General features: G+C 70.1%; 157 protein-coding genes, 2 rRNA genes and 2 pseudogenes (1 of these 161 running past the window's edge). 64 read left to right on the forward strand and 97 right to left on the reverse strand.

The window, feature by feature from the left end; all coding sequences use genetic code 11:
* The 3 genes from OG496_RS15070 to OG496_RS15080 form a co-directional block, all read right to left on the reverse strand.
* Window positions 1–676, reverse strand: the 5' portion of a protein-coding gene (locus OG496_RS15070) for a molybdopterin-dependent oxidoreductase (RefSeq protein WP_366499302.1). The gene continues 68 nt to the left of window position 1, outside the view; only the first 676 of its 744 coding nucleotides appear in the window; the start codon lies at window positions 674–676; its stop codon lies off the left edge, out of view.
* 137 nt (window positions 677–813) lie between these two features.
* On the reverse strand, window positions 814–2,361 hold the full coding sequence (locus OG496_RS15075) for an APC family permease (RefSeq protein ID WP_405971203.1): 1,548 nt from the start codon (window positions 2,359–2,361) through the stop codon (window positions 814–816).
* A 115-nt stretch (window positions 2,362–2,476) separates the two neighbouring features.
* Entirely contained in the window at window positions 2,477–3,427 is a 951-nt protein-coding gene (locus tag OG496_RS15080) for a hypothetical protein (protein WP_405971204.1), read from the reverse strand.
* 411 nt (window positions 3,428–3,838) lie between these two features.
* Here OG496_RS15080 and OG496_RS15085 point away from each other — a divergent pair, with 411 nt between their 5' ends.
* The 7 genes from OG496_RS15085 (at window position 3,839) to OG496_RS15115 (ending at window position 9,563) form a co-directional block, all read left to right on the forward strand.
* Window positions 3,839–4,732 (forward strand): DMT family transporter, encoded by an 894-nt coding sequence (locus tag OG496_RS15085; RefSeq protein WP_405971205.1) that lies wholly within the window; start codon window positions 3,839–3,841, stop codon window positions 4,730–4,732.
* Window positions 4,733–4,785: 53 nt separating this feature from the next.
* Complete coding sequence (locus tag OG496_RS15090; RefSeq protein ID WP_366499298.1) at window positions 4,786–5,307, forward strand: NUDIX domain-containing protein; 522 nt, start codon at window positions 4,786–4,788, stop codon at window positions 5,305–5,307.
* A 10-nt stretch (window positions 5,308–5,317) separates the two neighbouring features.
* A complete protein-coding gene (locus OG496_RS15095) occupies window positions 5,318–5,710 on the forward strand; it encodes a YidH family protein (protein ID WP_405971206.1) in 393 nt (130 codons plus the stop codon).
* Window positions 5,707–6,030 carry a DUF202 domain-containing protein gene (locus OG496_RS15100; RefSeq protein WP_405971207.1) on the forward strand — a complete coding sequence of 108 codons (324 nt, stop codon included), beginning with the start codon at window positions 5,707–5,709 and terminating at the stop codon, window positions 6,028–6,030. Before OG496_RS15095 ends, OG496_RS15100 begins: the two co-directional genes overlap by 4 nt.
* Before the next feature lie 809 nt (window positions 6,031–6,839).
* On the forward strand, window positions 6,840–7,136 hold the full coding sequence (locus OG496_RS15105; protein ID WP_366497926.1) for a hypothetical protein: 297 nt from the start codon (window positions 6,840–6,842) through the stop codon (window positions 7,134–7,136).
* Window positions 7,137–7,319: 183 nt separating this feature from the next.
* The gene (locus tag OG496_RS15110; protein WP_405971208.1) at window positions 7,320–8,342 is read left to right on the forward strand and encodes a phosphotransferase family protein; all 1,023 of its coding nucleotides are present in this window, start codon (window positions 7,320–7,322) and stop codon (window positions 8,340–8,342) included.
* Window positions 8,343–8,348: 6 nt separating this feature from the next.
* Complete coding sequence (locus tag OG496_RS15115) at window positions 8,349–9,563, forward strand: acyl-CoA dehydrogenase family protein (RefSeq protein WP_405971209.1); 1,215 nt, start codon at window positions 8,349–8,351, stop codon at window positions 9,561–9,563.
* Between the two features lie 75 nt (window positions 9,564–9,638).
* On the opposite strand, the gene OG496_RS15120 is transcribed toward OG496_RS15115, so the two are convergent.
* Window positions 9,639–10,208, reverse strand: coding sequence for an LGFP repeat-containing protein (locus OG496_RS15120; RefSeq protein ID WP_399396919.1), 570 nt, complete (start codon window positions 10,206–10,208; stop codon window positions 9,639–9,641).
* Between the two features lie 186 nt (window positions 10,209–10,394).
* Between OG496_RS15120 and OG496_RS15125 the strand changes: the two genes are divergently transcribed.
* Complete coding sequence (locus OG496_RS15125; protein ID WP_405971210.1) at window positions 10,395–12,389, forward strand: sensor histidine kinase; 1,995 nt, start codon at window positions 10,395–10,397, stop codon at window positions 12,387–12,389.
* Entirely contained in the window at window positions 12,389–13,084 is a 696-nt protein-coding gene (locus OG496_RS15130) for a response regulator (protein WP_405971211.1), read from the forward strand. Before OG496_RS15125 ends, OG496_RS15130 begins: the two co-directional genes overlap by 1 nt.
* A gap of 7 nt (window positions 13,085–13,091) precedes the next feature.
* Here OG496_RS15130 and OG496_RS15135 read toward each other — a convergent pair whose 3' ends face one another.
* From OG496_RS15135 to OG496_RS15145, 3 genes are read right to left on the reverse strand one after another with little or no spacing between them, the layout of a single operon-like run.
* Window positions 13,092–13,685 (reverse strand): TetR/AcrR family transcriptional regulator, encoded by a 594-nt coding sequence (locus OG496_RS15135; protein ID WP_033283667.1) that lies wholly within the window; start codon window positions 13,683–13,685, stop codon window positions 13,092–13,094.
* 26 nt (window positions 13,686–13,711) lie between these two features.
* Entirely contained in the window at window positions 13,712–15,394 is a 1,683-nt protein-coding gene (locus OG496_RS15140) for a class I adenylate-forming enzyme family protein (protein ID WP_405971212.1), read from the reverse strand.
* Complete coding sequence (locus OG496_RS15145) at window positions 15,391–16,155, reverse strand: SDR family oxidoreductase (protein WP_366497919.1); 765 nt, start codon at window positions 16,153–16,155, stop codon at window positions 15,391–15,393. The genes OG496_RS15140 and OG496_RS15145 overlap by 4 nt, the downstream gene beginning before the upstream one ends.
* Before the next feature lie 183 nt (window positions 16,156–16,338).
* Between OG496_RS15145 and OG496_RS15150 the strand changes: the two genes are divergently transcribed.
* Complete coding sequence (locus OG496_RS15150) at window positions 16,339–17,559, forward strand: exo-beta-N-acetylmuramidase NamZ domain-containing protein (protein ID WP_405971213.1); 1,221 nt, start codon at window positions 16,339–16,341, stop codon at window positions 17,557–17,559.
* An 81-nt stretch (window positions 17,560–17,640) separates the two neighbouring features.
* Window positions 17,641–19,002, forward strand: coding sequence for a serine-threonine protein kinase (locus OG496_RS15155; protein WP_405971214.1), 1,362 nt, complete (start codon window positions 17,641–17,643; stop codon window positions 19,000–19,002).
* Here OG496_RS15155 and OG496_RS15160 read toward each other — a convergent pair.
* Complete coding sequence (locus OG496_RS15160) at window positions 18,991–21,774, reverse strand: penicillin acylase family protein (protein WP_405971215.1); 2,784 nt, start codon at window positions 21,772–21,774, stop codon at window positions 18,991–18,993. The two genes, OG496_RS15155 and OG496_RS15160, sit on opposite strands and share 12 nt — an antisense overlap.
* 222 nt (window positions 21,775–21,996) lie before the next feature.
* Between OG496_RS15160 and OG496_RS15165 the strand changes: the two genes are divergently transcribed.
* Window positions 21,997–22,599, forward strand: coding sequence for a hypothetical protein (locus OG496_RS15165; RefSeq protein WP_262058384.1), 603 nt, complete (start codon window positions 21,997–21,999; stop codon window positions 22,597–22,599).
* Window positions 22,600–22,755: 156 nt separating this feature from the next.
* On the opposite strand, the gene OG496_RS15170 is transcribed toward OG496_RS15165, so the two are convergent.
* Entirely contained in the window at window positions 22,756–23,562 is an 807-nt protein-coding gene (locus tag OG496_RS15170) for a G1 family glutamic endopeptidase (protein WP_405971216.1), read from the reverse strand.
* A 158-nt stretch (window positions 23,563–23,720) separates the two neighbouring features.
* On the reverse strand, window positions 23,721–24,176 hold the full coding sequence (locus OG496_RS15175) for a hypothetical protein (RefSeq protein ID WP_405971217.1): 456 nt from the start codon (window positions 24,174–24,176) through the stop codon (window positions 23,721–23,723).
* Between OG496_RS15175 and OG496_RS15180 the strand changes: the two genes are divergently transcribed.
* Complete coding sequence (locus OG496_RS15180) at window positions 24,145–25,041, forward strand: hypothetical protein (RefSeq protein WP_405971218.1); 897 nt, start codon at window positions 24,145–24,147, stop codon at window positions 25,039–25,041. The genes OG496_RS15175 and OG496_RS15180 overlap by 32 nt on opposite strands.
* Window positions 25,042–25,095: 54 nt before the next feature.
* Window positions 25,096–25,824: a 3-keto-5-aminohexanoate cleavage protein gene (locus OG496_RS15185; protein WP_405971219.1), complete on the forward strand. Its 729-nt coding sequence runs from the start codon at window positions 25,096–25,098 to the stop codon at window positions 25,822–25,824.
* Here the strand turns inward: OG496_RS15185 and OG496_RS15190 are convergent.
* Window positions 25,770–26,507, reverse strand: coding sequence for a hypothetical protein (locus tag OG496_RS15190; protein ID WP_405971220.1), 738 nt, complete (start codon window positions 26,505–26,507; stop codon window positions 25,770–25,772). The genes OG496_RS15185 and OG496_RS15190 overlap by 55 nt on opposite strands.
* 100 nt (window positions 26,508–26,607) lie before the next feature.
* Between OG496_RS15190 and OG496_RS15195 the strand changes: the two genes are divergently transcribed.
* On the forward strand, window positions 26,608–27,690 hold the full coding sequence (locus OG496_RS15195; RefSeq protein ID WP_405971221.1) for an RNA ligase (ATP): 1,083 nt from the start codon (window positions 26,608–26,610) through the stop codon (window positions 27,688–27,690).
* A 9-nt stretch (window positions 27,691–27,699) separates the two neighbouring features.
* Here the strand turns inward: OG496_RS15195 and soxR are convergent, their stop codons facing one another.
* A complete protein-coding gene (gene soxR, locus OG496_RS15200; RefSeq protein WP_405971222.1) occupies window positions 27,700–28,215 on the reverse strand; it encodes a redox-sensitive transcriptional activator SoxR in 516 nt (171 codons plus the stop codon).
* A gap of 127 nt (window positions 28,216–28,342) precedes the next feature.
* On the opposite strand from soxR, the gene OG496_RS15205 reads away from it, so the two are divergent.
* On the forward strand, window positions 28,343–28,804 hold the full coding sequence (locus tag OG496_RS15205; protein WP_405971223.1) for a MaoC family dehydratase: 462 nt from the start codon (window positions 28,343–28,345) through the stop codon (window positions 28,802–28,804).
* A 21-nt stretch (window positions 28,805–28,825) separates the two neighbouring features.
* Here OG496_RS15205 and OG496_RS15210 read toward each other — a convergent pair whose 3' ends face one another.
* The 3 genes from OG496_RS15210 to OG496_RS15220 form a co-directional block, all read right to left on the reverse strand.
* Window positions 28,826–29,449, reverse strand: a complete 624-nt coding sequence (locus OG496_RS15210; protein ID WP_366497907.1) for a TetR/AcrR family transcriptional regulator — start codon at window positions 29,447–29,449, stop codon at window positions 28,826–28,828.
* An 83-nt stretch (window positions 29,450–29,532) separates the two neighbouring features.
* Window positions 29,533–29,778, reverse strand: coding sequence for a YiaA/YiaB family inner membrane protein (locus OG496_RS15215; RefSeq protein ID WP_405971224.1), 246 nt, complete (start codon window positions 29,776–29,778; stop codon window positions 29,533–29,535).
* Window positions 29,779–29,838: 60 nt separating this feature from the next.
* Complete coding sequence (locus OG496_RS15220) at window positions 29,839–30,990, reverse strand: acyl-CoA dehydrogenase family protein (protein ID WP_405971225.1); 1,152 nt, start codon at window positions 30,988–30,990, stop codon at window positions 29,839–29,841.
* A gap of 93 nt (window positions 30,991–31,083) precedes the next feature.
* Between OG496_RS15220 and OG496_RS15225 the strand changes: the two genes are divergently transcribed.
* A complete protein-coding gene (locus tag OG496_RS15225; protein ID WP_405971226.1) occupies window positions 31,084–31,725 on the forward strand; it encodes a TetR/AcrR family transcriptional regulator in 642 nt (213 codons plus the stop codon).
* 108 nt (window positions 31,726–31,833) lie between these two features.
* On the opposite strand, the gene OG496_RS15230 is transcribed toward OG496_RS15225, so the two are convergent.
* The gene (locus OG496_RS15230; protein WP_405971227.1) at window positions 31,834–32,766 is read right to left on the reverse strand and encodes an acetamidase/formamidase family protein; all 933 of its coding nucleotides are present in this window, start codon (window positions 32,764–32,766) and stop codon (window positions 31,834–31,836) included.
* Window positions 32,767–32,989: 223 nt separating this feature from the next.
* Between OG496_RS15230 and OG496_RS15235 the strand changes: the two genes are divergently transcribed.
* Window positions 32,990–33,931, forward strand: coding sequence for a DMT family transporter (locus OG496_RS15235; protein ID WP_405971228.1), 942 nt, complete (start codon window positions 32,990–32,992; stop codon window positions 33,929–33,931).
* Between the two features lie 45 nt (window positions 33,932–33,976).
* On the opposite strand, the gene OG496_RS15240 is transcribed toward OG496_RS15235, so the two are convergent.
* The 11 genes from OG496_RS15240 to OG496_RS15290 all read right to left on the reverse strand — a co-directional run bounded on the left by OG496_RS15240 (window position 33,977) and on the right by OG496_RS15290 (window position 47,328).
* Window positions 33,977–35,059 carry a Zn-dependent alcohol dehydrogenase gene (locus tag OG496_RS15240; protein ID WP_405971229.1) on the reverse strand — a complete coding sequence of 361 codons (1,083 nt, stop codon included), beginning with the start codon at window positions 35,057–35,059 and terminating at the stop codon, window positions 33,977–33,979.
* A 19-nt stretch (window positions 35,060–35,078) separates the two neighbouring features.
* Entirely contained in the window at window positions 35,079–36,467 is a 1,389-nt protein-coding gene (locus tag OG496_RS15245; protein ID WP_405971230.1) for an aldehyde dehydrogenase family protein, read from the reverse strand.
* A 121-nt stretch (window positions 36,468–36,588) separates the two neighbouring features.
* Window positions 36,589–37,041: a DUF3574 domain-containing protein gene (locus OG496_RS15250; RefSeq protein WP_405971231.1), complete on the reverse strand. Its 453-nt coding sequence runs from the start codon at window positions 37,039–37,041 to the stop codon at window positions 36,589–36,591.
* A gap of 20 nt (window positions 37,042–37,061) precedes the next feature.
* Window positions 37,062–38,396: an ABC transporter ATP-binding protein gene (locus OG496_RS15255; RefSeq protein ID WP_405971232.1), complete on the reverse strand. Its 1,335-nt coding sequence runs from the start codon at window positions 38,394–38,396 to the stop codon at window positions 37,062–37,064.
* A 174-nt stretch (window positions 38,397–38,570) separates the two neighbouring features.
* Entirely contained in the window at window positions 38,571–39,356 is a 786-nt protein-coding gene (locus tag OG496_RS15260) for a class F sortase (RefSeq protein ID WP_405971233.1), read from the reverse strand.
* A gap of 153 nt (window positions 39,357–39,509) precedes the next feature.
* On the reverse strand, window positions 39,510–40,139 hold the full coding sequence (locus OG496_RS15265; protein WP_399396951.1) for a hypothetical protein: 630 nt from the start codon (window positions 40,137–40,139) through the stop codon (window positions 39,510–39,512).
* 112 nt (window positions 40,140–40,251) lie between these two features.
* The gene (locus OG496_RS15270) at window positions 40,252–41,490 is read right to left on the reverse strand and encodes an MFS transporter (RefSeq protein WP_405971234.1); all 1,239 of its coding nucleotides are present in this window, start codon (window positions 41,488–41,490) and stop codon (window positions 40,252–40,254) included.
* Window positions 41,491–41,542: 52 nt separating this feature from the next.
* Window positions 41,543–42,946, reverse strand: a complete 1,404-nt coding sequence (locus OG496_RS15275) for a CitMHS family transporter (protein WP_405971235.1) — start codon at window positions 42,944–42,946, stop codon at window positions 41,543–41,545.
* 122 nt (window positions 42,947–43,068) lie between these two features.
* The gene (locus OG496_RS15280) at window positions 43,069–45,309 is read right to left on the reverse strand and encodes a molybdopterin oxidoreductase family protein (RefSeq protein ID WP_405971236.1); all 2,241 of its coding nucleotides are present in this window, start codon (window positions 45,307–45,309) and stop codon (window positions 43,069–43,071) included.
* A gap of 773 nt (window positions 45,310–46,082) precedes the next feature.
* Entirely contained in the window at window positions 46,083–46,700 is a 618-nt protein-coding gene (locus tag OG496_RS15285) for a TetR/AcrR family transcriptional regulator (RefSeq protein ID WP_366497893.1), read from the reverse strand.
* Window positions 46,701–46,764: 64 nt separating this feature from the next.
* Window positions 46,765–47,328 carry a hypothetical protein gene (locus OG496_RS15290; RefSeq protein WP_366497892.1) on the reverse strand — a complete coding sequence of 188 codons (564 nt, stop codon included), beginning with the start codon at window positions 47,326–47,328 and terminating at the stop codon, window positions 46,765–46,767.
* A 183-nt stretch (window positions 47,329–47,511) separates the two neighbouring features.
* On the opposite strand from OG496_RS15290, the gene hmgA reads away from it, so the two are divergent.
* The 3 genes from hmgA (at window position 47,512) to OG496_RS15305 (ending at window position 50,887) form a co-directional block, all read left to right on the forward strand.
* Window positions 47,512–48,828, forward strand: a complete 1,317-nt coding sequence (hmgA, locus tag OG496_RS15295; protein ID WP_405971237.1) for a homogentisate 1,2-dioxygenase — start codon at window positions 47,512–47,514, stop codon at window positions 48,826–48,828.
* 127 nt (window positions 48,829–48,955) lie between these two features.
* The gene (locus OG496_RS15300; protein ID WP_405971238.1) at window positions 48,956–49,708 is read left to right on the forward strand and encodes a GntR family transcriptional regulator; all 753 of its coding nucleotides are present in this window, start codon (window positions 48,956–48,958) and stop codon (window positions 49,706–49,708) included.
* 12 nt (window positions 49,709–49,720) lie between these two features.
* Complete coding sequence (locus OG496_RS15305; RefSeq protein ID WP_405971239.1) at window positions 49,721–50,887, forward strand: type ISP restriction/modification enzyme; 1,167 nt, start codon at window positions 49,721–49,723, stop codon at window positions 50,885–50,887.
* Here OG496_RS15305 and OG496_RS15310 read toward each other — a convergent pair.
* Window positions 50,884–51,600, reverse strand: a complete 717-nt coding sequence (locus tag OG496_RS15310) for a TetR/AcrR family transcriptional regulator (protein WP_405971240.1) — start codon at window positions 51,598–51,600, stop codon at window positions 50,884–50,886. The two genes, OG496_RS15305 and OG496_RS15310, sit on opposite strands and share 4 nt — an antisense overlap.
* Before the next feature lie 63 nt (window positions 51,601–51,663).
* Here OG496_RS15310 and OG496_RS15315 point away from each other — a divergent pair, with 63 nt between their 5' ends.
* Window positions 51,664–52,632 (forward strand): ATP-binding cassette domain-containing protein, encoded by a 969-nt coding sequence (locus OG496_RS15315; RefSeq protein WP_405971241.1) that lies wholly within the window; start codon window positions 51,664–51,666, stop codon window positions 52,630–52,632.
* The gene (locus OG496_RS15320; RefSeq protein ID WP_405971242.1) at window positions 52,629–53,411 is read left to right on the forward strand and encodes an ABC transporter permease; all 783 of its coding nucleotides are present in this window, start codon (window positions 52,629–52,631) and stop codon (window positions 53,409–53,411) included. Before OG496_RS15315 ends, OG496_RS15320 begins: the two co-directional genes overlap by 4 nt.
* Window positions 53,412–53,415: 4 nt before the next feature.
* Here OG496_RS15320 and OG496_RS15325 read toward each other — a convergent pair whose 3' ends face one another.
* Window positions 53,416–54,207, reverse strand: a complete 792-nt coding sequence (locus OG496_RS15325; protein ID WP_405971243.1) for a hypothetical protein — start codon at window positions 54,205–54,207, stop codon at window positions 53,416–53,418.
* Window positions 54,208–55,062: a M20/M25/M40 family metallo-hydrolase gene (locus OG496_RS15330; protein ID WP_405971244.1), complete on the reverse strand. Its 855-nt coding sequence runs from the start codon at window positions 55,060–55,062 to the stop codon at window positions 54,208–54,210.
* Window positions 55,063–55,145: 83 nt separating this feature from the next.
* Between OG496_RS15330 and OG496_RS15335 the strand changes: the two genes are divergently transcribed.
* A complete protein-coding gene (locus OG496_RS15335) occupies window positions 55,146–56,354 on the forward strand; it encodes a CaiB/BaiF CoA transferase family protein (RefSeq protein WP_405971245.1) in 1,209 nt (402 codons plus the stop codon).
* Between the two features lie 42 nt (window positions 56,355–56,396).
* Here OG496_RS15335 and OG496_RS15340 read toward each other — a convergent pair whose 3' ends face one another.
* From OG496_RS15340 to OG496_RS15350, 3 genes are all read right to left on the reverse strand, one after another.
* On the reverse strand, window positions 56,397–56,663 hold the full coding sequence (locus OG496_RS15340; protein ID WP_033286328.1) for a hypothetical protein: 267 nt from the start codon (window positions 56,661–56,663) through the stop codon (window positions 56,397–56,399).
* Between the two features lie 126 nt (window positions 56,664–56,789).
* A complete protein-coding gene (locus OG496_RS15345) occupies window positions 56,790–57,629 on the reverse strand; it encodes an anti-sigma factor (RefSeq protein ID WP_366497883.1) in 840 nt (279 codons plus the stop codon).
* Complete coding sequence (locus OG496_RS15350) at window positions 57,626–58,168, reverse strand: sigma-70 family RNA polymerase sigma factor (protein ID WP_019059221.1); 543 nt, start codon at window positions 58,166–58,168, stop codon at window positions 57,626–57,628. Before OG496_RS15350 ends, OG496_RS15345 begins: the two co-directional genes overlap by 4 nt.
* A 229-nt stretch (window positions 58,169–58,397) precedes the next feature.
* On the opposite strand from OG496_RS15350, the gene OG496_RS15355 reads away from it, so the two are divergent.
* From OG496_RS15355 to OG496_RS15370, 4 genes are all read left to right on the forward strand, one after another.
* The gene (locus OG496_RS15355) at window positions 58,398–59,939 is read left to right on the forward strand and encodes a DUF4331 domain-containing protein (protein WP_405971246.1); all 1,542 of its coding nucleotides are present in this window, start codon (window positions 58,398–58,400) and stop codon (window positions 59,937–59,939) included.
* 179 nt (window positions 59,940–60,118) lie between these two features.
* Window positions 60,119–61,930 (forward strand): tetratricopeptide repeat protein, encoded by a 1,812-nt coding sequence (locus OG496_RS15360; RefSeq protein ID WP_405971247.1) that lies wholly within the window; start codon window positions 60,119–60,121, stop codon window positions 61,928–61,930.
* Window positions 61,931–61,950: 20 nt separating this feature from the next.
* Window positions 61,951–63,654: a sulfite exporter TauE/SafE family protein gene (locus tag OG496_RS15365; protein ID WP_405976629.1), complete on the forward strand. Its 1,704-nt coding sequence runs from the start codon at window positions 61,951–61,953 to the stop codon at window positions 63,652–63,654.
* A 45-nt stretch (window positions 63,655–63,699) separates the two neighbouring features.
* The gene (locus OG496_RS15370; RefSeq protein WP_405971248.1) at window positions 63,700–65,322 is read left to right on the forward strand and encodes a protein kinase domain-containing protein; all 1,623 of its coding nucleotides are present in this window, start codon (window positions 63,700–63,702) and stop codon (window positions 65,320–65,322) included.
* Window positions 65,323–65,328: 6 nt separating this feature from the next.
* Here OG496_RS15370 and OG496_RS15375 read toward each other — a convergent pair whose 3' ends face one another.
* Window positions 65,329–66,135 (reverse strand): SGNH/GDSL hydrolase family protein, encoded by an 807-nt coding sequence (locus OG496_RS15375; protein ID WP_405971249.1) that lies wholly within the window; start codon window positions 66,133–66,135, stop codon window positions 65,329–65,331.
* Between the two features lie 297 nt (window positions 66,136–66,432).
* On the opposite strand from OG496_RS15375, the gene OG496_RS15380 reads away from it, so the two are divergent.
* The 6 genes from OG496_RS15380 (at window position 66,433) to OG496_RS15405 (ending at window position 75,543) form a co-directional block, all read left to right on the forward strand.
* A complete protein-coding gene (locus OG496_RS15380) occupies window positions 66,433–67,641 on the forward strand; it encodes a S8 family peptidase (protein ID WP_405971250.1) in 1,209 nt (402 codons plus the stop codon).
* Between the two features lie 174 nt (window positions 67,642–67,815).
* On the forward strand, window positions 67,816–68,241 hold the full coding sequence (locus OG496_RS15385) for a hypothetical protein (RefSeq protein WP_405971251.1): 426 nt from the start codon (window positions 67,816–67,818) through the stop codon (window positions 68,239–68,241).
* A gap of 369 nt (window positions 68,242–68,610) precedes the next feature.
* A complete protein-coding gene (locus OG496_RS15390) occupies window positions 68,611–69,474 on the forward strand; it encodes a glycosyltransferase family 2 protein (RefSeq protein ID WP_405971252.1) in 864 nt (287 codons plus the stop codon).
* Window positions 69,471–70,520, forward strand: coding sequence for a glycosyltransferase family 2 protein (locus OG496_RS15395; protein ID WP_405971253.1), 1,050 nt, complete (start codon window positions 69,471–69,473; stop codon window positions 70,518–70,520). The genes OG496_RS15390 and OG496_RS15395 overlap by 4 nt, the downstream gene beginning before the upstream one ends.
* Window positions 70,521–70,895: 375 nt before the next feature.
* Entirely contained in the window at window positions 70,896–71,696 is an 801-nt protein-coding gene (locus OG496_RS15400) for a polysaccharide deacetylase family protein (protein WP_405971254.1), read from the forward strand.
* A complete protein-coding gene (locus OG496_RS15405; protein ID WP_405971255.1) occupies window positions 71,689–75,543 on the forward strand; it encodes a lipopolysaccharide biosynthesis protein in 3,855 nt (1,284 codons plus the stop codon). The genes OG496_RS15400 and OG496_RS15405 overlap by 8 nt, the downstream gene beginning before the upstream one ends.
* Window positions 75,544–75,586: 43 nt before the next feature.
* Here the strand turns inward: OG496_RS15405 and OG496_RS15410 are convergent, their stop codons facing one another.
* Entirely contained in the window at window positions 75,587–77,002 is a 1,416-nt protein-coding gene (locus tag OG496_RS15410; protein WP_405971256.1) for a GH39 family glycosyl hydrolase, read from the reverse strand.
* Window positions 77,003–77,190: 188 nt separating this feature from the next.
* Here OG496_RS15410 and OG496_RS15415 point away from each other — a divergent pair, with 188 nt between their 5' ends.
* Window positions 77,191–78,285 (forward strand): DUF5925 domain-containing protein, encoded by a 1,095-nt coding sequence (locus tag OG496_RS15415; protein ID WP_366497871.1) that lies wholly within the window; start codon window positions 77,191–77,193, stop codon window positions 78,283–78,285.
* Between the two features lie 57 nt (window positions 78,286–78,342).
* Here OG496_RS15415 and OG496_RS15420 read toward each other — a convergent pair whose 3' ends face one another.
* Window positions 78,343–78,711 carry a GntR family transcriptional regulator gene (locus OG496_RS15420; RefSeq protein ID WP_405971257.1) on the reverse strand — a complete coding sequence of 123 codons (369 nt, stop codon included), beginning with the start codon at window positions 78,709–78,711 and terminating at the stop codon, window positions 78,343–78,345.
* Between the two features lie 132 nt (window positions 78,712–78,843).
* Between OG496_RS15420 and OG496_RS15425 the strand changes: the two genes are divergently transcribed.
* Together OG496_RS15425 and OG496_RS15430 are read left to right on the forward strand one after the other, a co-directional pair.
* Window positions 78,844–79,773 carry a GNAT family N-acetyltransferase gene (locus OG496_RS15425; protein ID WP_405971258.1) on the forward strand — a complete coding sequence of 310 codons (930 nt, stop codon included), beginning with the start codon at window positions 78,844–78,846 and terminating at the stop codon, window positions 79,771–79,773.
* Window positions 79,754–80,254: a DUF402 domain-containing protein gene (locus tag OG496_RS15430; protein ID WP_405971259.1), complete on the forward strand. Its 501-nt coding sequence runs from the start codon at window positions 79,754–79,756 to the stop codon at window positions 80,252–80,254. Before OG496_RS15425 ends, OG496_RS15430 begins: the two co-directional genes overlap by 20 nt.
* Window positions 80,255–80,270: 16 nt before the next feature.
* Here OG496_RS15430 and OG496_RS15435 read toward each other — a convergent pair whose 3' ends face one another.
* Window positions 80,271–80,879 (reverse strand): class I SAM-dependent methyltransferase, encoded by a 609-nt coding sequence (locus tag OG496_RS15435; protein WP_399396987.1) that lies wholly within the window; start codon window positions 80,877–80,879, stop codon window positions 80,271–80,273.
* Window positions 80,880–81,014: 135 nt separating this feature from the next.
* Here OG496_RS15435 and OG496_RS15440 point away from each other — a divergent pair, with 135 nt between their 5' ends.
* The gene (locus tag OG496_RS15440; RefSeq protein ID WP_366497866.1) at window positions 81,015–81,149 is read left to right on the forward strand and encodes a hypothetical protein; all 135 of its coding nucleotides are present in this window, start codon (window positions 81,015–81,017) and stop codon (window positions 81,147–81,149) included.
* A 27-nt stretch (window positions 81,150–81,176) separates the two neighbouring features.
* Here OG496_RS15440 and OG496_RS15445 read toward each other — a convergent pair whose 3' ends face one another.
* Window positions 81,177–81,629, reverse strand: a complete 453-nt coding sequence (locus OG496_RS15445) for a GNAT family N-acetyltransferase (protein ID WP_366497932.1) — start codon at window positions 81,627–81,629, stop codon at window positions 81,177–81,179.
* Between the two features lie 197 nt (window positions 81,630–81,826).
* On the opposite strand from OG496_RS15445, the gene OG496_RS15450 reads away from it, so the two are divergent.
* Window positions 81,827–82,861, forward strand: a complete 1,035-nt coding sequence (locus OG496_RS15450) for a lytic polysaccharide monooxygenase (RefSeq protein WP_405971260.1) — start codon at window positions 81,827–81,829, stop codon at window positions 82,859–82,861.
* A 67-nt stretch (window positions 82,862–82,928) separates the two neighbouring features.
* Here OG496_RS15450 and OG496_RS15455 read toward each other — a convergent pair whose 3' ends face one another.
* Together OG496_RS15455 and OG496_RS15460 are read right to left on the reverse strand one after the other, a co-directional pair.
* Entirely contained in the window at window positions 82,929–83,789 is an 861-nt protein-coding gene (locus OG496_RS15455; protein WP_405971261.1) for an esterase/lipase family protein, read from the reverse strand.
* 146 nt (window positions 83,790–83,935) lie between these two features.
* The gene (locus tag OG496_RS15460) at window positions 83,936–84,379 is read right to left on the reverse strand and encodes a MarR family winged helix-turn-helix transcriptional regulator (RefSeq protein ID WP_366497863.1); all 444 of its coding nucleotides are present in this window, start codon (window positions 84,377–84,379) and stop codon (window positions 83,936–83,938) included.
* 95 nt (window positions 84,380–84,474) lie between these two features.
* Here OG496_RS15460 and OG496_RS15465 point away from each other — a divergent pair, with 95 nt between their 5' ends.
* A complete protein-coding gene (locus OG496_RS15465) occupies window positions 84,475–84,849 on the forward strand; it encodes a cupin domain-containing protein (protein ID WP_405976630.1) in 375 nt (124 codons plus the stop codon).
* 187 nt (window positions 84,850–85,036) lie between these two features.
* The gene (locus OG496_RS15470; protein WP_405971262.1) at window positions 85,037–85,237 is read left to right on the forward strand and encodes a hypothetical protein; all 201 of its coding nucleotides are present in this window, start codon (window positions 85,037–85,039) and stop codon (window positions 85,235–85,237) included.
* Between the two features lie 28 nt (window positions 85,238–85,265).
* On the opposite strand, the gene OG496_RS15475 is transcribed toward OG496_RS15470, so the two are convergent.
* A complete protein-coding gene (locus tag OG496_RS15475) occupies window positions 85,266–85,697 on the reverse strand; it encodes a hypothetical protein (protein ID WP_405976631.1) in 432 nt (143 codons plus the stop codon).
* A 92-nt stretch (window positions 85,698–85,789) separates the two neighbouring features.
* On the opposite strand from OG496_RS15475, the gene OG496_RS15480 reads away from it, so the two are divergent.
* Together OG496_RS15480 and OG496_RS15485 are read left to right on the forward strand one after the other, a co-directional pair.
* Window positions 85,790–87,076 carry a tyrosine-type recombinase/integrase gene (locus OG496_RS15480; protein WP_405971263.1) on the forward strand — a complete coding sequence of 429 codons (1,287 nt, stop codon included), beginning with the start codon at window positions 85,790–85,792 and terminating at the stop codon, window positions 87,074–87,076.
* 791 nt (window positions 87,077–87,867) lie between these two features.
* Window positions 87,868–89,544 (forward strand): tyrosine-type recombinase/integrase, encoded by a 1,677-nt coding sequence (locus OG496_RS15485; RefSeq protein ID WP_405971264.1) that lies wholly within the window; start codon window positions 87,868–87,870, stop codon window positions 89,542–89,544.
* Here OG496_RS15485 and OG496_RS15490 read toward each other — a convergent pair.
* Window positions 89,541–90,548, reverse strand: coding sequence for a DNA polymerase thumb domain-containing protein (locus OG496_RS15490; RefSeq protein WP_405971265.1), 1,008 nt, complete (start codon window positions 90,546–90,548; stop codon window positions 89,541–89,543). The genes OG496_RS15485 and OG496_RS15490 overlap by 4 nt on opposite strands.
* Entirely contained in the window at window positions 90,545–93,994 is a 3,450-nt protein-coding gene (locus tag OG496_RS15495) for a DNA polymerase III subunit alpha (RefSeq protein ID WP_405971266.1), read from the reverse strand. The genes OG496_RS15490 and OG496_RS15495 overlap by 4 nt, the downstream gene beginning before the upstream one ends.
* A 279-nt stretch (window positions 93,995–94,273) precedes the next feature.
* Here OG496_RS15495 and OG496_RS15500 point away from each other — a divergent pair, with 279 nt between their 5' ends.
* Window positions 94,274–95,356, forward strand: a complete 1,083-nt coding sequence (locus OG496_RS15500) for a DUF3533 domain-containing protein (RefSeq protein WP_405971267.1) — start codon at window positions 94,274–94,276, stop codon at window positions 95,354–95,356.
* On the forward strand, window positions 95,353–96,552 hold the full coding sequence (locus OG496_RS15505) for an AAA family ATPase (protein ID WP_329351373.1): 1,200 nt from the start codon (window positions 95,353–95,355) through the stop codon (window positions 96,550–96,552). The genes OG496_RS15500 and OG496_RS15505 overlap by 4 nt, the downstream gene beginning before the upstream one ends.
* A 104-nt stretch (window positions 96,553–96,656) precedes the next feature.
* Here OG496_RS15505 and OG496_RS15510 read toward each other — a convergent pair whose 3' ends face one another.
* The 9 genes from OG496_RS15510 to OG496_RS15550 all read right to left on the reverse strand — a co-directional run bounded on the left by OG496_RS15510 (window position 96,657) and on the right by OG496_RS15550 (window position 106,912).
* On the reverse strand, window positions 96,657–97,739 hold the full coding sequence (locus OG496_RS15510; RefSeq protein WP_405971268.1) for a S1 family peptidase: 1,083 nt from the start codon (window positions 97,737–97,739) through the stop codon (window positions 96,657–96,659).
* 231 nt (window positions 97,740–97,970) lie between these two features.
* Complete coding sequence (locus OG496_RS15515; RefSeq protein WP_405976632.1) at window positions 97,971–98,888, reverse strand: slipin family protein; 918 nt, start codon at window positions 98,886–98,888, stop codon at window positions 97,971–97,973.
* Between the two features lie 161 nt (window positions 98,889–99,049).
* The gene (locus OG496_RS15520) at window positions 99,050–99,949 is read right to left on the reverse strand and encodes a S1 family peptidase (RefSeq protein WP_366497856.1); all 900 of its coding nucleotides are present in this window, start codon (window positions 99,947–99,949) and stop codon (window positions 99,050–99,052) included.
* Between the two features lie 241 nt (window positions 99,950–100,190).
* The gene (locus tag OG496_RS15525) at window positions 100,191–101,003 is read right to left on the reverse strand and encodes a DUF1684 domain-containing protein (RefSeq protein ID WP_405971269.1); all 813 of its coding nucleotides are present in this window, start codon (window positions 101,001–101,003) and stop codon (window positions 100,191–100,193) included.
* A gap of 24 nt (window positions 101,004–101,027) precedes the next feature.
* Window positions 101,028–102,362, reverse strand: a complete 1,335-nt coding sequence (locus tag OG496_RS15530) for an NtaA/DmoA family FMN-dependent monooxygenase (protein WP_405971270.1) — start codon at window positions 102,360–102,362, stop codon at window positions 101,028–101,030.
* Window positions 102,359–103,435, reverse strand: coding sequence for an LLM class flavin-dependent oxidoreductase (locus tag OG496_RS15535; protein ID WP_405971271.1), 1,077 nt, complete (start codon window positions 103,433–103,435; stop codon window positions 102,359–102,361). Before OG496_RS15535 ends, OG496_RS15530 begins: the two co-directional genes overlap by 4 nt.
* Before the next feature lie 24 nt (window positions 103,436–103,459).
* Window positions 103,460–104,221 (reverse strand): amino acid ABC transporter ATP-binding protein, encoded by a 762-nt coding sequence (locus OG496_RS15540; RefSeq protein ID WP_405971272.1) that lies wholly within the window; start codon window positions 104,219–104,221, stop codon window positions 103,460–103,462.
* A gap of 43 nt (window positions 104,222–104,264) precedes the next feature.
* Window positions 104,265–106,058, reverse strand: coding sequence for an FAD/NAD(P)-binding protein (locus OG496_RS15545; protein ID WP_405971273.1), 1,794 nt, complete (start codon window positions 106,056–106,058; stop codon window positions 104,265–104,267).
* Window positions 106,055–106,912: an amino acid ABC transporter permease gene (locus tag OG496_RS15550; RefSeq protein WP_405971274.1), complete on the reverse strand. Its 858-nt coding sequence runs from the start codon at window positions 106,910–106,912 to the stop codon at window positions 106,055–106,057. Before OG496_RS15550 ends, OG496_RS15545 begins: the two co-directional genes overlap by 4 nt.
* 420 nt (window positions 106,913–107,332) lie before the next feature.
* On the opposite strand from OG496_RS15550, the gene OG496_RS15555 reads away from it, so the two are divergent.
* Complete coding sequence (locus tag OG496_RS15555) at window positions 107,333–108,289, forward strand: ABC transporter substrate-binding protein (RefSeq protein WP_405971275.1); 957 nt, start codon at window positions 107,333–107,335, stop codon at window positions 108,287–108,289.
* 41 nt (window positions 108,290–108,330) lie between these two features.
* On the opposite strand, the gene OG496_RS15560 is transcribed toward OG496_RS15555, so the two are convergent.
* From OG496_RS15560 to OG496_RS15580, 5 genes are all read right to left on the reverse strand, one after another.
* The gene (locus tag OG496_RS15560; RefSeq protein WP_366497848.1) at window positions 108,331–108,930 is read right to left on the reverse strand and encodes an ATP/GTP-binding protein; all 600 of its coding nucleotides are present in this window, start codon (window positions 108,928–108,930) and stop codon (window positions 108,331–108,333) included.
* Window positions 108,914–109,270 carry a DUF742 domain-containing protein gene (locus OG496_RS15565; RefSeq protein WP_019059289.1) on the reverse strand — a complete coding sequence of 119 codons (357 nt, stop codon included), beginning with the start codon at window positions 109,268–109,270 and terminating at the stop codon, window positions 108,914–108,916. The genes OG496_RS15560 and OG496_RS15565 overlap by 17 nt, the downstream gene beginning before the upstream one ends.
* Entirely contained in the window at window positions 109,267–109,695 is a 429-nt protein-coding gene (locus OG496_RS15570) for a roadblock/LC7 domain-containing protein (protein ID WP_033286269.1), read from the reverse strand. Before OG496_RS15570 ends, OG496_RS15565 begins: the two co-directional genes overlap by 4 nt.
* Window positions 109,692–111,968 carry a nitrate- and nitrite sensing domain-containing protein gene (locus tag OG496_RS15575; RefSeq protein WP_405971276.1) on the reverse strand — a complete coding sequence of 759 codons (2,277 nt, stop codon included), beginning with the start codon at window positions 111,966–111,968 and terminating at the stop codon, window positions 109,692–109,694. The genes OG496_RS15570 and OG496_RS15575 overlap by 4 nt, the downstream gene beginning before the upstream one ends.
* Window positions 111,969–112,220: 252 nt before the next feature.
* Window positions 112,221–113,384: a DUF5685 family protein gene (locus tag OG496_RS15580; protein WP_405971277.1), complete on the reverse strand. Its 1,164-nt coding sequence runs from the start codon at window positions 113,382–113,384 to the stop codon at window positions 112,221–112,223.
* Between the two features lie 333 nt (window positions 113,385–113,717).
* On the opposite strand from OG496_RS15580, the gene OG496_RS15585 reads away from it, so the two are divergent.
* The gene (locus tag OG496_RS15585; protein ID WP_019059292.1) at window positions 113,718–114,158 is read left to right on the forward strand and encodes a cell division protein SepF; all 441 of its coding nucleotides are present in this window, start codon (window positions 113,718–113,720) and stop codon (window positions 114,156–114,158) included.
* 57 nt (window positions 114,159–114,215) lie between these two features.
* On the opposite strand, the gene OG496_RS15590 is transcribed toward OG496_RS15585, so the two are convergent.
* Window positions 114,216–115,406, reverse strand: a complete 1,191-nt coding sequence (locus tag OG496_RS15590) for an acyl-CoA dehydrogenase family protein (RefSeq protein ID WP_405971278.1) — start codon at window positions 115,404–115,406, stop codon at window positions 114,216–114,218.
* A 209-nt stretch (window positions 115,407–115,615) separates the two neighbouring features.
* The gene (locus OG496_RS15595; RefSeq protein WP_405971279.1) at window positions 115,616–117,217 is read right to left on the reverse strand and encodes an MFS transporter; all 1,602 of its coding nucleotides are present in this window, start codon (window positions 117,215–117,217) and stop codon (window positions 115,616–115,618) included.
* Window positions 117,218–117,477: 260 nt separating this feature from the next.
* On the opposite strand from OG496_RS15595, the gene OG496_RS15600 reads away from it, so the two are divergent.
* Together OG496_RS15600 and OG496_RS15605 are read left to right on the forward strand one after the other, a co-directional pair.
* Entirely contained in the window at window positions 117,478–118,671 is a 1,194-nt protein-coding gene (locus tag OG496_RS15600; protein ID WP_405971280.1) for a hypothetical protein, read from the forward strand.
* Window positions 118,672–118,909: 238 nt separating this feature from the next.
* Window positions 118,910–119,947: a phosphatase PAP2 family protein gene (locus OG496_RS15605; protein ID WP_405971281.1), complete on the forward strand. Its 1,038-nt coding sequence runs from the start codon at window positions 118,910–118,912 to the stop codon at window positions 119,945–119,947.
* 99 nt (window positions 119,948–120,046) lie between these two features.
* On the opposite strand, the gene OG496_RS15610 is transcribed toward OG496_RS15605, so the two are convergent.
* The 4 genes from OG496_RS15610 to OG496_RS15625 form a co-directional block, all read right to left on the reverse strand.
* Complete coding sequence (locus OG496_RS15610) at window positions 120,047–120,262, reverse strand: I78 family peptidase inhibitor (protein ID WP_366497841.1); 216 nt, start codon at window positions 120,260–120,262, stop codon at window positions 120,047–120,049.
* Window positions 120,263–120,524: 262 nt separating this feature from the next.
* A complete protein-coding gene (locus OG496_RS15615; RefSeq protein WP_405971282.1) occupies window positions 120,525–121,526 on the reverse strand; it encodes a helix-turn-helix transcriptional regulator in 1,002 nt (333 codons plus the stop codon).
* 14 nt (window positions 121,527–121,540) lie between these two features.
* A complete protein-coding gene (locus tag OG496_RS15620; RefSeq protein WP_405971283.1) occupies window positions 121,541–122,842 on the reverse strand; it encodes an ABC transporter substrate-binding protein in 1,302 nt (433 codons plus the stop codon).
* Window positions 122,811–123,365, reverse strand: a complete 555-nt coding sequence (locus OG496_RS15625; protein ID WP_405971284.1) for a hypothetical protein — start codon at window positions 123,363–123,365, stop codon at window positions 122,811–122,813. The genes OG496_RS15620 and OG496_RS15625 overlap by 32 nt, the downstream gene beginning before the upstream one ends.
* 122 nt (window positions 123,366–123,487) lie before the next feature.
* On the opposite strand from OG496_RS15625, the gene OG496_RS15630 reads away from it, so the two are divergent.
* From OG496_RS15630 to OG496_RS15640, 3 genes are read left to right on the forward strand one after another with little or no spacing between them, the layout of a single operon-like run.
* Window positions 123,488–123,964, forward strand: coding sequence for a hypothetical protein (locus tag OG496_RS15630; protein ID WP_405971285.1), 477 nt, complete (start codon window positions 123,488–123,490; stop codon window positions 123,962–123,964).
* A gap of 8 nt (window positions 123,965–123,972) precedes the next feature.
* Window positions 123,973–126,846, forward strand: coding sequence for an ABC transporter permease subunit (locus OG496_RS15635; RefSeq protein ID WP_405971286.1), 2,874 nt, complete (start codon window positions 123,973–123,975; stop codon window positions 126,844–126,846).
* Complete coding sequence (locus OG496_RS15640) at window positions 126,843–127,478, forward strand: ATP-binding cassette domain-containing protein (RefSeq protein ID WP_405971287.1); 636 nt, start codon at window positions 126,843–126,845, stop codon at window positions 127,476–127,478. Before OG496_RS15635 ends, OG496_RS15640 begins: the two co-directional genes overlap by 4 nt.
* Before the next feature lie 123 nt (window positions 127,479–127,601).
* On the opposite strand, the gene OG496_RS15645 is transcribed toward OG496_RS15640, so the two are convergent.
* Entirely contained in the window at window positions 127,602–128,324 is a 723-nt protein-coding gene (locus OG496_RS15645) for a transglycosylase family protein (protein ID WP_405971288.1), read from the reverse strand.
* Between the two features lie 504 nt (window positions 128,325–128,828).
* On the opposite strand from OG496_RS15645, the gene OG496_RS15650 reads away from it, so the two are divergent.
* Entirely contained in the window at window positions 128,829–129,617 is a 789-nt protein-coding gene (locus tag OG496_RS15650; RefSeq protein WP_366497833.1) for a hypothetical protein, read from the forward strand.
* 37 nt (window positions 129,618–129,654) lie between these two features.
* A complete protein-coding gene (locus OG496_RS15655) occupies window positions 129,655–130,074 on the forward strand; it encodes a hypothetical protein (RefSeq protein ID WP_366497832.1) in 420 nt (139 codons plus the stop codon).
* Between the two features lie 99 nt (window positions 130,075–130,173).
* Here OG496_RS15655 and der read toward each other — a convergent pair whose 3' ends face one another.
* From der to OG496_RS15685, 6 genes are all read right to left on the reverse strand, one after another.
* On the reverse strand, window positions 130,174–131,649 hold the full coding sequence (der, locus tag OG496_RS15660) for a ribosome biogenesis GTPase Der (RefSeq protein ID WP_026150792.1): 1,476 nt from the start codon (window positions 131,647–131,649) through the stop codon (window positions 130,174–130,176).
* Window positions 131,650–131,724: 75 nt separating this feature from the next.
* Window positions 131,725–132,312 (reverse strand): 1-acyl-sn-glycerol-3-phosphate acyltransferase, encoded by a 588-nt coding sequence (locus tag OG496_RS15665; protein ID WP_078622973.1) that lies wholly within the window; start codon window positions 132,310–132,312, stop codon window positions 131,725–131,727.
* A 53-nt stretch (window positions 132,313–132,365) separates the two neighbouring features.
* Window positions 132,366–133,061: a (d)CMP kinase gene (gene cmk, locus OG496_RS15670; protein ID WP_366497831.1), complete on the reverse strand. Its 696-nt coding sequence runs from the start codon at window positions 133,059–133,061 to the stop codon at window positions 132,366–132,368.
* Between the two features lie 645 nt (window positions 133,062–133,706).
* Entirely contained in the window at window positions 133,707–134,801 is a 1,095-nt protein-coding gene (locus OG496_RS15675; protein WP_405971289.1) for a prephenate dehydrogenase, read from the reverse strand.
* Window positions 134,798–135,166 (reverse strand): chorismate mutase, encoded by a 369-nt coding sequence (gene aroH, locus OG496_RS15680; RefSeq protein ID WP_405971290.1) that lies wholly within the window; start codon window positions 135,164–135,166, stop codon window positions 134,798–134,800. The genes OG496_RS15675 and aroH overlap by 4 nt, the downstream gene beginning before the upstream one ends.
* Window positions 135,167–135,257: 91 nt before the next feature.
* Window positions 135,258–135,692 (reverse strand): YidB family protein, encoded by a 435-nt coding sequence (locus OG496_RS15685; protein WP_399397022.1) that lies wholly within the window; start codon window positions 135,690–135,692, stop codon window positions 135,258–135,260.
* Between the two features lie 177 nt (window positions 135,693–135,869).
* Between OG496_RS15685 and OG496_RS15690 the strand changes: the two genes are divergently transcribed.
* From OG496_RS15690 to OG496_RS15705, 4 genes are all read left to right on the forward strand, one after another.
* On the forward strand, window positions 135,870–136,544 hold the full coding sequence (locus OG496_RS15690; RefSeq protein ID WP_366497827.1) for a hypothetical protein: 675 nt from the start codon (window positions 135,870–135,872) through the stop codon (window positions 136,542–136,544).
* Between the two features lie 27 nt (window positions 136,545–136,571).
* Entirely contained in the window at window positions 136,572–137,156 is a 585-nt protein-coding gene (locus OG496_RS15695) for a DUF6529 family protein (RefSeq protein ID WP_366497826.1), read from the forward strand.
* Between the two features lie 91 nt (window positions 137,157–137,247).
* Window positions 137,248–137,661, forward strand: a complete 414-nt coding sequence (locus tag OG496_RS15700; protein WP_327405121.1) for a Rieske (2Fe-2S) protein — start codon at window positions 137,248–137,250, stop codon at window positions 137,659–137,661.
* A 21-nt stretch (window positions 137,662–137,682) separates the two neighbouring features.
* Window positions 137,683–138,375, forward strand: a complete 693-nt coding sequence (locus tag OG496_RS15705; protein WP_405971291.1) for a DNA polymerase beta superfamily protein — start codon at window positions 137,683–137,685, stop codon at window positions 138,373–138,375.
* Here the strand turns inward: OG496_RS15705 and OG496_RS15710 are convergent.
* The 13 genes from OG496_RS15710 to OG496_RS15770 form a co-directional block, all read right to left on the reverse strand.
* Window positions 138,364–138,774 (reverse strand): type II toxin-antitoxin system VapC family toxin, encoded by a 411-nt coding sequence (locus OG496_RS15710; protein WP_405971292.1) that lies wholly within the window; start codon window positions 138,772–138,774, stop codon window positions 138,364–138,366. The two genes, OG496_RS15705 and OG496_RS15710, sit on opposite strands and share 12 nt — an antisense overlap.
* Complete coding sequence (locus tag OG496_RS15715) at window positions 138,771–139,094, reverse strand: type II toxin-antitoxin system Phd/YefM family antitoxin (RefSeq protein WP_405971293.1); 324 nt, start codon at window positions 139,092–139,094, stop codon at window positions 138,771–138,773. The genes OG496_RS15710 and OG496_RS15715 overlap by 4 nt, the downstream gene beginning before the upstream one ends.
* A 62-nt stretch (window positions 139,095–139,156) precedes the next feature.
* A complete protein-coding gene (locus tag OG496_RS15720) occupies window positions 139,157–140,179 on the reverse strand; it encodes an ADP-ribosylglycohydrolase family protein (protein WP_405971294.1) in 1,023 nt (340 codons plus the stop codon).
* A complete protein-coding gene (locus tag OG496_RS15725; protein ID WP_405971295.1) occupies window positions 140,176–140,904 on the reverse strand; it encodes an NUDIX hydrolase in 729 nt (242 codons plus the stop codon). Before OG496_RS15725 ends, OG496_RS15720 begins: the two co-directional genes overlap by 4 nt.
* Before the next feature lie 168 nt (window positions 140,905–141,072).
* Window positions 141,073–142,266 carry a pseudouridine synthase gene (locus tag OG496_RS15730; RefSeq protein WP_405971296.1) on the reverse strand — a complete coding sequence of 398 codons (1,194 nt, stop codon included), beginning with the start codon at window positions 142,264–142,266 and terminating at the stop codon, window positions 141,073–141,075.
* Window positions 142,266–142,922: an SMC-Scp complex subunit ScpB gene (gene scpB / locus OG496_RS15735; RefSeq protein ID WP_200684016.1), complete on the reverse strand. Its 657-nt coding sequence runs from the start codon at window positions 142,920–142,922 to the stop codon at window positions 142,266–142,268. The genes OG496_RS15730 and scpB overlap by 1 nt, the downstream gene beginning before the upstream one ends.
* The gene (locus OG496_RS15740; protein ID WP_405971297.1) at window positions 142,919–143,932 is read right to left on the reverse strand and encodes a segregation and condensation protein A; all 1,014 of its coding nucleotides are present in this window, start codon (window positions 143,930–143,932) and stop codon (window positions 142,919–142,921) included. The genes scpB and OG496_RS15740 overlap by 4 nt, the downstream gene beginning before the upstream one ends.
* Window positions 143,933–143,950: 18 nt before the next feature.
* Window positions 143,951–144,502: a hypothetical protein gene (locus OG496_RS15745; RefSeq protein WP_366497819.1), complete on the reverse strand. Its 552-nt coding sequence runs from the start codon at window positions 144,500–144,502 to the stop codon at window positions 143,951–143,953.
* Window positions 144,487–145,623, reverse strand: a complete 1,137-nt coding sequence (locus OG496_RS15750) for a ParA family protein (RefSeq protein WP_366497818.1) — start codon at window positions 145,621–145,623, stop codon at window positions 144,487–144,489. The genes OG496_RS15745 and OG496_RS15750 overlap by 16 nt, the downstream gene beginning before the upstream one ends.
* A gap of 402 nt (window positions 145,624–146,025) precedes the next feature.
* Window positions 146,026–147,141, reverse strand: a complete 1,116-nt coding sequence (gene ald, locus OG496_RS15755; protein ID WP_366097855.1) for an alanine dehydrogenase — start codon at window positions 147,139–147,141, stop codon at window positions 146,026–146,028.
* A gap of 142 nt (window positions 147,142–147,283) precedes the next feature.
* A complete protein-coding gene (locus tag OG496_RS15760) occupies window positions 147,284–149,371 on the reverse strand; it encodes a tetratricopeptide repeat protein (protein WP_405971298.1) in 2,088 nt (695 codons plus the stop codon).
* A 214-nt stretch (window positions 149,372–149,585) separates the two neighbouring features.
* Window positions 149,586–150,212: an NUDIX domain-containing protein gene (locus OG496_RS15765; protein WP_405971299.1), complete on the reverse strand. Its 627-nt coding sequence runs from the start codon at window positions 150,210–150,212 to the stop codon at window positions 149,586–149,588.
* Between the two features lie 125 nt (window positions 150,213–150,337).
* Window positions 150,338–152,005 carry a CTP synthase gene (locus OG496_RS15770; protein ID WP_366497815.1) on the reverse strand — a complete coding sequence of 556 codons (1,668 nt, stop codon included), beginning with the start codon at window positions 152,003–152,005 and terminating at the stop codon, window positions 150,338–150,340.
* Window positions 152,006–152,538: 533 nt separating this feature from the next.
* On the opposite strand from OG496_RS15770, the gene OG496_RS15775 reads away from it, so the two are divergent.
* From OG496_RS15775 to OG496_RS15790, 4 genes are all read left to right on the forward strand, one after another.
* Complete coding sequence (locus OG496_RS15775; protein ID WP_393043134.1) at window positions 152,539–154,341, forward strand: glycoside hydrolase family 15 protein; 1,803 nt, start codon at window positions 152,539–152,541, stop codon at window positions 154,339–154,341.
* 129 nt (window positions 154,342–154,470) lie between these two features.
* Entirely contained in the window at window positions 154,471–155,088 is a 618-nt protein-coding gene (locus OG496_RS15780) for an exonuclease domain-containing protein (RefSeq protein ID WP_405976633.1), read from the forward strand.
* A gap of 62 nt (window positions 155,089–155,150) precedes the next feature.
* Entirely contained in the window at window positions 155,151–155,366 is a 216-nt protein-coding gene (locus tag OG496_RS15785) for a DUF6243 family protein (RefSeq protein WP_366497814.1), read from the forward strand.
* A 94-nt stretch (window positions 155,367–155,460) separates the two neighbouring features.
* Complete coding sequence (locus OG496_RS15790; protein ID WP_405971300.1) at window positions 155,461–157,107, forward strand: PucR family transcriptional regulator; 1,647 nt, start codon at window positions 155,461–155,463, stop codon at window positions 157,105–157,107.
* Window positions 157,108–157,146: 39 nt separating this feature from the next.
* Here the strand turns inward: OG496_RS15790 and OG496_RS15795 are convergent, their stop codons facing one another.
* The 6 genes and pseudogenes from OG496_RS15795 to OG496_RS15820 form a co-directional block, all read right to left on the reverse strand.
* The gene (locus OG496_RS15795) at window positions 157,147–158,286 is read right to left on the reverse strand and encodes a glycosyltransferase family 4 protein (protein ID WP_405971301.1); all 1,140 of its coding nucleotides are present in this window, start codon (window positions 158,284–158,286) and stop codon (window positions 157,147–157,149) included.
* A gap of 431 nt (window positions 158,287–158,717) precedes the next feature.
* Window positions 158,718–159,318: pseudogene (locus tag OG496_RS15800) on the reverse strand (hypothetical protein).
* A gap of 36 nt (window positions 159,319–159,354) precedes the next feature.
* A complete protein-coding gene (gene recN / locus OG496_RS15805) occupies window positions 159,355–161,073 on the reverse strand; it encodes a DNA repair protein RecN (RefSeq protein WP_405976634.1) in 1,719 nt (572 codons plus the stop codon).
* A gap of 124 nt (window positions 161,074–161,197) precedes the next feature.
* A complete protein-coding gene (locus tag OG496_RS15810) occupies window positions 161,198–162,103 on the reverse strand; it encodes an NAD kinase (protein WP_026179466.1) in 906 nt (301 codons plus the stop codon).
* Window positions 162,100–162,915, reverse strand: a complete 816-nt coding sequence (locus OG496_RS15815; protein WP_405971302.1) for a TlyA family RNA methyltransferase — start codon at window positions 162,913–162,915, stop codon at window positions 162,100–162,102. Before OG496_RS15815 ends, OG496_RS15810 begins: the two co-directional genes overlap by 4 nt.
* A gap of 7 nt (window positions 162,916–162,922) precedes the next feature.
* Window positions 162,923–163,228, reverse strand: coding sequence for a hypothetical protein (locus OG496_RS15820; RefSeq protein WP_405971303.1), 306 nt, complete (start codon window positions 163,226–163,228; stop codon window positions 162,923–162,925).
* A 42-nt stretch (window positions 163,229–163,270) separates the two neighbouring features.
* On the opposite strand from OG496_RS15820, the gene OG496_RS15825 reads away from it, so the two are divergent.
* Entirely contained in the window at window positions 163,271–163,618 is a 348-nt protein-coding gene (locus tag OG496_RS15825) for an SCP2 sterol-binding domain-containing protein (protein ID WP_405971304.1), read from the forward strand.
* Here OG496_RS15825 and OG496_RS15830 read toward each other — a convergent pair.
* From OG496_RS15830 to OG496_RS15845, 4 genes are all read right to left on the reverse strand, one after another.
* Entirely contained in the window at window positions 163,602–164,525 is a 924-nt protein-coding gene (locus OG496_RS15830) for an ABC transporter ATP-binding protein (protein WP_405971305.1), read from the reverse strand. The two genes, OG496_RS15825 and OG496_RS15830, sit on opposite strands and share 17 nt — an antisense overlap.
* The gene (locus OG496_RS15835) at window positions 164,522–165,616 is read right to left on the reverse strand and encodes a FecCD family ABC transporter permease (RefSeq protein ID WP_405971306.1); all 1,095 of its coding nucleotides are present in this window, start codon (window positions 165,614–165,616) and stop codon (window positions 164,522–164,524) included. Before OG496_RS15835 ends, OG496_RS15830 begins: the two co-directional genes overlap by 4 nt.
* A complete protein-coding gene (locus tag OG496_RS15840; RefSeq protein WP_366499458.1) occupies window positions 165,613–166,656 on the reverse strand; it encodes an iron chelate uptake ABC transporter family permease subunit in 1,044 nt (347 codons plus the stop codon). Before OG496_RS15840 ends, OG496_RS15835 begins: the two co-directional genes overlap by 4 nt.
* A 96-nt stretch (window positions 166,657–166,752) precedes the next feature.
* On the reverse strand, window positions 166,753–167,781 hold the full coding sequence (locus OG496_RS15845; RefSeq protein ID WP_405971307.1) for an HAD hydrolase-like protein: 1,029 nt from the start codon (window positions 167,779–167,781) through the stop codon (window positions 166,753–166,755).
* A gap of 72 nt (window positions 167,782–167,853) precedes the next feature.
* Here OG496_RS15845 and OG496_RS15850 point away from each other — a divergent pair, with 72 nt between their 5' ends.
* Window positions 167,854–169,146, forward strand: a complete 1,293-nt coding sequence (locus OG496_RS15850; RefSeq protein ID WP_405971308.1) for a DUF1015 domain-containing protein — start codon at window positions 167,854–167,856, stop codon at window positions 169,144–169,146.
* A gap of 82 nt (window positions 169,147–169,228) precedes the next feature.
* Here the strand turns inward: OG496_RS15850 and OG496_RS15855 are convergent, their stop codons facing one another.
* From OG496_RS15855 to OG496_RS15870, 4 genes and pseudogenes are all read right to left on the reverse strand, one after another.
* On the reverse strand, window positions 169,229–170,089 hold the full coding sequence (locus OG496_RS15855) for a hypothetical protein (RefSeq protein ID WP_405976635.1): 861 nt from the start codon (window positions 170,087–170,089) through the stop codon (window positions 169,229–169,231).
* Between the two features lie 75 nt (window positions 170,090–170,164).
* Window positions 170,165–171,637 (reverse strand): annotated as a pseudogene (locus OG496_RS15860) (hypothetical protein); the annotation flags it as partial.
* 147 nt (window positions 171,638–171,784) lie between these two features.
* Window positions 171,785–171,901 (reverse strand): 5S ribosomal RNA (gene rrf / locus OG496_RS15865).
* A gap of 106 nt (window positions 171,902–172,007) precedes the next feature.
* Window positions 172,008–175,130, reverse strand: a 23S ribosomal RNA gene (locus OG496_RS15870).
* Window positions 175,131–175,386 lie beyond the last annotated feature (256 nt).

Here is a 175,386-nt window from a genome sequence, read left to right on the forward strand (position 1 = left end):
CCTCCCAGTAGCCGGGCTTCACATGCTCGGTGACCGTGATGCCGGAGAGCCACTTGGCGGACTTGTAGAAGTACATGGGGGCCACGTACAGGCGGACCGGGCCGCCGTGGTCGTGGCCGAGCGGCTTGTCCTGCATGCGCAGCGCCACCAGGATGTCCGAGCGCCGGGCCTGTTCGATGGTGAGGCTCTCCGTGTAGGCGCCGTCGAAGCAGGTGAAGCGCACCGCCCCGGCCTTGGCACGCACTCCCGCCGCGTCCAGGAGCCGGGACAGGCGCACCCCCTCGAAGGGGGTCCCGGGGACCCGCCAGCCGGTGACGCACTGGACGTCCTTGACCATCCGGGTCTGTGGCATGGCCCGCAGGTCGGCCAGGGTGTAGGACGTCGGCTTGTCGACCAGGCCGTCGACGGTCAGCCGGTAGTTCTCGGCGTTCTTGTTCGGCACGGACGCGGTGACCGAGTAGTAGCGGAAGCCGCCGCCGTTCGGGAGCAGTCCGGTCAGCCCGGTGGGGTCCTTGCCGGAGACGGCACCGAGGAAGCCCTCCATGCCCTTCTGCAGCGCGGGCGCGGTGACGACTCCGAGGGCGCCCAGGCCGAGGGTGCCCAGGAGGACCCGGCGGCCGAGCGGCCGGCCCTCCGCCTTCTCCACACCCTCGGGCTCGGGTTGTTCAGATTTCACGTAGTCATTCGAACACCCGCGACCCCTGCGCGGCCAGGGATAGCGGGTGCCCGTCAGACTTCCGTAACCACTTCTTACGTGCTTCTCAGAACCGACAGTTCAACGACAGGTGCGACGACCGGTGCGACCGCAGGTCTCTACGGCGTCTCCCCCGCCGCCTTCTCCAGCTGGAACGCCTCGTTGCCGAGCCCGATGCGGGCGTGTGCCTCGGGGTTGCGGGAGCGCAGGAGCAGGCCCTGGGCCAGGCCGATGAGCAGGGCGAGGCCGATGATGCCGGGCAGGAGCCAGCTCAGGGACGAGTCGGGGCCCGCGCCGACCAGGACGTCGAAGTCCTTGACCGTGTAGACGGCGATGACGACGAGCGCGATGCCGGACAGCGCGGAGGTGACCAGCCGCCAGGCCTGGGCGCTGGCCGCGCCGCGGCGGGCGAAGAAGACGATCACCGAGAGGGAGGCTGCGGCCATCAGCAGGATCACGCCGAGGGCGCCGATGTTGCCGAACCAGGTGAACAGGTGCAGGACGGGTGCGGTGGGGTCGCCGGTGGGCTTGTCGTCGGCGATCGCGAAGGCGATCACGATCACGGCGGACACGGCGGTCTGGAGCAGCGAGCCGGTGCCGGGGGCGCCGCTGGAGCCCGTCGTACGGCCGAAGGCGGACGGCAGCAGTCCCTCGCGGCCCATGGCGAAGGCGTAGCGGGCGACGACGTTGTGGAAGCTGAGCATGGCCGCGAACATGCCGGTGACGAACAGGACGTGGAGCACGTCGGTGAAGGTGCCGCCGAGCCGGGACTCGGTGAGGTAGAAGAGCAGTCCGGCGCTCTGCTTCTGGGAGACGCCGACGACCTGGGAGGGTCCCGTCGCGACGGTGAGCGCCCAGCAGCTGAGCGCGAAGAACACGGCGACGCCGCCCACGGCGAGGAACATCACGCGCGGCACCAGGATGTGCGGGCGGCTGGTCTCCTCCGCGTACACCGGGGCCTGTTCGAAGCCGAGGAACGCGGCGATGCAGAAGCACAGGGCGGTGCCGACGCCGGCGCCGCTGAGGGTGTCCGGGTTGAAGGCGTGCAGGGACAGGCCCTCCTTGGCCGGGTCGGCGACGGCCGCGATGTCGAAGATGACGACCAGCGCGACCTCGATGATCAGCAGGACGCCGAGCACGCGCGCGTTGACGTCGATCTTCAGCCAGCCGAGCGCGCCGACGGCGAGCACAGCCACCAACGCCGGTATCCACCAGGCGACTTGGAGGTCGGCGTAGGTGGAGAACAGCCCGGAGACCTCGAAGCCGAAGATGCCGTAGATGCCGACCTGGAGGGCGTTGTACGCGACGAGCGCCACCAGGGCCGCGGCCGCGCCGGCGGTGCCGCCGAGGCCGCGGGAGATGTACGCGTAGAAGGCGCCCGCGTTGTGGACGTGCCGGCTCATCTCGGCGTAGCCGACGCTGAAGAGGACGAGGACGACACCGAGGAGGACGAAGAGCAGCGGCTGCCCCTCGATCCCCATCACCGCGAATGTGGTGGGCATGACACCTGCGACCACCATGAGGGGTGCGGTCGCGGCGAGCACGGAGAGCAGCAGGCCCCCGGTGCCGAGGCGGTCGGCGCGCAGGGCGCGCTCCTGCCCCCTGAACGTGCTGATTCCGCCGCCGTCCGAGGTGGCGCTGCTCGTACTGGAACTGCCCGTCGTCATGGCGGGAACGTCCTTTCGGTGTCGCTACGGGGGCGTTGCTACGGTCGCGTTACTTCGCTACGGCAGCGTTGCTACGGGTGCGTTTCATCGCTGCCGAATCGTTGGTACGGGGGCGTTACGACGTCCCGAGCGCGCTGTCGCGTGCGGCACGGAAGGCGGTGAGCGGGTCGCGGTCCGGGTAGGACCACGGGGCCGGGGTCGGATGCTCCCCGATGCGGTGGAACAGGGCGGCGGCCTCGGCGCTCCTGCCCTCGCAACACTTCGCGTGGGCAAGGAAGTTGAGGTCGACCAGGCGGCGCGGGTGACCTTCGTGCTCCCACTCCAGCCACCAGTCGAAGGCGGCCTTCATGACCTGCCTGGCCCGGCGTCCGGTCCAGTGTCCGGAGGCGGCCGGGTCTGCGGGTTCCAGGCCGGCGGCGGCCAGCACGCGGTAGCGCTCGGCGTGCGCGACGACCGGCAGGATCGCGAGCGGGGAGTCGGCGGGGGCCTGTTCGGCGGCCCAGTAGGCGAAGTCGTAGACCTCGTGCAGCGGGTCTACGCCCGCGTCGGCGCGGCGTTCCGCGAGCCGGGCCACCATCAGATGGTGGGCGTGGTGGTGGTCGGGGTACCGGTGGCGGACCTCGTCGAAGAGCTGGACCACGCCCTCGTCGGTGCCGAGGGTGTGCTCCAGGAGGAGCAGTCCGAGCCACGGTGTCGGATCGTCGGGCAGCCGGGCCGAGGCCGTACGGCAGGCCTCGCGGGCGCGGACCGGCTTCTCCTTGCCCGCCAGCGTGCGCTGGACCAGGGCCAGGGCGAGCAGGACGGAGGCGTCACCGGACTCGGGTTCGGCGAGCAGCCAGTCGCGGGCCCAGGCGGCGGTGTAGGACTCCAGGGCAAGCACGGTGACGCGGTGGGCGCGGGCGTCCCAGTCGTCGCCCGTCTGGGCGAGCAGGCCACGCGCCGCCTGCCAGCGGCCCTGGGCCAACGCGGCCCGCGCGGCGACGAGTTGGGAGTCGTCGAGCGCGGCGTCGAAGGCCTGGGAGGCACGCTTGTGGCGGCGTCCGAGGGGTGGCGGGGGTGGGGACACCCGGGTATTCCTCACGTTCCTCACGCGACGCTGCGGGACATCGGCCTGCCATCGACCGATCACGCACAGCAAACCCTCCACCAATACTTCACGTCAAGTGCCGTACGGCCGTTACACCTGTCAACTTCCGTTGCGGGTGGGCCACTTGTGGCTCGATCCGCTCCCCGGGACGGTACGCTGCCAACCGTTCGCGGGTCACCGGTGTGGCGTAGGCCATGGCGCTCGGGCGCGCGACGGCGGACGATGGCAGCACGGTCCCGCCGCAGCCTCCGATCGTGCCCACGGTCGTCAGAGCATCGTGACCGGAGCAACCGCCCGCATCCGGGTACTCCCAGGGGCAAGCCGGGCCCTGGGGCGCTAGAGTCGCCCAAACGCATCCCGTAGCCCGGCCTGACGATCGAGGTACGCAGCGTGTCCCTACTGGTTCTGATGCTCGCGGTGAGTGCGGCCTGTTGCCTCGGCTTCGGGTTCGTGCTCCAGCAGAACGTGGCCCAGCAGGCACCCCTGAGCGACTTCCTCTCCCCGAGACTGCTCCTCGACCTGATGCGGGTACCGCGCTGGCTCGGCGGCATCGGCCTGATGATCGCGGGCATGGTGCTCGGCGCGATAGCGCTCAGCAAAGGGGAGGTCTCCCTGGTGGAACCCCTCCTCGCGACGAACCTCCTCTTCGCACTCGCACTCTCCCGCAAGCAGACCCGACAGCCCTTGGGCCGCCAGGGCTGGGCGGGCCTCGCACTCCTCGCGGGCGGCGTCACGACGTTCATCGTCGCGGGCGAACCACGCAGCGGAACGCCGGTCACCGACCCCTTCCGCCACTGGCTGATCATCGGCGCGATGGTGGGCCTCGCCCTCCTCCTCACGACGTACGCCAAACGCTCCCGCCTCAGCTCGGGCCCGGTCCTCCTGGCCCTGGCGGCCGGCCTCCTCTACGGCGTCCAGGACGCGCTCACCCGGGTCAGCGGCCAGCGCTTCACCGAGGGCGGCCTCACCGAACTCCTCACGGGCTGGCAGCCGTACGGCGTGCTCGCGCTCGGCGTGACCGGCCTGGTCCTCGTCCAGAGCGCCTTCGAGACGGCTCCCCTACGCATGTCCCTGCCGGCCCTCACCGCGGCCCAACCACTCGCCGGGATCATCTGCGGCGTGGGCTTCCTGGGCGACCGTTTGCGCGCCGACACGGGCGCGCTGGCCTGGGAGGCGGTCGGCCTCGCCGGAATCGTCGTAGGCATCCTGCTCCTGGGCATGCACCCCGCGATGCCACGCGGCACAACAAAGCGGAAGCCGGCACCGGCCCTCCAGCCGCACTGACAGCCTGGCCCCTCTTCGGGGCACACGGGCGCACCCCTGTTTGGATGGGGGGCATGAACCCAGCTGACGAAATCCTCGACATAGTCGACGAGCACGACCGGGTCGTCGGCCAGTCCCCCCGCGGCGAGGCCTACACACAGGGCCTCCGCCACCGCGCGGTCTTCATCCAGACCCGCGACGCACACGGCCGCGTCTTCGTCCACCGCCGCACCCCCACGAAACTCGTCTTCCCCTCTCTCTACGACATGTTCGTCGGCGGAGTGGTCGGCGCGGGCGAGTCCTACGACGAAGCGGCACTGCGCGAGGCCGAGGAGGAACTAGGGGTATCCGGCCTGCCCCGCCCCACGTTCCTCTTCAAGTTCCTGTACGACGACGGCGCCGGGCAGACCTGGTGGTCGGCGGTGTACGAGGTGCGCTGCGAGCTGCCGGTCAGCCCCCAGGTCGAGGAGGTCGCGTGGCACGACTTCCTGGAAGAGGCGGAGATCGAGCGGCGGCTGAACGACTGGGAATGGGTGCCGGACGGCGTGGAGGCCTACGCCCGACTCAAGGCGCACCGGGAAGAAAGGGCCGGATAGGGTCCTGCCCGTGATCGATTTTGCACGGAACGTCCGACTGTGGTTCGCGCCCCAGGAGATCAGCGAGGAGGGCGCCACCCCCGACTACCGCTTCTCACTCGCCAACGAGCGCACCTTCCTGGCCTGGCTGCGCACCGCGCTGGCGCTGATCGGCGGGGGTTTCGCGGTGGACCAGTTCCTGCCGCACCTGCGCTGGGCCTGGCGGGTCGGTCTAGCCCTCGCACTACTCGCGGCCGGCGTACTGTGCTCCCTCCGCGCGGTCAACCACTGGGTGCGCTGCGAGCGGGCGATGCGCCGGGGCGAGGATCTGCCGGTGTCCCGTTTCCCGGCACTGCTGAGCGTCGCGGTGGCGATCGTGGCCGTGGCGATGGTCGTCGTAGTCCTAGCGGGCTGGGCCGGATGACCCGCCCCCCGACCCCGGACCGCGACCCGGGCCTCCAGCCCGAACGCACCCGACTCGCCTGGCGCCGCACGACCCTGTCGAGCACGGTAGCCGCCGTCCTGGCGGTGAAGGCGGCACTGCACGGCGGCGTCCAGATCGAGGGCGTCATCATCTGCGCCCTGTGCTGCGCCCTGTGGCTCGGCTTCCTCACCGTGGCCCACCACCGCATCCGCACCCTCGCCTCCGGCGGCATCCCCCCGACCCTGTCCCCACGCCATGCCAGCGCGGCGGTGCTGTGCACGGTGGCCGTGGCGGTGTGCGCGGCGGTGCTTGTGTATTGAGGGGTGGGGCGCGCGGGAGGTGCTTGTGCGCTGGGGCACCGGGGCGGGCGGCAGGTGGGCGGGGCTCGCGCACTGGGGCGCCCTGGTGGGCTGAACATGGCCGACACCCGCGCACTGAGACGCCTCGGCGGGCGGCACTTCAACGGCACCCGCGCGCAGACGCACCGAGCCGGGAATCACGCACGGACGGCACTCGGGCCCGGAGCCGCCGAGGTGAGAACCACACAGGCAGTGTTCGCGCACTGAGACGCCAGGGCGGAGCCCACGCGAGCCGCACCCGCGCGCGGAAGGCACCAGACCGGGATCCGCCCGGGCCGCATCACCCGAGGACTTCCGCGTCGAGACGCCGCCCCCGACGCCACACCCCACGACCGGCACGACCGGGCACCGGCTGCCAGCGAGGCGCCCGCCCGGCGCAATCCCCCTCGCCCCACCCGATACCCCAGCCCCAGCCATTCCAGATCATCATCCCGCCAACCCCGCCCAGAATGGCCCGGGTTGGCCCGGGATGACCCACAAACCGGCAGCCGCCGACGAAACGGGAGTGGGTCGTGGCGGTGCGGCGCAGCCCGCCGCGTACCCGGCACCAACCCGCTCAGCCATGTAGACAAACCGTGGGGCCCCACCAGCGGCGGGCTCGCCGTACCGCCACGACCCCGACCCCACCCACCAACCGCGGGCGAACCCACCGCAACCGCCAACCCTCACCACACCCCCCCCCGGCGCCACGCGCCCGGGATCACCCGATATGTGCGGCACACATGGCACCCTGTCCGTCGTCACAGCCCGCACTTCCGAAGGTGAGCACCATGACCACCCTTCACCTGGAGCACTCCTCCCACACCCACACGCACGGCCCGGACTGCGGCCACCCCACGGTGCCGCACGGCGACCACGTCGACTACGCGCACGACGGCCACCTGCACCGCGAGCACGGCGAGCACTGGGACGAGTGCGAGCCCGGCGGCCACGTCGCCCACCAGGAGCACACGCACCAGCACGGCCAGGACTGCGGCCACGAGAGCGTGCTGCATGGCGACCACGTCGACTACGTGCACGACGGTCACCGCCACGCCCAGCACGAGGGCCACTGGGACGACCACTGAGCCCACGCCCACACCCACAGCCGGCAACGGCCTGGAACCACCGACGCACAGCTCCCCGTCGCCCGGCGCGGGGAGCTGTCGGCATATCGTGGCCCCGATCACGTTTCGCTCCCCCACTGGACGACATACCGACCGGTCGGCATGATGGGTGGAGACCTGTTCCTCCCTTCGTAGGAGTGATGTATGAGCCCCGACCACCCGCCCGGACTCGATCTCGACCGGCTGCGCGGTCTGCTCGACCGCGAGCGGCCCGGCCTGGTGACCGGCGCCCTGTCCGGCCGGCTGATCGAGGGCGGACGGTCGAACCTCACCTACGCGGTCACCGACTCCACCACCAAGTGGGTCGTCCGGCGCCCCCCGCTCGGCCACGTACTGGCCACCGCGCACGACATGAAGCGCGAGCACCGGGTGATCAGCGCCCTGCACCCGACCAATGTGCCGGTACCGAAACCCATCCTCCTGTGCGAGGACGACGAGGTGCTCGGGGCACCGTTCTACGTCATGGAGTTCGTCGAGGGCACCCCGTACCGCACGGCGGACGACCTCACCCCGCTCGGCCCCGACCGCACCCGGGGCGCGGTGCTCGAACTGGTGGACACGCTGGTCGAGTTGCACGCGGTGGACCCCGCCGAGGTGGGCCTCGCGGACTTCGGCCGCCCCGAGGGTTTCCTGGACCGCCAACTCCGCCGCTGGGGCAAGCAGTTGGACGCCTCCCGGAACCGAGACCTGGCCGGCGTGGAGGAGTTGCACGCGGCCCTCGGCCACCGCCTCCCCACCTCCCCCGCCCCGGCCGTCGTACACGGCGACTACCGCCTCGACAACGTGCTGATCGGCAAGGACGACAAGATCAAGGCGATCCTCGACTGGGAGATGTCCACCCTCGGCGACCCGCTCACCGACCTGGGCCTCCTCGTCATGTACAGCATCCCGCTGGCCCTCCCCAACTCCCCCATTTCCACGACCGCTTCGGCCCCCGGCCACCCGACCCCGGCCGAGCTGATCGAGCGCTACGCCACCCGCTCGGGGCGCGACGTGTCCGCGGTCTCCTGGTACACGGCGTTCGCGTGGTTCAAGCTCGCCGTGATCCTGGAGGGCATCCACTACCGCTACACCCTGGGCCAGACGGTCGGCCGCGGCTTCGACCGCATCGGCGAGCTGGTTCCCGTCTTCATCGAGCACGGCCTGACCACCCTTCAGGAGGGCTGATCCACCATGGACTTCGCGTTCGACGCACACACCGAGGAACTGCGCGCCAAGCTCCTGGCCTTCATGGACGAGTACGTCTACCCGGCCGAGCCGGTCGCCGAGGAGCAGCGCGCCCAGCTCGCCTCACCCTGGGACACCCCAGCCGTCGTAGGGGAGTTGAAGGCCGAGGCCCGCAGGCAGGGCCTGTGGAACCTCTTCCTCCCCGACTCCGAGTACGGCGCCGGTCTGACCAACCTCCAGTACGCGCCCCTCGCCGAAATCACCGGCCGCTCCCCGCACTTGGCGCCCACCGCGCTGAACTGCGCGGCGCCGGACACCGGCAACATGGAAGTCCTCTACCAGTTCGGCGACGAGCAGCAGAAGAAACAATGGCTGGAGCCGCTGCTGGCAGGTGAGATCCGCTCGGCGTTCGCGATGACGGAGCCGGAGGTGGCCTCGTCGGACGCCACGAACATCACCACACTCATAGAGCGGGACGGCGACGACTACGTCATCACGGGCCGCAAGTGGTACATCTCCGGGGCCATGAACCCGGACTGCAAGATCTTCATCGTGATGGGCAAGACGGACCCGGACGGCGCCGACATCCGCTGCCAGCAGTCCATGATCCTCGTCCCGCGCGACACCCCGGGCGTCACGGTCAAGCGCGCGATGCAGGTCTTCGGGTACGAGGACCACTCCCACGGCGGCCACGCCGAGGTCGTCTTCGACCACGCGCGCGTGCCGGCGACGAACCTGATCGGCGAGGAGGGCGGCGGCTTCGCCATCGCCCAGGCACGGCTCGGCCCGGGCCGTATCCACCACTGCATGCGGCTGATCGGCATGGCCGAGCGGGCGATCGAGCTGATGTGCCAACGCGCCGTCTCCCGCGTCGCGTTCGGCAAGGCGCTGGCCCAACAGGGCGTCGTCCACAACTGGATCGCGGACGCGCGGGTCGCCGTCGAGCAACTGCGGCTGCTGGTCCTGAAGACGGCCTGGATGATGGACACGGTCGGCAACAAGGGCGCCCACGCGGAGATCCAGGCCATCAAGATCGCCACGCCGCGCACGGTCGTCGGCATCCTCGACCGCGCGATCCAGCTGCACGGCGCGGGCGGCGTGAGCCAGGACTTCCCGCTGGCCGAGCTGTACGCGAGCGCCCGCACCCTGATGCTGGCCGACGGCCCGGACGAGGTGCACCAACGGTCGCTGGCGCGCCGGGAGTTGAAGAAGTACCTGTAGGCACACGCGAGTACGGGGCCGGTACGGGCGCCCCCCACGCCCATACCGGCCCCGCAACTTCCCCCGTCCCGGCCGTCAGTTGCGGGTGCTCACCGGCACCGTCCAGTGCTGGAGGCACCGGTGGCCGCCGCCCCTGAGGTCGCAGCCCTCGACGATGAACGAGTAGTCGCCGCTGGTGCGCTTCTGCACCCACATCCCGCCCGCGTTTCCACCCCGGAGTTCGCGCTGGGTACCGCCCGCGTCCGCGGCACTCGTGTAGCGGACCAGGAAGACGCTGTAGCTGTACGGGTCCGTGGGGCCCCACGTGAAGTACGCGTAGCCGTTGCGCTCCCAGGCCGCGACCACCATCCGGTGCCCCTGGTCGGGTGACCAGGCGATCTCGCCGTTCGCGAAGCGCTGCCGCTCGGCACCGTTCGCCAGGCGCTTGTTCACACCGATCGGGCAGCCCAACATGCCGTTCTGGCCACCCAGTTGGTTCCACCGCTGGTAGATGAACTGGTTCGGGATCGGATAGTTGGGCCGGCACGTGACCCGCGCGGGCGACTCGGCCACGGCGTGCGCCGCGGCCGGGACCGCCACCGTCCCGCCGAGGGCGAGCAGGGAGCCCAGGACAACGCCGGTCAGGCGCCGCTTCGTTGACAGCATGGTGTTTCCCCCGTTGGTTCCTGTCGATCGGTCCGGCGACAGGTCCGCCGTTCCGCTGCCACGAGCATCGCGCCGACGAAGACCGGGAGTTGAGGGGAAGCCCTCGGGCAACACCGGGGACTTCTCCCGGGTGGACCGGGAAGCGTTCCCGAGACACCCGGGCGCCGCGCCCCCACGATGGGACGCATGGACGACCGCGACGGGCGCACCCGGCGACGCACGGCGACGGCGTACGCGCTGCTGGGGCTGGCGGCACTCCAAGTGACCGTCGGGGCGGTCGCGTTGGCGGCGGCCGGGGTCTCCGCCGCCGACGTGGTCCGCTACGACATGGTCGTCGACATGGCGGTCGGTCTCGCCTACCCGGTGTGCGGCACGGTGATCGCGCTGCACCGGCCGCGCAATCCCATCGGCTGGCTGCTGATCGCCTACGGGCTGGGCCACGCGTTCACGGGTCTGTCGATCGGGCTGGCCGTGCAGGGGCTACGGCTGGGCTGGTCCCCCGAGTTGCTGCACGCGCTCACCACCATCGGCCGCCACACCTGGATCGTCGGCAGTTCCACGGCGTTCGTGCTCGTGTTCTTCCTGTTCCCCGACGGCCGGCTGCCCGACCGCCGCTGGCGCTGGGCGCTGGTCGCCCAACTCCTGTCCTCCCCGCTCGACTTCGCCATCTGGGCGCGGGACGACTGGGGGCTGTACCGCGGCACGCCGGCCCAGCCGTCGTACCTCCCGGTGCCGGACGGCTGGATGCCCGCCCTGCGGGACATCGAGACCGCGAAGGCCTGCCTGGTGCTGGCCGCCGTGTTCGCGGTCATGTCCGTCCGCTATCGGCGCGGCGGCGAACAGGACCGCCGCCGACTCCTGTGGCTGATCGCCGGGATGCTGCCGCTGGCGCTGAGCGTGGCCCTGCAGATCCTGGGCTTCCCGGCGGTCTACACCTCGTGCTGCACCCTGTTCCTGCCGACCGCCATCATGATCGCCGTCGTCCGCGAGGAGTTGCTCGACATCCGCCTCGTCGTCTCCCGCAGCCTGCTCTACGGCGCGCTCACGGTCGGCGTGGCCACCACCTACGTCGGTCTCGTCACCTCCGTCCAGGCCCTCCTCAACCCCGACCCCGCGCTGCTCGGCCCCGCACTGATCGCCGTCACCCTCGCCCTCGGCTTCGAACCCGCCCGCCGCCTCCTCCAACGCACGGTCGACCACGCCCTGTACGGCGACCGGCACGACCCGGTGCGCGCGGTCTCCCGCATCGGCGAACGGCTGGCCGGCACCGGCGTCGGCGCGGTCCCGGAGGCGGTGGGCGAGGCACTGCGGCTGCCGTACGTGTGCGTGGAGTCGAAGTCCGGGGTGACGGACGGGAGTTGGGGCGAACCGGGGGAACACATCCACGCCATACCGCTCGACTACGACGGCCGCACGGTCGGCGCGCTGGTGATCGGGCTGCGCCCCGGCGAACAGCAGCCCGCCACCGCGGACTTGGCCGTCCTGGAGCTCCTCGCCGTACCCCTGGCCGCCGCACTCCACGCGATCGATCTCACCCGCCAACTCCAGCTCTCCCGCGAACGGATCGTCGCCGCACGCGAGGAGGAACGCCGCCGGATCCGCCGCGACCTGCACGACGGGCTCGGTCCCACCCTCGCCGGAGCCGCCTTCCAAGCGGACGCCGTACGCAATCTGTTGACCTTCGATCCGGACCGGGCGGCGGCGCTGCTCACCGAGTTGCGGTCCGAGGTCGGGGGCGCGGTCGCGGAGGTGCGCCGGCTGGTGGATGGTCTACGGCCGCCGGATCTGGACCAGTTGGGGCTGCTGGGCGCGTTGCGGGAGCGGGCGGTGCGGCTGTCCTGGCGGGCGGACGGCACCGAGATCCAGGTGCGGGTCCGGGCGCCGGAGCGGCTGCCCGCGCTGCCCGCCGCCGTCGAGGTGGCCGCGTACCGCATCGCGATCGAGGCGCTGACCAACGCGGCCCGGCACGCCCGGGCCTCCCACGTGGACCTGCACATCGAGATCGGCGAGGGGCTGCGCCTGGAGGTGTGCGACGACGGTTCGCCGGTGGACGAGGAGACCGCGTGGACGCCGGGCGTGGGCATCACGTCGATGCAGGAGCGCGCGGCGGAGCTGGGCGGCCGGTGTGTGGCGGGGCAGGGGCGGGTGGTGGCGACGCTGCCGTTGGGAGAGGCGATGTGATGGGGCTGGATCCTGAGGGTGAGGACGACGGGGACGCGCTGCGGGTCGTACTCGCCGACGATCATCCGGTGGTCCGTACCGGGCTGGCCGCGCTCCTGGAGTCCGTGCGGGACGGCATCCCGCGCGTGCGGGTCGTCGGGGTCGCCGCGAGCGGCCGGGAGGCGGTGCGGGCGGCGGTGACCCTGCGCCCGCACGTGGTGGTGATGGACATCCGGATGCCCGACCTCAACGGCATCGAGGCGACCCGGGAGATCGGCCGGGTGGCGCCCCGGGTGGCCGTGCTGATGCTCACCATGGTCGAGGAGGACGACTCGGTGTTCGCCGCGATGCGGGCGGGCGCCCTGGGCTATGTCCTCAAGGGGGCGGGCCAGGACGAGATCGTCCGGGCGATCCGGGCGGTGGCCGCGGGTGAGGCCATCTTCGGCCCCGGTGTCGCGAGGCGCGTCCTCGGCCACCTCAGCAGACCCCTGGACCGCCCCGATCCGTGCCCGACGCTCACCCCGCGCGAACGGGACGTCCTCGCGCTGATCGCCGACGGCCGGCCCAACTCGACGGTGGCCACCCGCCTGGGGCTGTCCCCGAAGACGGTCAGCAACCACATGTCCGCGGTCCTGGCCAAGCTGGGCGTCGCCGACCGCGCGGAGGCGGCGGCCTGGGCCCGGGAGGCGGGGCTCACCCACCCACCGGACGCGTGAGGACGTATCAGGGGCGCAGGGCCCGCATCAGCAGGTCCGCCAGGTGGTCGGCGACCTCCTGGGGCGTGAGGGGGCCGCCTGGGCGGTACCAGGTCGACAGGTGGTGGACCGAGCCGAAGTGGTAGTCGACGACGAGGTCGGCCGGGGTCGCCGTGGAGAAGACGCCCGCGCGCTGGCCCTCCTCGACGAGCCCGCGGAAGCGCTCGTGGTAGCGCCGGCGCTCGGCGCGCACCTGCTTGTTCTTCTCCGGGCTCAGGTGGTGCATGGACCGGAAGAAGATCGACGCGTCGTCGAGGTTGTCGATCGTCGTCACGACGACGTCCGCGGCGGCGGCCCGCAGCCGTTTCTCGATCGGCTCGTCGGCGGTCGCGAACACCTCCAGGCGTTCCTGCTGGACGCGCAGCACGCGCGCGTACACCTCGTGCAGGAGGTCGTCCTTGGAGCCGAAGTAGTGGTACAGCGCCCCCTTGGTGACGCCCGCGGCCTCGACGATCTCCTGCACCGAGGTGCGGTCGTAGCCCTGCTCGGCGAACAGCCTGGTGGCGGCGGCGAGGAGCCGCTGCGGGACGGGAGCCCCGTCTCCGTCGGTCGTCCTGGGCACTGCCGCCACCTGCCTTTTCTGGCTGTTCACTCGCTGTCGTGCGACCGGGAACGCAGTTCCCGCCGGAGGATCTTCCCACTTGCCGTCTTCGGCAGGTCGGGCAGGATCTCCACCTGGCGGGGGTATTTGTAGGCGGCCAGTCTCTCCTTGCAGTACACGGCGAATTCATCGGGGTCGGTTTCGGCGCCCGGACGGAGACTGATGTACGCCTTCACGGTCTCGCCCCGATACCCGTCAGGGATGCCGACGACGGCCGCCTCGCGCACCGCCGGATGGGTGTACAGCACGTCCTCGACCTCGCGCGGCCACACCTTGAAGCCGGACGCGTTGATCATGTCCTTCTTGCGGTCGACGACGTACAGCCAGCCCTGCGGGTCCATGAACCCGATGTCGCCGGTGCGCAGTTCGCCGTCCGGGAAGGTCTCGGCGGTGGCCTCGGGCCGCCGCCAGTACCCGGGCACGACCTGCGGCCCTCGTACGAGGATCTCGCCCTGCTCCCCGAAGGGGACCTCCTCGCCCTGGTCGTCGACGATCCGTACGACGGTGTTCGGCCCCGGCGCGCCGACGGCCAGCGTCCCGGAGACCGGGTCGACGGGCGCTTCCAGGTCCTGCGGCACGGACGCGCAGGGCGCGGTGCACTCGGTGAGGCCGTAGCCGTTGCGGATGTACGGCCCGAAGCCCGCCCGGAACTTCTCCACCAGGGCGGGCGGCAGGGGCGCGCCGCCGGAGGAGATGTTCACGAAGGACGAGAAGTGGTCGGGTGTGACCGACGGGTGCGCGGCCAGCGCCATGAAGGCCGTCGAGGGGCCGACGGTGTAGGCGGGCCGGTGTTCGGCGAACGCGTCGAGGACGACGCCCGACTCGAAGCGGTACGCCAGGACGAGCAGGCCCGCGCTGTTGAGGCACGCGGCGAGTTCGCAGACCATCCCGGTGATGTGGAACAGCGGAGCCATCGCGAAGTAGACGGGAGCTTCGGGCAGCCGCAGGCCCGTCCGTTGCCGTTCCGCGTTGCTCATGATGTTGCCGTGGGTGTTGGTGGCCCCCTTGGGGGCGCCGCTGGTGCCCGAGGTGTAGCTGATGAGTGCGATGTCGGACGGACCGAGGTCGCGGCCCTCGGGCGCCGGGTTCCCCTGCCGGGCGACGGCCACCAGGTCGTCGGCGCCCTCTGCCTGCGGGAGCCGCTCGAAGGCGAGCACGCGCGCGTCGTTGCGGGTTTGGAAATCCAACTCGCAGCCGGTGAGCACGATCGGCACCGGCGAGCCGCTCTCCGCGACCGCGGCGACCGTCTCGCGCAGATACGACTCCCAGGCGCGGTCGGAGCAGATCAGCGCGGTCACCTCGCCGTCCCGCAGGACATGGGTGACCTCCCCCGACTTGTACATCGGGTTGACCGGGACGACGATCGCGCCGGCCTTCCAGGCTCCGAGCAGGGCGATCACGAAATGCGGCGAGTTCTGCAGCATGATCGCGACCCGGTCGCCGCACTCCAGCCCCCGCGCGGCCAGATACCCGGCGACGGAGTCGCTCAGCTCGTCGACCTCGCGATAGCTGAGCCGCCCGTCGAAGTAGGCGAGCGCTGCGCGGTCCGGGTGCTCGGCGGCGACCGCGCGGAACGCGTGCACCAGGGAGTCGGGAGGGCTGATCGGGGCCTTCTGCGCCTCGTTGAGCAGACCCAGCCAGGGCTTGGCGGCATACAGGGAGTCGGTCACTCTCCGGCCTCCCACTTCTGCTGGATGTGGTTCATGGTGGTCAGCCAGCGGTCCGGTTCGGTGGCCCGAGCCTGGTAGTACCCGGCGACCTCAGGATGCGGCAGGATCAGGAACCGCTCCTCCTCGATCCCCTTCATCAGAGCGTCGGCGACGGCGTCGGGCTCGATCGCGGTCGGCTGAAGCACCAGGTCACCCGCGCTGCCGGTGGCGGCCAGCATGTCGGTGCGGACACCCTGCGGACAGATCGCGTGGACCTTGATCCCCCGGTGCCGGTACGTCAACGACAGCCACTCGGCGAAGGCGTACGCGCCGTGCTTGGTGACGCTGTAGGGCGCGGCCCCGATCATGGTGAGCAGCCCGGCGGCAGACACGGTGGACACGAACCGCCCACTGCCCCGCTCCAGCCACCCCGGGATCAACGCCTCAGCGGCCCGCACATGAGCCATGACGTTCACGTCCCAGGCCAGCGCCCAGACGGACTCCCCGGCCGCTTCCGACCCACCGGAGCCGACCCCGGCGTTGGCGCAGTAGATGTCGACGGTCCCGCCGAGGGCGTCCCGGGCTTCCCCCACAACAGCGGAGGCATCCCCGGGCACGGCGATCGCCCCGATCTCATCGGCGACGGCCTTCACACGGTCGGCATCCAGGTCGTTCACCACGACCCGGGCCCCTTCGGCAGCGAACCGCCGCGCAAGCGCAGCCCCGATGCCACCTCCAGCCCCCGTGACGACTACCCCGGCACCCTGAACGGCTTCCACCATCGGTCTCCTTCGACTGCGGCTCCACTGCCCAGCCAGACTAACCGGTCGGTATGTAACACCGGAAGGGCAGATTCTTTGAGGGGCCCGGGGCTGCGTCGATGTGCGGCTCCGCCGCGCGAGCGCGACCAGCCACAACGGACCGGCGTCCTGCCCACAACCCGCGGAAGCCCTTACTTTGCCGACATGCCCCTCACCAGAAGAACCCTCCTGGCAGCAACGCCGGCAACAACCCTCACCCCCACCCTCTCCAAACCCCGCACCCTACGCACCGGCTTCGAACAACTAACCGCACACGACTACGCCCAGCTCAACGGCCAACGGATCGGAATCGTCACCAACCCCACCGGCATCACCAGAGACGCCCACCACATCGTCGACGTCATGCACGCCAGCCCCCACGTGAACCTGGTGGGGGTCTTCGGCCCCGAACACGGCTTCCGAGGCACCGCCCAAGCAGGTGGCTCCGAGGGCCACTACACCGACCCGGCCACCAAACTCCCGGTCTACGACACGTACTTGAAGAGCGGCCAACCCCTCGCCGACATCTTCAGGACCGCCGCCGTGGACACCGTCGTCTTCGACATCCAGGACGTGGGCGCCCGCTTCTACACCTACATCTGGACCCTGTACGACTGCATGGAGGCGGCCCAGCTCGCCGGCAAACGCTTCGTCGTCCTCGACCGCCCCAACCCGGTGACCGGCCGCGCCGCCCAAGGCCCGGTCCTGCACAGGGAGTTCGCGACCTTCGTGGGCAGACAGCCGATCGCACAGGCACACGGCATGACGGTCGCCGAGCTGGCGCGGCTGTTCAACGGGGAGTTCCTGACAAAGCCCGTCCCCCTGGAGACCGTACTGATGACGGGCTGGAGGCGTTCGGAGTTCTACGACGCCTGGTCGCTTCCGTGGGTGCCGCCGAGCCCCAACATGCCGACACCGGACACCGCGCTCGTGTACTCGGGGACGTGTCTCTTCGAGGGCACGAACCTGTCCGAGGGCCGCGGCACCACCCGCCCCTTCGAACTGCTCGGCGCGGAGGGGATCGACGGACGCTGGGCCGCCGAGGTGAATCAACTCGCCCTGCCCGGTGTGCACTTCAGGGAGGCCTACTTCGCACCCACCTTCTCCAAGTTCGAGGGCAGGACCGTCGGCGGGGTCCAGATCCACATCCACGACCGGGCCGCGTACGACCCCGTGCGCACCGGCATCGCGCTGCTGGTGACGGCCAAGAAGGTCTGGAGCGGCTTCGGTTGGCGCTCGGACAACTGGATCGACAAGCTCACCGGGTCCGCGCGGGTGCGGACGGCGATCGACGCGGGGGCGGGCACGGACGAGGTGGTGGCGGGCTGGCAGGAGGAGTTGAGGGCCTTCCGGCGGGTTCGAACTGAATACCTCCTCTACAAGTGAGTCGTGACGTATGGCCAATCTTCACCGGTAGCGGGACGATGCGCCCACATCGCACCACTACGGGGAACAAGGAGGCCGGTCATGGCGGATCCGGCGATGAGCGTGAGCCCCTACTGGGAGTTGACCTTCGATGCCGACGGTGACGTCGACCAGGGAGAACGCGACCGGCTGCTGAGCGAGGTGCGGCAGCGCGGGGTCGGCGACCTGATCGTCTTCTCGCACGGGTGGAACAACCAACGCGCCGGCGCTACCCAGCTCTACAGCCGCTTCTTCGCCCCGATTCCGCGCCTCGCGCCGAAGGCCGCGATCGGGTACGTGGGCGTGATCTGGCCATCCATGGAGTTCCCGGACCAGCCGATCCCGGATTTCCCCCGATCACCGGCAGCCGTAGCCGAGTTGGCGCGGCCGGCGCTCGACGCCGACACCCGGCACGCGCTCCTCGACGCCTTCCCCGGCAAGGCGCCGGTGATCGACCAGATCGCCCGAATGCTGGACCAACAACCGCCGCAGGACGCCGAGTTGGAGGAGTTCGGGCGGCTGGTGCGGACGCTGGTGGAGATGGTGCCGCCGGGGCCGCAAGCGCTGTTCGGTGCGGACACGCTGGCGGAGGGGGTGCCGCAGTGCGAGCCGCGGATGTTCGCGGTCGGGTGCACGGCCGAGGTGTGCGAGCAGTTCGCGCAGGCGCTGGCCCACCTCGCGGCGCCCCAATCCCCGGGCCCCGTAGCCGAGTTCGCGCTGCCGAACCCCTGGAAGGGGGCGCGGGAGCTGCTGCGGCAGGCGGCGTACTACGCGATGAAGAGACGCGCGGGCACGGTCGGTGAGCGAGGGCTCGGCCCGGTGATCGGGCGGCTCGCGGCGGTGGCGCCGGAGGTGCGGGTGCATCTCGTGGGGCACAGTTTCGGCGGGCGCCTGGTGTCGTTCGCGCTACGGGGTCTGCCCGAGGGAGTGCACTCGGTCAAGTCGGTCACCCTGCTCCAAGGGGCCTTCTCCCACTACGCGTTCGCGGCCCGGCTGCCGGACGACCCCCGTACCGGAGGTGTCCTGCAGGGCCAGCAGAACCGCGTCGACGGACCCCTCGTGTGCTGCTACTCGCACTGCGACTCGGCGCTCGGCACGATCTATCCGCTGGCTTCCCGGATGGCGGACGACGACTGCTCGTTCGCCGCCGTCGACATCGTCCGGGTGCTGGGCGACAAGTGGGGCGCGATGGGCCACGACGGGGTGCAGGCGGTGCCGGGCACCCGCTCACTGACCTTGGCCGAGGCTCTCGACTCACCGCTGCCGGCGTCCGGTTGTGTGAACGTCGACACCTGTGCGGTGGTGTGTCACGGCGAGCCGCCGACGGGGGCGCACAGCGACATCGTGCACCCCGAACTCGCCCGGGTGGTGCTGGCGGCGGGCCGGATCGACCGGCCCGCCGCCGCTCAGGCGTCACCGGTGTGACGTGTACTCCACCACTTGCTGGAAGGTGGGCCGGTTCTGCCAACTGATGTTGTAGTGCTTGATGCCGCCGAGCGTCCGCTGGACGATCGAGTCGGCACACCACTGGTCGCCCGCCGAGCACAGGGTGTCCCCGGGGTAGACCGTGGCCGCGGTCGCGCCGGCCGCCGTCTTCAGCGTGCTGATCAGGATGTCCCGGCAGGCGCTGAGGCTGCCGCCCCCGCAGTACTGCTGGGCCAGCGGACCGGACACGGTCTGCCCGAGCACCGACCGGAGATCCTTGTCGACATAGCTCCACCAGCCGTACTGGAAGGAGCTTCCGGCATGCGACCCGGTCGGGCCGTGGGCGGCCGACGGGGTCTCGTCGATGTACAGGTTGTTGGTGAGCGCGGTGTACAGGGTGTCACCGAGACCGGGCTGGAACTCGGCCTTCACCAGTGCGGGCCACCAGGCGTCCAGGATCCGGATGGCGTCCGCGTTGGCGTAGGTCTTGGAGCCTGCCGAGGTCTCGGTGCGTTTGCCGCCGGCGGTGAGCCAGGTCTGCAGCTTGGTGACGGCCGCGGCGGCGGTGGTGTCGGTGACCGTACTGCTGTTGATCACCTTCAGCATGTCGGGCAGGACGTCCTCGGCGCGCAGGTCGGTGAGCGAGGCGTCGGACATCGCCTTCACCAGCGAGGATCTGGTGATCCCGCCGGCCGCGACGAGTTTCTTCACCCGGTCGTCGAGGAGATTGCCGCGATGGACGGACCCGTCACCCCAACTGGCCGTCGTGTAGTCGAGGGCCTGTTTGTTGTTCCAGGAGATGTAGTAATCCTGGTCGATGGAGTTGGGGTGCGCGGAGGCCGGGGTGTAGTCGGAGGTGTTGGTGGTGGGGTCCCAGTTCTGCCACTCGTAGGCGGCCTGGCCCCAGACCGGGAACTCGGGGTCGACACCGCTGGCCCGCACCGGGTTGTTGCCGCTGTTGTAGTACGCGGTGTGCGAGGAGTCGGCGTAGAACCAGTTGAACGTGAAGTTGATGTGCTGCGCGGCACTCTGGAAGGTCTGCGGACTCTTCACGTAGTCCGGGTCGTTGAGCATCTGGAAGCCGATGATCGAGTCGGCTTCATGCATGTAGGAGGAGCGCAGGGTGGTGTAGGCGACCTTCTTCCCGCCGACGGTCGCCCGGTACTCGACGGGTCCGTACTCCGTCTTCCAGACCCTCATGGTGTACGACCCGGCGGCGGTGGAGTCGGCCGTGGTGGGCGCCCAGGAGTTCTTCTGCTCGACCTCCTCCATCGGCGTGCAGGTGCCGTGGAAGAGGTAGTGGTAGTCGTCCTGACAGAGCTCGACGGCGTAGGTGTCGATGATGTCCTGGCCGGAGGTGGTCGCGGACCACGAGTAGTCCTGGCCTCGGCCGAGTTCGACGTACATGCTCAGCCCCGCGAAGGAGGCGCCGCGGGCGCTGATGCCCGGGCCCTGGATCTCCTGGAGCATGAGCAACTGGGGTGCGAAGTAGCCTGTTTGGGGTCCGAAGACGGCGATCGGGTGGCCGCTCGCCGTGTATTTGCCGCTCACCACAAGGGCGTTGGACATCCCGCGTTTGGCGGAGCTGAGGGCGGTCGCGGTCGCCGCGGCGGAGGCGGCGGAGGCGCTCTGGTTGGCGCCGGTGCCCGTGGCGTCGTAGACGAGTGGCTCGGTCGAGACCGATCCGGCGTCCGGGAGTGCCTCGCCCTGGGCGGTGGTGGGCTTGGTGCCGTACGGGAAGCTCTCGCCGTTGTGGACGGTGAGCACGGCCTCGGGGTCGTTGCGTTCGCGGAAGGACTCCCAGACCTTGGTGCCCTGTTCCACGCCGTACTTCTCCTGGGCGGCGAGCAGGGAGAGGGCGTTGTTGACCTCGCCGCCGCCGCCGGAGCCGAAGAGCGTGCCGATGACGGAGGCCAGCGCGACCAGGTCGGTGATCTTGAAGTGGTCGATCGTGCCGGCGTTGGTGATCGAGTCCTTGTGGCCGGTGAGGACGTACTCGCCGGGGAAGTAACGGCCGCTGTCCGAGGCGTCGATGTAGGCGTTGATGCCGGCCAGATAGGCGTTGGCGTCGGTGAGCGCCTGCTGGCCGCGGGTGCCGTTGTTGTTGACGGCGTTGTCGATCTGGGCCTGCAACTCGGCCTCGGTGTACGGGGCGTTGCGGTAGAACTCCTGCTCAAGTCCCTGGTTGGAGGCCGCGCCGCCGGCGAAGGTGGTCAGCTGGCCGCGTCCGACGTGCCGGAAGACGTCCATCAGCCACAGCCGGTCCTCGGCCGCCGCGTAGCCGGCGCCGTACTCGGTGCCGTAGCGCGTGGTGCCTGTGATGTGCGGCACACCGGTCGCCTTGTCGCGGACGATCGTCACGTCGGTGCGGCCGCTGGGGTTCTCGGTCGAGGCGACGTTGGCGGCGGGGACCCCGAACGACGCGTCGTTGAAGAAGGTGTTGATCTTCGCGTCGGTCAGCGTGGAGGCGCCCGTGGCCAGGTTGGCATAGGGGCCGAGCTGGTCTTCGGCATGGCTGGGCTGGGTGCCGAAGACCTGGTTGAGAAGGATCTGGGCGAGGGTGGCGTTGCCGTTCTCGCCGGCCGGGAGGATGTCCGAGCACTGGCCGCCGCAGTAGTCGTTCGAGGCGGTCGCCGCCGCGGCCGTCCCCTGGGCAAGGGGAGACAAAAGGGCGGCAATGAGGGCGCATACGGATGCGGCCTTCAGGAACCCGGGGAATCCGCCGGGAGTTCTCAGTCTGTCGAGCAAGTTACGCGGGGTGCGCCGTGGCATCGCAGCTCCTACCGACCGTGGGTGGTGCGGGACGTTACCGCCGGTATCCCCGAGATTGAAGATGAACATGCGTCAAGTTTTGGATCCGGGCGAGTGGCTTATGGAGGCCATCGGAAATCGGATGGAGCCAAATCGCTTGTCGATACGTCTATTCGGCGACGTCCGTTCGACGACGCCGAGGTGACCGAAGTACAGGTGCAGGTGTGACGGAGGTGCAGGGCGATGGCCGGTTTCCGGAGTCTGGCGAGACAGGTGCGAGACCCTCGGTGCGATCTGGCGCTGCGGCGCTACTCGCTGCGCAAGTGCCTTGAGCGGTTCGCCCCTTATGGGCACAGGGCGACCTGGGACCACTTGAGCTCCCGGGCCGGGTTCGGACCCGAGGACCGCTCCCCCGACCCGGCGCGGCTCGTGGCCGCACTGGACGAGCTGGAGGAAGCGCGCAAGGTCTGGCTCGCCTACGAGGTCGGGTTCGCCGAACGCCGCAAGAAGGAGAAGCACGACGGGCTCCGCCGCCCGGGCACCGTGGACGACTGGCACCGGCTGACCTGGGGCGGCTTCGGCGTCGCCTGGTGCGACGACCCACGACTCCACCCCCATCAATCACTGGCCGAGGTGCTGCGACGGCTGATCGCCGCCCTGGAGCGCGAACCGGGTTCCGTGTGCCCGGTGTGCGCCGGGGAGCGCCTCCAGTGGAAGTACGACCTGGCCCACGAACCCTCCTCGGGCCCGGTCTGCACGGACTGCGGCATCGTCGTACCGCGTCCGGTGCTCACGCCCGAGGCCCTGGCGTACGCCAGGCGCGGACGGCTGCTCATGTCCGCCTGAACCGGGCGAACCGAAGAAGGGCGCCAGGGGTGCGCCGGGGATGCCGCACCCCCTTTTTGACGCAGCCGGTTTGCGCTTGCCGGTGCAACGGCGGAGGCTGCCGACGGCGTTCCGTCGACAGCCCCGAAGCGGTGCGCAACAGGTGTGCCGCAGGCGTCAGTTGGCCTTCCAGACGTCGGCGAAGCTGCCGCCGGAGATCGAGCCCGGCTGGGCCCGTACGGCGGAGCTGCTGCTCTTCGTCATGACGATCTCGTTCGGCGAGTAGGTGTCCAGGTTGCTGCCGTTGGCCTTGGCGCCGGTGAAGTTCACGGTGCCGAAGTTGGCCAGGCTCGCGACCGAGCCGCCGACCTCGGGGGCCTCGGCGATGACCTCGGCGGAGGCGTTCTTGAAGCCGGACGAGCCGGCGTGCGTGGTCGTCTTCGTCCAGCCCTCGGTGGAGTCGGCGAGGGTCATGGTGAAGGTGGAGCCGGTGTAGGTCACGGTCGCGGTGAACTTGTCGCCGCCCTTCACGGTGACACCTGAGTACGCGCTCTCGGAGGCGGGCAGCACCTCCCACCAGGCACCGTAGGTCGCCTTGCCGCCGATGCAGTCGGCTTCCGTACCGGTCTGCTCCAGCGCGGAGTTGCTGTACCCGTCGAGGCCGACCCAGAAGGAGGAGTACGTGGTGGCCGAGGAGCAGGTGACGCTCGGCTGGGTCCAGGACGAGGTGACCGAGGTGTACGCGCCGGTCGAGCCGGTGGCCGCGTAGCCGGACCAGTTGGTGGACGAGACGGTGGCGTTGACCTTGCCGGGCTTCGCGAGCCCGTGCAGCGTGTGACTCTCGTGGCTCGCTATGGCCTGGGTGAGCTGGGCCGGGGTGTGCGTGGCGGCGCTCGGTGCGGCGGCGAGGGCGGGGGTGGCGAGGGCGGCGGTGAGGGCGGCGGCGGTGACGAGAACGAACCCGGCGGAAGATCTCGCGGACATGACTCTCCGTCATTCGAGGGGTGGGGGGCTGCCGTGACGGCAGTGCACAGCAGCTTCCGCGAGGCTTCATGGGCATGGCAAGACAGACAAAGTCCTTCAGTCTTGCGGGAATTGGCGGCGCAACACCCGGGAAACCTCACAGGTTCGTTCAAGGTTGATCAATCGCCGGGCAAGACTGACCAAACTTCAGGGCAACGCCCTTCCGCCCCGCGAGTGCCCTGACTTGAGCTGGAGTACGTGACTTCCAGACCGGGGTACGTGCCGTCCAGACCGGAGAGCGCGCCGTCTTCCAGACCGGGGTACGCGCGCTCCAGACCGGAGCAAGTGCCGCCTCCCGGACCGGAGTACGCGCCCTCCGGCCCCGAGAACGCACCGTCCGGAGCGGAGAACGCGAGGTCCAGACCGGAGAACGTGGCGCCCAGACCGAAGTACGCGCCGCACCCCAGACCAGGGCTCGCGCCTTCCGGACCCGGGAGCGCACCGTCCGGAGCAGAGAACGCGGGGTCCGGAGCAGAGAGCACGGCGTCCCGGTCGGAGAACGCGGCGTCCAGACCGGACGAACCGGCGTCCGGCACCGGGGCGATGCCGTTCCACGAGGCGTTGCGCGCGGCCATCGCGGCCAGCGGGCTCAGTCTGGACCGGCTCCAGGACCGGCTGCTGCGCCGCGGCACCCCGGTGGCGTCGGCGACGCTCAGCTCCTGGCAGTCCGGCCGCTACCAGCCGGAACGGCAACGGTCGTTGGCGGCACTCGCCGTACTGGAGGACGTCCTACGGCTGCCGCCCGGAGCGCTGGCCGGCCTGCTCGGCCCGCCCCGGCCCCGTGGCCGCTGGCTGCCGCCGGACGGGGACCACCCCGATCTCGCCCGGGCCTGGTCGGACCACCACGACCTCACCGCCGCCCTCGCCGCACTCGACACCCGCTGGGACGACAGCCTGACCCGGCTCAGCTGTCACAACCGGGTGGACGTGGACGCCGACCGCCGCGTCCGCTCGATGACCAGCCGGCGCCTGCTGCGCGCCGAGGCGGACGGCGCCGACCGCTGGATCGCCCTCTACCGCCTGGACGCGCCCGGCCCGTTGCCGTATTTCCGCGTGGCGGCGCCGGCCCGGCTCGGCACGGTCGTCGAACTCCCCGGAGAGGGGCTGGTGGCGGCCGAGTTGCTCTTCGACAGCCCCTTGGCGCGCGGCGAGACCGTGATCGTCGACTACACGGTCGAGCACCGGGACCCGCGCCCGTACTCGCAGCGCGCCGAGACCACGATCCACGTCCCGATGCGCGAACACCTCCTGGAGGTCCGCTTCGCGAAGGAGTGTCTGCCGCACACGTGTTACTCGTTCCGCACGAACGGCCTCGACCCCCGTCCCCGCGCCGGGCGCCCCCGCGAACAACGGCTCCGGGTGGACGCGTCGGGGTCGGTGCATGCCGTGGCGTTGGGGGTGGGGCCCTGCCGGGTCGGGATCCGGTGGGTGTGGGGGTGAGGGAGAGGCTGGGACGAGGGGGTGGTTGTCAGTGGCGGGTGGCACCATCGAGGCATGGTGCAGGTCTGTCTCAACGGGGCCCGTGAGGCCGCCGACGGCTGGATGGTGCCGGTCTCGCCCGGGGCGTTGGCCGACGCCGCGGTGGAGGCTGTCGCGGCGGGGGCCACGGACGTCCACCTCCATCCCAAGTCCCCTTGCGGACACGACACGTTGTCACCGCGCGTCCTCGCGGTGACGCTGCACGCGATACGGGCGCGGGTGACCGTGCCGGTGGGTGTGACCACGGGCGCCTGGGCCGAGCCGGACCCGGCGGCACGGGTGGAGCGGGTGCGCAGCTGGACGATCCTGCCCGACCACGCCTCGGTCAACTGGCACGAACCGGGTGCCGAGGAGGTCGCGACGGCGTTGCTGGACCGGGGCGTGGGTGTGGAGGCGGGCATCTGGTCGGGCACGGAGGGCGCCGCCCGGTTCGCCGTGTCACCGCTCCGCTCGAAGGTGCTGCGGGTCCTGGCGGAGGTCACGGACCCGGACGCGGACACGGCGGAGGCGTCCGCGCGGGCGCTGCTCTCCGACCTCGGCGACACTCACGGCCGCCCTGTCCTCCTGCACGGCGAGGACGGCGGCGCCTGGCCGGTGCTCCGGCTCGCGGGGCGGCTGGGGCTCGCGACCCGTATAGGCCTGGAGGACACGTTGCTCCTGCCGGATGGGGAACGGGCCTTGTCCAACGCTCAGTTGGTGACTGAGGGGTTGGTCCAGTACGGGTGGGCCCAGCGTTCGTCGTAGGGCAGGGCGAGGAGTTCGGCGCGGGTGGCGAGGTCGGGTTGGCCGTGGGCACGGAGGCGGGCGGCACCGGGGCCGGCCAGCCAGGCGCGCAGGTCCGCCACGCCGACATCCTCGCTGTCGTCGTACCACCAGGTGAACGGGGAGGCATCGGACAGCAGATCGTCGAGCCAGGTGTCGGTGCAGGCGGCGAGGTGCGTGTCGGCGATCGGGCCCTGGACCCATCCATCCAGGAAGGGGGTCACGGTTCGAGCGATCGTGGCGCAGGTCTCAAAGGTGTCGTCGATGCCGTAGGGCGGCTCGGGCGTCGTCAGGGCGTCCTGCCACCAGGCGTGCAGGAAGGCCTCCATCGCGGTGACCTGCTCGACCGGCCAGGAACGCCAGTCCACCCGGCTCAGCCCATGGGCTCCATAGCCGACCGTGCCCAGGGTGCCCTCGGCCATCGCCCGTGCGCCCTGTGGCAGCAGGCGTCGCATCACGGCCGAGTGGTCGTCGAAGTGGTCGGGCACCTCGAAGAGGTAGTACCGCACCACGTCCAGCGGCACGCGTGTGTACGGCGTGCGCAGATACGCGGTCTCCTCGGGCACGTGGCAGAAGCCGCAGCCGGTCTCGCCCGGACTCGCGAAACCGTTGAAGACCGTCTCGATGTCCGAGAGGGCGGTAAAGAGTGCTGGCGACAGGGGCATGGATCCCGAAGCTAGCAGCCGCATAATCGGTCGCTCCACCCCTTTCCGATCTGGACAGTTGAGGGCGATGAAACACCGTTGAGGAACCAGAGGAGTCCCGATGTCGACGCTGCGCGTCACCGCCGAAGTGCTGACCGTCCATGAACACCCGAACGCCGACGCCCTCGAACTGGCCCAGGTCGGGCTGTATCGAGCCGTTGTCGCCAAGGGCGCGTTCCGCACCGGTGAGACCGCCGTCTACATCCCCGAGCAGGCCGTGCTCCCGGCCGACCTGATCGAGGAGTTGGGGCTCACCGGGCGCCTCGCGGGGAGCAACGCGGACCGGGTCAGGGCGGTGCGGCTGCGGGGTGAGCTGTCGCAGGGCATCGTGTGCCGGCCGGAGGCCCTCGCGGACGTCGACCTGGCTCAAGCAGCCCTGGACGGCACCGACTTCGCGGAGCGGCTCGGCATCGTCAAGTGGGTGCCGCCGATCCCGCCCACGATGGACGGCGAAGTCGAGCACGCGCCCGATCTGCTGCCGTGGGTCGACATCGAGAACATCCAGCGGTTTCCCGGGATATTCGAACCGGGCGAGGCTGTGGTCCTGACCGAGAAACTGCACGGCTCCGCCTGCCTGTTGACCTATTTCACGGAGGAGGAGGGAGGCCGCGTACAGGTCTCCTCGAAGGGCTTCGGCGCCAAGTCCCTTGCCCTGAAAGAGGATCCACGCAACCTGTACTGGCGAGCCGTCCGCGGTCACGGCGTCCCCGAGGCCGCCGCCCGACTCGCCGAGCGACTGGGCGCGCGCCGGGTCGGGATCTTCGGCGAGGTCTACGGCGCGGGCGTACAGGACCTGACCTACGGCGCCGACGGGCGACGCGAGACGCTCGGGTACGCCGTGTTCGACGTGTCCGCCGAGATCGACGGTGTCGTCCGGTGGCTGGACGCGGGTGAACTGGCCCAACTCCTCGACGGGGAGCTGCCGTTGGTGCCCCGGCTGCACGAGGGGCCGTACGACATCGAGCGGGTGCTGGAGGTCGCGAGCGGGCGGGAGACCGTGTCCGGGAGCGGGCTGCACCTGCGCGAGGGGGTCGTGATCCGTCCGGCGGCGGAGCGGTACAGCGCGGTGACCGGTGGACGGGCGATCGCCAAGGCCGTCAGCCCGGCGTATCTGACGCGGAAGGGCGGCACCGAGTACGAGTGAGCGCCGTCCTCAGTCGCGTCCCTCGGGATCCGGTCCCCGGTCCCGAGGGACGCGGGCTTTTCGGCGGTCCCCCGGTTCCGTCATCAGCCGTGAACCCGCGCCCCGTTCGCCGACCACGTCGTCCGGGTTGGACAGGACGCAGGCCGACAGGGACAGGCAGCCGCAGCCGATGCAGTCGGTGAGGTGGTCGCGGAGGCGGTTGAGCTGCTTGATGCGCTCGTCGAGTTCGGAGCGCCAGGCCTCGGAGAGGCGGGCCCAGTCCTCGCGGGTCGGGGTGCGCTCCTCGGGGAGTTCGGCGAGCGCCTCGCGGATGGTGGCCAGCGGGATGCCGACGCGCTGCGCGGCCCGCACGAAGGCGACCCGGCGCAGGGTGTCACGGGTGTACCGGCGCTGGTTGCCCGTGGTGCGGCTGCTGCTGATCAGGCCCTTGGCCTCGTAGAAGTGCAGGGCGGAGACGGCGGCTCCGCTGCGTGCGGCGAGTTGGCCGACCGTCAGCTCGTGGATCTTCTCGGGGATCTGAGGCACCTGTCAGAGCCTACCCATCGCGTCACACCCGTGGTCCGTTGACAGCCGCCCCGCATCCGACCATGCTAAGCAGTTGCTTAGGCATGTGATGACAATCGCTGGATGACGTGAGAGGCCGGGACAGGACATGGCAGAGCCGAGGATCTTCACCTCCGTCGACGACCTGCGGGCGGCGGTCGGTGAGCAGTTGGGGCACACCGACTGGCTGGAGGTCGACCAGAAGCGGATCGATCTGTTCGCGGAGGCGACGGGCGACCACCAGTGGATCCACGTGGACCCGGAGAAGGCGGCGGCCGGGCCCTTCAAGACGACCATCGCGCACGGCTACCTCACCCTGTCGCTGCTCCCGCTCTTCGGACCGCAGCTGATCAAGGTCGAGGGCGTCAAGATGGGCGTCAACTACGGGACGAACAAGGTCCGTTTCCCCGCCCCAGTACCGGTCGACTCCCGGCTGCGCGCCACCGCGAAGGTCACCGGCGTCGACGACGTACCGGGCGGCGTCCAGGTGACCGTCGCGTTCACCGTGGAGCGCGAGGGCGGCGACAAGCCGGTGTGCGTGGCCGAGTCGGTGTCCCGCTACTACCTCTGACCAACACCCTTGGCAGGGCGGCTACTTGGACCCCACCATCCGCAGCACGAGGTCGGCGTAGAGCGCGCCGACCTCGTCGGGCGTCCGGGGGCCGTCGAGGCTGAACCAGCGGGCCACGTCGATGCACAGCGACAGGATCGCGAGGGTCGTGCCCTTCACGTCCGGCACGTCGAAGGAGCCGTCCGCCACCCCGTCCTCGACGATCCCGCGCACCTCGGCGTCAACCTTCCGGCGCAGCGCGAGGATCTCGGCGCGGGCGTCCGGGCCGAGCGAGTCGAGTTCGTACTGCACGACCCGCGCGGTGGTGCGCCCGCCCGCGTGCCAGCGCACGAAGGAGCTCACGGCGTCGGCGAGCCGCTCGGCGGCGGTGCCCTCGCGCCCCGCCGCCGTACGCAGGATTTCGAGGGCCTTCTCGTGGCCGATCCTGCTGATGCGGTGGAGCAGCTCTTCCTTGGTCTTGTAGTGGATGTAGAGCGCGGCCGGGCTCATCCCGGCGCGGCCCGCGATGTCCCGGGTGGTCGTCGCGTGGTAGCCGCGCTCGGCGAAGGCCTCCACGGCGGCGATCAGCAGTCGCCGGGCCGCGTCGGGCGTGACCTCCGCCCAGGCCTGCGGGTCGCCCGCGGTGGTCTCCTCCGCCGTACTCATCGCTCGTGAACCCCTCTCGATGCCGCTCGATGACAAGGGTTCCACCATACCGCCGAACCTGAGCGAGCGCTTAGTCTCCCCGCTCAGAGCTTTTCGAACGAGTTGTAGGTGGTGCGCGCCGCGTCCTGTCGGTCCCGGATCACCTTGGCGAGCGTGAAGGAGGAGGTGACCAGGTACAGGACGGCGATCGCGAGGAAGGCCCGTACCCAGGCATCGGCGTGCAGCTTGAAGATGCCGATGGCGGTCGCCGCGATGGCGACGGAGAAGGAGGCGACGGCCTGGCCGTAGAAGGCGGCCGTGTTCTGCGGTTTGCCCGATGCTTCGCTCATGGGGACAGCATCGGCGGATACGGCCCGTACGACATCCGCTCGGATACTCAACTCACGTACTCAGAACGCCGAAACGCCCGTCAGCGCGCGCCCGATGAGCAGTTTCTGGATCTGGCTGGTGCCCTCGTAGAGGGTCATCACGCGGGCGTCGCGCAGCAGTTTTCCGGCCGGGTACTCGTCGATGTAGCCGTAGCCGCCGAAGACCTGGAGCGCGTTGTTGGCGGCACGGACGGCCGCCTCCGAGGCGAAGAGCTTGGCCTTGGAGGACTCGGTGGCGAAGGGCAGGCCCCGGTCGATCAGGTCGGCGACCCGCCAGGTCAGCAGGCGGGCCGCGTCCACGTCGACGGCGATGTCGCTGATCAGTTCCTGGACGAGCTGGTGCTGCGCGATGGGCTTGCCGAACTGCTCGCGCTCACCGGCGTAGCGGACCGCCACGTCCAGCGCGGCCTGGGCGATGCCGACGCAGCCCGCCGCGACCGACATCCGGCCCTTCGCCAGCGCCGCCATGGCGACCGAGAAGCCCTTGCCCTCGGGGCCGAGCATCGTCGAGGCGGGGACACGGACGTCTTCGAGGACGAGTTCGGCGGTGGCCTGGCCGCGCAGGCCGAGCTTGCCGTGGATGGTGCGGCGGGTCAGGCCGGGGCTGTCGGTCGGCACGAGGAAGGCGGAGACGCCCTTGTGGCCCGGGGCGTCGGTCGAACGCGCGAAGAGGAGTACGACGTCGGCCCAACTGCCGTTCGTGATGAACATCTTGGTGCCGTTGATGACGTAGTCGTCGCCGTCACGGACCGCGCGGGTGGTGAGGTTGCCGGCGTCGGAACCGGTGCCGGGTTCGGTGAGGCCGAAGCAGCCGACGTACTCGCCGGAGGTGAGCCCGGGCAGCCAGTGCCGTTTCTGCTCCTCGTCGCCCCAGGCCGCGATCGACTTGGCGACCAGACCCAGCGACACGGAGACGATCCCGCGCACGGAGGAGTCGCCGCGTCCGAGTTCCTCGGTGACGAGGCAGTACGCGAGATGGTCGCCGCCCGAGCCGCCGTACTCCTCGTCGATCGTCAGGCCAAGGAAGCCGACGCCGCCGAGCTTCTTGACGATCGAGCGGTCGACCTCCTCGGCACGGTCCCAGGCGATCACGTGCGGGGCGATCTCGCGGTCCACGAAGTCCTTGGCGAGCCGCCGTACGGCCTCCTGCTCCTCGCTGAGCTCCAGGTTCATTGCGCGTCACCCCAAGTGGAAGGCCGTACATCGACTGCTGCACATTTAAATTAGCACTGCTAGTTTGACTCTCGCAGCCCTACTATGTGCGCCATGGCCCGACCGCGCAAGCCCCTCCTCAGCACCGACCGGATCGTCGGGACGGCGCGTGTACTGGTGGACGCGGAGGGGTTGGCGGCGGTCTCCACGCGTCGGCTCGCCGCGGAGTTGGGGGTGAGTGGGCCCTCGCTGTACAACCACTTCCGTACGAAGGACCAGATTCTGGAGGCGGTCGCCGACTCGGTGAGCGCGCAGGTCGATCTGTCGATGTTCGAGGACGGGCGGGACTGGCGTACGGCGCTGCATGACTGGGCGGTGTCGTATCGGTCCGCCTTGCGCGATCACCCGAACATCGTGCCTGTGCTCGCGACGGGACCCGGGCGGCGGCCGGCGGGGTTGCGGCTTGCGGATGCGGTCTACGGCGCCATGGTCGATGCGGGATGGCCTGCGGCGCAGGCCACGTCCATCGGGGCGTTGATGCGGTACTTCATCATGGGGTCCGCGTTGGGGTCGTTCGCTGGGGGGTTCGTGGACGACGAGAGTGCGTATGACCCTGCCGACTATCCGCATCTTGGGCAGGCGCATCTTCTTGCGGAGCAGCAGGAGAAGGTGGATGAGCGGGCTTTTGAGGTGGGGCTTGCCGCGTTGCTGGACGGGTTGGCTGGGCAGTTCGAGGAGATGCGGCGGGCCAGTTAGGTTCCGTTGTGTGTCGAGTGCGGGTGCGTTGTGGCTGGGCGCGCCCACGCGGCGGAGCCGCAAATAGACACAGCCCCGCGCCCCTGGGGGAACAGCGCCTCCCGTGCTTCAAAGGGGCCGGAGTATCGCCTTTGGTAGGTGGGCCGTGACTATCCAGTTGGGGGCGTCCACCACCTCTGTGATCCGCAGGTCTACGGCGACGCTGCACAGGACGTAGGCGTCGATCGGGGCGAGGCCGTAGCGGGTGCCCAGGTGGTCGATCATGGCTCGGGTCGCATCCTGGGCGGCTCGCATGAGGTCGGGGGCCACGCCCATCGTGGCGTAGTGGCCGGCTCGGTCGGTGTCCGGGCGGAGGGGGCCCGTCGTCTCGAATTGGGGGGCCGGTATTCGTCGGTCCTTGTGCAGGCGGATGCGGGCCGCGCCCGACAGGGACGCCTCGATCGCGCTGACGCACAACTCGCCGTCGCCCTGGGCCGCGTGGGGGTCGCCGAGGCTGAGGCGGGCGCCGGGGACCTGGACCGGGAGGTAGAGCTTGGTGCCGACGACCAGGTCCTTGCAGTCGACGTTGCCGCCGAAGTGGCCCGGGGGCAGCACGCTTTGGGGTTCGGTGACGTCGGGGCAGACCCCAACTACCCCGCAGAAGGGGCGGATTGGGATGTCGGCCACGTCGAGGAAGTTGGCCGTGCCTCCGGTGGTCAGATCCCACAGGTGGAGGTGTGCGTCGGGGAAGTCCTCGCTGAGCAGGCCGAGTCCGGGGAGTACGGCCGTCCAGCCCCAGTCGACCGACCTCAGTTCCAGGAACTCCACCTCCAGGACGTCGCCCGGTTCGGCGTCCTTGACCATGACGGGTCCGGCCAGTGGATAGACCCTGTCCCAGTCGAATCCCGCGACCGCCTCGACTGTCGACGTCGGGTCGAACTGTCCGTCCGTGGCCTCGGTGAGCTCGAAGGACACCGTGTCGCCGTCCTCCACCTCCAGCACGGGCTCGTGCTCGGTCGACCACAGGCGATGCACTTGCTTCGGTACGGAGTGGTGGCTCATCGGACCCGTCCTCACCTGTCGGTACGTGGCGGTGCATGGCGGCGCGTGGCGGCGTGCGTTTCGGACTCTGCCCGTCGGCCGGGTCCGCCGTCAAGCCTCATAGGCAAAAAAATGGACCTCATAGGCACCACACACTTCCCCCGACGGTCACGTCCGCTCCCCTCGACGATCGCGTCCGATTTCCGCCAGCGGTGCGGTCCTGTCGCCGCCTAACCTCGGACGCATGACGCAATCCCTCCTCCGTACCGAACGGGCAGCCGCCGCGGCCGCTGTCGTCACCGTCGTGCTGTGGGCCTCCGCGTTCGTGTCCATCCGGAGCGCGGGGTCCGCCTACTCGCCGGGCGCGCTGGCGTTGGGGCGGCTGGCGAGCGGGGCGCTGGCGCTGGGTGTGCTCTCTCTCGTACGGCGGGAAGGGGTGCCGCCGCGGTCCGCCTGGCGGGGGATCGCGATCTCGGGCGTGCTGTGGTTCGGGTTCTACATGGTCGTCCTGAACTGGGGCGAGCAGCAGGTCGACGCCGGTACCGCCGCCCTCGTCGTGAACATCGGGCCGATCCTCATCGCCCTGCTCGGCTCCCGGCTGCTCGGTGACGCGATGCCGCCGCGGCTGCTCGCGGGGATGGCGGTGTCGTTCGCGGGTGCGGTGACCGTGGGTCTTTCGATGTCGGGGGACGGCGGTTCGTCGGTGCTCGGTGTGGTGCTGTGTCTGCTCGCGGCGGTCGCGTACGCCGGTGGGGTCGTCGCCCAGAAGCCAGCCCTGGCGAGGGCGAGCGCGCTCCAGGTGACGACGTTCGGGTGTCTCGTCGGAGCGGTGATGTGCCTGCCGTTCGCCGGGCAGCTCGTCGAGCAGGCCGGCGACGCGCCTGTCTCCGCCACCCTCAACATGGTCTACCTGGGCATCTTCCCGACCGCCCTCGCCTTCACCACCTGGGCGTACGCCCTCGCCCGGACGACCGCCAGCAAGATGGGCGCGACCACGTACGCGGTGCCCGCGCTGGTCGTCCTGATGTCGTGGCTGGCGCTGGGTGAGGTACCGGGGTTGCTCACGCTGGCGGGTGGCGTGCTGTGCCTGGCGGGCGTGGCGGTGTCGAGGTCCCGGCCGGGCGCGAGGGCGAGGGCGAAGCAGGCTGCGGCCACGGAAGAGCCGCAGCCCGAACAGGTGCCGTAAGCAAGGGCGTTGAGCCTGAACCGCCGGTGCCGCGGACAGGGCCGTTCAGAACATCACCAGCGCCCGTCCGCCCTTCCCCGCCACCATGTTCTCGAACGCCGCCGGGATCCCCTCCAGCGCGATCCGCTCCGTCACCAGCGCTCCCAGGTCCAGGCGTCCCGCGCGGACGTGTTCGGCGAGCACCGGAACGTCCTTCGCCGGGTCGGAGTTGCCGTAGACGCAGCCGCTCAACGTCCGGCCCCAGTGGAAGAGTTCGAGGGCGTTGAAGGTGACCTGCTGGTCCTTGCCGCCGATGCCGACGACCGTGGTGCGGCCACCGCGGCGGGTGGACTCCCAGGCGGTGCGGATGGTGACCGCCCGGCCCACGCACTCCACGGCGACGTCCACGCCCTGCTTTCCGGTGAGGGCACGGATCTCCCGGGCCGTGTTCTCGGAGGCGACCACGTAGTCCGTCGCCCCGGCCGCGCGGGCCAACTCCTCCTTCTCCGGGGAGACATCGACGGCGACGATCGTCGTGGCGCCCGCGATCCGGGCCGACTGGAGGGTCGACAGACCTACTCCTCCGACACCGAAGACCGCTACCGTCTCGCCCTCCCGTACCCGCGCCGAGTGGTGGATCGCGCCGTAGCCGGTGAGGACCGCGCAGCCGAGGAGGGCCGCGTCCGTCAGCGGGATGCCGTCCGGGAGCGGCAGGACGCAGGACGCCGATACGACCGTCTCCTCGGCGAACGCGGCCACGTTCAGGCCGGGGTGGAGGTCGCTGCCGTCCGAGGTGCGGTGGGCGTAGACATCGGCGGCGCCGTTGAGGGCGTTTGCGCAGAGCCAGACCTCGCCGAGGGTGCAGGCGTGGCAAGTACCGCAGGACGGGGCCCAGTTGAGGATGACCGGGGCGCCCGGTGAGACGTGGGTGACGCCCTCCCCCACGGCTACGACCGTGCCCGCGCCCTCGTGGCCCAGCACGGCCGGGACCGGCACCCGCATCGTGCCGTTGGAGAGGGACAGGTCGGAGTGGCAGACCCCGGCGGCGGCGAGGCGGATGCGGACCTGGCCGGGGCCTGGGTCCGGGAGGTCGATCTCGGCGATCTCCAACGGAGCGCCCACGGCGGGCAGTACGGCGGCGCGGACCATGTGAGGCCTCCTGACGGGGCTAGAACTGAAGGGACTTGGTCTGCAGGTACTCGGACAGCCCGTGCGCGCCCAGTTCCCGGCCCACGCCCGACTGCTTGTAACCCCCGAACGGGGCACGGGGGTTGAACCGCCCGCCGTTGATATCCACTTGCCCGGTCTCCAACCTCCGTGCGAACGCGACCGCTTCGGCCTCGTCACCGGCCCACACCGCGCCCGCGAGGCCGTAGACCGTGCCGTTGGCGATGCGCACGGCGTCGTCCTCGTCGTCGTAGCGGAGGATCGAGAGGACCGGGCCGAAGATCTCCTCCTGCGCGATCGTCATGTCGGGGGTGACGTCGGCGAAGACGGTCGGGCTGATGAAGTAGCCCTGCTCGGACGGGGATTCGGGGCCGCCCGCCACCAGTCGCGCGCCCTCCGCGACACCCTTCTCGATGTAACCGCGCACCCTCGCCTGCTGTTTGGCGTTCACGACCGGGCCGATGCGGGCGCCGTACTTGGCGGCGGCCGTCGCGGCCAGCTCCACCGCCTCGTCGTACTGGTCGCGGTGGACCAGCATGCGGGTCCAAGCGCTGCACGTCTGGCCGGAGTTGGACATCACGTTGGCGACGCCGACGTTGACCGCCTTGGCGAGGTCGGCGCTCGGGAGGATGACGTTGGCGGACTTGCCGCCGAGTTCGAGGGCGACCTTCTTCACCGCGGCACCCGCCGTCGCGCCGATCTGGCGGCCCACCGCCGTCGAGCCGGTGAAGGAGACCAGGTCGACGCCCGGGTGCTCGGCAAGGGCCTGGCCGGCCACCGGACCCAGCCCCGTCACCAGGTTGAAGACACCGGCCGGGATGCCCGCCTCGTCGACCGCCTCGGCGAACAACTGGGCGGTGAGCGGCGTGTCTTCGGCGGGCTTGAGCACCACTGTGCAGCCTGCCGCGAGGGCGGGGGCGACCTTGGCGACGATCTGGTGGAGGGGGTAGTTCCAGGGGGTGATCGCACCGACCACGCCGATCGGTTCCTGGTAGACCGTCGAGTTGCCGACCTTCTCCTCGAAGGCGTGGGTCGCGGCGAGTTCGGCGTAGGAGCCCGCGACCGCGATCGGCACGCTCGCGTGGACGGCCTGCGAGAAGGCGAGCGGTGAGCCGAGTTCGGCGGTGACCGTCTCGGCGATCTCGTCCTTGCGGGTCACCAACACGTCCCGCAGTGCGGCGAGTTGGGCCGCCCGTTCGGCGGGCGGGGTCGCGGCCCAGCCCGGGAGGGCGGCACGGGCGGCCCGTACGGCGGCGTCGACGTCGGCGGCGGTACCGGCCGGGACGCGGTCGATCACCTGCTCGTCGACCGGGTTCACCACGTCGATGGTCTCCCCGCTCGCGGCGGGGCGCCAGGCGCCGTCGATGTACATACCGTCGTGTGCCTTCATCGTGCTGCCTCCCGGGCGTGACGTCGTCGTCCGCCCCACAAACTAGCGATGTTAGTTTTCCGGCGCCAGAGACCCCGGGTCACGGACCCTTGGAGACCGCAGAAGCCGGGGGGCGGGCACCTCAGAAATCGACCCGCGTCCGGTCGTCCACCCGGGCCACCGCCTCCTGCCCGAAGGCCTTCTCGTAGGCCCGCCGGACCTCCTCGATCTTCCGGTCGTTCGCACCGGCCGCCTTCACGGGATACAGCAGGATCAGCTCGTACGACCGCTCCTTCTCGATCTTCCCGTTCGCGTCCCGCCACTGCCCGCGCCCGTCCTGCACGGTCAGCCCGTCCGGGAAGTCGGGCGTGACCTCCTTGTCGACGAAGGCCATGAACTGCCGGTCGGTGACGGCCGGTCCACCGTCCGGCCGCTCGGTACCGAAGAAGAGCTGCGTCTCGACGTACGGCGTTCCGCGCGTCGGCGCGGGGTCGGTCTCTGTGTCCAGGCCGGCGTAGGCGGTGGGGGCCGCGGCCGCCAGGAGGAGGCCGGCGGTCGCGAGGGCTGCCCGGTTTCGGGCGAAGTACGGGTTCATGCACCTATCCGTACCGGGCGTCACTCCTCCAGGTCGGGCAGCCGCGCCGGAGCCGGGGAGATCCGTTCGCCGTGCTGGTCGAAGACGAACAGGTGGGCGATGTCGACGAGGAGCGGGACGTGCATGCCGTGCCGGAGTTCGATGTCGGGGGTGGTGCGGACGACGAGGTCGCCGGGGAGGCGTCCCTCCGGCGGTACGGGGTCGGATTCCGGGGCCGCCGAGGGGTCCAGGACCACCACCGGTCCGGCGCGCAGTGCGCCCGCGCGTTCCCGCAGCCGGTCCAGGACACCGCCCTCGCGCCGGCGGCGGCGGACCGGGCGGGCGGTGCGCGGGGCCTCCAACTCCGGTACGACGGCGGGCCGGGAGCCGGTGTTGAAGTGGACGAGGACCTCGTGGCCCTGGAACTCCACGTGCTCGACCAGGCCGCTGATCGCCACCTCACCGGGGCGGGCGGCGGCGGGCTTGGCGATGCGTACGGCCTCGGAGCGCAGGCCGACGATGACCTCCCGGCCCTGCTGGACGCGGAGCAACTGGTGGTCCAGGCACAGGGGTTCGGGCAGCCGGAGGTACTGCTTGCCGAGGCTGATGGTCATCGCGCCGTCCAACGGGGCCCGGACCAGGCCGCGTAGGAGGTTGATGCGCGGGGTGCCGATGAACGCGGCGACGAAGACGTTGCGGGGCAGGGCGTACACCGAGCGCGGGGTGCCGACCTGCTGGAGGACTCCGCCGCGCAGGACGGCGACGCGGTCGCCGAGCGACATGGCCTCGGCCTGGTCGTGGGTGACGTAGACCGTGGTGACGCCCAACTTGCGGGTGAGGGAGGAGATTTCGGCGCGGAGGTGGTTGCGGAGTTTGGCGTCGAGGTTGGAGAGGGGCTCGTCCATGAGGAACGCGGAGGGGTGGCGGGCGATGGCCCGGCCCATGGCGACGCGCTGGCGTTCGCCGCCGGAGAGCTGGCTGGGGAAGCGTTCCAGGAGGTCTTCGATACCGAGCATGCGGGCGGTGGCGTCGACGCGGGCGCGCGGGTCCTCGCCGGGGGTCTCGATGCGCAGCGGGAAGCCGATGTTGTCGCGGCTGGTCATGCTCGGGTAGAGGGCGAAGTTCTGGAACACCATCGCCATGTCCCGTTCGGAGGGGGCGAGTTCGTTGGCGTAATCGCCGTCGAGCCTCAACTCGCCCTCGTCGATCTGCTCCAGGCCGGCGATCATCCTCAGCACGGTCGACTTGCCGCACCCGGACGGCCCGAGCAGGACGAGGAACTCCCCCGGCGCGATGTCAAGAGACAGCCGGTCCACCACGCGGACGCCTCGCGCGTAGGCCTTGCTCACGTCGTGCAGGGAGATGGCGCGTGTCATGACGAGTGCCCCCGGGGGCTCACTTGGGCGACGGTGCTCCGCGGTCCGGACACCTCGTACGGGTCGTACGAGGCTTGTGAGTCACGGAAGCTAACGGAATGTGCGCACCCGGGGGAAGAGACGGGACGGGATCGGGCGTGTCGGTCCGGGTGGTGAGAAAACGGACGGTCATCTTCAGCCAGTTCGGGCGCGCTCCCGGATCGCGGTGAGATGCGCGAAGACGACGGTGTTGCCCGCGTAGCCGGTCCTGCGGTCGTAGCTGCCACCGCAGGTGATGAGCCGCAACTCGGGGCGGCCCCGGGCCCCGTACACCTCCCGGTCGGGGAAGTGCACCTTCTCGTACGTCTTCACCGCGTCGACCGCGTAGACGGCGGTCCGACCGTCGGCACGCCGGACCTCGATCAGGCGGCCGGGCTTCAGTTCGTCGAGGCCGGCGAAGACGGCGGGACCGGTCATGGTGTCGAGGTGGCCGACGGCGACGGCGGTGCCCTGCTCGCCCGGGGACGGCCCGTCCGCGTACCAGCCCACCCGCTTCGGGTCGTCGTCCGGCGGCGCGGACATCCGGCGGTCGTGGCCGAGCCGGAGGGGCATGACCGGGGCGTCGACGTCGAGGTAGGGGATGGCGAGGGTGATCGCGCGGGAGTGCGGGAGGAGGCGGGGGGAGGGTGCCGGGCGAGCGGGGCGGGCCACAGGGTGTGCGGGGCGGCCGGGGGGAACCACGGGGCGTGCGGGGGACGGCTGTTGACCGCCGCGCGCGTCCGTACGGTTGTCCGGGGCCGACGGAGCCGCCCGGGTCGGACCGGAGCTGCTCTTGGCCGACGGAGCCGCCCGGACCGGGTCGGAGGTGTCCGCGCCGCCGGCGCACCGGGCACCGCCGACCATCACCACGACGGCCAGCACGAGGGTCCGGGCGAGCCGGTAGGCGCGCGTCCGGTACCAGGGCGGGCGGTGCCGCACCACGCGGGTGGTGGTGCGGCCGGACGCCTCGCGGGAGGTGCGACCGGCGGGCCGCCGACCGTCCGTGGCCGCTCGCGGACCGTGGCGCGGGCGCGTGGGGTCAGCGCTCCGCGCCCCTGTGGGGCGCGGAGCAGTGCTGGAGTTCATCGCATCCGCTCAGGACGCGCCGTGGGGACGGCGGCGCAGCCGGAACCAGACCACCCCGCCGACCGCGGTCAGGCCGACCGCCGCGGCACCCGCGAGCGGGGACAGGGCCGCGTCCCGGGCCAGTCCTCCGCCACCGGCGGGCGGACCGCCGTTGGGACCGCCCGTGCCTCCGCCGGTACCGCCGGTACCGCCACCGGTGCTGCCGCCAGTGCTGCCGCCGGGCGGCGGCGACGGGCAGTCGACCTGGAAGACCTTGTGCTTGCCGTTGCCGTTCTCGCCGACGAAGTTCCAGGTCAGCTTGTACATGCCGTTCGGCAGCTGCGCGACGGGCATGGTGTGGCCGGTGCCGGTCGCGAGTGTGATGGAGCCGGAACGGGTCGCGCCGCCCGGGATCGACGGCTGGGTCTCGATGGACCAGGTGACCTCTTGGACCGTGTCGAAGTTGAACGCGTCGAGGTAGAAGTCGCAGACCTTGGGCTGGTTGCGCTCGTCGGTGAAGGGCGTGCCCACCTCGTGGATCTTGACGTCTCCGTTGTCACCGGGGGCGGCGACGGCGGCGGGCGCACCGCAGACGACGGTTGCCGCGGCGGCGAGAACCGCCCAGGCGGCGGCTCTACGGGGCAGGAATGAGGTCGGCATGAACAGCCCTCCGAATCAGGTGATTATCGTACGAATTACTCCTTAACCTGATTCTTTTTCACGTCCGGCCCGGCGAACGTGCGCGCAGCGCCGTAAGCACCGTCAGATATCGCTAGATGTCGCCCTTCCGGCTCAAGGACGGACCGGCCCGCCGCACCCCGCCGGAAGCCGTACGCCCCCCGGACGATCGGCCCGGTGAACGCAGCGCGACCCCCGCCGACAGCACCAGCAGCGCGCCGAGCATCACGAACGGCGCGGCCACTCCCGCGACTCCGGCGACGAGACCCGCGCCGGCGGGTGCGGCGACCTGGCCCAGGCGGTTACCGGTCAGCCGTAGGGCGAGGGCGGTGGAGCGGGCGTCGTCGGGGGCGGCCTGGACGACCGTCGTCATGGAGAGGGGCTGGCCGACTCCGAGGCAGAAGCCCAGGACCGCGAGCATCAGGCCGATGGCCCAGACGGGGACCGGCAGGGCGATGCCCGCGCACAGGACGCCCGCCAGCAAGCAGGTCGCGGTCAACAGGGCTGCCCTGCCGAGGAGTTGGAGCAGCGGGGTCAGGACCAGTCGGCACGCGATGGTGGCCGCCGCACGGATGCTGAGCAGGACGCCGATCACGGAGGGCGCGATGCCCCGGTGCTCGCCGACCACCGGGAGGTAGGCGGTGAGGATGTCGGTCGCGGAGAGCACGGAGAGGCTGATGAAGATGCCCGCGGGTACGCCCCGGGCACCCAGGATGCCGCGCATGGGCACGCGGTCGCCTTGCTCCGTACGGGACTTGACGGTCGTACGGTCCTCGATGCGCCACAGCGACGTGAACGACACGGCGGCGCCCGCGCCCGCGACGAGCAGGGCGAGCGCGCTGGTGCCGGCCATGTCGGAGCCGCCGATCAGGGCGCCCGCGGCGATGGGGCCGATGAGCTGGCCGAGGGAGGCACCGATGGTGAAGTGGCCGAAGTTGCGGTCCTGTTCGTGCGGGGCGGACTGGCGGGCGACCAGCGACTGGGCGCCGATCACGAAGCAGAGGTGGCCCAGGCCCATCACGCCGCTCCACATCGCCATCGCCCAGAGGGAGTTGGCGAGGCCGCTGAGCGCGCAGCCACCGGAGATCAGGACTACGCCGACCGGCAGCAGGGGTGCGCAGCGGCCGTGGTCGGTGCGGCGGCCGAGCGGTACGGCGGCGAACAGCGGGAGCAGCGCGTACACGCCCGCGATGACGCCGATCGCCCGCTCGTCGGCGCCGAGCGCGAGGGCCCGGTAGGAGACGGCGGGGCGGGCCATCGACACCGCCCCCTGCGTGAAGCTGAAGGCGATGACGAGGCGGAGCAGCCAGCCGCGGTTCCTGCCGGGCGTCATGACGAAGTCCCTTGTCCCGTGGGGCGGATGATGCCGGGTCAGACGATGCGGTTCAGATGATGCCGAAGAGGATTCCTGCCCCGAGGACGACGAGCGATGTCAGGGCGGCCCACTTGACGACGAACCTGGTGTGGTCGCCGAACTCGACCTTGGCCATGCCGACGAGGACGTACACGGCGGGCACCAACGGGCTGGACATGTGCAGCGGTTGACCGACGAGCGAGGCGCGGGCGATCTCCAGGGTCGAGACGCCGTGGGCGTTGCCGGCCTCGGCGAGCACCGGGACGATGCCGAAGTAGAAGCCGTCGTTCGACATGAAGTACGTGAGCGGGATGCTGAGCACGCCGGTGACGAAGGCCATGTGCGGGCCCATGCCGTCGGGGATGTTGCCGACCAGCCAGGTCGCCATGTGGTCGACCATGCCGGTGCCCTGGAGGACGCCGGTGAAGACGGCGGCGGCGAAGACCATGCCGGAGACGTTGAGGACGTTCTCGGCGTGGGCGCCGAGGCGGGCCTTCTGGTCGGGCATGTGGGGGAAGTTGACGGTCAGGGCGAGGGCGGCGCCGAGCAGGAAGAGGACCGGGATCGGCAGCCACTCCATGATCATGGCGACGAGCAGGGTGACCGTGAGCAGCGCGTTGAACCAGTAGAGCTTGGGGCGCAGGGTCGCGCGGTTGGGGTCGAGGCCCTGGAACCCCTCGTCCTCGTCGGGGAGTTCGGCGTCCGCGTCGGTGCCGGAGCCCGAACCGCCGGTGCGGGTGAGCTTGTTGCCGTCGCCGCCTGCCCCCACGAGCACCGTCTCGGTCTCCGGCTCCTCCACGAGCACCTCGTCCAGTGTGAGGACACCGAGCCGCTTGCGCTCGCGGCGGCCGAGGACGTACGAGAGGACGAGGACCGCCAGCATGCCCACGGCGAGCGCCGGGATCATCGGGACGAAGATGTCGCTCGCGCTGACCTTGAGGGCGGTCGCGGCGCGGGCGGTCGGGCCGCCCCAAGGGAGCGTGTTCATCACACCGTTGGCCATCGCGGCGACGCCCGTCATCACGACGAGGCTCATCTTCAGGCGTTTGTACAGCGGGTACATCGCCGAGACCGTGATCATGAAGGTGGTCGAGCCGTCGCCGTCCAGGGAGACGATCGCGGCGAGGACCGCCGTACCGACGACGATGCGCAGGGGATCCGCCTTGCAGAACTTGAGGATCCCGCGCACGATCGGGTCGAAGAGACCCACGTCGATCATCACGCCGAAGTAGACGATCGCGAACATGAGCATCGCCGCGGTGGGCGCGAGGCTGGTGACGCCGTCGATGACGTAGTCGCCGAGCTTGGCGCCCTTTCCGACGAAGACGCAGAACAGCGCGGGTATCAGCACGAGCGCCGCGATCGGCGACATCTTCTTCAGCATGATCAGGACCAGGAAGGTCGCGATCATGGTGAAGCCGAGGATGGTCAGCATGAGTGGAACACCTAACGTTCGCCTTTGAACTCCCACCAGGGACGGCGGTCCGACGACGTTAGGTCGCGCAAAGCCGCGTTAACAAGATGTTGACGCGCGAGCAATAAGCGCAAAACTCCAGGTCACAGCCGTGCGGTGAGTGCGGCGACCTCCACGGGCACTCCGTTGAGCACCGCGTTGCCCGACAAGGGGTCGAGCTGACTGCCGTCGAGCAGCTGGTTCACGTTGACGCCCGGATCGGTGGCCGCGTGGCTGAGCCGGGTGCCGGGACGGTCGTGGCCCCAGCCGTGCGGAAGGCTCACGACACCCCGCCGCAGCCCGTCCGTGATCTCGGCGGGGGCCGTCACCTCTCCCCCGGCACCCTTCACCCGGACCGGCGCTCCGTCGACCACGCCGAGGCGCTCCGCGTCGTCGGGGTGGATCTGCAGGGTGCAGCGGTTGGTGCCGCCGGTGAGGGCGGGCACGTTGTGCATCCAGCTGTTGTTGGAGCGCAGATGCCGGCGGCCGACCAGGACCAGCCCGTCGGCGCGGTCGCTCATGGCCTGCCGCAGCCGGGGCAGGTCGTCGACGATCGGCTGCGGCAGCAGTTCGACCTTCCCGCTGCGGGTCTTGAGCGGCTGCGGGAGGCGGGAGGCGAGCGGGCCCAGGTCGATGCCGTGCGGGTGCGCGAGGAGTTGCTGGAGGGTGAGCCCGTCGGGCCGTACGCCGAAACCGTCGCCGTACGGGCCCAGGCGCAGCATCATGTCCAGCCGTCGCTCGGGGCCGGTGTCGCCGGTGAGCTGGTCGGCGACCTCGCGCGGATCGCGGCCGTGGACGGGCGAGTTGGGGTCCGTGACGGCCTTGCCGAGGGTCTGGTCGATGACCATCGCGTCCACGGCGGCGGGTTCGGTGCCGTGCATGCCGCTCGCGGCGAGGACCAGCCGGGCCAGGATCTCGGTCTCGGCCATCCGGCCGGGCTCCAGCGGGATCGCGGGGCGGGTGTAGCGGACCTGGTTGCGGACGGCGAGGGTGTTGAACGCGAAGTCGTGGTGCGGGCTTTGGGAGGGCGGAGGCGGCGGCAGCACCACGTCGGCGTGGCGCGCGGTCTCGTTGAGGTACGGGTCGACGCTCACCATGAAGTCCAGTGAGTCGAGGGCCTTGTCGAGGCGGGCGCCGTCCGGTGCGGAGAGCACGGGGTTGGCGGCGACGGCGATGAGCGCGCGGATCGGTTCGCCCTCGGCGGTCGCGGTGTCGATCTCCTCGGCGAGCGCGGACAGCGGCAACTCGCCCTTCGCCTCCGGGTATTGACTCACCCGCGATCGCCAGCGCCCGAGCGCGAAGCCGCGCCCTGGTCCGGCGGGCCGGGGTGTCCGGTCGGTGGCGGCCTGCGGGAAGAGGGCACCGCCGGGCCGGTCGAGGTTGCCGGTGAGGATGTTGAGGACGTCGACGAGCCAGCTGGCCAGGGTGCCGTGCGGGACGGTGCAGCTGCCGATACGGCCGTAGACGGCGGCAGTTGGGGCGGCGGCGAGTTCGCGGGCGAGGGTGCGGATCTCGTCGGCGTCCACGTCACAGGCACCGGCGACAGCCTCGGGGGTGAAATCCCGTACGGCCGAACGGAGTTCCTCAACTCCCTCCACATGTGGGGCCAACTCCCCCAGTTCCACGAGGTGTTCGTCGAAGAGGACGTACGTCATCGCCGCGAGCAGCAGGGCGTCGCCGCCGGGGCGGACCGCGATGTGCCGGTCGGCGAGTTTGGCCGTGCGGGTGCGGCGCGGGTCGATGACGGTGAGGGTGCCGCCGCGGGCCTTGAGGGCCTTGAGCTTGCCGGGGAAGTCGGGGGCGGTGCACAGACTCCCGTTGGATTCAAGGGGGTTGGCGCCGATGAGGAGCAGATGGTCGGTGTGGTCGAGGTCCGGTACCGGGATCGCGTTGGCGTCGCCGTAGAGCAGACCGCAGGAGACGTGTTTGGGCATCTGGTCGACCGTGGACGCGGTGAAGACGCTGCGGGTGCCGAGGGCGCCGAGCAGGACGGTCGGGTAGAGGGCGCCGGCCATCGTGTGCACGTTGGGGTTGCCGAGGACGACACCGACGGCGTGCGGGCCGTACCGCTCGACGACCGGGCGCAGGCCGGCCGCGACCGCGTCGAACGCCTCCTCCCAGGTGGCCTCGCGCAGCTCGCCGTCCCGGCGCACGAGGGGGCCGCGCAGCCGGTCGGGGTCACTGTCGACAGCGCCGAAGGAGGCGCCCTTGGGGCAGATGAACCCCCGGCTGAACACATCGTCGCGATCGCCTCGGGCGCCGGTCACCCGGGTGCCCTCGATGGTCAGCGTCAGCCCGCAGGTGGCTTCGCACAGGGGGCAGATACGCAGGGCGGTGCGGGACACGGGGCCTCCCAGGGCTTCGTTGCCTCTTGGCGGCGAGCATACCGAGCGGTATGGGAGGTGGCGAGGGGGTGACGGGGGTGAGGTCGGAAACCTGCGGGGGTGGGGCGGGTGGAGTGGGCTTGGCCGGAGGGGCGGATGGGTGCCCGGTCGGGGGGCGGATGGGTGCTTGGCCGGAGGGCGGACGGTTGCCTGGCCGGAGGGGCGGGCGGGCGTTCGGCCGTGAGGCGGGCGAGCCTTCGGGTGTTCGCCCAGAGGCTGTTCCGGCTGCCCGCGCCCGGCCCGGGACCGTCCGGCACCCGCTGCGGGGCAGGCGCGCGGCCCAAGGCCCGACCGGTCGCCGCCGAGAGCCAGCCACCCGACCGGAAGTCAGTCCAGTACCCGCCGCACGGGGCAAGCGCACAGCCCGAGGCCCGCCCCGTACCCACCGAAAGCCAGCCACCCGACCGCAGGTCAAACCAACACCCGCTGCACGGAGCAAGCACGCGACCCGAGACCCGCCCGGTCGCCGCCAAAAGCCAGCCACCCGACCGGAGGTCAGTCCAGTACCCGCCGTGCGGGGCAAGCACACGACCCGAGACCCATCCACTAGCCGCCCAGAGCCAGCCGCCCCGACCGGAGGTCAGTCCAACACCCGCTGCGGGACAACCGCACGGCCCAAGGCCCGACCGGTCGCCGCCCAGAGCCAGCCGCCCGGGCCGGAGGTCAATCCAACAGCGCGCGCCCCTATGCCCGCCCGGTACCCGCGGAGCGCCACGCGGCGCCCGGACCGGAGGTCAGTCCAGTACCCGTGCCAGATACGCCCGCAGCATCTCCCGCGTTTCCCCGATGACCTTCTCGTCGCCCTCCGGTGCGACCCGGAACGCCAGGTGGACGAGGGCGTCGGCGGTCTCGACGGCCACCAGGAAGGTGCGGCGGAGTTCCTCGTCGGGTTCGCGGGCGAGGTAGCCGGAGAGGAGGTCGGTGAGGCGGTCGGCGACGCGGCGGTTGGGTTCCGCGTGGCCCGAGCCGATGGGGATCTGGTTGCCGAAGTCGACGAGGGAGAAGCCGGGCGCGGTGCGCTTCATCGCGAGGTACTCGTCCAGGACGGCGTCCATCGCCGTCCGCCAGCCTTCCGCGCCGCTCTCCTTGAGGCGCTCGGTGACCCGCTCCGTGTAGCGCTCCAGGTTGCGCTGCGCGAGGGCGTCGGCCATCGCACGCTTGTTCCCGAAGAAGCGGTAGACCGAGCCGATGGGGACGCCGGCGCGCAGGGCCACGGCCCGGGTGCTCAGCGCGTCGTAGCCGACCTCGTCGAGCAGGTCGGCGCAGGCGTCGAGAATCCTGGTCAGCCGTTCGGCGCTCCGCCGCTGCACGGGCGCACGCCGGAGCGATGTCGTGTGGGGCACGGGCTTCATGATGCCTTTCCGCCGCGGTCAGGTGAAGCTCGTACCTGAGTACGGATTTGGGTGTCCCTAGCACTCATTTCGACCCCTGCGCCGGCGTGGAGCCGGTGGCCTTGCTGCCGTCGGGCGTGGCCTGGGCCGCCGACGCCGTGATGTCCGCCGTGCTCTGCACCGGTTTGCCGTGCACGGCCCACACCGTGCCGTCGTCGGCGTAGAGGCGCGCGGTGACGTGGTGGGTGCCGTGCGGGACGAGGTCGGCGGCGAGGTGGTACTCGGGGACGCGGAGCCGCGCGACGGTGCGGCCGTCGACGAGGAGGCGGACGGTTCCCCGGCCCGCGACCGCGACCGGCTTCGCGCCGGCGGGTGAGAAGCGGAAGTCGTGCACGGTCAGCGTGACGTCCCAGCTGTCGTCGGCGGCGTCGGGCTCCACCTCGACACCGACCCCCGGCGCGCCCTTCTTGTCCACCTCGCGGTAGTGCCGGCCCTGCTCGTCGGTGTCGTCGAGCACCTTGCCCACCGGCGACGGCGACACCCGGTCGCCCTTCCGCGTATGGGCATCGCCGGAGCCGCAGCCCGCCGATCCGGCCAGCAGCAGGGCACAGACCGCGAGCGCGGTGAGGAGTGCGCGCGACCACGACATGCGGGGGAGAGTAGAACACCGGTCCGACAGCCGGATCCCCCTGGAGGCTGGTTCTTGGTCTCCGTGAGTCGGATTTTCCGGCCGCGCCCCTCTTCTTTCCGGCCGTACCCCTCTCCGTCCCCTTGCGCCCGTGAAACCGCAATCCTACGGTGATACATAGGAATCAGACCGCAGGGAGCAGGCATGAGCGGGGACGCACGCAAGACCGCCGAGGGGCTGACCTACCTCACCGGTTTCGGCAACGAACACAGCTCGGAGGCGGTGCCGGGCGCCCTGCCCGAGGGCCGCAACGCCCCGCAGCGCGCACCGCTCGGTCTCTACGCCGAGCAGCTCAGCGGTACGGCGTTCACCGAGCCGAGGGCGCACAACCGGCGCTCGTGGCTCTACCGCGTCCGCCCCTCGGCGGCGCACCCCGCGTTCACCCGCACCGACAACGGCTCCATCCGTACGGCGCCCTTTACGGAGACGGCGCCCGACCCGAACCGCCTGCGCTGGAACCCGCTCCCCGAACCCGCGCCCGGCACCGACTTCCTGGCCGGCCTGTGGACCCTGGGCGGCAACGGCGACGCGACCCAGCGCACCGGCATGGCCGTGCACCTCTACCACGCCGACTCCTCCATGGACCGCGTCTTCAGCGACGCGGACGGCGAGCTGCTGATCGTCCCGGAGCGCGGCGGGCTGCTGCTGCGCACGGAGTTCGGGCTCCTCCATGTGGAGCCGGGACATGTGGCGTTGATCCCTCGTGGGGTGCGCTTCCGTGTGGAGCTACTGGATGCTTCAGCCCGCGGATATGTGTGCGAGAACTATGGGACGCCCTTCCACCTCCCCGACCTCGGCCCGATCGGCGCCAACGGCCTCGCCAACGCGCGGGACTTCCGCGCGCCGGTCGCCGCGTACGAGGACGTCGAGGGTCCGGTCGAGGTGGTGAACAAGTTCTGCGGCAACCTCTGGACGGCGACCTACGACCACTCGCCCCTCGACGTCGTCGCCTGGCACGGCAACCATGTGCCGTACACCTATGACCTGCGCCGGTTCAATGTGCTCGGCTCCATCTCGTACGACCATCCCGACCCGTCGATCTTCACGGTGCTGACGTCCCCGTCGGACACCCCGGGGCTGGCCGGTGTGGACTTCGTGGTCTTCGCGCCGCGCTGGCTGGTGGGCGAGGACACGTTCCGGCCGCCGTATTTCCACCGGAACGTGATGAGCGAGTACATGGGCCTCATCGAGGGCGCCTACGACGCGAAGGCCGAGGGGTTCGTGCCCGGGGGCGGCTCGCTGCACAACATGATGTCGGCGCACGGCCCGGACCGTGAGACCTTCGACCGCGCGAGCGCCGCGGAGCTCCGTCCGCAGAAGGTCGACGACGGGCTGGCGTTCATGTTCGAGACCCGCTGGCCGGTGACGGCGACCGCCCAGGCGGCCCACGCCGATCACCTGCAACACGGGTACGACGGCGTATGGCAGGGCCTGCAACGGCACTTCCGCGCCGCGCACTGACCCCCTGCACCGCCGACCGACGCCCCGCGCACGGACCCTCCGCCACCGACCGACGCCCGCGCACAGCCTCTTCCCACCGGTTTTACGGCCCTTGCACTGATCGCTCTCTAACGGTACGGATGGCCCCGTGACCTCCTTCGCCCCGGACTCGATCGTCCTGAACCGCAAGCTGCCGCTCTGGTACCAGGTGTCGCAGTCGCTGCGCGCCTCGATACTCGGCCGCTCGCCCCGGGACCCGCTGCGGCTGCCCACGGAGGAGCAGCTCGCGGGGCACTACGGCGTCAGCGTGCTCACCATGCGGCAGGCGCTGAAGGAGCTGGAGGACGAGGGCCTGATCACCCGGCACCGCCGCCGGGGCACGTTCATCGAGCCGGACGTCCAGCGGGCCACGCCGGTACGGCTGTTGGGCTCCGTGGACGCGATCGTCGCCCAGCAGTCCGGCATGACGACCGAACTCCTCGACCACGGCAAGGTATCCGTACCGCCCGAACTCACCGAGTACTTCCCGGACTTGCCCGAGGTGGCGACGTACCACCGCCTCCGCAGCGACGAGAAGACCGGTGAGCCGACGAACCACGCCCGCAACCACATCCGCCCCGAACTGGCCGCCCGCCTCGACCTGGACGACCTGATCCGCTGGCCGATGACCAAGGTGCTGCGGGACGTCGTCGGCACGGACATCAGCCGCATCACGGACACGGTCGAGGCCCGCCTCGCCGCCCCGGAGACCGCGCGTCTCCTCCAGGTCCCGCTCCTCAGCCCGATCCTGCACTACACGGGCATCACCTACGACACACAGGGCAGGGTGCTGGACGTGGCAGTCATCCACTACCGAGGCGACCGGTTCTCCTTCTCGGTCACCCTCGACGCCGCGAACTGACGTCGTCGTACGATGCCCAGCGTGACGCACGACGACGCTCCGCTGCTCGCGGACCTCATGCCGTGGTCCGTCGCACCGATCCGGCTCGGCCGGGGGTGGCCGACGGCACCCGACGCGGCAACCCTGAAAGCGCGCTGGGACGCGCTGGTGAAGGCCGAACTCCCCGACCGGGAAACCCTGTTCGAGCCGACGCGCTCACGCACCCTGCACTCGGCGGTGCCCCAACTTCCCGGCCAGCCCAGCGGCACGGAGAAACTGATCCGCGCCACGGGCCCCTGCCCGGAACCGATCCGCGTCCTGCACGCCCCCTTCGACGAGCAGTGGCTGATCCCCGACCACCGCCTGATCGACGTGGCACGCCCGGAGTTGTGGCGGGTGGCGGACGAGCGCCAGATCTTCGTGGTGGAGACACCGGTCGTCCCCGGCACCTCCGGCCCACTCCTGCTCGCGTCCACGATCCTCCCCCTGGTCCGCCCGGGCCGCGTCCGACCGCTCTACCGACGCCCCGGCGCCGAGGAACCGAACCTGGCCCCGGGCCTGTTGGCCCACCTCGCCACCCACCTCGGCCACTCCCCCACCCCGGCGGACGTCGTCGCCTGGACGGTGACGACGGCCCACCCCGGCCCGGCGGTACCCCTGACCCGGGACCCCGAACTCTGGGCACGCGGTGTCGAGTTGGGCCACCGCCTCCTCTGGCTGATGCGCCGCAACGGCGACCGCCCCAAACTCCCCGGCGGCCGACGCCCGTACGTCCGCGCCCCGCTGCCGTCCCTCCCCCTCACCCTCCACTACGACCGGGACGAGGAGACCCTCCACCTCGACGAGGGCCGCATCTCCCCGGTACCGCCCGAGTCCTGGGACTTCGAGGTGAGCGGAGTACGGGTACTGGAGCAGTGGTTCAACTCCCGCACGGCAGAGGCCGATCCGGGCACCCTGGCGGCGATCCGTCCCCCGACCTGGCAACAGACGTGGACATCGGAACTGCTGGAGCTGATCACGGTGTTGGCGCTGCTGGCGGAACTGCGGCCGCAGCAGGACGAGTTGGAGGTGACGGACCAGATCACGGCGACAGAGCTGCGCAAGGCGGGCGTCCTCCCGGCCCCGGAGTGGACCCACCACCCGGCATCGGTCCTGGACCACCACGAAGAGGGCCCGGAAGGCCAGTTCGCGCTGCTCTAGCCTCGCTCGGGATCGAAGGCGTCCAGGACCTTACCCAACGCCATGTCGAACACCGCGTCCAGATCGATCGGCCCCGGATCCTCCATGAACGCCGCAGCCATCCGCGGATACGCCCCACCCGCGATCTGACTCCCCAGGTACGCGATCCGCACCGCGTTCTCCTGCTCCTCGGACCACGGCAAGGACCGCGACCGCTCAGCGGTCGCCAACTCATTGGCCACGTACATCGTCACAACCCCGTTGAGCAGCCCGACGAGTTGCATCTTCGTGCCGTACGTCGCCTCGACCGGATCGAGACAGGCGAGGCAGTGCTCCAGATACCGCAGGGCGTTCGGACTGAACCCGTACACCGGTGACATCAGCCGAGGCAGCCAGGGATGACGGTGCATCAGCGTCCGCGTCTGATGGGCCACCCGGACCATGTCCGCCCGCCAGTCCCCCGACGGCGCCCACTCCTCGTGCTCGCCACTGACCGCGTCCACCATCAGCTCGTACAGGTCCTCCTTGCGGGGGACGTAGTTGTACAGCGACATGGTGCCGCAGCCCAATTCGGCCGCGACGTGCCGCATGGAGACCGCGTCCAGCCCCCCACCGTCGGCGATCCGCACGGCCGCCGCCGCGATGTCCGCGCGGCGGAACGCCGGCTTCGGCCCCCGCCCCGCACGCTCGGGGCGCGCCCAGATCACTTCGGGTACGGCCGCTCGGTCCGCCATTGATCATCACCTCGACCACCATCCTAGTTACGTACACCGTACGTAGTGCGCTATGGTCGACTCATGACTACTACGTACGCTGTACTTAGTGAAGGTCTGGAGAAGCGCTTCGGCGCCGTGCACGCCGTGCGCGGGCTGGACCTGGCGGTGGCACAGGGCACGGTCTGTGGAGTCCTCGGCCCCAACGGCGCGGGCAAGACCACGGCCGTACGGCTGCTCACCACACTGCTGCGCCCCGACGCGGGCTCCGCGCGGATCGCCGGGCACGATCTGGTCCGGGAGGCTTCGGCCGTACGGCGTCGGATCGGCGTCACCGGGCAGTACGCGTCGGTCGACGGCGACCTCACCGGCCGGCAGAACCTGCGCCTGTTCGCGCGGCTGCACCGGGTGCGGGGTCCGGCGGAGCGGGCCGGTGAGCTGCTGGACCGCTTCGGCCTGACCGAGTCCGCCGACCGGCCCGCGTCCACCTACTCGGGCGGGATGCGCCGCCGTCTCGACCTCGCGGCGAGTCTCATACGACGCCCCGACGTGCTGTTCCTCGACGAACCGACGGCCGGGCTCGACCCGGCCAGCCGGAACCGGATCTGGGACGCCGTCCGGGACCTGAAAAGGGAGGGTACGACCGTGCTGCTGACCACGCAGTACCTGGAGGAGGCCGACCAACTGGCCGACGACATCGCCCTGGTGGACAAGGGCCGGGTCGCGCACAGCGGTTCACCGGCCCAGCTGAAGGCGCTCATCGGCACGTACGCCGAGGTCGTCGTCGCGCACGCGGACGCCCTCGCGAAGGCGGCGGGTGTCCTCGACCAACTCACCGGCGCCGAGCCGTCGTTCGACCACGAGCGGAACGCCGTCGGCGCGGTCACCGGCGACCCGACGCTCACTCTTCCCCGCCTGGTCCGCGAACTCGACGCGGCGGGCGTGCCGTTGCTCGACGCGAGCATGCGACCACCGACCCTGGACGACGTGTTCCTGCGCCTCACCGACACGGAACCGGGCACCCCCACCGACATCGAGGAGCGTGCCGCATGAGCACGCTGGCGTACGACGGCACCGCGATGCTCGGCCGGCAGCTGCGCCGGGTGCGGAACAACCCGGCGCTGGTGATCCTCACCCAGACCATGCCGATCACGATGCTGCTCTTCTTCGGGTACGTCTTCGGCAGCGCGCTCGCGATGCCGGGTGACGCGTACCGCTCCTACCTCGTCCCCGGCCTGCTGGTCGCGACCGCCGCCAACGGCATCATGACGGGCATGTTCCAGGCGGCCCAGGACTCGCACCGGGGCGTGACGGACCGCTTCCGCACGCTGCCGATGAGCAGGGCGGCCGTACCCCTCGGGCAGGCGACCGCGGACCTGGTCGTCACGGCGGCCGGTACCGTGCCGTTCCTGCTGGTCGGCCTCGCGGTGGGCTGGCGGATCGAGGGGTCGGCACTCCAAGCCGCCGCCGCCGTGGGCCTGTTGCTGCTGTTCCGGTTCGCCTGCGCCTGGGTCGGCATCCTGCTCGGGCTCGTCTCCCGCAGCGAGGAGGCGGCCGGTCAGCTCGGCAGCGCGACCTTCATGCTGCCGCTGCTGTCCAACGCGTACATCCCGACCGACCGGCTGCCGGGGTGGCTGCGCACCCTGGCCGAGTGGAACCCGATCAGCGCGGTGACGACAGCCCTGCGGTACCTGTTCGGCAACTCCCCCGTCCCTGAGGGCGCCGCCTGGCCGGTGGCCCATCCGATCGCCGGGTCGCTGGCGTGGTGCGCCGCGCTGATCGCGGTGTTCGCCCCGCTCGCCGTACGCCGGTACGCGCACGGCGAGCGGTGAACCGCTACCACTGAGGGGGCAGTTCGGGGCCCAGTGACGAGAACTTCTCCTGGGACACCACCCGTTGGGGCGGCCAGGTGATGTTGTCCGGCGGCCAGGTCTGGCCGGTCCGCTCCAGGAACCACTCCGGGGGTTCGTACATGGGCGGTTCGTAGCCGTCGGGCAGAGCCGTTCGCCATTCGACGCCCTCTGTACGTTGCTTGAACTCGTCCTTGATCGCCCTGAGTTGCTCCGGCTGGGTGAGCAGGTCGATCGCCGTCGCCGCGAGATACCGGGCGGCGGCGATGACGGTTGCCCGGCCGGGTGCCGACGCCGCGCAGGACGTGAGGGCCCAGGTGTGCAGCTTGCTGCCGATGGGGGCGAGGGCGGCGCCCATGGAGACGGTCGGCACGTTCCAGCTGATGTCGGCGACGTCCGTCGAGCCGCCGCCCATGAACACGGGGTTGGGCGGGGTGAGTTCGGCGATCTCGGCGTGCAGGCCCTGCTGCGGAAGGCCGAGGGACTCCTGCAGGTCCCGGGCCAACTGCTGTGCCTCTTCCGTGAATTCGGGCGGGCCGAGCTGACGCATGTTGTCGTACATCAGCTCTGCGAAGGCCCTGGAGGGGAGTTGGTTCCAGCAGGCCGCGGTGATGCGGTGCCGTACCGATGTCTGCGAGGCCTTCGCCGCCGCCTCGGAGACGGCGATCACCTTGTCGAGGAGGACCTGGACGCGGGCGGGGCTGCCCTCGCGGACGTAGTAACTGATCTCCGCGATCTCAGGGGTGACGTTCGGGATGTCACCGCCGTTGTTGATCACTCAGTGGAGGCGTCCGCTCGGCGCCAGGTTCTCCTCGCGGAGGAACTCGGAGAGGGTCGCCATCATCACGGCCGCGTCCAACGCGCTCTTGTTGCCGAGCGCGTGGCCGCCGTGACCGGCGACGCCGAGGAAGGTGAAGGTCACCGCCGTCATCGCGGTACTGCTCCGCCAGCCGGTGGCGTTGGAGGTCGAGGGGTGCCAGTCGAGGAAGGCGCCGAGGCCGTCGTAGACGCCCTGGCTGACCGCGTAGGTCTTGCCGATCAGGTTCTCCTCGGCGGTCGAGCCGAAGAACCTGACGGTGACGGGGAGTTGGTGCCGTTGTGCTGCCTGTGCCACGGCTGCCGCGGCCGCTGCCGCCGCCGTACCGAGGGCGCAGTGGCCGCAGCCGTGTCCCGGGCCGTAGCCGGGTGCGAAGGGGTCGTGGACGTACTCGCGCGGGTCGTGGTGGCCGACGCCGCTGTGCTGGGAGAGGCCGGGCAGCGCGTCGTACTCGCCGCTGAAGCCGAGGACGGGGCCGCCGGTGCCGTGGGAGAAGGTCGCGGTGAAAGCCGTGGGGAAGCCGGCCGTGCCGAACTCGACCTGGAATCCGGCCTGTTCGAGGAACGCGGCCTCGGCGAGCGACGACTTCCACTCGCGGAGGCTGAGTTCGGCGTGCTCCCAGATCTCGGAGTTGAGGCCGGTGATCCGGTCCGTGTGCTCCGCGATCCAGTCCAGCGCGGCCGTCTTGGCGGGGCTGTCCCGGGCCAGGCCCGCGGGCGGGACGTAGGTGGGCGCGGTGACGTGGGCGGAGGCCGCCATCACCGGGTCGGTGGCGGTCGTCGGCTCGTGTTCGTGCTGGTCGTGGGGGTCACACACGTGCGCCTCCGGGAACGGCGAGGATCGGTGCATCAGCCATACGCATCATGCTCCCCACATGACAAAGGTGTCAGGCGCGGGACATGATCCCCGGCATGGAGCCCTTGCCGCTGCCCCTGGAGGGCATCACCGTCGTCGCCGTCGAGCAGGCCGTCGCCGCGCCCTTCGCCACCCGCCAGCTCGCCGATCTCGGCGCCCGGGTGATCAAGGTCGAGCGGATCGACGGGGGTGACTTCGCACGCGGTTACGACACGGCGGCGGGCGGTCTGGCCTCGCACTTCGTGTGGTGCAACCGGGGCAAGGAGTCCATCGCGCTGGATCTGAAGGATCCGCGCGGGCTGGACGTCGTACGTCAACTCGTCGCCGGCGCCGACGTGTTCGTGCAGAACCTCGCGCACGGGGCGGCCGCCCGGCTCGGGCTCGACGCCGCCACGTTGTGCGCGGCGCATCCGCGGCTGGTCGCCGTGGACATCTCCGGATACGGCCCGAGCGGTCCGTACGCCGACAAGCGGGCCTACGACATGCTCGTGCAGTGCGAGGCGGGGTTGGTGTCGGTGACCGGGACGCCGGAGCAGCCGGTGAAGGCGGGGATTCCGGCCGCCGACATCGCGGCGGCCATGTACGCCTTCTCCGGTGTGCTCGCGGCGCTCGTGCGCCGGGGTGTGAGCGGGCGTGGCGGGCCCGTCGAGGTGTCGATGCTGGACGCGCTCGCGGAGTGGATGGGGCATCCGTTGCATCACGCGATGCACGGTGGAACTCCCCCGGCGCGCACGGGACTTGCGCACGCCGTCATCGCGCCGTACGACGCCTATCCCACGGCGGACGGCGGGCGGGTGCTGCTGTCGGTGCAGAACGACCGGGAGTGGCGGCGGCTGGCCGAACAGGTCATCAAGAGGCCGGAGTTGGGGAGCGATCCCGACTTCGCCACGAACGCGGCGCGGGTCGTGAACCGGGAGCGCACCGACGCCCTCGTCGGCGAGGCGCTGGGTGGGCTCGGCGCCGACGAGGCCGTGGGGCTGCTGGAGCGCGCCGGTGTGGCCTGCGCGCGGCTCAGGGACGTTCAACAGCTGGCGGAGCACCCGCAGTTGGCGGCCCGGGAGCGGTGGCGGGAGGTGGGTTCGCCGGTCGGGCCGCTGCGGGCGCTGCTGCCGCCCATCACCTTGCCGGGCGGAGGCGAGGCGCGGATGGGCGACGTGCCCGCGCTCGGGGAGCACACCGTGGCGCTGCTGCGTGCCGTGGGGATGGCGGACGTAAAGATCGCAGCACTGCGCCGGGACGGCGTGATCGCCTGAGCGCGGGCCCCCGGGAACTCCCCGGGGACGCCGAGGAGTTGCTCAGCGCCCGCCGAACAGCGAGCGGCGCAGCCTGCGCAGTGGCGCGAAGAGCTTGACGCGGCTCACTCGGGTACCTGTGGCGCTGCGTTCCTGCGTGGTGTCACGCGAGGTCAGCTCACGCATCAGCGAGGTCGCCTCTGCCGTCTCGCGCTGCGGGACGACAGGGCCGCCCAGCACCGAGAGATGGCGGTCGAGGCGCGAACTCGTCGCGCTGCTCCCGCACGTGATCGCAGGGACCCTTGCCCTGCTGCGCACTATCTGTTCCATGTCACTCCCCACCCATACGAGTCCACCCGGCCCGGGCAGGGTAACCCTATCGCCCCAACCGAGCACTCGTGTATCGAGGTCTCAGGATTCACCTTCCCCGTAAGGGTGTTGACGACCCCTCCGTGATTACTCTCCGAATCCAACCGATTTCAGGGCGAGTTGGACAACTGGCTGAGTTGTGGGCTGCGCTGAGCCCCCGTCGGGCTCGACGGTCACTGCGAGTGATGTTGCAGTTTTGTCGAGTCCGGTGGTGACCAAGGGCGTGTCGTCCTTGAAGAGCCCGAGGGAGCGCGGTTGCACATTGGGGCGCATCAGCCACAGTTGACGCACGCGCCCGCTCGGCGGTGCGCCGTATCCGCTCAGGGTGACGACCGCGCGCCCCTCCGAGGCGGAGGCGATCACGCCGATGCTCCGGCCCGAGGTGTCCGCGCCGGTGGTCGCGCGGGCGTCGGGAGCTGCGAGAACGTGGGCGATGTCACGTGACTGCGCCTGCGCGGCGTCCAGCTTGTCCTGTGTCTTGTTCGCCTGCACGGCGAACAGCGAGGCCACGACGAGGGCGGCGGTGGCCGTCGCGGTGGCGAACGGCACGAAGAACGGGCGCCGTTGGGGCACGCGGGCGCGCGACGCCTGCGGCTGTGTGCCCCACACATGGGCCGGCAGCCGGGGTGTGTACTCCCGCGCCTGTGGTTCCCGCACATGTTCCCGCAGCGGTCCGGGCTCCTGCGGGGTCTGCCGTACGGCGGCCAGCACGCGGTCGCGCATGGCGAGCGGCGGCTGGGCGGCCGTGGACCAGGCCAGCCGGACCGCGTCCTCGGTCAGGGCGCGCACCTCCTCGGCGCAGCGGTCGCAGCCCTTGAGGTGTTTCTCGAACTGGCGGCGCTCACCGGGTTCCAGGGCGTCGAGGGCGTAGGGGGCCGCGAGCGAGTGGACATCCCCCCGGCCGAACAGTCGGGCGAGAACGCTCATGCGACACCTCCCAGGCAGTCGCGCAGCCGGGTGAGTCCGTCACGCATGCGGGTCTTGACCGTGCCCAGCGGCAGCGAGAGCCGCTCAGCCACTTCACGGTACGTATAGCCGTCGTAATAGGCGAGGGTGACGGACTGCCGTTGCAGAGCCGTGAGGCGGTCCAGGCAGCGGCGCACCAACTGCCGTTCCAGGCCTGCCTCGACCTCCTCGGTCACCTGGTCGAAGGCCGGGTGGTGGGAGCGGCGGGCCTCGCGCTGCTCGCGTTCACCGGCCGCGCGGGCGCTGCGCACCCGGTCGACGGCTCGGCGGTGGGCGAGGGTGAGGACCCAGGACAGGGCGCTGCCCCGGCCGGGGTCGAAGCGGGCGGCGGACCGCCACATCTCCAACAGCACCTCCTGGGACACCTCCTCGGACTGCGCCGGGTCGCGCACCACCCGGCGCACCAGCCCGAACACCGGCCCGGACACCAGTCCGTACAGCTCCTCGAAGGCCCGTTGATCACCTGCTGCCACCTGCACCAGGAGCTCGTCGGCCTCCACCCGTCCCCCACTCTTCGACCGCACGCGGCCCATCCCCTCATCACATCCCGTCACACGAGGCGTTCGTAGCGAACACCTCTACGGATGGGTTACGGATCAGCGCGCCCAAAACGCGGGTCAAGGGACGGATTGGAAGGCGCCAAAAAAACTTTTCAGGTTTGACCAATCCGCCCCGGCACCTGCTCCGAATCCTCGTGCGTCAGGCAAGTTGGCACTGAGGACGGACGGCATGACACCTATCTCCAGGAGCGGTGCGGGGCGCAGGAACATCGCGGCCCTCATATGCGGCGCGCTGGCCGCTGGCGGGCTCGCGGCCGCCGGTGTGGCCGCGCTGGAACCGGGAGTGGCCGCGGCCTCCTCCCACCGGGAGGCTCCCCTGATCTCGGGGACCCCGCAGTACGACAACACGGACCTGTACGCGTTCGTCAGTCCGGACAAGCCGGACACCACGACGATCGTGGCGAACTGGATCCCGTTCGAGGAGCCCGCCGGCGGCCCGAACTTCTACCAGTTCGCGGACGACGCCCAGTACGACGTGCACATCGACAACAACGGTGACGCGCTGGACGACTTCATCTTCCGCTACACCTTCAACACGCAGATCAAGAACAAGAAGACGTTCCTCTACAACACGGGTCCGGTCACCAGCCTCACCGACCCCGACCTCAACATCACGCAGTCGTACGACGTCGAGCTCATCAAGCTGAAGAAGGGCAAGGCGGTCTACAAGACGAAGATCGCCGACGACATCCCGGCGGCACCGTCGGACGTCGGCGACGCGTCGATGCCGGACTACGCCAAGCTGCGCTCGCAGGCGATCTACAAGACGACCAACGGCGGCGCGACCTTCGCGGGCCAGGCCGACGACCCGTTCTTCGCGGACCTGCGCGTCTTCGACCTGCTCTACGGCGGCAACCTGAGCGAGGTCGGCAACGACACCCTCAAGGGCTACAACGTCAACACGATCGCCCTCCAGGTGCCGAACGACCTGATCCGGCAGTCCAAGTCCCGTCCGACCGTGGGTATTTACTCCACGACCCAGCGCAAGAACGCGAAGGGCTACTACACGCAGGTCTCGCGGCTGGGCAACCCGTTGGTCAACGAGGTCGTCAACCCGCAGAAGGACAAGGACAAGTTCAACGCGTCCGAGCCCAAGGACGACGCGCAGTTCCTGAAGAACGTGACCGAGCCCGAGATCCCGAAGCTCATCGAGTCGATCTACAAGATCAAGGCGCCGAGCGAGCCGCGCAACGACCTCGTCAGCGTGTTCCTCACGGGCGTCAAGGGCCTCAACACCGAGCAGCCGTACGCGAAGCCGTCGGAGATGCTCCGCCTGAACACGTCGATCGCGCCGGCCGCGCACCCCAAGCGCCTCGGTGTCCTGGACGGCGACAACGCGGGCTTCCCGAACGGGCGCCGGCTCACCGACGACGTGATCGACTCCGCGCTCCAGGTCATGGAGGGTGAACTGGTCGGTTCCAAGAACGACTTGGGCGACGCGGTCGACAAGAACGACAAGGGCTTCGAGAAGTACTTCCCCTACGTAGCCGAGCCCACCTCGGGTTCGCGCGGCCCGCTCGCCAAGGGCACGACCAGCGGCAGCGACGTCAAGAACCAGCTGGGCGACGCGTTGCAGCCGGCGGGATCCTCCTCCGACAGCAACAACATGATGCTGATGGTCGCCTCGGCGGCCTCGGGTGTCGCCGGCGTCCTGCTGATCGGCGCGGCCGTCGCGTGGTGGCGCCGCCGGATGACCCACCGGCCGTACTAAACCCCCCGAACTGGCGCGGCCCGCACTTCACCTTCCCCCACGGTGCGGGCCGCGCCACCCCGTGTCGCGACGTCCTTGAGCGGTACGGCACGCGACTTCCTTGAGCAGTACGGCACTTGACCCACGTATCCCCACGTATCCACCGATCCACTGATCCACCCAGGCGATGGAGGAACGGCATGGCCCCGCGCGAGAACGACCACAAGCCGACGGAGGACGAGCAGCCGGCGGCGACACAGCGGGAGTGGGAGCGACTGTGGGAGCAGGGCGACGACTCGGGGGGCGAGGACGGGGGCAGCACGAAGGAGGGCACCGGGCCGGAGGGTGAGCGGGACGCGGACGCGGACACCGAGGCCTCCCCGGCTGCGGTCGACGCCCGTGCCGACGTCTCCGGAGACACCGACGCCGACACCGACGCCGAAGGCCGTGAAGTTCCAGGTCCCGCCGCCGCGGATTCCGCCGAACCGACCCCCACCGTCGACGACACGGACGAGGCCCCAACTCCCGCGCACGGCAACGCCGATGAGCCGGGCCACTCTCACGATCATGACCATCACCACGAGCACGACCACGAGCACGCCGATGGATCCACCACCCCCCACAGCCACACGCACCCCCACCTCGGCGACGAACGCATCGCCGCCGTACGCCGGGCAGCCGCCGCGAGCCGTCGCTGGCGGACCGTCCAACTCGCCGGGTGTGCCGCCCTGTTGGCCGTCGCGATGACCGCCGGCGCCATCGCCATCGGCGCGACTAAGGACAGCGGGGCCACCGGGGTCGCCGCGTCCAGTGCCGTGTCGCCGGAGTTGCTCGCCAGTGGGAGCCTGGACGCGAGTATCGCCTCGCTGCAGGCTCATCTGAGGACGCAGCCCAAGGACTTCGACGGGTGGGCGACGCTCGGGCTGGCCTATGTGGAGCAGGCGAGGACGAAGGGTGACCCGTCCCGGTATCCGCAGGCGCAGGCCGCGTTGCAGCGGTCGTTGAAGATCTCGCCCGGCAACGAGAACGCCCTGGAGGGCCGCGCCGCGCTCGCCGCCGCCCGGCACGAGTTCGCGGAGGCGCTGACCTACGCGGACCAGGTGCTGAAGGAGAACCCGTACAGCGAGCGCGCCCTGTGCTCGCGTATCGACGCGCTCGTCGAACTCGGCCACTACGCCGACGCGGAGAAGGCCGCCGACCTCGCCGACGCCCGCAAGCCCGGCGTCCCGGTGTTCACCCGGTACGCGTACGTGCACGAGCTGCGCGGTGACGTGACCACGGCCCGCAAGGTCCTGGAGCAGGCCCTCGCGGCCGCCACCTCCCCCGGCGACATCTCGTACGTGGCCGGCACGCTCGGCCAACTCGCCTGGAACCAGGGCGACTACAAGACCGCGCTGAACGACTACGGCCGCGCCCTCGCCGCCGACGAGAACTACCTCCCCGCCCTGGAGGGCCGCGCCCGCGCCCAGGCCGCCCTCGGCGACCGCGCCGAGGCCATCAAGGGCATGGAGCTGGTCGTCTCCCGCTACCCGCTCCCCCAACCCCTCGTGGAACTCGGCGAGTTGTACGAGAGCCGGGACGCCGCGGGAGACAAGGCGAAGGCCGACGACCAGTACGCGCTCGTCGACGCCTGGATCGCGCTGGCCCGTGCCAACGGCGTCAACGCCGACCTGGACACCGCGCTCGCCGCCGCCGACCACGGCAACATCAAGTCCGCTCTGAAGGCCGCCCGCGCCGAATGGGCCCGCCGCCACACCGTGCACACCGCGGACGCCCTCGCCTGGGCCCTGCACGTCAACGGCCTCGACAAGGAGGCCCTCCCCTACGCCCGCCGGGCCACGGCCACCAACTACCACAACGCCTCGTTCATCTACCACCTCGGCATGATCGAACTCGCCACCGGCCACAAGGCGGACGGCCGCACCCACCTGGCCAAGGCCCTGAAGCTGAACCCGGGGTTCTCGCCGCTGGGCGCGAGCAAGGCCCGTAAGGCGTTGGAGGCGACCAAGTGACGCCGGTCCGCCGCCTCCAAGTGAGGCCCGTCCGCCGCCTGTTCGCCTCCGCCGCGGCCGTCCTCACCGCCGCCGGCGCGCTCCTCCTGGTCCCCACGGCCGCCGCGAGCGCGCACCCCCTCGGCAACTTCACCGTCAACCGCTACGACGGCCTCGTCGTCGCCCCGGGCGAGCTGCGCGTCACGCACATCGAGGACCTCGCCGAGATCCCGGCGACCCAGGTCAAGCCGGAGATCAAGCAGTTGGGCATGACCGAGTGGGCCCGGCAGCGCTGCGACAAGGCCGCCGAGGGCAGCAAGGTCACCGTCGACGGCCGTACGGTCGCCCTCACGCCCGGTGCCAGTACCGCGCGGCTGCGGCCGGGGCAGGCCGGGCTCAACACCCTGCGGGTGGAGTGCAGTTCGACGGCCGCGCTGCCCAAGGGCAAGACAGTCACCCTGGGCTTCCACAGCGCGGGGCTGACCACCGGGCCGGGCTGGCGGGAGATCACCGCGCGCGCCGACAGGATGACGCTCACGAAGTCGGACGTGGCGACGAAGTCGAACTCGCACGAACTCACCAGCTATCCCAAGGACTTGCTCTCCTCCCCCGACGACACCACGACCGCGTCCCTGCACGCGCGCCCCGGCGGCCCGGCGCTCACCGACGCCGACCAGTCCACGTCGGAACCGCCCGCCGCCTCCGTGCTGCCGCGCGGCGCCGACCGCTGGACGGAGGCCCTCAACAACCTGGTGGCCCGCCACCACCTCACCGTCGGCTTCGCCGCCCTCGCCCTGCTCATCGCGATCGCCCTGGGCGCGATGCACGCGCTCGCGCCCGGTCACGGCAAGACCCTGATGGCGGCCACGGCCGCCGCGCGGGGCGGTCGCGCCCGGCTCAAGGACGTCCTCCCGCTCGCCGCCTCGGTCACCGTCACCCACACCCTCGGGGTGGTCGCCCTGGGCCTCCTGGTCACGGCCGGCTCCGCCGCGACCCCGTCGGTGATCGCCTGGCTGGGCATCGCGAGCGGCGTCCTGGTCCTCTTCGCCGGCGCCAACCTCGTACGCCGCGCCTGGCGCAACCGCCCACGCCCACAAGCCACTTCACACCCCCACCCGCATCCCCACCCCCACGATCACCAGCACGAGACCGCCAAGGCCCCCGAACGCTCCCTGGTCCTCGTCTCCGCGCACGCCGAAGCCGGGTCCACCCACACCGAGGCCCACCCGCACCCGCACAGCCACGACGACGACCACGCCCACAGTCACGACCACGGCGACACCCACGATCACGAGCACGGCCATGACCACCCCCATCCCCACGACCATGGCCACACGCACGACCACGATCACGCCGTAGAACACACGCACGGCGGCTTCACCCACACGCATGAGACCGCCCCCACCGTGCGCGGCACGATCCTGCTCGGCTTCGCCGGTGGGCTCGTGCCGAGTCCGTCCGCCGTGGTGGTCCTCGTGGGGGCCGCGGCGCTGGGTCAGGCGTGGTTCGGGCTGCTGCTCGTCGTCGCGTACGGCGTCGGTCTCGCCCTCACCCTCACCGCTGCCGGATTCGCCGTCGTCAAGCTGGGTACAGGGATGAACCGAGTGCTGGACCGGCGCCCCCGCTGGATCATCAGCCCCATGGCAGTGCTGGTCCGCCGGACCTTGCCGCTGGGATCGGCGCTCGTCGTCGTGGCCCTCGGGGTCGGACTGGTGCTCAAGGGGGCGGCATCAGCGCTCGGCTGAGTTACGTTTGGCGAGAATTCGCCCGGCTGCGAATGGGGGGAGCCCATGTCCGAAGATCCGGGCACTGAACGTGTGATCGCGGGCCGCTACCGGCTCCTGTCCCCCCTCGGTGAGGGCGGGATGGGCACGGTGTGGCGGGCCCGCGACGAGGTGCTGCAACGCGAGGTCGCCGTCAAGGAGGTGCGCGCGCCGGCCGGACTGGCCTCCGACGACGTGGAGCGGATGTACGCCCGTCTTGAGCGCGAGGCGTGGGCGGCGGCGCGGGTCGCCAACCGCAACGTGGTGACGGTGTACGACGTGGCCACGGAGGACGGCCGCCCCTGGATCGTCATGGAGCTGGTGCGGGGCATGTCTCTGGCCGATCTCCTGGACGGCGAGGGGCCGTTGACGCCGCAGCGGACCGCACACATCGGTGCCGAGGTGCTGGCAGCGTTGCGGGCCGCGCACGACGCCGGGGTGCTGCACCGGGACGTGAAACCGGCCAACGTGCTGATGTCGAACGACGGCCGGGTGGTGCTGACCGACTTCGGTATCGCCATGGTGGAGGGCAGTTCGGCGCTCACCATGACCGGCGAGGTCATCGGTTCGCCCGAATTCCTCGCCCCGGAGCGGGCGTTGGGCCGTACGCCAGGTCCCGAGTCCGACCTGTGGGCGCTCGGCGTGCTGCTGTACGCGGCGGTCGAAGGACAGTCGCCGTTCCGCCAGAACACCCCGCTGAGCACCCTGCGGGCCATCGTCGACGAGGAGTTGCCGACCCCGCGGCTGGCCGGGCCGCTCACCCCGGTCATCGAGGGACTGCTGCGCAAGGACCCGGCCGAGCGGATGTCCGCGGAGCAGGCGGAGCAGGATCTGCGGCTGGTCGCGGCGGGCGGTACACCGCGCGCGTCCACGGCGCCGACGACGCCGTACTCGCCGACGATGGCGGGGTATCCGCAGGACGGCTACTCCCAGCAGGACTCGCGGACGCCGCCGCAGCCGGTGCAGGGCTTCGGGCCGCCGCCCGACTCCTACTCGACGCCGACGGCCGCGGACGAACCGCACCGCAACCGGCGGGCGGCCGTCGTGCTGGTCGCGGGGCTGATCGCGCTGGCCCTGGCGATCGGCGGACTGACGTACACGCTGATCAACCGGAACGACGACAAGGACTCGAACGCGGGCAAGGGCGCGAGCACCCCCAAGAGCCAGCCCTCGGACGGGACTTCGCCGAGTGCGAGCAGCGAGACCACGGCGCCGAGCGACACTCCGAGTCCGAGCAGCAGCAAGTCCTCGTCGGCGCCGCAGTCGGTGAAGGCGACGGTGGAGGGCGCCAACACCGAGTACACCGGCAGCTGTCCGCCGCCGAACGCGAAGGCGCCGACCTTCACGGCCAGCATCACGGTGGGGAAGCTGCCCGCCGAGGTGTCCTACCGGTGGGTGACGAAGACCGGTTCGGTCTCCAACCCCGGCTGGAAGACGCTGTCGTTCCCGTCGGGCGGCGGGAAGACCAAGCAGGACCGGGTGTTCCTCACGACGTACTCGAACAGCGGGACGTTCAAGAACGAGATCAGTGTCGAGATCCGCAGCCCGGTGAACGAGGAGTCCAACTCCGTGCCGTTCTCGGTGACTTGCGTGGCGGAGACCCCGTCGGACGGGGCCTCCGCGTCGGATTCGGCGACGCCCTCGGCGTGAGAGGGGTCAGACCGCGCCGGTCAGGACCGGGAGATAGCCGCCGGACTGGCCGGCCGCGGTCGGGTGGTACGACTCGCTGATGCTCAGCAGGTTGAGGCTGTGCAGCCAGGAGCTGCCGGAGCAGATCTCGTGGCCGGTGAACGTGGTGCGTACGTCGCCGTAGGTGAAGCCGTGGTCGGCGGCGCGCTTGGCGATGGCGGTGTCGAGGTAGTCGGCCGCGCCGTTGATGGCGGAGCGCTTGGTCGCGGAGAGGCCGAGGCAGGTGGTGCCGAGTTTGTAGAAGCGCGGGTAGCCGAGCACGACCACGTGCGCGGAGGGGGCTTTGGCGCTGATCGTGGAGTAGACCTTGTCGAGGAGGCCGGGGAGCGTCGAGTCGACGTAGGCCTTCGCGGTGGCGATCCGGCTGAGGCAGGAGCTGTCGGACTGCAGGACGCAGGTCGTCATGACGTCGGCGAAGCCGGCGTCGTTGCCGCCGACGCTGATCGAGACGAGGCCGGTCGAGGCGCTGAGGGTGCCGAGCTGGTTGGCGAGAACATCACCCGTACGAGCGCCCGAGCAGGCCTTGAAGTCGAACGTCGAGGGTGAATGCGCGGCCGCCCAGAGGTAGGGGTAGGCCTTGGTGCTGCGGTCGCAGGACCCGCTGGAGCTGATCTTGCCGCCCGCGCCGACACCCGAGGAGTAGGAGTCACCGAGGGCCACATAGCCGCCGGTGGCGGCCAGTTGGGATGCCTGCGCCGTCATCGCCCCGGTGAGGGCGAGCGCGGCGGCGAGGAGGAGCGAGGTCACGTATGCCGTAAATCGGGAACGTCTCATGGAACCTCCCTTAGCAGGATCTCTGCCACAACTGTCGTAGCAGTGACGCGCGTTGACGGGAAGTGTGCATGCCAATGGAGAGTCCGACAGAGAGGCTGACGGGGCGTTTGATTGCGTGCTCATGACAGCTCTGTGACAGGCCGTCAACTCCCTTGAACCAGACCGGTTCATGACCCAGGCTTTGCTCAGCCTTGGTGCGGAACGCAACGCTCCAGGGTTGTGCGCACGACGACGCGCGCACCCCCACAGCCGCGCGCCGACCCGGGCGCGCGCCGCCTGGAAGAGGACTCCCTCGTAATGGCACTCCTGCGTAGCAACAAGCTCCGGCTCGCCGCGATCACCGGCGCCGCCACCGCCGCTCTCGTCGGCGGGCTCACCGCATTCCCCGCCCAGGCCGCCCCGGCCACGGGCACGGTACTGGCCGCCGGCTCCCCCACAGCCGTCGACGGCAGCTACATCGTCACCCTCAAGAAGAGCGCCGGCCTCAAGGCGTCCTCGACCGCGGGCAAGGGCCTGGTCAAGGAGTACGGCGGCACGGTCACCAAGACGTTCAACGCGGTGCTGAACGGCTACACGGCGAGCCTCTCCGCGACCGAGGCGAAGAGACTCGCCGCCGACCCGGCCGTCGCCGCGGTGGAGCAGAACCAGCGCGTCCACCTGACCGACACCACCCAGTCCAGCGCGCCCTGGGGCCTGGACCGCATCGACCAGGCCGCACTGCCGCTGTCGGGGACGTACACCTATCCGGACAGCGCGGGCAGCGGTGTGACCGTGTACGTCATCGACACCGGCGTCCGGATCACCCACACCCAGATCAGCGGCCGCGCCTCCTACGGCTATGACGCGGTCGACGGCGACACCACCGCCTCCGACGGCAACGGCCACGGCACCCATGTGGCCACGACGATCGCGGGCTCGACGTACGGCGTCGCCAAGAAGGCGAACATCGTGGCGGTCCGGGTGCTGGACAACAGCGGCTCGGGCACGACGGCCGGGGTGATCGCGGGCATCGACTGGGTGACCTCGAACCACACCACGCCGGCGGTCGCCAACATGTCGCTCGGCGGCTCCGCCTCCACCTCGCTCGACACGGCGGTCGCCAACTCCATATCCAGCGGCGTGACGTACGCGGTCGCGGCGGGCAACAGCAGCGCCAACGCCTCCTCGTACTCCCCCGCCCGGGTCGCCACCGCGATCACGGTCGGCGCCACCACCAGCGCGGACGCCAGGGCCAGTTACTCCAACTACGGCTCGATACTGGACATCTTCGCGCCCGGCTCGTCGATCCTGGCGGGCTACAACACCAGCGACACCGCCACCGCCACCCTGTCGGGCACCTCGATGGCGACCCCGCACGTGGCGGGCGCCGCCGCCGTCTACCTCTCGGGCCACACCTCGTCCACGCCGGCCCAGGTCGCCACGGCCCTGGTGAACGGGGCCACTTCTGGTGTGGTGACCAGCCCAGGCACGGGGTCACCGAACAAGCTGCTGAAGCTCGTCCCGTAGCACCCAGCCGCTCCATCCGAACAACGGTTCCCCGGAGGCCGCACGCGCCTCCGGGGAACATCCATTCGGGGATACGCAAGAACCGGTGCAAGCGACTTCCGCACCTTGACGTGCCCGGTCGGGCTGCGCGACATTGAAGTCCGGCATCCGGCGCGCTGGGGGGCAAAGTCGCCAATGCAGACCTTCCGTATCAAGAGACCATCCATCGCCGACACCGAGCGGGCACGGCCAGGACCGGGGAGGGACCTGGCACCCCTGCTCGCGGGCGCGGCAGTTGCCGTGGGAGGGGTCGGAGCGCTGCTCGCGCTCGTCGACTCGGGATCACCGTTGCGCGGTCCGTTCGCGCTGTTCTTCCTGTTCGCTGCGCCGGCTTCGGCAATTGCCGCGGTGTTGCGCGGACTTGATCCCTTCGGCCGTGTTCTCACCTCGGTGGCGGGCGCGGTGGTCGTCGACATGCTGGTGACCCAGGGAATGCTGGCCGTGCACCGGTGGTCGGTCGACGGTGGAATCATCGCGGTGGCGGTGATCAGCGGCTTGATTTCGCTATCGGTATTCATACGGCATATGCCGGGCCGTACAACGGCTGACAAAGTTGTGTAACGGTCAAACCAACAAAAAGGTGAGGCCTCGTTCCAGGTCTTGCCATACAGGTTCAATCATCAATACCGTCGTACATCTCACCCGCACTGGTTCATCATCGAGCGGCTCTAGGGGAGGGCTCAAGGACCGCGATGGATCCGGGGCGGGGCGCGGTAGGGGGGTGCCGTGCTCGGTGACCGCATTTGTGACCGAGTCGTCCGCGCGGCCGGCTTTCATGTTTTCCGGGGGTCGACCAGTTTTGCCAGCTCACCACGCGTGCACGGAGATCCGTATTCTCCGTGGCGCCCGTGAGAACCCCCCTTTCGAACCGGAGCACAGAGCCGGGCCGCCCAGGGGCGGGCGGTCCGCCGGACGAGAGGGACCAGACTCGTGAGTTCTGTTCTGCGCCCAGCGACATCGGGCCAAGATCCGTTAATGTCGGCCAAATACCGGCCGATCTCCTCTCACCTGGCGATCACACCGCCGGTGAGCGTGGTGATTCCCGCAATGAATGAGGCGGAGAATCTCCCCTACGTCTTCAAGACACTTCCCGCGTGGATACACGAAGTGGTTCTTGTGGACGGCAATTCCACCGACAACACCGTCGAAGTGGCCCGCGAGCTGTGGCCCGGGGTCAAGGTCGTCGAACAGCAGGGCAAGGGCAAGGGGGATGCCCTGATCACCGGGTTCGAGGCCTGCAGCGGCGACATCATCGTGATGGTCGACGCGGACGGCTCGGCCGACGGGCACGAGATCGTCAGCTACGTCTCCGCCCTCGTCTCGGGCGCGGACTTCGCCAAGGGCTCACGCTTCGCCAACGGCGGCGGCACGGACGACATGACGTTCATCCGCAAGCTCGGCAACTGGGCGCTGTGCACGATCGTCAACCGCAAGTTCGGCGCCCGCTACACCGATCTCTGCTACGGATACAACGCGTTCTGGCGGCACTGCCTCGACAAGATCGACCTCGACTGCACCGGCTTCGAGATCGAGACACTCATCAACATCCGGGTGGTCAAGGCCGGTCTCAAGGTGCAGGAGATCCCCAGCCACGAGTACCTCCGTATCCACGGCACGAGCAATCTGCGCGCCGTGCGGGACGGGATCCGGGTGCTCAAGGTGATCCTCCAGGAGCGCTCCAACCGGCGTGCGCTGCGCCGTCGTTCGCACTCCACGATGATCGACACGCTCGACCCGCAACGCGATCCTCAGCTCGACCCGCAGCTCAACTCGGTCCGGGGAGAGGTGTCTTGAGCAGTCACGACATCTCCGTCGTGATCTGCGTCTACACCGAGGACCGCTGGGAGGACATCCTCGCGGCGGTCTCCTCGGTGCGGGCGCAGTCACGGCCCGCGCTGGAGACGTTGCTGGTCGTCGACCACAACCCCGCTCTCCTGGACCGACTCACCAGGGAGTACAAGGACTTGAAGGAGACGGGCGAGGTCCGCGTGCTGGCGAACGCGGGTCCGCGCGGTCTGTCCGCGGGCCGCAACACCGGCATCGCCGCATCCCGCGGCGAGGTCATCGCCTTCCTCGACGACGACGCCGTGGCCGAGCGGGAGTGGCTGCGGTACTTCGCCGAGGCGTACGCCGATCCGAAGGTGATGGCCGTCGGCGGCCGCACGATGCCGATCTGGGCGTCCGGCCGCCGACCCTCCTGGTTCCCCGAGGAGTTCGACTGGGTGGTGGGCTGCACGTACAAGGGCCTGCCGCCGGGCCGGGTCCAGGTACGCAACGTCCTGGGCGGCAACGCCTCGTTCCGCCGTACGGCGTTCGACGCGGCCGGCGGCTTCGCGACCGGCATCGGACGCGACGGCGACAAGCGCCCCCTGGGCGGCGAGGAGACGGAACTCTGCATCCGGCTCACCCGGGCCAGGCCGGACGCGGTACTGGTGATCGACGACCGCGCGGTGATCCACCACCGGGTCCCCGCGGTGCGCGAGCACTTCGGATACTTCCGTACGCGCACGTACGCCGAGGGCCTCTCCAAGGCCCTGGTGGCCCGAAGTGTCGGCGCCGACAAGGGACTTGAGTCGGAACGCCGGTACACGACCCGCGTCCTGCCGGCCGGAGTGGCACGCGGCCTGCGCGACGCCCTGTTCGCCCGACCGGGCGGCGCGGGCCGGGCGGGCGCGATCGTCGCCGGGGTGTTCACGGCAGCGGGCGGGTATGTCGTCGGGAGCGTCAGGGCCCGCCGCGGCGGGGTCACCTTCTCGGTGGTGGAGATCGAGGGGGACACGGACGAGCGCGGGGGCGGGCGCGGGCGTGGAGGCGGTAATGAGCGCGGGGGTCGGACATGAGCACGGGGAGGCACGCGGGCGCGGGGAGACACGTGGACACGGAGGGGCACTCGGGCATGAGGACGTACCCGAACGCGAGAGCGGACACGGACGCGGGGACGTACCCGAACGCGGGGAGGCACTCAGGCGTGGGGCCGCACCCGAACGCCGAGGCGGACACGGACGCCGGGACGCACCCAAACGCAGGGAGGCGCCCCCACGCAGGGAGGCACGCGGACGCGGGGAGGCACTCGGGCACGGGGACACACCCGAACGCGGGAGCGGACACGGACCCGGGGACGCACCCGGACGCGGGGAGGCACCCGGGCACGGGAACGCGCCCGAACGCGCGGACGCACCCAGGCCCGGTGGCGGCAACCAGCGCGGGGGTCGCACATGAGTGACACACCGGTGCCGATCCTGATGTACCACTCGGTCGCCGCCGCCCCGAACGACGCCACCCGCGCCCTGTCCGTCGCGCCGGAGGCGTTCGCCGAGCAGCTGGCACTTCTCGGCGACCTGAACTTCACGCCCGTCAACACGGCTGATCTGGCCGCGAGTTGGCGTTCCGGCAAACCGCTGCCCGAGCGCCCGGTGCTGATCACCTTCGACGACGGTTACGAGGGTGTGCACCGGCACGCGCTGCCCGCGCTGGCCCAACACGGCTTCGCGTCCACCCTGTTCGTCTCCACCGGCTGGATCCGGGGCGTCCACGACACCGGTGGCGGCCTGGACGCCATGCTCGACTGGGACCAGGTGCGGGAGCTCGCGGGCGCGGACGTCGAGATCGGCGGCCACAGCCACACCCACCCGCAGCTCGACCAGCTCGACGACGACTCCCTGCGCGCGGAGCTGGTCCGCTGCAAGGAGATCGTCGCCGACGAACTCGGCTCCGTACCCGTCTCGTTCGCGTATCCGTACGGCTACTCCAGCCGCCGGGTGCGCCAGGCGGTGCGGGACACCGGGTTCGCGCAGGCGCTCGCCGTCGGCAACGACCTCGCCCGGCGCCGCCAGGGACCGTACGCGCTGCGGCGGGTGACTGTGCGCCGCACTACGGGAGTCGAGGAGTTCGAGCGGCTCGTCGAGGGCCGTGCGATCGCCCGCAACTTCGCCGGAGACCGTGCCCTCACTCAGGGCTACGCCATGGTCCGCAGAGCTCGACAGGTCCGCCGGAAGGCCATCCGTTCCCGTGTCTGACACGACGACCACCACCCAGGACGCGGCGCCCGGGACCGAGGCGCCCCAGCAGACGGGGCGCAGACTGCGCCTGCCGGGAAGGAGCAAGTCCCCCGGCGGCAGCCCGCTGTTCCGCAACGCCTACGCCCTGATGCTCAACACCGGGATCTCCGCGGTGCTGGGGCTGGGCTACTGGCTGATCGCCGCCCACTACTACTCGCCGACCGCGGTCGGCCAGGGCTCGGCGGCCATCGCCGCGATGAAGCTGCTGGCCGGACTCACGGCGGTCACGCTGACCGGCGCCCTGGCCCGCTTCATCCCGGTCGCCGGACGCGCCACCGGGCGCCTCATCTTCCGTACGTACGCGGGCAGTTCGCTCGTCGTCGCGCTCGGCGCCGGGATCTTCCTGCTGACCCTGAGCGACTGGGGACCCTCGTACCGCTTCCTGCACGGGCCGATCCCCGCGCTCGGCTTCGTCGTCGCGGTCGTCGCCTGGAACCTGCTCACGCTGCAGGACGGGGTGCTGACCGGGCTGCGCAGCGCGCCGTGGGTGCCGGTGGGCAACACGGTGTTCTCCGCGGTGAAGTTGGCGCTGCTCGTGGGGCTCGCGTCGGTGTTCGCCGCGAGCGGTGTCTTCGTGTCCTGGGTCGCCGCGATCGCCTTCTCCGTGGTGCCGCTCGGCTGGCTGGTGTTCCGGCGGCTGGTACCCCGGCGCATCAAGGCGACCGAGGAGCACGCGAAGCCGCCGACGCTGCGGGAGATCGGGCGGTTCCTCGCCGGTGACTACACCGGCTCGCTGTTCTCGCTCGCCGTGGTCTACCTCGTGCCGGTGATCATCGCCTCGCAGGTCAGCTCCGAGGACAACGCGTACTTCTACATCACCACGACGATAGGCGGCACGGTCAACCTGCTCGCCATCAACATGGGCGCCTCGCTGACCGTCGAGGGCTCCCACGACCCGGCGCGCATCGCCGCCAACACCCGGGCCGCGCTCAAGCGCATGGCCCGGATCATGCTGCCGATCTGCGGGCTGCTGTTCATCGGTGCCCCGTACATCCTGGGCGTGTTCGGCGCGGGCTACGCGGACGCGGCGACGCCGCTGCTGCGCTGGTTCGCGGTGGGCGCGCTGCTGCGGGTCCTCATGGAGACGTACTTCGCGGTGCTGCGCGCACAGAGCCGCACCGCCGGACTCGCCTGGCTGCAGGGCCTGTTGTGCGTCCTGGTGCTCAGTCTGACGCTGCTGCTGCTCCCCCGCATGGGGCTGACCGGCGCGGGCGTCGCCGAGATCTCCAGCCTCGCGGTGATCGTGGCGATCGCCGCGCCCAAGCTGTTCAAGACGCTCCGGGCCGCACCGGCCGCGGAGTTGCCCGAGGACGCGGCACCGGACGGCGACCTCGCCGACCTGGGCGCGCGCGAGGTCCCGGCCGCCGCACCGCGCCGCCGGGGCCCGGCCTGGGCGCTCGACTCCGACACCCTCGCGCTCGGCATCCACGTCGACTTCGACCACCTGGAACGCCGGCCGGACGTACGCCCGGGCCCCGGCACCCCGCCCACCGGCACGCCCATCGTGTCCGGCGAGCAGCGGCCGACCTGGGCGCTCGGCATCAAGCGGTCCGAGATCGTGGGGCTGCCCGTCGAGGAACGGGAACCCGGCTCGGAGTCCTCGCTGAGCCCGTCGGCCGAGCCGGAGGTGGACGCGCCGTTCGAGCCCGCCAACGGCTCCGACCGAGTGGTCGTACCGGAGGAATCGCTCGTACGGGAACAGGCCCGTGAGGACGCGGCCGAGAAGGAGCGGGAGGCGCGGGAGTCCGAAGTCCCGCCGCCCGCCCGCCCGTTGTCCCTCCGCGAGCGTCTCGTGCCCACGCGGCCCGGAGTCGTGCTCGGCTGTCTGCTGGTCGCCGCGCTGCTCCTGTACTGGGTGCCCGCGGCGCGGCTCGGCGAGTCCGACCTGGACCGCATGGGCGGGCTCGGCCTGATCTCGGTGCTGCCGCTGCCCACGCTGGTCGGGGCCGCGCTGCTGATCACGGTGTTCGCCGCGCTGCTGTGGCTCGGCCGCGAGCACAAGGCGCTGCTGCTGATCACCCTGCTCGCAACCGTCGTCTCACTGCACGCGCTGCCCGCGGTGATCGAGACCGAGCCGCGCTTCCCGACGGCCTGGCAGCACCTCGGGTTCATCGACTACATCGACCGCACCGGGTCGGCCGTACCCGACCTGGACGCGCGCTGGAGCTGGCCGGGCTTCTTCGCGGTGGCCGCGTTCATCGGCAAGGCGTGCGGGGTCACCGACTGGTCCGAGGTCATCCGCTGGTGGCCCACGGCCATCCAACTCGCCTATCTGGCACCGATGTTCCTGCTCGTGCGCTCCCTGCGGGCGAGCTGGCGGGCGAAGTGGACCGGCATCTGGATCTTCGTGCTCAGCGGCTGGGTCGGCCAGGACTACTTCTCCCCGCAGGGCTTCACCTTCCTGCTCTACCTGGCCTTCGTGGCGATCCTCCTGGTCTGGTTCCGGGCACCGCACGTCCTGTGGACGAAGATGCGGCCCGGCGAGGCGGAGGTCGAACCCACCGACCGGCGCCAACAGGCCGTCCTGCTCCTGGTGTTGATCGGGCTGTTCGCGGCGAGCGTCCCGGCCCACCAGCTCACGCCGTTCGTGATGCTGGGCGTGCTCACGGTCCTCGTCCTGCTCGGCCGCTCCGAACTCCGCGGCCTGCCCATCCTGTTCGGGGTACTGGTCGCGGTCTGGCTCGGTTTCATGGCCGAGCCGTACTGGTCCGGACACTTCAACGACCTCTTCGGCGGGGTCGGCGGCGTCGGCAGCAATGTCTCGACGTCCGTCTCCGGCCGTATCCAGGGCGGCAGTTCGACCCACAAGCTGGTCCTCTACACCCGCGTCCTGCTGGCCGGCGGCGTCATGGCCTTCGCCTGCTGGGGCTGGTGGCGCCGCCGCGACCACAAGTACCGCGAACGCTCCCTGCTCGTCCTCACCTTCGTCCCGTTCCTGGGCTTCGGCATGCAGTCCTATGGCGGCGAGATGGCGCTGCGCGTCTTCATGTTCGCGGTGCCCGGCGCGGCCCTGCTCGCGGGCCTCGCCCTCTTCCCGCGCACCGGCGCCACCGCCAAGGAGCGCGAGAAGGACCGCGTGAGCCTCGCCCCACTGGCCGCCCTGCTCGCGGGCCTGCTGCTCATGGGCGGCTTCCTGGTGGCCCGTTGGGGCAACGAGGGCTTCGAGCGGGTGCGGCCGGGCGAGGTCGCGGCCATGAACTACGTGTACGCCCACGACAAGCCGACGGTACGGCTGCTGTGGCTGAGCGACGACACGGTCAACGACGTGACGCCGGCGATGCCGTGGGGCGCGAAGGACATGGAGCGGGTCAACTACGTCCCGACGCTGGCCCCTTCGGACCCGGTGCTGGTGTCCGGTCTGGTCAAGGCGCTCAAGGACGCGGGCCCGAACTCGTATCTGATGCTCAACAAGAGCCAGGTCGTCTCGCTCCAGCTGGACGCGGGCTACTCGGCGACCTGGGAGTCCCGGCTCATCCAGAACCTGGACAACCGGCAGGAGTTGAAGAAGGTCCTCGTCAACGCCGACGTGACCATGTACTCCCTGCGCGAGCAGCCGGCGGGTGCGGTCCCGAAGCCCGATCCCGGGCCGATCGGACCGCAGATCACCTGGACGCCGTGGTCGGTGGTGGGCGCGCTCGCCGCCCTCGCCCTGATCCTGATGCTGACGGCCCGCGAGGTCGTCCGGGTCGCGGTCCGGCCGAGTGTGCGTCAACTGCGGTGGCTGCAGAGCAGTTTCTGGTTCTCGCTGCCGCTGCTGGCGGTGGTGCTGGCCTCGCTGGTGCAGCGGTTCCTGACCATGAAGTGACCGTGAAGCAGCGGAGTTCCGGGGTTCTACGGGGTCAAGTGGCTCAGCGCGTCAGCCACTTGACCCCGTAGGCCGCCATGTCGAACTGCTTGCCGTCGACCTTCGCGCTGATCTGCCGGTCCAGGGTGTTCACGACCAGGACCGTCTTGTCGGTGGCGAGGACCCGTACGTTGGGCACGTCGTCGGCGGCGACCGACACGGTCTCGTACGTGGTGCCGGGCCCGAAGGCCGCGTCGAAGCGGGAGACCAGGTCGTACATGGGGAGTTGCTTCCCGCCGTCGGAACTGTCCGTCGGCGTCCACAGGCAGCCCGCGCAGTCCGTGCCCTTCTCCTCCTCCGGGTTCCAGTAGAAGCCGGAGGTGGCGCCGCCCTTGGCCATCGCGATCATGCCGGTGGCCTGGACGGCGACGCGGTGGGTCTCGGACCAGCCCTTGCGGTCGTCGTTGCCGTCGGCGGGCTCGACGTAGTACTCGGCCCACCACAGCGGCAGGTCGTGCGTCTGCTCACGGACCCACTCGCTGACGGCGGTGAGTTTGTCGGTGGCCCCGAACTCGTTGGGCAGCAGGTCGTCGTCGTTGGTGTAGCTGGAACCGTCGACGACCACGAAGTCCGCGCCGACCTTGTTCTTGTTCCAGTAGTCGAAGGCGTCGATGATCCGCTGGTCCATCGCGCCCCAACTGCCCTTGAACGTACTGGAGGCGTTCGCGTCACGCGGGTCCACGCTGTCCATCACCAGATAGGGGCCGCCGACCATGATCTTCGGGTTGACCTTCTTCAGCGCCTTGTAGACCAGGTTGTAGAGCCGGGTGTAACCCTCGTAGTCCCAGCGCTGTTTCGCGTCGTTCCAGAAGCCCTTGAACTCGTTCCACACGATGAAGTGGGTGACGTCCGGGTACCGCTTGGCGACCGTCGCGGCGAGCGCGGCGTAGTCCGCGTAGTGGTCCGGTTTCGGAGCCGTCTCCAGCGAGGCCTGGCTCCAATCGGTGTTGCCGACACCGGACTTGCCGCCCTTCATCCAGTCCGGGGAGCAGCACAGCGTGATGACCGGGGTGCCGCCCGACTTGCGCATGAAGTCGACACGGCGGTCCAGGGCGCCGAAGTCGTAACGCCCCTTCACCGGCTCGGGGTTGTCGGCTCCCCAGCCCATGATGGCCTGGTCCTGCGGAAGTTGGGACTTCGCGAGCAGCCCTTCGACGCGCTCGGTCGCGGTGTCGCTGCCCTCGTCGGCGCTGTACTGGGTGTGGGTGAAGCCCCAGCCGACCTCGGGCCGGTCCTCGTCGGGCGGGGTCGCCGGGGTGCCGTGCACCTTGTCGCCGTCGCGCGAGGTGCCGGCGGTGCCTCCGCCGCCGGGAAGCGTGTTGATCAGGGTCACGATCAGCGCCAGTGCGGCCACACCCACGCCGAGCAGCGCGGTGAGCCGCCACCGCCGTGCCCCCGAATTCCACCCATGACGTCCCATCAAGGGCAACAGTAACGTCGGTGCGGGGCGGTGGGGCAGGCCTCCACATGCACAGGCTTGTAACAGGACCGAGGGGATACGTGACGGACACAGAGCGGACACATCGGATGCGGCGGACGGACCCGACACTCGGGGGCGCACTGCGGAAAGCGGGTGCACACGGCGTCCGTGTGCCGGATCATGGCCCCATGTCCGCTAACCCACACGACGCTCTGCCGATCCGGCTCAACGTCGACGACTCCGACTCCCCGTCCGACGTCGTCGACGCGCTGTTCCTCGGCCGCTTCGCGACGGGCGAGCAGCCGTACTCGCACGCGGCGAACATCGACCGTGTCCGGACCGGGGCGACCCTGCTCCCGCCGGGCGCCCGCGTGCTGCGCGCCGCCCGCGACGACGACCGCAGCGCGACCCTCGCCGAGGGCGACGGCTGGACCCTGCTGATCTCCCGCTGGAACCGCGGCGCCGACGTGACGGTGACGGCGACCAGCGAGGAGCTCGCCGAGAAGGTCCTCGACCAGGCGACCGACGGCGCGGCGGACGAACCCGAACCGCAGCCGGAGAACGTGACGATGGGGTTCTGGTACGTCTCCCCCCGGCGCGGCCCGCACCGGACGACCCGGCAGATCTCGGCAGGCACGTGGGACGAGGTGCGCGCCAACTACACGCGTCCGGTGGCCGACGCGATGGACACCCTGATGAAGACGACCCCGGAGGACATCGCGGGCCGCCTGCTGTTGCTGCACGGCCCGCCCGGCACCGGCAAGACCTCGGCGCTGCGCACGCTGGCCCGTTCCTGGCGGGACTGGTGCCAGGTGGACTGCGTGCTGGACCCGGAGCGGCTGTTCAGCGACGTCGGCTATCTGATGGACATCGCGATCGGCGAGGACGACACGACGGGCAAGGGCCGTTGGCGGCTCCTCCTGCTGGAGGACTGCGACGAGCTGATCCGCGGCGAGGCGAAGCACACGGCGGGCCAGGCGCTGTCCCGGCTCCTCAACCTCACGGACGGCCTCCTCGGCCAGGGCCGCAACGTCCTGGTGGGCGTCACCACCAACGAGGACCTGGAGCGCCTCCACCCCGCCGTCGTCCGCCCCGGCCGCTGCCTCGCCCGTATCGAGGTCGGCCCCCTCACCCGCAAGGAGTCGGTCGGCTGGCTCGGCACGGAGGAGGGCGTGGGCCGCGAGGGCGCGACCCTGGCAGAGCTGTACGCCCTGCGCCGGGGCACCCAGCCGACGTCGGTACCGGACCAACGGGAGGGCGCGGACGCGGGGTTGTATCTGTGACAGCTCCGGTCGCCATCGGTCGCGCCTCGGTTGCCCCTGGTGGCAACTCCGTTTGTGCTACGCCCCGTAGGCCGCCCGCAGCGCGTCCTGTGCGGCGGCCAGCGCGTCGGACTCCGTAAGCCCCAGCCGCCGAACCTTCTCCGCGTAGGCCTGCGCGGCCAGCGACGCCTCACGCTCCGCCGCCGAGCCCGCAGCCGCGACGAACGTCCCGTTGCGCCCGCGCGTCTCGATCACCCCGTCCGCCTCCAGGGCCCGGTACGCCTTGGCGACCGTGTTCGCGGCGAGGCCGAGCGACTCGGCCAGGCCCCGGACGGTGGGCAGCCGGTATCCGACCGGCAGCGCCCCCGCCCGCGCCTGCTCGGAGATCTGCGCCCGCACCTGCTCGTACGGTGCCGCACTGTCGTCGATGTGGATCTTCAAGGTCACGGCCCGATTGTCCCGCACCCACCGAGGAACACGCCCGCCGGAAATCTGGAGAACGCACCCGCCGGAAAGGAGCAGGCGCTCGCCGGAAAATAGGAGGCACTCCGGCGCGGCTCCGCCGTAGCGTGCGACTCCATGACCGTGATCGCACGCGACCTGCGCCCCGATGTCCGGGCGGACCTGGACGGTTTCGTCGAGGTCCGCCGACTCGCCCTCCCCTACATGCTGTTCACCTCGGAGTCCGTCGCCCACGACATCGCCCACGCCCAGCCGGAGGCCGCGCTGCGCAGGCTGGTCGTGGAGGAGGACGGCGAGATCATCGGCACGGCCCAGGTGGGCATCGCCTACGACAGCCCGGAACCCGACCGGGGCTTCGTCAACGTGTACGTGCACCCGGAGCGGACGCGCCGGGGCGCGGGCTCGCTCCTGGCCCGCGCCGCCGAGGAACATCTGGCCGCCGTGGGCGCGACCCGGCTCTACGCCTGGGTCCTGGACGAGCCGGCCAACCGCGCCTTCGCCGAACGCTTCGGCTATACGGCGAGCCGTTCCGCGTACTTCCTCCGCCTGGACCTGGCGCAGGGCACACTGCCGCCGCTCCAGACCCCGCCGCCGGACGTGGAGATCCGCCCGGGCTCGGACTTCGCCGAGGACCCGCGCCCCCTGTTCGAGCTGGACGCGGCGACGATGGCCGACGAACCCAGCGACATCGGCGTCGAGTTCACGGACTACCAGGCCTGGCTGGACGGCACCTGGCAACACCCGCTGTTCAGCCAGGAGTTGACGTCCGTGGCCCTCGTCGACGGACGCCCGGCGGCCTTCAGTGCTGCCCGCACGGACGACGGCACCCGCTACGGCACGGTCATGACCGGAACCGCCCGCGCCCACCGCGGCCGCGGCCTCGCCAAGCTCGCCAAGAACGACTCCCTGCACCGCGCCCGCGCCGCCGGCTACACGGAGGCGTTCACGGGCAACGACACCGGCAACGACCCGATGCTCGCGATCAACACCTGGTTCGGCTACGAAACCTGCGCCACGGAGGTGCGCTATGTCCGTGAACTCACCTGATCCCGTTCGCCAGTTGGACGTCGTCCTCGTCAAGGCGGGCCGCACGAAGATCCGTTACGCGGCGGAACTGCTCTTCGACGACGGCACCCGCCTCGCCGTCCGCGCCCCGTGGGCCGGTGACGGCGTCCGCGACTTCGGCTTCGTGCGCTTCGAGCGCGGTGACGTGTTCACCGAGTACTACTGGCGGGACCGCTGGTACGCGGTGAAGGAAGTCCGGGACCGCGCCGGGCAGTTGAAGGGCTGGTACTGCGACATCACCCGCCCCGCCACGCTCGCCGGCGCCGAACTCGTCGTGGAGGACCTCGATCTGGACCTGTGGATCTCCGCCGACGGCACGGACGTACGGCGGCTGGACGAGGACGAGTTCGAGGAGAGCGGGCTGGCCGTGTCGGACCCCGCGGCCGCGGCGGCTGCCGTGGCCGCGCTCGACGAGCTGGAGAAGCTGGCCCGTGAGGGCGGGTTCGACGCGCTGGTGGCGTGACGGCGGGCGGGCTCGCTCAGGGGATGGCGGGGATGGCCACCACCGCGTACCGCTCGTCGTCCACGTCCTTCCCCCACAGCAGCAGGTCGTCCGACAGCCGCTCCACGTGCACGTACCCGCCCAGGGGTGCCAGGAGTTCGGTAAGGCGGTCGGCGGGTATGCCGGCCGGGCTGACCGTGCCCCACACGCCCTCGACCAGCACAAGCCGGCCGCCGGGGCGGAGCAGCCCGCGCCAGTGCCGCAGGACCCGGGCGGGGTCGGGCAGCGTCCAGAGCACATGCCGTACGAGGACGACGTCGAAGCGCTGCTCGCCCACCGGAGGTGTCGCCGCGTCACCGACCAGGAACGCCGCGTCACGGCCGGCCAGCTTCGCGCGGGCCAGGTCCACCATCGCCGGGGACAGGTCGACGCCGGTGACGTGGTGCCCCTGCTCGGACGCGAGGAGCGACAGGCTGCCGGTGCCGCAGCCGAGGTCGAGGATGTCGGCGGCGCTGTCGGGCAGCCAGCCGCGCAGCCGGTCGGCCCAGGCCCGGCGGATCTCCGGGTCGCGCAGGCCGTGATCGGGCTCTTCGTCGAAGGCGGCCGCCTCCGCGTCCCAGTCGAAGTTCGCTACAGGTTCGCTCATGCGCCCAGGGTGACACCCACCACTGACAGTCCCATCGTGACAGCCGCCACAGACAGACCCGCCCCGATGAGTCACTCTCCCCGGAACGGTCCACCTCGTGAGAACACGACCCCGGGTGGACACAAGGAGGCAGCCATGCGCCGCGTGACCGTGCAGAAGCCCCTGAAGAAGTCGGACACGCGCCGTGTGCGCGAGGAGCCCGACGAGCGCCCCACGGAGCGCCCGGAGATCCGCAAGGACATCGCCCGCACCTGGTGGCCGGACGGCTGACCCCGGTCTGCCCCCTGCCCGCCCCGGTCAGCCGAGCCGCTTCCGGTAGTGGACGCGGTCGTACGGCCCGTCCGTGCGCCGCTCCACGACCTCGTACCCGAGCCTCGGGTAGATCTCCTGGTTCTCCCACATCAGCGCGTTCGTATAGAGCCTGACCTCGGCCAGCCCGAGCGCACGCGCGCGTGCGTCCACGAAGTCCAATAGCAGCCGCCCGACACCCCTGCCGTGCGCCTCGGGACGGACGGCGATGCTGTCGAGGAACAGGTGATCGCCGCGCTCCTCGATCACCACCAGCCCGATCACGGGCTCCCCCGTGACGTACACGCGCCCCGCGACCACATTCGCCATGTGGTCCGCCTCCATGGGCTGCGGCACCACACCGATGCGCGGAATGTAGTGGCTGTACGCCATATCGGTCACGGCCTTCACGGCCGGCACATCGGCGACGACGGCGACACGAACCCCGTCCGCTCCACTCATCCGCAACACACCCCTCTCCGCGCTCACGGAACCGTCCCTCCCTGAGCCCTCAGTTAGCCCTGCCTTAACACGACCATAAGGATCTCCCTCTCCCGTCTCCAGCAGGCGGTTCCGCGGTTTCCAGGGGCTAGCTTCTGATCACCCCCACGGGATCCGTCCCCCGCGCCGAGCACCGTCCGAGGAGTTGGAGTTCCCCCATGCCCGCACGCCGCAAGGTCGCCGCTGTCGCCGTCCTCGGGATGACCCCGCTCGCCCTGACCGCGCTCGCCGCGGCGCCCGCGGCGGCGCACGGTTCGATGGGCGACCCGGTCAGCAGGGTCGCGCAGTGCTACGCGGAAGGACCGGAGAGCCCCAAGTCCGACGCGTGCAAGGCGGCGGTCGCGGCCGGTGGCACGCAGGCGCTCTACGACTGGAACGGCATCCGGATCGGTGACGCGAACGGGCAGCACCAGACGCTGGTCCCGGACGGCAAGCTGTGCAGCGCGAACAACGAGGAGTTCAAGGGCCTCGACCTGGCCCGCACCGACTGGCCGGCGACGAGCGTGAGCAGCGGCTCGTACACCTTCAAGTACCGCGTGACCGCCCCGCACAAGGGCACCTTCAAGGTGTACATCACCAAGTCCGGCTACGACCCCGCCCAGCCGCTCGCCTGGGCGGACCTGGACCTGGACCACCCGGTCGCGACGTCCACCGACCCGGTCGCCTCGGGCGGCTTCTACACCTTCTCCGGCACCCTCCCGCAACGCTCCGGCAAGCAGCTCCTGTACGCGATCTGGCAGCGCTCGGACAGTCCGGAGGCGTTCTACTCCTGCTCGGACGTCAGCTTCAGCGGAAGCGGAAGCGGAAGCGGCACGGGCGCCAACGGCGGTGGTACGTCGGGCAGTTCGACGCCCACCCCGGCCGCTCCCACGACTCCCGCGCCCACCGCCTCCGCCCCTTCCAGCCAGCAGATCGCGGCCGGTGCCGACAAGTCGACGGTCGAGCACAACGGCCACGGGGACGCGGACGCGAGCACGTCGGCGGAGCCGGCCGCCGCGACGAACCAGGCGACCACCGAGGCCAACGAGCCGCAGACGGCGGGGAGTTCGAAGAACCTCGCCGAGACCGGCGCCAACAACAGCTCGCCGTATCTCATCGTGGGCGGCGCGGCCTCTCTGGCACTCGGCGCCGCGGCCCTGTTCGCCTCGGTCCGCCGCCGCGCGACCAACGGCGGCGGACGGCACGGTCGTTAGGTGACCGTGCAGGGGGCGGGGCCTGTCCGGCGGCTCAGGTCGGACAGGCCCCGCGGTGTGCCTACGGTCAACTCAGCGCCGACAGGCAGTTGGTGGTGGTGGCGTGCGCGGGGTCGAGGGCGTTGGCGACCTCGTGGAAGGCGATCCGGTCGGTGAGCCCGAGCAGGGCGTGCTCCGACAGATCCACTGAACACAGGTTCTGGATCAGCACGTTGTGCACGTCGGACCCGCTCAGGAACTGACTCGTGTAGGGCGTCACGACCTCGTCGTACCTGGTGGCGATGACCGTGTAGTGGACGCCGGGGACGGTGTCGCCGCCCGCGTTCAGCTTGGCGAGGAAGGCCGAGCCGGCGACCTGGTCGGCGAGGCCGGGGGCGGCCGCGGCGATCACGTCCTCGGCGCCCGGGAAGTACGGCAGTAGTTTGGTGAGGCCGTCCAGGGTGGTGCCGTGGTTGTCGGGTGCGATGCCGACGAAGGTGTTCACCTTGGCGGCGCCGCCGAGGAACTTGAGGTAGTAGCGGGGCATCATCCCGCCCTGCGAGTGCCCGACCAGGTCGGCCTTGGCGGCGCCGGTCGCGGCGAGCACCTTGTCGACGTAGACCTGGAGTTGGGCCGCCGACTGGTCGATGGGACCGAGGCCGTATACGAGGGGGACGCCGGGGAGTTGGCCGTAGTCGAGGGAGAAGACGCAGTAGTCGCGGGCTTCCAGGTACGGCGCGAGGCTCAGCCAGTTGTCGGTGGCGTTGGCGAAGGTGCCGTGCACGAGGACGACGGGGCGGGGGTGGGCGGCGGAGGGCTTGCAGCTGTAGTCGTTCCAGCCACTGGTGGGGGCGCTCGACGCGTGAGCGGCGGCGGTGGGAACGGCGGCGACCGCGGCGGTCAGCAGCAGCGCGGTCAGGGGTCTGAGCAGTCGTTTCCAGGGCAGCATCGTGTGATCTCCTTGCGGCTCAAGGGAGTTGCGACGGCCTTACGCCCTGTGATCCGGATCACAAGAATGCTGTTCACTCGTCAAGTTACGAGCGAGTAGGTGAAGTGTGAAGTTACGCGTCAGTAAAAACTTCCAGTGATAACCGGTCACCAGGTGGGCCTGAGGGGACCGTAGGGCGCAATACGCCGCAAACGGTCACACAACACGCGCACTTCACCCTCACCCAGCAGTTCGACCCACGGCCGCACGGCCTCCAGAGCCGCCTCTTCCGCGGCCCGCGTACAGGCCCACCCCAAGTCGGTGAGCACGACCAGCCGGGCGCGGGCGTCACCGGGATGCGGGCGCCGCTCCGCGTACCCCTTGCGCACGAGTTCGTCGACAAGCTGACTCGCCGCCTGCTTGGTGACTCCGAGATGGGAGGCGAGGTCGGTGGCCGTCGCCCCGTCCGGGGCGAGCCGCGCAAAGGCGAAGCCGTGTGCCGGGCGCACCTCGAATCCGCGCGCCACGACCCCGTCGTTGATGCGCTTCGTCAGGTCGCCCGCGGCGGCGAGCAGGGCGGCGGTCAGGGCCATGGCCTCGGAGTTCTCCACCAGGGCATTGAAACACCCTTGACGGATTGGTCAAGCTGCTTGACCATGTTGAGGGCATGGTCAAGCAGCTTGACCATCCACTTCTGGAGGCAGTCATGCCCGTCGTCCACCCGTCCGACGCCGTCGTCCACGAGATCCACGGCGCCCGCTTCGTCTCGTACGCCCATCCCCGCACCGGCAGCAAGGAACTGTGCGCGTGGCGGGGCGAGATCCCCGCCGGCACCAAGGCTCCCCTGCACACCGTCAACCACGAGGAGGTCCTGCACATCCTCGAAGGCGAGCTGGTGATCACGCTCGACGGCCGTACCGAACGGGTCGGCGCGGGCGACACGTTGATCATCAACCCGGGGGCGACCTTCGGCGCCGAGAACCCCACCGACCGGACCGCGATCACCTGGGTCACCACGACCATCGGCCTGGAGGCGGAGTTGGCGGACGGCACGCGCATTGTCGCGCCGTGGGCCAACTGACGCAGGATGCCGCTTCCCGCGATCCTGGTCGCGCACTGCGCCCCTGCCCCCAACACCCCAACCCGTACGACGTTCTCGTTCCGTAAGGTTTTCGACCGTCCCAAGCGCGTCGAACGGGACGAAGCTGAGCGGTGAACGCGGGCGGGTGCCGTCTGCGTGACGTACCGGTGCGGGGAATGGAGTGACCATGGTGGTCCGTGGTGTCGGCGGGATCATCCTCGTCGTGCTTGGCGCGGTCTGGATCGCGCAGGGCGTCGGCGCGATGAACGGCTCGGCCATGTCCGGCCACGGCCAGTACGCGGTGCTGGGCGTGGTGGTCGCGTTGGTCGGACTCTTCTTGCTGCTGCGGGCCTGGCAGAAGCGGAACACCCCCAGCCAACGCCCTTGAGCGCAGGGACAGTTCCAGGCCACGGAGCTCAGTCCGCCAGCGCCGCCGGGCATACCGCCTCCTGCCCGAAACGCCGCCGGGCACGGTCCGCGGCGGCTTCGACCGCGCGGGCGCGGGTGTCCCCGGGATCCATGGAGAGCTGACGGTAGGCACGGCCGACCGGCCGCAGGTCGTCGGCACGGAGCACGAGGGCACGGACGCGGGCGCGTTGCAGTCCGAGGGAGGTCAACAGGCCCAGGGCGGTGGCGGCGACGGCGGGTGAGTGGTCGGTGGGTTCCGGCAGCGCGCGCGTACGCGTGGTGGAGCTGCGGTCGGCGTATCTCACGGTGAGGGTGAGCCGGCCCGCGAACTTCCTTTCCCCGCGCAGGCGTTGGCCGATCCGGTCGGCAAGTCCCAGGACGGCCCGGTGGTGTTGGGCCGGGTCCAGGCAGTCCTGGCTCAGGGCCAGGTCGGCGGTCAGATGTGCCGCCGGTTCCGCGGGGACGACCTATTGACTGAACTAAATCAGGCATCTTCGCAGGTCAAAGGCACTCTCTGCTAGCGTTCCGCGCCATGGCTGAACTAACAGGTCCCGCCAGGGATCTCGCACGTCTTGTCGTCCCTGATGCCGGCCACTTAGCTGAGACGGGCGAGCTGTGGGAGCCGTACCAGCTGCTGGATCCGTCGGGAAGGTCGATCGAGCCGGTGGCAGCGTACTTCGCGGATCTACAAGCGGCCGGACGCGCATCAAGCACTATCCGGTCTTACGGAATGGATCTGCTGCGATGGTGGCGATTCTTATGGGCCTTGGGCATCGAGTGGGACCGGGCATCCCGCACCGAAGCAAGGGACTTTGCTCGGTGGATGCAGATCGCAGACAAGCCTCTTCGTGTCCACTGGCGTTACCAAAGGGACCCTGACACTGCCAAACCGGAGGCCAGGGGTTCCTCAAAATCACCAACGGGCACCCCAAACTCAGTAACTGGCAAGCCAGATCCAGGACCGAAGTACGCTGCCTCCACTCGCGCTCACTCAGAGACCGTTCTGCGATCGTTCTATGACTTCCACCGAGATACTGGCAGCGGACCGATCCTTAATCCATTTCCGCTAGACCGAGCTCGCGGTTCTGGACGAGCCAACGCTCATCACAATCCGATGGATCCCTTTAAACCCGAGCGGCAAGGTCGTTACCGTCCCAAGATCCCGATACGCATCCCGCGGCGGATCCCAGACGAATGGTTCAACCAACTCTTCTCCGCGCTGAAGTGCCATCGCGACCGCGCATTGCTGGCCTTCTGGGTATCCAGCGGCGCACGCGCCGCAGAACTGCTAACGAGCAAACAGCGCGATGCAGACCCGGGTCAGCAAGTTATCGGCGTAGTCCGTAAGGGTAGCGGTGACTACCAACAAATCCCGACTTCCTCAGACGCTTTTGTCTGGCTGAGGCTCTACCAGGAAGAAGCCTGGCGCCATGGAGTACCGCGTGGACGCAACCAGCCGATGTGGTGGACGTTGAGGCGTCCCTGGCGCCCACTGAATTATCACGCCGCCAGAGCCATGTTCGATCGAGCCAATGTAGGGCTGGGAGCCAACTGGACTCTTCACGATCTGCGGCATACCGCGGCCTACCGAATGGCTCGCGATCCGAAACTCCCGCTCACCGATGTTCAATGGGTTCTGGGACATGCGAGTCTCAGCACAACTCAAATTTACATAACTCCTAGCAAGGACGAGGTGGTACGGGATGTTCTCGCCCACCATGCCCGCAGGGCAAGAGAGTCAGCACGCCCTTTGCCTACTCCGCTGGCAGACGGTTACGACGCCGCGAGTATGTCCGTACTCTTTGGAGGCTCTTGGTGAGAAATGATCAGAGCACAGAACACCTCATTCGTGTTCCACCAGCGCGTGTATACCCATCGTCGACTCCCCCAGAAGGCACCGCGCTATTCGAACTTCGGCGGAGGTTCCCTTCACGGCAGGTCCCTTCGACCTGGCCAGCGACAGCCAAGGACTATGAGAGAACCGTCGAGTTCGTGAGGGACAAACTAGGCGCGGATGGCGAGCAAACCCGAAAGGGCTGTGTTATGGCCGCGGCAAGACTCTTGCGGTGGTTGGAGACCTTTCCTGGCGAAACCTGGCAACAGAGGTGGGAGGCCAGTAGCTCCGAGGCGATTCCAGGAAATCAGTGGTCACGCTTTCCGTCCGAATGGCTCGAACGCAAGGGCCTGTTACCTCGCACCAAGTCAACTGAATCTGACCTGCTATCCGGCATGTTGGCGCTCATCTGTGCTGATGTCATCCGGCCTGGCTTACGTTGGATCGTTTCTCGGAGATCGAGTGGCTCCGTCAAAGCTCTGGAACGGAGACGTGATCCGGAGGGATTTTCGCGTGTTAGATCTTCCCTTGCGGCACAAGGAGCTCACGGAGAGCTTCGCATTAATCCTGCGCTGGCCAACCTGTCCATGATCCTGCAAGCTAAAGGAGGGCTGATAAGCGACATCACTGTTGGTGACTGTGTTCAAGTCGTAGACGCCCAGGATGCTGGCCGTGTAAAGGGCTCAACCGGCAGGACTCTCTTCTATCAGGTCCTCTATAGGATGGGGCAGTTCCCTCAAGATGCTCCACCCACACTCGCAGCCTTCCGGCGTACGATGGGACAGCACAGCGTCGAATTTCTAATCGACCGTCATCAGATCGAGTCCCCCCAGATCCGGGACATGCTTGTCGAGTATCTCAAAGAGCGACAACCGCAGATGGATTACAGCAGCCTGTCTAATGTCGCCTACGTACTCGCAGGGCACTTCTGGCGTGACCTGGAGATTCACCATCCCGGGATCAGTTCTCTACATCTAGACCGAGACATCGCCGCTGCATGGAAGCAGCGCCATCGGACCATAGTAAGCATGGCCGCGCTGGGCAACGGTTCCAACGTCGAAGTTCACACTCCCAGACGGCATGCGAAGCGCAACATGACTACCATCCGCGCGTTCTATCTCGACATCGCCCAATGGGCAGTGGAGGAGCCAGTCCGCTGGGGTCAGTGGGCCGCTCCTTGCCCGATAACGCAGGCCGACATCGATCTAAGTAAAGACAAGAAGAAGCTCAAGTCTCGCATGGACCAGCGGACACGTGAGCGTCTCTCAGTTCTACCGATCTTAGTGAAAAGCGTTGCAGAGCAGCGCAGCCAAGCCAGCGCTCGACTGGCTGCACTCCTGGAAACAAATGAAGGTGACTTCTTCACCGTCAGCGGAGAGACTTTTCAACGCGTCCGGCCGGCCAGCAATTACAAAATCACCAGAGCCATCAGTCTTACTGACGGCCGCAGTCGCGATCTAGCCACCGAGGAAAGCGACGCGTTCTGGGGTTGGGCTGTGGTCGAGGTCCTTCGACATACGGGAATTCGCGCCGAGGAGCTTAACGAGCTCAGCCACCACAGCATCACCCAGTATCGGCTGCCGGACACCGGAGAGGTTATTCCCCTGCTGCAGATAGCCCCGTCGAAGACGGATCAAGAGAGGCTGCTACTGGTCAGTCCGGAACTTGCTGACGTGCTCAGCACCATTGTCTGTCGCGTGCGAGTCTCGGGGAGAATCCCTCTCGTTCCCTTCTACGACTATTACGAAAAGATCTGGCATCCCCCGGCGCCTCAGTTGTTTCAACGGGTGCACGGTGGAGCCGACCGCGCCATGGGGCGTTCCTTATTTGCTAGATTCCTCAAGCGAGCCCTGGCTCTCACTGGATTGACCGATTCAGAAGGGAAACCACTGCACTATCAACTCCACGATTTTCGGCGAATGTTTGTCACCGACGCCGTGATGAATGGACTGCCTCCTCACATAGCTCAGATAATCTGCGGACACAAAGACATCAACACAACGATGGGCTATAAGGCAATTTACCCGGAGGAGGCGATCCGGGCGCACAGATCCTTCATTGCGCGCCGCCGGACTCTTCGCCCGAGCGAAGAGTACCGAACGCCAACCAACGAGGAATGGGATGCATTTCTATCTCACTTCGAGAAGCGCAAGCTCTCAGTGGGAACCTGCGCCCGCGCTTTCGGAACTCCTTGCATTCATGAACACGCATGCGTGCGGTGCTCAATGCTCCGTCCGGATCCTTCTCAGCGTCCACGCCTGGTCGAGATTCGCGACAACCTACTTTCACGGATCGGCGAGGCCGAGAGAGAAGGGTGGTTTGGCGAGGTAGAGGGCCTGCACGTGAGTTTGGCCGGAGCGGAGGAAAAGCTGTCCCAACTGGACTCCGAGGCTGAACGAAGGACCGTGAGCTTGGGAATGCCAAGCTTCGATCAGATCACCGGGCGTCTCTAATTTCCGATGACACCGCGAGTCAAGCCAGCAAGAGTTGCTGGCTTGACTGCTCCGGGCCACCGGTAGTTAAGCTGGTCGATCACCGGCTCCAACTTGCGAGCGCTAGTCGCCTGCTGATCAAAAGTAAGCTGATGGCTGGCAAATTCTACTTCGATCACCTTCTCGGCTCGGAGAGAAACTGCGCGGACACGAGCACGTTGCAAACTCAGTGCGTCATGTAGCACATAAGCAGCGGCTGCCAATATGGGAGTATGGGCAGTTGGTTCAGCGAGTGCACGAGTACGAGTAGTCGTCAAGCCATCGGCATATCGAGTAATAAGCGTGAGAGCTCGGGCCACGCGGTTAGCGGTACGCATACGAGACCCAAGCTCATCGACCAGGAAAAGTAGAGCCCGGCGACGACGGTCTGGATTCAGTTCGTCATGTTCGAAACGGTAGTCCGCGCTGACCGAGTTCGAAATCCCATGTAGTTCAGAGAAGACCGGGCGGGGGTCGTGGCCGCGGGCGCGCTCGGTCAACAGCCGTGCCTGGCCCGCGCCGAGGAGCCGTTGCAGGGTCGCCGGAGGCAGGTCGGTGAGCTGGCCGATGGTGTGCAGGCCGTATCGGTGCAGCGTGTCCGCCGTGGCGCGGCCGATCCCGGGCAGTGCGGTGACCGGCCGGGGGTACAACCAGTCGGCCGCTTCCCCGGTGGGCACCCGGGTGGTGTCCCCCGGGGCGGACGCGTCGGCCGCCATCGCCGCCAGCATGCGGTTGCCCGCGAGCCCGGCGCTGCAGTCGATGCCGTAGTGGGCCTTCAGTCTCATCTTCACCGTCTGGACCGCGTCGTAGGCGGACATGTCGAAGTACCGGAGCGCCGAAGTCAGTTCCACCTGAAGGGCGTTGGGCGGGATGGCCTGGACGTGAGGCGTGATTCCGGACACCAGTTCGATTACATCGTCGTACTGGGCCTCGGTCAGCGCGGTGTGCAGGTGAAGGTGGGCGATGTGCCGCTGCCGCGCAATCATCCCGCGCTCCCCGGGCTGCGGTGGCCGAACTTCTTCAGGTCGGCCGAGCGGGTGCCAGCGGGCTGGAGGTCGGCGTACGGATGCAGCCGTGCGCCGGCGGTGCCGTCGGCCAGGGTGCGCCCCGGCTGGGCAGGTGTCGGGTGCGGGCGGGCGGTGCCCAGAAGGGCGAGCGCCGCCTCGGGACCGTCGTCCCGGCGGGCGTTGGCAATCTCGTCCAGGTCCCAGGCCATGGAACCGACGACGGTACGACGGGTGCCGCGCACCTGGACCGTGCCGCGCACCAGGAGCAGCCCGCTGTGGAAGACGGTGTACGCGCAGGCCGGATGGGAGTCCTCGAAGAAGGCCAGGTCGACCAGGCCCGAGCCGTCCTCCAGGGTGACGAAGATGATCCGCTTGCCGCTCGCGATCGGCGGGGTCTGTGTCGAGGCCCGCACCCCGGCGACCAACACCTGCTGCCCCGCGCGCAGTTCGGCCAGATGGGCCGCGTCCGTCGCGCCGATCTCGCGCAGCAGCCGGTGGTGATGCTCCATCAGATGCCGGGAGACGTCGATGCCGAGCGTGCCCAACTCGGCGCTCAGCGCCTCGCGTCCGGTCATCTCCGGCAACCCGCTCGGCTCCGCTCCCCCAACAGCGCCCGTGTCCATGGGCAGTTGACCGGCTCCCGCGGTCCGGTTGCGGGACTGCCGGTGCAACTCGGCGATCTGGAGCAGCAGATCACGCCGGGTGAGACGGCCGTCGTGCAGACAGGTCAACGCACCGATCTCCGCGAGGCGTTCGGCGACCGGCCTGCTGGGGCGGGCCCGCTGCCAGAAGTCCGACAGCGATCCGTACGGCTGCCCCTCCTCGACCCGCGCGCACTCCTCCTCGCTGATACCGCGCACCCCGGACAGAGCGAGCCGCACGCCCCACTCCTCCTTCTCGGTCATCTCCACGGTGTGCTTCACCCTGGAGCGGTTGATGTCGACGGGCAGGACCGGCACACCGCGCCGGCGGGCGTCGGAGACCAGGACGCGCTTGGGCCACATCCCGGGGTCGTGTTCGAGCAACCCGGCCAGCAGGAACGCCGGATGATGCGCCTTGAGCCAGGCGCTCTGCAGGGCCGGTACGGCGAAGGCGACCGCGTGGGCGCGGCAGAAGCCGTACGCCCCGAAGGCCTCGACGGTCTTCCAGACCTCGTCCCGGACGGCCGGACTGTAGCCACGCGCGTGTGCCTTCTGGTGGAACCAGTCCTTGATCCGGGGCAGTTGCTCCTTGTCGCCGAGGGCCCGCCGGGTGACCTCCGCGAAGGCCCGCTCACAGCCGGTCAGTACATGCAGGGTGTCGATGATCTGCTCGTGCCAGATGGTCACGCCGTAGGTGTCGGCGAGCACGGGTTCGAGGTGCGGGTGCGCATACACCGGCGTACCGCCATGACGCGCGGCGATGTACCGCTCGGGCATGCCGCCGGCGACCGGGCCGGGGCGGAAGAGGCTGATGTCCGCGATGACGTCCTGCACGTCACGGGGTTGGAGTCTCGACAAAAGGTCTTGTTGACCAGGTGACTCCAATTGAAATAGCCCCAGCGTCTGGCTCTCCTGAATGAGCTTGAAGGCGAACACGTCGTCGAGCGGCACCTGTTGGGGGTCGTCGAGGTCGATGCGGTGGCCGGTGGCGCGTTCGATCTCGGTGACGGCGTGGGCCATCGCGGACTGCATCCGGACGCCCAGGACGTCGAGTTTGATGTTGCCCAGCGCCTCGATCTCCTCCTTCGCGGCCATCGCCATCGGGTAGTCGCCCTGCGGAGTGGGCTGCACCGGCAGCCGGTCCAGGAGAGTCGCGTCGCTGATGACCACGCCGCAGGGGTGCATGGCCATGCCGTGGACCAGGGAGTCGAGGCCTTCGGCGAGTTCCCACAGAGGGCCGAACCGGTGTGCCTCGGCGGCCAGTTGGCGCAGTTCGGGCAGTTCGGCGAGCGCGCTGGTGATGTCGGAGGCACGCAGGTGCGGGAAGCTCTTGGCGATCCGGTCGACGTCGGCCGGGGCGATCCCCAGCGCGAGGCCGGTGTCGCGCAGCGCCCTGCGTGCGCGGTAGGTCTCGGGCATCGCGGTGACCGCCACCCGCTCCTTGCCGAAGCGTTCGAAGATCGTGTCGTAGCACTCCAGGCGGCGGGCGGACTCCACGTCGATGTCGATGTCGGGCAGTGACTCCCGGCGGGTGCTCAGGAAGCGTTCGAACAGCAGGCTGTGGTCGAGCGGGTTGGCGGTGGCGATGTCCAGCGCGTGGCAGACCAGCGAGCCGGCGCCGGAGCCGCGGGCGGCGACGCGGATGCCCTTGGCCCGGATGTCGGCGACGACCTGGCCGACGGCGAGGAAGTACGCGTCGTAGTTCCAGTGGGACATGACGGCGAGTTCCTCGTCCAGCCGGTCGAGTGCCGCCCGGTCGCGGTCGAGGCCGCGTCGGGCCAGTCCCTCCTCGGACCTCAGGCGCAGCAGCCCGGCCGCGCCACCCGTCTCCGGTCCGGCGCCGAAGAGCGACGGTTCCGGAAAGTGCCGCCTGCCGAGACCGAGGTCCACGGGGTCCACGGCGCACCCGGCCGCGGTGTTCGCGGTGTCCGCCAGCAGCCGGCGGGCCCGGCGGACGTCCGCTCCCGCGCACTCGGCGATCATCCGTGCCACGACCGTCATCTCCCTCTCGTCCTTGAGCCAGCGCTGCCCGCTGTCCAGGCGGCGCCGGTCGACCGGGCGCAGCAGCCGTGCCGCGTCCAGGACGTCGGCGAGGCGGTGCTGGGCGGGGTCGGCGTAGCGGACCGCATTGGAGAGCACGGCGGTGGTGCGGGTGCGGTCGGCCAGGGCGAGGGTGCGGGCGGCCAGACGGAGGGAGCCCGGACCTGTGCTGAAACGATTCTGCGCTACGGCCTCCAACCGGACTCCCCTCCCGAAGATCTCCCGCCAGGGCGCCAGCAGCTTCATCGCGACGTCCTCCCGGCCCACCGACAGCGCCCGCACCGGCTCCGAGAGCGGCCCGAGCAGCACGGTCAGTCCGGGGCCGCCGTACTCGCGCAGCGCCTCCCACGGCACCACCGGCGCCGTACCGGACAGGGCGCCCTCGTGCGCCGCCGACGTGATGCGGCACAGCCGGGCCCAGCCCTCCCGGTCCTGGGCGAGCAGCACGAACCGCAGCGGCGGCTCGACCACGTGCGCGCCACCGCGGGCGGGAGTGCGCGGGCGCTGTGCGGGCGGCGGGGGCGCGAGGGCCTCCACCGCCAGGTCGATGCCAAAGATCGGCCGGACCTCCGTTCCGGCGCACGCCTGCGCGAAGCGGACGGCGCCGGTGACCGTGTCCCGGTCGGTGAGCGCGAGCGCCGTCACGCCCCGTTCGGCCGCCCGGTCGACGAGCTGCTCGGGGTGGGAGGCGCCGTAGCGGGCGGAGTAACCGGACGCGACGTGCAGATGGGCGAAGCCCGCCATGCCGCACCTCCATCACTCCACCCCTTTTCAGCCATCCGCCCGATATGTTCATCGCACGCTCGTTCGATTACTCTAGCCCCATCAGTCCCGGTCAGCGACCACATTCGAACACACAGACGATTCCTTGGGGAGGTGCGCGGTGGCCGAAACAGACACCACTCCGTCAGCTCCCCGCCCAGGCCGGGCAGTTGGCGGAGAAATATTTTCCGAACACGCGTACGACATCCGTTCGGCCCCTTCCCGCCTGCGTGGAGACCCGGCCACCGAGACCGTGGGGGCATGACAGAGACCCCGGATGCCGGTACGTCCCGTACGTCCTTCTTCGGTGAGGTGAAGGACGCGGTCACCCTGCGGGCCGCCCTGCTCGTCGTCGGTGTGGTCGCCCTTCAGCTGCTCTTCATCGCCTCCTACGTAGGCGCACTTCACAACCCGAAGCCCAGGGACGTGGCTTTCGGGGTCGTAGCTCCTCAGGTCACGGCCGAGCAGACGGTGGCCCGGCTGAAGCAACTGCCCGGCTCACCGCTCGACCCGCGCGCGGTGTCCGACGCGGCGACCGCGCGGAGGCAGATCCTGGACCGGGACATCGACGGTGCCCTCGTCATCGACCCGCGCGGCACCAAGGACACGCTCCTGGTCGCCACCGGCGGCGGCACCGTCCTCGCGACCACCCTGGAGACCATCACCGCCACCCTGGAGAGGGCCGAGCAGCGCACGGTCCGGACGGTGGACGTGGCGCCGGCCTCGTCCCAGGACTTCGACGGGCTGTCGTCGTTCTACCTGGTCGTCGGCTGGTGTGTCGGCGGCTATCTGTGCGCCTCGATCCTGGCGATCAGCACCGGCGCCCGGCCCGCCAACCCGCGCCGCGCGGTGATCCGGCTGGTCACCATGGCGCTGGTCGCGATCGTCGGCGGTCTCGGCGGCGCGGTGATCGTCGGGCCGGTCCTGGGGGCGCTGCCGGGCAGTGTCATGGCCTTCTGGGGGCTCGGCGCGCTGATCACGTTCGCCGTGGGAGCGGCGACCCTCGGGCTGCAGGGGGTCTTCGGGGTCGTGGGCATCGGTCTCGCGATCCTGCTGGTGGTGATCGCGGGCAATCCGAGCGCGGGCGGCGCCTTCCCGCTGCCGCTGCTGCCGCCGTTCTGGAACGCGATCGGGCCCGCGCTGCCACCGGGCGCCGGGACCTGGGTGGCGCGCTCGATCGCCTACTTCAAGGGCAACGCCATCACCGGCCCGCTGCTGGTCCTGTCGGCCTGGGCGCTCGCCGGGATCGTGGTCACCCTGCTGGCGGCGACGCTGCGGCGGAAGCACGAGGACCTCCTGGACCGACCGGGATTGTCAGACCCGTCTGCAACCCTGGACGCATGATCAGCACCCTGGCCGTCGAGAACTACCGCTCCCTGCGCCGCCTGATCGTCCCGCTGACGCGACTGAACGTGATCACGGGGGCGAACGGCACGGGCAAGTCGAGCCTCTACCGCTCGCTGCGCCTGCTCGCCGCGTCCGCGCGCGGCGGCGCCGTCGCCGCGCTCGCGCAGGAGGGCGGGCTGCCGTCGGTCCTGTGGGCGGGCCCGGAGAAGATCGGCCGCGCGGTGCGCGAGGGCAGACATCCCGTGCAGGGCACGGTCCGCTCGGGCCCGGTCAGTCTGCAACTGGGCTTCGCGGGCGACGAGTTCGGGTACGCCATCGACTTCGGGCACCCCAGCCCGTCCCCGGGGACCGACCGCGTGGCGTCCATGTTCAACCTCGACCCGGAGATCAAACGCGAGTCCATCTGGAGCGGCCCCGTCCTGCGCCCGGCCTCGGTGCTCTCCGACCGCGCGGGAGCCGCCGTCAGACTGCGCGGCGCGGGCGGCGGCTGGTCCCGCGCCCACGGCACCCTGCGCCCGTACGACAGCATGCTCGGCGAACTGGCCGACCCCCAGCACGCCCCCGACGTCCTGGCGGTACGGGAGTTCATCAGATCCTGGCGGTTCTACGACCATGTCCGCACCGACGCGGACGCCCCGGCCCGTGCTGCCCAGATCGGCACGCGCACGCCCGTGCTCAGCGGTGACGGCTCCGATCTGGCCGCCGCCCTGCAGACGATCCGCGAGGTCGGCGACGCCGAGGCGCTGGACGCCGCCGTGGACGCGGCCTTCCCCGGCAGCCAGGTGCACATCGCCGATCTCGGCGGCCGTTTCCAGCTCGCCCTGCGCCAGCACGGGCTGCTGCGCGCGCTCACCGCCGCCGAGCTGTCGGACGGCACCCTGCGCTATCTCCTGTGGGCGGCGGCCCTGTTGACACCCCGGCCGCCGTCGCTGCTCGTGCTGAACGAGCCGGAGACGAGCCTCCACCCGGACCTGATCCCGCCGCTCGCCGACCTGATCCTCACCGCCACGAAGGACACCCAGATCGTCGTGGTCACCCACGCCCGGCCGCTCGCGGACGCCCTCCAGAAGGGCGCGATACGGCACCGTCTCGACGTCAACTCCATAGAGCTGGTGAAGGAGTTCGGGCAGACGACGGTGGCGGGCCGCGAGGGCCCGCTCGACGAACCGCTGTGGTACTGGCCCACGCGCTGAGCCCGCCGCACGGACGCGGACAGAGCACGTAAGCGAAAGTCCCGCCCCCTCGCGCGCGGGGGCGGGACCTCACCGTCGTACTACAACTGTCGTACTACCGCTGCTCAGCCGATCTGCGCCCCGAACGTCGACAGCGCCTCGGTGACCGGCTGGAAGAAGGTCTCGCCGCCCGAGGTGCAGTCGCCGCTGCCGCCGGAGGTGAGGCCGATCGCCGCGTCGCCGTCGAACAGCGAGCCGCCGCTGTCACCGGGCTCGGCGCAGACGTCGGTCTGGATGAGGCCGTTGACGATGTCGCCGTTGCCGTAGTTCACGGTGGCGTCCAGGCCGGTGACCGTGCCGGTGTGCACCTGGGTCGTCGAGCCGCTGCGGGTCACCTTCTCGCCGACGGTGGCGTCGGCGGCGTGGGTGATGGCCTGCGAGGAGCCGTTGTAGAGGTCGACCGCGCTCGGGTGGGCGACGTCCGAGGTGTACTTGACCAGGCCGAAGTCGTTGTCCGGGAAGCTGGACTGCTCGTTCGTGCCGATCTCGTTGCCACTGGAGTCGGACCAGGTGGAGATGGCCTCGGTGCAGTGCCCGGCGGTGATGAAGTACGGCGCGCCGCCCTTGACCACGTTGAAGCCGAGCGAACAGCGCCCGCCCGAGCCGGAGATGGCGTCGCCGCCCGCGATGAAGGGCTTGTACTCCCCCTTGGTGCGCTGCAGTTCGGCCTTGCCGCCGAGCCCGTCGACGACCTTGCTGAGCTTGGTCCACTCGGCGTCGGAGACCGTGCGGTCGGCGGTGACGACGACCTTGTTGGTGGTGGGGTCGGTCGCCCACGAGGTGCCGGGGATCGTCGCGTCCTGCTTGAGGGTCGTGCGGGCGCTCGTCAGCTCGGCGAGGGAGTTCTCGACGATTCTCGCCTTGGCGCCGGCCGCCTCGACGGTGTCGGCGGCGGTCTTGTCGAGCACGTTGACCACGAGGCTCTTGGTCTTCGCGTCGTAGAACGTGCCGGCCGCGTCGGCGCCGAGGTTCTCGCCGAGCGTCGAGGCGAGCTTTCCGGCCGCGAGGGCCGAGAGGGTGTGGGGTGCGGCCGCCGGCGTGGTCTCACTGGCGTTCGCACTCTGCAAGGTGACTCCCGCGACGACCAGTGCGGCTATGCCCGCGCCTGCCACGGCCACCCGTCGCCTGGGTATGCGTCGGTGCTTCAACTCGTGTCCTCCTGTGGGGGGTCGGCCCGCCAGGTTATGGGGACCCGACCGGCCGAAAGGTAGGTTGACGAGCGCCTACTCTTCCTAATCGCACAGGGAGCGCACAAGGTCGACTTCAGGTCGTGCGCGGAACGCGGTTGCACGCCCCCCTCGCTTTGACTGTCCACGGTCATCCCAGGCCATTCGCACTGCAAACACTCGGCGCGAGTAACGCTCATCAGCCGGTGAGGTCTAGTCCTGTCTTGAAATCGATCCCTCGGAGTCCGGATCCGACTGAGGCTCGGCGGGCGGAAGTTGCTCGTGCACCGGTTGCGGCGCCACAGGAGCAACCGGCGTCACGGGTGCCGCGGACACTGCGGGCGCGGCAGGAGCGGCCGGGGCGGCCGGAGCCGGGGCCGCTCGCTCCAGGAACCGCAGCAGCTCGACCGGGAACGGCAGCACCAGCGTCGAGTTCTTCTCGGCCGCGACCGCCACCACCGTTTGCAGCAGCCGGAGTTGGAGCGCCGCGGGCTGTTCGGACATCACGCCGGCGGCCTCCGCCAGCTTCTTCGATGCCTGCAACTCGGCGTCCGCGTTGATGATCCGGGCCCGGCGTTCACGGTCGGCCTCGGCCTGCCGGGCCATCGACCGCTTCATCGTCTCGGGCAGCGACACATCCTTGATCTCGACCCGGTCGATCTGCACGCCCCAGCCGACGGACGGGCTGTCGATCATCAACTCCAGGCCCTGGTTGAGCTTTTCGCGGTTGGAGAGCAGGTCGTCGAGGTCACTCTTGCCGATGATCGACCTGAGCGAGGTCTGTGCCATCTGCGAGACGGCGAACTTGTAGTCCTCGACCTTCACCAACGCGTCCGCCGCGTCGATGACCTTGAAATAGACGACCGCGTCCACCCGGACCGTCACGTTGTCGCGGGTGATGCCCTCCTGCGCGGGCACGGGCATCGTCACGATCTGCATGTTGACCTTGCGGAGCTTGTCCACGAACGGGACGACCATCGTGAAGCCGGCCCCGCGCACCTCGGGCCGCAGCCTGCCGAGCCGGAACACCACGCCCCGCTCGTACTGTTTGACGACCCGCGCGGCCGCCATCGCGTACACCACTCCGACGGACGCGAGTGTCACTCCCGCCGTCACCAGCTCCTCGACCATCACGGCCCCCCAGGGTCCGACGTGGCGCATCAGGTGCCTTCTCCGATACCCACGACGGTAACTCCAGGCGACGCACAAGAGCGAGCCCCCGCACGCCAGTTGCGTACGGGGGCTCGCATTCCGCCGGCTGCAGTCCGGAGCGGAAGACGTTCAGGCGGGCGTCAGCCGACGCTCACGCCGTAGTAGCTCAGCGCCTCGGTGACCGGCTGGAAGAAGGTCGTGCCGCCGGAGGTGCAGTCGCCGCTGCCGCCCGAGGTCAGACCGTAGGCCACGGTGCCGGCGTACAGAGGACCGCCGCTGTCGCCGCCTTCGGCGCAGACGGTGGTCTGGATCATCTGGTACACGATGTCGCCGCTGCCGTAGTTGACGGTGGTGTTCAGGGCGGTGACCCGGCCGCTGTGCGTGCCGGTGGTGGAGCCGCGCCGGTAGACGGTGGTGCCCACGCTCGGCGTGGCCGCGCTGGAGATGGTCTGGCTGCCGACCGCGCTCGGGTGCGCGATCGAGGTGTTGGTGTACCTGACCAGCGCGAAGTCGTTGGTCGGGAAGCTGTAGCCGACGTTCGTGCCCAGCGTCGTGGTGTGCCCCGAGTTGGAGTACCAGGTCGAGGCGACCTCACCGCAGTGGCCGGCGGTCAGGAAGTAGTACGTGCTCCCGCTGTGCACGTTGAAGCCGAGCGAGCAGCGGTACGCGCCGCCGTAGATGGCGTCGCCACCGGTGATCAGCTTCTTGAACTGACCGGCGGTGTGCTTGATGGTGATCGCGTCGGCGGTGCTGCCCGCCTGCGACTTGATCTTCGCGATCTCGGCCTGGGAGACCGTGCTGTCGACGGTGACGACGACACGGTTCGTCGTGCTGTCGACCGCCCAGGCGGTGCCCGGGACATCGGCCTTGAGCACGGACGAGTTGGCCGCGGAGAGCTGGGTCGCGCTGAACGTCCGGGCGTCACTGGCGCTCGCGGTGGGGACGGCGAACGCGGCAGCGGCGGCGAATCCGGTGGCCACGGCGATCAGCCTGGTCCGTCTCGCGATTCCGCTGCGCGGGGTGGTGCGCTTGATCCTCACGTTTCGTTCCCTCCTAGGGGAATTCGGGGGCCCGCGTGGGGTCGGGGCCCGTGAGGCGCAGTCGGGGTCGGCCGTCCGCTTTTCGAACACGCCGTGCTCCTGACAAGCGCTGTGGGGGAGTATTCGGCCGCCCGGCCGATGGGCGCAAGGGCGCCTTTCGGCCGTACGGCCTTCAACTGGCCCACGATCTACGCGAGTTGATCACCCGGGCACAGTGGGCCGAAACACAGCCCGCCGCAGGTCAACGCCCCGCCTGCCGAAGGATGCGCTCCCCCGCCTCGATCGCGAGGCCCAGCGTATTCCCGGGCGGCGGGAAAGGGCAGATGAAATGGTCGGCGAACGCGCACGGCGGGAGCACGGCCCGGTTGAAGTCGACCGTCGTGCGCCCCTCCGCGTCGGGCGCCGCCGGGTACAGGAACCGGAACCGGTAACTGCCGTCCCCGCTCGTGGAGTCGGCGAACACCGCCCACAACTTCCCGTCGCCCTGCACCGCCACCTGCAAGGTCACCTCCAACCCGTCGAGCCGGAAGGCGAGTTCACCCGCGAGCCCGAGCCCGCGTTCGACACCGTCCGCCGTGCCGACGCGCACGGTGCGCCGCGCGCCGTACGGCGTGAAGCGCCCCGGCACCGACCAGCGCGGCCGGTACGGCGTGACCTCGACGCCCCGGAACGCGCGCCGCGCCGCCGAGCCGGGGTCGTAGTCACGCACGCCCCAGACGCCCTCGCGGACCAGGACGACCAGCCCGCGCCCGCCGAGGCCGACGCGGGCCGTGCTCACCGGGCCGGTGTCCGCGCCGAGGCGGACCGAGCCGGTGAAGGGTTCCCCGTCGAGGGTCAGTCCGTCGGCCGCCGTCGCGGTGAGGACCACCGGACCGGCATCGGCGTCGACCTCACCGTCGAGGACCCATACGCCGGGGATGTCCGGAAGGTGCCCGTCCGGGTGGTCCTCCAGCCAGTGCGTGCCGGTCAGGGCAAGAGGTCCGTAGGGACCCGACACCGTCTCCATGCGGTGCTCGTGCCACCGCTTCCACTCGTCGGCCGCGTCCGAGGTCATGCCGTCAGCTCCATCGTCGTGCGCTCAGTCCTGTCGTCGCGCGGTCACCCCTTCCCTGTCTGCCGGGTCGGGGAGCCCGAGATGTGAGCGCAGGGTCGTACCCCGGTATTCCGTGCGGAACGCGCCACGTTCCTGGAGCAGCGGCACCACCCGGTCCACGAACTCGTCGAGGCCGCCGGGGGTGAGATGCGGCACGAGGATGAAGCCGTCGGCGGCGTCCTGTCGTACGAAGGTCTCCAGCTCGGCGGCGACCGCCTCCGGGGTGCCGATGAAGGACTGCCGGCCGCTCGCCTCGATCACGGTCTGCCGGATGGACAGCCCCTTCTCGCGGGACAGGGCCCGCCACTTCTCGGCCATCGCGACGGTGTCGCCGCGCCGGGTCCGCCCCTGGGTGATCGACGATTCCGGCACCGGGTCGGAGTCGGGGAACGGGCCGTCGGGGTCGTAGGAGGAGAGGTCCGTGCCCCAGATCTGTTCCAGGGCGAGGATCGCGTTCTGCGGGGAGACCTGCTGCCGCCGGATCTCGGCGGCCCGCTCCTGCGCCTCGGCCGCGGTGTCGCCGAGGACGACGCTGACGCCGGGCATGATCTTGAGGTCGTCCGCGCTACGGCCGTACTTGGCGAGGCGTCCCTTCACGTCGGCGTAGAAGGCGCGGCCGTCCTCCAGCGTGCCGTGCCGCGTGAAGATGACGTCGGCGGTCCGCGCCGCGAACTCCCGCCCCTCCCCCGAGTCCCCGGCCTGGATGACGACCGGGTGCCCCTGAGGTGAGCGCGGCACGGTGAACTCGCCCGCGATGTCGAAGTGTTGGCCCCGGTGGGCGAAGGGGCGGGACAGTCCGTCCGGGGTCCAGGAGTCCCACAACTCCCTTGCCACGGCGACGAATTCGGCCGCCCGGGTGTAGCGGTCCGCACGGTCGAGGTATCCCCCGCGCCGGAAGTTCTCACCGGTGAAGGCGTCCGACGAGGTCACCACGTTCCAGGCGGCGCGGCCTCCACTGAGATGGTCCAACGTGGCCAGTCTGCGGGCGAGTTCGTACGGCTCGTTGAAGGTCGCGTTGACGGTGGCGGCCAGCCCGATCCGCTCGGTGACGGCGGCGAGCGCGTTGAGGACCGTGAGGGACTCCGGGCGGCCGACGACGTCCAAGTCGTGGACACGGCCCTTGTGTTCGCGCAGTCGCAGCCCCTCGGCGAGGAAGAAGAAGTCGAAGAGGCCGCGTTCGGCGGTGCGGGCGAGATGCTCGAAGGAGGAGAACGCGATCTGGGACCTCGACCGCGGATCGGCCCACACGGTGGTGCTGTTGACGCCGGGGAAGTGCGCGGCCAGATGGATCTGCCGGCGAGAAGGCCTCCGTACGGTCATGACGCTCCCCCGGTCACGGCGTACCGGTTGGCGGGCCGGGCCAGGCCCAGGTGCTCCCTGAGCGTGCTGCCCGGGTAGAACGTGCGGAACAGGCCCCGGTGTTGGAGCAGCGCGACCGTTCCGTTGACGAGCCGTTCCAGGTCGCGTCGGGGCTCGACGGGCGTGAGGTGGAAGCCGTCGACGGTACGGTCGCCGTGCCAGCCGGCGATCAGCTCCGCGAGGTCGACCGGGCCGCCCCGGTACAGCGGGCCGTGCGCGGTCTGCCGGGGGCCGCCCCCGCCGTGGCCCGGTTCGGCCGCGTGCTCGCCGTCACCGAGGTCGACGACGAGGCTCACCAGGACCCGCAGGGTGTCCGGGTCGCGGCCGAACTTCTCGGCGGACGCCCGCAGTTCGGCCCGTACGGCCCCGGCCTGCGCGGAGCTCGCCGCGCGGACGAGGGCCACATCGGCGTACCGGGCGGCCGTCCGCCGGGCCTGGCCCTCGGTGGCGTCGACCACGCGGACGGGGTGGCCCTGCGGTGGTCTGGGCACGATCGAGGGGCCCTTGACCGAGAACTCGGAGCCCTCGAAGTCGACGTGATGCAGCTTGTCGCGGTCGACGAAACGGCCGGTGGCCGTGTCCCGTATCTCGGCGTCGTCCTCCCAGCTGTCCCACAACTGGGCGGCCACATCGGCGACTTCACCTGCTTCCTGCCACAACGCGTCGGCGGGCGCGGCGTGCCGGCGGCCGAAGAGGCGGGCCTCGCCCTCGGTGGTCGACACGTCGAGCCGCCAGCCGGCCCGGCCCCGGCTGACCCAGTCGAGGGTCGCGACCGCGGCCTGCACATGGAAGGGCTCGGTGTGCGTGGTGGTCACGGTCGGCACCAGGCCGATCCGGTCGGTCGCCGGGGCGACCCAGGACAGCACGGCGAGGGCGTCGGGGCCGGGGCGCGCGAAGGTGTCGTCGAGCGTCACGAAGTCGAGGCCGCCGCTCTCGGCGAGCCGCGCCAACGCGACGTAGGAGTCGGCGTCGTAGGCCGACCGCTGGTCGACGGCGGCGGCCAGATGCAGGCCCCGGCCGTGCGAGGAGGTCATGTGGGGAGTCCCTTTCTGCGCACGTCACAGCACCTTGGAGAGGAAGGTCCGGGTGCGTTCGTGCCGGGGTCGGTCGAGTACGTCGGCCGGGGCGCCCTGCTCGACGATCCGGCCGTCGTCCATGAAGACGACGGTGTCGGCGACCTCGCGGGCGAAGCCGATCTCGTGGGTGACGACGATCATCGTGGTGCCCTGGTGGGCCAAGTCCCTGATGACGTCGAGGACTTCACCGACCAGCTCGGGGTCGAGCGCGGAGGTCGGTTCGTCGAAGAGCAGCAGTCTCGGCTCCAGGGCCAGCGCGCGGGCGATCGCGACCCGCTGCTGCTGCCCACCGGAGAGCTGCTTCGGGTAGGCGTCGGCCTTGTCGGCGAGCCCCACCCGGTCGAGGAGCCGGCGCGCGCTCTCAACTGCCGCTCTGCGGGGGCGCTTCAGCGCGGAGACCGGTGCCTCGATGATGTTGTCCAGCACGGTGAGGTGCGGGAAGAGGTTGAAGTTCTGGAACACGAACCCGATCCGGGTGCGCTGCTTCAGCACCTCGCGCTCACGCAGTTCGTACAGCTTGTCGCCGGAGCGCCGGTAGCCGACGAGCGTGCCGTCGACGCTGATCGTGCCCTGGTCGACCTTCTCCAGGTGGTTGATGGTGCGCAGCAGCGTCGACTTGCCGGACCCCGACGGGCCCAGGATCACGGTGACTTCGCCCGCGCGCACCGCGAGGTCGATGCCCTTGAGCACGTCGAGCGACCCGAAACTCTTGTGGACGGACCTGATGTCGACCATGACGGTCATGGTGTGAATCCCTTGTACTGGCAGCGGAGTTGGCGGTCGGGGGCTACACGGAGGCCCGACACGCGAGGTCCCGCAGGAACGCCAGCACGGCGCGCGCGGTGGCGTCGTTCTGCCGGAAGGCCGGCCCGCCGGTGCGCGGCCGGGTGAAGGCGCCGGGCGTCCGTACGTCGGTGTAGGGCCCGAGCGCGAACCGCCGGGGATGCGGCTGCCCGTCCCGGCCGAGGACCCGCCCGTCGGTGCGGTCCACCCGCAGCAGCCCTTCGGGACTCTCCACCACGGCCCCGTCGGCGTGCAGTTCACGCAGCAGCGGATCGACGGATCGCCCCACCGTGGGCTCCGGCAACCGCGCCTCGACCAGCGCCCGCGCCTCGATCGTCACACCCGGCACGGTCGCGCTCGACGCCCGGAACACCCCGCCCTCGGCGGCTACGGCCATGTCTGCGCCCACGAACCGCACGACGCCGGCCCGGGACAGCGCGAGGAGTTGGCGCAGCCGGGGTCCGGGCGGCCCGGAGGCGAGATAGCTGAAGAAGCCGTGCCACCAGGGTCCGACGTCACCGAGCCGGATCAACTGCCCGTAGACGGAGAGCAGTCCGAGGAAGACGGCCAGGTCGGGGCTGTTGGAGGGATCATGACGGCGGCTCAGATCCCCTTCCACATAAGCCCGTAGCCCCTCCTGGAACTCCTCGTGCGACGCGTAGCGCACCCCGTCCAGCGGGTGGTCGAGTGCCGCGAGGTCGAGCCGGTCGGCGGGGTCGGGCACGGCGGACGCCACGAGGGCCTCGCGGTCCGCCGCCTCACCGGCCGCGTACTTCTCCTCGAAGTCGGTCCAGGCGATGCTCGTCCGCTCGGGGTGCACACCGAACAGCCGGTGGTAGTGCGCGAACCCCAACTCCTTCTCGATCAGCGGCCATACGTCCCGCCGGAAGTCGAACCCCTCCGGCTGCGCAAGTATCGCGTCGACCTCGGCGGGCCCGAAGAACCGTGGCAGCGGCGGCCGTTCACCGCTCCACTCGTAACCGATCTTCGAGTGGTACGGCACTCCGCGCCGCGACCCGACGTACAGCACCGGCTCCTGCCCCGAGGGGACGTAGGTGTCGCCGTCGTAGCGTCCGCCCCTCCCCTCCGTGAGCAGGACCATCAGGTCGACGAAGGCGAGGCCGAAGCCGCGGACGAGGACGGGTTCGCCGGGGGCGAGGGCGGAGAGGTCACTGTCGGCGGTGAAGTCGGGCGGCAGATGGACCAGGTCGTGGGCGCGGGCGTACGCCGCCAACTCCCGCTGGTCCTCGTCCAGTTCGGCGTCGAGGTGGCCGAGGGCGAGGACGACGAGGTCGGCGGGGAGCGGGTTCGGGCTGCCCTCCAGCCAGACCTGCTGGCGTCCGTCGCGCGGGCCGCTGATCCTGAGGGCCCGCTGGGGGTGGTGGTGGACGGTGACGCCCGGCGGGAGCGCGGCCACGGACTCCTCGTGCACCCAGCGCAGGTAGGAGCCCTGGAGCTGGCGGTCGGCGAAGGTGCTGCCCTCGATGGCGGCCCATTCGTGCAGCGTGGGGCCGGGGCGTACCGGACCGTCCATGACCACCGTCTCGTCGGTGAACATGGTGACGTCCTCGGCGTGCGAGTTCATCCACAGCAGCGGCGACTGGGCCGCGCGCCAGATGCGTCCGGCGCCCGGCGGATGGGGGTCGACGAGGTGGATGTCGAGGCCCTCGGGACCTTCAGTGCCTTCGGCGCCCGAACCGGCGTACAGCTCAGGCGCGTTGGCGGCGATGCGCTCGATGAGACCGGTCCCCCGCGGCCCGGCCCCGACGATGACGAGTGTCCGCCTGTCCGCGCTCATCGGGTGCGCTCCGAGCCGCGCGCGTAGTGCTTCTCGACGTAGTACTGGCCGACGCTGAGCACCGAGGTGACGACGGTGTACCAGATGGTGGCGACCATCAGCAGCGGGATCACCTGGTAGGTGCGGTGGTAGACCAACTGCACGGAGAACAGCAGGTCTTGGACGGCGATGACGCTGACGATCGAGGTGCCCTTGAGGGTGCCGATGAGCATGTTCCCGGCGGGCGGCACGATGGAGCGCATCGCCTGCGGCAGCACGATCCGCCACCAGCGGCGCCACCGGCTCAGCCCGAGCGCCTGCGCGGCCTCGACCTGGCCGCGGTCGACGGAGAGGATGCCGCCCCGGACGACCTCGGCGGCGTAGGCGGCCTCGTGCAGGGTGAGTCCGATGATCGCGACCGCGATCGGAGTGAACAGGTTGACGGTCTTCACGCCGAGCAACTGCGGGTACAGCGCCCCGATGTTGAACCAGAGCAGCAGCTGCACCAGGATCGGGATCGACCGGAACAGCCAGACGTAGCCCCAACTGACGCCGCGCAGCACGGGATTGGCGGACAGCCGGGCCGCCGCGAGCAGTGCGCCGAGGACGAAGCCGAGCACCATCACCACGGCCGTCAGCCACAGGGTGAGCCACAGGCCGCGCAGCACGGAGTCCGAGGTGAAGTAGTCGCCGACCACGCCCCACTGGAACGCCTGGTTGCGCACGACGGAGGTGACGGCGAGCCCGAGCAGGATCAGTACGGCGACGGCGGCCGCCCACTGGCCGAGACGGCGCTGCGGGACGATCCGCGGGGCGCCGGCCGGCTCCGGTATGTCCGGTGCGGCGGACGCTTCGGCAAGGGTGTGGGAAGACATGCGAAGACTCCGTGACGTCGGTCGAACACGGGTAATGCCTTCACACGGAACGCCGCGTGGCGCCGTACGGCCGAGCCCCTCAGCAGGCCGTGCACCGAGGGTACGGCGCCGTTTCCCCTCGCTGTCAAGGCTGTCCATACTGTGAGCGGTACGTCTCAAGTCGGTTGACGCCCAACCGGATGCCTGTTCCACTTACTCCATGCATCCACAGCAGTGGCTGGTCAAGCGCTCCCACATCGACTTCGGTCGAGTGTGGTCCTCTTCCTGTTGAGCTGACCCACTGCACGCCCTGATCCCCGGTTCTCCCGCCTGATCGGGCGCTTCTCGCGTTCTCCCCCGCACCTCCCTCCGCCTTCACACGCGCACCCCTCACCCTCCCCTCGGGTTCTGCTCACTCTTGCTCTCAGGAGACCGCACACGATGCGTACGCCCACGCGCACCCGTTATCGGCATTTCGCACCCTTTGCCCTGATCACCTCGGCGGCCCTGCTGCTCACGGCCTGCGGTTCCGGCTCGGACGACGCGAGCGGCACCACGGCGAACGCGGCAGCGGCCAAGGCCGACAAGATCCCCACCACGGACGTCGTCTCGACCATCCCGAAGGACACGGCGGCGGCCAAGCTGCTCCCGTCCGGCACCACGAGCCTGACCGTGGCGGTGGCCGTCGGCGGCACACCACCCGGTACGACCTACCTGGACGACGGCAAGACGCTGACCGGCCAGGACGTCGACTTCGCGGACGCCGTGGCGAAGGTCCTCGGCATCAGGCTCAAGACGGAACAGGCGAGTTTCGAGGCGATCCTGCCGGCCCTCGACAGCGGCAAGTACGACTTCGGCGCCAGCAACTTCGGCGTGACCGACGAGCGCCGCAAGACGATCGACTTCGTCACCTACATCAACGACGGCCAGGGCTTCGCCACCCGCAAGGACAGCAAGCTCGCCAAGATCACCGACCTCAAGCAGCTCTGCGGCCTGAACGTCGCGACCGGAGCGGGCACCACCTTCGAGGCCACCCTTGAGGAGAACAAGAAGGTCTGCACGGACGCCGGCAAGAAGGCGTACAGCGTGCAGACCTACAGCGAGTCCGGCGCGATCTGGTCGTCCCTCCAACAGGGCCGCAGCGACGTCGTGATGTCCACGATCAACGGCCTGCGCTACGCCGTCGCCCAGCAGACCGGCGTCAAGTTCCTCAACGAGTTCCACCGCCTGGACGTCGGCTTCGCCTTCAAGAAGGGCACGAAACTGGCACCGGCGTTCCAGGCGGCGGTGAACAAGCTCATCGCGGACGGGACGTACGACAAGATCCTGAAGAAGTGGGGGACGACGGGTTCGGCGATCGCGAAGTCGCGGATCTCGCCGCCGGAACTGAAGAACTAGGCGTGCGGGGGGCCGAGTTCGCGGACCGGCCCCCTGCTCCCCTATCGCGACAGGGCGGCCGAACGACGACGTGGTGTGGCCCGGACCCCGATCACCCGGTCCATCAACGCCCCCAACACGTCCCGTACAGAGCCCCGTTCACGCGCGTCGCACTCCAGCACCGGCACATCCGCACCCAGCCCCAGCGCCTCCCGCACCTCGTCCACGTCGAACCGCTCCGCCCCGTCGAACCGGTTCACCGCGAGGACGAACGGCGCGCCCTGCGACTCGAAGTAGTCGACCGCGGGGAAACAGTCCTCGATCCGCCGGGTGTCCACGAGGACCACCGTGCCGAGCGCGCCCTCCACCAAGTCGTCCCAGAGGAAGGAGAACCGGTCCTGCCCGGGTGTCCCGAACAGATACAGCGCGATCGTCGGGTCGAGCGTGATCCGCCCGAAGTCGAGGGCGACGGTCGTGGTGGTCTTCGCCTCGACACCCTCCAACGAGTCGACACCGACGGAGACTTGGGTGATCGCCGCCTCCGTGTCGAGGGGTTCGATCTCCGAAATGGCCCCGATGAACGTGGTCTTGCCGACCCCGAGGCCGCCGCTGACCACGATCTTCACGGCCAGCGGCACGATCTTGTCAGAGCGCCCGGACATGGTCCCTGATCCTTTCGAGCATCGGGAGCGGCAGCTCCGCGGGTTGCCGGCAGGCGAGTTGCCCGGCGACGACGAGGTCGGAGATGAGCACCTTGGCCACTCCGAGGGGTACGCCGACCCGGTGCGCCACCTCGGCGACGGTCGTCGGCTGTTCGCACACCGCGACGATGTGGCGCCGCTCGAAGGTGAGCGACGGATCCGGCACGCCGACGGCGACGACCAGCGTCTCCAGCCGCAGATCGGCCTGGAGAGGCTCGGACCGGCCGCCGGTGATGATGAACGGCCGGACGAACGTCGCGTCCTCGTCAGGTTCTACGTCTCTGGGCTGTTCACCGTTCACCGTGGCAACGCCTGCCGCAGATCGGCGATGAGCGTCGGGGTGAGCAGATCACCCGCCCGCTCCGCGAGCACCGCCATCTCGTAGCCGACCAGGCCCAGTTCACCGCTGCTGTCGGCGAGGACGCCGAGACAGCTGCCGTCCCGGATCGCCGAGACGAGCAGGAAACCGCGCCCCATCTCGATCATGATGAGCTTGACCCCGTCGAAGCTGTACCGCTTGGACGCGCTGCGCGCCAGACTGCTCAACCCCGAGACGATCGCGGCGAGATGGTCGGCCTCGGTCCGCCCGAGCCCGTCCGACACGGCGATCAGCAGCCCGTCGGAGGAGACGGCGACCGCGTCGCGTACGCCGTCGGTGCTCTTGACGAAGTTGGCGAGCAGCCAGTTGAAGGTCTGCGAGTCGTGTGGAGTGTCGACAGTGGTCACTTGACGTCACCCTCGTTGTGTCCGGCGTTGCGTCCGGCGGATTTCTTGGCCTTCTCCTTCTCCTTCTCCACGCTGATGCCGCCGCGCATGTGGGCGCTGCGCAGGGTGGAGAGCATTCCGGAGACCTCCTCGGGGCTGCGGTCGGCACTCGGTCCGGTGGGTGCCGGGCGGCTGGGCCGGTCCGTCTCGGTGACGGCCTCCGAAATCGCGCTGCGCCGCGGGCGCTTGACGAGTCCGTTGCGGGTACGGGAGGCGGAGGTGCCGCCCTTGGAGCCGGAGGCCTTGCTCTCGACGGGCTTCGACCCGGCGGCGACGGTCACCGGCTCCACGGCGTCCTCCTCCTTGCGCGGCGCCGGCAGCACCGGCTGGTCCGCGGCCTTGCCCTGCGGAGCCTCCGTCAACAGCCCCGCGGGGATCAGCACCCGGGCGACCACACCGGCCGCCGGTGCCTCGCCGAGCCGTACCTCGATACCGCACTTGCGGGCGAGCGCGCCGACCACGAAGTGGCCCAGGAACCGGGTGGGTTCGGCCATGAAGCTGGCGGTGCCGGAGAGCCGTACGTTGGCCTCGGCGAGGGCCTGGTTGTCCATGCCGAAGCCGTGGTCGACGATCGCGACCAGATACCCGGCGCTGGTGCGCCGCCCCTCGATCTCCACGTCGGAGTCCGGCGGCGAGAAGCTCAGCGCGTTCTCCACCAACTCGGCGAGCAGGTGGGCGATCTCGACGACGACGGAGCCGGTGACGAACGCGGGCTCGATCCGGCGCAGGGTGACCCGGCGGTACTCCTCGACCTCGGACAGCGCGGCGCGCAGCACGTCGTTGACGGCCAGCGGCGTGGACCAGGGGCGGGGGCTGGACTCTCCGGCGAGCACGAGGAGGCTTTCGGCGTTGCGGCGCATACGGGTGGCCAGGTGGTCGAGTTCGAAGAGGTTGGCGAGGGTCGCGGGGTCGGCGTCCTCGTGCTCCAGCTTGTTGATGAAGCTGATCTGACGGCGCACCAGGTTCTGGTTGCGACGCCCCAGGCTGACCAGGGAGTCGGTGGCGTTGCGCCGCAACACAGCCTGCTCGGTGGCGAGTTCGAAGGCGGACCGCTGCACCCGGTCGAACGCGTCGGCCACCTCCCGCACTTCGGCTCCCGCCTTGTCGGCGACGGCGAGCGGAGCGGGCGGCTTCGGCGCCGCCCCGGACGACCCGTCCTGTACGGCGGCCACGGCCTGCGGCAGCCGGCTCCCGGCCACTTCCCGTGCCTGCCGGGCGAGTTCGACGAGCGGCGTGGAGACGGACCGTACGCAGTCGAGGGCCAGCGCGCCGAGCGCGACGACCGTGGCGAGGGCGAGCAGCAGGAACAGCAGCAGGTCGCGCTGGGCCGAACTCTCCAACTGGGCGGCGCGGTTCTCGACATCGGTGCCGAGGGTGATCTGGACGTTCCGCATCCCGTTGATGGTGGAGGTCATGGAGTCCCACCAGGCCATGGGCGGGATCGCGCTCGACTTCAGCTTCCCGGTGCCGTGCACCGCCTTGCTCTCGTACGCCAGCGCGCGCTCGGCGTCGGGCGTGGTCAGGGCGGTGTTCAGGCGCCGTTCCTGTACGGCGGTGGCTGACCGGGGGAAGGCGTCGAGGGCGGCGAGGCGTCCGGCACGGATCTCCATGAACCGGCTGTAGTCGTCGCCGCGGAACTTCCCGGCACGCACGGAGCCGAGCACGATGGCGCGCTCCTCGCCGGTGAACTCCTTGGCGTTGCCGAGGACTTGGAGCGCCTGGTAGGCGTCGCGCAGGTTGCCGTCGTGGACGTCTTCGAGGCCGAGGTCGAGCCGGTCGAGGACGGTGATCGTGGTGGTGAAGTAGTCGAAGGTGTCCTTCACCACACCGGTGCCGTCGTCGGCGTCCTTGCGGATGCCGACGAGGCCGTCGAGCCGGCCGAGGGACTCGCGCACGGAACCGGCGGCGGAGTCCTCACGCCCCTTCAGGGCGACGTCCAACTGCTCGCGCGCGGCGTCGGTCGCCTTGCGCTGCGCGGGGAGCTTGGCGCTGAACTGCTGGACGCCGCCGACGTATCCGGTGGTGAGCCCGCGCTCCTTCTGCAGTTCGTGCACGAGTCCCTGGAGGGTGATTTCCAGGCGGGCGTTGTCGGCGGTCGCGGAGGCGTTGCGATAGGCGGAGATCTGGTCGGCGGCCGCGATACCGAGCAGGGCGAGCAGGACCGCGAGGGCGAGGACCAGAATCCTCAGCAGCCTGGTGCGGATGCTGGTGGTCGCTTTTGTTGTGACGTCCACTGAAGTGCCTTAAGTGGGTGGCGAGTTGATCGGGGTTGATCAGGGTCGATCAGGGATCGAACCCGGGGCAGAAATGGTTCTGCTCCCGCCCAACGACACGCACGGCACACCGGTCACCGGATCATGTTTTTGTTTTACCGCCCTGAAACAGGATCATGGCCGACCTCGCAGGTCGGCCATGATCCTCAAGTAGCGCGTATACAACGGCGGTGACGACCCGTCACGGTCAACAGGTCGCGGCGCCCGGCATATTCAGCAGTCGCAGCACGACAGACATTCACAACATTCGCAGCATTCGCACGCGTCACAGCACGAGCAGTCGCAGCTCGAACAGCATCCCTCGCGCCGCCGCCCCGACCACGGCCCTTCGAACTCGTCGGCGCAGCACACCTTGCAGGTGCAGCACAGCCCGAGGGCTACGGCACACCCGGCCCAGAACCCGCGCCCGTCGGGCCGCGGAGGCTCACCGCCGTAGGGATGGCCGTCGTGCCGCGGATCGCCCGGCAGGTACGGAGTCCGCGGCGGCCCGAACGCGCCCTCCGGTCCATGCCCGCACGACTGGGTGCCGAAGGCCCGGTCCACCGAGCGCCCCAGCTCGTGCGCGAGGAGCAGGTGCGCCAGCTTGCCGTCCACGAACTCGGCCTCCCGCAGCGCGAGCCGTATCCCGTGCAGCGCGTCGTCGGCGAGCCGGCGGGCCTCGGTGAGCGGGGTGCCGGTCGCCGTGAGGGGGTTCCAGGCGCCCGCCGCGGCGTCGGTCTCCTTGTCCTCCACGGCGTCCAGGAGATGCGCGAGCCGCCCGAAGAGGCGTCCGGCCTCGGCCAGCGGTACGGCGTTGCCGGGCCGTCCGGCCAGGACCGCGGTGTGCGCGAAGGCGGCCGCCGTGGCGGTCTCGGTCGGTTCGGTGACGGTCAGGATCGGCGTCCCGGGTCCGGCCAGGGACTCGATGCCGAACTGCCGCTCCACGGCGTCGACGAGTACGGCGGCGTCGAACCCGACCGCGGAACCGGTGCGCGCCCCGGCCCGCCCCCAGCTCCCGGCGACCCGCCGCGCGGCCAGCGCCACCGGCCTGCGGGCCAGCAGGCCGTCCCCGTCGGCGACATGGTCACGCACCTTGGCGGAGGCGAGCACCAGCGATACGGCCGCCGCGAGCCGCGCCCCCTCGCCCTGGGCGACGGACGCGGTCCGCATCCCGCGCAACGGGCAGGGCCCGGCCGTACGACGCCATCCACCGCCCGCCCGCTCGACCTGAGCCTCCGTCAGGACCGAGAGGAGCAAACCGTCGTAGTTCGTGACAACCCTCGCGAACTGCCCGTGGTCCCCGCGCAGCGCGAGACACAGCCCGCACAAATGCGCCATCCACTGGGTCTTGAGGTTCTCACCGAGTCTGTGACTGCAGGGCCGGACCATTCCGAACACGACAACCCCCCGTGGCGTGAACGACATCTGACAGGGCATCCGGAGTTCGATATGGCATCTGACCGGGCGTTGAGCAGCCGCTTCGTATCGACCACCCCGTTCACCCGTACGCACCAGCCGTCACCCGGACGCCGAGAAGAATCATATTTCACTCTCAGTCAGCAGCCTTGTCCAGCAACACCCTTGATACACGGGGGCCCTCGACGTATTGGCTGTGCACCAGTAGCGTCACAAACCCCCCGCGCGGCGTCTATCCACTTGGCGCGCGATCCGCATCATGGATGACCATAGGGATGCGGAAAGCAAGTAAGACCGCTGTGAGAGGAGGCGTCCATGGGATCGGTACGCAAGGCAAGTGCTTGGCTTGGACTCGTTGACGACAACGATGACGAGCGCTACTACGACGACGACTACTCCGAAGGGACCGAGCAGCCCGGGGATGCCTGGGTCACGGATCCGCGGGTGAAGGTGGCCGAGGACGTCGCCGAGGTGAAGGGCCGGCGGATCGGCACGGTCACCCCGGACAGCTTCCGCGACGCCCGCGCGATCGGCGAGCTGTTCCGGGAAGGGGTTCCGGTGATCGTGAACCTTACGGCGATGGAGGCGACCGACGCCAAGCGCGTGGTCGACTTCGCGGCGGGCCTCACCTTCGGCCTGCGCGGCACGATCGAGCGGGTCGCGAACCGTGTCTTCCTGCTGACCCCCGCCAACACGGAGATCGTCAGCGGCGACCCCGCCGTGCGCCGTGAGGACGGGTTCTTCAACCAGAGCTGAGGCAGGGCCGCTCATCGGCCCTGCCTCCCGCAGGGTTGAACAGGGCTTCGGGTCTTCCTAGCGGAAGGCGTCCAGTCCGGTGAGCGCCTTGCCCAGCACGAGCTGGTGCATCTCGACGGTGCCCTCGTACGTGAGCACCGACTCCAGGTTCGTCGCGTGCCGCATCACGGGGTACTCCAGTGAGATCCCGTTGGCACCGAGGATCGTCCGTGCCGTACGACAGATCTCGATGGCCTCTCGTACGTTGTTCAGCTTGCCGAAGCTGACCTGCTCGGGACGCAGGCGCCCGGCGTCCATGCGCCGCCCCAGGTGATGGGCGAGCAGAATCCCCTTGTGCAGTTCGACCGCCATGTCGGCGAGCTTGGCCTGGGTGAGCTGGAAGCCGCCGATGGGCCGCCCGAACTGCTCCCGCGTCTTCGCGTACGCGACCGCGGACTCGAAGGAAGCGCGCGCCGCGCCCATCGCACCCCACACGATTCCGTAACGGGCGTGCGACAGACAGCTGAGCGGACCCTTCAGCCCTACGACCTCCGGCAGCACGGCGTCGGCGGGCAACCGCACGTCGTCGAGGACGAGTTCGCTGGTGACGGATGCGCGGAGTGACCATTTGTGCTTGATCTCGGGCGCGGAGAAACCGGACACGTCCGTCGGTACGACGAACCCGCGGATCCCGTCGTCGGTCTGCGCCCATACGACGGCGACGCCGGCCACCGACCCGTTGGTGATCCACATCTTGCGGCCGTTGAGGACCCAGTCGCCGCCGTCGCGCTTGGCGTAGGTGCGCATGCCGCCGGGGTCGGATCCGTGGTCGGGCTCGGTGAGCCCGAAGCAGCCGATGACGTCACCGGAGGCCATGCGCGGCAACCAGGTCTGCTTCTGCTCCTCGCTCCCGAAGCGGTGGATCGCGTACATCGCGAGGGACCCCTGCACCGACACGAGCGACCTGATGCCGGAGTCGGCGGCCTCCAACTCCAGGCAGGCGAGCCCGTATTGGACGGCGGAGGCCCCGGCACAGCCGTACCCGTCGAGCGACATCCCGAGGGCCCCGATACCGCCCAACTCCCGGGCGAGCTCGCGAATCCCGGGCAACTCCCCCTTCTCGTACCACTCCGCGACATACGGCAACACCCGGTCCGCGGCCCACGCCCGGACGGTGTCCCGGATCGCGAGGTCCTCGGGGTCGAGCAGGTCGTCGATGCCGAGGGGGTCGGCGGGGTCGAAGGGGGGCAACTTCGAGGACGCAGCCATCACACAGCCTCCGGCACTAAAAACTATCACCGCTAGTTACACAACGGCCCCGACGTTACGACGCCCGGTGTCACGAGTCCAGCGCATCGCACCCTGCCAAACCATTCCCACCCGCCAACGGCACCGGCCGACGGCGGGGCACCCCACAGGGCACGTTCACCCCTCGGTTGCCCGTAAGCGGGTGGTGCGCGGGTGGGAGAACTCCTCGGTCAGGCGGAGACGCGGGACACTGCTACTTCCCTGGGAGCAGGGACCGTGGCCAGAGGTGCCTCGCAGTGCATGATCCGGGGCAGCCTCAATGCCATCACCGCCCCCAGCAGCAGCAACCCCGCACTGACGAGCAACGTGACATGCAGGCCGTGGACGAAAGCGTGCCGAGCCGCGTCGCGCAGGGCGGCTCCACGCGCCCCGCCGAGCCGCCCGGCGACGTCGTACGCCTCGCCCAGCGAATGCCCCGCCGAGGCCGACGCGTACGCCGGTACACCCGGAACGGACGACAACCCTGGCGCGTACGCCGCGTTCATCACGCTGCCGAGGAGCGCGATGCCGATACCCGCGCCGAGTTGGTACGAGGTCTCACCGATCGCGGCGGCGCCACCCGCCTGGGCCGGCGGCGCCTCGCTCAGCATCGACTCGTACGCCCCGAAGAGCGTCATCTCCAGACCGAACCCCAACAGCAGGAACCCGAAGAGCAGCAGCCCGGTGTTGTCCCGCTCGCCCATCGCGGTCAGCGTCAGCACCGAGAACGCGGTCAGACAGAAGCCGAAGCACACCATCCGGCGCGGGCCGAACCGCCGGAGCATCCGCGCCCCGAACAACCCCGCCGCCATCGCCGCGAACGTCAGCGGCAGCAGCCGTAGACCCGTCTGGAGGGGCGACAGGCCGAGGACCAGTTGCAGGTACTGCGCCGCGATCAGCTCCAGGCCGACCAGTGCCAGCATCGCCAGCACGATGCAACCCACGGACGTGCTGAACGCCGGCCTGCGGAACATCTTCAGGTCCACCAGCGGATGCGTACGGCGCCGTTGCCGTCGTACGAAGAGAACCAGCAGCACCGCGCCCACGAGCAGCGGGGCCACGGTCCACCCGCTCTCCACCGGTTCCCCGCCGCCGAGCCGCTTCACGCCGAAGACGGCGCCGAAGAGACCGCCCGCGGCCATGAGCGCGCCGACGACGTCCCACGGGCCGTTGCGGTCGCCGCGGGACTCGGGGAGGAGGAGGCGGCCGATCGGGAGGCTGATCAGCATCAGGGGGATGTTGACGAGGAAGACCGAGCCCCACCAGAAGTGCTCCAGCAGGAATCCGCCGAGCAGCGGGCCCACCGCCGCGCCGACCGCCGCCACCGCACTCCACACGCCGATCGCCACCGCCCGCTCGCGCCGGTCGGGGAAGACCTGGCGGAGGATCGAGAGCGTGGCCGGCATGATCATCGCGCCGCCGACGCCGAGCAGCGCCCGCGCGAGGATCAGGACCTGGGCGTCATGGGCGAGGGCGGCCAGGCCGGAGGCGATGCCGAAGAGGCCGTAGCCGAGAAGGAGAATCCGCCTGCGGCCCACTCGGTCGCCGAGCGTGCCGAAGAGGATGAGGAGCGAGGCGCAGACCAGCGGATAGACGTCGACGATCCAGAGCAGCTCTATCGCGCCGGGTTTGAGGTCCTCGGTGACGGCGGGCACCGCGACATGGAGCACGGTGGCGTCGAGGGCGACGAGCAGCAGGCTGACACAGAGGACGACGAGGACGACCCAGCGGTTGGCACCGGCCCCGGCCGCCCGACGGCGCAGCGCTGCGGCGGCCGTGGTCGTCCCGGACATGAACTACCTCCCAGATGTTCCCTCGCGTTCGGCGGGTTCACGGGGTGGGGACTCCCTGTGACTGCGGCCGGAGAGGAGCGGTGTCTCCGACCCGCGCAACGAAGGCGAGTGAGCCGTCAGCGTACGCGAGTTCACGCCAATGCCACGTGGCGGACCTCTCACACTCTCCGGAGAACACGTGTGGCGTACACCACTCACCCTTCTGTGGACCACGCCCCCGCCGGGCCTGCCGGTTCCGGGCGCCCTCGATAATCAAGCCTGTGACGGATCTTGCAGCACCTCTGCGCCGGGCGGCCCCGGCCCTCCTCGGGTACGCCGCCGTCCGCGCCCTGGGCCTGGTGGTGCTCGCGGTGTGGAGCGCGGCGCGCGGCAAGAGCGCCCACACCTTGCTGACGGCCCGGTGGGACGCCCTCTGGTACACGCGGGTCGCCGACCTCGGTTACGGCTACGAGGTCCGCCTCCCGAACGGCGACGTCCACTCGAACCTCGCCTTCTTCCCGCTGTTGCCCTGGCTGGAAAGACTCATGCACGCGGTGACCCCGCTGTCGTACGCCGACGGCGGCTTCGTGGTGAGCCTGCTCGCCTCGCTCGCGGCGGCCTGGGGGATCTTCGCGGTCGTGGAGCATGTCTACGGCCGTCGCGTGGGCGTGTGTGCCGTCCTGCTGTGGGCGGTGCTCCCGGTCGGGATCGTGCAGTCGATGGCGTACAGCGAGTCGCTCTTCACGGCGCTGGCCGCGTGGTCCCTGTACGCCGTGCTGACGGGCCGCTGGCTGACGGCGGGCACGCTCGCACTGTTCGCCGGGCTGACGCGGCCCGTGGGGCTCGCGGTCGTGGCCGCGGTGTGGGTCGCGGGCATCGTCTCGTTCACCTCGCGCGCGGACCGCGCCTCTTCCGCCTCTACGGCCGTCACCTCTTCCGTGCGGAACCGCAGCACGGCGCCCGCGCCCGGCGCGCGGGTCTGGCCGCGCGCCCTCGGGATGGCGCTCGCGCCCCTGGGCGCCGCCGGGTACGTCCTCTGGGTCGGCCACCGCACCGGCAAGGGCCCGCTGGGCTATCTCGACGTGCAGGCGGGCTGGCGCAACGGTTTCGACGGGGGTGCCGCCTTCGCCCGTTTCGTGGGCGACAAGTTCACGTCGTTCCCGTCGGCCCTGGCCGGGGTGGGCCTGATCGTCGGGGTCGGGCTGGTGCTCTGGCTGTACGTCGTGGGCGTCCGGCAGGGCCAGCCGCTGCCGCTTCTGGTGTACACCGGCGTCGTCACCGCGCTCGCGCTGTGCGCGTCGAGCTACTTCGGCTCGAAACCGCGCCTGCTGATGCCCGCCTTCCCCCTGTTGCTCCCCCTCGCGCTCGCCCTGGCCCGGCTGCGTACGTCCAGGTCAGCGTGGGTGACGGGCGGTGTCGCGGTGGCGTCGGCCGTGTACGGGGCGTTCTGGCTGAACGGCTCCGGTCCGCCATGATCCACTCGTCACGCTCCATGAGCGCCCGGCCAATTCCACCCCAGCATTTGGTGAACTAATTCATAAGGGCCATAAAACTCGACCCCGGCATGATCAAAGGAATTGAAGGACGGAGCGGTCCTGGATTGCGGAATCCCCGGTAATAAACCTGCTCCTGAGAGCTTTCCCACATCACATCGTCATCACAAAGCCGCTGATTCGACGGGGATCCACACTCACTCGCTGTAACGTCGATTGAGTGCGTACCGAACGAAACCTCACCCGTCTGGACCGGGTGTTCGCGAGGCTGGACCGTGAACCTGAACGGCCGGCCAACATCGATGTGCCGAAGATGAGCCGGCACAGGGTCGTGCTCTTCGCGGCGACCCTGGCCTTCTATCTGGCGATCGTGTGGCTCGTCGTGACCACGTCCTGGCTGGTCCGGTTCGACTGGCAGGTCATGTTCTTCCGGCCGTACCAGCAGTGGGCCGGCATCCACTGGTTCGTCGACTACTACGTGGTCCTCGGCCAGCGCGGCCCCACCGCGGTGATGGTCGCGGCCTGGCTGGGCTGGCGCTCCTGGCGGCAGCACACGCTGCGCCCGCTGCTGACCCTGGGCACCCTGCTGCTGCTGCTGAACATCACGGTCGGCGCGGCCAAGCTCGGCATGGGCCGTCTCGGCCCGCACTACGCCACCGTCATCGGCTCGAACGAGATGGGTCTCGGCGGCGATATATTTCCCAGCGGCCACACCGCCAACGCGGTCGTGACCTGGGGAATCCTGGCGTATCTGGCCTCCACGCCGGCGGCCCGCCGCTGGCTGTCGGCCGCGTCCGCGGTGACCTCGCTCGGCGTCGGTCTCGCCACGGTCTACCTCGGCACGCACTGGCTGAGCGACGTGCTGCTCGGCTGGGCCGCCGGTCTGCTGGTCCTGCTCGCCCTCCCGTGGTGCGAGCCGCTGATCGCCCTGGCCGAGACCCGGATCTTCGACCTGCGCGACGGCTGGCGTGCCCGCCGCGGCGGCACGGCGCCCGCACCGGTGCCCGCCTCCCCGGTCACCGCGCCGGTGCTCCTCAAGCCGCGCGCCTCCTCCTCGGGCGACGAGGTCCCGGCGGCCCGTGAGACGGTCACCGCGAGCCGTTCGGCCCGGCCACCGGCCCATCTCGCCCCGGGCCCGCACACGACCCGCTCGGAGCGCACCCCGGTCACCCCGGTCGGCAGCCGCCGCCCGCCGCACCCGGACCGCGTGGCACGCGGCACGACCCCGGCCGCGGCCCGCCCCCTGCCGGGCGGCTGACGGCCGCACAGACCGCGGGGCCGGTACGCACAACCATCCCCGCGCATCAAGAAGGCCCCCGTTCCGCCAGCGGAACCGGGGCCTTCGTCATGTCCGCGCTCAGCCCTTCCAGGCGCGCGCCACCGTGCCGTCCTTGACCTCGAAGTTGAGCCGTCCCACGCGGAACTCCATGGTGATGATCGCTCCCGGCGGCAGCGATCGCACGGTCGGCCAGCCGCGCTCCCGCGCGAGCCGCTCGGCCTCTGTCGCGTCGAGGCCCACATAGCTGTTCGGACTGTCCTGGGGCTCTGCCGGTGGAGTCGGAATGGGTGCCATGCCCGCCACGCTAGCCCCTCTTGCGCTCTCTCCGTCCCTCTCCGGTCACACTTCTGTCACAGGATCAGGACGTGTGTTTTGTTCTGCATCCCTCACACGTATGAGCGGTTCCGTACGCCTTCCGCAGGCATTCGAACGTAATTCCCGCATGTCGGTCCGGCTCCCCGAATAGCCCGGCGGAAAGTGCCGCGAGAACCGGCCGGGCGCCCCTTTCCATTCCGATTCCGTGCGGTACGGCGGGAGCTGACGCCGCATAAGAGTTTCACCGTTCCGGCACAGAATCGCCGTGGGCACCCGGGCTGTGCCGGTCCAGCGTGCGGGTCAGCAGGTCCCGGGCCGTCCTGATCCTCTCGGTCAGCTCGACGGGCTCCAGGACCTCGAAGTCGAAGCCCATCATCATCACGTGGACCACCATCAGGTCGAGGTTCGGGGCCCCGGTCCGCAGCAGACAGGCGTCCGGCCCGTCGGCCTCCAGCGTCCCGCCGGACGGTGAGATCCGTTCGGCCGCCTCCTGGAGGGGCACGAGCAGCCGGACGACGGCGTGCGAGGCGTACGCGCGCGTGGAGACCCCTTTCGAGACGTGCGCGGCGAGGTCCTCGGCCGGTGGCTCGCGCGGGGTGAAGCGCGGCCCGTGCGGCGGCCGGGGCGTGACGCGGTCGACGCGGAAGGTGCGCCAGTCCTCCCGGTCCAGGTCCCAGGCGACGAGGTACCAGCGCCGCTCGGTGCACACCAGGCGGTGCGGTTCGACGCTGCGCCGGGTCGGGGTGCCGTCGTGGCTCTCGTAGTCGAAGCGCAGCCGCTCGGCGTCCCGGCACAGGGCGGCCAGTTCGGTCAGGACGGCGGGGTCGACGGCGGACGGCAGCGTGTTGTGCAGCATCAGCACGGTGAACGCGTTGAGGGCGCCCACCCGGCGGCGCAACCGGCTCGGCAGCACCTGTTCGAGCTTGGTGAGGGCGCGTACGGAGGTCTCGCCGATGCCCTCGATGCCCTGCCCGGCGGCGGTGCGCAGCCCGACCGCCACGGCGACCGCCTCGTCGTCGTCCAGCAGCAGCGGCGGCAACTCGGCGCCCGCGCCCAGCTGGTAACCGCCACCCGTGCCGGGACTGGCGTTGACCGGATACCCCAGCTCCCGCAGCCGGTCCACATCCCGCCGCACCGTACGCGGGGTGACCCCGAGCCGGTCGGCCAGGTCGGCGCCGGACCACTCGCGGTAGGCCTGGAGCAGCGAGAGCAGGCGCAGGAGTCGTGCCGAGGTCTCCAACATGGTCGAAGTCTCTATCAAGGGCGGTACGGCAGTTGCGGCACGTCGAAGCACGTGCGGTTCATGTCCCCTTGCGGGACCCACCCCTTGCCGTCCTGCCAGCGGGCCACGGACAGGCATGTCCTGCGCGTCTTCGGCGGTTCGGCGAGCCGCTCGAAGGAGACCGGAACCAACAGCCCGTCGGCGGTGTAGTTCTCGCTCCGGTTCATGAAGCCGTCGACGCACGCACGCGTGACGCCCGTCTTCGTCTTCGCACACGACCTCGCCGCGTCCGTGAACCACATCGCGGCCGCCCACCCCTCCAACTGCCACTGGGAATGCGTCTTCAGCCCCTTGGTCGCGTCCCTGAAGTCCCGTACGGCCGCCTGGGAGGTGTCGTCGAAGTCCCGGCTGGACCCGGTCGCCCACAGCGCGTTGCGGCAGCGCGGGGAGTTTTTGTAGTCCTCCGGGACAGTGGATGTCCAGTTCTGTACGTTCGTCACCTTGGCGATGACCTTCGCGCCGACCTCGTCCATGGCCTCGCACAACTGGGCGTTCCCGTGCGTGTCGATGGCGTCGAAGACCAGGTCCGCGCCCTGCTGCTTCAAGTCGGCCGCCACGGCACGGAAGTTGGGCAGCGCGAAGTCGACCTGCTCGGTGACGACCTTGTACCCCTCCGCCTTCAGCCCCTGCTCGACGAGCCGGGCGTAGGCGGCGGACGCGGCCTGGTTGTAGGACACGACGGCGGCGGTACGGGCGCCCTGCTCGCGCTTGAAGTACCGGTAGACCTCCGTGCCGCCGTACGACTGCCCGTCCCAGCCCGGTGTCCCGGCGCGGGGCGCGAGGCTGCCGTAGATGCCGTACAGGTGCGGCCAGGTGTCGTAGGCGGCGCCGATGGGCTGGCCGCCGATGTCGGGCACGCGCGCGTAGGAGACGCGGGAGGCGCCCGCGTAGTCGAGGGCGGTGGTGGCGACCAGGGCGACGACCTTGTCCTCGTCGATGAGTTGGTGCACGCACGCGTTGTCGCCGACACCGCTGCCGCCGTCGTCGCACAGGCGCACCTCGACCGGGTGCCCGTCGATGCCCCCGCGCGCGTCGAGGCGGTCGAAGTACGCCTTGGCGCCGTCGCGGGGGCCGGTGAAGGTGTCGCCGCCGACCGGGCTGGTCGCGCTGGTGATGATGCCGACGCGGATCGGCGTGCCGCTCCTGGGCGCGGGCGTACGGGAGTTGCCGTGCTCGAAGTCGCTCTCCGGGAGGCGGCTGCCGCAGGCCGCGCTCCCCAGGAGCAGCAGCACCGCGACAGCGGCCTCAGCAGCCCGACCCGGGCGACTGCGAGGCATCGCCGCTCAACGCCACCAGCGCGCACAGGGTGTTGACGGACACCTTCCAGGTGCCGTCCTGCTCGACGGTCGTCCCGGAGGCGTTCGGCAGGGCGGTGGCGCCGTTCAAGGTGAGGCTGTATGTCACGGTCGCCTGGGTCGCCGAGGTGAACGCGACCTTCTGGACGGCTGCTTGGACCTGCCCGCCGCGCTTGTCGCCGCTGAATGCCTTCAGGACCGGGCCCATCTTGTCGCCGTTCTCCAGGACGGCCTGTTTGTCCGCGCTGGAGCTGGCCGGGTCGAAGAACTTCTTCCAGTTGGCCTTGATCTGGGTCGTCGCGGCGGCCGGGTCCGCGGGCGCGGTCGCCGGTGCGCTCGTCGGCTGCTCGACGGACGGGGTGGGCGGCGGCGCGCTGCTGCCACCCCCGCTGTCGTCGCTGCAGGCCGCCAGGGCCGGCCCGAGCACGAGAACAAGGGCGGCAGCAGCCGTAGTACCCCGTCCTCGCCTTGTGTTCCTTCGCCTGAGGTCGCTCCCGAGAACCATGTGGCTCACCGCCGGGTGTCGTTCCGGGCCGTGCTCGCCCGGTGTTTTCAGGTCAGGTGTCAGAAGGCATAGTGCAAGCCATTGGCTGGCATGGACAGACACGTGACATGTGGGAGCCGTAAATGCGGACAGCCCGACTGCGGACCGTGCACCCCGCCCTGTGGGCCGGCTGGGCCGCGCTCGCCGCGGGCGCGGTCCTGTGCGTACTCGGCTGGTACGGCGTCTCCGGCGAGCGCTACGCGGAACGCCAACTCCCCTACCTGGCCTCCTGCACGATCCCCGGCGCCGCGCTGATCGTCGCCGCCGCCATCCTGCTCACCCACGGCCGCTCCGCCCTCGCCGCCGCCCGCGTGGAGGAGCTGTACGGCCTTCTCGTGGCCGCCGAACCCGCCGACGCCGAGGAGTCCGCGCGGGCCGCCGCGGCGCCCGTGGCGGTCAGCGGGGACCTGCTGATGGTGCCGGGCGGCACGTTGTGGCACCGCGCGGACTGCCCGTTGGTCGCCGGGAAGCCGGAGGCGGTGCCGGTGGACTCGAAGCTCGTGGCGAACGGCGAGTTGAGCCCCTGCCCGATCTGCGAACCCGCCGAAGCCGACGACTGAAGCCCCGGATGTCCTCCTTCACCTACGACCTCACCCTCGCCGGTCTCTCCGTCGGCAGCGCCGCCGCGCTCACCGGGATCGGCCTGATCGTGACGTACCGGGCGACCGGCGTCCTCAACTTCGCGCACGGGGCGGTCGCGATGGTGTGCGCGTACGTGCTGCGGCAGTGCGTGGTCGGGTGGGGCTGGCCGCTGTGGCTGGGCGCGGTGGTGACGCTGCTGTTCCTCGCGCCGGGTATCGGGGTGCTGTTGGAACGGTTCGTCTTCCGACCGCTGTCGGTCCTCGGCGGTGATCCGGCGCAGACTCTGGTCGCGTCCATCGGGGTGTTCGTGCTGCTGGTCGGCGGGGCCGCGCTCGTGTGGGGACAGGGGGCGCGGGACGACGCGCCGGAACTGGTGTCGGCCGATCCCTGGGGGCAGTTGGCGGTGGTGCTCGTACTGGCCGCCGGAGTCGGGGCGGTGATCCGGTGGACGCGTTTCGGGCGGGAGCTGCGGGCCGTCGTGGACGACCGCCAACTCGCGGTACTGGGTGGCGTGGACGCGGACCGGGTGGCCGCGGCGGGCTGGGCGTTCGGGTCCTTCACGGCGGGCCTGACGGGCGTACTCCTCGCGCCGTACGTACGCCTTGACCCGTACGGCCTGCCGTTGCTCGTCATGGAGGTGGTGGCGGTCGCGGTGGCCGCGCGGATGCGGAGTCTGCCGGTGGCCGTGGTGGTGGCGCTGGGGATCGGGGTCGGGCAGAGCCAGTTGACACGGCTCCATCTGCCGGGCTGGGGTGGGCAGTTGGTGCAGGCGGCAGGCGCGAACCTGTTCGTGGTCGCCCTGTTGGTGGCGGCGCTGGTACTGCCCGGTCTCGGCTCACGGGACGCCCTCCCCCGCACGGCGACGGCCCGCGTCGCGACGCCTCCGGGTGCCTGGATCGTGGCCGGGGTGCTGTTCCTCCTCCCCCTGGGTTTCGCGGGCTCGGACCTGCACACCTCGGTCCAAGTCCCGGCGCTGGGCGTGGTGTTGCTGTCCCTGGTGGTGGTCACCGGACGCGGCGGTCAGCTCTCCCTGGGACAGGCGGCGTACGCGGGCCTGGGTGCCCTGTTCACGGCGTTGCTGGCGGCGGGCCGCTTCCCGCTCCTCCCCCGCCTGCCGGAACTGGCCGCGCTGGCGGTGGCGGTCCTCCTGGTCGCTCCCCTGGGCCTGTTGACCGGCTGGCCCGCGATCAGCCGCCACGGCCTGGCCCTCGCCCTCGCGACCTTCGCGGTCGGCGTCGGGGTCAGCCGCTTCGTCTTCGCCCAGCCGTACGCCACGTCGGGCCTGTCACTGGCCCGCCCGTCCGGCTTCGAGGACGACCGCGCCTACTACGTCCTCGAACTCGCCCTCCTGGCCGCCGCGTTGCTGGCCACCCACGCCCTGCGCCGGGGCCGCACGGGCCGCGCCCTCGCCGCCCTGCGCGACCACGAACAGGGCGCGTCCGCGGCGGGCGTCCAGGTCCCGTCCCTGAAACTCCTGGCCTTCGTCGCGGGCGCCGCCCTGGCCGCCCTCGGCGGCGGCATGCTCGGCATGGGCGTACGCGCCTTCGACCCCTCGGCCTACGACCCCGTCCGGGGGCTGCTGTGGTTCGCCGCGGTGGTCGTCCTGGGCGCTGACAGCACACTGGGCGCGCTGGCGGCCGCGGCCCTGTTGGTCGGGCTGGACGCGGGGGCACGCGGCGGGGTGGCGGCTGCGCTGATCGGGGTGTTGGCGGTGTGCGTGGGTCGGTTTCCCGGGGGGCCGTACGAGGCGTTGCGGGTGGCGGCAGGACGACTGCGGGCTCAACGGAGGGTGCGGCTCACGGCGTTGGGGCTGGGAGTGCGGAGAAAGCTGCGGCCCGTGTATGTGCGCGCACGGTCAACGGAGGCTGCCGGGCCGGGTGTTGTGCGCGAACGGGAGAGCGGCGCGGGGCGAGCGTCTGGAGCGCGGAGTCCGCAGGGGCACGCTGCCGGGGCCGGGCAGCGGGGTGGACCTGGCGCAATTACACCTGCCCATGCGGGTGTTGCACATCCAGCCCAGCCCGACACCGAGTCGGGACACGCCACTGAACCCGGGCAGCGGGGCCAGGCGTGCGCAACGCCGGCTGATCACCCGGACGTTGCGCGCCCGGCCCGGCACGACACCGGGAGGAAACACGCCCCCGACCCCGGACGGACACCCACCCCACCCATCCTGACCGCCCACACCCTGCACGCCCGCTACGGCGGTTTCACCGCGCTCGACGGGGTCGATCTCGTCGTGCGGGCCGGGCAGGTCACCGCTGTGGTCGGGCCCAACGGGGCCGGGAAGAGCACCCTGTTCCACTGTCTGGCCGGGACTGTGCGGCCCGCGCGGGGGCAGGTCCGGCTCGGGGGACGGGATATCACCCGGCTGGCCGCGCACGCCCGCACCCGGCTCGGGGTCGCCCGGACCTTTCAACAGCTCGCCGTGTTCCCCTCGTTGACCGTCGCCGAGAACGTGCGCGTCGGTGCCGAGCAGGGCCGGGTCACCGAACCGGGCGCCGTGGAGCGGGCGTTGCGGCTGTTCGGGCTCGACGGGGACGTACGGTCGCTGCCCGCCGCCGGGCTGCCCACCGGGACGCTGCGCCGGGTGGAGCTGGCCCGGGCGTTCGCCGGCGGCCCCCGCGTGCTGCTGCTCGACGAGCCCGCCGCCGGACTCGACACCGCCGAAGTGGCCTCACTGACCCTGGTGTTGAGAGCCCTGGCCGCCGAGGGCACCGCCCTCCTCGTCGTCGAGCACGACCTCGATCTGGTCGCCGACCTCGCCGACGTGGTCCATGTGATGGCCGCGGGTCGCATCGTCTCCTCCGGCCCGCCCGGCCACGTCCTCGACACACCCGGCACCCGCGAGGCACCGGCATGACCATCGCCCTGCGCCACGCACGCGTGCGCTACGGCCCCCTCGAAGCCCTGCACGGCATCACCCTCGCCGCCCCCGCCCACGGGCTCACCGTCCTGCTGGGGCGCAACGGCTCGGGCCGGACAACTGCCCTGCGCGCCCTCGCCGGCACGGTCGCGCTGTCGGGCGGTGCGGTGGTGTGGGACGGCGCCGATGTGACCCGTACACCCGCGTACGAACGGGCCCGCCGGGGACTGTGTCTGGTGCCGGAACGACAGGCCGTGTTCGGGTCCCTCACCGTCCACGAGAACCTCGAACTCGCCGCGCGGGACTACGCCGTTGCCCTCGACGCCTATCCGCAACTGGGCCCCCTGCTCCCCCGCCGGGCCGGCACACTCTCCGGCGGCGAGCAACGGATGCTGGCGCTCTCCCGGGCCCTGCTGGCACGCGCGCGTGTGGTGCTCGTCGACGAACCGACGCAAGGCATGTCGCCCGCGGTCGCGGCGCACACGTACGAACTGCTGGGCGGGCTGGACGCGTGCGTGGTCGTGGCCGAGCAGCGGTTGCCGCCGGTGCTGCGCGGCCGGGCGGCGATCGTGTACGAACTGCGGCGCGGGACGGTCGTGTTCGGCGGCGAGGCGGCCGAACTGGCGTAACGGGCGCGCCCCCGCCCGGTCGGAGGACCGGGCGGGGGCGGCGCGGGGAGCGGCTCGGCTCAGAGGTCGTTCATCTCAAAGGCCATCCACCTCGAAGGCCGTTCGGCCCAGAGGTCGTTCGGCTCAGAGGTCGAGCTGCTGGCCGGGGATGATCAGATCGGGGTCGGCGCCGATGACGGACTTGTTGGCGGCGTAGACCTTGCGCCAAGTGGTCCCGTGCTGGGCGGCGATGGCGCTCAGCGTGTCGCCCTCGCGGACGGTGTAGTCGCCGCGGGACGTGCCGCGCGAGGCGTTGTTCGTCCCGCGGGCCGGCGTCTTCGCGGGCTTCGACGGGGTCGCCTTCTTGGTCGACTTCTTCGTCGTCGACTCGGATGTCGACTCGGTGGTCGACTCGTTCGTCTTCTTCTTCGTCGACTTCTCGCTCACCGTGCCGGAGGAGGCCGCGGGTGCGCTGCCGCTCGCTCCGGCCTTCGCCGAGCAGACCGGCCAGGCGCCCCAGCCCTGGGCCCGCTGGACCTTGCTGGCGACGGCGATCTGCGCGGACTTGGAGGCCTGGTCCGCGGTGGCCGCGTAGGCCGAACCGCCGTAGGCGCGCCAGGTGCCGGCGGAGAACTGGAGTCCTCCGTAGTAGCCGTTGCCGGTGTTGATGTGCCAGTTGCCGCCGCTCTCGCACTGGGCGATGCGGTCCCACACTCCGCTGTCGGCCGCCGCGGCGTTGCCGCTTGCGGCCAGCAGTCCGAGGGGGGCGAGCAGGGCCGCCCCGGCGAGGACCGCCGTCGTACGCACTTGACCCTTACGGTGGGTCTCAGGAGCGTTCTCGCGAGTGGTATCGGCACATTCGGACATGTAGTTCCCTCTCCAACAACCCGGGGTCCCCCAAGGCGGTTCGCGGCTCCCGCGTATCGACGCGGTCCTCGCGCTCCTCCCCGTCCGCCGGAAGTGGTGCTGCTTGCTGGCTTGTTCGGCCGGCGGACGTGTCCCGAGCGGTGCTCGTTGCACACAGCCGAGGAATGTACGGAGGCGGGCGAGCCCATGTCGACCAACTGCCCTTCGCCGCAGGCCAGTTCACTGTTACCGAGGGTATCGGCATTTTTCGGCCACTCGTTAAATTCGGCTATTTCATGATTTCTCGACCAGTTGCCGACAAGCGCTGTGACTCGGTTCACGCAACCAACTCCCTTGACCTTTCACAGAGTTGACGTGGAGTGTGCGATTCCGTACCAACCGTGACCGTCCGCTTCGGTTGGTTCGATTCGGTTCGCTCTGGAGCGTGACTCCCGCCACAGATCCTCCGTTGTCTTCTTCATGAGCCCGGGACCCACCGGGCACCGCATTCCGAGGGAGCCACCCGTGCCGCGCATGCTCGACGTCAGCGACGACGTACGCGCCGAGATCGGCGACGAAGAAGCCGACCGGCTGCTCGCCGGAGACAACGCCCCGGGCAGTTACGACTGCACGTCGTGCCGCACCCAGGGCGACTCCGATCAGGAGCGCACCAGCACCGTCCTGTTCATCGGCGACGAGACCGCCGTCCTCGCCTTCGCCCACGCCACCTGCCTGCCCTCGCAGATCGTCCAGGTCACCGAGGAGCAGCTGCAGGGCGCCGTCCGCTCCATCAGCGGCAACACGCACGCCCCGGCCGGCGCAGCGGAGAAGGCCGTACCCGAACAGGCCGTGCTCGGGGTGACCAGCGGACTCGTCCTGATCTCGGGGGAGTTGCACCCCGCCCTGGTCGTCGAGCCGACCGCGCCCATCGTGCGGCCCGGCTCGACCGGCGTCGGGGACGACTTCCTGCCGCTGCTGATCGAGCAGGGCTTCATGCCGCTCAGCGAGATCACCACCGTGCCGCCCGTGCTGCACGGCTGGTCGGTACTGCTCGCCGCGGGCCAGCTGCACGCGGTGCTGCAGCCGAGCAGCAACGGCGGTTCCCCGGTGGCCTGGTGGCAGGCGCACCAGCCGCTCCAGGTCACCGACAGCTGGCGGGCCGCCGCAAACAAGCACCAGCAGGTGCTGATGTTCGCGGCACCGGTCGGCTCGATCGGCCGCCAGCCCCGCGAGGACCTGCTGCGCAGCGCCCTCGACAAGGCCGCGGCGAACGGCCAGTTGGTCGGCTCCGCCCTGCCGCTCGCGGGCACCTGAGCCGCATCCCTTCAGGTCACGCGTCGTTTGGACATACGTGCACGCATACGACGTTCCCCGCAGCCGGCCCTACCAGTCGATCCCGTCCTCGCGATCGGCCCAGGACAGCCCCGGCGGTCCCTCGGCCACGCCGATCTACGACCGGCTCTACTCGGAGTGGGTCAAGACCTTCCGCTCGCTGCCGGGTGACCGCAGTGGCGAGGAGGAGCTGGGCTTCACCGCCTTCGGGCACAGCCCGCACAGCACGGGCTCGTTCAGCGGTGGTTCGTTCGGCGGGGGTTCACTCGGCGGGGGTTCGTACAGCGCGTACAGCGCGGGGGCCTACAGCGCCCGGCAGCAGTCCCAGTGGCAGCGCGTCGGGCAGCTCGGTCATTCCGGGCAGCAGCAACAGCACGGCCACACCGGGATGCACCACATCCCGGCGGCCCTGCCTCCCGGCCCGCGCCGAGGCATCTGAGCGGCACAGCACGCACACGAAGAGGGCGGCCCCTGATCAACAGGGGCCGCCCTCTTCGTCGTAGAACAGCCGGCAGTGGGAACAGCCGTACGGCTGCGGCTACTTCTTCTTGCCGCGCTTCTCGCGGACCCGGACCGAGATGTGGATCGGGGTGCCCTCGAAGGCGAACTCCTCGCGGAGGCGGCGCTCGATGAAGCGGCGGTAGCCGGCCTCGATGAAGCCGGAGGCGAAGAGGACGAAGCGCGGGGGCTTGGTGCCGGCCTGGGTGCCGAAGAGGATGCGGGGCTGCTTGCCGCCGCGGACCGGGTGCGGGTGGGCGGCGACCAACTCGCCGAGGAAGGCGTTCAGACGGCCCGTCGGGACGCGGGTCTCCCAGCCGGCCAGGGCGGTCTCGATGCCCGGGACCAGCTTCTCCATGTGGCGGCCGGTGCGCGCCGAGACGTTCACCCTGGGCGCCCACGCGACCTGGGCGAGCTCGGTCTCGATCTCGCGCTCCAGGTAGTAGCGGCGCTCCTCGTCGAGGGTGTCCCACTTGTTGAAGGCGAGGACGATCGCGCGGCCCGCCTCGACGGCCATGGTGACGATGCGCTGGTCCTGCACCGAGATGGACTCGGAGGCGTCGATCAGGATGACCGCGACCTCCGCCTTCTCGACGGCGGCGGCGGTACGCAGCGAGGCGTAGTAGTCGGCGCCCTGCTGGAGGTGGACGCGCTTGCGGATGCCCGCCGTGTCGACGAACTTCCAGGTGATACCGCCGAGTTCGATCAGTTCGTCGACCGGGTCACGGGTGGTGCCCGCGATCTCGTTGACGACGACGCGCTCCTCGCCGGCCACCTTGTTCAGCAGCGAGGACTTGCCGACGTTCGGCCGACCGATCAGCGCGATACGGCGGGGCCCACCGACCGCGGTGCCGAAGGTCTGCTCGGGCGCCTCCGGGAGTGCCTCCAGGACGGCGTCCAGCATGTCGCCGGTGCCGCGCCCGTGCAGCGCGGAGACGGGATGCGGCTCGCCGAGCCCCAGGGACCACAGGTAGGAGGCATCGGACTCGCCGCTCAGACCGTCGACCTTGTTGGCCGCCAGCACGACCGGCTTGCCGGCCTTGCGCAGCAGCCGTACGACCGCCTCGTCGGTGTCGGTCGCGCCGACCTTGGCGTCGACGACGAAGACGACCGCGTCGGCGGCCTCGATCGCGTACTCGGCCTGGGCGGCCACGGAGGCGTCGATCCCGAGGACGTCCTGCTCCCAGCCACCGGTGTCGACGACCTTGAAGCGCCGCCCGGCCCATTCGGCCTCATAGGTCACACGGTCACGGGTGACACCGGGCTTGTCCTCCACGACGGCTTCCCGCCGCCCGATGATGCGGTTGACGAGAGTCGACTTGCCGACGTTCGGCCGGCCGACGACGGCGAGGACGGGCAGCGGTCCGTGTCCCGCCTCGCCGATGGCGCCCTCGACGTCCTCGATGTCGAAGCCCTCTACGGCGGCGAGCTCCATGAACTCCGCGTACTCGGCGTCGCCGAGCGCCCCGTGCTCGTGCTCCTCGCCGGAGCCGTCGGGCTGGATCTGGTCGTTCATGAAGATCGGTACCTCGTTCATCGTGGTGATCGGTGGAACCCCCGGATTTCGGGTGATCCACTACTCAAGTGTCTCTTAGCGCCCGGTGAGGCGCCTGGCGTCGTCCAGGTGGGCGGCCAGCTGCTTCTGGATGCGCTCGGTGGCCTCGTCCAGCGCCTTGCGGGTACGGCGGCCGGAGCCGTCGCCCGCGTCGAACGGGTCGCCGAAGACGACGTCGACGCGGGAGCGCAGCGGGGGCAGCGCCTTTATCAGCCGTCCGCTCTTCTCCGAGCTGCCCAGCACGGCCACCGGCACGATCGGGGCGCCGCTGCGGACCGCGAAGTAGGCGAGCCCGGCGCGCAGCGCGGCGAAGTCGCCTTCGCCGCGGCTGCCCTCGGGGAAGATCCCGAGGACCCCGCCGCCCTTCAGGATGTCGAGCGCCCGGGTGACGGCCGTACGGTCGGCGGTCGAACGGTCCACCTCCACCTGCCCGACGGCGCGCATGAAGGGCCCGAGCGGCCCCACGAACGCCTCTTTCTTGACCAGGAAGTGCGAAGCACGAGGCGCCACACCGATGACCATAGGGCCGTCGATGTTGTGCGAGTGGTTGACGGCGAGGATCACCGGGCCGGTGGCGGGAACCTTCCAGGAACCCAGCACACGCGGCTTCCACAGCCCGTACATCAGGCCGACGCCGATGCGCCGCCCGATCTCGGCCCCGCGCTCCGTAGGTGCAGTCACTTCGCGGCCCGCTTCTCCCCGACGAGGGTGACGACGCACTCGATGACCTGCTGGAGCGTGAGGTCGGAGGTGTCCACCTCGACTGCGTCGTCCGCCTTCGCGAGCGGCGAGGTCTTCCGGGAGGAGTCGGCCGCGTCCCGCTTCAGCAGCGCCTCGCGGGTGGCCTGTACGTCGGCGCCCTTCAGCTCACCGCTCCGCCGGGCGGCACGCGCCTCGGGGGATGCGGTGAGGAAGATCTTCAGGTCGGCGTCGGGCAGCACGGTCGTACCGATGTCCCGCCCCTCGACCACGATTCCCCGCTCGGCCTCGGCGGCCAGCGACCGCTGCAACTCGGTGATCCGGGCCCGCACCTCGGGCACCGCACTGACCGCGCTGACCTTGGAGGTGACCTCCTGGGTGCGGATCGGACCGGCCACGTCCACGCCGTCGACGCTGATCGTCGGGTTCGCCGGGTCGGTGCCCGAGACGATCTCCGCCTTGCCCGCCGAGTCCGCGATGGCGCTGGGGTCGGTGAGATCGATCCCGTTGTTCACCATCCACCAGGTGATCGCCCGGTACTGGGCCCCGGTGTCCAGATAGCTCAGCCCGAGCTGCGAGGCGACGGCCTTCGACGTGCTCGACTTGCCCGTGCCGGAGGGGCCGTCGATGGCGACAATCACTGCCGGGGCGGTCCGGGCGGCGCCGTTTTCCACGGGAGGACACCTTCCTGGTGCGGGGTGGTGAGCGGGGTGGGGATGCGAGTGCGCCCCGGACAAGGTTACTGGGTGCGCGTCACTCGTCCGGCCGCCCCTTGTCGACACCGGCCCGGCAAGATCAGCCTGGCGGGCTGGACGATCACCGCTTGACACGGGCGGGCATTTTCTGTGTGTCCGGCGGGGCGGTTACTGCGGGACAAGGGCCGACATTCTTCAGTCTGTCCAGCTGCACGGTTATTGCTGGACACCGGCCGGCATTCTTCAGCCTGCCCGCCCGGACAGTTGCTGCTTGACGCAAGCCGACGCAATCCAGCCCTTCCGGCGCTTGAGGACGCGGGCCGGCCATGTCCAGGCCGCCGGGTGCCTTTCCCACGCAGGCCACACATACCCAGCCGCCCGGCCCCCCTACAACGCAGGCCGCCCATATCCGGCCCGCCCGGCGCCCTTTCGACGCAGACCGCGCATATCCGGCCCGCCCGGCACCCCTTCGACGCAGACCGCGCATATCCAGCCCGCCCGGCACCCTTTCAACACAGGCCCGCGTTATTCAGCCCGTCCGGCGTTTGAGGACGAGGCCCCTTCAGGGCCGATGGGGGTCTGGGGGCGGAGCCCCCAGAAGACGCCAGCCCCCACACCCCGCGCCTACTGCCGGATCGCCCAGCCCCGTTCCCGCAACGCCGCGGTCAACACCGGCGCGGCCTTCGGCTCCACCCACAACTGCACGAGCCCCGCCTGCTGCCCGGTCGCATGCTCGATCCGCACGTCCTCGATATTGACCCCCGCCATCCCCGCATCGGCGAAGATCCGGGCCAACTGCCCCGGCTGGTCGTCGATCAGCACAGCCACAACCTCGTAGACCCGCGGAGCGGACCCGTGCTTGCCGGGCACCCGGACCTGCCCCGCGTTCCCTCGCCGCAGCACGTCCTCGATCCCGCCCACGCCCTCCCGCCGCTTGCCGTCATCGGCGGACTGCAGCGCGCGCAAGGCCCGGACCGTCTCCTCCAGATCCCCGGCGACATCGGTGAGCAGATCAGCGACGGGCCCCGGGTTGGCGGACAGGATGTCGATCCACATCCGGGGATCGGACGCGGCGATCCGGGTCACGTCCCGAATCCCCTGCCCACACAGCCGTACGGCAGCCTCCTCGGCGTTCTCCAACCGCGCGGCGACCATGCTGGACACCAGATGAGGCATGTGTGACACAAGAGCCACGGCCCGGTCATGGGCATCGGCATCCATGACAACCGGCACCGCACGGCAGTGCGACACCAGCTCCAGGGCGAGGTTCAGCACCTCGGTGTCGGTGTCACGGGTGGGCGTCAACACCCACGGGCGTCCCTCGAAGAGGTCACCGGTCGCCGCCAGCGGACCCGACTTCTCGCGCCCGGACATGGGATGCGAGCCGATGTACCTGGACATCACCGCCGGGTCGAGGCCCAGCGACTCCAGCTCCCGCCGCGGACCACCCTTGACGCTGGCCACGTCGAGGTAACCCCGGGCGGCACCCCGCCGCATCGCGTCGGCGAGCACCCCGGCCACCAACGCGGGCGGCGCTGCGACGATCGCGAGGTCGACGGGCCCGTCCGGCGCCTCGTCGGTACCGGCGCCGAGCGCGGCGGCCGTACGGGCCTGCTCGGGGTCGTGGTCGGTGAGGTGCACGACGACTCCGCGCGAGGCGAGCGCGAGCGCGGCGGACGTGCCGATGAGCCCGGTGCCGATGACGAGCGCGGTCCTCACTGCGCGATGTCCTTGCGCAGGGCGGCCGCCGCACCGAGGTACACGTGCGCGATGTCGGCACGGGGCCGGTCGGACTCGATGTGCGCGAGGACGCGGACCACGCGGGGCATCGCACCCTCGACGTCGAGTTCCTGCGCGCAGATCAGCGGCACGTCGGCGAAACCGCTGCCGAGCTTGCGCGCGGCGGCCGCCGGGAAGTCGCTGTGCAGATCGGGCGTGGCCGTGAACCAGACGCTGATCAGGTCCTCGGCGGTGAGGCCGTTCCGCTCCAGGACGGCGGTGAGCAGCGCTCCGACCTGCTCGTCCATGTGCCCGGCCTCGTCCTTGTCCAGTTGGACGGCGCCCCGAACCGCTCGTACCGCCACGGTTTAGCTCCTCGCTGATGTACGGCTCTTGGTACATCCAGCCTAATCAGCCCGTCCGGTAGGGATGCGCGGCGCCCGCCCACCGAGACGGTCACAGGGACTGTTGCCGGACCAGTTCCTCCAGCGAGGCGGCCTGGGGTACCTGCCCCTCCGGGGTGAGTTTGTCGACGGCCTGGGGCAGCGTCCGCGCGAGGTCGCTCGCGGCCTGCTCCGGGGTGACACCGGCCTGCTCGGCGACCTTCTGCAGGGTCTCGTCGGGCAACGCCTGCTGGATCTGGGCCCCGGTGACGGACTGGTTCTGCCCGGTGCCGACCCAGGAGTCCTTCTGCTCGGCGAGCCCGGACTTGGTGAGCATGTCGAGAAGCCCGCCCAGCGGATTGCTTCCGGTACTACTCCCACCCTGACTACCGCCAAGGGCCGAGAGCAGCGCGCCCAGGATGTTGCCGCTACCGGAACCGCTCTGGCCCCCTCCGCCCGCTCCCCGCAGAAGACCACCGAGAAGGCTGCCGAGATCGTTGCCCGCCATGGCTCGCACCTTTCGAGAGCGGCCGGCCGCTGGTCGGGGCCCGGCCTCGAACCCTGCCAATGTCACCCGAACCGTCCCGTTCCGCTACTTGAGGTGAGATCATCCCGGTATGCCTCTTTACCCACGGCCCCGAGTCCGCTCTCATGGGCGGGTAGCCCGCCTCGGGGGAGGCCCACATTGAAGCGTCCTGGACCACTGCTCACTCTTCTTGCGGGCCTGGTGTTGGGCCTGTTCATGCTGACGCTCAACGCGACTTCGGGGACGAAGACCGCGTCGTCCTCGTACCGCGAGGAATCTCCGTCCGCGTCACCGAAGACGCCGGCGAAGACGTCACCGACACCATCCGTCACGCCCAGCCCGACGCCATCGCCGTCGAAGCCACCCGTCGCGAACGCCAACTACGCCGGCCGCACCGACGACGACGCCGCCTCGGTCGCGGTCTCCGTCCGTGACGGCAAGGCGGTCGCCTACTTCTGCGACGGTCGCTACAAAGAGGCCTGGCTCAGGGGCCGCGTGAACAACAACGGCAGCATGAAGCTCACCGCCCCGAACGGCGCGGTACTGGACGGCAGGATCGAGCAGGGCAAGAAGATCCACGGCACCGTCAAGGACGAGGGCCGGCCGTACACGTTCACCGCCGACAAGGCGGTCAAGCCGTCCGGGCTGTGGCGCGCGACGGCCAAAGTACGCGGCGCCAAGATCGACGGAGGCTGGATCGTGCTGCCGAACGGCCGCCAGACCGGCATCGTCACCCGCGACGGCAAGGCCACCTCCGCGCCCCGCATCGACCCGGAGACCGGCGCGGTCACGGTCGACGGCCAGCAGCTCACGGCACAACCCGTCACCCCCTGACCCACCATCCGCCTCAGGGAGCCGCTCATGACCGCCGACCCGAACGCCGCCACCCAGTCCTACCCCCCGCGACCGCCCGCACGACCCCACGACAGCCCCGCCCGCTACCTGGTCCCGGCCCTCGTGGCCGCGGCCGTAGCGGTCGGCCTCGGCGTCTACGGCAAGGTCCACGACCCGGCGGGCACCGCCTTCAACCTCGCCGGCTTCAGCAGCACGGGCGCGGTGAAGTCCTGGCTCGCGACCACCGCGTTCTTCTTCGCCCTCGTCCAGGTCGTCTCGGCCTTCATGGTCTACGGCAGGCTGCCGGGCCCGAGTTGGTCGGCGACGCTGCACCGCTGGTCGGGGCGGATCGCGTTCCTGGTGGCGGTGCCGGTCGCGGTGCACTGCCTCTACGCGTTCGGCTACCAGACGTACTCGACACGCGTGATGTGGCATTCCCTCCTGGGATGCGCGTTCTTCGGCGCCTTCAGTGCCAAGATGCTGCTGCTCCGCTCGGAGCGCCTGCCCGGCTGGCTGCTGCCGGTCGTCGGCGGACTGGTCTTCACCGCCCTCACGCTGCTCTGGCTGACATCCGCCCTCTGGTTCTTCCGCACGGTCGGAGTGACGACATGACCACCGTCGTAGCGACGACACGCTCACCGTCGTAGCCACGCCACGACCACCGTCGCAGTGACCCCATGACGACCACCCTCGGAGTGACTACATGACCGACAGCTCGACGCGCCGCACGGTCCTCGCGACGGGTGCGGCCGCCGCGCTCACCGCGGGCTGCAGCAAGTACGGCGACAGCAACGACTCCTCGGGCTCGTCGTCCGTGAAGGCCACCGGCGGCCAGGAGCTGGCGAAGACCTCCGACATCCCCGTCGGCGGCGGCAAGATCTTCAAGGACCAGAAGATCGTGGTGACCCAGCCGAAGAAGGACGAGTTCAAGGCCTTCTCGGCGATCTGCACCCACCAGGGCTGCACGGTCGGCACCGTCGCGAACGGCACCATCGACTGCCCGTGCCACGGCAGCAAGTACCGCATCGCGGACGGTTCCGTGGAGGCGGGGCCGGCGCCGAAGCCGCTGCCCGCCGAGCAGATCAAGGTGGAGGGAAATTCGATCCGCCTGGCGTGAGATGCCACGTACGCTCCGGGAATGCCGTTCGAGAGCCTGGTCCGCGACCACACGATCTACGCCTGTGTGATGGGTTCACGCGCCTTCGGCCTGGCGACGGACGGCAGCGACACGGATCGCCGGGGCGTGTTCGTGGCCCCGACTCCCCTCTTCTGGCGCTTCGACAAGCCGCCGACGCACATCGAGGGGCCGGCGGAGGAGCAGTTCAGCTGGGAGCTGGAGCGCTTCTGCGAACTGGCTCTGCGCGCCAACCCCAACATCCTGGAGTGCCTCCACTCCCCCCTGGTCGAGCACGTCGACGCCACCGGCCGCGAACTCCTCGCCCTGCGCGACGCGTTCCTCTCCCGCCAGGTCCACGAGACGTTCACGCGCTACGCGTTGGGCCAGCGCAAGAAGCTGGAGGTCGACATCCGCACGCACGGCGCCCCCCGTTGGAAACACGCGATGCACCTCCTCCGCCTCCTCACCAGCGCCCGCGACCTGCTCCGCACGGGCACCCTGAGGATCGACGTCGGCGACCAACGCGCCCCGCTCCTCGCGGTGAAACGCGGCGAAGTCCCCTGGCCGGAGGTCGAGTCCTGGATGACCCGCCTGGCAACGGAGACGGACGAGGCAGCCACCCGCACCCCACTCCCGGCGGAGCCGGACCGCCGACGCGTGGAGGACTTCCTGATCGGGGTCCGCCGCGCGTCCACCGACGCCCTAGCGGGGTGACACCACGGCAAGCCCCGCGTCGACGGCGGCCTCGCCCTGCCGCTTGTCGTACGTCACGAACCAACTGACCCCGCGACCGAGCTTCAGCGCCGCCACGGCGTGGATCGCGTCGAGGCTGCGCAGCGAGGTGTTCGGCGCCAACTCCCCCGCCTCCCGCATCAGTTCGGGCGTGAGACGAACCCGCGCGATGGCGTTCAGCAGCGCGTCGGCGGCCGCCCGCTCGACCTCGTCCGCGCCGAGCCGGTGCAGCAGTCGCCGCACCTCGGTCTGCGCCAGGTCGCAGGTGACGACACGACGCATTCCGCCGTGCTGCCCGATCCACTGTTCCAGCGCGGCCGTCTCCGCTTCGACCCGCAGTAGCTTGGCGATCGCCGACGCGTCGAGGTAGAGCAGCGTCACCGCGTCTCCTCCTCGCGCTGGGCGAGCAGCTCCGCGGTCGGGCCGCGCCCCTCCGCGTCCCTCCTGACCGCACGCAGCCGCTCCAGCGCGTCCACGGCCTCGACGCCGTGCCCCTCGTCCATGACCGAGGCGTCGAGCAGGCCGATGGCGATCGCGGCACGGATGTCCCGTTCGGCCGGCTCCAGCGGAGACAGGATGGCGACCGGCACCCCGTCCCGAGTGACCTCGATCGACTCCCCCGCCGCCACGGCGTCCAACAGAGCCGCGGTGTGCCGGGACAGCTCCCGGACCGGCACGCGCCTGCGCTTCGTCTTACCCATGCCTGCCACGATACGCCCACCGCATGACACCGTCCATTGACGTCAGACACAGCCACGACATGTCAGGCATCCCAGAGCTCCCCGAGCCCCAACAACTCCCCCCGGTACTCGATCCGCCCAGCCCACTCCCCCGGCCAGGCGTCCGCGCCGAGGTGCGCCCCCGCGAACGCCCCCGCAAGACAAGCGATCGAGTCCGAGTCACCGGACGTACAGGCCGCGCGCCGCAACGCGGTCACCGGCTCCTCCACGAAGAGCAGGAAGCACAACAGGCCGGTGGCCAGGGCCTCTTCGGCGATCCAGCCCGCGCCGGTGGCCAGGCACGGGTCGGTCTCCGGGGAGACGGTCCGTACGGCGTCCTCAAGCCTGCCGAGCACCTCCAGGCACTCGTCCCAGCCCCGCGCGATGAAGTGCTCGGGCGTGGGGTCCTGGCTCCGCGTCCACAGGTCGCCCAGCCAACGGTGGTTGTACCGGGTGCGGTTCTCGACGGCGTACGACCGCAACAGCCCGACCAGCCCGGTCGGTTCGGCCCCCTGCGCGAGCAGCCGTACGGCGTGCGCGGTGAGGTCGGACGCGGCGAGGGCGGTCGGGTGGCCGTGGGTCAGCGCGGACTGCAACTGGGCGGCGCCGGACCGCTGTTCGTCGTCCAGACCGGGGATCAGCCCGATCGGCGCGACGCGCATGTTGGCCCCGCAACCCTTCGAACCGATCTGGCTGGCGTCCTGCCACACCCGCCCCTCGCCCTTCAGCAGGTTGCAGGCGACGAGGCAAGTCCGGCCGGGAGCACGGTTGTTGTCCGGCGACTGGTACCAGTCCACGAACTCCTCGCGCACCGGCCGTTCCATCCGCTTGGGCCCAAGCAGCCCCCGTTCCATGGCAGTTCGCAGCCCCCGCCCCAACGCCAGCGTCATCTGCGTGTCGTCGGTGACGATCGCCGGCTTCGGCAACTCCATCTCCCGCCAGGGACCGCACTTGGCGAGGATGCCGGGCACGTCGTTGAACTCGGTCGGGAAACCGAGCGCGTCCCCGAGGGCGAGTCCGATCAAGGCTCCGGTGGCGGCGCGCTTGCGTACGGTGGTCGTGGTCATGCGGGGTTCCCTTCCCGGGTGGGCCGAAGCAGCGGCGGATACAGGGCAGTTGCCGTCCCTGCGCGATACAGCGCGGCCGGCTTCCCCCGACCGCCCGTCAACTTGGCACCGCCCAGCACCGGTTCGACGAAACCCGGCGTAGCAAGCACCTTGCGGCGGAAGTTGGGCCGGTCCAACTCCGAACCCCACACGGTCTCGTAGACCTGTTGCAGCTCCCCGAGCGTGAACTCGGGCGAGCAGAACGCGGTGGCGAGGGAGCTGTACTCCAGCTTGGCGCCCACCCGTTCGTGCGCGTCGGCCAGGATCCGGTCGTGGTCGAAGGCGAGCGGCCCGAGCGCGTCGTACGGCAGCCAGCGGGCCTGTGCCGCGTCGCTGCCCGCACGCGGCTCGGGCGGGTCGGGCAGCAGCGCGGCGAAGGCGACGGTGACGACCCGCATCCGGGGGTCGCGGTCGGGCTCGCTGTAGGTGCGCAGTTGCTCCAGGTGCAGCCCGGAGACGTCCGACAGGCCGGTCTCCTCTGCGAGTTCACGCCGGGCGGCCGTCTCCGCGGACTCGTCCGGCGCCACGAAGCCGCCCGGCAGCGCCCAGTGCCCGGCGTACGGCTCCTGGCCGCGCTCGACGAGCAGCACGTGCAGGGCGCCGGCGCGGATCGTGAGGACGGCGAGGTCGGCGGTGACGGCGAAAGGTTCGAAGGCGTACTTGTCGTAGCCCGGTGATGTGGTCACGTGCACCCACTCCCTTAATGGTCAGTTAGACCATAAAGAATGGCCGCACTCCAGCACAACCCCCGCACCCGATGAAAGCGACCCGACGGGAACGAAACGACGAAAACGAAGCGGCCGGCCCCGAAGACTCCGGAACCGGCCACGCACGCGTGCAACCAATCAGACGACCTAGAGATCGACTTCCTGCATCAGCATGCCGACCTCGGTGTTCGACAGCCGTCGCAGCCAGCCCGACTTCTGGTCGCCCAGGGTGATCGGGCCGAACGAGACACGCACCAGCTTGTCGACCGGGAAGCCGGCCTCCGCGAGCATGCGCCGCACGATGTGCTTGCGGCCCTCGTGGAGGGTCACCTCGACCAGGTAGTTCTTGCCGGTCTGCTCGACGACACGGAAGTGGTCCGCACGCGCGTACCCGTCCTCCAGCTGGATGCCGTCCTTGAGCTGCTTGCCCAGGTCGCGCGGGATCGGGCCCACGATGTGCGCGAGGTAGGTCTTCTTCACGCCGTACTTGGGGTGGGTCAGCCGGTGCGCCAGCTCGCCGTGGTTGGTGAGCAGGATCACACCCTCGGTCTCGGTGTCGAGCCGCCCGACGTGGAAAAGACGCGTCTCGCGGTTGGTGACGTAGTCGCCGAGGCACTGCCGGCCCTCGGGGTCCTCCATCGTCGCGACGACACCGGCGGGCTTGTTCAGCGAGAAGAACTGGTACGACTGCGTCGCCACCGTCAGCCCGTCGACCTTGATCTCGTCGTGCTCGGGGTCGACCCGCAGCCCCTGCTCGACGACGATCTCGCCGTTGACCTCGACCCGGGACTGCTCGATCAGCTCCTCGCAGGAACGCCGGGAGCCGTAGCCCGCGCGCGCGAGGACCTTCTGCAGCCGCTCGCCCTCCTGCTCGGCGCCCGGGAAGGTCTTGGGCGGCTTGATGTCCTTCTTGCCCGCGTACCGCTCCCGGTTGCGCTCCTCGGCCCGCGCGTCGTACTCCCGCGAGGTCGCCGGCGCCCAGCGCCCGCGCCCGGTGCCCGCGCCCTGCTTGGGGCCGCCCTTGGCACCGCCGCGCGCGGCGGCACCGCGCCCTGACTTGGGACCTTCGTGGGATCCCGTGGGGCCTACGTCGTAGCGCCGCTCCTCGGGACGCGGCTTTCCGGCGCGCTTCGGCTTGTCGTCGCGCCCTCCCGCGCTGCCCGCGCCCCTCGGCTGGGAGCCGCCCCCGCCGGCGCCCCGGGAGTTGCCCGCGCCGGAACCACGGCCGCCGCCGCCCCCACCGGAACCCCGGGGACTGCCGCCCCCGCCGGTCCCGCGGGGGTTGCCGCGCCCGCCGCTCCTACCGCCGCCACCACTGCTGCCACTGCCACTGCTTCGCATCAAAGTTCCGTCGTCGTCGTTTCGTCTGCATCTGCATCCGGTGCATCCGGATCGAACGACGGGACCCCTTCCAGCGTCTCCGCCTCGATCGCCTCAGCCTCAGGGAGGAAGGGCGCGAGCTCCGGGAGCTCGTCCAGGCCGCGCAGGCCCATCCGCTCCAGAAAGTAGTTCGTCGTCACGTACAGGATCGCACCTGTTTCGGGTTCCGTGCCCGCCTCCTCGACCAGACCCCGCTGCAAGAGGGTGCGCATCACACCGTCGCAGTTGACTCCGCGGACCATCGAGACCCTGCTGCGGCTGACCGGCTGGCGGTACGCGACGACCGCCAGGGTCTCCAGCGCCGCCTGCGTGAGCCGGGCCTGCTGCCCGTCCAGGACGAACCCCTCGACGGCCGGCGCGTACTCCGGCCGCGAGTAGAAACGCCAGCCCCCGGCGATCAGCCGCAGCTCGAAACCGCGCCCCTGGACGGTGTACTCGTCGGCCAGCTCGCGCAACGCGTCCGCGATCCGCCGTTTGGGCCGCTGGAGTATTTTCGCGAGGTGTTCCACGGTCGCGGGCTCGTCCACGACCATCAGGACGGCCTCCAGGGCGGGCTTGAGGTCGAGCTCCGCGACGGCGGACGGGCTCGCCGGTACGCCCGTGGTCTCCTCGCTCACGCCGACTCCTCCTTGGTCTCCTTGGGCGGCTCGGGCGGCCGGTCGAACTCGTCCGTCACCACCGGCTCGCCCTCCCCCTCCCCACCGGTCCAGCGCACGATCAGATCCCCGAGCGCGATCTCCTGGTCCAGAGCGACGGCCTTCTCCCGGTACAGCTCCAGAAGGGCCAGGAACCTCGCTACGACGGTCAGGGTGTCGTCGGTGTCGTCCACGAGCACGCTGAAGCTGGCCTCGCCGAGCTCCCGGAGCCGCGCGACCATGATCCCGGCCTGCTCCTGCACGCTGACGAGCGGCGCGTGGATGTGATCGATGTACACCTGCGGCCTGGGCCGGGGCTGCATCGCCTTCACGGCCAGCTTGGCGAAGCCCTCGGGCCCGATCCGGATGACGACCTCGGGCAGCAGCTCGGCGTGGTGCGGTTCGAGCCCGACGGTACGGGGGTAGCGCCGGGCCTCTTCGTCGAGCCGCCGGTTGAAGATGTCGGCGATCTGCTTGTACGCCCGGTACTGCAACAGCCGCGCGAACAGCAGGTCCCTGGCCTCCAGCAGCGCGAGATCGCCCTCGTCCTCGACCTCGGCGGAGGGCAGCAGTCGTGCCGCCTTCAGATCCAGCAGGGTCGCCGCGACGACGAGGAACTCGGTCGTCTGGTCCAGGTCCCAGTCGGGCCCCATCGCCCTGATGTACACCATGAACTCATCGGTGACCTTGGACAGCGCCACCTCGGTGACATCGAGCTTGTGCTTCGAGATCAGCTGGAGGAGAAGGTCGAAGGGCCCTTCGAAGTTGGCGAGCCGAACCTTGAAGACCCCGTCATCGGCTTCTTCGGCCACTTCCGGCTGTTCAGCGGCCGGCGCGGGCACTTCGGGCGCGGGTGCAACGACCTCGGGCACCGACTCCGGCTCCGCTACGACGACCTCGGCCTCGACCGCCGGAGCCGTACCCGGCCCCTTCCCGAGCGCACGCCGACGGCCGGCGGGTGCGCCGGATGCGGGAGCGTCGTTCGAGGTCATGGCCCCCGCAGGCTACCGCTACCGCCCGCGAAGCCGGCGTACGAGAATGCTCGCGTCCCCGCGGGACTCCAGATCGGCCAGGACGACGGCGACCGCCTCGCGCACGATCCGGCCGCGGTCGACCGCGAGGCCGTGCTCGCCCCGGAGCATCAGGCGCGCGTGCTCCAGGTCGATGAGTTCCTCGGCGGAGACGTACACGGTGATCTTCTCGTCGTGCCGCTCCCGCCCGCTGGGCCGGCGGTTGGCCTGCGCCCGCTGACGCTGCTTCCGAGGCTGGGCAGAACCTTCCTGCACCTCCTGACGTCGTCCTGAGCCGTCCGCGGACCGGCTGCGGGACTCACCGCCGTCCGAGTCCGCCGCGACGTGCTCGGCGCCCTCTCCGTCACCGCCCTGGGCGGGTACGGACTGCGGGGCGTCCTCCCCGGCGGCGGCACCGTCGCTCTCCCCCGCCGGAGCCGGTACCCGGGCCTCACCGTTGGCCCGGCTCCTCGGGGTGGACGACTGAAGCGCCATCCCCCCGGTCGTACGGAACAGTTCGTCGGCCCCCGGCAGACTCACTCGGCGTGACACCGGGCGAGCACCTCCCTGGCGAGCTGGCGATAGGCGGCGGCACCGACGGAGTTGGAGGCGTACGTCGTGATCGGCTCACCGGCGACCGTGGTCTCCGGGAAGCGCACCGTGCGGCCGATGACCGTGTGGTAGACGTGATCGTCGAACGCCTCGACCACGCGCGCGAGAACCTCACGGCTGTGCACGGTGCGGGAGTCGTACATCGTGGCGAGGATCCCGTCGAGCTCCAACTCGGGGTTGAGGCGCTCCTGGACCTTCTCGATGGTCTCCGTCAGCAGCGCGACTCCGCGCAGCGCGAAGAACTCGCACTCCAGCGGCACGATCACCTTGTGAGCCGCCGTCAGGGCGTTCACGGTGAGCAGGCCGAGGGAGGGCTGACAGTCGATCACGATGTAGTCGTAGTCGGCCATCAGCGGCTTCAACGCCCGCTGCAGGGTGGACTCGCGCGCGACCTCGCTCACCAACTGCACTTCCGCGGCGGACAAGTCGATGTTGCTGGGCAGCAAGTCCATGTTCGGGACAGCTGTCTTGAGCAGTACCTCGTCGGCCGACATGCCCCGCTCCATGAGCAGGTTGTAGACGGTGAGGTCCAACTCCATGGGATTGACGCCCAGTCCGACCGACAGCGCGCCCTGCGGGTCGAAGTCGACGAGCAGTACGCGTCGGCCGTACTCCGCGAGCGCGGCACCCAGGTTGATGGTCGACGTCGTCTTGCCGACGCCGCCCTTCTGGTTGCACATCGCGACGATCGTCGCGGGGCCGTGACTGGTCAGCGGACCCGGGATCGGGAAGTAGGGCAGCGGGCGTCCGGTCGGGCCCACGCGCTCACGGCGCTGGCGGGCGGCGTCGGGCGCGAGTGTGGCCGCGTACTCGGGATCGGGCTCGTACTCGGCGTCGGGGTCGTAGAAGTGCCCGTCGGGCAGTTCGTCGAAGTCGGCGAACTGGTTGTGGGGCGCGCCCCTTCCGTCGCCGGCCATGGCGTTCACGTGATGGCCATCCATGCTCTGGTGTGCTGGCTGGGTCACCCCTGGCTTGTGGTGACCCTGGTGGGCTGCGAAGGTACGCACCGCGACGGAGCCGACAGCCTCGAACCCCGCGGGCTCCTGGCCCTTTGCAGGCATTCCTGGTTGACCACCCCCGGGAGAAAATGTCGACTCATTCACAAGTCGTCTTACCTCCTTGGTGACCAGGGAATTTCTCGATAGGTCAGCGTGGCACCATGCCGACGTTCGGCGACTCTATGGCGTGTCGGGTGTTCGCAGCAACACAATCCGCCGGACCCGGCCCGATGTGTCGGCAATGAAACATCCCTCTGTCAAGGGCGTACGGCAGTCGCACGGCAGGTTTCACCGGTGCACGAATCGGTTCAAGGGTTACGTTCGGGGCGAGTTGGCCGAGTGCCGCAAAGTGACCATACACACACTTCCGGCCGGACCTGTCGAGCAAGGTCCGGCCGGGCGCGCGGTGTTGACGACCTGTGTTGACGTATCGCCTTTTGCCGAACGGTGACTTAGTCGACAGAGTCAGCCGAGCAGCGATTCCAGCTCGACGTGCTCCAGTCCGTGCGCTTCGGCGACCTCGCGGTAAATCACCTTGCCGTCATGGGTGTTGAGGCCCTTGGCGAGAGCAGGATCACGTCGCAGCGCGTCGGCCCAGCCGCGGTTCGCGAGCTCCACGATGTACGGGAGCGTCGCGTTGGTGAGCGCGTAGGTCGACGTGTTCGGCACCGCGCCGGGCATGTTGGCGACGCAGTAGAAGACCGAGTTGTGGACCGGGAAGGTCGGCTCGGCGTGGGTCGTCGGACGCGAGTCCTCGAAGCAGCCGCCCTGGTCGATCGCGATGTCGACAAGAACACTTCCGGGCTTCATCCGCGACACGAGTTCGTTGGTGACCAGCTTCGGCGCCTTGGCGCCCGGGATGAGCACCGCGCCGATGACGAGGTCCGCGTCCAGGACGGCCTTCTCCAGCTCGAAGGCGTTGGACATGATCGCCCGGACCTTGGTGCCGAAGACCTTGTCGGCCTCGCGGAGCTTGTTGATGTCGCGGTCGAGCAGCGTGACGTGGAAGCCCATGCCGACGGCGATCTGCGTGGCGTTCCAGCCGGAGACACCGCCGCCGATGACGACGGCGCGCGCGGGCTGCGTGCCGGGGACACCGCCGGGGAGGACACCGCGACCGCCGACCGAGCGCATCAGGTGGTAGGCGCCGACCTGCGGGGCCAGCCGGCCCGCGACCTCGGACATCGGGGCGAGCAACGGCAGGGCCCGGCCGGGCAGTTCGACGGTCTCGTAGGCGATCGCCGTGGTGCCGGACTCGACGAGCGCGTCGGTGCACTCCTTGGAGGCGGCCAGGTGCAGGTACGTGAAGAGCGTCTGGTCCTTGCGGAGGCGGTGGTACTCCTCGGCGATGGGCTCCTTGACCTTGAGCAGCAGGTCGGTGGTGGCCCACACCTCGTCGGCGGTGGCCAGGATCCGCGCGCCCGCGGAGACGTACTCGTCGTCCGTGATCGAGGAGCCGACGCCGGCGTTCTGCTCGATGAAGACCTGGTGGCCGTGGCGCACCAGCTCGTGCACGCCGGCGGGGGTGATGGCCACCCGGAACTCGTTGTTCTTGACCTCGCGGGGGATGCCGACCTTCACGTCGATCACGGTCCTTGGCTCAGAGGGTGTGGGGCAATACATCTCATACCCGGACATGCATGAGCGCACCGGGAGACCGCAGGAGAAGGTGCGGCAGAGCCAGTCTAATGAAGGTGTTCTCCGTGTCTAGCCTTTCAATGCATCAATCTTCTACGGATGTACTACGGATTTCGCAGGCGTTAGCGTCTTGTTCCAGGGGTTCGGAGGTGGATTCCGGGGATTCGGGGGCGGAATCGGCCTCCTGGAGCTCCTCGCCCAGCATCCGCTCGGCCGTCCCGCGGTGCAGCGCCGCGGACGCCGGATCGCCGAGCCGGTCGAGGGTGTCGGCCAGCCGCAGCTGCAGCGCCGCCTGCAGCCGTACGTCCTCGGCGCGGCGCGCCCACTCGACGGCCTCGTGGCAGGTCGCGAGCGATTCCTCGGGGCGGCCCGCGTACTCCTGGACCCGCGCCAGCTCGCTCAACGCCCTTGCCTGGGCGGCCACATCACCGTTCTTGCGGTGCCCGGCGACGGCCGCCCGCCAGTTCCTGAGCGCCTCGCCGTAGCGGCCCGCGTACGTGTGCGCGGCGCCGATCCGGCCGTAGAGCCGGGCGGCGTCCACACGCTCGTCCCGGGCCTGCCGCTGGGCGAGCGCGCGGCCGAACCAGTCGGCGGCCCGGTCGTGGTCCCCGAGCTCCTGGTGCGCGCCGCCTACGGATTCCATCGCGCGGCCGGTCGCATACGGGTCGTTCGCCTCGCGTCCGGCGTCCAGCGCGGCCCGGTAGCGGGCCAGTGCCTCGGCCGTCCGGCCGGTCTGCGCGTCCAGATCGGCGAGGTTCAGCAGCGCGGCGGCCTTCTCGCGGGGCAGGTCCCGCCGCTCGGCCACGTCGAGGACGAGGCGGTGGATGCCGTAGAGCTCGGGGGCGGCGGCCTGGGTGCCGATGTGGGCGACCATCGCGCGCACCAGCTGGGACATCAACCGGCGGGCCAGCGTGTCGAGTTCGCCGTCGGCGACCGCGAGGCGGGCGGAGGCGAGCAGGGCGGGCCGGCGGACGCGGAGCCAGTCGGCGGCGGCGCGGGGGGTCGGGAAGCGCAGCGCGCTGGGCGTGCCGAGGAGTTTCTCGCGGGCCTGGGGGCTGTCGGTCTCGGTGATGGCGCGGCAGGACTGGAGCAGCCGTACGGTGCGCTCCAGCATGCGGGCGCGGGCCAGCTGGAGTTCGGCCGGGCGGTCCTGGGTCTCGGCGAGGGCGTGCAGGAGGGGCTGGAGGCAGCCGGGGACCTCGTACTGCGGCAGCGGCGAGTCCAGGGCCCGCAGCAGGCCGGCGGCGACGAAGTCGTCCAGGGTGGTGCGGGCGCCGTTGACGGAGCAGCCGGCGAGCGCGGAGGCGGTCTGCGGGTCGACCAGGCCGGCCGGGGCGAGGGAGAGCAGTCGCAGTATCCGGGCGGCGGGGCTGGGCAGCGAGCCGTAGACGAGCCGGAAGACGCGGCTCAGGGGCGTGCCCTCGTCGCTCTCGGCGTGCAGGTGCTTGGCGAGGTCGGCTACGGCCGCCTGCGGGCGGGCGGCGAGCCAGCCGCCGGCCAGGGTCAGCGCGGCCGGCTGGGACCGGCACACCTCGACGAGGCCCTCGGCGGCGACCGGGTCGACGGTGATGCGGACCGCGCCGGTGTAGCGGGTGAGGAGTTCCAGCGCGGACTTGGTGTCGAGGCCGCCCAGGGTGCACGGGCGGACGTCGGCGATGCCGGTGAGCGGGCCGCCGGAGACGGCGACGACCAGGCAGTCCGGGGAATCCGGCAACAGCGCGTCGACCTGCTCGGCGTCGGCCGCGTCGTCGAGCAGGAGCAGCGCCCGCCGGTCGGTGAGGGCCGCGCGCAGGATGTCCGAAAGATCGTCCTCGGAGGCGCCCGCCGGGGTCGGCAGCTCCAGGGCGGTGAGGAGTTCGCGGGCGGTGCGCTCGGTGGGGACGGGGGTGCCGTCGGGCTCGCTCAGCCGCGCCCGGAACACACCGGCGTCGTAACGGTCAGCGACCTGTCGGACGAGTTCCTCGGCCAGTGCGCTGCGGCCGGAGCCGGGCCTGCCCGCGATGAGGAGGACCCGCGCGCGGGGTGCCTTGCGGCCGGCGATGGTGTCCAGGCCCGCGCGCTCGATGTCGGCGCGGAGCTCCTTCAACTCTCTTGCGCGGCCCAGGAATTGGCCCTCGGGAGAAGTGTCCTCGGACAGCCTCACGCCGCCGGTGTCCACCGCCTGATCCGTCACGGGCCACACTCCCGTCCCACTGCACGCGCATAGCCCGCCGGGACTCCGGATCGGGTGATTCCAGAGCCTAGTTCACGCTCTGCGACGAACCGTGCGGAGCGCGGCGGGCACATCCCCCGATCGGATCAGCCGATCGTCACACCGGAAGACGCCGAAAGAGGTGGAAAGGATGAGGCGTGGGTGAGGTGTAGGTGATGTGTGGGCGAGGTCGGGTTCAGGACTCGAAGGGGCGCGCGGGCCACGGCGCCTCGGCGGGGCGCAGCGCGTCGAGACCGTCGCCGTGCAGGGCGGCGACCAGCGCGAGGACCCCGACGGCGAGGCAGTTGTTGTGCAGCTCGCCGGCGAGGACCCCGCGGACCAGGTCGTCGAGGGGCACACGCGCGTGCTCCATGTCGGCCTCCTCGTCCTCGACCTCGAAGCGCTGTCCGTCGGCCTCGGACAGATCGCGGGCGAGGAAGACGCGGACGGCCTCGTCACAGCCGCCGGGCGTGGTGTAGACGTCGGTCAGCACCCGCCAGTCCTCGGCCTTGACGTGCGCCTCCTCGTAGAGCTCGCGCTGGGCGGCGTGCAGCGGGTTCTCGCCGGGGATGTCGAGCAGTCCGGCCGGGATCTCCCACAGCTTCTGCCGTACGGGGTGGCGGTACTGCTTGATGACCAGCACCCGGTCCTGCTCGTCGAGGGCGAGGATCGCCACGGAGCCGGGGTGGACCTGGTAGTCGCGGTGCACGACCGTACCGCCGGGCATGACCACGTCGTCGGTGCGCACGGAGGTCTTGTTGCCCACGAAGGGGGTCACGGTCGCCCGGATCTCCCACTCCTCCGGGGTGTCCTTGATCGTCATGCGCTGTCCCTCCACACGTACACGAAACACGTACCCGAAACACACGTTCACGGACGTCACGTAGAAAACGGCCGGGGTGCACACCTCTTGAAGGCGCGCACCCCGGTCACCGTACAACCTTCGTACTACTTGCCCGTCTTGCGTGCCACGGCCGCCTTGACCAGGCCCGCGAAGAGCGGGTGCGGCCGGGTCGGGCGGGAGCGCAGCTCGGGGTGGGCCTGGGTCGCGACGAGGTAGGGGTGCGCCTCGCGCGGGTACTCCACGTACTCCACGAGCTTGCCGTCCGGGGACGTGCCGGAGAACTGGAGCCCGGCCTTCTTCTCCAGCTCGGCGCGGTAGGCGTTGTTCACCTCGTAGCGGTGGCGGTGGCGCTCCTCGACGTACTCCTTGCCGTCGTAGACCTCGCGCACGATGGAGCCCTCGGCGAGCTTGGCCGGGTACATGCCCAGGCGCATGGTGCCGCCCATGTCGCCCTCGCCGGCGACGATGTCGAGCTGCTCGGCCATGGTGGAGATGACCGGGTGGCCGGTGGCCGCGTCGAACTCGGTGGAGTTGGCGTCCGCGATGCCGGCCAGGTTGCGCGCGGCCTCGATCACGATGCACTGGAGGCCGAGGCACAGGCCGAGCAGCGGGATCTTGTGCTCGCGGGCGTACTGGATGGCGCCGACCTTGCCGGAGACACCGCGGTCGCCGAAGCCGCCGGGGATGCAGATCGCGTCCACGTCGGCGAGCTGCTTGGCGGCGCCCGCCGGGGTCTTGCAGTCGTCGGAGGTGACCCACTTGATCTTCACGCGGGCCTTGTTGGCGAACCCGCCGGCGCGCAGCGCCTCGGTGACCGAGAGGTAGGCGTCGGGCAGGTCGATGTACTTGCCGACCAGCGCGAGGTTGATCTCGTGCAGCGGGTTGTGGACCCGGTCGAGCAGGTCGTCCCAGGTCCGCCAGTCCACATCACGGAACGGCAGGTCCAGCTTGCGGACGACATAGGCGTCCAGGCCCTCGCTGTGCAGGGTCTTCGGGATGTCGTAGATCGAGCGGGCGTCGGGGCAGGCCACCACGGCGGCCTCGTCGACGTCGCACATCAGCGAGATCTTGCGCTTGATCGCGGTCGGCACCTCGCGGTCGGAGCGCAGCACGATGGCGTCGGGCTGGATGCCGATGTTGCGCAGGGCCGCGACCGAGTGCTGGGTCGGCTTGGTCTTCAGCTCGCCCGAGGGGCCGATGTACGGCAGGAGCGAGATGTGGACGACGAACACGTTGTCCCGGCCGACCTCGTGGCGGACCTGGCGGACCGTCTCCAGGAAGGGCAGCGACTCGATGTCGCCGACCGTGCCGCCGACCTCGGTGATGACGACGTCGACCTCGTCGGTCGCCATGCGCCGGATGCGGTGCTTGATCTCGTTGGTGATGTGCGGGATGACCTGCACGGTGTCGCCCAGGTACTCGCCGCGCCGCTCCTTGGCGATCACCGTCGAGTAGACCTGGCCGGTGGTGACGTTGGCGCTGCCGTCCAGGTCGCGGTCCAGGAAACGCTCGTAGTGGCCGATGTCGAGGTCGGTCTCGGCGCCGTCGTTGGTGACGAACACCTCACCGTGCTGGAAGGGGTTCATCGTGCCGGGGTCGACGTTCAGGTACGGGTCGAGCTTCTGCATCACGACGCGCAGGCCCCGCGCCTTGAGGAGCATGCCGAGGCTGGAGGCGGTGAGGCCCTTGCCGAGTGAGGAGGCGACACCCCCGGTGACGAAGATGTGCTTGGTCGTCGTGGTGTTGCTGTTTCGGAAAGCAGCGGGCGGCATGGCCAAGAGGGGGCTCCCGTGGTCGCGGTCTGGGGTGCGGTGCGGCTGCCCGCCCGGAGAACCCGGGTTTTTCTGGAGGCGCCGTCGCTGCGGTTCGGGGGTTTCTTGCCCACCGGTCCACGGGCTACCAGGGTATCAGCGCCCGGAGGAGATGGCTTCCGGCCACGCTCCGCGCCCGCCTCGACACGGACGCGGCCCGCATCGACATGAACACGCCTCCCGTCGACACAGACGCGCCCTGGTTACCTGCTTCTCACCGGGTGCTCACCCGTTCGGCCCAGGTCCGTTGGCGAGAGCGGCACACAGATCATCTACGTGCGTCGTATCCTGCTCGGACACTCGCTGCCGAGCCGGTCCGGAACACGGCACCACCCCCGCCCGTATTACCCGGAACAACGAGAGCTCGTCAGTTCGTTGGGCAACGACCTTCATTTGCTTCATGCCTCAACGACGCACTACAAACGATCCCTTGACCGCACACAGCGACCGCCCCTTTTCCATGGGGCGACGTGGCCGTTCGACTGGAGTTGCACGTGGCCGGGCGCATCGAAGATTACGCACTCATCGGAGACATGCAGACCGCTGCCCTGGTCTGCCGGGACGGCACGGTGGACTGGCTCTGCCTGCCCCGATTCGACTCCCATGCCATCTTCGCCGGTCTGCTCGGCACCGAGGAACACGGCTTCTGGCGGCTGGGCCCGGCCCATGCCGCCGACGCGCCGCCGCCCATGGCTGCCCGGCGCGGCTACCGCGGCGACTCGCTGATCCTGGAGTCCGAGTGGGACACCCCGCGAGGCACGGTCCGCGTGACCGATTTCATGCCCCCTCGCGACGGCGCCCCCCAGCTGATCCGCATCGTGGAGGGCATCTCCGGCCGCGTCCCGATGCGCTCGGCCCTCCGGATGCGTTTCTCCTACGGCCGGGTCGTCCCCTGGGTGCACAAGCACGAGGGCCGCACGGTGGCCGTCGCGGGCCCCGACTCCGTGTGGTTCGACACATCCGCGGAGACCTACGGCAAGCAGCTCACGACGTACGCCGACTTCACCGTCGCGCCGGGTGACCGCATCGCGTTCACCATCTCGTGGGAGCCCTCGCACAAGCAGCCCCCGCCGCTCCCCGAGCCGGAGCAGTCGCTGGAGGCCACGGAGGACTTCTGGCGCGACTGGGTCGACCAGTGCACGTACCACGGCCCGTACCGCGAGGCCGTGGTCCGCTCCCTGATCACCCTGAAGGCGCTGACCTACGCCCCGACGGGCGGCATCGTCGCCGCGCCCACCACCTCCCTCCCGGAGGAGATCGGCGGTGTCCGCAACTGGGACTACCGCTACACCTGGCTCCGCGACGCGGCCATCACCCTCTCCTCGCTCCTGCGCACCGGCTACCGCGAGGAGGCCCGCGCCTGGCGCGAGTGGCTCCTGCGGGCCGTCGCCGGCGACCCGGAGAACCTGCAGATCATGTACGGCATCGCCGGCGAGCGCGAGCTCGGCGAGGCGGAGCTGGACTGGCTGCCCGGCTACGAGAACTCGGGCCCGGTCCGGGTCGGCAACGGCGCCGCGCACCAGCTCCAGCTGGACGTCTACGGCGAGGTCACCGAGGCCCTGCACCTGGCCCACATGACGGGCCTGGCCCGCAACGACTACGCCTCCCTCCTCCAGCTGAAGCTGATCCGCTACCTGGAGAAGCACTGGGACGAGCCGGACGAGGGCATCTGGGAGGTGCGCGGCCCGCGCCGCCACTTCGTGCACTCGAAGGTGATGGCCTGGGTCGCGGTCGACCGCACGATCAAGCTGATCGAGTCGGGCGACGCGGACGGCCCGCTGGAGAAGTGGCGCGAACTGCGCGACGACATCCACCGGGACGTGTGCGAGCGCGGCTACGACAAGGAGCGCAACACCTTCACACAGTCGTACGGCTCGAAGGAGCTGGACGCCTCGCTGCTGCTCATCCCGCAGATGGGCTTCCTGCCCCCGGACGACAAGCGCGTGATCGGCACGATCGAGGCGATCCAGCGCGAGCTGTCCACCCCGGACGGCTTCATCCTGCGCTACCCGACCTCGGGCACGGACGAGGGCGTCGACGGCCTCCCCGGCGACGAGGGCGCGTTCCTGGCCTGCTCGTTCTGGATGGCGGACGACCTCGCGATGATCGGCCGCGTGGACGAGGCCCGCAAGCTCTTCGAGAAGCTCCTGTCGCTCCGCAACGACCTGGGCCTCCTCGCCGAGGAGTGGGACCCGCGCCTGCAACGCCAGGTCGGCAACTTCCCGCAGGCCTTCAGCCACGTCCCCCTGATCGACACGGCCCTGCGCCTGACGGCTTCGGGGGCCTACGGCGGCTGAGATCCGCTGAGCGCGCGCCCCGGGCCCGAGAGGTGCCCGGGGACAGCGGCACCGCCGTATCCGTACCGCAGCGGGAAAATCCAGGTGCCCCGGCCGCCGCTCGTCCCTACCCTTCCCGCCATGGACAGCATGGACAGCACCGGGGCCGGGCGGCTCCTGAACGTCGTGGACGTCGAAGCCACCTGCTGGGACCGCGGCCAACCGCCGGGCGCGGTCAGCGAGATCATCGAGATCGGGCTGACCGTCGTCGACCTGGCCACCGCGGAGCGCCTCGCCCGGCATCGGATTCTGGTGCGTCCTGCCCGGTCCACGGTCAGCGAGTTCTGCACGGAGCTGACCGGCCTCACGCAGCACGAGGTGGACGGAGGGGTCGGCTTCGCCGAGGCGTGCCGGCTGCTGGCGGCCGAACACCACGCCGGGTCCCGCCCGTGGGCCAGTTGGGGCGACTACGACCGCAACCAGTTCACCCGGCAGTGCCAGAGCACCCGGACGCCCTACCCCTTCGGCCGGCACCACACCAACGCCAAGGCGGCCTTCACCGAGGCGCACGGCCTGCGCAAACGCCCCGGCATGGCGCAGGCCCTGGAGATCGCCGGGCTGCGGCTCGAAGGCCGTCACCACCGCGGCGAGGACGATGCCTGGAACATCGCCGCCCTCGTTCTCCACCTGTCCGAGCGGGGCGGCTGGCCGGACACAACGCCCGCGGCGGCGAACGGGTTGGTGGGCGGGGCCGACGGAACCGGGTAACGTCCTTGTCGTGTTCTTCCGATGAATCCGTAGATCACTCCACATCACTACCGGGAGAACCCGTGACCGTGAGCAAGAACATCAACAACCCCGTGGGCATGGGCGGCGGCCAGCGCAAGAAGCAGTCCCGCGCCGAACGGCAGAACCACGGTCCGCACCGCAACCTCGACCGCCAGAGCGCGGCCGACCAGAAGGCGGAGCTGGTGCGCAAGATGCGCGAGAAGGCCCGCGCGGCCGAGGGCGCCGGCCAGCCGGACGACGACACCGCACAGAGCTGACACAGCGCCGCGGCAAGGAACTGGACACCGCCGCCGAGCACACGCCCCGGGCCCGAGATGTGCCCGGGGCGTTTCCGCAGGTACCGTCCGCTGCATGGACAGCCGTACGGACAGCACATTCGACAGCCAGGGCGCCGGCATCACCGTTCAGCGGGCGCTGGAGCTGCCCGGGCTGCGCAGCGGGCTGCCGGAGATCCTGGCGGGCGCCGACCGGCTCCAGCGGACCGTGCGCTGGGTGCACGCGGGCGAGGTCCCGAACATCGCCTCCCTCCTCAAGGGCGGCGAACTCCTCCTGACCACGGGCTACGGCCTCGGCACGCGCCCGGCGGAGCAACGCGCGTTCGTCCGCACCCTCGCCGAGCGCGGCATCGCGGCCCTGGTCGTCGAGCTCGGCCCGCGCTTCGACCGTCTCCCCGCCACCCTGGTCGAGACGGCCCGGTCGACCGGCCTCCCCCTCGTCCAGCTGCACCGCGAGGTGCCGTTCGTCGCGGTCACCGAGGAGATCCACACCGAGATCGTCAACGGCCACTACGCGCTGCTCCAGCAGGCCGAGGAGGTCCACCGCCGCTGCACGGAGGCCCTGCTCGGCGGCGGCGGAATCCCCCAAGTCCTGGGCATCCTGGCCGACTTCAGCGGCAACCCGGTGTTCCTGGAGACCCCGGACGGCCAACTCCTCTACGCGGCGGGGTCGGGCCCCGAGGGCGCCGACCCGCTCCAGGTGTGGGAGGGGCTGCGCGGCCAGCACAAGGACGCCTCACCGCCCGCCGGTTCGGTGGTGGTGGACGTACCCGGGGGCGGTCCCGGTACGGGTTCGGTGCGGGCACGGATCGTCCTGCTTCCGGTACGGGCGCCGCTCGCCCCCGTGCACCGCATCGCCGCCGAACGGGCCGCCGACATCCTCGCCGTGGTCCTGATGCAGGCCCGCCAGGAGGAGGAGCTGGCGGCCCGCGGACGCGGCGACTTCCTCACCGACCTCGCCGAGGGCCGCATCGCCGCCGAGGACGCCCCGGCACAGGCCCGCGTGCTGGGCTTCAAGCCCGGCACCAGCCCGCTGCTGCCCGTGGTGATGCGGCTGGGCGACGCGCTGGCCGCGCCCGGCGGCGGCTGGGCGGTCCTGGCCCGCGCGGTCGCCGAGGAACTGGCCTCGGTGGGCGTCCCGGTCCTGCTGGGCGTACGACCGGTGGAGGGCCGCGTCCCGCTGCTCCTCGGCCTGCGCTCGGAGTCGGAACGGTCGGCGGTCGCGGACCGGGTAGCCGCCGCGCTGCGCGCGGGAGTTGAGCGCGCCGGGATGCAACGCCCGGGTGCACAGCCGCCGATCGTGGTCGTCGGCGTGGCCGGCGGCTGGGCGGCCGCGTCGGCGGGTCTACGGCACGCGGCCGAGACGGCGACGGCGGCGCAGGGCCTGACCGACCAACCCTGGTACGACGCCCGGCGCCTGGACATCGAGCTGCTGCTGTGGCGACTGCGCGACCACCCGGACCTCGCGGCCTTCGTGGACCGGGCGATCGGCCCGCTCCGCGACCACGACAACCGCTCCAAGCCGCCGCTACTGCCCACCCTGGAGACGTACTTGGCGCACGCGGGCCGCAAGGCGGAGACGGCCCGCGAGCTGCACCTCAACCGGCAGACCCTCTACAACCGGCTGGCCCGGATCGGGGAGTTGCTCGGCACGGACCTCGAAGACCCGCAGACGGTACTGGCGTTGAGCTTGGCACTGAGGGCCCGCAGACTCGTGCCGTGAGCCCGTGAGCCCGTGAGCCCGTGAGTTCGTCAGTCCGTCTCAGGTCAGCGGCAGGGGCTGGGTCAACTCGTCGTAGACGCTCAGCACTTGGGCGACGGTCTCGTCCTCGGTGGGCCAAGTGGCCGCCTGTCGGGCGCCCTTCTCCCGGAGCAGTTCCCGGCGTTCGGGGTCGCGCAGCAGTCCGGTGACGGCGTCGGCGAGGGCCTTCGCGTCGCCGTAGGGCACGAGTTCGGCGGCGTCACCGACGAGTTCGGGGATGCCTCCGACGGCGGTCGCGACGAGCGGCACGCGGGCGTGCAGGGCCTCCTGGGCGATCACCGAGCGGGACTCCCAACTGCTGGGCAGGAGTGCGAGATCGGCGGCGGAGAGCAGTTCGCTCACATCGTCCCGCCGCCCGATGAGCCGCACCGGCAGCTCCTCGCTCTCGATCCGGCGCTGCAACTCGCCCCGCAGCGGCCCCTCCCCCGCGATCACGAGCAACGGCGTCGGATCGAGGCGGCACCAGCCGCGCGAGGCGTCCAGGAGCGTGTCGTAGCCCCGCTGCCGGTCGAGGGAGCCGACGGCGATGAGCAACGGGCGGTCGGTGGCGCCGAGTTCGGCCCGGAGCTTGGGGCTCAGCCGATCGGGATCGTCATGGTCCACGGCGGCCCGGCGCGGCCCGGGCAGCGCGACGGCGGCGAGGCGGGCGTCCCGGGCGCCGGTCCGCCGGGCCCGGTCGACCAGATCGGACGTGGTCCCGAGGACGACCACGGCGGCCTTCACGACCCGCCGCTCCAGCAGCCGCAGCAAGTGCGCCCGCGCTCCTTCGGCATGGGCGCGGTTGTGCCACGTCACGACGAGCGGGGTGCGGCGGCCGCTGAGGGCGAGGACGGCGCGGAAGGAGGCGTGCAGGCCGTGCGCGTGGACCAGGTCGGCGTCCGCACAGGCCGCCCGCAGCGCCGCGACGGACGACGGGTCGCTGCTGCGCGGCACGTGCACGTGTTCGGCACCGACGCCCGTGAAGTCGTAGGTGTGATCGGCCTCGACGGGGGCGCACACCGTGACCCGCACGCCCCGTGCGACGAGCCCGGAGGCCAGGGAGCGCACATGCGCGCTACTGGCGGCATTGCCTCCGCCGAGCACCTGCACGGTGCGCAGCGGCGACTGGCCGTGCGGTGAGTGGCTGCTCACGGGGGTCACGTGGCCGGGGCTCCTGGTTCGGCGACGGGCGGTCACGAAGAAAGTACAGAAGGATCGGGCGGAGGGGGTGTACCGCACGCTTCCTACGCGTTCCGTCTCAAGGATGCCAGCACGTACGGGTGTTCCGACAACGCAGGAAGGTGTGGGGGCTGTGCGGAAGGGCAACAGGGGCGCGGGGATCACCCGTACGAGTGAGGCGGCAGGGGGTTCTGTGGTGGGCGGGGCGGGGCGGGATCGATGAGGTCGGGCTGAGGCCGGGGCTGAGGCTCGGGCGGGCAGGGGGCTCGCTCCGGTCCGGGGTGTCTCGCTCAGACCGGAGGGGCCGCAGCCACTCAGGCACATCGAGGACGGAGCGGCCGTGTCCGGGAGGGCACGCTCAAAACCGCGCAAGCCCGCCACGCACTCCCCCACACCTCACCTCACCGCCCCACTCACAGCGCCAGCGCCAGTGCGCTCACCCGGTCTCCGTGGACCGCCGCGGCCACCACCGCGGCGGCGTGCGCCACCAGCCCCGCCCGCCCGCCCGTTGCCGGCGACGACGGCCGCCCCGAGCACCGCGCCCAGGGCGTGTGCCCCCGCGTCGCCGAGCATCGTCCGCTCACCGAGGTCGTCCGGGAATACGACACCGGCGGCACGACCGGGCCGTACGTCCACGAGGTTGACGAAGTGAGCCGCACCGGTGATCACGACCCCCGCGAGCACCTTGTCGAGAGGCCGCTCGCTGAGCAGCGCCCCGGCGACGAGCCCGGCAGCGGAGATCCCGAACAACTTGACTGCCCCGCTGGTGACTTCACCGTCCCGGAGGGCCGAGAGACGCGCCCGGAAACCGCGCCGGGGATCGCCCGCACCAACGGCATCGTCGTACCCACCACACCCACCCGCCGCGAGAACCGCGAACCCGGCCGCCGGGCGGACGCGCGCGCCGTCGCCAGCAACTCCTCCGCGAGCGCCCGGGCCCTCTCCGAATCCTCGTAGCCGACCAGCAACCCGGGACAACTCCCCTACACGTTCCTGGCCTTCAAGGACCCCCATACCGGAGCGGGTCCGGCACCTCCGTGGAACGGCCCGTCAGCCGTCCGCCCGTGCCGTCGCCAGCAACTCCTCCGCATGCGCCCGCGCCGTCTCCGAGTCCTCCTGGCCGGCCAGCATCCGGGACAACTCCCGTACGCGGTCCTCGCCTTCGAGGACCTTCACGCCGGAGCGGGTGACGGAACCGTCGTTGGTCTTCTCCACCAGCAGCTGCCGGTCGGCGAAGGCCGCCACCTGAGGCAGGTGCGTGACGACGACGACCTGCGCGGTCTTCGCGAGCTTGGCGAGGCGCCGCCCGATCTCGACCGCCGCCTTGCCGCCGACACCCGCGTCGACCTCGTCGAAGAGGTAGGTCGGGACGGGGTCGGTCCCGGCGAACACGACCTCCACGGCGAGCATCACGCGCGAGAGTTCACCGCCGGACGCGCCCTTGGCGATGGGCCGCGGCGGAGCGCCCGGGTGCGGGGCGAGGAGCAACTCGACCTCGTCGACGCCCGAGGGGCCGTAGGCGACCGCACGGCCGCCGACCTCGACGCCCTCCGGGTCCTCGGTCTGGCGGATCTCGAACGACACACGCGCGTGCGGCATCGCGAGGGAAGCCAACTCCGCGGTCACCGCCGCGGCGAACCGCTCGGCGGCCTCCGTACGCGCGTCGGTCAACGCCTGCGCGAGGCCGCCCAGTTCACCGCGCAGGGCGTCCCGCTCGGCGGTCAGCTCGTCGATGCGCTCGTCGTCGCCGTCGAGTTCGGTCAGCCGCGAGGCACCCTGCTCGGCGTACGCGAGCACGGCGGCGATGTCCGCGCCGTACTTCCGCGTGAGCGCGTTGAGGGCGGCCCGGCGCTCCTCAACGGCCGCCAGCCGCAGCGGGTCGGCGTCCAAGTCGTCGGCGTAACCCGCCAACTCCCCCGCCACATCGCCCAGAAGGATGCCGATCTCACCGATCCGGTCGGTGAGCGAGGCCAGTTCGGAGTCGTGCGACCGTACGGCCTCCAGGGCGCGCTGCGCACCCGCGACGAGGGTCGCCGCGTCGATGCCCTCGGGGTCCTCGGGGTTGCCGGCGAGCGCGGCATGAGCGGCCGTGGCGGCGGACGCCAACGCCTCGGCGTGGCCGAGCCGTTCGGCCTCGGCGGCGAGTTCGACGTCCTCCCCGGGGCGCGGCTCCACACCGGCGATCTCGTCGAGGCCGTAGCGCAACATGTCGGCTTCCTGGGCCCGTTCACGCGCGCGCGTGGAGATCTCGTCCAGCTCGACGGCGACGGCGCGCAGCCGCCGATACGCCTCCGCGTACTTGGTGAGCGGCCCGGTGACGGCGCCCCCGGCGTACCGGTCGAGCGCCTGCCGCTGCCGGGACTGCTTCAGCAGCCCCTGTTGATCGGTCTGCCCGTGCACGGCAACCAGCTCGTCGGCCAGTTCCGCGAGCACCCCCACCGGCACGGACCGCCCGCCCAGGTGCGCCCGGGAGCGCCCTTCGGCGGAAACGGTACGGCTGATGAGCAGCGTCCCGTCCTCCAGCTCGGCACCGGCCTCCTCGGCGCGCAGTACGGCGGAGCCGCCGGGAGGCACGGAGATCCGCCCCTCCACGACCGCGTTCTTGGCCCCGATCCGCACCAGCGCCGGGTCCGCCCGCCCCCCGAGCAACAGCCCGAGGCTGGTGACGACCATGGTCTTGCCCGCACCGGTCTCACCCGTGACAGCGGTGAACCCCGGCGACAGTTCGACGACAGCATCGTCGATGACTCCGAGCGACCGTATCCGCATCTCTTCCAGCACGGTGAAGACCTTACGAGGTAGGGAGGGAGAAGCGCGAGGCGCCCTGTCACCCGGGGGAGTGTCCCCACCTGTTTTCAGGGGCGTGGGGGCTGGTCGCCCCCACGCACCCGCACTAGTGAGGAGCCCCCCGCCACCCCGAAACCGGCAGAGCGAACTTGGCAACAAGCCGATCGGTGAACGACGCATGATGCAGCCGAGCCAGCCGCACAGGAACAGCCCCCCGCCGCACCTCGACCCGAGCCCCGGCAGGCAGTTCAACGGTTCGCCGCCCGTCACACCACAAAACCCCCGGGGGGATGTGCGGCAACACCTCAACGGCAAGCACAGAATCCGGCGAGGTAACCAACGGCTTGGCGAACAACGCATGCGCACTGATAGGCACCATCAGCAACGCCTCGACCTCGGGCCACACCACAGGCCCACCAGCCGAGAACGCATACGCCGTAGACCCCGTAGGAGTCGCACAAACGATCCCGTCGCACCCGAACCCCGTGACCGGCCGCCCGTCGATCTCCAGCACGACTTCGAGCAGCTTCTCCGCGCCGGCCTTCTGCACCGCCGCCTCGTTCAACGCCCAGTCCGTGTGCACGATGTTGCCGTTCTTGTGCACGACGACATCGACGGTCATCCGCTCCTCGACCTCGTACGCGCGCGTGACCACCCGGTCCACGACCTTGTCGAGATCGTCCCGCTCCGCCTCCGCGAGGAACCCCACGCTGCCGAGGTTGACGCCGAGCATCGGCACCCCGGACGCCCGCGCGAACTCCGCGCCGCGCAGCAGTGTGCCGTCCCCGCCGAGGACGATGAGCAGCTCGCAGCCCTCAAGGCACTGCGGGGTAGCCTCCGTGACCGTCTCCACCTCGTCCGGGAGCGGCAGGTCGCGTGCCTCGTACTCCAGGACGCGCACTCCGATACCGGACTGGAGCAGCCCCTTCACGACCAGTTCGGCACTCCGGATCGCCGCAGGGCGACCCGTGTGCGCGAGCAGGAAAACAGTACGAGCTCGGTTCTGTGTCAACGCGGCCCCTCCGCCACTGCACGGTCAACATCGGCCGGGTCCAGTTCGGGTGCGCCGGCCCGCAGCCACAGAAAGTACTCGACATTCCCGGAGGGCCCGGGCAGCGGGCTGGCGGTGACGCCCTCCACCCCGAGCCCCAGTGCCGCGGCCCGCCGGGCGACACCGCGTACGGCTTCGGCCCGGAGTTCGGGGCTGCGTACGACACCGCCGCTCCCCAGCCGTTCCTTCCCCACCTCGAACTGCGGCTTGACCATCATCACCAGGTCCGCGTCCGGCTTCGTGCACCGCGCCAGGGCGGGCAGCACCAGCCCGAGCGGGATGAAGGACAGATCCCCCACGACTAGATCCACAGGCTCCCCATCGATCGCTTCAAGCGTCAACTCGCGTACGTTCGTACGGTCCTTGACGGTGACGCGTTCATCGCTCTGAAGAGACCACGCGAGTTGTCCGTACCCGACGTCGACCGCCACGACCTGCGTGGCACCCGCGCGCAGCAGCACATCGGTGAAGCCTCCGGTGGACGCGCCGGCGTCCAGCGCCCGCCGTCCCTCGACCACGAGCCCCCGCGGTACGAAGACCTCCAGCGCGCCCGCGAGCTTGTGGCCGCCCCGCGAGACGTAGTCGGGGTCTCCGTCGTCCTGGACGACCACGATGGCGGCCGCGGTCTCCACCTGGGTGGCGGGCTTGGTCGCGACGGCCTTGCCCACGGTGACCCGGCCGGCGGCGATCAACTGGCTCGCGTGCTCCCGCGAGCGCGCGAGCTTCCGTCGGACCAGCTCGGCGTCGAGACGTCGGCGTGCCACTCCTGCCACGTTCGGTTCAGCTCCTATTTCCGTACGTCGATGGGGGCGCCGGAGGTCCCGGGCGGGCGTCGAGCGCGGTGAGCGCGTCGCGCAGCCCCCGGTGTACATCCTCGTACACCTCGACATGCCCGTCCGTGGCGAGGTGGTCGGTGTCGGCCAGCCGCCCGAGCTGGCCGTCGACGTCGGCGTTGCCGCTCGGCGTGCGGTCCACGTTCAAGGGCGCGGGGGCGGCGGGGTCGTACGCGGGCTCCGCCTCCGGAACGGCCTCCGGAACACCCTCCGCTACGGCCCCGACCTCGGCCTCGGGCAATGAGTCGCTCATGCCCAGACGCTACCCCGAAGGCCTGGGGTACCGTCGATCACGATGGCAACGATCGAAGAGTGCCGCGTCGCACTCGAAAAGCTCTCGGACAACATGCAGAAGGCCGATGGGAATGTCCGCGCCGCCGCGGCCATGGACCGCTCGGTCAGCTGCCGGATCACCGACCTCGACATCACCTTCGTCGGCCGGCTCACCGGCGGCCGCATCGTGGTGGACGAGACCGTGCAGGGCCTTCCGGCGGAGAAGGCCCAGATCAGGCTGACCATGGCCGGCGACGACCTGGTCGCCATGGTCAACGGCGGCCTGAACTTCGCGAAGGCCTGGGGCTCGGGCCGGGTGAAGCTGGAGGCCAACGTGTTCGACCTGTTCCGCCTCAGGAAGCTTCTGTAGCCACCGCTGCGGCGCCTGCCCCCGCCGTGGCTCCCGCACGCGCGCGTGCCTTGCGCGCGGCCGGCACCACCAGCGGCGTCCCCGTCTCCGGGTCGTCGATGACCTGGCAGCGCAGCCCGAAGACCTCCTCGACCAGCTCGGCCGTGACGATGTCGCCCGGGGCGCCCTCCGCGATGACCGCGCCCTCCCGCAGCGCGATGAGGTGGGTGGCGTACCGGGCGGCGTGGTTGAGGTCGTGCAGCACCGCGACCAGTGTGCGGCCCTGCTCCTCGTGCAGCTCGGCGCACAGGTCGAGGACGTCGATCTGGTGCTGGATGTCCAGGTAGGTGGTCGGCTCGTCGAGCAGCAGCAGGGGCGTTTGCTGGGCGAGCGCCATCGCGATCCACACGCGCTGCCGCTGCCCGCCGGACAGTTCGTCGACATAGCGATCGGCGAGCTCGCCGACTCCGGTCTGCGCCATCGACTCCTGTACGACCCGCTCGTCCTCCGTTGACCACTGGCGCAGGATGCCCTGGTGCGGGTACCGGCCGCGGCCCACGAGGTCGCCGACGGTGATCCCGTCGGGCGCGATGGACGACTGCGGGAGCAGACCCAGGGTGCGTGCGACCTTCTTCGCCGGCATCGACTGGATGACCTGCCCGTCGAGCAACACGCGGCCCTCGTTCGGCTTCAGCATCCGCGACAGGGCGCGCAGCAGCGTGGACTTGCCGCACGCGTTCGGGCCGACGATCACCGTGAAGGAGTTGTCGGGTATCTCCACCGACAACTCGCGTGCGATGACGCGCTGGTCGTAGGCGAGGGTCACGTTCTCGGCGGACAGGCGGTTCACGGTGCTCCTTCGGTTGTTCAGCCCGCTGCTGAGGCCGCTCCGGTTGTTCTGGTTTCTCGGGTCGCTCTGGTCGCTCATATCCGGCCCGCCTTGCGCTCGGTGACCAGCAGCCACAGCAGGTAGACCCCGCCGAGGACGCCGGTGACCACGCCCACGGGCAACTGGTCGGCCCCGAACGCCCGTTGGGAGGCCCAGTCGGCGGTGACCAGCAGGGTGGCGCCCATGCACAGCGAGGGCACCAGGTTCGGACCCGGCGAGCGGGTCAGGCGCCGGGCGAGCTGCGGTGCCGTAAGCGCCACGAAGCCGACCGGTCCGGCGGCGGCGGTCGCGGCCGCGGTGAGCAGCACGGCGGCCACCATCAGCAGCAGCCGTACGCGCTCGACGCGCACCCCGAGGGCGTACGACACGTCGTCGCCCATCTCCATCATCCGCAGCCCGCGCGCGTTGGCGAGGACGAGCGGCAGCAGCACGGCGCAGAGCGCGAGGAGCGGCCAAACCTGCGTCCAGTCACGGCCGTTGAGGGAGCCGGTCATCCACACGACCGCGCGGGCCACGTCGACGAGGTCGGCCTTGGTGAGCAGATAGCCGTTGACCGCGGTGACTACGGCGGAGACGCCGATGCCGACCAGGACGAGCCGGTACCCGTGCACCCCCTGCTTCCAGGCGAGCAGATAGATCGCGACCCCGGTGACCAGACCGCCGACGAGCGCCCCGAGGGTGACGGCGGTCGCGCTGCCGGAGAACAGCACGATGACGACGAGCGCCCCGGCCGTCGACCCCTGCGAGAGGCCGAGCACGTCCGGACTCCCCAGCGGATTACGGGAGATGGACTGGAACAGCGCACCGCCCAGCCCGAGCGAGGCACCCACCAGAAGCCCGACGAGGACACGTGGCAGCCGCAGCTCGTTGACGATGAACTCCTGACCCGGATCACCGCCCCCGAACAGCGTCTTGAGCACGTCCCCGGCGGAGATCGGGAAGTCCCCGGTACCGATCAGCGCCACACTCGCGGCGAGCGCGCAGACCAGGAGAAGGACGACGACCGTGAAGGCGCGGAGGTCGAAGCGGAGGGAGAGGGTGCCGGTCCGTACGGCTCGCGTACGGAGCGCCCGAGTCGGGGCAGCCTTCGCAACTGGGCCGTCCTGCGCCGTCGTTGAAGAGGGATTCACAGCTGAGTCGTCCTTCGGCGCCGCACGAGATAGATGAAGACGGGCCCGCCGATGACCGCGGTGACGATGCCGACCTGGAGTTCCGCGGGTCGCGCGATCAGCCGGCCCAGGACATCCGCGCCGAGCAGCAGCACGGGCGACAGGATGGTGGCGTACGGCAGGATCCAGCGCAGGTCGGGCCCGGTGAACGAGCGCACCACGTGCGGCACCATCAGGCCGACGAAGACGATCGGACCGCAGGCTGCGGTGGCCGCGCCGCACAGCACGGTCGCGGAGAGCATGGCGAGCGCCCGGGTGCGGTTGAGGTTGGCGCCGAGGGCGCGGGCGGTGTCGTCGCCCATCGCGACCGCGTTGAGCGGCCGGGCGAGCAGCAGCGAGATCACCGTGCCGACCGCGAAGAACGGCGCGACCTGGGTGATCGTCGAGCCGCTGGCCGAGGCCAGTGAACCGACCGTCCAGAAGCGCATCTTGGACAGCGCCGCGTCGTCCATGATCATGACGGCCTGGAGATAGCCGTAGAGCGCGGCGCTGATCGCGGTGCCGGCGAGCGCGAGGCGGACCGGGGTGGCGCCGCGGCTGCCGCCGAGGAACCAGACCAGCGCGCCGACCGCGGCCGCGCCCGCGAAGGCGAACCAGACGTAGCCGCTCAGCGAGGTGACGCCGAAGTAGGTGATCGCGGTGACGACCGCGGCCGAGGCGCCGGCGTTGATGCCGAGCAGGCCGGGGTCGGCGAGGGGGTTGCGGGTGAGCGCTTGGAGAACCGCGCCGGACAGGCCGAGCGCGGCACCGGCGAGCAGCCCGAGGACCGTACGGGAGATCCGGTCGCCGACCACGACGTCCGCGTACGTCCCCGAGTCATGGAACAGGCCGTGCCACACATCCCCCAACGGCAGAGATTTCGCGCCGATCGCGATGCTCGCCAGGGCCACGAGGACCAGGAGCGCCACGGAGGCGAAGAGCCCAAGGACACGTATCGCCCGGCGGGTTGGGGGCGCGGGGGCGGTCTCCGCGCGCTGTTCTGGGGGACTGTCGACCAACACGAGGTTAGGTTAGCCTACCCTCGCATGCGACCTGGGGGCCGAGTCCCGCCTCCCCGCCGTTCAGAGCCCTGGATGCCGAGCCCCGCCGCCCCCGTGTCACAACCCCAGTCGCGCCAGCGCCTTCTCCCCGTCCAGCGCGCAGGAACCGTCCCCCGCCGCTGTCCAGGCCGCCGCGCAGAGCGCCCGGAGCCCGTCCAAAGGCTCACCCTCACCGTCGAGTTCCAGCCGGTCACGGCCCGCCGTCGCCGTCCAGCCACCGCACCGGAAGCCGTCTCCCGCCCCGGTGACCTCGGGCTGCCCGGTGAGCATGCCCCGCAGATCGGCGTCGACGTACGTCGGCCGGTGCTGCGGCGGCGCGGCGAGGAGCTGTGCGCCGTCGGTCACACCGGTCAGGACGAGCAGCGAATCGACATCCCCGTTGAACGCCCCCTCGATGTCCGTGTCCAGCCGGTCCCCCACGACCAACGGCCGCTCGGCGCCCGTCCGCAGGATCGTCTCCTTGTGCATGGGCGGCAACGGCTTGCCCGCCACCTGCGGCTCGGCCCCGGTCGCTATCCGTACGACCTCCACCGCCGCGCCGTTGCCCGGCGCGATGCCGCGCGCACTCGGGATCGTCAGGTCGGTGTTGGACGCGAACCACGGCACCCCGCGCGCGATGGCGTAACAGGCCTCCGCGAACCGCCCCCAGGCCAGGTCGGGGCCGCCGTAGCCCTGCACGACCGCGACCGGCTCGTCGTCCGCCGAGTCGACGGGCTCAAGCCCGCGCTCGCGCAGCGCGACCCGCAGCCCCTCCCCGCCGATCACCAGCACCCGGGAGCCCGCCGGCACCTGCTCGCTGATCAGCCGGGCGACGGCCTGCGCGGAGGTGATGACGTCGTCGGGACCGGTCGGTATGCCCAGCTCGGTGAGATGCTCGGCCACGGCATTCGGCGTCCGCAGCGCGTTGTTGGTGACGTAGGCCAGCCGCATGCCGCCCGCACGGGCGGTGGCGAGCGAGTCGACCGCGTGGGCGATCGCGTTGCCCCCCGCGTACACCACCCCGTCCAGATCGAGCAGCGCCGTGTCGTACGCCTCGCTCAGGGCCCGGGCACTGCCGTCGGGGCTCGTCCTGACGCTCTGGCTCATTCCACATCGCTCCTCGTTCGATCGCTTTCACCCGATCATCCCGCATGCCACTGACACACGTACGATGCCGGGATGAACACCGCAGGTCACTCGGAAGCAACGGAGCGCCGAGGCCTGGAACTCACCCCGTTCCGAGGCCTTCGCTACGACCCCGACCTGGTCGGCAGCCTGGCCGCCGTGACGTCCCCACCGTACGACGTGGTCGTACGCCCCGACGGCCTGCACCACCTCCAGGACGCCGACCCGCACAACATCGTCCGGCTGATCCTCCCGCAGGCCGTCACCCCCAGTGCCCGCAACGAACAGGCCGCCGACACCCTGCACCGCTGGCTCTCCGAGGGGGTCCTCACCACCGACCCCGAGCCCGGTCTGTACGTCTATGAACAGCGCGACGGCAACGGCCTGCTGCAGCGCGGCATCATCGGCGCCCTGCGCCTGTCGGACCCGTCGGAGGGTGTGGTCCTGCCACACGAGGACGTCATGCCGCATGTGGTCGCCGACCGCGCGGCCCTCATGCGCGCCACGTCCGCGAACCTCGAACCCCTGCTCCTGACCTACCGGGGCAACGGCACACCGGCCGACACGACCACGGTGGTCGAGCGCATCGCCGAGGACCCCGCACTCCTGTCGACGACCACGGAGGACGGCTACAGCCACCGCCTCTGGTCGGTCACCGACCCCACCGACCTGGCCCGCATCCAGACGGACCTCGCCCACCACCAGGCCCTGATCGCCGACGGCCACCACCGCTGGGCGACGTACCGACGTCTACGCGCGGAGCATCCCTCCCCCAGCCCCTGGGACTACGGCCTGGTTCTCCTCGTCGACACGGCCCGCTACCCGCTCCGCGTCCGCGCGATCCACCGCCTCCTGCACGGCGTCCCGGTGGCCGACGCACTGGCGGCCCTGGACGGCCTGTTCCGCGTACAGCACCTGGAAGTCCCGCTCCCGGAAGCCCTGGAGGCCCTCGCCGACGCGGCCTGCGCGGGCAACGCCTTCCTCCTCGCCGGCGACGGCGCCTTCCACCTGGTCAACCACCCGGACCCGGACCTCCTGGCCCGTACGATCCCGGCCGACCGCCCCGCGGCCTGGCGCACCCTGGACGCGACGGTCCTGCACGCCACCCTCCTGGACCACGTCTGGCTCATCCCTGAGGACGACCCGACCCGCATCGCCTACATCCACGACACCGCCGCCACGGTCCACAAGGCCGAACGCGACGGCGGTACGGCCGTGTTGATGCACCCCGTCCGCGAGGAGGTCGTACGCGACCTGGCCCGCCAAGGCGTCACGATGCCCCGCAAGTCGACGTCCTTCGGCCCAAAACCGGCGTCGGGGCTGGTGCTTCGCGCGCTGGACGTCTGAGACGCGGCCAGCAACACCGGAGACGCGAAAGGGCGGGACCCCAGGTGCTGGGGTCCCGCCCTTGTCACTTCACTGACGTAGGTCAGTTCTTGTCGTCGTCGTCTTCTTCTTCAAGAAGGACATCTTCCTTGACGACGTCTTCCTTGGTCTCGGCCGCGGCTTCGATCTCGCCGTCGTCCTCGTCCTCGATGTCGTCGTCCTCGTCCTCGTCGTCGTCGTCCAACTCGTCGACTACGGAGACGTCGTCCTGAGACTCGACCTCGTCATCGACCTCGGTCTCAGCGTCGATCACGGTGTCGCTGTCGTCGTCCTCGTCCTCGTCCTCGACGAACGCGTCGACGAACTCGACCCCGTCCATCTCGGCGAGCCGGTCCGACGCGTCCGTGCTGCCGTCCTTGTCGGACTCCACGGCCTTGGCGAACCACTCCCGCGCCTCGCCCTCACGCCCGGCGGCCAGCAGGGCGTCGGCGTAGGCGTACCGCAGTCGCGCGGTCCACGGCTGCACGGTGTTCGAGGCCAGCTCGGGGCTCTGCAACGTGACGATGGCCGCGTCGAGCTGGTCCATGTCACGCCGGGCGCCGGCCGCGACGAGCCGCATCTCGACCTGCCCGGCCTTGTCGAGCTTGTGCACCTCGGCGGCGCCGGCCATCTCCAGCGCCTTCTCGGGCCGCCCGAGCCCACGCTCACAGTCGGCCATCACGGGCCACAGGTCCACGCTGCCGGTCATCCGCCGCGCGGCCCGGAACTCGGCCAGTGCCTCGCTGTACTTCTGGTTCGCGTACGCGGCGAACCCGGCCGCCTCACGTACGGCGGCGACGCGCGACGCCAGACGCAGGGCGATCTTCGAGTAGGCGTAGGCGGCCTCGGGGTCCTCGTCGATGAGCCTGGCGACCATCACCAGGTTCTTGGAGACGTCCTCCGCGAGCCCCTTCGGCAGACTCATCAGCTCCTGCCGTACGTCCTTGTCGATCTCCTCGCCCGTGACGTCCTCGGGGATCGGCAGCCGCTTGATCGGCTCACGGTCACGCTCCCGCTCGTCACGGAACCGGCTGCCGCCACCACGCCGGTCGTCGCCCCGACGGTCGTCACGCCGGTCGTCGCGGCGGTCGTCACGCCGGAACGCCGGTCGCTCACCACGGCTGTCATCCCGACGGAACCCTCCGCGATCGCCGCCGCGGTCATCACGACGGGGACCGGACGGACGGTCGTCACGACGCGGACCAGCGGGCCGGTCATCGCGACGCGGGCCGGCGGAACGGTCGTCGCGACGGGGGTAGCTGCCGCGGTCACCGCGGTCGTCGTCACGCCGGAAGGGCGGACGCTCGCCACCACGGTTGTCGCTGCGGTCGTCGCGCCGGAACGGAGGCCGCTCACCGCGGTTGTCATCGCGCCGGAAGGCCGGACGATCCCCACCACGGTCATCACGACGCGGGCCGGCGGAACGGTCGTCACGGCGGGGGTAGCTGCCACGGTCACCCCGGTTGTCGTCACGCCGGAAGGCGGGACGGTCACCGTCGCGGCGGTCGTCCCTACGGTCATCACGGCGGAAGGGCGGACGCTCGCCACCCCGGTTGTCGCTTCGGTTGTCGCTGCGGTCGTCACGCCGGAACGGAGGCCGCTCACCCCGGCTGTCATCACGACGGAAGGCCGGACGATCCCCACCACGGTCATCACGACGCGGACCCGACGGCCGGTCGTCACGACGCGGAGCCGCGGAACGGTCGTCACGGCCACGGTAGCCACCACGATCGTCACTGCCACGGCTGTCGCTACGGCGGTCATCGCGCCGGTCGTCACGACGGGGGTAACTGCCGCGATCCCCGCGGTCGTCATCACGCCGGAAGGGCGGACGCTCGCCACCACGGTTGTCGCTGCGGTCATCACGCCGGAACGGAGGCCGCTCACCGCGATTGTCGTCACGCCGGAAACCGCCACCGCCACCGCGGTTGTCGTCACGTCGGAACGGCGGACGCTCACCCCGACTGTCATCGCGTCGGAAACCACCGCGGTCGCCTCGGTTGTCGTCGCGACGCTCGCCACCACGGTTGTCGCTGCGGTCATCACGCCGGAACGCGGGCCGCTCACCACGGTTGTCGTCCCGACGGAACCCTCCGCCTGCAGGACGTCCTCCGCGATCGCCACCACGGTCATCACGACGGGGACCGGACGGACGGTCGTCACGGCGCGGACCAGCGGGCCGGTCATCGCGACGCGGGCCGGCGGAACGGTCATCACGCCCACGGAAACCACCGCGATCGCCACCGCCACCGCTGCCGGCACCGCCACTGCCACGGTCGTCGCGGCGAGGGGCGCCGCCGCGGTTGTCGTCGCGACGGGCATAGCCACCGCGATCACTGCTGCCGCCGCGGTCGTTTCCTCGATCGTTGCTACGGCTCGGGCCTCCGCGGTACCCGCCACGGTCGCCGCGGTCACCACTGTCCCGTCGCCGCTCGTCGCGCTCCGGTCGGTCCTCGGGAGAGTTGGTGGACATCGGTGACTCCTGTCTTCGGTACCGCAAGTCATTCTCGCGCAGCCAGCTGCTCGGCGCGCTCCGGACTGTGTTTCTGAGAGTTTCTGGAAAAACAAAAGGACCCCTGGTCCCAGCGTGAACGCTGGGACCAGGGGTCCTCCAAATATTGTTCGGCGGCGTCCTACTCTCCCACAGGGTCCCCCCTGCAGTACCATCGGCGCTGTAAGGCTTAGCTTCCGGGTTCGAAATGTAACCGGGCGTTTCCCTCACGCTATGACCACCGAAACCCTAATGGTTTCGAGCGAACAAGCACACTTTTCTGTTGTGTGGTTCAAGCTCTAGCCGACAACTGTTCGTTGTCTCAGAACTAACACAGTGGACGCGAGCAACTGAGGACAAGCCCTCGGCCTATTAGTACCGGTCACCTCCAGCGGTTACCCGCCTTCCAGATCCGGCCTATCAACCCAGTCGTCTACTGGGAGCCTTAACCCCTCAAGGGGGTGGGAACACTCATCTCGAAGCAGGCTTCCCGCTTAGATGCTTTCAGCGGTTATCCCTCCCGAACGTAGCCAACCAGCCATGCCCTTGGCAGAACAACTGGCACACCAGAGGTTCGTCCGTCCCGGTCCTCTCGTACTAGGGACAGCCCTTCTCAATGTTCCTGCGCGCGCAGCGGATAGGGACCGAACTGTCTCACGACGTTCTAAACCCAGCTCGCGTACCGCTTTAATGGGCGAACAGCCCAACCCTTGGGACCGACTCCAGCCCCAGGATGCGACGAGCCGACATCGAGGTGCCAAACCATCCCGTCGATATGGACTCTTGGGGAAGATCAGCCTGTTATCCCCGGGGTACCTTTTATCCGTTGAGCGACGGCGCTTCCACAAGCCACCGCCGGATCACTAGTCCCGACTTTCGTCCCTGCTCGACCCGTCGGTCTCACAGTCAAGCTCCCTTGTGCACTTACACTCAACACCTGATTGCCAACCAGGCTGAGGGAACCTTTGGGCGCCTCCGTTACTCTTTAGGAGGCAACCGCCCCAGTTAAACTACCCATCAGACACTGTCCCTGATCCGGATCACGGACCCAGGTTAGACATCCAGCACGACCAGACTGGTATTTCAACGACGACTCCCCCTGAACTGGCGTCCAGAGTTCACAGTCTCCCAGCTATCCTACACAAGCCGAACCGAACACCAATATCAAACTGTAGTAAAGGTCCCGGGGTCTTTCCGTCCTGCTGCGCGAAACGAGCATCTTTACTCGTAGTGCAATTTCACCGGGCCTATGGTTGAGACAGTCGAGAAGTCGTTACGCCATTCGTGCAGGTCGGAACTTACCCGACAAGGAATTTCGCTACCTTAGGATGGTTATAGTTACCACCGCCGTTTACTGGCGCTTAAGTTCTCAGCTTCGCCACCCCGAAGAGTGACTAACCGGTCCCCTTAACGTTCCAGCACCGGGCAGGCGTCAGTCCGTATACATCGCCTTACGGCTTCGCACGGACCTGTGTTTTTAGTAAACAGTCGCTTCTCGCTGGTCTCTGCGGCCACCCCCAGCTCAAGGAGTAAATCCTCTCACCGGTGATGGCCCCCCTTCTCCCGAAGTTACGGGGGCATTTTGCCGAGTTCCTTAACCATAGTTCACCCGAACGCCTCGGTATTCTCTACCTGACCACCTGAGTCGGTTTAGGGTACGGGCCGCCATGAAACTCGCTAGAGGCTTTTCTCGACAGCATAGGATCATCCACTTCACCACAATCGGCTCGGCATCAGGTCTCAGACTATGTGAGTGGCGGATTTGCCTACCACTCGTCCTACACCCTTACCCCGGGACAACCACCGCCCGGGATGGACTACCTTCCTGCGTCACCCCATCACTCACCTACTACCATCTTGGGCCGGCGGCTCCACCACTTTCCATTCCCCGAAGGGTCCGGAACGGCTTCACGGCCTTAGCATTAATGGGCTCGATGTTTGACGCTTCACAGCGGGTACCGGAATATCAACCGGTTATCCATCGACTACGCCTGTCGGCCTCGCCTTAGGTCCCGACTTACCCTGGGCAGATCAGCTTGACCCAGGAACCCTTAGTCAATCGGCGCACACGTTTCTCACGTGTGTATCGCTACTCATGCCTGCATTCTCACTCGTGAACCGTCCACCACTAGCTTCCGCTGCGGCTTCACCCGGCACACGACGCTCCCCTACCCATCCATACAGGCGTTGGCCCTGTTGTATGAATGACACGACTTCGGCGGTACGCTTGAGCCCCGCTACATTGTCGGCGCGGAATCACTAGACCAGTGAGCTATTACGCACTCTTTCAAGGGTGGCTGCTTCTAAGCCAACCTCCTGGTTGTCTCTGCGACTCCACATCCTTTCCCACTTAGCGTACGCTTAGGGGCCTTAGTCGATGCTCTGGGCTGTTTCCCTCTCGACCATGGAGCTTATCCCCCACAGTCTCACTGCCGTGCTCTCACTTACCGGCATTCGGAGTTTGGCTAAGGTCAGTAACCCGGTAGGGCCCATCGCCTATCCAGTGCTCTACCTCCGGCAAGAAACACACGACGCTGCACCTAAATGCATTTCGGGGAGAACCAGCTATCACGGAGTTTGATTGGCCTTTCACCCCTAACCACAGGTCATCCCCCAGGTTTTCAACCCTGGTGGGTTCGGTCCTCCACGAAGTCTTACCTCCGCTTCAACCTGCCCATGGCTAGATCACTCCGCTTCGGGTCTTGAGCGCGCTACTAAATCGCCCTATTCGGACTCGCTTTCGCTACGGCTTCCCCACACGGGTTAACCTCGCAACACACCGCAAACTCGCAGGCTCATTCTTCAAAAGGCACGCAGTCACGACCCACAGAGTAAACTCTGTGAGCGACGCTCCCACGGCTTGTAGGCACACGGTTTCAGGTACTATTTCACTCCGCTCCCGCGGTACTTTTCACCATTCCCTCACGGTACTATCCGCTATCGGTCACCAGGGAATATTTAGGCTTAGCGGGTGGTCCCGCCAGATTCACACGGGATTTCTCGGGCCCCGTGCTACTTGGGTGTCTCTCAAACGAGCCGTTGACGTTTCGACTACGGGGGTCTTACCCTCTACGCCGGACCTTTCGCATGTCCTTCGCCTACATCAACGGTTTCTGACTCGTCTCACAGCCGGCAGACTGTGAAAGAGAGATCCCACAACCCCGTACACGCAACCCCTGCCGGGTCTCACACGTATACGGTTTGGCCTCATCCGGTTTCGCTCGCCACTACTCCCGGAATCACGGTTGTTTTCTCTTCCTGCGGGTACTGAGATGTTTCACTTCCCCGCGTTCCCTCCACTTGCCCTATGTGTTCAGGCAAGGGTGACAGCCCATGACGACTGCCGGGTTTCCCCATTCGGAAACCCCCGGATCAAAGCCTGGTTGACGACTCCCCGGGGACTATCGTGGCCTCCCACGTCCTTCATCGGTTCCTGGTGCCAAGGCATCCACCGTGCGCCCTTAAAAACTTGGCCACAGATGCTCGCGTCCACTGTGCAGTTCTCAAACAACGACCAACCACCCATCACCCTGCCTCTTACGGCAAGTTCACTGGGGTCGGCACTGAAGGCAGCCTCTCGGCCGTGCCCTCAGACACCCAACAGCGTGCCCGGCATCCCCGTCACTCGTGATCAGCTTTCCACGCCCCGAAGAGCAGTACTTGCAGCCCGAGATGAGCGGCGACACCGAATAATCAACGTTCCACCCTTGAGCAACCACCGTCGGACATCT

The organism is Streptomyces sp. NBC_00988, from assembly GCF_045162645.1.
Classification (GTDB): domain Bacteria; phylum Actinomycetota; class Actinomycetes; order Streptomycetales; family Streptomycetaceae; genus Streptomyces.

What these genes read in the sequence shown, in the direction of transcription:
- OG496_RS15765 (WP_405971299.1), bottom strand. Translation starts at nt 150,212, where the DNA reads ATGACGATCAAGGACACCCCGGAGGAGTGGGAGATCCGGGCGACCGTG.
- OG496_RS15770 (WP_366497815.1), bottom strand. Translation starts at nt 152,005, where the DNA reads ATGCCGCCCGCTGCTTTCCGAAACAGCAACACCACGACGACCAAGCAC.
- OG496_RS15165 (WP_262058384.1), top strand. Translation starts at nt 21,997, where the DNA reads ATGGCCGGTTTCCGGAGTCTGGCGAGACAGGTGCGAGACCCTCGGTGC.
- OG496_RS15240 (WP_405971229.1), bottom strand. Translation starts at nt 35,059, where the DNA reads ATGGTCCGCGCCGCCGTACTGCCCGCCGTGGGCGCTCCGTTGGAGATC.
- OG496_RS15455 (WP_405971261.1), bottom strand. Translation starts at nt 83,789, where the DNA reads ATGCTGCCCTGGAAACGACTGCTCAGACCCCTGACCGCGCTGCTGCTG.
- OG496_RS15490 (WP_405971265.1), bottom strand. Translation starts at nt 90,548, where the DNA reads ATGATTGCGCGGCAGCGGCACATCGCCCACCTTCACCTGCACACCGCG.
- OG496_RS15425 (WP_405971258.1), top strand. Translation starts at nt 78,844, where the DNA reads ATGACCGTGATCGCACGCGACCTGCGCCCCGATGTCCGGGCGGACCTG.
- OG496_RS15335 (WP_405971245.1), top strand. Translation starts at nt 55,146, where the DNA reads ATGATCCCCGGCATGGAGCCCTTGCCGCTGCCCCTGGAGGGCATCACC.
- OG496_RS15720 (WP_405971294.1), bottom strand. Translation starts at nt 140,179, where the DNA reads ATGACCACGACCACCGTACGCAAGCGCGCCGCCACCGGAGCCTTGATC.
- OG496_RS15225 (WP_405971226.1), top strand. Translation starts at nt 31,084, where the DNA reads ATGGCCCGACCGCGCAAGCCCCTCCTCAGCACCGACCGGATCGTCGGG.
- OG496_RS15450 (WP_405971260.1), top strand. Translation starts at nt 81,827, where the DNA reads ATGCCCGCACGCCGCAAGGTCGCCGCTGTCGCCGTCCTCGGGATGACC.
- OG496_RS15345 (WP_366497883.1), bottom strand. Translation starts at nt 57,629, where the DNA reads ATGAGCGTTCTCGCCCGACTGTTCGGCCGGGGGGATGTCCACTCGCTC.
- recN (WP_405976634.1), bottom strand. Translation starts at nt 161,073, where the DNA reads ATGCGGATACGGTCGCTCGGAGTCATCGACGATGCTGTCGTCGAACTG.
- OG496_RS15110 (WP_405971208.1), top strand. Translation starts at nt 7,320, where the DNA reads ATGAGCCCCGACCACCCGCCCGGACTCGATCTCGACCGGCTGCGCGGT.
- OG496_RS15180 (WP_405971218.1), top strand. Translation starts at nt 24,145, where the DNA reads ATGCCGTTCCACGAGGCGTTGCGCGCGGCCATCGCGGCCAGCGGGCTC.
- OG496_RS15550 (WP_405971274.1), bottom strand. Translation starts at nt 106,912, where the DNA reads ATGTCTTCCCACACCCTTGCCGAAGCGTCCGCCGCACCGGACATACCG.
- OG496_RS15465 (WP_405976630.1), top strand. Translation starts at nt 84,475, where the DNA reads ATGCCCGTCGTCCACCCGTCCGACGCCGTCGTCCACGAGATCCACGGC.
- OG496_RS15740 (WP_405971297.1), bottom strand. Translation starts at nt 143,932, where the DNA reads ATGACCTCGAACGACGCTCCCGCATCCGGCGCACCCGCCGGCCGTCGG.
- OG496_RS15415 (WP_366497871.1), top strand. Translation starts at nt 77,191, where the DNA reads ATGTCCGCTAACCCACACGACGCTCTGCCGATCCGGCTCAACGTCGAC.
- OG496_RS15495 (WP_405971266.1), bottom strand. Translation starts at nt 93,994, where the DNA reads ATGGCGGGCTTCGCCCATCTGCACGTCGCGTCCGGTTACTCCGCCCGC.
- OG496_RS15620 (WP_405971283.1), bottom strand. Translation starts at nt 122,842, where the DNA reads ATGCCTCGCAGTCGCCCGGGTCGGGCTGCTGAGGCCGCTGTCGCGGTG.
- OG496_RS15250 (WP_405971231.1), bottom strand. Translation starts at nt 37,041, where the DNA reads ATGAACCCGTACTTCGCCCGAAACCGGGCAGCCCTCGCGACCGCCGGC.
- OG496_RS15615 (WP_405971282.1), bottom strand. Translation starts at nt 121,526, where the DNA reads ATGTTGGAGACCTCGGCACGACTCCTGCGCCTGCTCTCGCTGCTCCAG.
- OG496_RS15090 (WP_366499298.1), top strand. Translation starts at nt 4,786, where the DNA reads ATGAACCCAGCTGACGAAATCCTCGACATAGTCGACGAGCACGACCGG.
- OG496_RS15205 (WP_405971223.1), top strand. Translation starts at nt 28,343, where the DNA reads ATGGCAGAGCCGAGGATCTTCACCTCCGTCGACGACCTGCGGGCGGCG.
- OG496_RS15525 (WP_405971269.1), bottom strand. Translation starts at nt 101,003, where the DNA reads ATGACCTCGGACGCGGCCGACGAGTGGAAGCGGTGGCACGAGCACCGC.
- OG496_RS15230 (WP_405971227.1), bottom strand. Translation starts at nt 32,766, where the DNA reads ATGAGCCACCACTCCGTACCGAAGCAAGTGCATCGCCTGTGGTCGACC.
- OG496_RS15100 (WP_405971207.1), top strand. Translation starts at nt 5,707, where the DNA reads ATGACCCGCCCCCCGACCCCGGACCGCGACCCGGGCCTCCAGCCCGAA.
- OG496_RS15235 (WP_405971228.1), top strand. Translation starts at nt 32,990, where the DNA reads ATGACGCAATCCCTCCTCCGTACCGAACGGGCAGCCGCCGCGGCCGCT.
- OG496_RS15630 (WP_405971285.1), top strand. Translation starts at nt 123,488, where the DNA reads ATGCGGACAGCCCGACTGCGGACCGTGCACCCCGCCCTGTGGGCCGGC.
- OG496_RS15370 (WP_405971248.1), top strand. Translation starts at nt 63,700, where the DNA reads ATGTCCGAAGATCCGGGCACTGAACGTGTGATCGCGGGCCGCTACCGG.
- OG496_RS15285 (WP_366497893.1), bottom strand. Translation starts at nt 46,700, where the DNA reads ATGAAGCCCGTGCCCCACACGACATCGCTCCGGCGTGCGCCCGTGCAG.
- OG496_RS15505 (WP_329351373.1), top strand. Translation starts at nt 95,353, where the DNA reads ATGATCAGCACCCTGGCCGTCGAGAACTACCGCTCCCTGCGCCGCCTG.
- OG496_RS15310 (WP_405971240.1), bottom strand. Translation starts at nt 51,600, where the DNA reads ATGGCGGACCGAGCGGCCGTACCCGAAGTGATCTGGGCGCGCCCCGAG.
- OG496_RS15075 (WP_405971203.1), bottom strand. Translation starts at nt 2,361, where the DNA reads ATGACGACGGGCAGTTCCAGTACGAGCAGCGCCACCTCGGACGGCGGC.
- OG496_RS15665 (WP_078622973.1), bottom strand. Translation starts at nt 132,312, where the DNA reads ATGTACGGGCTGTGGAAGCCGCGTGTGCTGGGTTCCTGGAAGGTTCCC.
- OG496_RS15530 (WP_405971270.1), bottom strand. Translation starts at nt 102,362, where the DNA reads ATGACCGTACGGAGGCCTTCTCGCCGGCAGATCCATCTGGCCGCGCAC.
- OG496_RS15820 (WP_405971303.1), bottom strand. Translation starts at nt 163,228, where the DNA reads ATGAGCGACTCATTGCCCGAGGCCGAGGTCGGGGCCGTAGCGGAGGGT.
- OG496_RS15175 (WP_405971217.1), bottom strand. Translation starts at nt 24,176, where the DNA reads ATGGCCGCGCGCAACGCCTCGTGGAACGGCATCGCCCCGGTGCCGGAC.
- OG496_RS15705 (WP_405971291.1), top strand. Translation starts at nt 137,683, where the DNA reads ATGCCGTTCGAGAGCCTGGTCCGCGACCACACGATCTACGCCTGTGTG.
- OG496_RS15255 (WP_405971232.1), bottom strand. Translation starts at nt 38,396, where the DNA reads ATGACACGCGCCATCTCCCTGCACGACGTGAGCAAGGCCTACGCGCGA.
- OG496_RS15485 (WP_405971264.1), top strand. Translation starts at nt 87,868, where the DNA reads ATGGGACAGCACAGCGTCGAATTTCTAATCGACCGTCATCAGATCGAG.
- OG496_RS15245 (WP_405971230.1), bottom strand. Translation starts at nt 36,467, where the DNA reads ATGAAGGCACACGACGGTATGTACATCGACGGCGCCTGGCGCCCCGCC.
- OG496_RS15780 (WP_405976633.1), top strand. Translation starts at nt 154,471, where the DNA reads ATGGACAGCACCGGGGCCGGGCGGCTCCTGAACGTCGTGGACGTCGAA.
- OG496_RS15445 (WP_366497932.1), bottom strand. Translation starts at nt 81,629, where the DNA reads ATGAGTGGAGCGGACGGGGTTCGTGTCGCCGTCGTCGCCGATGTGCCG.
- OG496_RS15430 (WP_405971259.1), top strand. Translation starts at nt 79,754, where the DNA reads ATGTCCGTGAACTCACCTGATCCCGTTCGCCAGTTGGACGTCGTCCTC.
- OG496_RS15590 (WP_405971278.1), bottom strand. Translation starts at nt 115,406, where the DNA reads ATGGCTGCGTCCTCGAAGTTGCCCCCCTTCGACCCCGCCGACCCCCTC.
- OG496_RS15645 (WP_405971288.1), bottom strand. Translation starts at nt 128,324, where the DNA reads ATGTCCGAATGTGCCGATACCACTCGCGAGAACGCTCCTGAGACCCAC.
- der (WP_026150792.1), bottom strand. Translation starts at nt 131,649, where the DNA reads ATGAACGACCAGATCCAGCCCGACGGCTCCGGCGAGGAGCACGAGCAC.
- OG496_RS15220 (WP_405971225.1), bottom strand. Translation starts at nt 30,990, where the DNA reads ATGAACCTGGAGCTCAGCGAGGAGCAGGAGGCCGTACGGCGGCTCGCC.
- OG496_RS15410 (WP_405971256.1), bottom strand. Translation starts at nt 77,002, where the DNA reads ATGGGACGTCATGGGTGGAATTCGGGGGCACGGCGGTGGCGGCTCACC.
- OG496_RS15850 (WP_405971308.1), top strand. Translation starts at nt 167,854, where the DNA reads ATGAACACCGCAGGTCACTCGGAAGCAACGGAGCGCCGAGGCCTGGAA.
- OG496_RS15380 (WP_405971250.1), top strand. Translation starts at nt 66,433, where the DNA reads ATGGCACTCCTGCGTAGCAACAAGCTCCGGCTCGCCGCGATCACCGGC.
- OG496_RS15160 (WP_405971215.1), bottom strand. Translation starts at nt 21,774, where the DNA reads ATGCCACGGCGCACCCCGCGTAACTTGCTCGACAGACTGAGAACTCCC.
- OG496_RS15265 (WP_399396951.1), bottom strand. Translation starts at nt 40,139, where the DNA reads ATGCCGACCTCATTCCTGCCCCGTAGAGCCGCCGCCTGGGCGGTTCTC.
- OG496_RS15560 (WP_366497848.1), bottom strand. Translation starts at nt 108,930, where the DNA reads ATGTCCGGGCGCTCTGACAAGATCGTGCCGCTGGCCGTGAAGATCGTG.
- OG496_RS15845 (WP_405971307.1), bottom strand. Translation starts at nt 167,781, where the DNA reads ATGAGCCAGAGCGTCAGGACGAGCCCCGACGGCAGTGCCCGGGCCCTG.
- OG496_RS15320 (WP_405971242.1), top strand. Translation starts at nt 52,629, where the DNA reads ATGAGCACGCTGGCGTACGACGGCACCGCGATGCTCGGCCGGCAGCTG.
- OG496_RS15150 (WP_405971213.1), top strand. Translation starts at nt 16,339, where the DNA reads ATGCCCCTCACCAGAAGAACCCTCCTGGCAGCAACGCCGGCAACAACC.
- OG496_RS15610 (WP_366497841.1), bottom strand. Translation starts at nt 120,262, where the DNA reads ATGGCACCCATTCCGACTCCACCGGCAGAGCCCCAGGACAGTCCGAAC.
- OG496_RS15290 (WP_366497892.1), bottom strand. Translation starts at nt 47,328, where the DNA reads ATGTCGTGGTCGCGCGCACTCCTCACCGCGCTCGCGGTCTGTGCCCTG.
- OG496_RS15315 (WP_405971241.1), top strand. Translation starts at nt 51,664, where the DNA reads ATGACTACTACGTACGCTGTACTTAGTGAAGGTCTGGAGAAGCGCTTC.
- OG496_RS15830 (WP_405971305.1), bottom strand. Translation starts at nt 164,525, where the DNA reads ATGAGCGACCAGAGCGACCCGAGAAACCAGAACAACCGGAGCGGCCTC.
- OG496_RS15185 (WP_405971219.1), top strand. Translation starts at nt 25,096, where the DNA reads ATGGTGCAGGTCTGTCTCAACGGGGCCCGTGAGGCCGCCGACGGCTGG.
- OG496_RS15275 (WP_405971235.1), bottom strand. Translation starts at nt 42,946, where the DNA reads ATGCTGACCATCCTCGGCTTCACCATGATCGCGACCTTCCTGGTCCTG.
- OG496_RS15145 (WP_366497919.1), bottom strand. Translation starts at nt 16,155, where the DNA reads ATGGTGGAAGCCGTTCAGGGTGCCGGGGTAGTCGTCACGGGGGCTGGA.
- OG496_RS15130 (WP_405971211.1), top strand. Translation starts at nt 12,389, where the DNA reads ATGGGGCTGGATCCTGAGGGTGAGGACGACGGGGACGCGCTGCGGGTC.
- OG496_RS15480 (WP_405971263.1), top strand. Translation starts at nt 85,790, where the DNA reads ATGGCTGAACTAACAGGTCCCGCCAGGGATCTCGCACGTCTTGTCGTC.
- OG496_RS15170 (WP_405971216.1), bottom strand. Translation starts at nt 23,562, where the DNA reads ATGTCCGCGAGATCTTCCGCCGGGTTCGTTCTCGTCACCGCCGCCGCC.
- OG496_RS15625 (WP_405971284.1), bottom strand. Translation starts at nt 123,365, where the DNA reads ATGGTTCTCGGGAGCGACCTCAGGCGAAGGAACACAAGGCGAGGACGG.
- OG496_RS15210 (WP_366497907.1), bottom strand. Translation starts at nt 29,449, where the DNA reads ATGAGTACGGCGGAGGAGACCACCGCGGGCGACCCGCAGGCCTGGGCG.
- OG496_RS15555 (WP_405971275.1), top strand. Translation starts at nt 107,333, where the DNA reads ATGCGTACGCCCACGCGCACCCGTTATCGGCATTTCGCACCCTTTGCC.
- OG496_RS15715 (WP_405971293.1), bottom strand. Translation starts at nt 139,094, where the DNA reads ATGGGTAAGACGAAGCGCAGGCGCGTGCCGGTCCGGGAGCTGTCCCGG.
- OG496_RS15855 (WP_405976635.1), bottom strand. Translation starts at nt 170,089, where the DNA reads ATGAGTCTGCCGAAGGGGCTCGCGGAGGACGTCTCCAAGAACCTGGTG.
- OG496_RS15125 (WP_405971210.1), top strand. Translation starts at nt 10,395, where the DNA reads ATGGACGACCGCGACGGGCGCACCCGGCGACGCACGGCGACGGCGTAC.
- OG496_RS15385 (WP_405971251.1), top strand. Translation starts at nt 67,816, where the DNA reads ATGCAGACCTTCCGTATCAAGAGACCATCCATCGCCGACACCGAGCGG.
- OG496_RS15435 (WP_399396987.1), bottom strand. Translation starts at nt 80,879, where the DNA reads ATGAGCGAACCTGTAGCGAACTTCGACTGGGACGCGGAGGCGGCCGCC.
- OG496_RS15355 (WP_405971246.1), top strand. Translation starts at nt 58,398, where the DNA reads ATGACACCTATCTCCAGGAGCGGTGCGGGGCGCAGGAACATCGCGGCC.
- OG496_RS15500 (WP_405971267.1), top strand. Translation starts at nt 94,274, where the DNA reads ATGACAGAGACCCCGGATGCCGGTACGTCCCGTACGTCCTTCTTCGGT.
- OG496_RS15595 (WP_405971279.1), bottom strand. Translation starts at nt 117,217, where the DNA reads ATGTCCGGGACGACCACGGCCGCCGCAGCGCTGCGCCGTCGGGCGGCC.
- OG496_RS15115 (WP_405971209.1), top strand. Translation starts at nt 8,349, where the DNA reads ATGGACTTCGCGTTCGACGCACACACCGAGGAACTGCGCGCCAAGCTC.
- OG496_RS15270 (WP_405971234.1), bottom strand. Translation starts at nt 41,490, where the DNA reads ATGACGCCCGGCAGGAACCGCGGCTGGCTGCTCCGCCTCGTCATCGCC.
- OG496_RS15750 (WP_366497818.1), bottom strand. Translation starts at nt 145,623, where the DNA reads ATGCCTGCAAAGGGCCAGGAGCCCGCGGGGTTCGAGGCTGTCGGCTCC.
- OG496_RS15120 (WP_399396919.1), bottom strand. Translation starts at nt 10,208, where the DNA reads ATGCTGTCAACGAAGCGGCGCCTGACCGGCGTTGTCCTGGGCTCCCTG.
- OG496_RS15585 (WP_019059292.1), top strand. Translation starts at nt 113,718, where the DNA reads ATGGGATCGGTACGCAAGGCAAGTGCTTGGCTTGGACTCGTTGACGAC.
- OG496_RS15195 (WP_405971221.1), top strand. Translation starts at nt 26,608, where the DNA reads ATGTCGACGCTGCGCGTCACCGCCGAAGTGCTGACCGTCCATGAACAC.
- OG496_RS15635 (WP_405971286.1), top strand. Translation starts at nt 123,973, where the DNA reads ATGTCCTCCTTCACCTACGACCTCACCCTCGCCGGTCTCTCCGTCGGC.
- OG496_RS15375 (WP_405971249.1), bottom strand. Translation starts at nt 66,135, where the DNA reads ATGAGACGTTCCCGATTTACGGCATACGTGACCTCGCTCCTCCTCGCC.
- OG496_RS15215 (WP_405971224.1), bottom strand. Translation starts at nt 29,778, where the DNA reads ATGAGCGAAGCATCGGGCAAACCGCAGAACACGGCCGCCTTCTACGGC.
- OG496_RS15685 (WP_399397022.1), bottom strand. Translation starts at nt 135,692, where the DNA reads ATGGCGGGCAACGATCTCGGCAGCCTTCTCGGTGGTCTTCTGCGGGGA.
- hmgA (WP_405971237.1), top strand. Translation starts at nt 47,512, where the DNA reads ATGAGCGGGGACGCACGCAAGACCGCCGAGGGGCTGACCTACCTCACC.
- OG496_RS15155 (WP_405971214.1), top strand. Translation starts at nt 17,641, where the DNA reads ATGGCGGATCCGGCGATGAGCGTGAGCCCCTACTGGGAGTTGACCTTC.
- OG496_RS15470 (WP_405971262.1), top strand. Translation starts at nt 85,037, where the DNA reads ATGGTGGTCCGTGGTGTCGGCGGGATCATCCTCGTCGTGCTTGGCGCG.
- OG496_RS15790 (WP_405971300.1), top strand. Translation starts at nt 155,461, where the DNA reads ATGGACAGCCGTACGGACAGCACATTCGACAGCCAGGGCGCCGGCATC.
- OG496_RS15535 (WP_405971271.1), bottom strand. Translation starts at nt 103,435, where the DNA reads ATGACCTCCTCGCACGGCCGGGGCCTGCATCTGGCCGCCGCCGTCGAC.
- OG496_RS15545 (WP_405971273.1), bottom strand. Translation starts at nt 106,058, where the DNA reads ATGAGCGCGGACAGGCGGACACTCGTCATCGTCGGGGCCGGGCCGCGG.
- OG496_RS15340 (WP_033286328.1), bottom strand. Translation starts at nt 56,663, where the DNA reads ATGGAACAGATAGTGCGCAGCAGGGCAAGGGTCCCTGCGATCACGTGC.
- OG496_RS15360 (WP_405971247.1), top strand. Translation starts at nt 60,119, where the DNA reads ATGGCCCCGCGCGAGAACGACCACAAGCCGACGGAGGACGAGCAGCCG.
- OG496_RS15190 (WP_405971220.1), bottom strand. Translation starts at nt 26,507, where the DNA reads ATGCCCCTGTCGCCAGCACTCTTTACCGCCCTCTCGGACATCGAGACG.
- OG496_RS15825 (WP_405971304.1), top strand. Translation starts at nt 163,271, where the DNA reads ATGGCAACGATCGAAGAGTGCCGCGTCGCACTCGAAAAGCTCTCGGAC.
- OG496_RS15305 (WP_405971239.1), top strand. Translation starts at nt 49,721, where the DNA reads ATGCCCAGCGTGACGCACGACGACGCTCCGCTGCTCGCGGACCTCATG.
- OG496_RS15640 (WP_405971287.1), top strand. Translation starts at nt 126,843, where the DNA reads ATGACCATCGCCCTGCGCCACGCACGCGTGCGCTACGGCCCCCTCGAA.
- OG496_RS15695 (WP_366497826.1), top strand. Translation starts at nt 136,572, where the DNA reads ATGACCGCCGACCCGAACGCCGCCACCCAGTCCTACCCCCCGCGACCG.
- OG496_RS15105 (WP_366497926.1), top strand. Translation starts at nt 6,840, where the DNA reads ATGACCACCCTTCACCTGGAGCACTCCTCCCACACCCACACGCACGGC.
- OG496_RS15730 (WP_405971296.1), bottom strand. Translation starts at nt 142,266, where the DNA reads ATGCGAAGCAGTGGCAGTGGCAGCAGTGGTGGCGGCGGTAGGAGCGGC.
- OG496_RS15400 (WP_405971254.1), top strand. Translation starts at nt 70,896, where the DNA reads ATGAGTGACACACCGGTGCCGATCCTGATGTACCACTCGGTCGCCGCC.
- OG496_RS15515 (WP_405976632.1), bottom strand. Translation starts at nt 98,888, where the DNA reads ATGGTCGAGGAGCTGGTGACGGCGGGAGTGACACTCGCGTCCGTCGGA.
- OG496_RS15440 (WP_366497866.1), top strand. Translation starts at nt 81,015, where the DNA reads ATGCGCCGCGTGACCGTGCAGAAGCCCCTGAAGAAGTCGGACACGCGC.
- OG496_RS15540 (WP_405971272.1), bottom strand. Translation starts at nt 104,221, where the DNA reads ATGACCGTCATGGTCGACATCAGGTCCGTCCACAAGAGTTTCGGGTCG.
- OG496_RS15700 (WP_327405121.1), top strand. Translation starts at nt 137,248, where the DNA reads ATGACCGACAGCTCGACGCGCCGCACGGTCCTCGCGACGGGTGCGGCC.